At 59.8% G+C, this 228419-nt stretch carries 227 protein-coding genes, 1 tRNA gene, 1 pseudogene and 1 riboswitch (1 of these 230 only partly in view); of the genes and pseudogenes, 31 read left to right on the top strand and 198 right to left on the bottom strand.

The window, feature by feature from the left end; genetic code table 11:
* Window positions 1-293, bottom strand: partial view of a methyltransferase domain-containing protein gene (locus CIC07_RS11440; protein ID WP_157741897.1) — the start only. It extends 406 nt beyond the left edge of the window; only the first 293 of its 699 coding nucleotides appear in the window; its start codon is at window positions 291-293; the stop codon falls past the left edge of the window.
* 193 nt (window positions 294-486) lie between these two features.
* Here CIC07_RS11440 and CIC07_RS11435 point away from each other — a divergent pair, with 193 nt between their 5' ends.
* A complete protein-coding gene (locus tag CIC07_RS11435; protein ID WP_234992920.1) occupies window positions 487-864 on the top strand; it encodes a nuclear transport factor 2 family protein in 378 nt (125 codons plus the stop codon).
* Between the two features lie 158 nt (window positions 865-1022).
* Here the strand turns inward: CIC07_RS11435 and CIC07_RS11430 are convergent, their stop codons facing one another.
* The 12 genes from CIC07_RS11430 to CIC07_RS11375 form a co-directional block, all read right to left on the bottom strand.
* Window positions 1023-2195 (bottom strand): response regulator, encoded by a 1173-nt coding sequence (locus CIC07_RS11430; protein ID WP_076356196.1) that lies wholly within the window; start codon window positions 2193-2195, stop codon window positions 1023-1025.
* The gene (locus CIC07_RS11425; protein WP_234992941.1) at window positions 2192-5308 is read right to left on the bottom strand and encodes an ATP-binding protein; all 3117 of its coding nucleotides are present in this window, start codon (window positions 5306-5308) and stop codon (window positions 2192-2194) included. The genes CIC07_RS11430 and CIC07_RS11425 overlap by 4 nt, the downstream gene beginning before the upstream one ends.
* A 178-nt stretch (window positions 5309-5486) precedes the next feature.
* Window positions 5487-5768, bottom strand: a complete 282-nt coding sequence (locus tag CIC07_RS11420; protein ID WP_076356200.1) for a hypothetical protein — start codon at window positions 5766-5768, stop codon at window positions 5487-5489.
* 120 nt (window positions 5769-5888) lie between these two features.
* Entirely contained in the window at window positions 5889-6728 is an 840-nt protein-coding gene (locus tag CIC07_RS11415) for a DegV family protein (protein ID WP_076356202.1), read from the bottom strand.
* Between the two features lie 122 nt (window positions 6729-6850).
* Window positions 6851-7918, bottom strand: a complete 1068-nt coding sequence (locus tag CIC07_RS11410) for a glycoside hydrolase family 113 (protein WP_083688007.1) — start codon at window positions 7916-7918, stop codon at window positions 6851-6853.
* Window positions 7919-7923: 5 nt separating this feature from the next.
* Window positions 7924-10152 (bottom strand): cellulose biosynthesis cyclic di-GMP-binding regulatory protein BcsB, encoded by a 2229-nt coding sequence (locus CIC07_RS11405; RefSeq protein ID WP_076356206.1) that lies wholly within the window; start codon window positions 10150-10152, stop codon window positions 7924-7926.
* Window positions 10153-10164: 12 nt separating this feature from the next.
* A complete protein-coding gene (locus CIC07_RS11400; protein WP_076356208.1) occupies window positions 10165-11427 on the bottom strand; it encodes a glycosyltransferase family 2 protein in 1263 nt (420 codons plus the stop codon).
* A gap of 4 nt (window positions 11428-11431) precedes the next feature.
* A complete protein-coding gene (locus CIC07_RS11395) occupies window positions 11432-12766 on the bottom strand; it encodes a hypothetical protein (RefSeq protein ID WP_076356210.1) in 1335 nt (444 codons plus the stop codon).
* Window positions 12756-13598, bottom strand: a complete 843-nt coding sequence (locus CIC07_RS11390) for a GGDEF domain-containing protein (RefSeq protein WP_076552905.1) — start codon at window positions 13596-13598, stop codon at window positions 12756-12758. Before CIC07_RS11390 ends, CIC07_RS11395 begins: the two co-directional genes overlap by 11 nt.
* The gene (gene wsfD, locus CIC07_RS11385; RefSeq protein ID WP_076356214.1) at window positions 13568-15058 is read right to left on the bottom strand and encodes a glycan biosynthesis hexose transferase WsfD; all 1491 of its coding nucleotides are present in this window, start codon (window positions 15056-15058) and stop codon (window positions 13568-13570) included. The genes CIC07_RS11390 and wsfD overlap by 31 nt, the downstream gene beginning before the upstream one ends.
* Before the next feature lie 290 nt (window positions 15059-15348).
* Window positions 15349-15576: a GrpB family protein gene (locus CIC07_RS11380; protein WP_076356216.1), complete on the bottom strand. Its 228-nt coding sequence runs from the start codon at window positions 15574-15576 to the stop codon at window positions 15349-15351.
* A 12-nt stretch (window positions 15577-15588) separates the two neighbouring features.
* Entirely contained in the window at window positions 15589-16065 is a 477-nt protein-coding gene (locus CIC07_RS11375; protein ID WP_076356218.1) for a Fur family transcriptional regulator, read from the bottom strand.
* Window positions 16066-16215: 150 nt separating this feature from the next.
* On the opposite strand from CIC07_RS11375, the gene CIC07_RS11370 reads away from it, so the two are divergent.
* Complete coding sequence (locus CIC07_RS11370; protein ID WP_076356220.1) at window positions 16216-17262, top strand: CobW family GTP-binding protein; 1047 nt, start codon at window positions 16216-16218, stop codon at window positions 17260-17262.
* Between the two features lie 196 nt (window positions 17263-17458).
* Here the strand turns inward: CIC07_RS11370 and CIC07_RS11365 are convergent, their stop codons facing one another.
* The 5 genes from CIC07_RS11365 to CIC07_RS11345 all read right to left on the bottom strand — a co-directional run bounded on the left by CIC07_RS11365 (window position 17459) and on the right by CIC07_RS11345 (window position 22107).
* Complete coding sequence (locus CIC07_RS11365; protein ID WP_083688009.1) at window positions 17459-18709, bottom strand: GTP-binding protein; 1251 nt, start codon at window positions 18707-18709, stop codon at window positions 17459-17461.
* A gap of 118 nt (window positions 18710-18827) precedes the next feature.
* Complete coding sequence (locus CIC07_RS11360) at window positions 18828-19802, bottom strand: metal ABC transporter substrate-binding protein (RefSeq protein WP_076356222.1); 975 nt, start codon at window positions 19800-19802, stop codon at window positions 18828-18830.
* Between the two features lie 27 nt (window positions 19803-19829).
* Window positions 19830-20726 carry a metal ABC transporter permease gene (locus tag CIC07_RS11355; RefSeq protein WP_076356224.1) on the bottom strand — a complete coding sequence of 299 codons (897 nt, stop codon included), beginning with the start codon at window positions 20724-20726 and terminating at the stop codon, window positions 19830-19832.
* Window positions 20672-21379 carry a metal ABC transporter ATP-binding protein gene (locus CIC07_RS11350; RefSeq protein ID WP_076357050.1) on the bottom strand — a complete coding sequence of 236 codons (708 nt, stop codon included), beginning with the start codon at window positions 21377-21379 and terminating at the stop codon, window positions 20672-20674. The genes CIC07_RS11355 and CIC07_RS11350 overlap by 55 nt, the downstream gene beginning before the upstream one ends.
* Window positions 21380-21657: 278 nt before the next feature.
* Window positions 21658-22107 (bottom strand): Fur family transcriptional regulator, encoded by a 450-nt coding sequence (locus CIC07_RS11345; protein WP_048749552.1) that lies wholly within the window; start codon window positions 22105-22107, stop codon window positions 21658-21660.
* Window positions 22108-22587: 480 nt separating this feature from the next.
* Between CIC07_RS11345 and CIC07_RS11340 the strand changes: the two genes are divergently transcribed.
* On the top strand, window positions 22588-22860 hold the full coding sequence (locus tag CIC07_RS11340) for a hypothetical protein (protein ID WP_076356226.1): 273 nt from the start codon (window positions 22588-22590) through the stop codon (window positions 22858-22860).
* A 75-nt stretch (window positions 22861-22935) separates the two neighbouring features.
* Here the strand turns inward: CIC07_RS11340 and odhB are convergent, their stop codons facing one another.
* The 3 genes from odhB to CIC07_RS11325 form a co-directional block, all read right to left on the bottom strand.
* Window positions 22936-24204, bottom strand: coding sequence for a 2-oxoglutarate dehydrogenase complex dihydrolipoyllysine-residue succinyltransferase (gene odhB, locus CIC07_RS11335; protein ID WP_076356228.1), 1269 nt, complete (start codon window positions 24202-24204; stop codon window positions 22936-22938).
* 6 nt (window positions 24205-24210) lie between these two features.
* On the bottom strand, window positions 24211-27063 hold the full coding sequence (locus CIC07_RS11330; protein ID WP_076356230.1) for a 2-oxoglutarate dehydrogenase E1 component: 2853 nt from the start codon (window positions 27061-27063) through the stop codon (window positions 24211-24213).
* A 291-nt stretch (window positions 27064-27354) separates the two neighbouring features.
* Entirely contained in the window at window positions 27355-28803 is a 1449-nt protein-coding gene (locus tag CIC07_RS11325; RefSeq protein WP_076356232.1) for an aldehyde dehydrogenase family protein, read from the bottom strand.
* Window positions 28804-29007: 204 nt separating this feature from the next.
* Between CIC07_RS11325 and CIC07_RS11320 the strand changes: the two genes are divergently transcribed.
* From CIC07_RS11320 to CIC07_RS11305, 4 genes are all read left to right on the top strand, one after another.
* Window positions 29008-29337: a helix-turn-helix domain-containing protein gene (locus CIC07_RS11320; protein WP_076356234.1), complete on the top strand. Its 330-nt coding sequence runs from the start codon at window positions 29008-29010 to the stop codon at window positions 29335-29337.
* 390 nt (window positions 29338-29727) lie between these two features.
* Window positions 29728-30591 (top strand): class I SAM-dependent methyltransferase, encoded by an 864-nt coding sequence (locus CIC07_RS11315; protein WP_076356236.1) that lies wholly within the window; start codon window positions 29728-29730, stop codon window positions 30589-30591.
* 4 nt (window positions 30592-30595) lie between these two features.
* Window positions 30596-31372 carry an RluA family pseudouridine synthase gene (locus tag CIC07_RS11310; RefSeq protein WP_076356238.1) on the top strand — a complete coding sequence of 259 codons (777 nt, stop codon included), beginning with the start codon at window positions 30596-30598 and terminating at the stop codon, window positions 31370-31372.
* Window positions 31373-31588: 216 nt separating this feature from the next.
* Window positions 31589-33466 carry a copper amine oxidase N-terminal domain-containing protein gene (locus tag CIC07_RS11305; RefSeq protein ID WP_157741896.1) on the top strand — a complete coding sequence of 626 codons (1878 nt, stop codon included), beginning with the start codon at window positions 31589-31591 and terminating at the stop codon, window positions 33464-33466.
* A 57-nt stretch (window positions 33467-33523) separates the two neighbouring features.
* Here CIC07_RS11305 and CIC07_RS11300 read toward each other — a convergent pair whose 3' ends face one another.
* Complete coding sequence (locus CIC07_RS11300; protein WP_076356242.1) at window positions 33524-33934, bottom strand: MarR family winged helix-turn-helix transcriptional regulator; 411 nt, start codon at window positions 33932-33934, stop codon at window positions 33524-33526.
* 233 nt (window positions 33935-34167) lie between these two features.
* Between CIC07_RS11300 and CIC07_RS11295 the strand changes: the two genes are divergently transcribed.
* Window positions 34168-34338, top strand: coding sequence for a hypothetical protein (locus CIC07_RS11295; RefSeq protein WP_165895332.1), 171 nt, complete (start codon window positions 34168-34170; stop codon window positions 34336-34338).
* A 96-nt stretch (window positions 34339-34434) separates the two neighbouring features.
* Here CIC07_RS11295 and gyrA read toward each other — a convergent pair whose 3' ends face one another.
* The 17 genes and pseudogenes from gyrA to CIC07_RS11215 form a co-directional block, all read right to left on the bottom strand.
* Window positions 34435-36888 (bottom strand): DNA gyrase subunit A, encoded by a 2454-nt coding sequence (gene gyrA, locus CIC07_RS11290; RefSeq protein ID WP_076356246.1) that lies wholly within the window; start codon window positions 36886-36888, stop codon window positions 34435-34437.
* 12 nt (window positions 36889-36900) lie between these two features.
* Window positions 36901-38883, bottom strand: a complete 1983-nt coding sequence (gene parE, locus CIC07_RS11285; RefSeq protein WP_076356248.1) for a DNA topoisomerase IV subunit B — start codon at window positions 38881-38883, stop codon at window positions 36901-36903.
* 85 nt (window positions 38884-38968) lie between these two features.
* Entirely contained in the window at window positions 38969-39955 is a 987-nt protein-coding gene (locus CIC07_RS11280; RefSeq protein WP_076356250.1) for an ABC transporter permease, read from the bottom strand.
* Window positions 39952-40908 carry an ABC transporter ATP-binding protein gene (locus CIC07_RS11275; RefSeq protein WP_076357052.1) on the bottom strand — a complete coding sequence of 319 codons (957 nt, stop codon included), beginning with the start codon at window positions 40906-40908 and terminating at the stop codon, window positions 39952-39954. The genes CIC07_RS11280 and CIC07_RS11275 overlap by 4 nt, the downstream gene beginning before the upstream one ends.
* A 173-nt stretch (window positions 40909-41081) precedes the next feature.
* On the bottom strand, window positions 41082-41897 hold the full coding sequence (locus CIC07_RS11270) for a GDSL-type esterase/lipase family protein (protein ID WP_076356252.1): 816 nt from the start codon (window positions 41895-41897) through the stop codon (window positions 41082-41084).
* Between the two features lie 230 nt (window positions 41898-42127).
* The gene (gene purT / locus CIC07_RS11265; protein ID WP_076356254.1) at window positions 42128-43312 is read right to left on the bottom strand and encodes a formate-dependent phosphoribosylglycinamide formyltransferase; all 1185 of its coding nucleotides are present in this window, start codon (window positions 43310-43312) and stop codon (window positions 42128-42130) included.
* A 279-nt stretch (window positions 43313-43591) separates the two neighbouring features.
* Complete coding sequence (locus CIC07_RS11260; RefSeq protein ID WP_076357054.1) at window positions 43592-45397, bottom strand: ABC transporter ATP-binding protein; 1806 nt, start codon at window positions 45395-45397, stop codon at window positions 43592-43594.
* Between the two features lie 62 nt (window positions 45398-45459).
* Complete coding sequence (locus tag CIC07_RS11255) at window positions 45460-47235, bottom strand: ABC transporter ATP-binding protein (RefSeq protein WP_076356256.1); 1776 nt, start codon at window positions 47233-47235, stop codon at window positions 45460-45462.
* Window positions 47236-47783: 548 nt separating this feature from the next.
* A complete protein-coding gene (locus tag CIC07_RS11250; RefSeq protein ID WP_165895329.1) occupies window positions 47784-49583 on the bottom strand; it encodes a dynamin family protein in 1800 nt (599 codons plus the stop codon).
* Window positions 49584-50892: 1309 nt separating this feature from the next.
* A pseudogene (locus CIC07_RS25405) lies at window positions 50893-51462 on the bottom strand (dynamin family protein); the annotation flags it as partial.
* Between the two features lie 212 nt (window positions 51463-51674).
* Window positions 51675-51956 carry a hypothetical protein gene (locus tag CIC07_RS11245; protein WP_021879354.1) on the bottom strand — a complete coding sequence of 94 codons (282 nt, stop codon included), beginning with the start codon at window positions 51954-51956 and terminating at the stop codon, window positions 51675-51677.
* Window positions 51957-51963: 7 nt separating this feature from the next.
* The gene (gene nth / locus CIC07_RS11240; protein ID WP_076356258.1) at window positions 51964-52680 is read right to left on the bottom strand and encodes an endonuclease III; all 717 of its coding nucleotides are present in this window, start codon (window positions 52678-52680) and stop codon (window positions 51964-51966) included.
* A 143-nt stretch (window positions 52681-52823) separates the two neighbouring features.
* Window positions 52824-55532, bottom strand: a complete 2709-nt coding sequence (locus CIC07_RS11235) for an S-layer homology domain-containing protein (protein WP_076356260.1) — start codon at window positions 55530-55532, stop codon at window positions 52824-52826.
* Window positions 55533-55563: 31 nt separating this feature from the next.
* On the bottom strand, window positions 55564-56211 hold the full coding sequence (locus CIC07_RS11230) for a GerMN domain-containing protein (protein ID WP_076356262.1): 648 nt from the start codon (window positions 56209-56211) through the stop codon (window positions 55564-55566).
* Window positions 56212-56227: 16 nt separating this feature from the next.
* The gene (locus CIC07_RS11225) at window positions 56228-57766 is read right to left on the bottom strand and encodes an N-acetylmuramoyl-L-alanine amidase (protein WP_083688011.1); all 1539 of its coding nucleotides are present in this window, start codon (window positions 57764-57766) and stop codon (window positions 56228-56230) included.
* Between the two features lie 275 nt (window positions 57767-58041).
* Window positions 58042-59556 carry an N-acetylmuramoyl-L-alanine amidase gene (locus tag CIC07_RS11220; RefSeq protein WP_076356264.1) on the bottom strand — a complete coding sequence of 505 codons (1515 nt, stop codon included), beginning with the start codon at window positions 59554-59556 and terminating at the stop codon, window positions 58042-58044.
* Window positions 59557-59703: 147 nt separating this feature from the next.
* A complete protein-coding gene (locus tag CIC07_RS11215; protein ID WP_076356266.1) occupies window positions 59704-60453 on the bottom strand; it encodes an endonuclease/exonuclease/phosphatase family protein in 750 nt (249 codons plus the stop codon).
* Between the two features lie 98 nt (window positions 60454-60551).
* On the opposite strand from CIC07_RS11215, the gene yedE reads away from it, so the two are divergent.
* Window positions 60552-61778, top strand: a complete 1227-nt coding sequence (gene yedE, locus CIC07_RS11210; RefSeq protein WP_076356268.1) for a selenium metabolism membrane protein YedE/FdhT — start codon at window positions 60552-60554, stop codon at window positions 61776-61778.
* Entirely contained in the window at window positions 61750-61995 is a 246-nt protein-coding gene (gene yedF, locus CIC07_RS11205; protein WP_076356270.1) for a sulfurtransferase-like selenium metabolism protein YedF, read from the top strand. The genes yedE and yedF overlap by 29 nt, the downstream gene beginning before the upstream one ends.
* Window positions 61996-62347: 352 nt before the next feature.
* On the opposite strand, the gene leuD is transcribed toward yedF, so the two are convergent.
* The gene (gene leuD, locus CIC07_RS11200; RefSeq protein ID WP_076356272.1) at window positions 62348-62947 is read right to left on the bottom strand and encodes a 3-isopropylmalate dehydratase small subunit; all 600 of its coding nucleotides are present in this window, start codon (window positions 62945-62947) and stop codon (window positions 62348-62350) included.
* A 38-nt stretch (window positions 62948-62985) separates the two neighbouring features.
* On the bottom strand, window positions 62986-64407 hold the full coding sequence (gene leuC / locus CIC07_RS11195) for a 3-isopropylmalate dehydratase large subunit (RefSeq protein ID WP_076356274.1): 1422 nt from the start codon (window positions 64405-64407) through the stop codon (window positions 62986-62988).
* Window positions 64408-64547: 140 nt separating this feature from the next.
* Between leuC and CIC07_RS11190 the strand changes: the two genes are divergently transcribed.
* Window positions 64548-65459 (top strand): LysR family transcriptional regulator, encoded by a 912-nt coding sequence (locus CIC07_RS11190; RefSeq protein ID WP_076356276.1) that lies wholly within the window; start codon window positions 64548-64550, stop codon window positions 65457-65459.
* Here the strand turns inward: CIC07_RS11190 and CIC07_RS11185 are convergent.
* Window positions 65453-66256: a carbon-nitrogen family hydrolase gene (locus tag CIC07_RS11185; protein WP_076356278.1), complete on the bottom strand. Its 804-nt coding sequence runs from the start codon at window positions 66254-66256 to the stop codon at window positions 65453-65455. The two genes, CIC07_RS11190 and CIC07_RS11185, sit on opposite strands and share 7 nt — an antisense overlap.
* A 131-nt stretch (window positions 66257-66387) precedes the next feature.
* Here CIC07_RS11185 and CIC07_RS11180 point away from each other — a divergent pair, with 131 nt between their 5' ends.
* The 8 genes from CIC07_RS11180 to mtnB all read left to right on the top strand — a co-directional run bounded on the left by CIC07_RS11180 (window position 66388) and on the right by mtnB (window position 75876).
* Window positions 66388-66885, top strand: coding sequence for a hypothetical protein (locus CIC07_RS11180; protein WP_076356280.1), 498 nt, complete (start codon window positions 66388-66390; stop codon window positions 66883-66885).
* A gap of 131 nt (window positions 66886-67016) precedes the next feature.
* A complete protein-coding gene (locus CIC07_RS11175) occupies window positions 67017-68219 on the top strand; it encodes a pyridoxal phosphate-dependent aminotransferase (protein ID WP_076356282.1) in 1203 nt (400 codons plus the stop codon).
* Window positions 68220-68582: 363 nt separating this feature from the next.
* On the top strand, window positions 68583-69686 hold the full coding sequence (gene proB, locus CIC07_RS11170) for a glutamate 5-kinase (protein WP_076356284.1): 1104 nt from the start codon (window positions 68583-68585) through the stop codon (window positions 69684-69686).
* Window positions 69687-70804: 1118 nt separating this feature from the next.
* Window positions 70805-72085 carry a glutamate-5-semialdehyde dehydrogenase gene (locus CIC07_RS11165; RefSeq protein ID WP_076356286.1) on the top strand — a complete coding sequence of 427 codons (1281 nt, stop codon included), beginning with the start codon at window positions 70805-70807 and terminating at the stop codon, window positions 72083-72085.
* Window positions 72086-72117: 32 nt separating this feature from the next.
* Window positions 72118-73029, top strand: coding sequence for a pyrroline-5-carboxylate reductase (proC, locus tag CIC07_RS11160; RefSeq protein WP_234992922.1), 912 nt, complete (start codon window positions 72118-72120; stop codon window positions 73027-73029).
* 16 nt (window positions 73030-73045) lie between these two features.
* Entirely contained in the window at window positions 73046-74266 is a 1221-nt protein-coding gene (locus CIC07_RS11155) for a 2,3-diketo-5-methylthiopentyl-1-phosphate enolase (protein ID WP_076357060.1), read from the top strand.
* Window positions 74267-74479: 213 nt separating this feature from the next.
* Complete coding sequence (locus CIC07_RS11150) at window positions 74480-75217, top strand: 2-hydroxy-3-keto-5-methylthiopentenyl-1-phosphate phosphatase (RefSeq protein WP_076356290.1); 738 nt, start codon at window positions 74480-74482, stop codon at window positions 75215-75217.
* Window positions 75214-75876, top strand: coding sequence for a methylthioribulose 1-phosphate dehydratase (gene mtnB / locus CIC07_RS11145; protein ID WP_083688012.1), 663 nt, complete (start codon window positions 75214-75216; stop codon window positions 75874-75876). Before CIC07_RS11150 ends, mtnB begins: the two co-directional genes overlap by 4 nt.
* Before the next feature lie 88 nt (window positions 75877-75964).
* On the opposite strand, the gene CIC07_RS11140 is transcribed toward mtnB, so the two are convergent.
* The 5 genes from CIC07_RS11140 to CIC07_RS11120 form a co-directional block, all read right to left on the bottom strand.
* The gene (locus CIC07_RS11140; RefSeq protein WP_076356292.1) at window positions 75965-76579 is read right to left on the bottom strand and encodes a TetR/AcrR family transcriptional regulator; all 615 of its coding nucleotides are present in this window, start codon (window positions 76577-76579) and stop codon (window positions 75965-75967) included.
* A gap of 69 nt (window positions 76580-76648) precedes the next feature.
* Window positions 76649-78154: an NAD(P)/FAD-dependent oxidoreductase gene (locus CIC07_RS11135; protein ID WP_083688013.1), complete on the bottom strand. Its 1506-nt coding sequence runs from the start codon at window positions 78152-78154 to the stop codon at window positions 76649-76651.
* A 632-nt stretch (window positions 78155-78786) separates the two neighbouring features.
* Entirely contained in the window at window positions 78787-79902 is a 1116-nt protein-coding gene (locus CIC07_RS11130) for an extracellular solute-binding protein (RefSeq protein ID WP_076356296.1), read from the bottom strand.
* Window positions 79889-81730, bottom strand: coding sequence for an RNA polymerase sigma factor (locus CIC07_RS11125; RefSeq protein ID WP_076356298.1), 1842 nt, complete (start codon window positions 81728-81730; stop codon window positions 79889-79891). The genes CIC07_RS11130 and CIC07_RS11125 overlap by 14 nt, the downstream gene beginning before the upstream one ends.
* 76 nt (window positions 81731-81806) lie before the next feature.
* The gene (locus tag CIC07_RS11120) at window positions 81807-83261 is read right to left on the bottom strand and encodes an aminotransferase-like domain-containing protein (protein WP_234992923.1); all 1455 of its coding nucleotides are present in this window, start codon (window positions 83259-83261) and stop codon (window positions 81807-81809) included.
* Between the two features lie 93 nt (window positions 83262-83354).
* Here CIC07_RS11120 and CIC07_RS11115 point away from each other — a divergent pair, with 93 nt between their 5' ends.
* Entirely contained in the window at window positions 83355-84311 is a 957-nt protein-coding gene (locus tag CIC07_RS11115; RefSeq protein WP_076356302.1) for a DMT family transporter, read from the top strand.
* A 98-nt stretch (window positions 84312-84409) separates the two neighbouring features.
* Here CIC07_RS11115 and CIC07_RS11110 read toward each other — a convergent pair whose 3' ends face one another.
* A complete protein-coding gene (locus tag CIC07_RS11110) occupies window positions 84410-85288 on the bottom strand; it encodes a sugar phosphate isomerase/epimerase family protein (RefSeq protein WP_076356304.1) in 879 nt (292 codons plus the stop codon).
* A gap of 424 nt (window positions 85289-85712) precedes the next feature.
* On the opposite strand from CIC07_RS11110, the gene CIC07_RS11105 reads away from it, so the two are divergent.
* Window positions 85713-86666 carry a methyltransferase domain-containing protein gene (locus CIC07_RS11105; protein ID WP_076356306.1) on the top strand — a complete coding sequence of 318 codons (954 nt, stop codon included), beginning with the start codon at window positions 85713-85715 and terminating at the stop codon, window positions 86664-86666.
* 101 nt (window positions 86667-86767) lie between these two features.
* Here the strand turns inward: CIC07_RS11105 and CIC07_RS11100 are convergent, their stop codons facing one another.
* The 3 genes from CIC07_RS11100 to CIC07_RS11090 form a co-directional block, all read right to left on the bottom strand.
* The gene (locus CIC07_RS11100; RefSeq protein ID WP_083688014.1) at window positions 86768-87754 is read right to left on the bottom strand and encodes a CPBP family intramembrane glutamic endopeptidase; all 987 of its coding nucleotides are present in this window, start codon (window positions 87752-87754) and stop codon (window positions 86768-86770) included.
* Between the two features lie 285 nt (window positions 87755-88039).
* Window positions 88040-89074, bottom strand: a complete 1035-nt coding sequence (locus CIC07_RS11095; RefSeq protein WP_076356308.1) for a Gfo/Idh/MocA family protein — start codon at window positions 89072-89074, stop codon at window positions 88040-88042.
* Window positions 89071-89922, bottom strand: coding sequence for a sugar phosphate isomerase/epimerase family protein (locus CIC07_RS11090; RefSeq protein WP_076356310.1), 852 nt, complete (start codon window positions 89920-89922; stop codon window positions 89071-89073). The genes CIC07_RS11095 and CIC07_RS11090 overlap by 4 nt, the downstream gene beginning before the upstream one ends.
* Window positions 89923-90077: 155 nt before the next feature.
* Between CIC07_RS11090 and CIC07_RS11085 the strand changes: the two genes are divergently transcribed.
* Window positions 90078-91004 carry an AraC family transcriptional regulator gene (locus CIC07_RS11085; RefSeq protein WP_076356312.1) on the top strand — a complete coding sequence of 309 codons (927 nt, stop codon included), beginning with the start codon at window positions 90078-90080 and terminating at the stop codon, window positions 91002-91004.
* A gap of 63 nt (window positions 91005-91067) precedes the next feature.
* On the opposite strand, the gene CIC07_RS11080 is transcribed toward CIC07_RS11085, so the two are convergent.
* From CIC07_RS11080 to CIC07_RS10960, 25 genes are all read right to left on the bottom strand, one after another.
* Window positions 91068-91556 carry an LURP-one-related family protein gene (locus CIC07_RS11080; protein WP_076356314.1) on the bottom strand — a complete coding sequence of 163 codons (489 nt, stop codon included), beginning with the start codon at window positions 91554-91556 and terminating at the stop codon, window positions 91068-91070.
* A gap of 275 nt (window positions 91557-91831) precedes the next feature.
* Entirely contained in the window at window positions 91832-92335 is a 504-nt protein-coding gene (locus CIC07_RS11075; protein WP_076356316.1) for a ferritin, read from the bottom strand.
* 130 nt (window positions 92336-92465) lie between these two features.
* The gene (locus tag CIC07_RS11070) at window positions 92466-92687 is read right to left on the bottom strand and encodes a DUF1450 domain-containing protein (protein WP_076356318.1); all 222 of its coding nucleotides are present in this window, start codon (window positions 92685-92687) and stop codon (window positions 92466-92468) included.
* Window positions 92688-92892: 205 nt separating this feature from the next.
* Window positions 92893-93582, bottom strand: coding sequence for a DnaD domain-containing protein (locus tag CIC07_RS11065; RefSeq protein ID WP_481855891.1), 690 nt, complete (start codon window positions 93580-93582; stop codon window positions 92893-92895).
* Between the two features lie 70 nt (window positions 93583-93652).
* Window positions 93653-94951, bottom strand: coding sequence for an asparagine--tRNA ligase (asnS, locus tag CIC07_RS11060; protein WP_076356320.1), 1299 nt, complete (start codon window positions 94949-94951; stop codon window positions 93653-93655).
* Complete coding sequence (locus CIC07_RS11055) at window positions 94948-96171, bottom strand: acetate/propionate family kinase (RefSeq protein WP_076356322.1); 1224 nt, start codon at window positions 96169-96171, stop codon at window positions 94948-94950. Before CIC07_RS11055 ends, asnS begins: the two co-directional genes overlap by 4 nt.
* Window positions 96168-97040, bottom strand: coding sequence for a 3-hydroxyacyl-CoA dehydrogenase family protein (locus CIC07_RS11050; RefSeq protein ID WP_048749027.1), 873 nt, complete (start codon window positions 97038-97040; stop codon window positions 96168-96170). Before CIC07_RS11050 ends, CIC07_RS11055 begins: the two co-directional genes overlap by 4 nt.
* Before the next feature lie 211 nt (window positions 97041-97251).
* Window positions 97252-98751 (bottom strand): AAA family ATPase, encoded by a 1500-nt coding sequence (locus CIC07_RS11045; protein WP_076356324.1) that lies wholly within the window; start codon window positions 98749-98751, stop codon window positions 97252-97254.
* Complete coding sequence (locus CIC07_RS11040; RefSeq protein WP_083688016.1) at window positions 98744-99280, bottom strand: hypothetical protein; 537 nt, start codon at window positions 99278-99280, stop codon at window positions 98744-98746. The genes CIC07_RS11045 and CIC07_RS11040 overlap by 8 nt, the downstream gene beginning before the upstream one ends.
* Before the next feature lie 155 nt (window positions 99281-99435).
* Window positions 99436-99933, bottom strand: a complete 498-nt coding sequence (locus CIC07_RS11035; RefSeq protein ID WP_139334421.1) for a cell wall elongation regulator TseB-like domain-containing protein — start codon at window positions 99931-99933, stop codon at window positions 99436-99438.
* Window positions 99934-99956: 23 nt separating this feature from the next.
* Window positions 99957-101255, bottom strand: coding sequence for an amidohydrolase (locus CIC07_RS11030; RefSeq protein ID WP_076356328.1), 1299 nt, complete (start codon window positions 101253-101255; stop codon window positions 99957-99959).
* Complete coding sequence (locus tag CIC07_RS11025; RefSeq protein ID WP_076356330.1) at window positions 101236-101895, bottom strand: redox-sensing transcriptional repressor Rex; 660 nt, start codon at window positions 101893-101895, stop codon at window positions 101236-101238. Before CIC07_RS11025 ends, CIC07_RS11030 begins: the two co-directional genes overlap by 20 nt.
* A complete protein-coding gene (gene dinG, locus CIC07_RS11020) occupies window positions 101892-104756 on the bottom strand; it encodes an ATP-dependent DNA helicase DinG (protein WP_076356332.1) in 2865 nt (954 codons plus the stop codon). Before dinG ends, CIC07_RS11025 begins: the two co-directional genes overlap by 4 nt.
* A gap of 18 nt (window positions 104757-104774) precedes the next feature.
* The gene (locus tag CIC07_RS11015) at window positions 104775-105614 is read right to left on the bottom strand and encodes a hypothetical protein (protein WP_076356334.1); all 840 of its coding nucleotides are present in this window, start codon (window positions 105612-105614) and stop codon (window positions 104775-104777) included.
* A gap of 144 nt (window positions 105615-105758) precedes the next feature.
* Window positions 105759-106142: an aspartate 1-decarboxylase gene (gene panD / locus CIC07_RS11010; RefSeq protein WP_076356336.1), complete on the bottom strand. Its 384-nt coding sequence runs from the start codon at window positions 106140-106142 to the stop codon at window positions 105759-105761.
* Window positions 106143-106158: 16 nt separating this feature from the next.
* Window positions 106159-107052, bottom strand: coding sequence for a pantoate--beta-alanine ligase (gene panC, locus CIC07_RS11005; RefSeq protein WP_076356338.1), 894 nt, complete (start codon window positions 107050-107052; stop codon window positions 106159-106161).
* Window positions 107049-107903 (bottom strand): 3-methyl-2-oxobutanoate hydroxymethyltransferase, encoded by an 855-nt coding sequence (gene panB, locus CIC07_RS11000; protein ID WP_048749013.1) that lies wholly within the window; start codon window positions 107901-107903, stop codon window positions 107049-107051. The genes panC and panB overlap by 4 nt, the downstream gene beginning before the upstream one ends.
* A 335-nt stretch (window positions 107904-108238) precedes the next feature.
* The gene (locus CIC07_RS10995; RefSeq protein ID WP_076356340.1) at window positions 108239-109219 is read right to left on the bottom strand and encodes a biotin--[acetyl-CoA-carboxylase] ligase; all 981 of its coding nucleotides are present in this window, start codon (window positions 109217-109219) and stop codon (window positions 108239-108241) included.
* Window positions 109216-110544, bottom strand: coding sequence for a CCA tRNA nucleotidyltransferase (locus CIC07_RS10990; protein ID WP_076357072.1), 1329 nt, complete (start codon window positions 110542-110544; stop codon window positions 109216-109218). Before CIC07_RS10990 ends, CIC07_RS10995 begins: the two co-directional genes overlap by 4 nt.
* Before the next feature lie 14 nt (window positions 110545-110558).
* Window positions 110559-111722, bottom strand: coding sequence for an N-acetyl-alpha-D-glucosaminyl L-malate synthase BshA (gene bshA, locus CIC07_RS10985; protein WP_076356342.1), 1164 nt, complete (start codon window positions 111720-111722; stop codon window positions 110559-110561).
* Window positions 111723-111786: 64 nt separating this feature from the next.
* Window positions 111787-112497 carry a bacillithiol biosynthesis deacetylase BshB1 gene (bshB1, locus tag CIC07_RS10980; protein WP_076356344.1) on the bottom strand — a complete coding sequence of 237 codons (711 nt, stop codon included), beginning with the start codon at window positions 112495-112497 and terminating at the stop codon, window positions 111787-111789.
* A gap of 4 nt (window positions 112498-112501) precedes the next feature.
* Window positions 112502-112915, bottom strand: coding sequence for a methylglyoxal synthase (locus CIC07_RS10975; RefSeq protein WP_076356345.1), 414 nt, complete (start codon window positions 112913-112915; stop codon window positions 112502-112504).
* Between the two features lie 42 nt (window positions 112916-112957).
* Window positions 112958-113764: a 4-hydroxy-tetrahydrodipicolinate reductase gene (dapB, locus tag CIC07_RS10970; protein WP_076356346.1), complete on the bottom strand. Its 807-nt coding sequence runs from the start codon at window positions 113762-113764 to the stop codon at window positions 112958-112960.
* A gap of 46 nt (window positions 113765-113810) precedes the next feature.
* Window positions 113811-114329: a tetratricopeptide repeat protein gene (locus tag CIC07_RS10965; RefSeq protein WP_076356347.1), complete on the bottom strand. Its 519-nt coding sequence runs from the start codon at window positions 114327-114329 to the stop codon at window positions 113811-113813.
* Between the two features lie 50 nt (window positions 114330-114379).
* Window positions 114380-114718, bottom strand: a complete 339-nt coding sequence (locus CIC07_RS10960; protein WP_076356349.1) for a nucleotide pyrophosphohydrolase — start codon at window positions 114716-114718, stop codon at window positions 114380-114382.
* Between the two features lie 138 nt (window positions 114719-114856).
* Here CIC07_RS10960 and CIC07_RS10955 point away from each other — a divergent pair, with 138 nt between their 5' ends.
* Window positions 114857-115738: a YitT family protein gene (locus CIC07_RS10955; protein WP_076356351.1), complete on the top strand. Its 882-nt coding sequence runs from the start codon at window positions 114857-114859 to the stop codon at window positions 115736-115738.
* Window positions 115739-115763: 25 nt separating this feature from the next.
* Here the strand turns inward: CIC07_RS10955 and CIC07_RS10950 are convergent, their stop codons facing one another.
* From CIC07_RS10950 to CIC07_RS25765, 60 genes are all read right to left on the bottom strand, one after another.
* Window positions 115764-116687, bottom strand: a complete 924-nt coding sequence (locus CIC07_RS10950) for a sporulation protein YpjB (protein WP_076356352.1) — start codon at window positions 116685-116687, stop codon at window positions 115764-115766.
* 178 nt (window positions 116688-116865) lie between these two features.
* Window positions 116866-117507 carry a DUF1405 domain-containing protein gene (locus CIC07_RS10945; protein WP_076356353.1) on the bottom strand — a complete coding sequence of 214 codons (642 nt, stop codon included), beginning with the start codon at window positions 117505-117507 and terminating at the stop codon, window positions 116866-116868.
* 103 nt (window positions 117508-117610) lie between these two features.
* Window positions 117611-118489 carry a menaquinol-cytochrome c reductase cytochrome b/c subunit gene (locus tag CIC07_RS10940; RefSeq protein ID WP_076356355.1) on the bottom strand — a complete coding sequence of 293 codons (879 nt, stop codon included), beginning with the start codon at window positions 118487-118489 and terminating at the stop codon, window positions 117611-117613.
* Window positions 118490-118508: 19 nt separating this feature from the next.
* Window positions 118509-119180, bottom strand: a complete 672-nt coding sequence (gene qcrB / locus CIC07_RS10935) for a menaquinol-cytochrome c reductase cytochrome b subunit (protein ID WP_048746929.1) — start codon at window positions 119178-119180, stop codon at window positions 118509-118511.
* Window positions 119181-119195: 15 nt separating this feature from the next.
* Window positions 119196-119729, bottom strand: a complete 534-nt coding sequence (locus CIC07_RS10930; RefSeq protein ID WP_021877927.1) for a ubiquinol-cytochrome c reductase iron-sulfur subunit — start codon at window positions 119727-119729, stop codon at window positions 119196-119198.
* A 270-nt stretch (window positions 119730-119999) separates the two neighbouring features.
* Complete coding sequence (locus CIC07_RS10925) at window positions 120000-120404, bottom strand: DUF2487 family protein (RefSeq protein WP_076356357.1); 405 nt, start codon at window positions 120402-120404, stop codon at window positions 120000-120002.
* 207 nt (window positions 120405-120611) lie between these two features.
* Window positions 120612-120797 (bottom strand): IDEAL domain-containing protein, encoded by a 186-nt coding sequence (locus CIC07_RS10920; RefSeq protein ID WP_021877924.1) that lies wholly within the window; start codon window positions 120795-120797, stop codon window positions 120612-120614.
* A 216-nt stretch (window positions 120798-121013) separates the two neighbouring features.
* Entirely contained in the window at window positions 121014-122234 is a 1221-nt protein-coding gene (locus CIC07_RS10915) for a hypothetical protein (RefSeq protein WP_076356359.1), read from the bottom strand.
* Window positions 122235-122355: 121 nt separating this feature from the next.
* A complete protein-coding gene (locus CIC07_RS10910; RefSeq protein WP_327205374.1) occupies window positions 122356-122940 on the bottom strand; it encodes a histidine phosphatase family protein in 585 nt (194 codons plus the stop codon).
* Window positions 122941-123010: 70 nt separating this feature from the next.
* On the bottom strand, window positions 123011-123595 hold the full coding sequence (locus CIC07_RS10905; protein ID WP_139334422.1) for a hypothetical protein: 585 nt from the start codon (window positions 123593-123595) through the stop codon (window positions 123011-123013).
* A gap of 11 nt (window positions 123596-123606) precedes the next feature.
* Window positions 123607-124200, bottom strand: coding sequence for an RNA polymerase sigma factor (locus CIC07_RS10900; RefSeq protein ID WP_076356363.1), 594 nt, complete (start codon window positions 124198-124200; stop codon window positions 123607-123609).
* A gap of 714 nt (window positions 124201-124914) precedes the next feature.
* Window positions 124915-126009, bottom strand: a complete 1095-nt coding sequence (locus CIC07_RS10895; RefSeq protein WP_076356365.1) for a prephenate dehydrogenase — start codon at window positions 126007-126009, stop codon at window positions 124915-124917.
* A 1-nt stretch (window position 126010) separates the two neighbouring features.
* A complete protein-coding gene (hisC, locus tag CIC07_RS10890; RefSeq protein WP_076356367.1) occupies window positions 126011-127108 on the bottom strand; it encodes a histidinol-phosphate transaminase in 1098 nt (365 codons plus the stop codon).
* A gap of 177 nt (window positions 127109-127285) precedes the next feature.
* Window positions 127286-128092 (bottom strand): tryptophan synthase subunit alpha, encoded by an 807-nt coding sequence (trpA, locus tag CIC07_RS10885; protein WP_076356369.1) that lies wholly within the window; start codon window positions 128090-128092, stop codon window positions 127286-127288.
* Window positions 128079-129284, bottom strand: a complete 1206-nt coding sequence (gene trpB / locus CIC07_RS10880) for a tryptophan synthase subunit beta (RefSeq protein ID WP_076356371.1) — start codon at window positions 129282-129284, stop codon at window positions 128079-128081. The genes trpA and trpB overlap by 14 nt, the downstream gene beginning before the upstream one ends.
* Window positions 129281-129982 (bottom strand): phosphoribosylanthranilate isomerase, encoded by a 702-nt coding sequence (locus tag CIC07_RS10875; protein WP_076356373.1) that lies wholly within the window; start codon window positions 129980-129982, stop codon window positions 129281-129283. Before CIC07_RS10875 ends, trpB begins: the two co-directional genes overlap by 4 nt.
* Window positions 129979-130776, bottom strand: a complete 798-nt coding sequence (gene trpC, locus CIC07_RS10870) for an indole-3-glycerol phosphate synthase TrpC (RefSeq protein WP_076356375.1) — start codon at window positions 130774-130776, stop codon at window positions 129979-129981. Before trpC ends, CIC07_RS10875 begins: the two co-directional genes overlap by 4 nt.
* Window positions 130763-131821 (bottom strand): anthranilate phosphoribosyltransferase, encoded by a 1059-nt coding sequence (gene trpD, locus CIC07_RS10865; protein ID WP_076356377.1) that lies wholly within the window; start codon window positions 131819-131821, stop codon window positions 130763-130765. The genes trpC and trpD overlap by 14 nt, the downstream gene beginning before the upstream one ends.
* Window positions 131818-133392, bottom strand: a complete 1575-nt coding sequence (gene trpE, locus CIC07_RS10860; protein ID WP_076356379.1) for an anthranilate synthase component I — start codon at window positions 133390-133392, stop codon at window positions 131818-131820. The genes trpD and trpE overlap by 4 nt, the downstream gene beginning before the upstream one ends.
* A gap of 444 nt (window positions 133393-133836) precedes the next feature.
* Window positions 133837-134214, bottom strand: a complete 378-nt coding sequence (aroH, locus tag CIC07_RS10855) for a chorismate mutase (protein WP_048746911.1) — start codon at window positions 134212-134214, stop codon at window positions 133837-133839.
* Window positions 134211-135314 carry a 3-dehydroquinate synthase gene (gene aroB / locus CIC07_RS10850; RefSeq protein WP_076356381.1) on the bottom strand — a complete coding sequence of 368 codons (1104 nt, stop codon included), beginning with the start codon at window positions 135312-135314 and terminating at the stop codon, window positions 134211-134213. Before aroB ends, aroH begins: the two co-directional genes overlap by 4 nt.
* Window position 135315: 1 nt before the next feature.
* Window positions 135316-136485, bottom strand: a complete 1170-nt coding sequence (aroC, locus tag CIC07_RS10845; RefSeq protein WP_076356383.1) for a chorismate synthase — start codon at window positions 136483-136485, stop codon at window positions 135316-135318.
* A 323-nt stretch (window positions 136486-136808) separates the two neighbouring features.
* Window positions 136809-137630: a CheR family methyltransferase gene (locus CIC07_RS10840; RefSeq protein ID WP_277345208.1), complete on the bottom strand. Its 822-nt coding sequence runs from the start codon at window positions 137628-137630 to the stop codon at window positions 136809-136811.
* The gene (gene ndk / locus CIC07_RS10835; RefSeq protein ID WP_076356385.1) at window positions 137602-138045 is read right to left on the bottom strand and encodes a nucleoside-diphosphate kinase; all 444 of its coding nucleotides are present in this window, start codon (window positions 138043-138045) and stop codon (window positions 137602-137604) included. Before ndk ends, CIC07_RS10840 begins: the two co-directional genes overlap by 29 nt.
* A 43-nt stretch (window positions 138046-138088) precedes the next feature.
* Window positions 138089-139063, bottom strand: a complete 975-nt coding sequence (locus tag CIC07_RS10830; protein WP_076356387.1) for a polyprenyl synthetase family protein — start codon at window positions 139061-139063, stop codon at window positions 138089-138091.
* 4 nt (window positions 139064-139067) lie between these two features.
* Complete coding sequence (locus CIC07_RS10825) at window positions 139068-139925, bottom strand: menaquinone biosynthesis protein (RefSeq protein WP_327205375.1); 858 nt, start codon at window positions 139923-139925, stop codon at window positions 139068-139070.
* Entirely contained in the window at window positions 139894-140550 is a 657-nt protein-coding gene (locus CIC07_RS10820) for a UbiX family flavin prenyltransferase (RefSeq protein ID WP_076356389.1), read from the bottom strand. Before CIC07_RS10820 ends, CIC07_RS10825 begins: the two co-directional genes overlap by 32 nt.
* Entirely contained in the window at window positions 140541-141419 is an 879-nt protein-coding gene (locus CIC07_RS10815) for a UbiA-like polyprenyltransferase (protein ID WP_076356391.1), read from the bottom strand. The genes CIC07_RS10820 and CIC07_RS10815 overlap by 10 nt, the downstream gene beginning before the upstream one ends.
* A complete protein-coding gene (locus CIC07_RS10810) occupies window positions 141416-142135 on the bottom strand; it encodes a demethylmenaquinone methyltransferase (RefSeq protein WP_076356393.1) in 720 nt (239 codons plus the stop codon). The genes CIC07_RS10815 and CIC07_RS10810 overlap by 4 nt, the downstream gene beginning before the upstream one ends.
* 8 nt (window positions 142136-142143) lie before the next feature.
* On the bottom strand, window positions 142144-143016 hold the full coding sequence (locus CIC07_RS10805) for a heptaprenyl diphosphate synthase component 1 (RefSeq protein WP_076356395.1): 873 nt from the start codon (window positions 143014-143016) through the stop codon (window positions 142144-142146).
* A gap of 105 nt (window positions 143017-143121) precedes the next feature.
* A complete protein-coding gene (locus tag CIC07_RS10800) occupies window positions 143122-143655 on the bottom strand; it encodes a hypothetical protein (RefSeq protein ID WP_076356397.1) in 534 nt (177 codons plus the stop codon).
* A gap of 212 nt (window positions 143656-143867) precedes the next feature.
* A complete protein-coding gene (mtrB, locus tag CIC07_RS10795) occupies window positions 143868-144089 on the bottom strand; it encodes a trp RNA-binding attenuation protein MtrB (RefSeq protein WP_076357080.1) in 222 nt (73 codons plus the stop codon).
* Window positions 144090-144182: 93 nt separating this feature from the next.
* A tRNA-Pro gene (locus tag CIC07_RS10790) sits at window positions 144183-144259 on the bottom strand.
* A gap of 252 nt (window positions 144260-144511) precedes the next feature.
* The gene (locus CIC07_RS10785; RefSeq protein WP_076356399.1) at window positions 144512-144787 is read right to left on the bottom strand and encodes an HU family DNA-binding protein; all 276 of its coding nucleotides are present in this window, start codon (window positions 144785-144787) and stop codon (window positions 144512-144514) included.
* Window positions 144788-144964: 177 nt separating this feature from the next.
* Window positions 144965-145951 carry an ABC transporter permease gene (locus CIC07_RS10780; protein WP_076356401.1) on the bottom strand — a complete coding sequence of 329 codons (987 nt, stop codon included), beginning with the start codon at window positions 145949-145951 and terminating at the stop codon, window positions 144965-144967.
* Entirely contained in the window at window positions 145948-147438 is a 1491-nt protein-coding gene (locus tag CIC07_RS10775; protein ID WP_083688119.1) for a sugar ABC transporter ATP-binding protein, read from the bottom strand. The genes CIC07_RS10780 and CIC07_RS10775 overlap by 4 nt, the downstream gene beginning before the upstream one ends.
* Window positions 147439-147576: 138 nt before the next feature.
* Window positions 147577-148695 (bottom strand): sugar ABC transporter substrate-binding protein, encoded by a 1119-nt coding sequence (locus CIC07_RS10770; RefSeq protein WP_094248017.1) that lies wholly within the window; start codon window positions 148693-148695, stop codon window positions 147577-147579.
* Window positions 148696-148980: 285 nt separating this feature from the next.
* Window positions 148981-150459, bottom strand: a complete 1479-nt coding sequence (gene spoIVA / locus CIC07_RS10765; protein ID WP_076356405.1) for a stage IV sporulation protein A — start codon at window positions 150457-150459, stop codon at window positions 148981-148983.
* A gap of 274 nt (window positions 150460-150733) precedes the next feature.
* A complete protein-coding gene (locus CIC07_RS10760; RefSeq protein WP_139334423.1) occupies window positions 150734-151501 on the bottom strand; it encodes a YphF family lipoprotein in 768 nt (255 codons plus the stop codon).
* A 19-nt stretch (window positions 151502-151520) separates the two neighbouring features.
* Window positions 151521-151889 carry a 2Fe-2S iron-sulfur cluster-binding protein gene (locus CIC07_RS10755; RefSeq protein ID WP_094248016.1) on the bottom strand — a complete coding sequence of 123 codons (369 nt, stop codon included), beginning with the start codon at window positions 151887-151889 and terminating at the stop codon, window positions 151521-151523.
* A gap of 30 nt (window positions 151890-151919) precedes the next feature.
* The gene (locus CIC07_RS10750; RefSeq protein WP_076356409.1) at window positions 151920-152216 is read right to left on the bottom strand and encodes a 2Fe-2S iron-sulfur cluster-binding protein; all 297 of its coding nucleotides are present in this window, start codon (window positions 152214-152216) and stop codon (window positions 151920-151922) included.
* Between the two features lie 17 nt (window positions 152217-152233).
* A complete protein-coding gene (locus CIC07_RS10745) occupies window positions 152234-152422 on the bottom strand; it encodes a DUF2768 family protein (RefSeq protein WP_021879539.1) in 189 nt (62 codons plus the stop codon).
* Window positions 152423-152563: 141 nt separating this feature from the next.
* Window positions 152564-152839 (bottom strand): stage VI sporulation protein F, encoded by a 276-nt coding sequence (locus CIC07_RS10740; protein ID WP_175619168.1) that lies wholly within the window; start codon window positions 152837-152839, stop codon window positions 152564-152566.
* A gap of 135 nt (window positions 152840-152974) precedes the next feature.
* Window positions 152975-154006, bottom strand: coding sequence for an NAD(P)H-dependent glycerol-3-phosphate dehydrogenase (locus CIC07_RS10735; protein ID WP_076356413.1), 1032 nt, complete (start codon window positions 154004-154006; stop codon window positions 152975-152977).
* Between the two features lie 8 nt (window positions 154007-154014).
* On the bottom strand, window positions 154015-154614 hold the full coding sequence (gene plsY, locus CIC07_RS10730) for a glycerol-3-phosphate 1-O-acyltransferase PlsY (RefSeq protein ID WP_076356415.1): 600 nt from the start codon (window positions 154612-154614) through the stop codon (window positions 154015-154017).
* A gap of 12 nt (window positions 154615-154626) precedes the next feature.
* Window positions 154627-155949 (bottom strand): ribosome biogenesis GTPase Der, encoded by a 1323-nt coding sequence (gene der / locus CIC07_RS10725; protein ID WP_076356417.1) that lies wholly within the window; start codon window positions 155947-155949, stop codon window positions 154627-154629.
* A gap of 100 nt (window positions 155950-156049) precedes the next feature.
* Window positions 156050-156232, bottom strand: coding sequence for a capping complex subunit for YIEGIA (locus CIC07_RS10720; protein WP_076356419.1), 183 nt, complete (start codon window positions 156230-156232; stop codon window positions 156050-156052).
* The gene (locus tag CIC07_RS10715; protein WP_175619169.1) at window positions 156225-157151 is read right to left on the bottom strand and encodes a YIEGIA family protein; all 927 of its coding nucleotides are present in this window, start codon (window positions 157149-157151) and stop codon (window positions 156225-156227) included. The genes CIC07_RS10720 and CIC07_RS10715 overlap by 8 nt, the downstream gene beginning before the upstream one ends.
* A gap of 2 nt (window positions 157152-157153) precedes the next feature.
* Window positions 157154-157792, bottom strand: a complete 639-nt coding sequence (locus tag CIC07_RS10710; RefSeq protein ID WP_094248015.1) for a YphA family membrane protein — start codon at window positions 157790-157792, stop codon at window positions 157154-157156.
* 151 nt (window positions 157793-157943) lie between these two features.
* Entirely contained in the window at window positions 157944-159194 is a 1251-nt protein-coding gene (gene rpsA, locus CIC07_RS10705) for a 30S ribosomal protein S1 (protein ID WP_076356423.1), read from the bottom strand.
* Window positions 159195-159321: 127 nt separating this feature from the next.
* Window positions 159322-159894: a lysophospholipid acyltransferase family protein gene (locus CIC07_RS10700; protein WP_076356425.1), complete on the bottom strand. Its 573-nt coding sequence runs from the start codon at window positions 159892-159894 to the stop codon at window positions 159322-159324.
* Entirely contained in the window at window positions 159891-160598 is a 708-nt protein-coding gene (gene cmk, locus CIC07_RS10695) for a (d)CMP kinase (protein ID WP_076356427.1), read from the bottom strand. Before cmk ends, CIC07_RS10700 begins: the two co-directional genes overlap by 4 nt.
* 118 nt (window positions 160599-160716) lie before the next feature.
* Complete coding sequence (locus tag CIC07_RS10690) at window positions 160717-160872, bottom strand: hypothetical protein (protein ID WP_157741895.1); 156 nt, start codon at window positions 160870-160872, stop codon at window positions 160717-160719.
* Window positions 160873-160952: 80 nt separating this feature from the next.
* Window positions 160953-161603 carry a flagellar brake protein gene (locus CIC07_RS10685; protein ID WP_175619170.1) on the bottom strand — a complete coding sequence of 217 codons (651 nt, stop codon included), beginning with the start codon at window positions 161601-161603 and terminating at the stop codon, window positions 160953-160955.
* A gap of 93 nt (window positions 161604-161696) precedes the next feature.
* A complete protein-coding gene (gene ypeB, locus CIC07_RS10680) occupies window positions 161697-163043 on the bottom strand; it encodes a germination protein YpeB (RefSeq protein WP_076356431.1) in 1347 nt (448 codons plus the stop codon).
* Between the two features lie 80 nt (window positions 163044-163123).
* The gene (locus CIC07_RS10675) at window positions 163124-163282 is read right to left on the bottom strand and encodes a hypothetical protein (protein ID WP_021878400.1); all 159 of its coding nucleotides are present in this window, start codon (window positions 163280-163282) and stop codon (window positions 163124-163126) included.
* 58 nt (window positions 163283-163340) lie between these two features.
* Window positions 163341-164036 (bottom strand): glutamic-type intramembrane protease PrsW, encoded by a 696-nt coding sequence (gene prsW / locus CIC07_RS10670; protein WP_076356433.1) that lies wholly within the window; start codon window positions 164034-164036, stop codon window positions 163341-163343.
* A gap of 104 nt (window positions 164037-164140) precedes the next feature.
* A complete protein-coding gene (locus CIC07_RS10665) occupies window positions 164141-164755 on the bottom strand; it encodes a genetic competence negative regulator (RefSeq protein WP_076356435.1) in 615 nt (204 codons plus the stop codon).
* 163 nt (window positions 164756-164918) lie between these two features.
* A complete protein-coding gene (locus CIC07_RS10660; RefSeq protein ID WP_076356437.1) occupies window positions 164919-165257 on the bottom strand; it encodes a hypothetical protein in 339 nt (112 codons plus the stop codon).
* A 207-nt stretch (window positions 165258-165464) separates the two neighbouring features.
* Window positions 165465-165683, bottom strand: a complete 219-nt coding sequence (locus tag CIC07_RS25765) for a hypothetical protein (RefSeq protein ID WP_327205376.1) — start codon at window positions 165681-165683, stop codon at window positions 165465-165467.
* Here CIC07_RS25765 and CIC07_RS10655 point away from each other — a divergent pair.
* On the top strand, window positions 165682-166320 hold the full coding sequence (locus tag CIC07_RS10655; protein WP_327205377.1) for a polysaccharide deacetylase family protein: 639 nt from the start codon (window positions 165682-165684) through the stop codon (window positions 166318-166320). The two genes, CIC07_RS25765 and CIC07_RS10655, sit on opposite strands and share 2 nt — an antisense overlap.
* Here the strand turns inward: CIC07_RS10655 and CIC07_RS10650 are convergent.
* Genes CIC07_RS10650 through CIC07_RS10640 form a run of 3 tightly spaced genes read right to left on the bottom strand, consistent with a single transcriptional unit; the run spans window position 166275 to window position 168060 of the window.
* Window positions 166275-167207: a metallophosphoesterase gene (locus CIC07_RS10650; protein WP_083688019.1), complete on the bottom strand. Its 933-nt coding sequence runs from the start codon at window positions 167205-167207 to the stop codon at window positions 166275-166277. The two genes, CIC07_RS10655 and CIC07_RS10650, sit on opposite strands and share 46 nt — an antisense overlap.
* Window positions 167186-167470: a hypothetical protein gene (locus CIC07_RS10645; protein ID WP_076356441.1), complete on the bottom strand. Its 285-nt coding sequence runs from the start codon at window positions 167468-167470 to the stop codon at window positions 167186-167188. Before CIC07_RS10645 ends, CIC07_RS10650 begins: the two co-directional genes overlap by 22 nt.
* Window positions 167467-168060 carry a CPBP family intramembrane glutamic endopeptidase gene (locus CIC07_RS10640; protein WP_076356443.1) on the bottom strand — a complete coding sequence of 198 codons (594 nt, stop codon included), beginning with the start codon at window positions 168058-168060 and terminating at the stop codon, window positions 167467-167469. Before CIC07_RS10640 ends, CIC07_RS10645 begins: the two co-directional genes overlap by 4 nt.
* Window positions 168061-168121: 61 nt before the next feature.
* Here CIC07_RS10640 and CIC07_RS10635 point away from each other — a divergent pair, with 61 nt between their 5' ends.
* Window positions 168122-169042, top strand: coding sequence for a hypothetical protein (locus CIC07_RS10635; protein ID WP_076356445.1), 921 nt, complete (start codon window positions 168122-168124; stop codon window positions 169040-169042).
* A 2-nt stretch (window positions 169043-169044) separates the two neighbouring features.
* Here CIC07_RS10635 and CIC07_RS10630 read toward each other — a convergent pair whose 3' ends face one another.
* Window positions 169045-169386, bottom strand: a complete 342-nt coding sequence (locus CIC07_RS10630) for a rhodanese-like domain-containing protein (protein ID WP_076356447.1) — start codon at window positions 169384-169386, stop codon at window positions 169045-169047.
* A gap of 361 nt (window positions 169387-169747) precedes the next feature.
* On the opposite strand from CIC07_RS10630, the gene serA reads away from it, so the two are divergent.
* Window positions 169748-171340, top strand: a complete 1593-nt coding sequence (serA, locus tag CIC07_RS10625) for a phosphoglycerate dehydrogenase (RefSeq protein ID WP_076356449.1) — start codon at window positions 169748-169750, stop codon at window positions 171338-171340.
* 110 nt (window positions 171341-171450) lie between these two features.
* On the opposite strand, the gene CIC07_RS10620 is transcribed toward serA, so the two are convergent.
* The 31 genes from CIC07_RS10620 to CIC07_RS10470 form a co-directional block, all read right to left on the bottom strand.
* On the bottom strand, window positions 171451-172008 hold the full coding sequence (locus tag CIC07_RS10620; RefSeq protein ID WP_076356451.1) for a histidine phosphatase family protein: 558 nt from the start codon (window positions 172006-172008) through the stop codon (window positions 171451-171453).
* A 147-nt stretch (window positions 172009-172155) separates the two neighbouring features.
* Window positions 172156-173598, bottom strand: a complete 1443-nt coding sequence (locus CIC07_RS10615; RefSeq protein WP_076356453.1) for a sensor histidine kinase — start codon at window positions 173596-173598, stop codon at window positions 172156-172158.
* A 2-nt stretch (window positions 173599-173600) separates the two neighbouring features.
* On the bottom strand, window positions 173601-174317 hold the full coding sequence (locus CIC07_RS10610) for a response regulator transcription factor (protein ID WP_076356455.1): 717 nt from the start codon (window positions 174315-174317) through the stop codon (window positions 173601-173603).
* 32 nt (window positions 174318-174349) lie between these two features.
* Window positions 174350-175609 (bottom strand): c-type cytochrome biogenesis protein CcsB, encoded by a 1260-nt coding sequence (gene ccsB, locus CIC07_RS10605; protein ID WP_076356457.1) that lies wholly within the window; start codon window positions 175607-175609, stop codon window positions 174350-174352.
* Window positions 175606-177264, bottom strand: a complete 1659-nt coding sequence (gene resB / locus CIC07_RS10600; protein ID WP_076356459.1) for a cytochrome c biogenesis protein ResB — start codon at window positions 177262-177264, stop codon at window positions 175606-175608. Before resB ends, ccsB begins: the two co-directional genes overlap by 4 nt.
* A 54-nt stretch (window positions 177265-177318) precedes the next feature.
* Window positions 177319-177849, bottom strand: coding sequence for a redoxin domain-containing protein (locus CIC07_RS10595; RefSeq protein WP_076356461.1), 531 nt, complete (start codon window positions 177847-177849; stop codon window positions 177319-177321).
* A gap of 76 nt (window positions 177850-177925) precedes the next feature.
* Window positions 177926-178672 carry a pseudouridine synthase gene (locus CIC07_RS10590; RefSeq protein WP_076357090.1) on the bottom strand — a complete coding sequence of 249 codons (747 nt, stop codon included), beginning with the start codon at window positions 178670-178672 and terminating at the stop codon, window positions 177926-177928.
* Between the two features lie 140 nt (window positions 178673-178812).
* Entirely contained in the window at window positions 178813-179346 is a 534-nt protein-coding gene (locus CIC07_RS10585; protein ID WP_076356463.1) for a spore maturation protein, read from the bottom strand.
* Window positions 179347-179370: 24 nt separating this feature from the next.
* On the bottom strand, window positions 179371-180057 hold the full coding sequence (locus CIC07_RS10580) for a nucleoside recognition domain-containing protein (RefSeq protein WP_076356465.1): 687 nt from the start codon (window positions 180055-180057) through the stop codon (window positions 179371-179373).
* Window positions 180058-180078: 21 nt separating this feature from the next.
* The gene (locus CIC07_RS10575; protein WP_076356467.1) at window positions 180079-181269 is read right to left on the bottom strand and encodes a D-alanyl-D-alanine carboxypeptidase family protein; all 1191 of its coding nucleotides are present in this window, start codon (window positions 181267-181269) and stop codon (window positions 180079-180081) included.
* Between the two features lie 138 nt (window positions 181270-181407).
* A complete protein-coding gene (ytfJ, locus tag CIC07_RS10570; RefSeq protein WP_076356469.1) occupies window positions 181408-181869 on the bottom strand; it encodes a GerW family sporulation protein in 462 nt (153 codons plus the stop codon).
* Window positions 181842-182528 (bottom strand): DUF2953 domain-containing protein, encoded by a 687-nt coding sequence (locus CIC07_RS10565; RefSeq protein ID WP_076356471.1) that lies wholly within the window; start codon window positions 182526-182528, stop codon window positions 181842-181844. The genes ytfJ and CIC07_RS10565 overlap by 28 nt, the downstream gene beginning before the upstream one ends.
* Window positions 182529-182644: 116 nt before the next feature.
* Window positions 182645-183259: an SMC-Scp complex subunit ScpB gene (scpB, locus tag CIC07_RS10560; protein WP_076356473.1), complete on the bottom strand. Its 615-nt coding sequence runs from the start codon at window positions 183257-183259 to the stop codon at window positions 182645-182647.
* A complete protein-coding gene (locus tag CIC07_RS10555; RefSeq protein WP_076356475.1) occupies window positions 183228-184010 on the bottom strand; it encodes a segregation and condensation protein A in 783 nt (260 codons plus the stop codon). Before CIC07_RS10555 ends, scpB begins: the two co-directional genes overlap by 32 nt.
* Before the next feature lie 86 nt (window positions 184011-184096).
* Window positions 184097-184567 (bottom strand): 6,7-dimethyl-8-ribityllumazine synthase, encoded by a 471-nt coding sequence (gene ribH, locus CIC07_RS10550; protein WP_076356477.1) that lies wholly within the window; start codon window positions 184565-184567, stop codon window positions 184097-184099.
* 37 nt (window positions 184568-184604) lie between these two features.
* On the bottom strand, window positions 184605-185837 hold the full coding sequence (locus CIC07_RS10545; protein ID WP_076356479.1) for a bifunctional 3,4-dihydroxy-2-butanone-4-phosphate synthase/GTP cyclohydrolase II: 1233 nt from the start codon (window positions 185835-185837) through the stop codon (window positions 184605-184607).
* A gap of 24 nt (window positions 185838-185861) precedes the next feature.
* On the bottom strand, window positions 185862-186536 hold the full coding sequence (locus tag CIC07_RS10540) for a riboflavin synthase (RefSeq protein ID WP_076356481.1): 675 nt from the start codon (window positions 186534-186536) through the stop codon (window positions 185862-185864).
* A gap of 3 nt (window positions 186537-186539) precedes the next feature.
* Window positions 186540-187652: a bifunctional diaminohydroxyphosphoribosylaminopyrimidine deaminase/5-amino-6-(5-phosphoribosylamino)uracil reductase RibD gene (gene ribD, locus CIC07_RS10535; RefSeq protein WP_076356483.1), complete on the bottom strand. Its 1113-nt coding sequence runs from the start codon at window positions 187650-187652 to the stop codon at window positions 186540-186542.
* Window positions 187653-187930: 278 nt separating this feature from the next.
* Window positions 187931-188135, bottom strand: a riboswitch (FMN riboswitch).
* Window positions 188136-188347: 212 nt separating this feature from the next.
* A complete protein-coding gene (locus CIC07_RS10530; protein ID WP_076356487.1) occupies window positions 188348-188779 on the bottom strand; it encodes a peptidylprolyl isomerase in 432 nt (143 codons plus the stop codon).
* A 541-nt stretch (window positions 188780-189320) separates the two neighbouring features.
* Window positions 189321-190658 (bottom strand): diaminopimelate decarboxylase, encoded by a 1338-nt coding sequence (gene lysA, locus CIC07_RS10525; protein ID WP_076356489.1) that lies wholly within the window; start codon window positions 190656-190658, stop codon window positions 189321-189323.
* 154 nt (window positions 190659-190812) lie between these two features.
* The gene (locus tag CIC07_RS10520; RefSeq protein WP_442953343.1) at window positions 190813-192405 is read right to left on the bottom strand and encodes a spore germination protein; all 1593 of its coding nucleotides are present in this window, start codon (window positions 192403-192405) and stop codon (window positions 190813-190815) included.
* A 646-nt stretch (window positions 192406-193051) separates the two neighbouring features.
* Complete coding sequence (locus CIC07_RS10515) at window positions 193052-193480, bottom strand: stage V sporulation protein AB (protein WP_076356491.1); 429 nt, start codon at window positions 193478-193480, stop codon at window positions 193052-193054.
* Window positions 193473-194132 (bottom strand): stage V sporulation protein AA, encoded by a 660-nt coding sequence (locus CIC07_RS10510; RefSeq protein WP_076356493.1) that lies wholly within the window; start codon window positions 194130-194132, stop codon window positions 193473-193475. Before CIC07_RS10510 ends, CIC07_RS10515 begins: the two co-directional genes overlap by 8 nt.
* Before the next feature lie 133 nt (window positions 194133-194265).
* Window positions 194266-195021 carry an RNA polymerase sporulation sigma factor SigF gene (gene sigF, locus CIC07_RS10505; RefSeq protein ID WP_076356495.1) on the bottom strand — a complete coding sequence of 252 codons (756 nt, stop codon included), beginning with the start codon at window positions 195019-195021 and terminating at the stop codon, window positions 194266-194268.
* Window positions 195022-195040: 19 nt separating this feature from the next.
* Entirely contained in the window at window positions 195041-195493 is a 453-nt protein-coding gene (spoIIAB, locus tag CIC07_RS10500) for an anti-sigma F factor (protein WP_076356497.1), read from the bottom strand.
* Complete coding sequence (gene spoIIAA / locus CIC07_RS10495; protein WP_048748177.1) at window positions 195490-195843, bottom strand: anti-sigma F factor antagonist; 354 nt, start codon at window positions 195841-195843, stop codon at window positions 195490-195492. Before spoIIAA ends, spoIIAB begins: the two co-directional genes overlap by 4 nt.
* 110 nt (window positions 195844-195953) lie before the next feature.
* On the bottom strand, window positions 195954-197087 hold the full coding sequence (locus CIC07_RS10490) for a D-alanyl-D-alanine carboxypeptidase family protein (RefSeq protein WP_234992946.1): 1134 nt from the start codon (window positions 197085-197087) through the stop codon (window positions 195954-195956).
* 319 nt (window positions 197088-197406) lie between these two features.
* Entirely contained in the window at window positions 197407-197583 is a 177-nt protein-coding gene (locus CIC07_RS10485) for an aspartyl-phosphate phosphatase Spo0E family protein (protein WP_121234972.1), read from the bottom strand.
* A gap of 111 nt (window positions 197584-197694) precedes the next feature.
* Window positions 197695-198525 (bottom strand): purine-nucleoside phosphorylase, encoded by an 831-nt coding sequence (locus CIC07_RS10480; protein ID WP_076356499.1) that lies wholly within the window; start codon window positions 198523-198525, stop codon window positions 197695-197697.
* 21 nt (window positions 198526-198546) lie between these two features.
* Window positions 198547-199518: a tyrosine recombinase gene (locus CIC07_RS10475; protein WP_076356501.1), complete on the bottom strand. Its 972-nt coding sequence runs from the start codon at window positions 199516-199518 to the stop codon at window positions 198547-198549.
* Between the two features lie 98 nt (window positions 199519-199616).
* Window positions 199617-199850, bottom strand: coding sequence for a DUF4227 family protein (locus CIC07_RS10470; protein WP_076356503.1), 234 nt, complete (start codon window positions 199848-199850; stop codon window positions 199617-199619).
* 227 nt (window positions 199851-200077) lie between these two features.
* Here CIC07_RS10470 and CIC07_RS10465 point away from each other — a divergent pair, with 227 nt between their 5' ends.
* Window positions 200078-201205, top strand: coding sequence for a S8 family peptidase (locus tag CIC07_RS10465; protein ID WP_157741894.1), 1128 nt, complete (start codon window positions 200078-200080; stop codon window positions 201203-201205).
* Window positions 201206-201272: 67 nt separating this feature from the next.
* Here CIC07_RS10465 and fur read toward each other — a convergent pair whose 3' ends face one another.
* The 3 genes from fur to CIC07_RS10450 form a co-directional block, all read right to left on the bottom strand.
* Window positions 201273-201731, bottom strand: coding sequence for a ferric iron uptake transcriptional regulator (gene fur, locus CIC07_RS10460; RefSeq protein WP_076356507.1), 459 nt, complete (start codon window positions 201729-201731; stop codon window positions 201273-201275).
* A gap of 77 nt (window positions 201732-201808) precedes the next feature.
* The gene (spoIIM, locus tag CIC07_RS10455) at window positions 201809-202447 is read right to left on the bottom strand and encodes a stage II sporulation protein M (protein WP_076356510.1); all 639 of its coding nucleotides are present in this window, start codon (window positions 202445-202447) and stop codon (window positions 201809-201811) included.
* A gap of 72 nt (window positions 202448-202519) precedes the next feature.
* Window positions 202520-203107, bottom strand: coding sequence for an NUDIX domain-containing protein (locus tag CIC07_RS10450; protein ID WP_076356512.1), 588 nt, complete (start codon window positions 203105-203107; stop codon window positions 202520-202522).
* A 120-nt stretch (window positions 203108-203227) separates the two neighbouring features.
* Between CIC07_RS10450 and mciZ the strand changes: the two genes are divergently transcribed.
* A complete protein-coding gene (gene mciZ, locus CIC07_RS10445) occupies window positions 203228-203368 on the top strand; it encodes a Z-ring formation inhibitor MciZ (RefSeq protein ID WP_157741893.1) in 141 nt (46 codons plus the stop codon).
* 78 nt (window positions 203369-203446) lie between these two features.
* Here mciZ and CIC07_RS10440 read toward each other — a convergent pair whose 3' ends face one another.
* On the bottom strand, window positions 203447-204574 hold the full coding sequence (locus CIC07_RS10440; RefSeq protein ID WP_076356516.1) for a M20/M25/M40 family metallo-hydrolase: 1128 nt from the start codon (window positions 204572-204574) through the stop codon (window positions 203447-203449).
* A gap of 101 nt (window positions 204575-204675) precedes the next feature.
* On the opposite strand from CIC07_RS10440, the gene prli42 reads away from it, so the two are divergent.
* Window positions 204676-204774: a stressosome-associated protein Prli42 gene (gene prli42 / locus CIC07_RS10435; RefSeq protein ID WP_157053892.1), complete on the top strand. Its 99-nt coding sequence runs from the start codon at window positions 204676-204678 to the stop codon at window positions 204772-204774.
* 39 nt (window positions 204775-204813) lie between these two features.
* Here prli42 and lipB read toward each other — a convergent pair whose 3' ends face one another.
* The 5 genes from lipB to lpdA all read right to left on the bottom strand — a co-directional run bounded on the left by lipB (window position 204814) and on the right by lpdA (window position 210510).
* A complete protein-coding gene (gene lipB / locus CIC07_RS10430; protein WP_076356518.1) occupies window positions 204814-205518 on the bottom strand; it encodes a lipoyl(octanoyl) transferase LipB in 705 nt (234 codons plus the stop codon).
* Between the two features lie 31 nt (window positions 205519-205549).
* Window positions 205550-206887 (bottom strand): dihydrolipoamide acetyltransferase family protein, encoded by a 1338-nt coding sequence (locus tag CIC07_RS10425; protein WP_076356520.1) that lies wholly within the window; start codon window positions 206885-206887, stop codon window positions 205550-205552.
* Window positions 206888-206953: 66 nt separating this feature from the next.
* On the bottom strand, window positions 206954-207937 hold the full coding sequence (locus tag CIC07_RS10420) for an alpha-ketoacid dehydrogenase subunit beta (protein WP_076356522.1): 984 nt from the start codon (window positions 207935-207937) through the stop codon (window positions 206954-206956).
* A gap of 3 nt (window positions 207938-207940) precedes the next feature.
* Window positions 207941-208966, bottom strand: coding sequence for a thiamine pyrophosphate-dependent dehydrogenase E1 component subunit alpha (locus CIC07_RS10415; RefSeq protein WP_076356524.1), 1026 nt, complete (start codon window positions 208964-208966; stop codon window positions 207941-207943).
* A gap of 116 nt (window positions 208967-209082) precedes the next feature.
* Window positions 209083-210510, bottom strand: coding sequence for a dihydrolipoyl dehydrogenase (gene lpdA / locus CIC07_RS10410; protein ID WP_076356526.1), 1428 nt, complete (start codon window positions 210508-210510; stop codon window positions 209083-209085).
* A gap of 172 nt (window positions 210511-210682) precedes the next feature.
* Between lpdA and CIC07_RS10405 the strand changes: the two genes are divergently transcribed.
* Both CIC07_RS10405 and CIC07_RS25185 read left to right on the top strand, forming a co-directional pair.
* Window positions 210683-210967, top strand: coding sequence for a DUF2627 domain-containing protein (locus tag CIC07_RS10405; RefSeq protein ID WP_076356528.1), 285 nt, complete (start codon window positions 210683-210685; stop codon window positions 210965-210967).
* A 79-nt stretch (window positions 210968-211046) separates the two neighbouring features.
* On the top strand, window positions 211047-211343 hold the full coding sequence (locus CIC07_RS25185; protein ID WP_175619171.1) for a hypothetical protein: 297 nt from the start codon (window positions 211047-211049) through the stop codon (window positions 211341-211343).
* A gap of 309 nt (window positions 211344-211652) precedes the next feature.
* Here the strand turns inward: CIC07_RS25185 and spo0A are convergent, their stop codons facing one another.
* From spo0A to CIC07_RS10310, 18 genes are all read right to left on the bottom strand, one after another.
* Window positions 211653-212468, bottom strand: coding sequence for a sporulation transcription factor Spo0A (gene spo0A, locus CIC07_RS10395; protein ID WP_094248012.1), 816 nt, complete (start codon window positions 212466-212468; stop codon window positions 211653-211655).
* Between the two features lie 198 nt (window positions 212469-212666).
* Window positions 212667-213995 (bottom strand): SpoIVB peptidase, encoded by a 1329-nt coding sequence (spoIVB, locus tag CIC07_RS10390; protein ID WP_076356532.1) that lies wholly within the window; start codon window positions 213993-213995, stop codon window positions 212667-212669.
* Between the two features lie 120 nt (window positions 213996-214115).
* A complete protein-coding gene (gene recN, locus CIC07_RS10385) occupies window positions 214116-215816 on the bottom strand; it encodes a DNA repair protein RecN (RefSeq protein ID WP_076356534.1) in 1701 nt (566 codons plus the stop codon).
* Between the two features lie 33 nt (window positions 215817-215849).
* On the bottom strand, window positions 215850-216299 hold the full coding sequence (gene ahrC, locus CIC07_RS10380; protein ID WP_076356536.1) for a transcriptional regulator AhrC/ArgR: 450 nt from the start codon (window positions 216297-216299) through the stop codon (window positions 215850-215852).
* Between the two features lie 3 nt (window positions 216300-216302).
* Complete coding sequence (locus tag CIC07_RS10375; protein WP_234992925.1) at window positions 216303-216776, bottom strand: hypothetical protein; 474 nt, start codon at window positions 216774-216776, stop codon at window positions 216303-216305.
* 154 nt (window positions 216777-216930) lie between these two features.
* Window positions 216931-217773: a TlyA family RNA methyltransferase gene (locus CIC07_RS10370; protein ID WP_076356538.1), complete on the bottom strand. Its 843-nt coding sequence runs from the start codon at window positions 217771-217773 to the stop codon at window positions 216931-216933.
* A gap of 107 nt (window positions 217774-217880) precedes the next feature.
* Window positions 217881-219776 (bottom strand): 1-deoxy-D-xylulose-5-phosphate synthase, encoded by a 1896-nt coding sequence (gene dxs, locus CIC07_RS10365; RefSeq protein WP_076356540.1) that lies wholly within the window; start codon window positions 219774-219776, stop codon window positions 217881-217883.
* Between the two features lie 99 nt (window positions 219777-219875).
* A complete protein-coding gene (locus tag CIC07_RS10360) occupies window positions 219876-220787 on the bottom strand; it encodes a polyprenyl synthetase family protein (protein ID WP_076356542.1) in 912 nt (303 codons plus the stop codon).
* On the bottom strand, window positions 220784-221050 hold the full coding sequence (gene xseB / locus CIC07_RS10355) for an exodeoxyribonuclease VII small subunit (RefSeq protein WP_083688026.1): 267 nt from the start codon (window positions 221048-221050) through the stop codon (window positions 220784-220786). Before xseB ends, CIC07_RS10360 begins: the two co-directional genes overlap by 4 nt.
* 5 nt (window positions 221051-221055) lie before the next feature.
* Entirely contained in the window at window positions 221056-222405 is a 1350-nt protein-coding gene (gene xseA, locus CIC07_RS10350) for an exodeoxyribonuclease VII large subunit (protein WP_076356546.1), read from the bottom strand.
* 7 nt (window positions 222406-222412) lie between these two features.
* Complete coding sequence (gene folD, locus CIC07_RS10345; RefSeq protein ID WP_076356548.1) at window positions 222413-223267, bottom strand: bifunctional methylenetetrahydrofolate dehydrogenase/methenyltetrahydrofolate cyclohydrolase FolD; 855 nt, start codon at window positions 223265-223267, stop codon at window positions 222413-222415.
* Window positions 223268-223342: 75 nt separating this feature from the next.
* Window positions 223343-223789, bottom strand: a complete 447-nt coding sequence (gene nusB, locus CIC07_RS10340) for a transcription antitermination factor NusB (RefSeq protein WP_048746884.1) — start codon at window positions 223787-223789, stop codon at window positions 223343-223345.
* A 126-nt stretch (window positions 223790-223915) separates the two neighbouring features.
* Window positions 223916-224146: a DUF2273 domain-containing protein gene (locus CIC07_RS10335; RefSeq protein ID WP_021880410.1), complete on the bottom strand. Its 231-nt coding sequence runs from the start codon at window positions 224144-224146 to the stop codon at window positions 223916-223918.
* Window positions 224147-224159: 13 nt separating this feature from the next.
* Window positions 224160-224720 carry an alkaline shock response membrane anchor protein AmaP gene (gene amaP / locus CIC07_RS10330; RefSeq protein WP_076356550.1) on the bottom strand — a complete coding sequence of 187 codons (561 nt, stop codon included), beginning with the start codon at window positions 224718-224720 and terminating at the stop codon, window positions 224160-224162.
* 82 nt (window positions 224721-224802) lie between these two features.
* A complete protein-coding gene (locus tag CIC07_RS10325) occupies window positions 224803-225210 on the bottom strand; it encodes an Asp23/Gls24 family envelope stress response protein (protein ID WP_021880408.1) in 408 nt (135 codons plus the stop codon).
* A gap of 113 nt (window positions 225211-225323) precedes the next feature.
* Entirely contained in the window at window positions 225324-226700 is a 1377-nt protein-coding gene (gene accC, locus CIC07_RS10320) for an acetyl-CoA carboxylase biotin carboxylase subunit (protein ID WP_076356554.1), read from the bottom strand.
* Window positions 226701-226731: 31 nt separating this feature from the next.
* Window positions 226732-227220 carry an acetyl-CoA carboxylase biotin carboxyl carrier protein gene (gene accB / locus CIC07_RS10315; RefSeq protein ID WP_076356556.1) on the bottom strand — a complete coding sequence of 163 codons (489 nt, stop codon included), beginning with the start codon at window positions 227218-227220 and terminating at the stop codon, window positions 226732-226734.
* A 223-nt stretch (window positions 227221-227443) separates the two neighbouring features.
* Window positions 227444-228214, bottom strand: coding sequence for a SpoIIIAH-like family protein (locus CIC07_RS10310; protein WP_076356558.1), 771 nt, complete (start codon window positions 228212-228214; stop codon window positions 227444-227446).
* Window positions 228215-228419: the final 205 nt, after the last annotated feature.

Here is a 228419-nt window from a genome sequence, read left to right as displayed (position 1 = left end):
GCGATGGACGGACTGATCTCGACTCCGGTCACCTCGAGCGGAATGCCCCGTTTCTCCGCCCACCGGCACAGAGCGAGCGGCTGATCGGCCATGCCGGTCGCCACATCGAGCACGCGGACGGGAGCGGAGCTTCCTCTCGAGCCCGTCAGCAGCCGTCCCAGATGCCGGAAGAGAGGCGGATTGCCCCCGAGCCAGCGATTGACCGCCCATACTTCCAGCAAGCTGGCCTCCAGCTCCTCCTGCGACAGAGCCTCCTCTTCATCCAGCCATTCCTTTCTCAGCTGACGCTTCACAGTCTGCTCCTCCTTGATTTTGTCGTCAGGCGTAGTATGCGCTTTATTTCCAAAACCATCCATCCGCAGCGGAAATGAAGTTGCCGGAGCAGGCATGCCAGAATATCCGACATTCCATGCCAATCAGCCGGGCCTTCGGCGGAGAATCCATGTTATACTCATGGAATATAATGGAATGAAAGAAGGGATAAGCTTGCATGGGATCTATTCCGTGATGGACAAGTATTTCCAGGCCTGGAACGACGGCTTCGTCAGCAAAAACGCCGATGCGATCCGTGCCATGATGTCGCCGGGCTTTGCCGGTTATTGGGCGCATTCGGGACTGGAGCGGCCGGATCAGTACGGGTTCGGCTATGATCTCGAAGGCGTTCTCAGCCAGTACGGGGAAGCTTCGAAGAGCTATGAGATCTCGGCTATCCAGGAGCGCAGGGAAGGCGGGGAAGTTCTCGTCCTCGGCAGGGAGATCAATCTGGTGGAGGGCACTCCGCATCCGGCTCGGTTCATGTTCGTATGGAGGCTGGAGGACGGACAGTGGAAGCTGGCGAGGGAATACATCGAACTGGAGAAATGAAAAAAGATCCCGCTCCACATCCCTTGGCCGGGATTGGGCGGGATCTTTCCAGCTTCCGTCTAAACGAAATACGTAAGGGGCCAGAAGACCATCGTCTTGGCGGCCATGAAGATATGGGTCCGCTTAGGACATCCAGCGAAGTCTGGCTGCAGCTTTCCTTAATCTTGGAATGGCGCGCCGGATTGAAGCGGAGGAGCGGCCGCGAACATGGCGGCAGGGGAAGCAATGATGGAATCGATGTCCAGCCAGCCGGCTTCCTCGGAATCCTCCAGCCATTCCTGCGCAAGGCCGCAATAGTCCCGCGCATCCTCCTCACGCCCGAGCAGCAGCAGCAGCGCGATCATCTTGGCATGCAGCCTTCCGCTGAGCGGCATGAGCTGCGCCCAGGTCTGCATCGGATTCAGAGCGATTTCGTATCGCTGCTGCCGCACATATACGCCGACCATGTCCTCCAGCAGATCGATGTAGCCGATCTCCAGCTCCGCCTGGCGCGGCGCCGCCCATTCATAACCGCTGCCCGCCAAATAGCCGTTGCCGTACAGCGTCACGGCACGCATCAGATGGCCGAGGGAGCGGGTCTCCTTGTAGAGGCGCCTTTCGGCGGCATAAGCGCCGATATCGTCGAAGGCGGCTTTCCAGCGGAGCATGTAGCTGCCTCCCGCCGTTCGGGCATGCTCGATGGCGTCCCCCAGGCCGATTGCCTCCATATCCTTGCGGAGCTGGTACACGGTCGTATGCAGGTTCGCCTGCGTCCGCTCGATGTCCCGTCCGAACCATAGCGCGTCCATGATCTGCGCCTTGCTCACCGGCTTGCCTTCGTGGGCGTGGAGGTAGGCGAGCAGCTCGCGCGATTTGGAATTGCGGAAGCGCAGCGGCTCTCCGCCGCCGGCGGCAACGCTGAACGGCCCCATGCTGCGGACCGACACCTGTCCATGCGCGGTTATGGCGGGAGCTTCATACGTCCTCGTCCTTTTGCCGTAGCGGGACCTCATCTTCTCCATATCCTCAAGCGTGGCCGGCTTCAATAGATAGTCCAGCGCCTCGACCTCGAAAGCATCCCGCGCATATTCATCATGGGCGGTCAGGAATACGATCTGTATTTCCGGAAAAATGTCCTTCAGCCTGCGGGCGAGCTCAAGCCCGTGCATGCCCGGCATCTCCATGTCGAGCAAGGCCAAGTGAATCGTCTCGGACGCCGTGAGCGCGTAGTCCAGCAGCGCGTTCGCCCGATCGAACAGCCCCAGCACCGCCATTCCCTCCAGCGATTCCAGCAGCTGGCCCGTCCGCCTGAGGGCCAGCTGCTCGTCATCCGCTGCAATTACTCCTATCATGCCGATCTCTCCCCTCCGGATGCAGCGGCGGCCTTCTTCGGAACCGAGATCCCGATGCGGGTTCCCCTGCCGGCCTCGCTTTCGATTTCCAGCCCGCTGCCATATTGGCGAAGCAGCCGCTTGTGAATGTTGCGCAGGCCGATTCCCCGCCCGTCCTGATTCTCTTGCTCGGCTTGGGCGAATCTCCGCAGCGCGGCATCGCTCATTCCCGGTCCGTCATCCTCGACGACGAGCCTGACGCTTCCGTTGTGCTCATGAGCCGCTACGGTCACCGTGCCGCCTTCCTCCTTGCGGGTCGCTCCATGCCTCACCGCATTCTCCACAAGAGGCTGCAGCGTCAGCGGGGGCAGCAGGCAGTCGATATCCTCGCCGATGTCGAGAAGGATCCGCAGCCTGCTGCCGAACCGGGCGGACTCGATGCGGAGGTAGGCTTCCGCGAGCTCGACTTCCTTGCGCAGCGGCACAAGCCGGTCCTTGTTCCTGAAGTCGAAGCTGCCGCGAAGATAACGGCTCAAATGAAGCAGCAGATCATGGGCTTTTTGCGGCTCGTCCAGCGAGAGGGCCACGATCGTATTGAGCGCGTTGAAAAGAAAATGAGGCTTGATCTGAGCTTGCAGATAGGCCATCTCCGAGCGAACCGCCGCTTCCGCGGAATGCCTCATCGCCAGCAGCGTCTTGGCGCGCGCGCGCATTTCGTACGCCTGGAAAGGCTTCGTCAAGTAATCGTTGGCTCCGGCTTCGAAGCCGAGCATGATGTCGTCCGGCCCGCTCCTGACCGTCGTCAGCAGAATCGGAATTTCGGCAAGGTCATGCCTGCTGCGGATTTCCCGGCAGACCTCGTAGCCCGACATGCCCGGCATCATGACATCCAGAAGGACCAGCCCGATGTCGCCGCTGCGGGCGCGCAGCAGCTCAAGCGCCTCTCTGCCGCTCGCTGCCGTGACGATCTCGTAGGGCTGGTCGGCGAAAATAGCCTTGAGCACGTTGAGATTGACGGGATCGTCGTCGACCGCCAGGATGACGGCGGCCTGCTTGCCTGCTCCGCTGCCGTCGGAAACGTTCATGAACGGGGCTTTCCGGCTGCGGGCTCCCGTCCTCTCCCCGGCGGGAGCAGCGGCCGCAGGGGATGGAGAAAACTGTCCGGCTGCCGTGCTGACGGGAAGTGTGACCGTGAACACCGAGCCCTTGCCGATCTCCGAATGGACGGCCATGGTCCCTCCGTGCAGCTCCACGAGACGCCGGGAAATGCCGAGCCCGAGTCCCGTGCCGCCGTATTCGGCCGCTGCGGATGTTCCCACCTGTTCGAACGAGCGGAATACCGCCTCGACCTTGTCTGCGGGAATGCCGATTCCGGTATCCGACACCTCGATCAGGATCAAGCCGCCTGCCGCCCTTGCCTTGACGCTGACTTCTCCTGCAGGCGTGAACTTGATGGCGTTTCCGATCAGATTGTACATGATCTGGTGGAACCGTCCCTCATCGGCCCATGCGGCTGGGAGGCTTTCCGGCCATTCCATCCGCAGCTCGACCGGCTTCTCGCCGATGTAGTGGAGATAGATTTCCCTCTGCGAAGACAGGGCGGCCCGGATATCGACCGGCTGCATATGGAGCTTGATGCCGTTGTTTTTGAGGAGTGAGAGGTCCAGGATGTCGTTGATGAGGCCCGACAGCCTCCCAGCCGCCTCCGCTACGGCGTCGAGCTGCTCTCTTTGGCGGGAGTTGAGCGGTCCGGACTTGCCTTCGCTCAGCGCAGCGGACAGGTTCATGATGCCATGCAGCGGGGTTTTCAGCTCATGGGACGTATTGGCGAGAAACTCGTCCTTCATCCGATCGGCGTCCATCAGCTCCTGCGACATTTTTCCGATGACCCGGTAGGCATGGGTGAACCTTCTTGCCAGCTCCAGCGCTTCGATGAATACCAGGAGGAAAAATCCGTAGGGAACAAGCTGAAGATCGATCCAGATCAGCTTGCCGCTGCTGTAGAGGATGTCATGGACAGCTGCGGCGATGAACAGCAGCCATCCGGCAAGCTGCAGCCATGCCCCGCTCTTCCCTCTCCAGACCGCCAGCGAGAAGCCGCATAAAATATAAGCCAGGACAGCCAGCGACAGCAGCTTGAAGGAATCCATCCCGCGGGTGAACGCTTCCGGCGGCAGGACAACGACGCTGGCGATGTACAGGCCTCCCGCAGCCGCGAACGCCTTGACGGCTCTGGAGCTGAACTCGGCCGGATAGAGCTCGCGCACGAACAGCGCGGCGAACGTAATGCCGCCATAGTAGGTGATGTATTCCGTCCGGATAAGGGCTTCGATCGGAACCGACGGAAGCCATTCCGTGAGGTACATGCCTCCGACGACCCATACCCTCGCCGCTCCGAGCAGGCAGCAGATCCCGAAATACAGCGTTGATTTTTCCACCCGCCTCAGCAGGTAAAGGGATATCTGGTACATTCCGAGCAAGGCGCAGCCGCCGAACACGGCCATATCCGCCATCATCCGCTGGCGGTCTGCGGCGGCGATCGCCTCCGCCGACCCCATCGTGATGCTGTACCAGATGCCTCCGCGCGGATACAAGGCGTTGGCCGCGTGAAGAGTAAGCACGAACTCCGGGGTACGCGGAGTGAAATAAACCGTCTGCGGCCGATACGCGGATTGGACGTCTTGAAGGTCGGGCACCGCATTTCCCGCCTTGGCGATCACTTCGCCGTCCGCCATGAGCACATAAGCAGGCGAGACCGCAGGGATGCGGATTCCGAGCTGGCCTTGCCGGCCGTCCGTGACCACTTTCAGCCGATAGGAGGCATACCCTTTGCCCGGCTTGCCGGAAGTCGTCCATTCCCCCGGGACTTGCGCCGTATCCCAGACAGCCGATGCCGAAGGAATGGAGCTGCGCGCCGGTCGCCGATCGGTTCCCCAACGAAAATCCCACGTCCCGTTCAGCCGGATGACTCCCTCCTTCGCGAGGTCCAGCCGGCTCAAATCGAGGACTCCGTTGTCCGGCCGGGGTCCCGTATGACGGGCTGCTCCACCCGTAACGGAAAGGACGAGAGCCGCCAAGCCTGCCAAGAGTACGGCGGCGAGCATGATTCTACGGCTAAGCCGTTTATGCCGCATCAACGATTTTACGTCTCCTCTCGTTCGTCGCATGGCCGCCGCACCGGAGTGCTCCGCCGATTGCCTTTTGAAAGAAACATCGGCAGCCCAGCCGGCGAAATGAAGACGGCCGGGCGGATATGCCGCGGCCGGCGGAATCGGTCATGGAGCCGATTCGCAGCCGAGAAGGCGGCCTGCTCTAGCGCCGCGGAGCCGTCTGTTTAAAAGCGAGGATGAAGGCGGCCGGATCCTCTTCCACGTTGAACGGGTACACTCCGGAGCTCGTATGCAGGTAAAGGATGCCAAGCTGTCCGCCGACGATCCGGTATGAAATGTCGTAGACGTCCTTCAAGAGGAAGCTTCTGCCTTCCGCCGTTATCGCTTCCCGGTCCAGCAGCAAGTCCAGCTCGAGGACGACGGTGTCCATCCCGGAGCCGTTCAACACCCGCTCCATCCTGACGTAGCGCTGTCTGGCCAGCATATCCTCCCGGCCTCCTTTCTCATGGCCGCTGCGGCACCGCCTTGCAGCCGTCATTAAAGCCTTTCAAGCCAAAAAAGGGAGCGGCGGCCGCATCCCTTCAATTCCCTCTATATCTTGGCATCAAAACGCGACGCCGATGCCGCCTTCGCCGGCATAAGTTCCCATGACAGGTCCCATGCTGGAGAACAGCACCTTCTTGAACGGATGCTTCTCCAGCACCCGATCCTTGAACTCGAGAGCGAGCTTTTCGCAGTTGCTGTGGACGATCGCGACAAAACCGTTCTCGTAGTCATGCTGCTTGTCCTCGAGCCTTGCGAGCAGAGAGTTCAGCGCTTTGCGGAAGCCGCGCGTCTTCTCTTCGACCTCGACGACGCCCTCTTCATTGATTTTGAGCAGCAGCTTGATGTTGAGCACCGATGCCACGCCGCCGGCAAGCCTGCTCAGCCTTCCGCCCTTGATGACGTTCTCGAGGCTGTCGAGCGTGAAGAAGGCGCTTGTCTCGAGCGCAAGCCCGCCGACCTTGTCCTTGAGCTCGTCAAGGCTGGAGCAGGCGAGGGCCCACTCGGCCGCCTGGGACACCACGAGGGACAGACCGCCGGAGAAGGTTTTGGAGTCGATGATTTCGATCCGGTTCGGCAGGCCCTCGTCCTCGTACAGCCCCTTGGCGATCAAGGCGGACTGATAGGTGCTGCTGATGTTCGAGGACATGCTGACGACGAGAATGTCTCGGCCGGCTTCTACGCCCTTATAAGCTTCCAAAAACGTATTCGGGCTTGGGCTCGCGGTCCGCGGAAGCTCCGGGCATGCCCGCATGCGGGCATAAAAGCTTGCGGCGTCGGTCTCATCCGGCATGAGCTCGTCCTGGAACGAGACGGGAAGATGAACGATTTTTATGGAATGGGCTGCAATGAAGTCGGTCGGGAGATCAGAACCGCTGTCTGTGATGATTTGAATAGGCATGGTGTAAGCGCTCCTTTCGGTGCTTCCATTATATCGAAACCGCTCCCCTCAAAAACAGTAACAAATATAACTTGTCAAAAAGCCCGATGTATGCATCGTCCAAGCCCGGTCGATGGCGAGCCTTACCAGGCGCGGATCGCTTCCGCGCTGTCGTCCGAAGGATAATAGTGCTTGTCCTCGCTTTTCTCGCCGACCGCGAATACCGAGAAGCCCAGGAACCCCGGCTTGCCGGAGAAAGCTTTCCCGTAGGCCTGGAACAGCCTCGCCTGCTCGGCACCGTCCTTCACGTCCGAAGGCGATGGATTCCAAGGCTCTTTGGCCGCATACTCGCGGGCCGGAAACCCGAGCTCGCCGAAGTAGACCGGCTTGCCCCATTTGCCGGACAACGCCATCACTTCGCTCACGACATCCTGGCCGCGGCCGTTCACCTCGGTTGAGCTCAAGGCCGATAACAGCTGCCTTGCCGTATTGACCGGCCGCTCCGCCAGCTCGAAATAGGCCGCGACCGTGATGAAGTCGGTGTCCGCCCATAGCGGGTTGTCGCGCTTGGCTTCGTAAGCGGCCGTGCCGGCCTCGTCCCATTCAGCCGTATACCACCAATTGGTTTTATACGTCAGAAGTCCGCTGTACTCGCGTCTCAGCTGCTGGAGCATGGAGCTCCACTCGCCGCTGAACCTCTCCAGATGCACGAGATTGGAGCCGGCGATCATGACATCGGCGTGATAAGGCTCGGCAACCCGGCGTGCGAGCGGAACAAGCACTCTGCTCCGCCAATGCTCGAAAAAGGCTTCCGCATCGTCCGGATTCCAGTCGGTCTCCGCCTCGCTGCCCCGATCGATCCATGGATAAGGCTCCACGATGATCCGCAAGCCCCGGCTCTGGAGCCGGGGAATGAGCTCGACGGCCTTGTTCAGGCTGGCTTCGTCAAGCGCCATGTCGCTCGAGCGCACGCTGCTTATTTCGACGGCGACCGGAACATTGACCGTGTTCAGGCCGAGCCTGCCGACATCCTCCAGCACTTGTTCCGGATTGTAATCGACCGACAGGTTGGCGGATTTCACCTTCAAGCTCAGGAAATCCGTCTTCTCCTTCGGTTGGGATGACGTCCACATCCATACCGCGGCGGCAAAAGCCGCTGCAGCCAAACCCGCTGCGAGCAGCATCTTCACGAGCCGTCCTATCGGGAACAAAGGCGTTACCTCCTCCGGTATTTGCGCAGATAGAAGACGATTCCCGCGATCAGGAGAAGCAGCACCGTGCCGAACAGAATCGTGAACAGCCGGGCTTGTCCCGTGCTCAGGTTCACTTTTTCGCTCAGGCTGTAGCTGTCGTCGCCGCTGAAGACATGGTTGGTCGCTTCTCCCCAGCGGTCGATCAGGACGGCGTTGCCGATCAGGCCGGAGGCATTTTTATCCTGCGCCAGGAACTTGCCTGCCAGCGCCAGATTCCGCTCGTCCGGCGCCGTGACGGCCAGCACGGCCGTTGCCGGGTCTGCCGGAGAAGGCACAAGCTGCAGGGAAACGAGCTGCTTCGCGAAATCGGGCAACAGCCTGCGTTTTTCATTGGACATGAAATAGCTGAAGGAGGAATCGTAGCGGAACCATAAGTTGCCGTTCAACGCCTTGAGAGCCGGGAGGCTGGCAGGCGTGCCGGCCGCGATGACATTGACGCCCTTGTCGCGCGAAGGATTCCACTTTCCTTCGGACAGCACCTTCAGGGAAGCGCTGTTGTCGGTCAGGGAACGGCCCAGATAAGATGCGGCTGCAGCCAGAAGCGAGTAGTCGTCCCCGTCCGGATCGGAAGGAAGCGCGAAAGCCGCATCGTTCCATTTGCCGTTCTTGATGAAGGGCCAAGGATAATAATCCAGAAGCATCGAGCGCTCATCCTTGGCCGGGAGGCTGACGGAGGAGGACGGGTCGATATAGGCCCACGGAGTCTGCTCTCCCATCGGCGCGCAGCTCAAATCGTTCATCTGCAGGTCGAACGCGACCGAGAACTCCAGATACGACAGCTTGGCCGCGCGGCTCGGAATGTTGACTTCCCACAAATCGCCGTCCGCCTTGGAGGCATCCAGCTTTTTGCTGCCGGCAGGAATTCCGTTCACATACAGCGTCGCGAGGGACTGGCCGAAATTCAGGTTCCGGGCATACCGGAGCTGGAACTTCGCTTTGGCTCCCGGAACGACGAGCTTGTTGGAGGGAAGCTTGATGTCGAACGTCGTCTGCTGGCGCAGCGGCCCTCTTACTTCCAGCCCGTTGTCGTAGCCGAGCTGCTCCAGCGTCCATGTATCGCCGGTCAAGCGGCCGGATGCCGGATTGATGTCCGTGCCGGCCGGAATGAGCGCGGACGAGTCGCTAAGCTGCGAGGTCATGTCCTTGTTCTGCAGCAGCCGGGCCGCCGTGTCGAGAACGGAGGAATCGTCTCCGCTGGCGATGACCATCAGGATGCGGTTCGGATTGTAGGGCGATACGGTGCGGAACAGCACCGGACCTTCCCCGATGCGGGATACCGCCTCCTGCGGCGCGGCGGAACGGATTTCCTCGGGCATTCCGGACAGCCGGCCTACGTAGATGAGATGATCGTTCCGATGGTCTCCGGCAACGATTGCCGCATGTTTGTCCATATGGAGTCCGACCAGGCCGTCCGGCGCATAAGAGCCCAAGGAAGCGGCGGCCTGAAGGGCGGCGGCCGTCTCCCCGTCGTCCGGCTGGTCGGGAAGGACGATGGAGGCGCCGATGCCGGACGTATCGCCTGCATCCTTCAGGAAGGGATAAGGGAATTGCGACAGCTCCAGGGAAGGCAGCTCGGAGCGGTAGCCGATCTCCAGCCAGGAGCTCTTCTGGACGGTCACCCAATTGTCCTTGTCCCGCTCGTCGACGCAAAATCCGATTTCACCGAATTCTTTGTTGCCGAGCCATAAGCGGATCTCATTGCTGCCTGAACGCCAGGCATCGGCCGGCACGGCTACATCGAGCCTTTTGCCGGTCTCGCCGTAACCGCTCAAAGCGTCCGAATGCACCGGCTTGCCGTTGATCTCGACGGTCAAGGAGCTGAGCGAGGCTTTGCGGCTTGCCCGGATATCGAGATGCAGCACGGACTGCTGCACCGACCATCGGGTGCCGAGATTGAAATAGGATGCCTGGGAGGCGTAGATGCCCTGAAGCCGCAGCTCCTGCGGGTACGGAAGCTTGGCCGCGAGCGTCGCGTCCGCATAATAGCGCGGCTGGCCGGCGGACGGCGCTTCCGCTGCAGTGGCCGCCGGCTCCGCGGCGGAAGGCGTTCCTGCCGCGCCTGCGGGCGTCTGGACGGCAGCAGGCGCTTGCGCCGCATGGGCCGCCGGCTCCGCTCCGGCGCTGCCCTCGCCGGCGAATGGCGCAAGCAGGATGGACGCCAGCAACAAGGCGGCGATCGCTTTTATGTGCATTTCATTATCCTCCTAGAATCGTTCCGTTTTGTACCATCTGGCTTCCTTGCGCAGCACGGCGTCGCGGACATACTGGCAGAATCCGATCACCGCCACGACGAGCCACAGCTGGCAGTAGGTGAAGTACATGACGGCGATGAGTCCGATATTGCGCGGGCGGCTCTGTCCCTTCTCCATGCTGAGCGCGATCGCCATCTCCAGGATGAAGACCAGATAAGCCATGAACCAGAGAAGCACTGTATTTCCGGCTACATTGTATTCGATCAGCCCCATCATCCCGAGCACAAATATGACGTCGGAGAGCAGAGCCGAGCTCAGGAACAGGAAATAGACCGTGCAGAAATAAAGCAGATCGAACCGGATCCGGCGCGAATCGCGGGAGAACAGAAGGCCCAGGTTTTTGAGCAGCACGTAGATGTTGCCCTTCACCCACCGGCTGCGCTGCTTGATCCACACCGGAACCGTCTCCGGCTCCTGCTCCCAGGTGACCGACAGCGGCATGTACTGGATCCGGTAGCCGAGCCGGTAGATCCGGAAGCTGATCTCGGTGTCCTCGGCGATCGCTCTCGTGTCCCATCCGCCCATCTCTTCGATGATGGAGCGCCGCACGACGAAGTTCGTTCCCGGAATGGTGCTCAGTCCGAACAGCTGCCATCTCCCCGCCTGCACCATCCACTGGAATCCGAGCGTCTCGATGTTGATGAAGCGGGTGAGCCAGTTTTTGGACACGTTGCGGGTGCGGAATTTGCCGATGACGGCACCGAGCCGCTCATCCCGCTCCAGAGCGTGGACCAGGATTTTGAGCGCAGAGCGCTCCGGCGTATTGTCCGCGTCATATACGGCCAGAACCTCCCCGGTGCTGGCGAGATATCCGTTGTTGAGCGCTCCCGATTTCCCCTTGCCCCCGGAGACGGCATCGGTCGTCAGCACGCGCAGATTCACCTCGGGATGGTCGGCCTGCATCCGGGCCAGAATGTCGCCGGTACGGTCCGAGGAATTGTCGTTCACAACGATGATCTCCAGCTTGTCCCGGGGATAATCCAGCTGGATGAGGGCCGATACGGTCTGGCCGATCACCCGCTCTTCGTTATGGGCGGGAATCAGCACGGATACGGAGGGATAGCTCTGCAGCGGCTCGTCCACCCGCATCCTCAGCGTTTTGAGATAATAAATATAGCCGCCGATCGTGAGCACGATATTGATGAGCAGCATGACCCAGATGCATATCATGCAATATAGGAAAAGATAGTCGACAACCCCAAGCTGCCCGTTCATGGCCTCACCTCAAAAACTTTCTGCGGTTGATCTGCCTGCCGACGACGAAAAAGGTGGCGAACGCCGCGGCGACGAGGATGGAAACGACAAGCAGCACGACCATGGCCGATTTGATGCTTTTGTTCACCAGCGTGAGCGAGGTGTCGGCTTCCGGCTGGGCAGGAACAGCCGTCTGGCCGCCGGGGGGACTGTACTCGGCAGGCGGATTGCCGTCGACGAGCAGCCTCCCTCCGGTCCGCCGGACGTCGCGGTCCCATTGGATCCGGCCGTCTACAAGGGAAGCCTCGGCGAATACGGTGCCGCCGCTGGCCGCTTCTTCCAGCATCGACGACATCGCTGCAGCATCGGCTCCGGCTTCAAGCCCGATGACGAGAGAAGCCGCCGGGGGGAGCTCCGCGGAAGCCTCCGGCTCCAGTCCCTCCCGATAGGGAAGATAGATGCCGTTCCAGGCCTCCTCCGCGCCTATATCGCGGGAATACCCTTGCCATGCTCCGTCCTCGACGAACAGGCCGGCGCGTCCGAGTATCGGCTTCCAGGACGGATCGAACAGCAGATCGAGCGGCCCGGACATTCCGGCGATGAAGATTCCTTGCTCCGCATAGGCATCCCATGCCTGCTTCATAAGCCGTTCGGGCTCCAATGAATCGGTCACTCCCGCGAGCATGGAGCCTTCCACATAGGACTGCCACTCATCCGGAGGCGACCAGCCCTTGAGCGGAGCGAGCAGCGGAATGCCGCCTCGTTCCAGCAGGCTTCTGACCTCTGCGAAATAAGCTTGTATCCCTTCCGATTCCGCGTTCACGAATACGGGACGAAGCTCCACGAAAAAGGAGATGCTCCTCTCCTGCAGCCATTCGCCCTTGCGCTCCAGCTCACTGAGATCCAGGAAGGGATTGACATCCTTCAGCATGAAATAGGAAAGGCCCGCCGTCGTCCCCATGACACCCGGCTTCGGCTCCCCAGGCCCGTCCAGCGTTTCCAGGCCGATTCCTTCTTCCGCGAAACGCTTGCGCCAGGCGGAGGCGGCCGCCTCTGCCTGGCCGCCGGTCGCGTATGCTTTTGCCAAGCCGGCTCGATCACCCGGCATCTCCTGGCCGGCCAGCTGAAGGGCGACGGAGCCATGGGTCGATCTCAGCATCCGGTATTGGGCCATGAGCCTGTCTCTGGGAACATCGTTCCCGTAGAGCAGCATGACCTTGTCCGAACGCTCCGAGGCCGGAGGAGCGGCATGGCTGCTGACATTGCCCGCGATTGTCAGCGCGGAGGCAGGAGCGGCGCTCCACGCGCCGGCAATGAGCCCCGCTGCCAGCAGGGCAAGCAGCCGAGTCCTACACGTCATATTCCATATCCTTTTCCGCCATGCGCCGCAGCATGATGGCATCCTGGTTTTGCCCGGAGTCGTATTCCGCCACCCCTATTCTCAGCTCAAGCCGGACAGAGACGGTTTTGGCCGAGCGCTCCAGCTCGTAGGCATAGATACTTTCCTTGATTCTCCGCTTCACGATCTGGGCGCCCTCGGCGTTGCCCAGCAGCAGCAGAGCGAACGTCCTTCCGTCTTCCAGCATATAGGCGGAGTCCTCCGTGCGGGTGCTGTCGACCAGCTGCTTGCCGATCCAGCGGACGACGTCGCCCATCGCTTCGTTTCCGACGATGCTGCGGATATCGTCATAATAATCGAGCCGGACGAGCATGACCGACAAGGGAAGCTTGTAGCGTCTCGACAAGCCCATATACTGATGCAGGACCGCGTGGAACACTTTGGCGTTGTCCAATCCCGTCTTCTCGTCGATCGTCACGTATTCCGAATAGCGTTCCCGCAGGCGTCCGTTCTCCTGCTGGATGGAACGGATCGATTGTCCCGCGGACGCCGTCATGATCGCGGCGGCCGGCAGCAGCACCAGCCAGTAGTAGACATGGGATTCGATGCCGCTCCCGAGGACGACGGCGCCGTACATGACATAGCTGCCGTAGAAGAAAATGGCGATTGCCGATACGCATAGAGCGACGACCAGGCTGCTCACATAAGAGACCAGCACGATGGCGAACAGCACGCTCATCAGAATGGCGTTCTCCAGATAGGTTTCCTTCGGCAGCAGCGCGAACCAGTTGACGATTCCGTACGCAAGGATGATGAGAGCCATCATCCAGATATCGAGTTTCTTGATTTCCACCGATGCATTCCTGCCTTCCATCGAATAGTCAGCCAAGCGGCCGAGTGTCGGACGACATGCACGAGCATGACGCCGAACATGAGGTCGAAACAGACATTGAACAAAAAGAGATGCTTGGCGAGGTCCGCGTCTCCCGCCCCGAGAAAGGCGATCGCCAGCTGCGACAAGCCGATGACGCCGGGGAGAGCCATGACTTCCAGGCGGAACATGTCCGCATGCAGGCGCCGCCGCCATGCGCGGGCGTAATAGAAGGCCAGCCCGCCGTAAAAAACGCCGTAATAGAGCAGAATGAAGCGGAAACCGTCCGGGAAGATCGCCTTTTTCAGCGAGCTCCAGCCGGAAAAGAAAGAGGTCTTGGCTCCATAAGGCTTGCCGGCGCTCTTCTCGTAGTTGCCCATCGCATCCGGACGGATGGAGTAGGCCTGGGATGCGGCCATGTCCAGCTTCTCGAAAGCCCGGTCGGCATGGCGGAGGTAATAGCCGATGATCGTTCCGTATCCGAACTTCGAGTAGAATTCTTTTTCCATCAGCGGAGACTCGACCGGCTCGAGCTGATATTTGTCATAGTAGGTCGTCCCTGCAAGAACCGCGAACTTGGGGTCCAGACCGAGCTCCTTGAGGTCCCGTTCCGGATTCAGGGAGCCTTCCAGTATTCCGCGGGTGACGGCATGATACTGGTTGATATGCTTGATGTCATCCGTCATGAACAGATAGACGCCGACGGACGCGGCCGCGATCGCGGCCGTTCCGGCGAGCGCGGCACGCCGCCATTTGCCCTTATCCATCCGAAAGGAGAGCCTGAGCCCCATCAAGGCGAGCAGAATTCCAGCCGGGGCGTTCTGCTGCTTCGCCGCGGCGAACAGAACCGCGCATGCCGCCCAGGCGATGAACCACGCCGTCCATCCCGCCTTGCGCTCCGGCAGCCTCATCATCAGCACCAGCGACAGAAGGAGAAAAATATAGGAGGCCGGTTCGCCGTAGAAGGAATTGAAATAGACCGTATACCCGGTATCGGCCAGAATGAAAGCCGCGGCAGCCGCGGCGAAAGCCGCCATGCCCGGCTTCAGCCTGCTTGCCGCTTCCTTTACGATCAAATAGATGGCGGCCAGGAACAGGACGGAATACATGGCAGCCAGAAAGCGAAGGTCGAACCGGTTGTCTCCCGTAATCGCAAGATCGATTCCGAGCGCGGCCCGGATCATCAGCGACAGCGAGGAGACAAAGCGCGAATTCTGGTCGTACGGGTACTCCCGAATGCCGAATTCGCGGTTGAAATAGCCGAAATGCCGGTCCTCGAAGCTGTCCGTCAAATAATACAGGCCCGGATTATGGATTTCCCGGAAGAAATCTCCGTTGTCCGCCATGCCCGCATAAGGCTTGGTGAAGAGAAGGACGATCAGCAGCATCCCGACCGCAGCGGCCGCGGCCGCTGCGGCTCCCGGTTTTGGAAATTTTCTCATGCCTGCCTGCCCACCCTCGTTCTGTTCATTGAGCCATTTCATTCATGAAGAACTTGCCGAAATGCGTCTCTCTGTAACACGTTATGTATTGTTACCCGGTTCACTATTAGACCTATCTTATTTCTTTTAATAGATTTCGACAATAATCTACATTTTTCTATTTTCATCCTTTCGGGAACGAATCCCGCAGCCTGAGGCCGGCAACGCAAAAAAAGCCCCTATGAAAGGGGCTCCCGTTCCGTCCGCAGCTTGCTCAACGGGCTCTTGCCGGAATTGCCGCCGAGCCGGCGCTACTCCAGCTCTTTGAACGCCTCCGTCGTCATCAGCCGCTCGAAGAATGCATTCTTCTCCGCCCGATGCCCGTCCATGCCGCAGCCCTCATATCTCCGCTTCAAGGAATCATATTCCTGGAGATAAGACTCGTTCCTGGCCAGAACCTCCCTGAATTTCCAGAAAAAATCGGTCTCCGAGCCTGCCTCCCTGAAGGCGCTGCCGTCCTTAAACCGGACCTTCTCCATCCTATCGTCCTCTCACGAAACGGCTTTGCGCCGGCAGCTCTTCCGGCCGCAGTGCATGTACGTGCCGGTGAAGTCCAGCCTGTGGTCGGTTACGGCAAAGCCGTATTCCCTCGCCACTCTGGCTTCCAGCTCAGCCAGCCAGTCGTCTTGGATTTCCTTGACGAGCCCGCATCGGCTGCAGATGAGATGATGATGCATATGTGCCTGGCCCGACGCCCGCAGATCATAGCGGACAACCCCGTCGCCGAAATGCATCTTCTCCACGACGGCGAGCTCGCTCAGCAGCTCCAGCGTCCGGTAGACCGTCGCAAGGCCGATTTCCGGATGAAGCTTTTTGACTTTCAAATAGATGTCCTCTGCGCTGAGATGGTCGCTCTCGTTCCCGATCAGCACTTCCAGCGTCGCCCGCCTTTGCGGGGTCAGCCTGTACCCTTTTCCGACGACCATGCTGTTGACAGCATCCATGAGTGCAATCGCATGCTGGGACATGAATCTGATCCCCCTTTGTCCTGCGCTATTGTTTAGAATCATTCTTATTTGATTGTACCTCAATCGCCAAAAAAGATCAAAACGCCTCGTTCTAAGATATGCCGGACAAGAGTACTTCTTGTAATACCCATCGATGCGAGGTGAGCTTATATGTCTATTCCCGTATATATATTGACCGGATTTCTGGGCAGCGGCAAGACGACCCTGCTGCTGAACCTGCTCGTTGAGACGGAGCGGCGGGGCTTGAAGCCGGGAATTCTGATGAACGAGCTCGGTCGCGAGGATGTGGACGGCGCGATCGTGCAGGAGAAGATCAGCCTGCCGGTCCAGAAGCTGCTGGACGGCTGCATCTGCTGCACCAAAAGAAGCGAGGTGGAGGCAAGCCTGAAACAGCTGGCGGCCGGAGAACCGGATCTGATCATCATGGAATTGACCGGAGTGGCGGACCCTGCCGAGCTTGTCGCCATGTTCTCCCCCTCGAATGACGAGCTTCCTCCCGGACTCCAGCTCGAACGGGTCCTGACCGTCGTGGACGCATCCCGGTTCCTGGAGCACAACAGCCGCTTCTCCGCGGAGAGGCAGCTGGTGCGCCTGCTCCGCAGCCAGGTGAGCGAGGCCGATATCGTACTCATGAACAAATCCGATCTGGCTCCGGCCGGCGAGCTCGACAAAGTCCATAAATCCTTGCGCAAGCTGAACGGGAAAGCGGCTCTCTTGCCGTCCGTCCGCTGTTCCATGGACGTCGCTTCGCTGCTCCACTCCGTTCATCCCCGTCCTAAGGCGCCGGATCCCCGGCAGCCGGCTGCCGGGACGGCGATGCAGCCGGCGGGCGCGCTGCATCCTTCCCGCGCAGCGACGCCCGCTCCTTTTCGAATGGCGTCCCCCGCCGCTGCCCATCACGGGCATCCCGAAGGGAATCCAGCCGCAGCGATTCGTTCGCTGACCCTTTCTATGCCCGACAAGATGCAGCTGGACGCCCAAGCGGTCGAAGCCTTCCTGGCCCGCCACGAAGCCTGTCTGCTCCGCGCCAAAGGACATCTCGTCGCCGGCGGCCGAATGCTGCTGCTGCAATTCAGCAGCGGGAGGGTGGAATGGAGTCCATCCAATTACCCCGGCAAGCCTTACCTGGTGCTGATCGGCACCGATCTGCCCGAGCAGAGGCTGGCCGAGGAATGGAAGCTGCTGAAGCTGTCTTGAAACGAAGGAAAGGCCGGGCTGCTCAGCCTGGCCTTTCCTTCGTTCATGTTATGCAATTGAAGGCTGGCTTTGCTCCTCGCAGGCCTTGCCGGTTTGCAGGAAATCGTGCTGCCGACTTTGCCGGGTTCTGGCTTGCTAGATTTTGCCTTGCGCAGGCTTGAGCTCGCGGAGGGTCTGCAAAGAGGGTCTGCAGAGACTAGGACGCTCCCGGCAAGTCATCTTCCAGCCGGCTCCAATCGTCCGCCATTTCCTCATCCGTAAGCAGGCAGCCGTCCAGGGAAGCGGCAACCTTGTCCGCCTCGAGCCCGATTCCGATGAAGACGATCCGGTTGATCCTGTCTCCGTAGAGCGGATGCCAGTCCTGCTTCAGATCCGGCTGCTCGCTCATGAGCATGTCAAGCTCCTCGTCCGGAAGCGCCGCTGCCCAGTATCCCATCGGCCCGAAGGTGATGGATGGTCCCGCCTGGCTGATGGACTGCGCCGTGTCCATCCGGCTCGCCAGCCACATGAAGCCTTTTGCCCGGACGATCTGCTCCGGCCAATCCCCCATCCATTGCTCCAGCCTGCGCGGATGGAAGGGGCGCGCGCGTTCGTAGACGAAGCTGGAAATGCCGTACTCGTCCGTTTCCGGAACATGGACCGGCTGCTCGAGCTCTTTCAGCCACCCCGCCGACGAGCTCGCCTCTTCAAAATCGAAGCGCCCGGTATTCAACAGCTCCGCAGGAGCCACCCTGCCATGCTCGGCGCGGACCAGCTTCGCCCGGGGCTGGAGACGGCGCAGCGCCGCTTCCAGCTTCGCCAGCTCCTGCTCGGGAACCAGATCGCATTTGTTCAAGATCAGCACATCGCAAAACTCGATCTGGTCGATCAGCAAGTCGGCCACATCCCGGCTGTCGCTTTCGTCGACAGCCTGCTTCCTCGCCAGCAGCGAATCTCCGGAACCGAGATCATGCCAGAAGCGGCTCGCATCCACGACCGTAGCCATCGTATCGAGCCGGCAGAAGCGGGACAGGTCGATGCCCGATTCCTCGTCGGCATAAGAGAACGTCTGGGCGACTGGCACCGGCTCGCCTACCCCGGTCGATTCGATCAGGATATAATCGAAGCGGTTCTCCTGAGCGAGCCGCTCGACCTCGCGCAGCAGATCCTCGCGGAGCGTGCAGCAGATGCAGCCGTTGGACATCTCCACGAGCTTTTCATCCACACGGGAAAGCCCTCCTCCATCCCTGATCAAGGTTGCGTCGATATTGACTTCGCTGAGGTCGTTGACGATGACCGCCACCCGCATTCCATCCCGGTTGGCCAGAATATGGTTCAACAGCGTCGTCTTGCCCGAGCCCAGGTAGCCGCTCAGTACGGTGACCGGCAAGATCCTTCCGGAATTGCTCTCCGTTTTTCCTTCCTTATTCGCATTGCTGCCGGCTTCTTTCGTCTCTCGGGGCTCCATAGTCAAAACGATCCACTCACCTTTTTGTAATTTTTACGATTTAATAGGAAGGATAAAGCCGGACGAATCCGGCAAAGTAGTTATATTTACGATTATTCAAAAAAAAGAAAGCGGGCTTTCACTCGTTCAAAGCTTTCTTCAATGCAGCCAGGTTCTTCTTCATGATGGAGATATAGTCCTCCTGCGCCGCCGTCTCTTCCTGCGTCAAGCCTTCCAGCGGATTGAGGACATCCGTGCCTGCGCCCGTCTCGGCCGCAATCGTATCGGCGATTTTGGAGTCGGCCAGCTCTTCGAAGAAAATGGTGCGGACGTTGTTGTCCTTGACGAACTTGACGACCTGAGCCATCTGCTCCGGCGAAGGCTCCTGCTCCGGCGACAATCCCGCTATCGGAACCTGCTTCAAGCCGTATTCCTTGGCCAGATAAGCGAAGGCCGCATGGGACGTGATGAAGTCCTTGCGCTTGACATCGGACAGCTCGGATTTGAATTCTCCATCCAACTCCTGGAGCTTGGAGGCGTAAGCATCCGCGTTCTGCTTGAACTGCTCCGCATGCTCGGGGGCGGCCTTGCTGAATGCCGCTTCGATGCTGCGCACTTCCTTCATCGCCAGAGCCGGGCTCAGCCACACATGGGGATCGACGGGGTGTCCATGGGACTCTTCGGCGCTGCCGCTTTCATGATCGTGGCCTTCATGCCCATCCTCCTCGACGCCTTCCAGCAGCTCGATGCCGCTGCTCGCTTCGACGGCAACCCGCTTGGTACTGCCGGCGCTCTCCAGCGCGCGCTCCGCCCATTCCTCCACGATGCCGTTGTAGACGAACACATCCGCATCGCTGATCCTGGACATGTCCTTTGCGCTCGGCTCCCAGTCATGGGGCTCCGTGCCGACCGGGACGAGAGCGGTGACATCGACGAGATCCCCGCCGACCTGACGGCTGAATTCCGCCATCGGATAAAAGGTGGCGACAACCTTGAGCTTGCCTTCTGCGCTTTCGGGGGAAGCGGCGTTCCCGTCCGTCTTGGTGCCGCAGCCCGCTAGGACCAGCGCCAACGCAGCGGCGGCAGCCGTGCTTCGAATCCACTTGCTGTTCATGATGGTACATCCCTTCTTTCCGCTTGATTAATGGTTATGTGAATCCTCGCTCAACCTTGGAATCGGGCCGTAGGTATGCATCTCCGTATCGGCAGCCGCCACATGGCTGCTCTTGGAGCGCACGAACCGGATCGCTTTCTTGAGTCCGACGCCGATCAGCAGCAGAGCGAGGAGAACCAACGCGATCGTGCCGCCCGGAGGCAGGCTCAGCTGGTAAGAGGCCGTGAGGCCGGTGAACACGCCTGTCAGGCCGATGACGACGGCGAGCAGCAGCGCGGCGCTGAAGCGGCTGGCGATCCGGATCGCCAGCGATGCCGGCAGGACGATCAGCGAGGAGACGAGCAGCACGCCGACGACCGGCATCGCAGCGGCGACGATCATACCGGTAAGCACGCTGAACATCATCGAGATGAGCCCGACGGGAAGGCCGCTGACGCGCGCCGTCTCCTCGTCGAAGGTCATCTGGTACAGCGGACGCCGCAGCAGGAAGAAGAACAAGCCGCCGATGACCGTCACGGCCGCCATCAGGATGAGCTGGGTCTGATCGACCGCGACGACGGATCCGAACAGATACGACGTGAAGCTTTTGCTGATGCTCTTGTTCAGGCTCATGAGGACGACCGCCGTCGAGAGCCCTCCGACCATGATGATCGCGACCGATATCTCGCTGTACGTCTTGTAGGAACGGCGGACATATTCGACCGCTACCGCCCCCACGATGGCAGTCAGGAAGCCCGACAGGGTCGGGTTCCAATTGAGGTATGCCCCTGCGGCGACTCCCGCCAGAGAGACATGGGAGAGCATGTCCGCCATGAGAGCCTGCCGTCTGAGCATGAGGTACACGCCGAGCACGGAAGCGATGACCGCGATCAGCCCGCCGGCACAAAATGCCCGTTGCATAAAGTCGTACTGCAGCATTTCCATCCGCCCTCCCCCTTTCTCTCCAGCTCAATGATCCGGTCCAGGTAAGGGCGGCATTCATCCAGGCCATGCGTCACCATGACGATGGCCATGCCGTGGACTTCGACCATATGGCGCATCAGCTCGTAAAATCCGGCCCGGCTTTCCTGATCCATGCCTGTCGTCGGCTCGTCCATGATGAGCAGATCCGGCCGCTGGGTCAGCGCCCTCGCGATGATGATGCGCTGCTTCTGCCCGCCGGACAGCTCGCCGATGCGGCGGCTGCGGAGCTGCCACATGCCGACCTGGCGAAGCGATTTTTCCGCCGCTGCCCGGTCCTTCTCCGTCACCTTGCGGAGCCAGGAGCCGCGGCTGTGGACGCCGGAGAGGACGAACTCGTACACGTTGCTCGGAAAGCCTCCGTTGAAGGCGGCGATCTGCTGCGGCACATAGCTGACGGTCAGCCTACTTCCGTCATCCCGTCTCCGCGCCAGCTGCACCTTGCCTTTCCACGGCTTCAGCAAGCCGAGCATGAGCTTGAGCAGCGTCGTCTTGGACGCTCCGTTCGGTCCCGTCACGGCGACGAACTCGGCGCTGTGCACCTCGAGGGAGGCGTTGTGGAGCGTCGGCACATCGCTGTATCCGAAGTCCACGTCTTTCAAGGATGCCAGAAGCATGGCCATCCCACCTTCTTTCTTCTATCGTAAATATTACATATTTAGTAGATAGGTTGGCGCCGTCCCCGCCTATCGCCGTAAGTTCGTGCTTAATAGTAATCATTACACCCAGACAATTCTATCAGGGTCGGTTCTCAAAGTCAATGACCGATGAGAGGTTCTCTTCAGAAGGCTGCGCATGGATGAAAGCTGGAGCCCTGCCCGGAAAATGTCCGGAAGCCGCCCTGCAGGATACCGTCATCCAGCAGCAGCTCCGCAAAAAAAGAACAAGCCGGCAATCAGCTCCCCGCTTGCTCCTTTTGGCAGTGCTCGCAAATGCCGTAGACTTCGAACCGGTGGTTCATGATCTTGAAGTTGCCCGGCAGCCGCATTTCCTGCTCCATCGGACAATAGTCGAAGGTAAGCGTCTTCTCGCAGTTCGTGCAGATGAGATGATGATGGTGGTGATGGAAGCAGGCGGCTTTGAACTTGAGCCCGGCGTCCATGGAATAGAACTGTTCGAGCACGCCCATCTCGCTCATGAGCCGCAAGTTGCGGTACACCGTATCGAAGCTTACGCCGGGGTAAGAGACCGCCATCGCCTCGTACACATCCTTGGGAGACAAATAACCTTCGGTCGCAGAGAAAATATCCGCCAGCTTGCGGCGCTGATCGGTAATTCTCCATCCGCTCCTCGACATCGCATCCAGCATCACTTTGGCTGTTCCGTTCGTCTTCGTTCCCGCCATCGCAAGTCTTCCTTTCCGCGTAACAATCATAGGATATCCCAAGTATACCATAGGAATGCCTTTCCTCGAAATCCGTCCAATCCGGGCCCCGCCCGACAATGCGGCGCGCACCCGTCCGCGCCAAAAAGCGGGCAGGGAACCACGCTGGTTCCCTGCCCGCCTGCGGTGCAGCCGTTACAGCTTGCCGTTGCGCCCGGCCAGCTGGATGATCGATACAACCAGCGCCAGCAGCGCAATCAAAGTGTCCGTGCCCATAAGTGCCGCCTCCCGAAGACATGCTTCCATCGGCCGGCATCCTCTCCCATGAACAGGCGGTTCAAGCTTGGCTCCCCGTACATTCCTATGCGGCAGCGGCCGGCTTTATTCCGATTTTTCGCAATAAAAACCATTCCCACATCCTGGAATGCCGACGTATAATATAGGATACAGCGCGCTCACCGGCCGCCTGATCCAGCTCATCAACAAGGGGATACAGCCACCATGAATGTGTATCTGCTGCTGCTCGCTCTGATCATTTATGCCGTCGCCTATTTCACCGGCGTCAGACGCACCCCATGGCTGCTCGCCGCATTCGCGCCCGGCCGCATCCGGGACCGCGACAAGCTGTACCGGACCATCGCCATGTACAATCTCATCGCCAGCGTCGTCGTTTTTTTTGTCGGCGTCATCAACCTTCCCGAAATGTCCTACCTCCTCGTCTGCATCGGGGCCGGGTATGTCGTTCTGCTCCTGTACTGCAACCGCAAGATGTAAGGGATAATCAAGGAACCATATAAAAAGCCCGGAGATGCCATGGCATCTCCGGGCTTGTCTATTTACCGGGTTGCATCAGCCTTCGAGAAGAAGGGATTCCGGATCTTCCAGCAGTTCCTTGACGGTCACGAGGAAGCGGACCGCTTCGGCGCCGTCCACGATGCGGTGGTCGTAGGACAGGGCGATGTACATCATCGGACGGTTCTCCATGCGCACGTCGTCGATGGCTACAGGACGGATCTGGATCTTGTGCATGCCCAGGATGCCGACCTGCGGAGCGTTCAGGATCGGAGTCGACAGCAGGGAGCCGAAGACGCCGCCGTTCGTGATCGTGAACGTGCCTCCTTGAAGATCGGAGAGAGCCAGCGTATTTTTGCGGGCTTTGCCAGCAAGCTCGGAGATCGATTTCTCGATGCCGGCGAAGCCGAGGCGGTCGGCGTCGCGCACGACCGGAACGACGAGGCCGTCCGGAGCCGCGACGGCGATGCCGATGTCATAGTATTTCTTGAGGATCAGATCGTCGCCGTCGATTTCCGCGTTGAGCAGCGGATATTTCTTCAGCGCGCCGACGACAGCCTTCGTGAAGAAGGACATGAAGCCGAGGCCGACTTCGTTCTTCTCCTTGAAGGCGTCCTTGCGGCGCTTGCGCACGTCGAGGATCGCCGTCATGTCGACTTCGTTGAACGTCGTCAGCATGGCCGCCGTATGCTGGGCTTCCACCAGGCGCTTGGCGATCGTCTGGCGGCGGCGGGACATTTTCGTACGCTCGACCGGCTTGCCTGGCTGCTCGGTGAAGCCAGGCTTCGCCGGAGCGGCTGGAGCTTTGGCCGGCGCGGCGGCTGGAGCCGCAGGAGCGGAGCCATGGTTCGCCACGTCCTGGTTGTAGATGCGGCCGTTCGGATCCGTGCCTTTGACTTGGTTCAGATCGATGCCGCGCTCGCGGGCAAGCTTGCGCGCGGACGGCGAGGCGATGGCGGAGCCTTCGCTGCTCGCGTTCGCAGGCGCCGGCGCCGGTGCGGCAGCTGCGGCCGGAGCGGATGCAGGCGCTACCGGAGCTTCCGTCTGTACCGGCTGCGCAGGAGCGGCGGCCGGAGCGGATGCGGCCGCGCCGCCCTCTCCGATGACGCCGATCGTCTCGCCGACGAGGACGGTGTCGCCCTCGCCTTTGACGATGCTGTTCAGCACGCCGCTGGAATCGGCGCTGATTTCCAGGTTGACCTTATCGGTTTCGAGCTCCAGAAGAAGGTCGCCCTGGGCTACGGCTTCCCCTTCTTTCTTGAGCCATTTGGTGATCGTTGCTTCCGAGATGGATTCGCCTAAGTCAGGCACTTTGATATCAGACACTTGCTTCTACCTCCCAAGTAAAATCGTGTTCAACGCTTTTTGCTGCAGCGAGAGCGAGATGATGGATTGTTGTTCGGCGGCGTGAACGTCTTGGTGGCCGCTTGCCGGGCTCGAACGGTCCGGGCGTCCGATATAGTGGACAGCTTTGCCGCCCGCCACTTCGCGGATGCGGGATTCCATGAAGGTCCAGGCGCCCATGTTTTTCGGCTCTTCCTGTACCCATACGATTTCTTCCAGCTTGCCGTAACGGGCGATGATTTCGGCGATTTCCTTTTGCGGGAACGGATACAGCTGCTCCACGCGCACGATATGCAGCCAGCTCATGTCCTGGTCTCCGGCGGATTCCAGTGCTTCCTCGAGATCGACGGCGACCTTGCCCGAGCACAGAATCAGGCGGCGGACCGCAGCCGGCTTCGCGCCAAGGCCATTCTGCTCCAGAACGAGCTTGAAGCTGCCGTTCGCAAGATCCTCGCCCGGCGACAGGACACGCGGGTTGCGGATCAGGCTTTTCGGCGACATCATGACGAGCGGACGCGCTCCCTCATGCTCGGTCCAGGCAGCCTGGCGGCGGAGCAGATGGAAGTACTGGGCCGCCGTGGACAGGTTCGCCACCGTCCAGTTGTTCTCCGCGCACAGCTGCAGATACCGTTCGAGGCGGGCGCTGGAATGCTCCGGACCTTGGCCTTCGTAGCCGTGGGGCAGCAGCATGACGAGGCTGGAGCGCTGCTTCCATTTCGTGCGGCCCGCCGAGATGAACTGGTCGAAGATGACTTGCGCGGAGTTCGCGAAGTCGCCGTATTGGGCTTCCCAGATCGTGAACGTCTCTGGCGAGAATACGTTGTAGCCGTACTCGAAGCCGAGCACCGCGCCCTCGGTCAGCGGGCTGTTGTGGATCGCGAACGATGCCTTCGCCTGCGGGAAGCGGTGCATCGGAGAGAACTTCTCGCCCGTCTTATGGTCGTTGAGCACGATATGGCGATGCGAGAACGTCGCGCGCTCGACATCCTGGCCGCTCATGCGGATCGGCTTGCCGTCGGCAAGGATCGTCGCGAACGCCAGCGTTTCGGCGAGCGCCCAGTCGACCTTCTCGCCTTGGTCGAGCATGGAGCCGCGGCGCTGCAGGATGCGCTGCAGCTTCGGATAGACGGTGAAGCCCTCCGGATATTTGAGCAGCTCGGCGTTGATCTCGCGCAGCCTGTCGAGCGGAACAGCCGTCTCGGTATTTTCCGGAGCAACCGGAATCGGACCTGTGTCGGCATGCTTGCCGTTCGCCGCATTTTCCTTCATGACGTCGTAGGCGTCTTGAAGCTCCTGCAGCGTATTCTGGATCAGCTTGTTGATCTCGTCTCCGGAGAGGGCTCCCTCCGCCTTGAGGCGCTCGGCGTACAGGCTTGCAACGGTCATGTGCTTGCGCACCTTCTCGTAGACGAGCGGCTGGGTGCCTTCCGGATCGTCCATTTCGTTGTGGCCGTAGCGGCGGTAGCCGACAAGATCGATCAGGAAGTCCTTCTTGAACTTGTTGCGGTACTCGCAGGCAAGGCGCACGGCCGCGATGCAGGCCTCCGGATCGTCCGCGTTGACATGCACGATCGGAATTTCGTAGCCTTTGGCGAGGTCGCTCGCATAATGCGTGGAGCGGGAATCCTTGCTGTCGGTCGTGAAGCCGATGCGGTTGTTCGCGATGATATGGATGGATCCGCCATTGCGGTAGCCGTCGAGGCCGGTGAAGTTAAGCGTTTCCGCAACGATGCCTTCTCCCGGGAACGCGGCGTCGCCATGGACCTGGATCGCGATGGACTTGTCGAGCTCCTGCACGGGGTAGCCCGCTTTGCTGCGGTCTTCCTGAGCGGCGCGGGAGAAGCCCTCGACCACCGAGTTGACGTACTCCAGATGGCTCGGGTTGTTGGCCAGCAGGATGCGGGCGCCGGTCTCGATGGAGCGGTCCGCGCCAAGATGGTACTTCACGTCGCCGGCCCAGCCGGAGTTGATGCCCATGGAGCCTTCCGAAGGAACGAGCTCCTTGTTCGGCGCATGATGGAATTCCGAGAAGATCTTCGCGTACGGCTTGCGCAGGACATGGGCAAGCACGTTCAGGCGGCCCCGGTGCGCCATGCCCATCAGGACATGCTCGGCTCCGTTCTGAACGGATTGGCGGACGATTTCGTCGATGACCGGAATGAGCATGTCGACGCCTTCCACGGAGAACCTTTTTTGGCCGACGAACGTGCGGTGCAAGTACGCTTCGAATTGTTCCACATGAATAAGCAGGTCAAGGAGAGCTTTCCGCTCATCCGGGTTCAGGGAGGAGTTGGCAATGCCGGATTCAGCCTTGGCGCTGAGCCAGTCCCGTTCCGTCTCGGTATGGACGTGGCTGAATTCGAATCCGATGGATTGGGTGTAAGACTTGCGAAGCTGCTGGATCGCTTGCCAGCCGTTCGTGACGCTGGCGGGAGCATGATCCCAGAGGATGGAAGCCGGGAACCGGCTGAGGTCCGACTCGGTGAGATCGAAAGTCGCGGGCTCGACAAGGCGAGTATCCGAGGAAGCGCGAAGTCCGAGCGGATCGGTGTTGGCGGCCAGATGGCCGTAGGTGCGGATGTTGCCTACCAGTTTTTCCGCGGCGGCAAGCTTTTTCAGAAGCGAGACGTCGACGGAAACCTGGCCGGACGGAGCAGCACTGTGAACCGCTGCAGGAGCAAAGTCCGCCGGCGGTTCGCCCAGCTCCGCGAACAGGTCGCGGAAAGAGGGATCGACGGATTCGGGATCGCTGCTGTAGCGCTCGTACTGTTCCTGGACGTAGCCCAGGTTGGGTCCGAAGTAATCATTCCATTGCCGTTTAGTGTTTGATTCGTCGGTCATTTGCCAACTACCTCCGTTAAGTGAAAAAGGTTGGTACGGATGATAACAATGAAGCCGCCTCGCAAGCATCAGCCCGGCAAAAAGCCGCCGGCTTGGTAACCGGCGGCCTGACAATGGCAGGTTGAAAGTCAAGGAGGCCCGGGAAAGATCCCGGCTCCTTGGAGTCATTGAACAGGATCGGCTTCGTTTGTGCTTCTATTATAAAGAAAACGCGGCGCTTATTCAATGTTTGTCGACAACCTTTCGTAAATTGCGACGAACGCAGCTGCAAAGGCTTCCAGGCACGGCATGTCAGTTCTCGAAGAATCCGCTGCGGAAGCTGACGAGCTTCGGCTCCGTCATCTCCTCCATGGCGTACCGGACCCCTTCCCGTCCGCTGCCGCTGTCCTTGACCCCTCCGTAGGGCATATGGTCCAGCCGGAAGGTCGGGACATCGTTGATCATGACGCCGCCGCAGTGCAGACGGTCGGCGGCTTGCAGGGCATGCTCCATGTTCTTCGTGAATACGCCCGCCTGCAGGCCGAACTTGGACCGGTTGGCCGCCGCGATGGCTTCCTCCCAGCTGCCGAAAGGCGCCACCACCGCAACGGGACCGAACGCCTCCTCGCAGCTGAGCTCCGCGTTCTCCGGCACATCGGTGAGCACGGCCGGCATCATCAGCGAGCCGTCGAAGCTGCCGCCGCAGCGTACGCGGGCACCTCCTTCCTTGGCCCGCTCGAGCCAGGACTTGAGGCGGTCCGCGGCCCGCCTGTTGATCAGAGGAGTGATGTCCGTCCGCTCGTCGAGCGGATCTCCTGCAGTCAGCTTGCGCGCCCGCTCCGCGAGCAGCTCCGTGAATTCCTCAACATGCTCTTCATGCACGAGCACCCTCTGCACCGATATGCACACCTGTCCATTGTAGGCGAAAGCTCCCGCAGCCGCTTCATCGGCGATGCGGACCAGCTCCTCCGTAGAAAAGCCTCGGTCGACCAGCAGCGGAGAGTTGCTGCCGAGCTCCAGCGTGACCTTGCGCAGGCCTGCCTGCGCCCGGATCTGCCTGCCCACCTCCGGACTGCCGGTGAAGGTGACGAAGGCGATATCGGGATGCGAGGAGAGCGTCTCCCCGAGCTCCTTGCCGCTGCCCGGAATGATGTTCAGCACGCCGTCCGGCAGCCCGGCCTCCTCGAACAGCTCCGCCAGCAACAGCGCCGACAGAGGCGTCTGCTCGGCAGGCTTGAGCACGATCGCGTTGCCCGCCGCGATGGCCGGGCCGACCTTGTGGGCGACGAGGTTGAACGGGAAGTTGAACGGCGTGATCGCGCTAACGACGCCAACAGGCTCGCGCCCGAGCATCGCCCTCCGTCCTTCGCCGCGGGGAGCCGCGTCCATCGGAATCGTCTCTCCCCTCAGATTTCTCGCCGCCTCCGCCGCAAACAGATAGGTTTGAACCGTACGCGCGATCTCAGCCCGCGCCGCCTTGATCGGCTTGCCCGCTTCCAAGGCGGCGATTTCGGCCGCCTCGGCGCTGCGGCGCTCCAGCAGATCGGCAGCCTGATACAGGATCGAGCTTCTGCGATGGGCGGGCTCGGCACGGAAATCGCGGAAAGCGTCCCTTGCGGCGATGACGGCTTGCGCGGCCTGCTCCTCCGATGCATAGCCGATTTCCGCCAGTCGCTCTCCCCCATAAGGCGCATGGAGCGGCTCGGTTCGGCTTCCTTCCACCCATTTTCCGCCTATCCACAGCTTCGTAGTTTGAATCAATCCTTCCCTCTCCTTCCGATGTGGCCCGCAAAGGTTCCGGGCGTTGAATTCGTGTTTGCGATTCGCGTTATCCGACAGGATCTCCGTGCGTTCGCTTGACAATGATACATATTGTATCATAAAGTTTGATTGAGGCCGTGCCGCCGCATGCCCGCAATCTTCAACCGGCACTGCCGCTTAGAATGAAGTAAGGAGCGGCCCGACATGACCCTGACGATGGGAGATCGATTGCGTGAACTCCGGCTTAACAAAAACATGTCCCAGGAGGAGGTATCGAAAAAGATCGGCATTACCCGCTCCGCCTACAGTCATTATGAAATCAATAACCGCCAGCCTGTCTATGAAACCCTGATCAAGCTAGCCGCGTTTTTTGAAGTCTCCCTGGATTATATGATCGGCGGAGAGCAAAATCAAAGCGAAGCCCAGGTCGCTCCGGAAACGGTTGAAATGCTGAGGATTCTGAACGGAATGGATGCCGAGAAGCGTCAGCGTTCCATAGACCGGATGATGGATGTGCTCAAGCAAGCCGAATAGGCGCCTGCCTTCATGCCGCGGGAGGGGCAGGCGCTTCGGCTTCCCTGCCAGGGTATCCCGGATGCCTTTTATGGCTGCTTATCCGCCCCGTCCGATTTGCCGCCGCAAGCCTTCCTGCCCGCCTCCACTCCTAATCAGCTCCTGCATTCGCTTTCCTTGCCGGTTCCTGCATTCTCTTCCTCTGCCAGTTCCCGCATTCTCTCTTCCGCCCAAGCTCCCCAGACCGGCTTCGCTGACGAGGTCCATTTTCCCCATGGATCAGGCGAATCTTCCTCTTCTTTTCAAGTTCCTCCGAATGTCCCCTCTCCTTGCCGCTTTCATTGCTTCCCCAACGGCCACCCGATATAATAAGTGGACGATTGTTGAAGCAAAGGGGCCAAGCAGACCACTATGTACATTGCAGACCAATGGAAAGACTACGAACTTATCGATACAGGCGACGGAGACAAGCTGGAGCGCTGGGGGGATGTCACCCTGCGCCGGCCGGATCCGCAGATCATATGGCCTTACCGGGGCGACCGCCGCAGCTGGACGAACGCGGACGGCCACTACCACCGCAGCTCGGCGGGCGGAGGGCAATGGGATTTCAGCAAGCAGCTTCCGGACAAATGGACCGTCTCCTACGGAGAATTGAAGTTCAACATCAAGCCGACGAACTTCAAGCATACGGGACTGTTTCCCGAGCAGGCGGTCAACTGGAGCTGGATGATGGAGAAGATCCGCGGCGCAGGCCGCCCTGTCCGCGTGCTCAATCTGTTCGCTTATACAGGCGGAGCCACCGTTGCAGCCGGAGCGGCCGGAGCCGACGTCTGCCATGTCGACGCAGCCAAGGGCATGGTCCAATGGGCCAAGGAGAATGCCCAGCTGTCCGGCCTCGCCGACCGGCCAATCCGCTATATTACGGACGATGTGTTCAAATTCGTGCAGCGCGAGCAGCGCCGCGGCAGCAAATACGATGCCATCATCATGGATCCTCCGTCCTATGGACGAGGTCCGGGCGGAGAAATGTGGAAGCTGGAATCGAGCCTGTTCCCCTTCCTGGAATCCTGCATGGAAATCCTGACCGACAACCCGCTCTTCCTCCTGATCAACTCCTATACGACGGGCTTGTCGCCGCAGGTGCTCCACAACCTGCTCCATATGACCGCAGGCAAGCGCTTCGGCGGCAGCATCAACTGCGGCGAGATCGGCCTTCCGATCGGCGCGTCCGGTCTCGTGCTGCCATGCGGCATCCTTGGCCGCTGGGAGGCCTGAGAGCATGGCGGCCTCCCGGGGCATTCCCGTGCTTTACGAGGACAACCATCTGCTCGCGGTCGTGAAGCCGCCGGGCATTCCGTCTCAGGCCGACGAGAGCGGCGACGCGGATATGCTCACGCTCCTCAAGCAGGACCTGAAAATTCGGCATGACAAGCCCGGCAATGTGTTTCTCGGGCTCGTCCACCGCTTGGACCGTCCGGTAGGAGGCGTCATGCTGTTCGCCAAGACGTCCAAGGCTGCCGGGCGGCTGTCCGATTCCGTACGGACGAGGACCTTCAGCAAGACGTATGTGGCCGTTCTGAACGGCAAGCCGCCCCGGTCCAAGGGGCAGTTGAAGCATTATCTGGACAAGGACCCGAAGCGCAACGTCGTCGCGGCTTATGACAAGCCTCGGGGAGAAGCCAAGGAAGCAAGGCTTTCCTATGCCGTGCTCGGCGAGGCGGAAGGCTTGACGCTGGCGGCCGTCCGCCTCCATACCGGCCGGCCTCACCAGATCCGCGTCCAGATGGCCGCCATCGGCTGTCCGCTCCATTCCGACCTGAAATACGGCGCTCCCGTCCCGCGCGTAGACAAGTCCAAGAGCGGCCATGCGGACATCGCGCTCTGGTCGGCGGCAGCAGGCATTCCGCATCCGGTCAGCAAGGAGTGGATGATCTTCGCTTCCCGGCCGCCAAGCTCCTATCCGTGGAACCTTTGGGAGGACAGCCTGCTCGACGGAGCCGCTCTGCATCTGGAGACGGAATTCGGAGCGGAAGCAGGGAAGACGGAACCCCGATAGTTGCCAGAGACGACACGAACGACAGCGGCAGGCCAAGGAGAGCAAGCTTCTCCAAGGCTGCCGCTGTTGCTCGTTTTCGGATCGCTCCCGTCCTTGGCGCAGCTGGGCATCACGCAGCCTGGCAAGGACAGCCATGCAACTTTTTGGGATTGACAGCGTCGAACAGGATGAGATTTGTTTCCATTCTGTTCCAATGAAAGCGAGTTGATCCGATCCATGCCTTTCCGCTTCCGAAGCGGCCTGCTGCTGGCCGCATCCCTGCTGGGCTTCGCTTTGCTTCCGTCCGCTGCTGCGGCTGCCGGCTCCACCCCGGACCCGGCGCCGATCAAGCTGATTGTGAATGAGAAGATCGTCAAAACGGATACCGCCCCCTTTCTGGAGAATGGGACGGCGTATCTCCCCCTCCGGTTGTCCGGAGAGCTGCTTGGCTGCCTCGTATCGTGGGACTCCGCGTCCAAAACCTTTACGCTGCAATACCCGAAGAGAACGGTCCAGATGGCCTACGACGCGGCCGCCGCAACGGTCAACGGACAATCCGTGCCTCTGAGCGAGCCGCTGCGGATAGTCGACAGCCAAATCTATGTGCCGCTCCGCTTCCTGTCCGAAGCCGTCGGCAGCAAGATCTGGTGGGACGCCCCCAGCCGCTCCTTGCACTTGAACGGAAGCGAAGAGTATGTCAAGCGCACTATTCCCAACGACCGGATATGGCTCAGCCGCGGCAGCGGCGAGCTTTACCTGTCCAGGGATGACTATTCTCCGGCTGTCCCCATCGGCCGCATCGAGGCGGCATTCCAAGGCAGCGTTTCACTCCAAGGGGATGGATCCTTCCGGGACGGCAGCGTCATCACTGTCGTCGACCGGTATGGGGCCGAGAGGAGCCGTTATGACGTCTACAGCCTCCTGCTCCATGACGGCAGGATCGCCGTCCAGACCAAAGCCGGTTATGAAGGACTCCTGGACTCGAACTCAAGCTCCGCCTCTATCGAAGAGGCGGATGGTTCCATGAGCCCCTACGCCGTTTTGACAGACGGCCGAACCGCCACCCTCTACGATGAAAAGGCTCAACCCGCCGGGACATACGACATGGCCGAACTTGCCGGCAAGGAAGACAGCTATTTCGTCCATGCCATCGGGCAGGACTATATGATTGTCCGGCCGATGTCGACCGGACTGCTGACGCTGATCGATTTCAAAGATCATACCGTCACAACGCTGGCCGACCAGCTTCTTTCGGGCAAGGAGCTGGAAGCTGCCCACAGCATGCCTTCCAAGGCAGACGGGCTTGCAGCGGCCGCCGATATGGGCAACGGGCAGCTGGATTTCTTCTACAACAACCTCAATGGCGGCGGCCATGACCGGCTGTCCTATTACCGCCCATCCTATGAAAAGGAACGGCAGAGCCTGCCGAAGCCGCGTGCTGTCGATGAGCTCGCCGCCGAATGCTCCAGCGAGACGGTCAAAACCGTCTACATGCAGGATGCCGATGCGGCCTACATCTCCCTCAACGGAGCCAACCCGAACGATAAGGCCTCTATCGCCACCGTCTGCGGCATCTTGCAGAAGTTCGCAGCAAAAGGAGTCCGGGAGACGGTTGCCAAGGTTCCCGACGATCAGTTTTTCCACGGCATGAGCATCGAATTCAGCCAGGGCGATGGCACGGCGCTCTATGCCGATGCCGGCAGCAAGCTCGTATACGGAGCGGCCGGAGGAAAGGACAGCCTCGTTCTGCATGATTCAGCGGCGTTCAAGGACTTCCTTGCTTTGAAGGTGCTGCCTTTCATCGACATCTCCCCCAATCCGGTGGCGATCGGCCAGAAGGTCCGATTGAAAGGAAAAAACGGCGACACAGCGGCGGCCGGCGATTTGATCGTCTACTGGACGTCCCTCAAAGCCAAAACAACAAATGTGAATGTGGCGATCTTCAAGGGAAAGCTTGTTTTCGGAGCCTATGACGCTGTCTTCTCCATGCCTGCATATGGAACTTCGGCGGATGGAACGAAGGTGAAGCTGGAGCCGGGCAAGGGCTATTTCACCGTAAAAGCGGAAAGCGGCTCGCGTCCTATCGAAGTCGAGCTGCTGCCGTCGAATTCCTGAAGCTAGACAGCGGGAGGCAGCCTCCCATGCGGGCCAAAAGAAAACGAACGCCGGCAATCAGCCGGCGTTCGCCACTTTTCCAAGCAAATACACGAGAAGCTGCTGGTTATGGGATGAGATCCTGTCCAGAGCTCCCCGGATGAAGGCTTCCCTGACTTCCGTGCCGCGCGCGGCTTCCTTCTCCCCATGCTCCGTGACGGTCACCCAGACGATCCGGCGATCGGCCAGATCCCGGCCCCGCTCGATCAAGCCGCCGCGCTCCATCCGGTCGAGCAGCGTCGTGATGGCAGCCGGCGTCGTATGCAGATGCTGCAGCAGCTCGGACGGCTTCATCGGCTGATGCTTGATCAGCAGCTCGAGCGCGTTGAGCTGGCCTTCCGTCAAGTTCGGCAGCAGGCTGTCTTCCAGATGGGTTTTCCATTCCCTTGAAAGCTTCATCCACAATTTGGCGAAATCCTCCGTAATCATAACCGACAACGACTTCAACCCCAATCTGTTCAGTTGGCCAGGCTCGTCCGCAGGAAGCCCGGGCAAGTCCTTTTCCTGATTCCTATCCTAAATTATACCATCTGAAAATGTCGAAAGAAAGGTTAATCGGATTAATAATTGCAGACCTTAATCGATATCATTCCGAACCATTAGACACACTCTGACATAGACTGCAGAGAAGAACTTCGAGCGAAGGCGAAAGGGTGGTAACCGTGGAAGAGCATAAGGAATCCGTGATCCGCAAAATACGCGCATACGGAATCATCAAAGACTCGGTCTGGCTGGAGAAGCCGGATGAGCCGGTTCCGATGTGGGTTCTGCTGGATGCGCTTTTACAGGTTATCGACCGACTCGACCCTTCCGAGGACCGGCCGTTCGACTGAGCGCAGGCAAGAGAGATGGCCTGGCATCAAAAAAAAGCCCGACCGGCTCGTTCAGCCGGTCGGGCTTCGCTATTCTCATCCCGCCATGTCGTTGAATCAGCTCTGCCCAAGCTCTGGACGGGCATACAGCTGCTGCACGGAGTCGCTCTTCTCGACCTGAGCGAGCTGCCGCCCGATCGATCTGCGGTCTTCGATCGGCGTCTTCTCCGTCAGGAAGCGCTGCACGGCACCGCTCGCGAGCTGCACGTTCAGCTCGCGAGGCTGACGGCAGTACCAGGCGCCGGCAAGGCGGCTGCCGTTCGGCTTGACCCGCTTGCCTTCCTTGAATTCAAAGGACTGCACGCCCTTGCCGCCGCGCCCTTGCACCGGATAGTCGGCCAGCAGGCTGCGCTTGCCGTAGCCGAGGTCGCTGATGACGAGAATCTCGCCCTCGTCTTCCCGGCTCACCTCAAGCGCCGCGGCCAGTTCGTCGCCTTCCTTGAACTGCATGCCGCGCACGCCTCCGGAGACGCGTCCCATCGGACTGACTTCTTCCGCCGGGAAGCGGATGGCCGAGCCCAGCTTGCTGACGAGCAGCAGATGGCTCTCGCCGCGGGATGGAACGACCGCTACGATCTCGTCTCCGTCCGCCACCTTGCACGCGGCTATGGCCGTCGAACGGTTCGTCGCGTATTCTTTGAGCTCCGTGCGCTTCACCTGTCCTCTTCGTGTGAAGAAGAACAGCGATTCGCCCGGCTTCTGGATGTCTTTGACCGGAATGACCGCTGCGATGCCGTCATCCTTCGGAATCGGGATGACGTTGACGATCGCGGTTCCCGCATCCTTCCATTTGAATTCCGGTATCGCATGGACCGGAAGCATGTAGTAGCTTCCCTTGCGGGTGAAGACGAGCAGGCTGTCGATCGTGCTCGCCTCCAGCAGGTGGCGGATGGAATCCCCGTCCTTGACGCCGGAGGCATCGATCTCGCCGCCGGAGCGGGTGAAGCTGAGCATGCCGGTGCGCTTCACATAGCCCTCGCGGCTGATCGCCACGAGCACATCCTCCGCGCTCACGAGCACTTCAAGTCCGACCTTGAGCTCCTCCACCTCGCCGCGGAGCTCCGAGCGGCGATCGATGCCGTATTTCTCCCGGATTTCCGTCAGCTCGTCCTGAATGACCTTGATCAGCTTGCGCTCGCTATCCAGAATGGAGCGAAGGTACTGGATCTTCTTGGCCAGCTCGCGCAGCTCCTTCTCCAGCGATGTAATCTCCAGATTCGTCAGCCGGTACAGCTGGAGAGTCAGGATCGCGTCGGCCTGGCGCTCGCTGAAGCCGAACTGCTGCATCAGGTTGTTCTGCGCATCCGAGCGGTTTTTGGACGCCTTGATGCTGGCGATGACTTCGTCGAGGATGTTGAGCGCCTTGACAAGCCCTTCCAGCACATGGGCGCGGTCTTCCGCCTTCTCCAGCTCGAAGCGCGTCCGGAAGGTGACGACTTCCTTCTGATGGTTGATATAGGCGGACAGAATCTCCTTGATCCCCATTTGGCGCGGAGCCTTGTTGACGATCGCGACCATGTTGAAGTTGTAGGTCACCTGCAGGTCGGTCTTTTTGAGCAGATAAGCCAGGATGCCTTCGGCGTCGGCGTCTTTCTTCAGCTCGATGACGATGCGCATGCCTTCGCGGCCGCTCTCGTCCCGCACCTCGGCGATGCCGTCGACCTTCTTCTCCAGGCGGATGTTCTCCATCGCGGTCACCAGACGGGACTTGACGACCTGGTAAGGGATTTCCGTGACGACGATCTGCTTCTTGCCGCCTCGCAGCTCCTCCACTTCCGTCCGCGAACGAAGATGGATGCGGCCTTTGCCGTTCGTATACGCCTCGCGGATGCCGTCCTCGCCCATGATGATGCCGCCCGTCGGGAAATCCGGCCCTTTCATGATCTTCATCAGATCGGCGACCTCGAGGCTGCCGTCCAGCATGAGCGCGATGCAGGCATCGATCACCTCGCGGAGGTTATGAGGCGGAATTTCCGTCGCGAAGCCCGAGCTGATCCCGCTGACTCCGTTGACCAGTAGATTCGGGTAGCGGGCGGGAAGCACGACGGGCTCCTTGGCGGTATTGTCGAAGTTGTCCTTGAAGAGGACGGTGCGCTTCTCGATGTCGCGCAGCAGCTCCATCGCGATGTTCGACAGGCGCGCTTCCGTATAGCGCATCGCCGCCGCGGGATCATCGTCGATCGAGCCCCAGTTGCCGTGGCCGTCGACGAGCGTATGCCCCATTTTCCAAGGCTGCGCCATCCGCACCATGCCCTCGTAGATCGAGGAGTCGCCGTGCGGATGATAGTTGCCCATCACGTCGCCGACGGTTTTGGCGGATTTGCGGTAAGGCTTGTCCGGCGTATTGCCGGAATCGTACATGGCGTACAGGATGCGCCTCTGCACCGGCTTCAGGCCGTCCCTGACATCCGGAATGGCGCGGTCCTGGATAATATATTTGGAATAGCGACCGAATCGGTCGCCGACGACTTCCTCGAGGAAAGCCGGCAAAAACTGCTCGCTCGTGCTCATGGGTATATCCCCCTATTCCTCGTATTCCCTGAAGTCTACATTGTCGATGATCCAGCGCTTGCGCGGGTCGACCTTGTCGCCCATAAGCGTCGATACGCGCCTTTCGGCCTTGGCCGCGTCCTCGATCCGCACCTGCAGCAGCGTGCGCGAGTCCGGATTCATCGTCGTTTCCCACAGCTGGTCGGGGTTCATCTCGCCGAGTCCCTTGTACCGCTGCAGCTCGTAGTTCTTGCCCATTTCCTTGCTGTAATTCTGCAGCTGCTCGTCGGTCCAAGCGTACCGGACCGTCTCCAGCTTGCCGGATTTGCGGCTCATCTTGTAGAGCGGCGGCTGCGCGATGTAGATCTTGCCGGCGTCGATCAGCGGCTTCATATAGCGGTAGAAGAACGTCAGCAGCAGCACCTGGATGTGGGCGCCGTCGGTGTCGGCATCCGTCATGATGATGATCTTGCTGTAATTGCATTCGGATGCTTCGAATTCAGGTCCGACTCCAGCGCCGATCGCCGCGATGATCGCCTTGTACTCGTCGTTCTTGAGGATGTCGGCCAAGCGGGCCTTCTCCGGATTCATCGGCTTGCCCTTGAGCGGCAGGATGGCCTGGATCTTGGAATCGCGTCCCTGCTTGGCGGAGCCGCCGGCGGAATCGCCCTCGACGATGAACAGCTCGTTGCGCGTGGAGTCCTTGGACTGGGCCGGCGTCAGCTTGCCGCCGAGGTTGGAGCTCTCGCTGCGCTTCTTGCCGCTGCGGATCTCGTCCCTCGCCTTGCGCGCCGCCTCCCGGGCCTTCGAAGCCTGGATCGCCTTTTTCAGGAGCATCTGGCCGACCTGCGGGTTCTCCTCCAGGAATACGGCCATCTTGTCCGCGACGACCGCGTCGACGGCGCTTCTCGCGGAAGAACTGCCGAGCTGGTCCTTCGTCTGGCCGACGAACTCGACCTCGGACATCTTGATGTTGATGACGGCCATCATGCCTTCGCGCAGGTCTCCGCCCTCTAGGTTCTTGTCCTTCTCCTTGATCATCGCCGTGCGCCGGGCATAATCGTTCAGGACGCGGGTATACGCGGTCTTGAAGCCGGTCTCGTGCGTGCCGCCTCCGCGGGTAGGGATCGAGTTCACGAAGCTGACGATCGTCTCCGTATAGCCGTCGTTGTACTGCAGCGCGACTTCGACCTCGATGTCGTCCTTCTCCGCGCTGAAATGCACCGTTTCGTGGAGCACCGACTTCTCCTCGTTCAGGAACTCGACGAACTGCTTGGCGCCGCCTTCGTAGTGGAAGACGTTCTCGCTGCCCGTGCGCTCGTCCTTGAGCACGACCTTGAGGCCGGAGTTGAGGAATGCGATCTCCTGCAGCCGGTCGGAGAGCGTGTCGAAGCTCAGCGAGGTGTTGCCGTGAAACACGCGGGAATCCGGCTTGAACGTGACCTTCGTGCCCGTCTGGCGCGTCGTCCCCGTCACCTCGAGTCCCGTGACCGGCTCGCCGACATGCTCCTTGCCGTCCTTGTCCACCCAGTACTCGAAGCGCTGCTTATGTACCTTGCCGTCGCGGAAGATCTCCACCTCGAGCCATTCCGAAAGCGCGTTCGTAACCGAGGCTCCGACGCCGTGGAGGCCGCCGGACTTCTTGTACCCGCCGCCGCCGAACTTGCCTCCGGCGTGGAGGATCGTAAAGACGACCTGAGGCGTAGGAATGCCGGTCTTGTGCATGCCGGTGGGAATCCCCCGGCCGTTATCGTGAACCGTCACCGATCCGTTCTTGTGAAGCGTGACGTTGATATCCGTGCAGTATTTGGCCAAATGCTCGTCGACGGCGTTGTCCACGATCTCCCAGACGAGATGATGCAGACCTGAATTCGTCGTGCTGCCGATGTACATGCCGGGGCGCTTGCGCACCGCGGTCAGCCCCTCCAGGATTTGAATGTCGTCCGCGTCATAGGAAGGGCTGCCTGTCGCCGTATTCGCCGCTTCGGTTGCGTAGAGGTCCAGTTGTTCGGCCATACGCGTCCCCCTTTTCGTTGTGAAGCCTGTGCCCGGAGCGTCCCGCCGGGCGGGAATCGATGCGCTTCCGAGAATCTTAGCTATTTTAATTCAAGATGTCCTGTTTCGTAAAGATGCCGAAAGATACGGCCAAAGCCGCCGCGGACCAAGCCGCGAGCACGCCTAGCGAAAAAACGAGATTCATGCCGTCGATCGGCGCCGGCACGCCTTCGAGGTAATCGGTCAGGTCGATGTTCACCGAAAACAAATATTTCGCGCTCTCCCAGGAGGATGTCATGCCCGAGAGGATCGTGCCGGAAATGACGGCCGCCATCATCGTCACGATGCTGGCGGCGGTGCTTCTCAGCAGCACGGAAACCATGAGCGACAGGACGGCGACGGTCATGCAGGACACCCAGATCAGCCCGCTCTGCATGAACAGGTACAGCCACTGCGGCACGGCATGCACGCCGCTGGCGTCGATCGTGCCGCCCTGGACGCCGAAGCCCGTGAACACCGGCATGCTCCAGCCTCCGTAGCCGAATACGGCTCCCGATATCAGGTAGGAGACCGCTCCCGTCGCTACGATCGCGAGCGAGACGTACAGCGTCAGCGCGACAAGCTTGCTCATGAGGATCTTCCAGCGCTTCACCGGCCGCGTCAGCAGCATCTTGATCGTGCCGCTGGAGCGCTCTCCCGATACTAGATCGGAGGCGATCGCCAAAATCATTAGGGGGAAGAAGAGCGAGACGGAGCTCGCCATGAACTGCCTGGTGAACGATACGGCGTCCGGACTGCTTGGATTCACGTCATGATCGAGATAATACTGCAGGCGGAGAATCTCGATGCGGTCGTATTTCTTCCACTCCTCGGGCACCCTGTCGCTGGCCAGCGTATTCTGCAGATCCGTGATCTGCTGCTGGATCTGGTTGCGCCAATCCTTGAAGTGGACGGCGTTGGTCTGCGACACCCTCATCTGCGCATAAGTAAAGATCGGAATCAGCACCAGTAGAATAAGAAGGATAACATAGAACCGTTTCTTTTTCCAAATTTTCAAGGTTTCATTCTGGATCAGCGGCAGCAGGTCTCTCACGATTCATTCTCCTCCGTCAGCGTCAGGAACATCTCTTCGAGCGTGGGCGCGACGCGCTGCACCGCATGGATTGCGATGCCTGCTCCCGCCAGGCGGGCTACGAGTCCGGGCAGCGCAGCCTCAGGGACGGTCGTGACGACCGCACCCTCCAGATGGGCGAGCGCGCTCTCGTCCATCCGGTATTCGCCTTCCCTCAGAATACGCAGCTGCGGCTCCTGGAGCAGGAGCCTCTCCGCCTCCTCAGGCCGGTCGGTCTTCCACAGCACGTAGGAGCCGGCTTGCGCCACCAGCTCGTCCACCCGCCCGACCGACAGCACGCGTCCGCCGGCGATGATCGCGACCCGGTCGCACATCAGCTGGATCTCGCTCAGCAGATGGCTGGAGATGAACAGGCTGATGCCGCTGTCCGCCAGCATCCGGATGAATTCGCGCAGCTCCTTGATGCCCTTCGGATCCAAGCCGTTCGTCGGCTCGTCGAGAATGAGCAGCTTCGGACGCCCCAGCAGCGCCTGCGCGATCCCGAGCCTTTGGCGCATGCCGAGCGAGTAGGTTTTGACCTTGTCATGGATGCGGTCGTCGAGCCGGACGATCTCCGCCACCTCGCGGATGCGGTTTTTGTCGATCCCTCTCTGCATGCGCGCAAAATGCTCCAAATTCTCCCATCCGCTCATGAACGGATACATCTCCGGATTTTCGACGATGGAGCCGACCTCGGCGAGCGCCCGCTCGGGATTCCGCTGCACGCTGTGCCCTCCGATCAGCACTTCGCCTTCCGTCGGCTTGATGAGATCGACGAGCATGCGGATCGTCGTCGTCTTGCCGGAGCCGTTCGGCCCGAGAAATCCGAAAATCTCGCCGGCCTTCACGTCGAAATCCACTTGATGGATGATCCATGTTCCCCGGATCTTCTTCTTCAGTCCGCGCACGGACAGCACGGTCGCCGCTTCGGACAGCCGCTTGTCCCTGCCGTCCGGTTCCGGCTCCGACTTCTGCGGCAGGACCTCCTTTTCCTGATCAAGCTTCCTGATTTTGTACTCTATCGTCACGATGTCCGCCTCCTGCCCTGATCCTTGTCTCTATAGCTTGATCCATTCCCTGATTCTGAACCGTCCGGCGAGCTCTCCATTCAGCTCAGCGACTGGACGATGCGGTCTGAAATCCTTTCATAGCCTTCGTGATTGGGATGAAAATGGTCGGATGACAAATAGCCGGAGCCGTGCAGCTGGAACAGATCCAGCACCGGGACCAGAACCGCATGCGGGTCCTTGCTCAGCACGGCGAATGCCTCTTCGTTCCATTTCTGTACGGGAACGATTCCTTCTTTCAATTCCGGAATGTCGTAGAATGGATTATATAGTCCGGTATAAGCGATGGTCGCGTCCGGATTGATGGCGCGGATCCGGCCGATCACGCTCTTGAACGATGCGATCGCATCCGGAATGCGCGACGCGACGCTTTCCACCGAAATATCGGAAGCATTGCCGTCCTCCGCTTGCGACAATGCCGTCCGGAACAGGTCGTTGCCTCCGATCGTCAGCAGGATCAGGTTCGCTTGCCGGATCGGGTAGGCCATCCCTTGGTCCTTTTCCAGCATTTCGTCCAGCTCGCTGGCCGTCAGGCCGGCGACAGCCAGATTGTTGATTTGCTGAACCGGTTTCCCTGTCTCCTCGCCGAGACCTTTGAGAACCTGCTTCACATACCCTTCACCGGTGTTGTCCCCGACTCCTTTCGTCAAGGAATCCCCCAGCGCGGTCACATAGATGGTTGAAGCATCCGCGAAAGAGCCGCCCGTCTCCGCGAGGACGGGTTTTTTTGCCGGAGCCGACAGGCCGCTTCCGCTGCCGAGCATATCCTGTACGGCATAGACAAAGCCTCCGCCCAGCAGCAGCGTGGCTGCAAGCGAGCCCGTGCCGAGAATCCGCCATAACCGGCTGGAATCCATTCTCTTATCCCCCTTGACTCATTTACCGTTTTTTAATTTTCGACGCTTTGTACTTAAAAATAAGGCTTTCGACAAGAATTTGCAAATAAAGCCAGCACAATGATTTCCGGCTTTCCGCACACTCCGGCCCGGCATCGGGAGCCGCAATAAAAAACCGCTCCGGAACTCTCCTTGAAGCAGGAGAACCGGAACGGCCATGCATGCGCCGGACGACCAGCGGCGCCGGGAAATCAATCGTTGTAGCGAAGGGACAAAGCTTCGGCGGCGGATCTGGCGAGAGCTCTCGCTTGCTCGGCATCCGAGGCGGTGCTGAGCGCGACCGCCATGCGGCGGCCCTTTTTCGTGTCGGGCTTCCCGAATACCCGGACCTGGGTCGAAGGTACCGCTAGAGCGTCTTCCAGGCCTTCGATCGTGAAATCGCGGTGGTCCCGGGCCGCCTTGAGCGTATGGCTCGCTCCCGGGGACAGCAGACGGACAGAAGGAACCGGGAAGCCGAGAATCGCCCTCACATGCAGCGCGAATTCGGACAGGTCCTGCGTGGCCATCGTGACCATGCCCGTATCATGCGGCCGCGGCGACACTTCGCTGAACAGGACGCCTTCTTCCGTCAGGAACAGCTCGACTCCGTACAAGCCCCAGCCGCCGAGAGCGTCCGTGATCTGCCTGGCGATATGCTCCGACTGCTCCAGCTGGGCGGCGCTCATGCCGTGCGGCTGCCACGATTCGATATAATCGCCGTCCTTCTGCACATGGCCGATCGGCTCGCAGAAGACGGTTCCCGATACCGAACGGACCGTGAGCAGCGTAATTTCGGATTGGAAATGGACGAAGCCCTCAACGATGACGCGTTTCTTCTTGGCGCGTCCGCCTTCCATGGCGTAATTCCAGCAGCTGGCGATCTCCGCTTCGGAGCGGCAGACGCTCTGGCCTTTGCCCGAAGAGCTCATGATCGGCTTGATGACGCAGGGCAGTCCGAGCTCCAGCACGGCGTCGCGCATCTCCTCGTAGGAATCGGCGAACCGGTACGGCGCGGTCGGCAGGCGCAGCGTCTCGGCCGCCAGCCTGCGGATGCCCTCCCGGTCCATCGTCAGCCGGGCGGCGCGCGCCGTCGGAACGACCTTGAAGCCCTCCTGCTCCAGCTCGACCAGAGTGGAGGTGGCGATCGCTTCGATCTCCGGAACGATGAGATCGGGCTGCTCCAGCTTGATCAGCTTCCGGAGCTGCTCCGGATCAAGCATATCGATGACATGGGAGCGATGGGCGACGCCCATGGCGGGAGCGTCTGCGTACCGGTCGACGGCGACTGTCTCGACTCCCAGACGCTGCGCTTCGATAATCACTTCCTTGCCGAGCTCGCCAGAACCGAGCAGAAGCATTTTGCGAGCCCGCGAAGTGAGCGGAGAACCGTAGGACATGATGATACCCCCTATATAATGGCGTTGATGGCATCTGCCTCCATGGCAATGAATACCGAGACGAATGTCATCTTATTGTGGATGCTGTCTATCGAAAAATCAAGCTTCCCTTATGGATAACCTTATGCTGGCGAGCCTTGTGAGCCCCCGGAACGATAGCGTCGATGCCGGCGACATCGATGCCTCGCATGACCTTCCGACCGGATGAAGTCCTTCCGGCCGGATAAGAAAAGCCGGCTCCCGAAAGGGAACCGGCTTCCCGCTCCGCTTCCCGCAGGATCAGGCGGAAAGGAATCGGTATTGGGCGTCGATGAGGCCGCGGTACACGCCTCCATGCTGCATCAGCTGGGCATGGTCGCCCTGCTCGACGATGCGTCCGTGATCCAGCACGATGATATTGTCGCAGTGGCGGATCGTCGAGAGACGGTGGGCGATGATGAAGCTCGTGCGGCCGGCCAGAAGCGTCTTGAGCGCCTCCTGGATCTTGAGCTCCGTCTCCGTGTCGATGCTCGCCGTCGCCTCGTCGAGGATGAGGATGGACGGATCGGCGAGCAGCGCCCGGGCGAAGCTGAGCAGCTGCCGCTGGCCCATCGACAGCACGCTGCCGCGCTCCTGGACCTCGGTGTCGTAGCCGTCGGGCAGGCTGGCGATGAAATCATGGGCATGAACGGCGCGCGCCGCCATCTCCACTTCCTCGTCGGTCGCGTTCAGCCGCCCGAAGCGGATGTTGTCGCGGATCGTGCCGGAGAAGATGAACGTGTCCTGCAGCACGATGCCGACTTGAGTGCGCAGGCTTTCTAGGGTGACGTCGCGGATGTCGGTGCCGTCGATCGTCACCCTGCCCTCCACTGGATCGTAGAAGCGGCAGAGCAGATTGATGATCGTGCTTTTGCCTGAGCCCGTATGGCCGACGAGGGCGATCGACTGGCCGGCGCGAGCCTGCAGCGAGATGCCCTTCAAGGCCGGGCGGCCCTTTTCATATTCAAAGACAATATCCTCGAAGCCGACATCGCCCTTGATGCCGGTCAGCAGGCGGGCGCGGCCGCTTTCCTTGACCGTCGGATCCTCGTCGATGAACTCGAAGATCCGCTCCGAGCTCGCCATCGCGACGAGCAGCTGGGAGTACATCTGGCCAAGCCGGTTGATGGGATCCCAGAAGTTGCCGACGTAGTTGGCGAAGCCGACGAGGACGCCGATTGTGATCGCTCCGGCCTGGATGAGATGGGAGCCGTACCAGAACAGGATCAGCGTGCCGATCGCCGAGGTGATCTCGATGACCGGGCCGAACGTCTGGTTGAGCGCCGACGCGCGGTTCCAGCTGTTCAGGTTGACCGTGTTCATATTGTCGAAGAACTTGTAGTTCTCCTTCTCCTGGACGTAAGCCTGCGTCACCTTCATTCCCTGGATCGCTTCGTTGAGATGGGAATTAAGGCGGGACTGCTTGATCCGGACGTCCTGCCAGGCGAAGCGGATCCGCTTGCGCAGCGCCGTCGAGACGACGAACATAAGCGGAACCGTGATCATGACGGCGAGGCCGAGCTTGAAGTTCCAGATGAGCAGGATCGCCACGATGCCGACGAGCTGGATGCAGTCCATGAGCAGGTTGACGACTCCGCTCGTGAACAGGTCCTGCAGCGAGTTGACGTCGTTGGTGACGCGCACGAGCACGGAGCCGGCCGGGCGCTTGTCGAAGAAGCGGAAGCTGAGCTTCTGGATATGCTCGAACAGCTGCTGCCGAAGATCGAAGATGACCTTCTGTCCGATGATGTTCGTATACTTGATCCGGATCGCGTTCGCGATCCATTGGATGATGTAGAGAGCCAGCATGATGCCGCCGTACATGAGCAGCATGTTCTTGTTGTTTTTGCCGATGGCGTCGTCGATGGCCAGGATGATGACGGCGGGTGCGGCCAGGCGCGTGAACGTGCCGAGCAGCATCATGAACACCATCGGGATGAGCTGGCGGTAATACGGCTTCATGTAGCCGAACAGGCGCCCGATCTGCTTCCAGTTGAACGGCTTCTCGATGATGTCGTCATCCTGGTACTTGAAGCGCTGGCGCTGGGATTCCGCCGCGGCCTCCATTTGCTCGTCCAGGCTTCCCGCCTGGCCGGTTTCCGGAAGGATGTCCTTCTTCTTGCTTGCCATTATGCCGTTCCTCCCTTCACGGCCGGTTCGTCTTCGCCGCTTTGCGGACGGTCGGCGTACTGGATGTTGTAGACGTCCCGGTAAGGACCTTGCTGGCGGATCAGCTGCTGGTGGGTGCCGCGCTGGGTGATCCGGCCTCCGTCGAGGACGAGGATCTCGTCGGCGTCCTTGAGCGAGCTGATGCGGTGGGCGATGATGAACGTCGTCCGGCCCTGCATCAGCTCCTTGAAGCCGGCCTGGATCTCATGCTCGGTCTCCATGTCGACCGCGCTGGTAGCGTCGTCGAGCACGAGGATATGCGGATTGCGGATCAAGGCCCGGGCGATCGCGATGCGCTGCTTCTGGCCGCCCGAGAGGCCCATGCCGCGCTCGCCGACGAGCGTGTCGTAGCCGAGCGGCAGCTCCATGATGAATTCATGGGCTTTGGACAGCTTGGCCGCGCGTTCGATCTCCTCCATGCTGGCGTCTTTGTCGGCATAAGCGATGTTGTCGCGGATCGAGGCCGAGAACAGGAAGGTTTCCTGGAAGACGGTCGCGATCTGGCTGCGCAGGCTCTGCACGTCGACGTTGCGGATATCGAAGCCGTCGACCGTGATCCGGCCCTGCTTGACGTTGTAGGCATGCATCAGCAGCTGGATGATCGTGCTCTTGCCGGAGCCTGTGCCGCCGAGCAGGCCGATCACCTTGCCCGGAGGGGCGTCGAAGCTAATGTCCCGCAGGGCAGGCTCCTTGTCCGCATAAGAGAAGGTGACGTTCTCAAACCGGACATGGCCCTTGATCGTTTCCTTCTCGAGGACGACCGCGTCCTCGACGCTTTTCACATGGACGTAGGAATGGAGAAGTTCGAGCACGCGCTCCCCGGAAGCCTTGGACTGCGTGTAGTTGTTGATGAGGAAGCCGATGTTCCACATCGGACCGATGATGTACCAGATCATGCTGAAGAAGGCGACAAGCTCCCCGAGCGTCAGAGGGCCGTCGATGACCCGCAGCCCCCCGGCCACGAGCAGGATGACGACGCCGATATTGGCCAGCAGCTCCATGAGCGGGAAGAAGCGCGCCCAGATAGCCGCGGCTCCGACCTGGTTGTTCTGATAGGCGGTGCTGCGTACCGAGAATTTCTCCACCTCATGCGATTCCCTGGCGAAGGATTTCACCGTGCGGACGCCGGTGATGTTCTCCTGGACCGCCGTCGTCAGATGGCTGAGCGCCTGCCTCATCTCGCGGAAGGCGGGATGGATGTTCTTCTCGAAGCGGATCGCCGCGAAGGCGAGCAGCGGAATCGTGACGAGCGTCATCAGCGTCAGCTGCCAGTCGATGCTCAGCATCATGATGCCGCCGAACAGGATCATGAGCACCGTGTTCAGGATCTGGGCGAAGCCGAAGCCGACGAACTGGCGGATGGCCTCCAGGTCCGCGGTCAGGCGGGACATGAGGTCTCCGGTCTTGGCCGTGTCGTAATAAGGGTAGCTGAGCTCCTGCAGCTTGGCATAGGATGCATTCCGCATCCGGTAAGCGACGCGGTTGCCGAGCCTGCCGCCGAAAAAGCCGCTCAGGAAGTTGAGGCATCCCTTCAGCGACACGACGGCAACGACGGTCAGGGACAGCGCAGGCACGACTCCCCAATTCTTCGTCTGGATGACGTCGTCGATCAGATATCGAAGCAGGTTCGGATACACCAGGCCGAGCGCCGTCGCGCAGGCCAGGCACAGGATCGAGGCGAAGATGAACTTTCGCTCGACCCAGTAGAACGGTTTGAGATTCTTGAAAACCTCCAAGTTGATGTCTCCCCCATTTGTTAGGTTTGGTGATGGAAATCCTTGCAATATGGATGAATGTTAACAGCATCCCTCTCCTCCCGCAAACGCCATCAGAAGCCGAATATCCACCTCTGCCCCGCTCAGCGATAATGAGGGAAGCCCGAAGGGGGGTATTCTCCGAATAATCACGTTATTGTCACTCGCAGGACACATTTCCGCCAAAACATGCTTATAGAGAGTCCTTTTGTTGAAAACGGATTAATTTGTTCTTTACCGGAATGAATGAAGCGGCATTGTTCGGATGGGGAGAAAAGGCCGGTTTCAGCCGGTTTATACGGCTTTTTCGATAAAGCTTCGTCAGCCTGAAGCCCCGCTTTGGCGGGACAGCAGCTGAGTTTGCTTGGCAAAAAGCGGAATGGAATGCAGGGGAGATGCTTCGCTGACGAGAGTTAATGCGGGCTACAACCGGGCTGCGCACCCGAGAAGAAAGCCTTCCTTGGCCGGGCTGCGCCGACAAAGAAAAGCACGGCCTCCGAATGGAGGCCGTGCGGAAAAAAAGATGGCGGTTATATCGAAGCCTGCAGCCGATCCAATCCGCCGCGCATCTCGCGCAGCGATTCGAGGCCGCTGTTGTCCTGGAGCGACAGCCTCGTTCCGTCGGAATATCGGATAAAGGCTTCCGACAAAGCCGACATGGCCTCTTCAAGGCCGGATGCAAGCCGGGAGGCATAAGCCGCCTTCCAGTCTTGGCCGGCGGCATCCATCCATACGCGGATGGACGCTCCGAGCTTCGCCTCCAGCTCGTCGCGCAGCTTCTTCTTGCCCTCTCCCTCGAAAAAGCTCCGCGGATTGCGGAACATTCCATAGAGCCACTTGGCCTCCACGGTATCGCATTTCCACGGGGAAGGCTCCGGCGGAGCCGGAAAGGCGATGCTATCGAACGGTTCCGGCATGAAGCCGGGAAGACGGTCCTTGAGCTTCGCGGCGCTCTCCTCGTAGCGTTTGCGGATGAGCGAATTGACGGCGCTCTCCAGCCGGAGCGTCGTCGCCAGCAGCTCTTGGGAGAGCTCCATCTGCAGCATCCGCTGCAGCTCCAGCCACGAGGTCCATACCGCGCGCCGCAAATCCCGGCCGTCGTCCTGCAGGCTGGCGGGATTGAAGGCGTATTGGTAGAACTCGCCGAAACCGTACTGGATCCGCTGCTGGATGTAGTAGAACAGCTCCTGCAGCTCCTTGTCCAGCTCTGCGGCCGGCACGTTCTCGCGGGCTTCGCGCGGCAGCTGCCGCGCTTTGGATGCAAGCTCCTGAAGCCGCTCGAGCTCCGCAGCCCGGCTGCCTGCGTCGCCTTCGGCAGCGGCGAGCCAGCTGTCGATGACGGAGACGGACCGGCTGATCTCCATGTCCGCCGCCTGCACGGCCAGCGAGCCGAGCTCGTCGCGCGTGAAGGAGAGGAAGCTGCGCTCGAAGGCCGGGATGCCCGATGTCTCCAGCTTCCCATTGTCCCCGGACTGCTTGCCCTGCAAGCCATGCAGGCTCGAGACCGGATACAGCCGCGGGAACCGGATGCCGTGCTGCAGCAGATTGCTCTCCACATGGCCAAGCACGTCCTTCAGCTCCGCTTCCGAGGAAGCCAGATCGGCCGCGTTGACGAGGAAGAACATTTTGTCGAGCTCGAACTGGTCCTTCACCCTTCCAAGCTGCATCAGGAACTGCCGGTCGGCCTGCGAGAACGCGTGATTGTAGTAGGTGACGAACAAGATCGCGTCCGCATTCTTGATATAGTTGAAGGCCACTCCCGTATGGCGGGCGTTGACGGAATCGGCTCCCGGGGTGTCCACGAGCACGATGCCCTGGTCGGTCAGCGGCGAGCTGTAATAAAGCTCGATTTCGCGCACGAAGCAGGAGCGGCTTTCTTCCGCCACGTAACGCCTGTACTCTTCCTCGCCTACGCGCAGCTCCTGTCCGAGCAGCGGCGAGAGCTCCGGCCAGCCGGCGAGCGCCGCCTTGAGGAAGCTGTAATGCGGCCGGCCGGCGGCGTGGATGCCGTCCGGCTGCAAGGCTCCCATCCGGCGCAGCAGCTCCTCCTCGCCGGAGGCGGAGGCGTCTTCGCCGAGCAGCGACAGCGAGTAGCGCAGGTCGTCGAGCAGATCATCCCGCGACTTCATCGAGACGCGGGCCGTTCCATGCGGCTGCTCCGCCGTCGGGGCGAGGATGCGGTTGATCGCCGCCGTCGTCGGATTCGGAGACACCGGCAGCGCGCGCTCGCCGATCAAGGCGTTGGCGAGCGAGGATTTGCCTGCGCTGAAGGCGCCGAACAGCGCGATCGTGAAGCGGCTCGCGCCGAGGCGCGCCGCGCGGGCGAGCATCGCGTCGGCCGCTCCGGCAAGCGCCGGATGCGGCGCCAGCAGCGCCGCCGCGGCGCGGAGCCGCTCGGCGGCCGCCCGCTGCGGCGCGAGCGCGCCTGCGGCGCCGGCGGGCTCGCCGCGGCGCGCTGTGCCGGCGCCGCAGGCGCAGCGCCCGCGGCCGGCTGCGCAGCCGGCACGGCGGCCGCCGCCGGCGCAGCCGCGCGGCGGCGCGGCGCGGCGCGGGCAGCGCCGGGCGCTGCGGCGCCGGCGGCAGCTGCGCCGCAAGCCGCGCGGCGCGCTCGCCTGCGGCGGCGTCCAGCGCCGCCAGCTGCGCCAGCGCGCCGACGCGGGCGCCGAGCGCCGCCAGGCGCGCCCGCGCCTCGGCGGCGGCAGCGGCAGCCGCCGGCGCAGCGCAGGCGGCGAGCGCTTCGGCCGCCTCGCCGGCGGCGCGGCGCAGCCGCCCCTTGATCTCCACGGCCGCTTCGCGCGTGTAGACGAGCGTATACTCGCCGCCTAATACGGCTCCCGTATTCACGCGCCCGGCCAGCCAATCGATGTCCGGACGCCAGCTGAGCCCTTCCTCGAGCGCATGCTCCCATGCTTCGCGCTCTGCCCCTGCAAGGCCGGCTTCGTCGGCAGCCTTGCGGAGCAGATCCCCCAGATGCCATACGGCGGCCGCCTGGATCTGGCGGATCAGGTCATCGCGGAACGCTTCTGCGCGCCGCTGCTGCTCCGCCGCCGTCTTGGCGCCCGCGAACAGCAGGCCGGTCTTGAAGCCCGGCCTGCGGCTGTCGAGGAACTCGGCCGCGAGATCGCGCGTGGCGGCCGGCGTCAGGCTGGCGTTGTCCAGCAGCTTGACGATTTCGGCCTTCAAGGATGCTTCCATGGCAGCGGGCCTGCCGTCCGCTGCCTCCGCCTCGGCCTCCAGGCTCGCGATCCTCTCCGCAAGCGCGGCCCTTTCCTCGTCGCTGCCGGCTTCATCCCGAAGCTTCTGCCGTTGCGCCTCCTCCTCTTCGGCGGCAGAGCGCAGGGAAGCCCGCACCAAATGCCGCAGCGAGGCGTCCACGCTCCATTGCGACAGCTCCCCGCGCTCCTCCGCCAATTCCTTCAGCAGCCCTTCGAGGGAAGAGAACTCGCTGCCGGGATGATCCGGCTCGCGCAGAGACAGATAAAGAATGCCGGCCGGCTCCAGATGCCAGCTGCGGAATGCCTCCTCGACGCTGTTCCGGTACTCCTCGAACGGCAGCTCCTCCTCGCGGTGCTTGTCGATCTGGTTGACGATCAAGTAGAGGGGCTTGCCCCAATCCTTCAATCCTTTGGCGAACTCGAAGTTGATTTCCGACTGGACGTGGTTGTAGTCCATCACATAAAACACCGCATCCGCCAGATGCAGGGCCGATTCCGTCGCCATCCGGTGCGCGTCGTCCGTCGAGTCGATGCCCGGCGTATCCAGCAGAACGGTCGAAGAGCCCAGTCGGGGAATCGGATAAACGATATCGACGGAGATGAACTCCTCGCCGTTTTTGCAATAGTCGTCCAGACGCAGCGGATCGGCCTCGAAGGTCGTCTCCTTGCCGTCTGCGAGCGCCCGGATGATCGCGCGGGCCGGCTCGCCGCTGCGGATGGACACAACATTGGCGCTTGTCGGGATCGGACTCGAAGGCAGCAGCTGCTTCCCGCACAGCGCATTCACCAGCGTCGATTTGCCCGCGGAGAAGTGGCCGCAAAAAGCGACCGTGAGCAGCCCGCTCTCCAGCTTGGCGGACAGCTGCTCCGCGCGCTGCGCGTTGCCATGGTCTCCTGCCGAGTCGAATCCGGCCTGAAGGCTGGCCGCTGCCCGTGCCAATGCCGCCTCGCGGTCAGCCGCCGCGGTCCTGTTGCTCTCTTGTAGTCCGTTCATGATTCTCTCTCCCTGTCTTCCTCTGATCGGAGCGGCCCAAGCTTTGGGCCAGCCCCCTTCCCGCGATCCGTCGCCGGCCGCATCGGCCGCCAGCCTGCCCTCCTGCGGGAGGGAGGCTGGCATCTTCTGCGGGCCGCGGCCGGATACGTCAAACAGCCGCCCTTGAACGCAAGGACGGCTGCTTGTTCACTTGATTCGGAGCATCTCCCTGCTTAAACCGCCGGAGCCTCGTCGTCCTCATCCGTCGGAATGCAGATTTCGAACACGTTGCCGTGCTGAAGGATCGTAATGTTGCGCTGCTTCTCGCGCATCACGACAACCTCGGGCTTCTGGCGCATGCGCTCCAGGTACTGGGCCGGCAGATCGCCGGAGCCGCTCACCGTTACGCCTTCAATGACGAGATCCTCGTTCTCTCCCGGAGGAGATTCCATGACCTGCTCGTAAATATCGGAGAACAGGCCAAAATCATTCGTGAATACGCTGATGCATTTCATCGTTTCATCATCCTTTGCTCAGGGGGTTGGAAGCGGCGGCCCGCTTGTTAGAGGCCGCTGCGGATTTCGTTGTCGTGCAGGCAGCTTTCATTCGGCGCTGGCCTTCCTTGCACATGTCGAGCAGCGGGCAGATGTCGCATTTGGGCTGCTGCGCCTTGCAATGGTACCGGCCGAAAAAGATGAACCGATGATGCGTAAGCGTCCATTCCTCTCGGGGAACCTTGCGCATCAGCTTCTTCTCGACCTCAAGGACGCTATCCTCTTGCTTTGCCAAGCCGAGACGCTTTGATACCCGCTCGACATGAGTGTCGACCGCGATGGCGGGAACGCCGAATGCATTGGAGACGACGACATTGGCCGTCTTCCTCCCGACGCCGGGAAGCTCGGTCAGCTGGTCATGCCGCTCGGGAATTTCCCCGCCGTAGCGGTCCAGCAGTATCCGGCACAGCTTCTGGATGTTGGCCGCCTTGTTGCGGAACAGCCCGATGCGCCGGATATCCTGCTGCAGCTCCTCCAGGTCGACGGCCAAGTAATCCTCGGGCACGCGGTATTTCTGGAACAAGTCCGCCGTCACCCGGTTCACGGTCTCGTCCGTGCACTGGGCCGACAGCAGGACGGCAATCGTCAACTCGAACGGATTGGCATGGTTCAACTCGCAATGGGCATCCGGGAACATCTCGGCCATCGTGTCCAGAATGCGCCGCATCTTATCCGAAGCCTTCATGGTCATTAACTCTCCCTAGTTGCACTATCGTTCAAAGTTTAGCGAATATCCACGCTCCATGCAACCGGAAATCATCCCTGTGGACGAAAAAAAGACCCCGCGGGGGGTCTTTTTTTCAATAATTCATCAAACCGCCATGAGCGTCAGGCTTTGGCAGCCTCTAGCAGCTTGCCTTCGAACAAATACAGAACGAGGCTGTCCCCGTCCTTGAGAGACTCGGGAGCAACCGGCTGGCCGCCCGCCGTAATGAGCGTGGACGCTGAATAAGCGAAGCGGTAATCGTTGTCGTTGACACCCGATTTCCTCATCAGAAGCTGGCCGGCTGCGGCATCCACCTTCCAGAATGTTTTCGCCGCTCCGGCATTGACCGTGACGACGACGGCACCATCCGCATTCTTCTTCACTTCAACCCGGTCGCCGGCAGCCAGAGCCGAAGCGCTCGATCCCGCGCTTCCTCCTTTGACGATGGAGAAGCCGCTTCCGAGCGGAAGCGTCTGGCTTGAGCCGCCGTATTCCTGCAGCGTGATGGAGTCGCCCGAGGCAGCGGCGATTTTGCCGTAGGTCACCTTGACGAGCGAGACGGCTGTCGGCGCGCTGCCCGCATAAGTGACGTTGACCGTCTGTCCCGCGGCGAAGCCGGCGAACGCCAGGGCGCTTCCATCCGTTCCTTTGAGGACCAGGCTGCCGGCAGACACCGTCGTCCGGCTTCCGTCGGCTGCTTGCAGCGAGAGCGCTTTGGCTGCCGCGTCGACCGTCGTGATTTTGTACTGGACATTCTGGTTGACGCGCAGCGCAGCTGCCTTGGTCTGGCTGGCGTCGAGGAGCGCCGTCACCCGCATGCCGTTCTTGATATCCGCCACGCCGGTCCCGCTGCGGCCGTACCACTCGACTCCGAGCGTATCGAACGGTAGCGTCACCGACGAGCCGTCATCCAGCGACAGGGCCAGCGTCTTGGTGGCCGTATTCAGCAGAACGACGGAGCCGGTATATTGGTAGACGACCCGCACCAGCATGGCGTCGCTGCCGGAATAACCGACCGTAACCCGCTGTCCTTGACGGAGCAGAGGCGCGGCCGAGGCGAGATTGAGCGTCGTTCCGTTCATCTCGAACTTGGTCTTGTCCGACAGCTGCAAGGCGGCGAGCTTGCCGTTGGTCCCCTTGACCGTCAATGCCTTCTGATCGCTGCTGTAGCTGAGGATCTCCGCTCCCGTCAGCGTGCTGAGCGAGCGGTTCGTCACCTTGATGCTCGTCACCTTGCCTCCGGCATCGAGGACGAGCTCAAGCTGGTCGTCCTTGTACAGATCGCCCAGCACCGGCTGCTCCACGCCAGGAATGACCAGAGTGACAGATTCGGACAAATAGTTGGACTGCAGGGAATTGCCCGCCAGCACCGTCAGGATTCCGTCGCTGATGTTGCTGAATTTTCCTTGGACGGATGCGCTTCCCGCCGTCGTCACTTTGACGGATACAAGCACGCTGTCCTTCACCGTATAGGTGACGGCATCGCCTGCCTTCAAGCCGGCGAGGCCCCCCTCGAGCACTCTGCCGTCCCAGCCGATGACGGCCAGGCTTGGAGAGGCCGTCCATGTTTCGTCCGCACCGGCGGCCGTCTTGACGCTCAGCGCGCCGTTGCCGGCGGCGGCCACGGTTCCGGAGCCGTCCTTCGATACCGGCGCCGACTTCACGATGACTTCAAGCGCCATCGGCTTGTCCCGGAAGGCATCCTCCTTCACCTGAACCTGGCTGTCCACCGTCAGATCGGCCAGTCCGAGCTTCGTTCCGTCCATTTTTTTGACGGCGAGAGACGAATCGTACTGGATTTCGACCGGATTGTCGCCGACCCACAGCCAGATCTTGTTCTGCGCCGCCACGACTCTCGACACGGTTCCTTCGATCGTCTTGACCTGCTGGTCCGGATCCGTCTGTTCGACGTAGAGGGCGTCCATGCCTCCGCCCAGAATGCGGACATGCGTATACAGCGTCAGCTCCGAGGACGATTTGAGGGAAGCGTCCGAATCGAAGCGGTAGAAGCGGGAATCCGCCGCCAGATTGAACGTCTGGATTCCCTGGTCGGTATACACCGATACGCTGGCCCCGTTGACCGCCGTGAGGATGCCGCCGGTCTCACCCGGATAAGCGACCGGAGCGACCTGCTGCGCCCTGCTGAACAGCGTGGCCGCCTGCGCCCGGTTGACGGCTGCCGCCGGCTGGAACTGCGTCGGCGTGACGCCCGTGACCATGCCGAGCGAGCCTGCTGCATTGATGTAGCCGACATAACCGGCGCCGATCGAGGCTCCGTCCTGGAAAGCGGATGCTCGGGAAGCAAGCTCCTGCGCCAGGCTTGTTTTGCCTGCTGCCCGGACGATCAGCTTCGTCAGCCATTCCCGCGATGCGGGCGAGCTTCCCCATTCGCCCTTGGCGGATTCCGCCGTCTTGAACTCGGCCGTTTCCTCGAGCAATCCGAGCTTGATGGCCAGCGCTATGTAAGGCTTATAGTAATTGTTCACCTTGAACGATTCCGGGAAGATGACCGCCTGCTGCAGGTCGGCTTCCTTTTCCTTGCCCATGAACCGCAGAGCCATTACGACCGCTTCTTGGCGGCTTACGTTGGCCGCAGGCCTGAAGCTGCCGTTTTCTCCCACGATGATTCCCTGCAGAGCAAGCTTGACGATGCTCTTTTCAGCCCAATGGCCTTGCTTGACATCGGCAAAAAACGATGATGGCGCGGTTGCAGATACAGCCGTCCCCCCTGAGGCAGAAGAAGCCGCTGCAGCTGCAGCGGCCGGTCCTCCTGCCAGGAGGGAGAGGGCGATCATGCCCGTAGCGATATGATAGGATGGCGAACGATGCATTTCCCGTCTCTCCCTTAGCAACAAGTATGGATTATGGATTGCTCTTCTTCATGGGATGCTCAAGCTCCATATGCCCCATGAGGGTTTCGGCAGCCTGACCGTCCACGAGAAGATCGAAGGTCTGAACATCATCGAACTGAAATACGGTTTTGCGGATCGCCTCAAGGGCGAATTCCTCGCCGGCTCCTCCGAGACGGGATTCGTCCGGAATATGGATATCGGCTGTCGCGGCGCCGTCCTTGAGCGTCACCTTCTTGAACTCCACTCCCTTCCAAAGGGAGATGGTTCCTTCCCGATCGTCTCCGGCCAGCGCTTCCAGAGCGGCTGCGAGCTTCTCCTCGGCGCTGCCGTAGCTGATTTCGGCCTTGACGGCCTTCAGCTCCAGCAACTGATCGTCGGTCTGATAGATCGAGATTTCCTGCTTCACCTGATCGGACTCCTTGACGGCTCCAATGCCGCCTGCCGCGCTCGAGCCCTCGCCGCTGCCCTCGGCAGCTGCCGGCGATGGAGAAGGAGAGGCGGAAGGCGATGGAGATACGGCCGCGGGCTCGGAAGCTCCCGCATTGCCGGATGCCGCCGTCCCCGGTCCAGCCGTTTCCCTTGCTCCGCAAGCCGATAGGCTAAGTGCGATCGCGGCGGCGGTCAAGAGCACCGCTGTCTTGTTCATGCGTCGGTTCATAGGCGCTCAAGCCTCCTCAGCTCAATTTCAAATATTCCTTGATTCCGTCTACCAATGCCTGCGCGATCTCGTTCTGCTTCTGCTCGTTGAACAGGATCGCCTCGTCCTTCGAATTCGTCAGGAATCCGGATTCCGTCAGGATGGCGGGCATGGTCGTCTTCTTGATGACGACGAATCCGGCTGTCTGGACCTTGCGGTCCGGCAGTCCCGTCGCCGCCAGGAGATGTTTATGGACGATGTCGGCGAATGTCTTGCTGTCCGCCCGGTTGTAGTAGGTTTCGGTGCCGGAGGCTGAAGACCCCGGCAGGGCGTTCGCGTGGATGGAAATGAACAGATCGGCGTTCAGCCTGTTGGCGATCGCCGCTCTCTCGTCCAGCGCGATGAACGTATCGTCCGAGCGGGTCAGAATCGGCTGGATGCGAGGCTCGGCCTTCAGCAGGGCGTTCACTTTGAGGGCGATGGCCAGGTTGAAGGATTTCTCGGTCTTCTTGCTGATTCCGATCGCACCCGGATCCTGGGCGCCGTGGCCCGCATCGACGACAACCTTGTAGATCTTGTCGCCCGAAGGAGTCGTCGGCGTTGTCGGCACAGGTTCCAGCGCGCCGAGCAGGCTGAGCTGGATCATGCCCTCGCCCTTCGTCACCGTATACTCGGCCGCAGCCTGAAGATCCCAGACGACGCGGACCGTCGAAGGCTTGTCCGAGTAATAGGAATAGCGGACCTTCGTCAGCAGCTGGCTGTCGATGACCACTTCCCCCATCTTGGCGCTTGTCGCCGTGAAGCCGTTGGCGAAGTCCGCCGCGAACGACGCTGCCGGAATATCCATGACGATCCGGTCGGGACCTGTCATGAGGAACGGCTGCGAATCGCCGACCGTGCCTGTGTAGGCGATCGTCGTCGTTCCGATTCCGTCGTACCTGATCGAAGTGATCAGTCCCGTCGCGTCTGCCGGCGCCGTAGAGCCGCCGCTGCCCGGCGTCGGTGTCGGTGTCGGAGTTTCGCTTCCCGTCCCTCCGTTGCCCGGCGTCGGCGTAGGCGTCGGGGTTGGCGTTGGGGTCGGCGTTGGCGTTGGGGTAGGAGTAGCGCCGCCCGCTCCATTGCCCGAGGAAGCATCATTCTGATACAGATACACGGACTTGGACGGAGAGTCGTAGTAGACCTCGAGCCCCATGTTCTCGCTGATGAAACGAAGCGGAACCATCGTCGTGCTTGTCGAGCCAGCACCCATAATCTTGGCAGGAGTCGGCAACGCGACCGAGAGGCCGTTCACCGAAGCAATCTTTTTGTTGATGGTCAACTCAATCATGCTTTTGCCGTTATGTATGCTTACTTGCTTTGCCGCCTTGTCCCAAGTGACGTCAAAACCCATCCCCTCGGCTACCGTCCGGATCGGAATATACGTCGTATCCTTCTCGATGCGGGGCGCCGATGCCGACTGAAGCTCCTGGCCGTTCAAATACAGCTTGGGAGTCTTCGAGGCGGCGGATGCGGATCCTGCGAACGCGGTTACGAACAGAGCCAAAAACACCAGCATCATTGCAGCTTTCTTCATCATTCACCTCTAGAACCTGGATTGACCCTTCCTTCACTCAGCCGGCGGCTCCGCTGTCATGAAGTCAGGCAGAAAATTAGACGTCATTCGCCAAGCAAAGTTGCGAAATAAAGGGAACCTTGCCACCTTTTTTTTCGTCAAAAAGGGTTGACTTTTGAAGTCTTCTTATGATTCATTCCGCGAACAAAGCAGGCCGTCCCCTGCCGGAGACGGCCTGCTTTCCCTTACGCCTGGCATGCGGACACAAGGCCAAGGCCGCCAGGGTCCTTCAAAACCTGTCAGTGCAGCTGCAGGTATTCCTTGATTCCGTCCGCCAGCGCCTGGGCGATGCGGTTCTGGCTCTGCTCGTCGAACAGGATGGCCTCGTCCCTGGCATTGGTGAGGAATCCCGACTCCGTAAGCACGGCCGGCATAACCGTTTCCTTGATGACGACATAGGCGGCCGTCTTCACCTTCCGGTCGGGCAAGCCGGTTGCGGCGATCAGATGCTTGTGCACGATATCCGCCAGCGCCTTGCTGTCGGCCCGGTAATAATAGGTTTCGGTCCCCGATGCCGGAATCTCCAGCGAGTTCGCATGAATCGACAGGAACAGGTCGGCGCCCATCCGGTTGGCGAATTCCGCCCGCGGCTTCAGATCGATGCTGGCGTCGTCCGTGCGCGTCATGATCGGCTGGATGCGGGGATCGGCAGCCAGCAGAGCGTTCAGCTTGAGGGCTACGGCCAGATTGAACGCCTTCTCCAATTTGCCGGTCAGGCTGACCGCCCCGGGCGCGCGGCCTCCATGGCCGGCGTCGATGACGACCTTGTAGATGCGGTCGCCGGATGGAGCCGCGGGACTGGCGGGAGCATCCTGCCCCGGGCCGAGCAGCCCCAGTTGGATGACTCCGTCGGATTTGAGCAGCGTGTAGGTCACCGCTGGCGCGACATCCCACACCACCCTGACCGTCGACGGCTGATCCGTCAAATAGGCATACCTGATTTTGCTCAAGAGAGGTCCGTCCACCGACAGTTCGCCGGCTTGGCTGGAGCCCGCCTGGATGCCGAACGAGTCCGCGAACGATGAAGCCGGCATATCCAGGACGATCCGGTCCGGCCCCGTCATGAGGAACGGATCCGCAGCCGTGATGGTGCCTTGATAGGCTATTGTTGTCGTGCCGGTCCCGTCATATAGGATCGATGTGACGGAGCCTGCGGCCGACACGGGGGGTCCGGAGCCGCCTCCGGCCTGGCCGGCGGGTCCTGCTCCTCCGGGCTGCTGGGAACCGGCGCCGGAAGCCGCCCCGCCGGAGCCGGTCGTCCCGCCTTGCGGATCGCCGTTCCGGCCGTCCGTCGGAGCCTGCTCTCCCCCTTCGGCCGTGTAAGGCTGGTATAAGTACACGGACTTGGCCGGAGCGTCGTAATAAACCCTCAGGCCCATATTCTCGCTTACGAAACGGAGCGGCACCATCGTCGTTGCGCTTGCCGGCGTCCCCATGATCCGCGCGGGAACCGGAACCGCAGCCTCCTGCCCGTTCACCAGAGCCGTCTTTTTGTCGATTGTGAGCTCGATGACGCTCGTGCCGTTATGGATGCCTACTTTTTTGGAAGACTTGTCCCAATCGACGTCGAAGCCCATTCCTTCGGCGACTGTCCGGATGGGAATATAGGTCGTATCCTTGTCGATCCTCGGAGCGGCCGCCGTAAGCTCCGTACCGTCCAAATAGAGCTTGGGAGCTTTGGCGGCGGCGGAATGTCCCGGAACCGCAGCCAGGAGCATGGCTGCCAGCGCCAGCAGCGTTGCTGTTTTCTTCATCGTCCACCTCAGCTATCTGGATTGTCCTCCAAGCCTGCCGCTCATTAACGTCTATGGCTGGAATGCCGAACAGAAAAACAGACGTATTCTACCGGAATAGGTTGCAAATATATGGATCATCCGCCATTTTTTTATTTTCCGGATGCCCTAGCGGCGGACAGGATGGAGAACGGCATCCATGACGATCGGCAAATGGTCGGAAGCCTCCCTCCCGGGCCAAGCCTGCACGGATGTCTCTCCCCACCTCTCCGAATGGTTGAGGAACAGATAATCGAGCTGGCAGTCCGGCTTGGGCGAAGGATAAGTCGGAATATCCATCCCTCCCGGAGCGGTCCTCCAATCGTTCTGCAGCTCCATCAGCACGGGACTGCCGGCTATGGCGTTGAAGTCTCCGGCCAGCACGGCAGGCGCTCCCTGCCACAGCGTGGAGGCTTGCCGAATGGAAGCCGCGGAATCCAGCTGGCAGCGCCCGCTGCCGTAATCCAAATGGGTTGCGATGAGATGCAGCCCCAATCCGGCCTCTTGGCCGGAAGAAAGATCCGCCCTGCACACGAGCGCCGAACGTGGCTCCTCCCCCGGGAGCTCCAGCAGCGCCAGCCGCTGGAGCGGATAGCGGGAAAGGATCCCATTGCCGTATTCGCCGCCCTCCAGGCCGATGGACCGGCCGAACTGGACATGGGCCAGCCCCGTCAGCTCCGCCAGGCTCATCATCTGGTCGGCTTCGCCGCTCCTGGACACGAATCGGTCGACCTCTTGAAGAAAGACGATATCCGGTCCGGCTCCCGCGATGACGGCTGCCGTCCGCCGGATGTCTATGGATCCGTCCATTCCCATGCCATGCTGGATATTGTAGGTCATGAAGCGGATGCTGCGGCTTTCGGCTGCTGTCTCCGGCAAGATGACGATCCCTCCTTGTTAATGTTTGTTCTACCGGCCACGCGACCCGATATTTATAGTAGAATAGATTGAATCAGACAGATAGAAAGGAAATGGAAATGAAATCATTGTACGAAAAGCTGTTTCAGAACTACTGGAATCCCTATCTCGTCATGGCGCTGGCCGGCGTTCTCAGCGCGCTGTATTTCGGAATCACGCATACGGTGTGGGCTGTGACGGGCGAGTTCACGCGGCTCGCAGGGCATGTGATGGCGCTGTTCGGGGCCGATGTCTCGAACTGGGGCTACTTCAATCTTATCGGCATGAAGGGGACTTCCTTTACCCGCACGGACGGCTGGATCGTATGGGGCATGTTCGCCGGCGCCCTCATCATGGTGCTGCTGAACAACAGCTTCAAAATCACCGTGCCGCGGCAAAAGCGCCGCTGGCTGCAAGCGTTCGCCGGCGGCATCGTCGCCGGATTCGGAGCCCGGCTGGCGCTCGGCTGCAACCTGGCCGCCTTCTTCACCGGCGTGCCCCAATTCTCGCTCCATGCCTGGATTTTCATGATCGCGACGGCTGGCGGCACCTTCCTTGGAGCCAAGCTGGTGGGCATGTCCTGGTGGAAGGGCAAGCCGGTCGTAACGAAAGGCCCGATCGCCCGAAAGGCCGCGAAGCCTTCGGCCGTCCAGCCGATTCTAGGAGGAGCCGCCGCGGCCGCCTATGCGGGCCTGGTCGTTTATTTCTTCGCCAGCGGACATAAGATGCTCGGCGTCGCCGCGCTGTTCGGCGCCCTGTTCGGCATTCTCATCGAACGCGCCCAGATCTGCTTCACCTCGGCGTTCCGCGACTTGTGGATCAGCGGGCGCGCCACGATGACCAAAGCCATCATCGTGGGCATGGCCGTAAGCTCCGTTGCAACGCTCGCCATCATTCTGTTGAACGGCATGGAGCCCATCACGAAGGTCGCCGGGCTGAGCACCCTTGTCGGCGGGCTGCTGTTCGGCCTCGGCATCGTCATGGCCGGCGGCTGCGAGACGGGCATGATGTATCGGCTCATGGAAGGCCAGATCGTCTTCCTGCCCGTGTTCATAGGCAACGTGATCGGCGCCGGCGCCCTCGCATACGCGTGGGATCATCTCGGCGTGTACAACACGCTCGTGAAGAGCGGCTCCAAGATCAACCTCATCGATGCCATGGGACCGGGAGCGGCGCTTGCAGCGACCTTGATCGTCCTCGCGGCCGCGTTCCTCGTAGCCGTGTATTGGCAGAAGCATTACCGGTTCAAAGACGGCTTCAAGAAAGGAGCGACCGACCATGTCGCAAAAACAACCGCCAACCGTTGACTATACGCTTGATGTCAGAGGGGAATCCTGTCCTTATCCGGTCATCTATACGCTGGAAACGCTGACCCAGCTGCAGAAGGGGCAGCTGCTGCAGGTGGTGGCCGATTGTCCCGCCTCGTTCAGGAACGTTCCTGAAGAAGTCGTCAAGCATGGCTACAAGATGGAGATGGAGCCGGAAAAAAACGGCCGCGAGCTTGTGTTCTACATCAGGGCCTGACGCGGTCTGCGGCCAGGCTGATCCCGACAGCGCCCTCATGGACAGCCCGGGATAGTCCGGAATAAATGAACTAACCGAAATAACTGGAATTAATATGAAACCGTCTCTTTGGAATGCAAGCCGCGGCCATTTCCGAGAGACGGTTTCTTTGTGTCCGCTGAAACAAAAAAAGGGCTGTCCCTGGTCATGATATGACGGATGGGACAGCCCTCTGTGGTCCATAGTCCATGCTCGGCAGGACATCCGGTTCCGGATTCTGCGGGGAAACGCCGGGAGAGTTATAGCGGCCGGGATCGGCCGTTCAATTCCGGACGCATCTCCCTGGTCCGACGCGGATGCGCTCTGGCCGGCTTTAAGCGAACGAGCCCTGGCGGCGTTCTTCGTAAGCGGTAATTTCGTCCGCATGCTTGAGAGTCAGGCCGATGTCGTCCAATCCTTGCAGCAGGAACTGGCGGCGGTGCTCGTCGAGCTCGAACGGAATGCGGAGCCCTTGATTGTCCGCGATCGTCTTGCTTTCCAGATCCACAGTCAGCTCGTAACCTTCGGCCGCAGCGGTGCGCTTGAACAGCTCCTCGACCTGCTCTTCGCTTAGCTTGATCGGAAGAATGCCGTTCTTGAAGCAGTTGTTGTAGAAGATGTCCGCGTAAGAAGGCGCGATCACGACTTTGTAGCCGTAATCCTGAATCGCCCAGGGAGCGTGCTCGCGGGAGGAGCCGCAGCCGAAGTTGGCGCGGGAAATCAGCACGGAAGCGCCCTTGTAGCGCGGCTTGTTCGGTTCGAAGTTCGGGTTCACGTTGCCCTCTTCGTCGAATCTCCACTCATAGAACAAATATTGGCCGAAGCCGCTGCGCTCGATGCGCTTCAGGAACTGCTTCGGGATGATGGCGTCGGTATCCACGTTGACGCGGTCGACGGGGGCTACGATGCCCGTAAAGGTCTCAAATGCTTGCATGTTCGGTACTCCCCTTTTCTAGGCAGGCGCCTTGTCTTCTAGTTCGCCACTTCCTGATTGATCTTCCAGTCGCGCACGTCCGTGAAGCGGCCCTTGATCGCAGCCGCGGCCGCCATGGCAGGGGATACGAGATGCGTGCGTCCGCCGCGTCCCTGACGGCCTTCGAAATTGCGGTTCGAGGTCGATGCGCAGCGCTGCCCAGGCTGCAGCACGTCGGGGTTCATCGCGAGGCACATCGAGCATCCCGCCTCGCGCCACTCGAAGCCGGCCTCGGTGAAGATGGCGTCAAGCCCTTCCTTCTCCGCCTGCATCTTGACGCGGCCGGAGCCCGGCACGACGATCGCGGTCACGCGGTCGCTGACCTTGTAGCCCTTGGCGATCTCGGCTGCGGCGCGCAGATCCTCGATGCGGCCGTTCGTGCAGGAGCCGATGAACACATAGTCGATCGGAATCTCGGCCATCGGCGTGCCCGGCTTCAGATCCATGTATTCCAGCGCCTTCTCGGCCGCTTTGCGCTCGTTCTCCGTCGGAAGCTCCGCCGGATTCGGGACGGCAGCCGTAATGTCGGTGCCCATGCCCGGGCTCGTGCCCCAGGTCACTTGCGGAATGAGGGCGTCGACATCGAACTCGAGCACCGTGTCGTACTCGGCGCCTTCATCGGAAGCCAGGTCGCTCCAGGCGATGACGGCTTTGTCGTAATCCGCTCCTTGAGGAGCGTATTCCCGGCCGCGCAGGTAGTCGAACGTCGTCTGGTCGGGAGCGATCAGGCCGGCGCGGGCGCCCGCCTCGATGCTCATGTTGCAGACGGTCATGCGCTCTTCCATGCTGAGGCTGCGGATGGATTCGCCGGTGTACTCGAGCACATAACCCGTCGCGAAGTCCGTTCCGTACTTGGCGATGAGGCCGAGGATCATGTCTTTGGCGGTCACGCCGGGACGGCGGCTTCCGTTGAAGCGGATTTCCATCGTTTTGGCCTTGGACTGCTGCAGGCATTGGGTCGCCAGCACATGCTCCACCTCGCTAGTGCCGATGCCGAATGCGAGAGCTCCGAACGCGCCGTGCGTCGACGTATGGCTGTCGCCGCATACGATCGTCTTGCCCGGCCAGGTCAGGCCGATCTCCGGCCCCATGACATGCACGACGCCTTGGTCGATATTGTTGAGGTCGAACAGCTTGACGCCGAAATCCTCGCAGTTTTTCGTGAGCGTGTCCACCTGCTGCTTGGAGATCGGGTCCTTGATGTTGAAGCGGTCCTTCGTCGGCACGTTATGGTCCATCGTCGCGAACGTCCGGTCCGGACGGCGCACCTGGCGTCCCGAGAGACGCAGCCCCTCGAACGCTTGCGGAGAAGTAACCTCATGCACGAGATGCAGATCGATATAGATGATGCTCGGACTGCCTTCCTCCGAATGGATGACGTGATTGTCCCAGATCTTTTCAAACATTGTACGCTTCGCCATGCGAATCACCCCGTATAAGTTCAGTAGATTGCCGTTTCCTAATGATTGAATCCAGCATACCCGCTTTTCCTTGATTGTTCCAAGATATAATATCTATAATGGTTATAGGTATAGATAATAACCAAAGGGGGATGGCAGCCATGGAGCTCCGCCAGCTGCAATACGTCATTCAAATCGCAAAAGAACTCAATTTTTCCCGCGCCGCGGAAAAGCTCCACATCGCCCAGCCATCGCTGAGCCAGCAGCTGTCCAAGCTGGAGAAGGAGATCGGCGTCCTTCTCGTCCGCCGCACGACGAACTCCGTCGAGCTTACCCATGCCGGCGAAGTGTTCGTCGACAAAGCCCAATCCATCCTGGGCAGCATCGAGCAGCTGCGGACGGAGATGGAGGACATGGCCCATATGAAACGAGGCCGGCTCGTCATCGGCAGCCTTCCGATCACCGGTTCCCATATCCTCCCCATCGTGCTCCCGGAATTCGGTGCCGCCTTTCCGGAGATCGAAATCGTGCTCGTCGAGGACACGACGGCCAAGCTGGAGCAGCTGGCCGCCAGCGGACAGACGGATATCAGCCTTCTTTCGCTGCCTCTGATCGATTCCACGCTCGTCTATCAGCCGCTCATCCGGGAAGAAATCTCCCTTGCCGTGCCGCCCAGCCATCGCCTTGCCGGCGAGAAGGCTCCCGTGAGCCTGGAAACGCTGTCGGAGGAGCCCTTCATCGTGCTGAAGAAGGGCCAGGGCTTCCGCCAGATCGCGCTCGATCTGTGCGCCGGCGCCGGCTTCCAGCCGCGCATCGTCTTTGAAAGCAGCAATATCGAGACCGTGCAGTCGCTCGTGGCGGCCGGAATGGGGCTTGCCTTCATCCCGGACATGATCGCCCGCGGGGCGCGCAGCGAGTTCATGCCGAGCTACTGCTCCATCCAAGGGAGCCCTTCGAGAACGCTCGTCATCGCCAGCAGGAAGGGACGCTACCTGTCCAAAGCGGCAGAAGCCTTCATCGAGACGATGAAGGCTGCGGTGAGCAGGCATTACAAGGAAGGATTCCCTCAGTAGAGGGAAGGCCTGCGGTCTTCGAATACGGGAATCCGCGCGCGCACCTCGTCCACGAGGGCGAGGTCGATGTCGGCGGCGAGGATGGCCTCCTCTTCCCCGCCTTCGGCAAGGATCTCCCCCCATGGATCGATGACCATCGAATGGCCGAAGAAGACGTCTTTGCCGCTGGCGCCGGTCCGGTTGCAGGCGACCACATACATCTGGTTCTCGATCGCGCGCGCCGTCAGGAGCGTTCTCCAGTGATGCAGGCGCGGATGCGGCCATTCAGCCGGCACGAACAGCACTTTCGCTCCAGCCAAGGCGAGCTTGCGCGCCAGCTCGGGGAAGCGGATATCGTAGCAGATCATCATGCCCGCCTGCTCGTCCTGAAGAGGGAACAGTCCCGGCTCGCTTCCTGCGGACAAATGCTTTTCCTCCTCCATCAGGCGGAAGAGATGGATTTTAGAATAGGAGCCGGCCTGCCGGCCGTCCCGGTCATAGGCATAGACGGTGTTGTAGACTTCGCCGCCGCGCTTCTCGGCGATGGAGCCGGCTACGACATGGATGCCCGTGCTCCGGCTGAAATCCGAGATCAGCCTGCGGGTCCGAGCCCCGTCGGCATCGGCCAGCTGCCGGATCTGCTGCAGCGCGTAGCCCGTATTCCACATTTCGGGAAGCACGAGGACATCAGGCTTCGGAACGAGCTCCGAAGCCTCCCGCAGCCGTTGTTCCACGAGCCGGTAATTGGCTTCGGGATCACCGGCTTGTACGGGGATTTGCAAAAGGGCGATGCGAAGTTTGGCAGAAGATTTCTCCATGGGCAGGTACCTCCGGACGCGGCAGGGCCGCCTCAAATTGTCTTTACTATGATACTTCCTCATGGAAGTCTGTCAAGTTGGACAGCTTATAGGCATCCCCTTTAACTGGAAAAGACCAATGGAGGTATCCCATGTTCCGACCGCTAAGCCTCGCCGCAACCGTTCTGCTCGCCGTCATGGCCTGTTTTGGCGGAACCGCCTTATCGGCGGCTCCAGCATCGCCAGTTTTTTCTCCGGAAGCTTCAACGACGCTTCCTCCCCTATCATCGGGAGGGGAGCGGCCGGTTCAGATTTTTGACGTAGCGGCAGGCCAGGTCGTCCGTACGCTGGCTAATTCGGCCGAATTCCAGGCCGTAGCCCGGCAATGGCTGCACGACGTCCAAGGCATGTCGCCGAACTTCACGCCGGACGACCGCTGCGGATACGTATTCCGGATCCCGCTCAAGGAAGTGCATAAAGTGCAGCTCGAGAAGGCCAGCTTCGAGGTCCAGGAAGTGTTTCTGTTCTACTGCCGCGGCAAAGAGCCGGAGATGCTCGCCTTCGATCTGAAGAACAAGCCTTATTTGCTTCGGGTCAATACCGATTTGCGGCCTTTCCTCGCCTTGGCGGGCTTCGAGCCCAAATCCTGATGTCGATATCCGGTTATTCCGGGAAGGATTTCTCGACATGCCGCAGCCTCTCTGATACCATGGCTTCATACAAGCGGCGGCTGCGGCTATGCCGGACCGTCCCGAAGCATATTGAATTGGAGTGACCGTACATGACCAACCCCGTCGGCAGCCGCGCGCTGATCGATATTCAGCCCGCCGAGCGGCTGCAAGGGCTGCCTGAACAATTTTTCGCCAAGCTGGTCGGCAAGGCGAACGCCCAGGCGGCCAAAGGCCGCGACGTCATCAACCTCGGCCAAGGCAATCCCGATACGCCGACCCCGCCCCATATCGTGGAAGCGATGCAGAAGGCGTCGGCCGATCCGAAGTATCACAAATATCCTCCCTTCCGCGGCTTTCCTTTCCTGAAGGAAGCGGTGGCGAAGCGTTATAAGGAGGATTACGGAGTCGAGCTTGATCCCGAGACCGAGGTCGCCATCCTGTTCGGCGGCAAGACAGGCCTGATCGAGATCAGCCAGTGCCTGCTCAATCCCGGCGATCTATGCCTCGTTCCGGATCCGGGCTACCCGGACTATTGGTCCGGCGTTTCCCTCGCGGGCGCGAGGATGTCGTTCATGCCGCTGCTCGAAGGCAATGCGTTCCTTCCGGACTACAGCCTCGTATCCGAGCAGGACCGCCGCGACGCCAAGCTCATGTTCATCAACTACCCGAACAATCCGACCGGAGCGGTGGCGACGCCGGAATTCTACCGGGAGACCGTCGAATTCGCCGCCGCGAACGGCATCGTCGTCTCCAGCGATTTCGCATACGGCGCCCTCGGCTTCGACGGCAAGCGTCCGGTCAGCTTCCTGCAGACTCCCGGCGCCAAAGAGGTGGGAGTCGAATTCTACACCCTCTCCAAAACGTACAACATGGCCGGCTGGAGAGTCGGCTTCGCGCTTGGCAACCGCACCGTCGTCGAGCTGATCAACACGATCCAGGACCACTATTACTGCAGCCTGTTCGGAGGCATCCAGGAAGCCGCATCCGCTGCCCTGACAGGATCGCAGCAGTCGGTGGCGGAGCTCAACGCCCTCTATCAATCCCGCCGCGAGGCCGTCTTCTCCGCGCTGGACGACATCGGCTGGAAGGCTGCGCGGCCGGGCGGCTCCTTCTTCTGCTGGCTGCCCGTCCCGGACGGCCATACATCGGAATCGTTCGCGGACCTGCTATTGGAGCAGGCCGATGTCGTCGTCGCTCCCGGCATCGGCTTCGGCACGCATGGCGAGGGCTACGTGCGGCTCGGGCTGCTGAGCGGCGAAGAGCGGCTGCGGGAAGCGATCCTCCGGATCGGCAAGCTGGGCCTGTTCTCTTAGGGAGGATGGTCCGCCGCTTTACAGCAGCAAAGAGGCGTGGTATTCTAAGTGCAACTGAAAACCGACATTCGCAATGAAGGGAACCGCCAGGCGTCACAGCGGCACGCCAGAGAGTAGCCTCCATCGGCTGGGAGAGGCTATCGTGCCGTATCGCCTGCACCCATCCCGGAGCGGCCGGCGACGAGCCGGACAGCGCCCTCTGTTACAAGGGTCCGGAGTGGGACGGCATTCATGCCGCCCAAGCGAAGGTGGTACCGCGGAAGCATAGGCTTTCGTCCTTTTTGAGGACGGAGGCCTATTTGTTTTTCGCCTAGCATTCAGGTTGATCACAAGAACGGCACGGATAGACAGGAGGTTCGGGGGATGCCGAAGGAAAGAATCATCGTCAAGATCGGTAGCAGCTCGCTGACGAGCCCCGAGGGCGGACTCAATAAAGAAAACATGGTCTTTTACGCCGGCGAGCTGGGCAAGCTTCATGCCCAGGGCCACGAGGTGCTGCTGGTCACTTCCGGCGCGGTCGCAGCCGGCTTCAGCGTCATCGGATACGAGTCGCGCCCCAAGCTGCTCCATGAAAAACAGGCGGCCGCAGCCGTCGGCCAGGCGCTGCTCATGCAGGCCTATCAGGAAGCCTTTGCGACCGGGGGCGTCACATGCGCGCAAGTGCTGCTTACCCGCCACGACTTCAGCAGCCGCGACCGGGGCCGGAACGCCATGATGACGATCGAGGAGCTTCTGCGCCAGCGGGTCGTTCCCGTCATCAACGAGAACGATACGGTTTCGACCGACGAGCTGAAGTTCGGGGACAACGACATGCTGTCGGCGCTCGTCGCGAATCTCGTGAAGGCCCGCAAGCTGGTCATCATAACGGACACGGACGGCCTCTATACCGCCGATCCCCGCCATAATCCGGATGCCCGCAAGATCGAGCGGGTCGAGGAAATCACCGGCGAGCTCATGAGCCTGGCCGGCGGCGCCGGCTCCGCCGTCGGCACGGGAGGCATGCGCTCCAAGATCGAGGCGGCCCGCATCGCGATGCGCGGCGGCGTGCCGGCATTCATCGGACGGGTGTCGGAGCCGGGAGATCTGGTCCTCGCGGCCGAGGGACGCGGCAAAGGCACCTATTTCACCTCCCACGAGCATAGTCTTCCCGTAAAGAAGCAATGGCTCGGCTTCCACTCCATGCCGTCCGGCAGCATCAAGGTCGACGAGGGCGCTTCCAACGCTCTGGTGGCGGGCGGCAGAAGCCTTCTTCCCGCCGGCGTGACGAACGTCGCCGGCGATTTCCATCCCGGCGATGTCATCGAGGTGCAGGACCGGGACGGCTCGCTGGTCGGCCGCGGCATCGTCAATTATGCCGCCTGGCAGCTTCGCGCTGTCGCCGGCCTCGGCTCGGAGGAAGCGAGGCGGCGCATCGACGTGCAGCGGATCGAGGTCATTCATCGGGACGAGTGGATTACGCTGAAATGAGCGATGCCTGCTCTGCGCGGCGCGGCTAAGTTCGGGGCGCTGCGCGGCCACCCGTGAAAATTATGAGCGCTGCGCGGGCCGGCCATTCTCTGGAACAATTCTGAACGCTGCGCGGGCCGGCCATCCTCTGGAACAATTCTGAACGCTGCGCGGGCCGGCCATCCTCCGATCGCTGTTGCTGATGTATTCTCTGAATTTTTTGGTCAGTGGTCAGAATACATCAGCAAAGGCGAACGCTGGCGCTTCTATGGATTGACCGGCTCGCTACGCTGGGACTATTCCGATAAAGAATCCGCTTCGCGGAGACTCTACCGGCCTCTGCCGGCTAGGCTGTCGTAAACTTGACACTCCAAGCCGAGTGAAATAACGCAGCTCCACCCGCCCAACGCGCAGCGAGCATAGCGACATGGCCCGCGCAGCGTGCCAGCCGAATCTGGAGAAGCGTCAGCGGTCGCCTTTTCCGGAGGATTCCTTCCCCTAACATTGAGAATCAGGGAATCCGACGGGAACAGCGATCGGAAGATCGGCTGCACGCGCAGCGGCGCACTTCAAGCGCACTGCACGCGCAGCGGCACGCACATCTTGCCCGCGCAGCGAGCGCTGCGAGCATAGCGACATGGCCCGCGCAGCGTGCCAGCCGAATCTGGAGAAGCGTCAGCGGTCGCCTTTGTCGGAGGATTCCTTCCCCTAACATTGAGAATCAGGGAATCCGACGGGAACAGCGATCGGAAGATCGGCTGCACGCGCAGCGGCGCACTTCAAGCGGACTGCAAGCGAAGCGGCACGCACATCTTGCCCGCGCAGCGAGCATCGCGACATGGCCCGCGCAGCGTGCCAGCCGAATCTGGAGAAGCGTCTGCGGTCGCCTTTGCCGGAGGGGATTCCTTCCTCTAACATTGAGAATCAGGGAATCCGACGGGAACAGCGATCGGAAGATCGACTGCACGCGCAGCGGCGCACTTCAAGCGGACTGCAAGCGCAGCGGCGCACTTCAAGCAGATGCCACCCGCAGCAGCGCACTTCAAGCGGACTGCAAGCGAAGCTGCAAGCTCATCTTGCCCTGCGAAGCGGCAGCAACATTCCGAGCAGCAGCCCCATACCCGAAAGGAGAATGAAACATGACGACAGAACAAAAAACCGCCGCATCCGAAGCGGCCGTCAAAGCCGCGCTCGCGAAGCAAGCCGCCCGCAAGCTTGGCAGCCTGGACACGGCCGAGAAAAACCGGGCGCTGGAGGCGATGGCCGCCGCGCTGATCGTGGAGACGGACAGCATTCTGGAAGCCAATGCCCTGGATCTGGAGCGCGGACGCGAAGCCGGAACCGCCCCTTCCCTGCTCGACCGGCTCGCTCTGAATGCCGAGCGGATCGCCTCGATCGCCCAAGGAGTCCGGGAGGTCATCGCCCTTGAAGACCCCGTCGGACGGACCGTGCAGACGATCGAGCGCCCGAACGGGCTCCACATCGAGCAGGTGTCCGTGCCGCTCGGCGTCATCGGCATGATCTACGAAGCCCGTCCCAACGTCACGGTTGACGCCGCGGCCCTATGCCTGAAAACCGGCAACAGCGTCGTTCTTCGCGGAGGAAGCGCCGCCCTCCATACGAACCGGCGCGTCGTGGAAGTGCTTCGCGGAGCGCTGCAAGCTGCTGCCGTGCCGCCGGAAGCGCTCCAGCTGATCGAGGATCCGAGCCGCGCATCGGCGGACGCCATGCTCAAGCTGAACGGCCTGCTCGACGTCATCATTCCTCGCGGCGGCGCGGCTCTGATCCGCAATGTCATCGAGAACGCCACCGTGCCCGTCATTGAGACGGGGGCGGGAATCTGCCATACTTATGTCGACGCGGAAGCCGATCCGGCGATGGCGGCCTCCATCGCCGTCAACGCCAAAGCCCAGCGTCCATCCGTTTGCAACTCCATGGAGACGCTGCTCGTCAACGCCCGCTATGCCGAGCATGGCCTCGTTCCTCTGGCAGCTGCGATTGCCGGAGCCGGTGTCGAGCTGAGAGGCTGCGGCGAAGCGCGCCGCATAGCGGGAAGCGCGGTCCCAATGGCATCGGCCGGCGAAGCCGACTATGCGACGGAGTACAACGACTATATTCTCAATATTCGCGTCGTGGACAGCTTGGACGAGGCGCTGGACCATATTTCGCGATACGGCACCCGCCATTCCGAGTGCATCGTGACGCCCGATGCCGATGCCGCAGGGCGATTCCTGAATGAAGTGGACGCCGCGGCCGTCTATCACAACGCCTCCACCCGTTTCACGGACGGCTTCGAATTCGGCTATGGAGCCGAGATCGGGATCAGTACGCAAAAGCTTCATGTACGGGGACCGATGGGTCTGCCGGCGCTTACATCGACGAAATACCGCATCCAGGGCACCGGCCAGATCAGAGGCTGACAGCCGTCAAGGAACGTTAAGGAGGACTACTATTGACTACCCCATTCCCATCATCGGCGGGAACTCCCGCCTTGTTCGCCCAGCCGGAAACGCTGAGCTACTGCTTCTTCGGTGCCGGCTCCATGGCCGAAGCGGTCGCCCGCGGCATGATATCGCGCGGACTGTGCGGTGCCTCGCGCATCGGCATGTTCAACCGCAGCGGCGGCTCCAGGCTGGCCGAGCTCCGCTCGGCATACGGCGTCCTGACCGCAGAGACTCCGGAGGAAAAAGAAGCGATGCTGGCCGGCGCGGACGTCATCGTGCTCAGCATGAAGCCCAAGGACGCCGAGGAAGCGCTGCGCTCCATCTCCCATCTCATCGACGGCAGCAAGCTGATCGTCTCCCTCATCGCAGGCTTGTCGATCTCAACGATCCAAGCTCTGGTCGGGACGAAAGCCGCCGTCGCCCGGACGATGCCCAACACGTCCAGCACGATCGGCCTCGGCGCGACGGCGCTGAGCTATTCCCCGGAGACGGATTCGGAGCAGCGTGCTGCCGTGGAGCAGCTGTTCCGCTCGATCGGCCTCATTACGGTCGTCGAGGAGCGGCTGCTGGAAGCCGTCACCGGCTTGTCGGGCAGCGGACCGGCCTACTTGTATTATATTATGGAGGCCATGATTGAAGCCGGGATGGAAATGGGACTCGACGGCGATTCCTCGCGCGAGCTCACCGTGCAGACCGTGCTCGGCGCCGCCGAAATGATGCGGGTGACCGGCGAGCAGCCGGCCGAGCTGAGGCGCAAGGTGACGAGCCCGAACGGCACGACTCAAGCGGCGATCCAGCTGATGCAGGAGCATCGCGTCGCCGAATTTTTCAAGGCCGGAATGAAAAAGTCCGCGCAGCGTGCGGACGAGATCGGCCGCGAGATCGAAAGGAGCGTTCTTGGTGAACGAGAGCAGAAGTAACCTCGCCATTCCAGGCATGTGCACCGCCCTTTACCGTGTCCATGACGACAAGGCGGATTTCAGCAAAAAAGCGGACTCCATCGCCGTAGGCTTGACGGTCGGCAGCTGGACCGAGCTTCCGGACGCACGGAAGGCCGATATGGAAAAGCATTTGGGACGCACGGTCTCCATCGACGTCCATGAAGGCGACGGCACGCCGGGCACGCGCTATGCCGATATTCGGATTGCCTATCCCGACATCAATTTCAGCCGGGACATTCCAGCCCTGCTTGTCACCGTGTTCGGCAAGCTGTCGATGGACGGCCGCGTGCGGCTGCTCGATCTCGATGTGTCCGAGAGCTTCAGAAGCGCCTTCCCCGGACCGAAGTTCGGCATCGAAGGCGTGCGGGGGCTGCTTGGCGTCCATGACCGGCCGCTGCTGATGAGCATTTTCAAGTCGGTCATCGGCCATGACCTGAAAGGATTGGAGGAGCAGTTCTACCAGCAGGCGCTCGGCGGAGTGGATCTCATCAAGGATGATGAGATTCTGTTCGAGAACGAGGAGATCGGCATCCGCCGCCGTGTCGCCGTCTGCATGGAAGCCGCGCGCAGAGCGTCGGAGCATACCGGACAGAAGCTGCTGTACGCCGTCAACCTGACCGGACCGACCTCCAAGCTCGCCGAACAGGCCCGCACCGCAATATCGGAGGGCGCCAACGCCCTGCTGTTCAACGTCCTCTCCTACGGCTACGACGTTCTTCGCGAGCTGAGCGGCGATCCGGACATCAACGTTCCGATCGCGGCGCATCCCGCGCTGGCAGGCGCTTTCTACCCGTCCCCGCACTACGGAATCTCCGCTTCGCTGCTGCTGGGCAAGCTTATGCGGCTGGCGGGCGCGGACCTGGTCCTCTTCCCTTCGCCCTACGGCTCCGTCGTCATGCCGAAGCAGGAGAACATGGCGATCAAGGAAGCGCTGCTGGATCCTTCTGTCCCTGCAAGGACAAGCTTCCCCGTGCCGTCTGCGGGCATCCATCCCGGACTCGTGCCGCTGATCCTGAGAGACTTCGGAGGCGAAGTCGTCGTGAACGCCGGCGGCGGCGTCCATGGCCATCCGATGGGAGCGGCCGCCGGCGGCCGCGCATTCCGGCAGGCGATCGACGCGTCGCTGGAGGGAGTGTCTCTCCAGGAAGCGGCCTCCGCTTCCGGACGAGAAGAATTGGCCGCAGCCATCAAGGCCTGGGGCGTTCGCGAAGCCTGACTTTCCTTTCCGCCGAAATGGCCGCCGTCTTCAAGAGGCGGCCATTTCGGCGTGGAGAAGAAGACAAGCTTGTGGTATGCTTTCTTCTTGTACAGGCTTTGAAAGGCTTTGACGCGTTTGCCGTGCGAAGCCCTTCCCTGGAGTCGAATGCGGAGGCTGCCCGAGGCATCCTTCTCTTCGAGAACAATCCCGCATGAAAGAAGGCTCGTCTTCATGACCTCATCCCTGACCGAATCCGGCTTCTCTGCCTCCCATAACGCCGGGGCAGCCCGCAGGCCGGTTATTTTCTGCGACTTCGACGGCACGATAACGGAGAACGACAACATCATCGCCATCATCCGCCATTTCAATCCTGAGGGCTGGGAGCAGATCGCCCAGGATACCATCGACCAGCGCAAGTCGATCAAGCAGGGAGTCGGCGAAATGTTCCGTCTCCTGCCAGCCTCGCTCAAGGAGGAAGTGGTCGCCTACTCGATCTCCAACGCCGTCATTCGGGCCGGCTTCCAGGAGCTGCTCGATTACTGCAAGGCGGAGAACATCGACTTTTTCGTCACCAGCGGCGGCATCGACTTTTTCGTCTATCCGCTGCTCTCCCGCTTCGGCATTCCGGAAGACCATATCTACTGCAACAGCAGCGATTTCAGCGGAGAGAACATCGAGATTGTCTGGCCGCACAGCTGCGATGAGGAATGTCCGAACGGACAATGCGGCATGTGCAAAACAGCCGTCATCCGCCGCTTCGCTGGCGACAAGCACGACCGGATCTTGATCGGGGACAGCGTGACCGACTTTGAAGGCGCCAAGCTTGCCGATCTCGTCTTCTCCCGCTCCCATCTCACGACCAAATGCCGCGAGCTTGGCCTCCCGCATGTGGAATTCACTACTTTCCACGATGTGGTCGCCAGTCTCAAAGAGCGGCAGCAACTTCAGAAAGCAGGTGAACGGCCATGACCGATTACATGGATTCCCCGATTACACTCGAGGACAAGCAGAGAGCTTTCGCCGAGCTCTCCGAAGTGAAGGAGCTGTTCGCCGGACGGGGCTGGTTCCCCGGCACAAGCGGCAATCTGTCCGTGCGCGTAGGCGACTTCAATCCGGGGCGCTTCCAGTTCGCCGTCACGGCGAGCGGCAAGGACAAGTCCAAGTCCACGCCGGAGGACTTCCTGCTCGTGGATCAAAACGGGAAGGCCAGCGAAGCGACCTCGCTCAAGCCTTCTGCCGAAACGCTGATCCACTGCGAGATTTACCGTCTCACCGGCTGCGGCGCGATCTTCCATATCCATTCCGTCTACAGCAATCTCATCTCGGAATATTTCTGGGAGCGCCGGAGCGTCCCGGTGACCGGAGTCGAGCTGATCAAAGGGCTGGGCATTTGGGAGGAAGAGGCGCATATCGACATTCCCATCGTGCCTAACTTCGCCGATATTCCCCGCATCGTGCCCGAAGTGACAGATCACTTGAATCCGCGCCTGCCGGGCATCCTGCTGCGCAAGCACGGCATCTACGCATGGGGAGCGGATGCCTTCGAAGCCAAGCGCCATCTGGAATCGTTCGAGTTTCTGTTCGAATACGCCTACCGCTGGGAACTGCTGAACAAAGGACGTTCCTGACCCCCCAGCCCGTCCGATGAAAGTGAAAAACGGCCGTCCTGCGAGCGAAGCTCGGTTGGACGGCCGTTTTTCCGATGGATGGCGCTGGTCACAAAGGCTGGATATGTGCGGGTGCAAGCACCATCCGGAGCAAATGATCGGGATTCAGCAGCGGGATGTTCTGCTCGTCGCTCGCGTGCAGGATCATGGATCCGCTCATCGCCGTCAGCAGCCCCGAGATGAGCAGGCCGGCGTCATCTTCTGCGATTTCGCCGGTTCGCTGGCCTTCGAGAAACAGCGGCCTGAGCCTCTCCACAAACCAGAGGATGGAATAATCCCCGATGATCGTCCGCGCCTCCTCGGGAACGCCTTCCGAAGCCCGCGTCTGATGAATCAGCAGGAAGGACAGCCTCGCCTCTTCCGTCATCGCATCCTGAAGAAAATGCCTCAGCTTGTCGGTCACGGTCCCGGGATGGTCCAGCATATCCCCGACCCCTTCGCTCGCGCCTTCCATCGCTCTGCGCACCAGCTCGGTGAACAGCTCATCCTTGGATTTGAAATAGTGGTACAGCAGGCCGTGGCTGATGCCTGCGGCTGCCGCGATCATGCTCATCTTGGTCAGCGCAGGACCGCGACGGGCGAATACGCCCAGGGCGGCCGCGAGAATCTGCTCCCTGCGCTCGTCGCGAATCTGGTTAAGCTGGTCTTCGTTGTAAGGAGCCATGCGTTTTCTACCTCAATCCGACTAATGCCTGTTTTTCCTTACCTTACCCTAATCCTTCATGGGGAGCAATCATCTGTTTGCTTCGGAATGGCTTGCCGGGTGGAACACGGGGAAGCTCCGCTCCAGGAAATCTCCCAATGTTTCCCCTGCCTCCAGCTGTTTCTCCAGCCAGGCGTCCTGCTTGCTGCGGCTCACAACCATACGGACCGCCTCTTCTCCGAACAAAGAGGAAGGCGGCGCATCCAAGCCCTGCACGCCCATCAGCAGGCCGAACAGCTCCATGTCCCCGCCCTGCAGCGCTTGTCGGCGCACAATGTCGAGGTACTCCTGGCAAAAACGTATGCCCCGTCCGGACAAGGAGCCTTCATAGGTCACGCCCGGCCATCTCAAGTCGGCGACGACAATCGTCCACCAAGCCGGCAAAATGATCCTGCCGAAGCGCCGCTGCAGCTCATGCTCCCGTATCGGGCCGTTTTCCTTGGCCGCCTTCCGCAGAGCTTTCCCCATCTCCATCGCTTCCGCCGCCGCCACGGAAATGCCTTGACCGTAAATGGGATCGAAGTTGCAGACCGAATCGCCGATCGCGAGCAGCCCGGACGGCCATTCCGGCATCTCTCCATACTGATTGAGCCGGCACTCCGACACGCGGAACCCTCTCGGATTTCCGACCGGTTCGAGCTGGGCGATAATTTCCGCGAGCATGGGATGAATCAGCTTGGCCGCGGCCCGTTCGTACCTTTCCGGATCCACCGGCGGATAATGCCCTCCGGCGCCGTAAATCGTCGTCTCCGCCACCCCGCCCTCGATCGGGCTGAAGACGCCCGAGCCTTCGGCAAGCGATGGATCGCCTTCGATAAGAACGGTGCTGTAGCGGTCTTTCAAAGAATCCGGGATGCGGTAATACCTGGTGCTGTAGGCAAGGCGCGTATGCAGGATTTCCGCAACGGGTTTGCCGAAGCCAAGCTCTTCCAGCCATTCAGGCAGCCGCGTATAACGTCCGGAGGCATCGACGACGAGCGCGGCCTCGAGGTCCCGGCTGCCGCCGCTCCGCTGTTTCCTCACCTCGACTCCCGATACGGCCAGCTTGCTGCCCGCCTTCTTGGTCAGCAGGGATACCGCTACATGGCCTTGCAGCACCTGAATGCGCGGCTCGGCCGCCACTCTGCGCCGGATGACCCATTCCAGCAGAGGACGGGAACAGCCTTCATCCTTCTCGTACGGAAACTGGAGCGCCGCAAGCGGGGAAATCAGATGCATCTCTTTCCCTTCGCGTTCATAGGCTCCTTGGGCGAGCAGATCCTCTCTCCAGCCGGGAAACAGTGCCTCCAAAATGCCTTTGCCGAGATCCTGCAGCCGGTGCGGATGATGATCCTGAGGCACTCCGGGCCGATTCGCCGGGCGTTCCTGGAACTCATCCCGCTCAATGATGACAACTTCCTCGTAATGGCCAGAAAGCACCTTCGCCGCCAGCAGGCCCGCCATGCTCCCTCCGATGACTATCGCTCTGGAAGCGGTATTGAAACTCGAAGCTGCCAGCTGTTCTGCCATGTCTGCTTGTGGAGCCGATTCGTTCATTTTTTTCACCTCTTTTTTTGATTGATTAATTCAGTCAATAATAATCCAAAAAAAATGACGCTTATTCTGTCCATCTGACTACGAAATTGGAGATCTTCAATCGTTGATTGACTTGTTCCGTCAACTAAAAATATAACGATCCTTCCTTTGTCCTGTCAACATGTTTTTTTCGCTAGCTTGAAGCCGCGGCGCTGCTCCATTCTTGACCGCGGCTTCAAGCCGTTCCATCAGGAATCCCGTTTCCATGCTCGCATAGGGGCGGGCTCCTTCCGGCCGGATTGCCGGTCGGCTCTCAAATCGCTGTCCCGTTCATATCCGACAAGATCGATGCCAGGATAAACCCGCAGCAGAGGAAAAAGGTTAAGGGAAGCGAAGCTGATGAAGGTTCTCTTCCGGTCTTCGGCATTCATTTGCGCTGCTGCCGGGTCCGCATCGCTGGTCGGCGTAACCATGTCCGGGTAGAATGCCGATGCTTGAGTCCGTGTCGGCCTACCTTCCCTGCGCACCCATGCTCGATGCCGAGGGCATCGCAAACGATTCCGTCCCCAAAATGCATTGTTCCGTACAGCTTGCCTCCAACTCTGCATCCCAGCAGCCTCCCGCATCGTTGCTGTTGCCCTTCCATGTGCGGCTCAGGCATACCGGGTCCATGAACGCAGCATCTTCGCCACATCCGCTCCGCCGACAATCATTCGTTCGATGTCCTCGTTGATCAGCTGGCGGGAAGAGTTCCATTTCTCATTCAAATAAAAGCCGCTCGGCTGCGCATGCTGAAGCTCCTCCAGATAGCGGGACCAGATCCTGTGCTCATGCAAGCCTCTCTCCTCCGCCTGGCTTCGGGATAACGGCAGCGGCCACGAAGGGCTGTCGATGAGATAATGCCGCAGGAAATCCCAGGCCAAGCCTGGCTGCGGGCATTTGCCCGTTATGCCCGCTCCGCCCATATAGATCATGTTTCCGTCTCTTCCTTCCGCCAGTCGCGGCAGCCTCGCCAACCCGAATCGTCGATGATCGATGCCGTGGTGGATCAGACCTCCGGCAAACCACATGAAGCCGAAAATCATGGCAAAGCCTTCATGAAGCTGCCCGGCGGATGACGGCTCCTTCGGTTTGCGGATAATGCCATGCACCCGGTAAGCGTCGATGATTTTCTGCATCGCCTCGATGGTCGCCGGACTGTCGGCATACCCTCTGGCTGTCCGGCCGTCGGGTGATAGATACGATCCGCCATTCCGGAATACGAACGGCTCGTACCATTCGATGTCCACGCCGATACCGAAGCCGAACTGGACCGCCACCCCGTCTTCGCCGCGGATCGTCAGCTTTTTGGCCGCTTCAACGAATCGTTCCCATGTCCAGTCATCCTCCGGGTAAGGCAGGCCCGCCTTGTCGAACATCTCCTTGTTGAACACGAGCAGCGGAACGCTCATGTCGACGGGAAGTCCGGGCAGCGTGCCGTTATGGCGGGCGATCGCCAGCGGCCCCGTATAGAGATCCGCTTCCATCCCCGACTGCTCGACAAACGGGTTCAAGTCGACGAACATCCCCTCGCGGTTGAACAGCGCCCAGCCTCCCGATTCGACGATGTCGGGCGCTTCATCCGAGCGGCAGGCGCTGAGCGACTCGAAATGATCCGCCGACTGCTCGATGACGACCTCGACCTCCGGATGCAGCCGCTCGAACGACTCCTTGGCCTCCATGATCCGCTTCAAATTCGTGAACTCGCTCATGAACCTAAGCTTGCTCATCTTCAACACCCCTCTCCTCGATCTGCAGCTTCAATGCTAGTTCCATATAGCCCACGGCGGCGCTTTCGAAGCGCTTGGCCTTCCTCAACAGGGGTATGCAGCCATCCCGCAGGCTTGGAGGCATCACTTCCGCCGTTTTGACGAAAGGAACCCGGAGGCTGAGCTCCTCCAGCGCAAGCGCCGCCTGCTCATAAGCCTCCGATGCCAGCAGAGCCATCCTCATGTCCTCCCCTCGCAAAGGTGCCGTCCGCAAGTAAGCGGCCGCATACCGCTTCGCTTCGGCATAGGCGGTCGCAAGCTGGCCCATGCCGTATCGGTTCGGCGCCGTATCGCAATCGGCCAGATGGCGGATCCAAGCCTCGTAAGCGGCAAGCCCCGCCGCATAGCTCAAATACGAGGTGCGGGGACGGTATTGCGATCCTTCATTGGCGAAATGAATTCCATTGCGGAGAGCCTGGAAGAACCGGGACTTCGCCTTTCTGCCCTCCGCCTCGCTGTTCCCTGCCTTCCTCCCGGCCGTCCCGCTGCATCCTTTCCGCGAGAAAGCGGCCAGAAACCGGATGGGATTGCCGGCTACATCCTCGTAGGGCAAGGTTTTCCCTTCGGGAAGCACAGGATCGGTCACATGCACGATTCGCCGGTCCTCGTCATAACCGTGGATGACGGACCATTCATGGACGAACGGCCGAGAAGCCTGCGTATCGAAATAAAGCACAGGCATTCCGGCGTCGATCCGGCTGCGGATGAACGGCAGGACGGCTTCCTCGATCGGCAGGACGACCGGGAAGCTCTCCACGGCCCCGAGCAGCGGAACCGGAGATCCGGCCAGCTGCCCGCAGCAAAACGCCGTCTCGTACCCGTATCCGGCCATCAGCTCTTGTATCGACGCCTGCCAATCGAAGATGTAAAGCCCGTCCGAGAACGTCGTCTTCTCCGAAATGCTCATGCGGAAAGCCATTCCCGAGTCTCCCATCAGTTCCGCGCCGCTCCTCGGCTCTCCATTTGCCGCGAGGATCCGCCCCAGACTGCCCGCAAGCGTGAACAGCCTCGGCTGTTCTCCCATCCCTGCCGCAAGCTCAAGCAGCTTGCCGTTCCCCATTCCGACACCTCTCCTCGCTTCCGGAATCAGGCCGAGAGAAGCCCGGATATGCTCCTGGCGCAGCTTTTGCCTGGAACGGTGGATGTACGTGTAGATGGATCCCGTCGTCATCCCGTACATCCCGGCGATTTCCTCCGGACGGAGCTGCCGGAAAAAATAAGCCTTGAAGATCCCTTTTTCCTTGGAACTCAGGCAATGGAGCAGCGCATGAATCGTTTCAAACGTCTCCTTGCGAAGCAGCAGCTCTGCCGGATCCCGGCTGAGAGCCGCCTCCTGGCTCGCCCGACCGGCCAAGTGGGACAGAATGCTGTCGAGATCCTCCCAGTCCGCGGCGGCGGCCTCTCGCCCGACAGGAGCGGCAAGCGAGTTGAACGGCCTTTCCTTGCGGTACGGTCCGCCCCGGCGCAGCTTCATGTTGGCCTGGTTGCGGACGATCCGGTAAAACCACGGCAGCAGCCGGCTCGTATCGGCAAGCGTCCCAAGATGGAGGAAGGCGCGGATGAGCGCCTCCTGCACGACGTCATCGGCCATATGGACGTCTCCTGTCAGCCGCTGCGCCAATCCCTTCGCCTTCTGGCGATGACGCTCGAACAGCTCCCCGAAAGCTTCGGCATCACCCGCTCTGGCCCGTTCCGCGAGCTTGCGTTCGTCATCCGCAGCCTGGCTTGGCTCCGCAGGCGGCAATGCCATGGAGGCGCCTATCGGTTCTTCTTCGGCAATCGATTCCATGCTGATCTCCTCGCTTCTCTTCGGCCTATTCAGAAAGATGCCGCTCCCGCCGCGGATTTGAACAACATACGCAGATTCAGCGCCGGAGCTCTTCCGCCGCCTGTATGAGCTGCTCGACGGCCTCTGCGATCCGCTTTTCGCTCAGAAAGGAATAGCTGAGCCGGATCCTCGCATTCATGTCGCCCAGCGGATCGCAGATGCTGCCGGGCACAAAGGCGACCGATCGCGCCAAGCATCGTTCCAGCAGCAGATCGGCCGGGATTCCATCCGGCAGGGAGATCCACAGGTTCAGCCCTCCGGCAGGGCTGTCCCAGCTCCAGCCTGTGCGGGCAAGCGCTTGTTCCATCGCATCCTTGCGCATGCGGACCGCCGTTCTCAGCTTCTGGACATGCTCCTGCATGCGGCTCGAGAAAAAGTAATGCTGGAATATTTTTTGGTTGAGCAGCGGAGATCCGCTGTCGGACAACGCTTTGAGCGGCCGGATGCCCTCCATGACCGAAGGGCGCGCGGCCAGCACGGAAATCCGCAGGCCGGGAGCGATATATTTGCTGAAGCTGCGGATATAGACGACATACCCCTCCGTATCGTAATAGAACAGCGGAGGAGGCGGGGGCTGGTCGAAATAGATATCATGGTAGACGTCATCCTCCACCAGGATGCAGTCATGCCGCTCCGCCAGCTCCACCAGCAGCTTGCGCTGCTCGGCCGGCACCGTATAACCCGTCGGGTTGTGGAAGGTCGGGTTCATATAGAACAGGCGGGGCTTCTCCTTCTCCATCAGCGCTTCGACAGCGTCCAGGTCATATCCTTCCGCCGTCAGCTCGACCGGCAGCAGAACGATGTTCTGCTGCTGGAAGACGTCGATCGCAGGACTGTACGTCGGCCGTTCGATCAAGACGCGGTCGCCGGGCTTGACCAGCGAACGCGACACAAGATCGATCGCTTGCTGCGAACCCGACGTGATGAGCAATTCTCCCGCCTCGACATCGATTCCATGGGCTTCGGCAAAAAACGCCGATAGTGCCTCCCTAAGCTCCGGATCGCCGAGCACCGTGGAATACGTGCTTAGAACCATCGGATGAAGATCCAACACCTGCTTCACATGATTCGATAAAAAGCGGTTCGGAAGCAAAGCCGGATCGATCAAAGCCTCCGACATCGGATGGCTGACCTGAACGCTGTGGATGTCCGAAAGCCGGCTGCGGTTGACGTAGCCCGGAGCGGCTGCGTAAGCCCACCCCGGAGCGGCTTCTCCATCCGGAGAGATCGTCCTCGCGTCCTCGCGGGCACGAACGTAATAGCCGTTTTTGTACCTGGAGGAAAGAATGCCTTCCTCTTCGAGCAGCCGATAGGCTTTGAGCACGGTCAGCCGGTGCACCCCGAGCCGCTCCGCCATCGACCTGACCGATGGAAGCTTCTCCCCGGCCTTCCATTCTCCCCGATTCATGCCGCTTCTCACCTCGTCCTGAACGAGCGCCAGCTTGGTGACGGCGTTGCTGCTCCGAGCCGCGGCAGCGATATTGTTCTCCACTTCCATTCCTCCCGATCAGCCTATCTGGTCTAATCCTATCCCATCTGTTCTATCCGTCAACCACTATAGTAAATAAAAAGAGGAGGCACGCGGATGGTTGCATTCAATTACTTGCTCATGTGCGCGATTTTCGGCACGACTTTTCTCGTCATCAAAATCGGCGTGGCTGCCGGCCTACCCCCGTTCCTGTCGGCAGGAATCCGCTTCGCCGCCGCCGGGCTGCTGCTGTACGGCTGGATGCTGGCCCGGCGCAAGGTCCAATTCTCGATGCTGTTCCGCAAGGAATTCGCCTTCATCGGCGCCGGCAGCACATTCGCCACCTTTGCCGGACTCTACTGGGCCGAGCAGCATATCGACTCCGGCATGGCAGCCATCCTGTCGGCTACTGGCCCGATGGTCATTCTGCTGATGCAATCCGTGGCGCTCCGGCAGCGAGCCGGCTTCCTGGAGAGAGCAGGCTGCGGCATCGGCCTGCTTGGCGTCGTCACGCTCATGCTGCCGGAGCTTCATGCTCAGGCGAATGTGATCTGGCTGGTCAGCTGCCTGCTCGTCCTGCTGGGCGAGCTCGGTTATGCGGCAGGCAGTCTCTTGACTCGGCGGACGCTGCATCGCTCTCCGGATCTGCCTCCGGTCGCCTTGAACGCCGCGCAGATGATATATGGCGGCATCGGGCTGCTGATTCTCTCCGCGTTTGCCGAAAGGCCCTCGGCGCAGCCAATCGACTTCTTGCCGGCAGCCGGATCGCTGATCTACCTGACCGTTGTCGGCTCCATGCTCGGACACAGCCTCTATGCGTGGCTGATCAAGGCGACTAACGCCTTTTTCCCGTCCACCTGGCTGTATATCTCCCCCGTCATCGCGCTCGGTCTCGGCGCGCTTCTGCAGGATGAGCGGCTGTCCCTGCTTTCGCTGGGCGGAAGCCTGCTGGTGCTGGCCGGCATCGTCATTCCCCGCCTGCCCGAGCTGAAGGAATATGCTTCCTCCCGCAGGAGCCGGGCTGTTGAAGCGGCCGGCAGCAGCATTCGGGCGTCCGAGTCCGAGTCCGTCTGATGGATGTGAATTAGATTTGAAGCCAAAAAAGCGAAGAATACACTCCGATGCCGGAATGGATTCTTCGCTTTCTGTGCTGAGTGTGCTGGCTATGGAGATTACTTGAAGCTCTTCAAGAACCGGACCGCTTCGGCGATATCCTGCTCAGGCTGGGTGCCGACTTCCCTCTCGATCGTCAGGTAGCCGGAGTAGCCGATATCCTGAAGCGCCTGAAGATAATTCGGCCAATCCACGCCGCCTTGGCCCAGCGGAACTTCGCGGAAGTCTTCGCCGGCTTCGGCCGAAGCCGCCAGCGCCTCATGGCTCATCGCCTCGTAGCCGAGCATGCCGTATACTTTGCGCGGGTCGACTTCCCGCAGCCGGATGCCGTCCTTGGCATGAGTGTGGACGATATAATCCTTCAGCGTGTAGACGCCTTGAACCGGATCGTCGCCTGTCACCATCACCATGTTGGCCGGGTCGAAGTTGACGGACAAGCCGTTCGTACTGAGCGTATCGAGAAACTTCTTCAGATGGGCGGACCGCTCTGGACCGGTCTCGATCGCGAAGTATGCGTTGATGCTGCTGGCATAGCTGCTCAGCTCATCGCAGGCGCTTTGCATCGTGTGGTAGATCTCGCCGTTCTCGTCATCCGGCACGATGCCGATGTGGGTCGTGACGATCGGGCAGCCGAGATCCATCGCCAGATCGAGAATCCGCTTGGACTTGTCGATCTTCCAGCGGTTCTCCTTGGCGTCCTGGAAGCCGTGTCCCGCCAGATCGCCCACAAGGGCGGAAATCTGCAAGCCGAGGGAAGCCACATATTCCTTCAGCTCCCTGCGGCGGGCGGCATCCATCACATCGGGATCCATTTCGCCCTTCACCGCATAGATCTGCACGCCGTCCGCTCCGACTTCCTTGGCCTTCAGCAGCCCTTGACGAACGCCGAGCTGGAAGCTGTCCACGATGACGCCGATAGGATTATTGATTTTAGTCATGCCACATACCGCCTTTTAGGAAGGTTATCGTTCTGCTTTCATTGTACCTGCCTGGAGATATCCTCTCTAGAACTGCGGTGCCGACCATTTGGATTTTTGTGCTTAAGGGACGCTTGACCTTCTCCCTGCGTCAAGGTGTAAGATGTAGCCAACCGCATCAACGAGAGAATCGAAAATCCGGGTATTTCTGGGCTGGGTGTTTGCGATAAATAGATGCGACTGATGGTTGTATCTATGTTTGCATTAATCTTAGACACAGATGTCTACGGTATCTTTGCCATAGGTGTCTGCTATTGATCTTTAGGATAAATGTCTACCGTTGAAATTTAATGAGCGATGTCAATCTGTGATTTAATGATAGCGATAGAATGGCATTCCGACATCCAGACCGAAATTCCGGAACGTAGAAAAGGAGAACGTAATTATGCATATCCGTCAGGCAGCCGCCATGACCGGCCTTACTCCCCGTGCCATCCGTTATTACGAACAGACGGGCCTGCTGCCGGCAAGCGCCCGTACCGAAGGCGGCTACCGATTCTATAGCGGCGATGACATCGATCGCCTGAGATGGATTGCGGCTCTGCGTGAATGGGGCATTCCGCTCTCCTCCATTGCCGGCATGCTGGACAGTCTTGGAGACCGGGAAGCTTTCCTGCTGGCGGCTGGAGCAGCGAGGCAATCGCTGTATGAGCAATGGCTGGACGCCTCAGCCGCCTTGAAGTCGCTGGACCAGGGAATGGCGGCTTGGCAGAGCCGCGCCGAACTCCCTTCGCTGGATCAATTGAACGAGTTGTCTCGGGAGCTGCAGCAACAGCGAAAAACCCGCGGCAGCTGGACCGACGGGATCGGTTGGGACGTGATGGCGGCGGTAGCCGGAGAGGAAGCGCCGGTCCGATCGCTGCCTGCCGGGTACTCGTTAGAGCGGTATAGAGCGACGCTTGAAGAGCTGGCTGATTGGCTCGACCCGTTGCCAGGAGAAACCGGCGCCGATCTCGGCTGCGGAACCGGCAATCTGACGAGGCTTCTCACCGCCGGCGGAGCCCGCTTGATCGCTGTCGACGTCTCCTCGTCGATGCTTTCCCTGCTGGCCCGCTCGCTGCCGCAGATCGAAACTCGGCAAGGCAATCTGCTTGCATTGCCGCTTCCCGATCGTAGCTGCCACTTCGCTGCAAGCAGCTTCGTGCTGCAGCATCTGCGGCATGATGAACGCCTCCTCGCCCTGCAGGAAATGCGCCGTGTGCTCCTGCCCGGCGGCAGGCTGGCGATCGCGGCTCCGCTGACTGACAGGGAGCTCCAAAGGCTCCGGCGCCCTTTGGCCGCTGACAGCTGCGAAATATACAGCTGCGGGGACGGGATGCTGCTGGCAGTTGTGTCCTGATGCATGAAGCGGTCCCATCCCCTCTAGCAAACACATCGCGCAGCAAGTTCAATAAACAGATTGAAAGTCTCTTTTTATTCATTTATTTCTAATTTTCGAATTTATAATAATATCCAAGAAGCCAAAACATGTAGAAAAGCATCTGCAAACATATGAGATACGATTGCATATTCCAGTCCCTTTTTCCAAAAGAGATATCCGAACCAAATTCCCAGCAGACCGTTATTGAGGATCGCCCGAACAACAAGCAAAGGAGTAATCTCACCAAACATACTCATAGTTGCTGGAAGATGACCTAATCCGAAAAGTACAGCCGACAATACGATAGAACAAACAAAATAATAGGTCGGTATATTTGAACGTGTTCTCCTAACTAGAGTAAATAACCAGACCATCAGTGACATTACGAATAAACGGAGAAGGACTTCCTCTACGATTCCTCCATACAGAAAAGTAAGAGCACCTTTCCACAAAGCTACGGGCGGGCTGGAAGTCAGTGCTGGAAAACGCGGTTGAAAAACCATCTTCTCCATTCCTGCAATCACTGCAGTACCCGCCAAAGCACCTAGCCCTCCAATACCAAGCCATCGAAATGAAATTGTGACTTTCTTCCCGCCGTATAGCCAATAATGCAACAATGGCGCACCTAGGCCGACTTTGGAAGCTAAGTTTAATCCCAATGCACAAGTCACTAAAGTCATCAGAGTAACTTGAATAACAGTAATGATGGCCTTGTCTGCCAAAGGGAGAGGTAATCCGCTAAAACTATCCTGGATAACAGGCATCAAATAGGGCAATAAAGCCGTCGCCGCCACACCGCCAAGAATGGTAAATAGCAGTACCAGTCGCCCTTGTTTTTTATGCGTATTCGTATTCTCCTGCAAACGATGAACTTCCTGCTGTGTTTTAATCCCTTTACGTAAAGCAAGTGTAAGAAAAATAAATAGACATAAAATACCCAAAACCGCATTTAACCACACTTCCCAGGCATCTGCATGATAGGACTTGGAAACCGCACCTGTTTCGAACAGGATAAACAGTGCAAGCCAAATCAATAACCTATACTTACGATAAAAGAATGGTAACAAACGTGCACCGCCTCAAATGTGTAATATCTGTTATATTTATTATATAACAGATATCAATATGAATATCAATGATTTTTATCAATGCTTTTGATTTGGCTGATCCGCAGTTTGAAGGGAACATTTATTCCGTCTCACGGTAATATGTTCGGACTCTAACAGGTAAATATGGCTCCACAACACTACTCCCTAACCAACAAGCAAGAGGATGGCTTAAAACCCGTTCCATGACCAAAAGGCTGCCCTAAGGCAGCCTCCTGATTCCCTAGCGGAGCTTCCGCTAAGCTCTTATCTAACCGCCGCTCCTGCCAGGCTCACCCACTCGCCCCGCTTGTCGGCGGAAGCAAGCTCCGCCTCCACGATGGCGATCGTAGACAACGTGCTCGCCGGATGGGCTTCCTCGATCGGTTCCCCGGCCAGCAGCTTCTCCACGAAGTATTTCAGCTCGTAGTAATAGCCTTGATCCTCCGCCAGATCCGCCTCGAAGCCAGGCGCATCATTCGGATTCACCTTCACGGCGCCGCCGCTGAACTGGACGTTGCCCCGCTCGAAGTTGACCCGGAAGCCCATCTCGAACCCGAAGTCGCCGTTCAGTGTCCAGTCGACCTGCGAATGGACGACCTCGCTGCCGCCATACCGGTAATGGGTGGACACGATGTCGTAGCCGCTGCCCGGAATGACGTTGACAGCCTGCGTCGATACCGCCTCCGGCATGCCGAACAGCCAATTGACGACATCCGTGTCATGCACATGCATATCGAGCAGGGCGCCGCCTCCCTTATCCTTTTGCAGCACCCAAGGGCCCCAGTCCGGCGTGCCGCCGCCGCGGTAGAAGTACGCATACGTCGGCTTGCCGTACGTTCCGCCGGCAATCAGATCCCGCAAGTATACATAAGCTGGCCAGAAACGCAGGCATTGCCCGATCATCAGCGATTTTCCCGTTCTCTCGGAAGCTTGGAGCATCTCGAGGCATTCCGCCTCGTTCGACGCCATCGGCTTCTCGCACAGCACATGCAGGCCCGCTTCCAGGCACTTGACCGTCACGCTGCGATGCAGATGCGTCGGCAGCGTAATATCGACGGCGTCCAGCTGCTCCTTGTCCAGCATTTCCTGAAGCGACGTATAAAGGGAGAAGGAGGACAGGTCGAGCGGTGAAGTGCCCGCATCCAGGTTGCCTCCGCCGCCTTCGCCGCGAAGCTTGGCCGGATCCGCGTCGCAGATCGCCGTCACCTGCACGGCAACGCCCTCCTTGGCCAGCCGGACGTAGTTTTCCAGATGCGCCCTTCCCATGAATCCAAGTCCGATGATGCCGATTCTGATCATGCGCGCCCGCTCCTTCCGAGAATGGCGTCCATAGCCGCCGAAGTATTGAAGATGATCTGGCTGCCGTGATGGGCGTAAGGAGGAATCATTTCCGCCGTTACATAGCTGTCGTAGCCGATGGCGCGCAGCGCGCCGACCACGGCCGGGTAGTCGACGTCGCCGGCCAGCAGGTCGACGAAGCCGTGCAAGCCGCCCGCCTGCCTGCGATAGTCCTTGAAGTGGACTTTCTTGATCCGGCTGCCGAGAATCGGGATCCAATGCTCCGGATAGCCGGAGTGCACGACGTTGCCGACGTCGAAATAGGAGCCGACGTAATCGGAGCCGATCTCGTCGATGAATCCTCTCAGCTCCAGCGGAGACAGCAGGAACTTGTTCCAGACGTTCTCGATGCCGATCGCCACCCTGGCCGCCTCGGCGTCCTTGGCGAGCCTCGAGAGGCCCTCCAGCGCGCGGTCGTAGGCGGCGTCGTAAGGGACGGCCTCCGCGTCCGGAATGAAGTCGACTCCGACTGCGCCGGGCACGACGAGTATCGTGTCCACGCCGAGCAGCGCGGCGCATTCCAGCTGCCGCTTGACGATGTCGGACGACTTGCTGCGGATGGCTGCATCCGAGCTCGTGATCGGGTAATTCCAGTACAAGCCGCTCGCGAGGCTGGCCAGCTCGATGCCTTTATCCTCCGCCAGCTTGCGGATCCCGATGATATCCCGGTCCGTGCTTTCCAGGCTCAGAGGTCCATTCTCCTCCAGCGCAAGCTCGATGCCTTCGAAGCCGGCGGCAAGCGCCAGGTCCATGCTTTCCCCGATGCCCGTTCCCGCCGGGAACGACCAGGCATTGATTCCCTTTTTCATGTCATGCAGCTCCCTTCGGAATGTGTATCCGCTTCCTTGCTGCGATTATATCAATCTCCCAGCCGGATGGATTTATGACATCAGCCGTTAAATTTGCACTCAACCATGGTAAAATGGAAGCCTATCGTATATCTAGGCCGCGAGGAGATGCATCCATGCCGTTCAGCCGCTTGATTTTGGAGACGCCCGTACAGGTGGAGAGCCTGATCTCCTTTCATTATTTCGAATATCCGACGGGCTTCCTGTTCGAAGGGGAATCGCATGACTTCTGGGAGCTTCTCTACGTAGACAAGGGGGAGGTCGAGGTTCGGGCGGACGACCGGCTGCTGACGCTGAAGCAAGGCCAGCTCATCTTCCACAAGCCGGGGGAATTCCACACCGTGCGCGTGGATGCCGGACATCGGCCGCCCAATCTCATCGTCATCGCTTTCGGCTGTTCGAGCCCGCTCATGCACCAACTTGAAAACCGGGTATCGTACCCCGGCGAACGCGAAAGAAGCTGGCTCGCCCTGCTGCTGCAGGAGGGATTCGCCAGCTTCCTTCCGCCCTACCATACACCCGGCAGCCATGAGCTGCGCCGCGACCCGCAGGCGCCGGCGGCGAGTCAGCAGGCATTCCGCCTGCTGCTGGAGCTGCTGCTGATCGGGCAGATCCGCAGCGCCCGCTCCGAAGCTCTGGGCGAGCTGGCCGAGCAGCGCCGCAGCGTCCCGGCGAAGGCCGCCCGGCTGGAGCAGGATACGGTGCGCCGGGTGCGCGAGATCATGAGGCAGCGGCTGTCCGAGCCTCTGGCGCTGGACGATCTATGCCGGGCGGTCCACTTGGGGCGGAGCCGGCTGAAGGAAATCTTTTTGTCCCAGACCGGAATGGGCGTCATGGATGCGTTCAAGGAGATGAAGATCGAGGAAGCCAAGACGCTCATCCGGGAGCAGCGCCATACGTATACGGAAATCGCCGACCGGCTCGGCTATTCCAGCCTTCATTACTTTTCCCGGGATTTCAAGAAAGCGACCGGAATGCCGCCGTCGGAATATTCGCGGACCGTAACGGCGGCCGCTTCCCTGCCTGCCGATACCCGCCGCTAGCCCAATACGGAGGTGCCGACCATTGAAGAAGTGGAGCTTGATCGGAGTCCCCGCAGATGAGCATCAGTTCGACGAACGGGCCGCCTTCTGGATCGCGTTCATGCCCAGGATGACGCACACCCATTCCATTTCGCCGACAGAGCTTGTGTAGGTTTCCAGCCGGTAGGCGGACGGAAGCACCCAGCCGCTTACTTTGCGGAAGCCGGCCGCCATGTTTCCCGCTTCATCCGTAATCTCGTAGTCGTCGGAAAAGGCGGGAGAGGCGATTTCAAAAACACCTCGGCCAAAGCTGTCATATTCGAATCTTCTGGACAGGAATGCCAGCCGCTGCCTGAGCTCCCCCGCTTCCCTCCCGCCCTGTCCAAGCACAGACCATCTTCGGGAGAACAGGGGGAACCTGCCCTGGAACAAGGCCGCTCCCTCCGAATCGAATACCTCCAGCGAGGCTCCGAACATGCTGCGGAGATCGACATGGCCGATGACATTTCCATCCTCGTCCATGATTTCCGTCGGTCCCGAATTGAAAAAGTTGTCTTTGAAATAAATCGGCATCCCTTTCTCTCCTTTCCTAGATGAGACCTATACGTCCAGAATTCTGCTTATGTTTCCTACTTCCTTCCACAAGCCAATCAAGCCGGACCGAAAAGGTCCCGGCCTGTTTTGTTTTATATCCATGAACCGAAATCCTGCGCCTATCGGTTCCTGCAGAGAGCGGAGCATCGCGATCGAACTGGAATGGGAGCGGATACCAAAAAAGCACCCCTTTCGCAATCATTGGAACGGCATGTTGTCCAATGACGCGATAAGAGGTGCTTGAAAAGGCTATGCTACTCCGCCGGAGGCGTGAAGGATCTGCCGGCAAACTCCGCATCGAGCATATAGAAAGCGTTGCTGTCGCTCTCGATGCGCTTCAGCTTCTGGATGATGCCGTCGAACAGCGCTTCTTCCTCCACCTGCTCGTCGATGAACCATTTGAGGAAGTAGATCGTCGCATGCTCTCTGGAATCAAGCGCGAGATCCGCGAGCTCGTAGAAATTTTTCGTATTCTGCTGCTCGTGGCGGTAGCCATGCTCGAATACGTCCAGCATGGAATCGTATTCGTTCTTCGGCTCCGGCAGCGCCTTCAGCGTCGCGCGGCGTCCGCGGTCGTTGAGGAACCGGTACATTTTCATCGCGTGGAACCTCTCCTCCTCCGCCTGGACAAGGAAGAAGTTGGAGAAGCCTTCCAGGCTGTCTCCGGAGCAATAGGCCGCCATGGCCAGATAGACATGCGCGGAATAGAATTCGAAATTCATCTGCTCGTTGAGAGCGGTCGCCAATTGATCGTTCACCTGTGAATCCCCCTGTCTTCATGGAGGCGGCTGAAAAGCTGCCGCTGCGTTCACGAATCATTCTTCCGGCGTTTCTCCAGAACGATTCCGCGCCTATCGCTTGTTTTTCAGCAGCCTCATCGTCATACAGTCATCGCTTATTCAACCGCTTCTTGATCTTGCGCCGCAGCTTGGCGGGGCCGGAAGCCGATAAGGTCTTCCCCTTGACGACGGCGAAGCAGGCTTCCCTGCACAGCCTGCAGCTGCCGAGGCAGTCTTCCTTGACCAGCTTGGCTCCCGCCTCCGACTTGAGCTTGCGGTAGGCGGGCTTCGCCCCGTTCTTCAGGTTGCGCCGGCAAAAACGGATTTTCATCCGGCCATCCTCCTCGCCTCGTCAAGGCCACTGAAAAAGGTGTCGCTGCGTGCGCGGATCGTTCTTCCGATCGCTGTTGTCCCCGTATTTCTCAGATTTCTTGCCGTTTTTACGGTTGAAATCCGGTGACAAAGGCGACCGCGTTCGCTTCTCCAGAACGAGTCCGCACCCTCCGCCCGTTTTTCAGCGGCCCCGCCTCATCCCGTCAGTTTTTCGACGTCCCGCGGAACTTGCGGGAATGAACCTTCGCTTCCTCCGGCGTCGATACCCGGTTGCGGGACCATTCCAGAAGGATGCGGTCGATATACGTAAAGTGGAGCTTGCCTGCGAATACCGCTTCCCTGAGCGCGAAGCGGATGAGCTCGTCGCTGTACTGGTCAAGATCGAGCCAGCTGCTGATCCGCTCGCATTCCATCGGAGACAGCGGCCTTCCGAACTCCTGCTCGAACACCGAGAACAAGTTGAGCTCCATTGCAGCCGTCTGGCGGGCAGCCGGCTCCGGCGAAGCGGGCTCAGGGCGTTCGGCGGCCGCCCAAGCGGCCGCCCGCTCCAGCCAGCCCTGCCAGTCGTACCGCTCGTAGCGGATGCCGCTGGAGGCGTCGACAGCGTCGTTGATCGTCAGGAAGCCTTCCTTGATCAGACGGCCGAGCTGCTGCTGGACCGACTTGGCGGTCGCGCCGGTCAGTCGGCCGAGCTCGTCCGGCGTCGGGAAATCCTGGCGCAGCGAATCGCGGAACATCATCAGCTGCAGAAGCAGCATCATGTCGCTGTCGCTGAGGCCCAGCTCCCGATAGCTGCGAAGAAGGAGCGCGGGAAGGAAAACTCCCCGTTCTCCCATCAGGGAAGCCAATGCTCTCGTGTATTCATGCTGGTTGTTCTCCTTCAAGCGGCTCACCTTCCTCCTGATCGCTGCAACTTACGTACAGCCGCCGGACAATCCGGCGGCGATGGCGGGCAAGGCTGTCTTACGGATACAGACGGTACAGCGTGCGCGGGAAGGCGATCGTCTCGCGCACATGCTCGAGGCCGCAGATCCAGGCGACGGTGCGCTCCAGCCCGAGGCCGAAGCCGGAATGCGGCACGGTGCCGTACTTGCGCAGATCCATGTACCACTGGTAAGCGTCCAGAGGAAGGTTGTGCTCCTCGAAGCGCTGCGCCATCAGCTCCGGATCGTCGATCCGCTGCGAGCCGCCGATGATCTCGCCGTAGCCTTCCGGCGCGATCATGTCCGCGCACAGCACGACTTCCGGACGGTTCGGATCCGGCTTCATGTAGAACGACTTGATGGAGGCCGGGTAATGGGTGATGAATACCGGACGGTCGTATTCCTGAGCGATGGCGGTCTCGTGCGGAGCGCCGAAGTCTTCGCCCCAAGGGACTTCGAAGCCGTTTTTGTTCAGGAATTCGATCGCCTCGTCGTACGTGATGCGCGGGAACGGAGCCTGGATCGCCTCCAGCTTGGAGATGTCGCGTCCAAGCGTCTCCAGCTCAGGACGGCAATTTTTGACGACGCTCTGCACGACATGGCTCACGAAAGCTTCCTGGATGCGGAGGCTCTGCTCCAGATCGACAAACGCCATTTCCGGCTCGATCATCCAGAACTCGATCAGATGGCGGCGGGTTTTGGATTTCTCCGCACGGAACGTAGGGCCGAAGCTGTATACCTTGCCGAGTGCCATCGCGGCGGCTTCCATGTACAGCTGTCCGCTCTGGGTCAGATAGGCGTCCTCGTCGAAGTATTTCGTATGGAACAGGTTGGTCGTTCCCTCTGCGGATGTCGGCGTGAGGATCGGAGGATCGACCTGGGTGAAGCCGTTCGTATCGAAATATTCGTTCACGGCGCGCTTGATCTCCGCGCGGATGGTCAGAATCGCACGCTGCTTCGGCGCACGCAGCCACAGATGGCGATGGTCCATCAGGAAGTCGACGCCATGCTCCTTGGGGGTGATCGGATATTCCTGGGTAGCCTGGATGATCTCGATGCCGTCCACGAGCAGCTCGTAGCCGGAAGCGCTGCGCGGCTCTTCCTTGACCGTGCCGGACACATACAGAGAGCTCTCCTGAGTCAGCTTGCCAACCGCCTCCCATGTTTCCTCGGAGACGTCGTTCTTGGCGACTACGCCCTGGATATAACCGCTTCCGTCGCGAAGCTGGAGGAAGGCGATCTTGCCGCTGGAGCGCTTGCCGTGCACCCAGGCTCCAATCGTGACGCGCGCGCCCGTATGGGCGGATACTTGCTTGATGGTAACGAGATTTTCAATCATGCTTCGGTTTCTCCCTTCGGTTGCTGCGCGGCCAGCTTGAACGTATCGCGTGCGATCAGCAGCTCTTCGTTCGTCGGCACGACCATCACCTTCACGCGGGATTCCGGCGTGGAGATGATCCGGGCTTCCTTGCTGCGCTGGGCGTTGAGCTCGCGGTCGAGCTCGATGCCGAGGAACGTCAGCCCCTCGCATACCCGCTCCCGCAGGACGACGGAGTTCTCCCCGACTCCGGCGGTGAACAGAAGCACGTCGATGCCGTTCATTGCGGCCGCGTAAGCGCCGATGTATTTGCGTACGCGGTAAGTATACATTTCAAAAGCGAGACGGGCGTTCTTGTCGCCATCGAACATCGCTTCCGTAATCTCCCTCATGTCGCTGCTGAGGCCGGATATGGCCAGCAGCCCGCTGTGCTTGTTCAGCATGGAGTTGACCTCCGTCAGCGTGAGGTCTTCCTTGTTCATCGTGTAAGGCACGATCGCCGGATCGAGATCGCCGCTGCGCGTGCCCATCATGAGCCCTTCGAGCGGAGTCATGCCCATGCTCGTGTCGAACGACTTGCCGTTCAGGATGGCCGTCGCGCTCGCGCCGTTGCCGATATGGCAGCTGACGAGCTTCAGCTCCTCCAGCGGACGGCCGAGCACTTCAGCCGCGCGCTCGCTGACATAGGCATGGCTCGTCCCGTGGAAGCCGTAACGGCGGATGCCGTGGCGGCGGTAGAGCACCATCGGAATCGGGTACAGGTACGATTCCTGCGGCATCGTCTGATGGAAGGCCGTATCGAACACGACGACCTGGGGAACGCCCGGCAGCACCGCTTCGACGGCGAGGATGCCCATCATATGCGCCGGATTGTGCAGCGGCGCAAGATCGAACAGCTTGCGGATCTCCAGCTTCGTCTCGCTCGTCACGATAGCGGATTCCTTGAACGACTCCCCGCCATGCACGACCCGATGGCCGACCGCATGGATCTCCGATACGGAGCCGAGCACTCCATGCTCCGGATGGACAAGCATGTCCATGACGCGCTTGATCGCGCTCGTATGCTCCAGAATCTCGTCGACGATGCGCACTTCCGGCTTGTCGGCAGGCTCATGCGTCAGAATCGCGGTATCCATGCCGATCCGCTCCACGCGGCCGCTGGCCAGGACGGATTCGTCCCTCATGTCGTAGAGCTGGTATTTCAGCGAGGAGCTGCCGGCATTGATGACGAGAATGTTCATACGCGGTCACCGTCCTTGTCGTAGCTGAAAAATCCGGTCCCGCTCTTGACGCCGAGCTGGCCGGCGCGCACCATTTTCTTGAGAATGAAGGACGGCCGGTATTTCAGCTCTCCGTATTCCCGGAACATCGACGAGAGCGCGGCATGGACGGAATCCAGCCCGAACCGGTCGGCCATCTCGAACGGACCGTGCTGGAATGAATAGCCGATGCGCATCGCGCTGTCGATGTCCTCCGCGGACGCGGTGCCTTCCTCCAGAATGTGCAGCGCTTCGTTGATGAAGAGGCAGATGAGGCGGGTCGTGACGAATCCCGGGGATTCGAACACCATGACGCCTTTCTTCTCGATCACCTGCTCCACGAAATCCTTCGTGCCCTTGAACGTCTCGTCCGAGGTGCGGAGTCCGCGCACGATCTCCACGAGATCTACCTTGAACACCGGATAAACGAAATGCATGCCGATCACCCGCTCCGGATGCGCGGTCACGCTGGCCAGCTCGGTTAGCGACAGCGTCGACGTGTTGCTCGCCAGTATGACCGATGGCGGACAAGCCTTGTCGACGGCGCGGAACACTTCCTTCTTCGCGTCGAGGTCCTCGGTGATCGTCTCGATGATGAGCTCGCATTGGGACAGGTCTTCAATCGCCGACACGCCATGGATCCGTCCCAGGATCAGCTTCTTCTCCGCCTGGGTCAGCGCCCACTTCTCGATCTGCTTGTCGAGGCTGACTCCGATATTGTCCAGGCCGGACTTCAGCCTTTCTTCCGACAATTCCAGCAGATAGACGTCCAACCCTTTGTATGACAGCATCTCGGCGATGCTCTGTCCCATCGTGCCGGCGCCGATCACGCCGATCTTTCTGTAATTCACAGTATGGTCTCTCCTATTCCCTGTATCTCTAAAGTACCCTTTATTATAACGTTCCGAAGGCTGCCGACACAACTTGACACCGTTCTTTTCCGCTATAAACCTTGCCAGCTCCACTCAACCATTCGTTCCCATCTAGCCGCCGAATCGATGCAAATGAAAAAAGAGACGGCATATTCCGTCTCTTTTTTTGCATGCATGACCGCCGCTCCCGTCAAGCGCTGAGGCTCTCCTCGGAGGTCATGAGCTTGCGGAACTGCTCGCCGCCAAGCGTCTCGCGGTCGATCAGGATGTTCAGGCAATGCGTGAACAGCTGCCGTCTTGCGGCCAGCATTTCCTTGATCCGGCTCATGAGGCCGTCCAGCACGCTGCCGGATATCTGGGCCCAGCGGTCCGGCGTCATCATCCTGTCCTCAATGATGCCCACTTCAGTCAGGCCGCATTCCACCATCGTCCGGACAATATTGAGCGACTGCTCGAAGTCGTTGCGGGAGCCCGTGCTACGGCCGCCGTAGAACATCTCCTCCGCGGCCGCGCCGGCAAGAGCGATCATGATCTGGGCTTCCAGATAATCCTTCGTATACAGATAATGGTCGTCGCTCGGGTTGTGGCGCACGTAGCCGAGCGCTCCGCCGCGCGGCGCGAGCGCGACCTGGGATACGCTGCCCGGACGCAGCAGCTCCGCCGCGATCGCATGGCCGAGCTCGTGGATCGCCACCCGCTCCCGCTCTTCCTTGGTGGACTCGCGGTCGGTCTTCTCGCCCATCATGACCTTGTCGATCGCCATCGTCAAATGATGCTGCTCGACAAGCGCCAATCCTTCGCGCATCGCATAGATCGCGCCTTCGTTCAGGACGCTTTCGAGCTGGGCGCCGGAAAATCCGAACGACTCCTCGGCGATCTTTTCCATGTTCACTTCATCATGAAGCGGTTTGTTTTTGGCATGGATGTTTAAGATATGAAGACGGCCCTTCTTGTCCGGAAGATCGACGCCGATATGGCGGTCGAACCGTCCTGGGCGCAGCAGCGCCGAATCCAGCATCTCCTTGCGGTTCGTCGCCGCGATGAGGAGAATGCGGGGCGCCTCGTTCGTATGGATGCCGTCCATCTCCGTCAGCAGCTGGTTGAGCGTCTGGTCATACTCCCGATGCTGGCCGCCGTCGCGCTTGCCGCCGATGACATCGATCTCGTCGATGAAGATGACCGCGTTCTTCTTGCCTTCCTTGCCGGCCTTCTTGCGGGCTTCCTTGAACAGATCGCGTATCCGGCCCGCTCCGACGCCGACGTACATCTCCACGAATTCGCTGCCCGATGCGGCCAGATAGACGGAATCCGTATAATGGGCCGCCGCCTTGGCCATCAGCGTTTTGCCTGTTCCGGGAGGGCCGGTAAGCAGGATGCCCTTCATCGGGCGGATGCCTAGCTTGCTGATCTCCTCATGCTTGACCAGAAAGTCGAGCGCCTCGACCAGCTCCCCTTTGGCGCGTTCCTGTCCTCCGATATCGTCGAAGGAGAACGGCGTCGAGCCCTTTACCCGAGCCTCTCTGCGGCCTCCGGCCGCTGCCAGCTGTCCCTTGGACTTGAGCGCGAACAGCATCACGCCCGCGAGCGCAAGCGCAAGCAGAAGAGGAATGATATTCACGCCGCGGAACAACAGAAACACAAACAGCGAGACCAGAACTCCCCCGCCTATCTCGATGCTGTACTTAGGCATTCGTCCAAACCCCCATTCGCTCGCCGATCCTAGGCAAGATCACATATTTCGTATCGCTGCCGAGCTCCAGCGTCACATATACGTTGCTGTCGTCGATCGAGGTGGCCGTCTTGAGGCCCGGCGTCGCGCGTTCGACTTCCTTCAATGCATCCGGAATTTCGGAATAGCGGCGGTTCTCCATCGCTTCGGCGACTGTGAACAGCTGGCTTGTCCAGATGGAATCCAGCTTGGGCTGAGAGCTCTGATCGACCGTAATGACAAGCTTGCGTCCTTCAAGCCATTTGGCGCTGCGGTCGGCAATCTGGTCGTGAATGCCCCGAAGATCGGCTCCGGCGCCCAGCTTCAGGCGAACGGTCAGCGAATCTTTGGAAAGGGTCGGGACGGCAGAGACGACGCCCGGCAGCGAATCCACCGCAGATTGCAGCGGACGCTCCACGACGGCCTGGTCGTAGGCGTACCAGCCGCCGAAAAGCAAGGCTGCGGAGATGGCGATCGTCGACAAGAAAGGCACAAGCCTTACTTTGATCAAAGCAAAAGCCCCCTTTATGAAAATCGAAGCGACGGCATCAAAGCCAGCCTCTTCGTCTACTTTGCTTCATGCGTATACGGATTAGTATATCACATTTGCTATACGAAGAGTATATCACATCGATATTCATAGAGGAGGCGGCAATCGTTACAACTTTAGGAAGCTTTTTTTGTCGTCAGCGAATACGTGGTCATATACTCGCCGTTCTGATAGCGATAGAAATCATAGTAATAGCGGGTTTGTCCCTGCTTGCGGGTATAGAACACTTCCCATGCCGGCTGTCCGCCGATCATGCCTGCCCGGACATGATGGATGTCGGCGTCGGGAACGCGCTGCTTGAAGCTGCTGCGGATGTCGCCTTCCTTGCGGCTGGACGCCATGTCCAGCAGAAGCGGCTCCCCTTTTTCGGGAAGCCAGGCAATCACTTCCTGCCCCTCGGCATTTTTGCCGCGGACGACCCATACCGGGGCATCCCATACATATTTCTCTGCCGAGGAGGTTTCCTTGAGGCCCGCCTTCTGCTGGGCGAGCTTCTCGGCCTGAAGCTCCGCAGCCCAGATCGGACGCTGGAAGCTCCGGTATTCGGCATGCAGATACACGAGCAGCAGCACAACGAGCGCGGAGATCCACAGCGTCCAGCCGCGCCTGCTCATGAGGCCGCGCCGCCGGCGCGCCATCAGTTCCCCGTCAGCCTGGCATAGCAGGCCTGGGCTTCATGCTTGATCCGTTCCTCGTCAAGCAGCGTGCTGACGCCGTCCTTGACGACCTGGACGCCGTCCACCCATACGTGGACGACATCGCGGCCGGAGCCGCTGTAGGCCAGATGGGAGACCAGATCGGACTGAGGATAGAAATGCGGCTGATCCGTATCGATCGCGATGAAATCGGCTTTCATCCCTGCTTGCAGCGCGCCGAGCAGCGGCTGGGAGATCGTAGCCGCTCCGCCGAGAGTAGCCAGCTTCAGCGCTTCGGCCGCCGGCACGACAGTCGGATCTCCGGATACTCCCTTGTGGATCAGAGCCGCAAGCCGGATCTCGTCGAAAAGGTCGAGGTTGTTGTTGCTGGCGGCGCTGTCGGTGCCGAGCGACACGGTGACGCCGGCCCGGAGCAGATCCGGAACGCGGGCGACGCCGCTCGCAAGCTTGAGGTTGCTGGCAGGGTTGTGCGATACGGCCGCGCCTCTGGCTGCAAGCAGCCCGATCTCCGCATCCGTGAGATGGACGGCGTGGGCGACAAATGAGGGACGCGAGAAGAAGCCGAGCCGGTCCAGATGCTCGACCGGACGCAGGCCGTATTCGCGGACGTTCTGCTCCACCTCGGCTGCGGTCTCCGACATATGCGTGTGCATCGGAAGATCGAGATCATGCGCCGCCTGAACGAATTTTTCGATGAACGCCGGAGGACAAGTGTACGGAGCATGCGGGCTCATCATCGTCCTGATGCGGCCGTTCGCCTGGCCGTTCCAATCCTTGGCGAACCGGACCGCTTCATCCAGCTTCTGGAGCTGAACGTCCTCCGGGCACAGCCCGATGGCTCCGCGCATCAGGACGCCTCTCATACCGGACTGCTCGACGACTTTGGCGACCTCGTCCATCCGGTCGTACATGTCGACGAATGTCGTCGTACCCGACTTGAGCATTTCCAGCACGGCCAGCGACGTTCCCCACCGGACGTCCTCGTCCCGGAACTTCGCTTCCATCGGCCACATGTAATCCTGCAGCCATGTCTGCAGCGCCTCGTCGTCGGAATAACCGCGAAGCAGCGACATCGCCGCGTGGCCGTGCGTGTTGATCAGCCCCGGCATGAACGCGAGGCGGCTCCCGTCGAGCTTGACTGCCATATCGTCGGCATCGGCCGGGCGTTCTTCCCCTATGTAGGCGATCAGCCCGTCCTCGACGACCATATGTCCCTTCAGTACGGGACGTCTTTCGTCCATCGTGACGAAGGTTCCGTTTTCAATCCACCATTTGCTCATGTTCGGTTCCTTCCTTATCCATGTAATAAGCGAGGCTCAGCAGCTGCGTCGTAAAATCGGCGTAATGGATCCGGACCTTCTCCGGAGCCTTCAGCACGACCGGGGCGAAATTGAGGATCCCCTTGACGCCGGCCGCGATGAACCGGTCCGCGACGTTCTGAGCTTCCGCTGCCGGCACCGTGATGATGCCGATCTGAATATCCTGTTCCTGTACGGCCTGCTGAAGCCGCTCGATCGGCTGCACCTCCAGCGAGTTGATCCGGGTGCCGATCTTGGCCGGATTGGCGTCGAACACCGCCGTGATTTTCATATTGTCCTTCAAATACGTGCTGTAGTTGCATAAGGCATGGCCCAAATTGCCGGCCCCTACGAGCGCGACGAGCATCACCTGGTCGAGCTTGAGGATGCCTCTGATCTTCTCGATCAGGTAGTTGACGTCATACCCGACGCCCTTGCGCCCGAATTCCCCGAAATAGGCCAGGTCCTTGCGAATCTGAGCCGGATTGAGCTCGAGCTTGAGGCCGAGCTCCTGCGAGCTGACGGTCTGCACGTCGCGCACATGAAGCTCGCCCAGCACTTGCAAATAAACGGGGAGCCGGCGGACGACCGCCTCCGATATCGCCTTACCCTGCTTGCTCATTGCCGGACCGCCTCCTTGGAGTCTTCGGACAGCCATTCCCTCATTCTCGGAACGAACTGATCCGCATGCATATGTTCAATTTTAGGTCCAGGCAGCGAATAAAGGAAGTGTTTCCCGTAAAACGTCTCGATGACTCTCGTATCGTAAATAAGGACGATTCCCTTGTCCCGGGAAGTTCGGATCAGCCTTCCAAATCCTTGCTTGAAACGGATGACCGCCTGCGGCACGGACAGCTTCATGAACGGATTCTGCCCGGATTCCTGAAGCATCTCCGCCTTCGCTTCCTGAAGCGGATGGTTCGGCGGCTGGAACGGCAGACGGACGATGGCCAGGCAGATGAGCGCGTCGCCGGGAATGTCGACCCCTTCCCAGAAGCTGCTCGTCCCGAGCAGCACGGATTCGGGCTGCTGCCGGAAGCGGCGGGTAAGCTTGCTGCGGTTGCTGCTGTCGAGTCCTTGTCCCAGCACCTGAATGCCGGAGCCCTGGAGGGCTTCCTTCAGCGGATCGTACACCTGCTTCAGCATCCGGTAGCTTGTGAACAGAACGAGCATCCGCCCACCGGTTTCGCGGGCCGCTTCCGACAAGGAGGCGACAAGGGCGCTGAGGTAGGCCGGATCGGCCGCGGCTCCCTTGACCGCGGGGAAGTTCCGCGGAATCATGACGAGCGCCTGGGAGCGGTAATGGAACGGCGAGGGCAGCAGGACGGTGCGCGAGCGGCGCTCGTCCGCCATGTTCAGTCCCAGCTGCTCGGCGGCGTATTGGAACGACTTCTGCACGCTCAGCGTGGCGGACGTGATGACGACGCTCTTCTTGCTGTCGAAGAAATATTCCCGGATCTGCCCGCTGACATCGGCCGGAACCGTATTGAGCTGGATGCTCTTCGTCCGCGCGGATGGGTTGGACTCGATCCAGTATACCATCTCCGGCTTGTCCGCCCGCACGAACACGCGCAGCTCGTCCCGGATGCGTCCGGCATCCTTGACCGCTCCCGCGAGATCCGTCAGCATCCCTTGAAGCGCCGTATCGTCCAGCTTGTCCTTCATGTCCGAGAGCATCTTGTCGAGAACCTTGATCGTCCGGTTCATTTCCTTGAAGTAGATGCCTTCCTCGTTCTGGATCGGCTCCCACTGGCTCGGCAGGCTGCCCGGCTTGAGGCGCAGGACGCTCTGCCCCGTCTCGGTCTGGCCTCCGCCGGAAGAGGCGGACGCCAGCGACTGGAGCTGCTCGAAGACCGTCTCCCAGCTGTCCTTGAGCGAGCCGAAGCGCGGGATGATCTCGTCCAGCTGCTCCGTCCATTTGGGCACTTCGTCCTCGCTCTCCCCCTGGATGTGGGAGCGGAGCTGCGGCAGCAGGCCGCTGCGCGAATCCTTGGCAAGCCGGTTCGCCAGGTTCAGGAACGAGTAGAAGCTGAGCTGCTGTCCGAGATGCTTGCCGGCCACTTCCTCCACCTGATGCCCCTCGTCGATGACGAGATACTCATAAGACGGAAGAAGGCGGTGATCGGCTCTGATATCGGTAAATAAAAGCGAATGGTTGGTGATGACGACGTCGGCTAGATTCGCCTCCTGCTTGGCCCGGTGATAGAAGCAGCGCTTGAACCACGGGCATGCCCGGTTCAAGCAGGAATCGGCGTCGCTCGATACGGTATTCCAGAATTCCCCTCCGCGGTTGCCGAAGTTGATCTCTTCCTGATCTCCGGTCTCCGTCTCGCCCAGCCAGACGACCATCTGGGACGCCGTCTGCCGCTCCTCGGCCGTTGCGGCGAAGTCGAGCGACTGAATCTTGGTTTCGAATTTGCGGAGGCAGATGTAGTTGCCTCTCCCCTTGAACACGCTGGCGCGGAAGTCGAAAGGAAGCACCTGCCTGAGCAGCGGCAAATCCCTCTGCCTGAGCTGCTCCTGCAAATTGATCGTATGGGTGCTGACGACAATCTTCCGTTCGTTCTTGACGCCGAAATAAAGGGAAGGGATCAAGTAGCCGAGCGATTTGCCCGTGCCTGTCCCGGCTTCGATCAGCAGATGCCGATTGTTCTCGAAGGCGTCGTTCACCTCGCGGAACATCGTCTGCTGGGCTTCGCGCTCCTCATAGTCCGGGAACAAGGCGGTGAAGCCTTCCCGCACCTGCTCCAGATAGTCCTCGAAGCTGACGCCTTCAAGCGGCTTTTCGTTGCCTTCGTCGCGGGGGGGCTCCTCTTCCGTCCACTCTCCGGCCTTCATGGCGAACTGCCGGAAATAGCGGTGGCTGTCGGTATCCAGAGCGGTGGACGCTTCGCGGAGAGCCAGCTCCTCGCGCAGCAACCACCCGAGATCGTTGTCGGCGCTCAGCATCACGAACCGCTGCAGCGTCAACAGCGGCAGGCTGCGCAGCTTCTTCACGCATTCGGCGAACAGGATCGCCGTCGCCATCGCGTCGCTGTCCGCGCGATGATGCTGATCGTGGCGGATGCCGAACTGCTCGGATACAGCCCCGAGCTGATAGGAGCTCAGGGAAGGATAGAGCATGCGGAGCAGCTCGACCGTATCGAGCTTCCTGCCGTCGAACGGCGAATAGCCGGCCCTGTCGAGAGCCATATTAAGGAAACCGGCATCAAAGGATACGTTATGGCCGATCAGCACGGCATCCTGAAGCAGCGGAATCATCTCCAGCAGAAGATCGTCGGGCTCGGGCGCATCCGCAACCATCGCGTCGTCGATTCCGGTAAGCTGGGTGATGAAGACTGGGATCGGTCCGCTGGGGCGCACAAAGGAGTTCAGTGTCTGGAAGACATTGAACTCCTCGTCCATCAGCACAAGGCCGACTTGTATGATTTCATCCTCGGTGCTGGTTCCGGTCGTTTCTAAATCCAGTACGGCATAGATCATTCGAAGCAAAACTTCCTCTCACAGGCAAGTCAGCTCCGCACTCCCGAAATAAAGGGATAAAGGCCCGGGAGTCTGCCGGCATGACTTGAGATTGGTTATTGGATCCTCAAAGGCCGGATCGATTTTGTGCGCCTGCCGGAACAGCATCTCCGCATGGTCCATGTTGAGGCGCACCGCCTGAATGCAGCCGAGCGCATTGAAACCGATCGCCTGCCAGCGGGGATGGTCCGTGAGGCTGACCAGCAGCTTGAAATGAAGCTCGGCATCGCTCCATTGCTGCAGATGCATCAGCGTCATGGCCAAGTACATGCGGGCCAGATCGCATTCCGGGGAGCATTCCACCGCTTCCTGGAAATGCCTGGCCGCCTGCGGAAACATGAAGAGCTTGAAGTAGCCTTGGCCCTTGGCGATCCTCTCCACATTGTCTCCGGACACATCCATGGCGAACGATCCTTGCTGGGGCTTGGCCGCCAAGTCCGCACCGCTGCCGATCGCCGGACCGCAGGGAACTTCCTTCATGGCCGCGGTGACCATGCCGGCGCCTGCGAACCGGCTGTCGGAAGCTCCGACAGCGGCGGCGGAAGCGGACTGCGCGCCTCCAGCACCCGTGTTTCCAGGCAAAGGCGAGGATGAACCGGCCGTTATGCCTGCGGATGCCGCCGCTGCCGGGAACTCCTCGCGGAAATCCGCCATCTTCTCTTCCAGGCGAAGCCATTCTTCAATGAACTGGTCGCTGATTCCTCGCAGCTGGGCCAGCTGCTCCAGCATCTCTTTGCGTTCTTCGGAGCTGCAATGCGGGTAACGCAGCATGATGTCGTCCAGCAGATCGTTCATAACGGCAAACAGCTGTTGAAACATCCCGGACACCCGCCTTCCACAGGGAATAAAGGCTATTCAAATGACAGCAATGACCGGTCAAGCTCTCTCCGGTACCCTCATTCTGTGTTTTGGCGCCCTTTTGTATACCCTGCGGAACAGTTCCCTTAGACGTAAGGATAAGGATTAAATGATGACGGCGTGAACTTCTTCATCCATAACCTGGACCGGCTGGTTGTGGTCGTCCAGAATGACTACCTTCGGCTTGTAGGCGCGGGCTTCCTCTTCGGACATGGCCGCATAGGAAATGATGATGACCTTGTCGCCCGGCTGCACGAGGCGGGCCGCCGCTCCGTTGAGGCAGATGACGCCCGAATGCCGCGGACCTGGAATGATATACGTCTCCAGCCTGGCCCCGTTGTTGTTGTTGACGATCTGGACTTTCTCGTTCGCCCAGAGATCCGCCTTTTCCATCAGAGCTTCATCTATAGTGATGCTTCCTACATAGTTCAGGTTCGCTTCCGTCACCGTCGCGCGGTGCAGCTTGGATTTCATCATTGTCCGGAACATAAGTCCTGACCTCCTGTCAGTGGAGTATAGCGTTGTCGATCAGTCTCGTCGAGCCGAACTTCACCGCAAGCGCGAGCAGCATCGGCTGTCCGAAGTCGCTCAGCTTGCGGCCGGGAAGCAGCGCCTCCAATGAAGGATAGCTTCTCAGCTCCGCATAGTCAATGGCGGCAAGCGGCGCTTCGGCGATAGCCGACCTCACCCGCGCTTCCAGACCGCCGGCCGTCATGCCGGGCTCCTCGGCCCAGATGGCAGCGGCGCGCAGCGTCCGGGAAAGGACGAGCGCCTGTTCGCGCTGCTCCGGCGTCAGATAGACATTGCGCGAGCTCAGCGCCAATCCGTCCTGCTCCCTGACCGTCGGGCAGGGCACGATCTCGACGTCGATGTTGAGATCGTCGACCATCTGCTGCACGACCGCCACCTGCTGGGCGTCCTTCAACCCGAAGTAGGCTTTCTGAGGTTTCACCAGATGGAGCAGCTTGCTTACGACCGTGCCGACCCCGTCGAAATGGCCGGGACGGGAAGCGCCGCAAAGAGCTTCGGTCACCTCGGAGACCAGCACTCTCGTCAGCGGCTTGCGCGGATACATCTCCTCTACGCTCGGCATGAAGACGATATCGGCGCCTTGCTGGCGCGCGAGGAGCAGATCGCGTTCCTCGTCGCGCGGATAGCGGTCGAGATCCTCGTTCGGTCCGAACTGCAGCGGATTGACGAAGATGCTCAGGACGGTCAGGCCGTTTTCCGCCGCGGAGCGGCGGATCAGGCTGCCGTGTCCGTCATGGAGATAGCCCATCGTCGGCACAAGGCCGGTCTGGAGCTGCGGCAAGGCCGCCCTTCGGGCGGACAGCTCCTCCCGGAGGGAAGAAATGGTCCTCAGCACGAGAGGACCTGTTTTCACAGCCGTTGCGCTCATTTCCGCTCGCCTCCGTACAGAGCGCCGACCGGCGCGGCCGCGGCGGCTCCGAAAGTGTGCTCGGCCGCAGGGAAGCTGCGGCCCTTGACTTCGCTGACATACTGGCCGAGCGCCTCGCGGATTGTCGATCCGACATCGGCGTAGGTTTTCACGAATTTCTTCGCGCGGTATGGAGATGCGTACTGGATCAGGTCGTGGTAGACGAGCACTTGCCCGTCGCAGCCGGGACCGGCTCCGATTCCGATCGTCGGAATCGTGAGCTTGCCGGAGATGGCCGTCGCGATCGGTTCCGTGACGAGCTCAAGGACGACCGCATAAGCGCCTGCCTGCTGCAGGGCGAGCGCGTCGGCTTCGAGGCGGGCCGCCTCGGCCTCCAGCTTGCCTTGGATCTTGTATCCGCCCAGCTGGTGCACGGACTGGGGCGTCAGGCCGATATGCCCGATGACGGGAATGCCGGCCTGCACGCAAGCGGCGACATGCTCGGCGATCTCCTCGCCGCCCTCGATCTTGACGGAATGGGCATGGCCTTCCTGCATGAGCCGGCCCGCCCCCCGGAGAGTCTCCTCCCGGCTGATGCGCGCCGTCATGAACGGCATGTCGACGATGCGGAACGTGTTCTGCGCTCCGCGCGCGACCGACCGCGCGTGATATATCATATCGTCCAGCGTCACCGGTACGGTCGTGTCATACCCGAGCACGACATTTCCGAGCGAATCGCCGACGAGAATGGTGTCGATTCCCGCTTCTTCTGCCAGTCTGGCCGACGGGTAATCGTATGCCGTCACCATCGTGATCGGCTCTCCCTCTGCCTTCATTTTTTGCAGTTTCGTAATCGTTAGCGCTTGTTTCATTTCGCGTTGTTCCCCTTTCGGTACCCATCCAGGTTAGTGTGAACACAAAAAAACCTTTTAGCCGCCGCTAAAAGATCCAGCCCGAAAAAGGATGTCAAAAACGCCTGCGGGCTTTCCTCTTGTCTCGGTCCTGAAGCGGCTCAGAGCAAAAGTCAACGCACTGCTGGTCATGCAACATTCCTTCTGTGAAACGGCAGATGTACCGACCTTCTGCCCGGCTGTGCCAGTGCGGTTCGGATCTTGTCGATACCGCCCGGTCACCACCAGTATAACAGATCCATCCATCTCCGTAAACGAAGCCAAAAGCCGGCCCCTTGCAGGACCGGCTTGAACGATCAGGATGGCACGGGCTCGCCCATCTCGGCCGAGAACAACGCCCTGATCGTGCCGTCCTCGAGCTCGACCTGCAGCGCTCCGCTCTCATGGAGACCGGAAGGCGTTCCCCGGATCTCTCCTTGAGGCGTGGAGATGACGGTCTTGCGATGAAGCGACACCGACAAGGCTTCCCACAGAAGCTTGACCGGAGCGAATCCTTCCGCCAGATAAACCTCGTACAGCGACTCCCATTCGTTCAGGAAGGCGGCGGCGATCATCGCCCGGTCGAATGTACGGCCTGCCGCGATGCGCAGCGATGCCGCACGCTCCAGCAGCTCATTCGGATAGTCGCCTTCGGCCAGGTTGACGCTGATGCCGACGCCGGCCACGATATGGCGGATCCGCTCGTCCTCGGCTGCCGATTCCAGCAGGATGCCGCTCAGCTTTTTGCCTTCATGCAGCAGATCGTTGGGCCATTTGATGCCGATATCCAGCCCCGTCTGCAGCCTGAGAGCCCGGCACAGGGCGACCGCCGTCAGCAGGGTCAGCTGCGGCGCGCTGCTGACCGGAAGCGGCGGACGAAGCACCAGGCTCATCCAGAGCCCCTTGCCGTATGGCGACACCCAGCCCCGGCCCATCCGGCCGCGGCCGCTCAGCTGCTGCTCCGCCAGCACGAGCGTCCCTTCCTCTGTTCCTTGTTCAGCGAGCTTGGCTGCGATGTTCTGGGTTGAATCCACCTTGTCCATCAGCAGCAGCCTGCGGCCGAATTCCCGGGTCTGCAGATGGGCGGCTATCCGCTCCTCCGTCAACAGGTCCGGCTTCGATATCAGCCTGTATCCCCGCTTGCGGGAAGCCTCGAAGACAAAGCCCGCCTCCTCCAGCTTGCGGATCTGCTTCCAGACGGCCGTCCGGCTCACCTCAAGCTCCCTGCTGACCGCTTCCCCCGAAAGGAATTCGCCGCCGCTCTCCTCGAATAATCGAAGCAGTTTTTCCGTATTCATGACGGCGCGCCTCCTTGCTTCTGTTCATGCAGCTCTGCCGCCCGGTCCAGCAAAGGCTTCTGTTCGTTCGGCACCGCACCTCCGGCAGCCTCAAGGGCCAGCCGCTCCAGCAGCCTGCCCATCCAAGGTCCCGGCCGCGTCCCGATCACCTGCTGGATGTCCTTGCCGTCCACCGCCAAGCCGCCGATGCCGCGCACCGGCATCCGCTCCATCCAGACCCGGATCTCCGCGGCGGCAGATTCGCAGCCGGTAGGCAGCGCTTCGAAATCAAGTCCAAGTCCTGCGGAAGCCGCCGCCTCCATCAGGCGAAGCCAGCTCTCGGCCGCCTCCGCTCCGATGCCGAGCACAGCGGCATGCCATTCCGCAGCGGCGGGCTTGTCACCCGAGCCGGCCATCCGGCGATGGATCGAAAGCACGGATTCCAGCTTCTCCTTGCGGGCACGCGAATACCGCAGCCGCCGGAACCACTCCCCGGCCAAGTCCTTGTCCATCCCGAGAACGATGAACAGCCCTTGCCAGCGCTGCTCCCCGTCCGCGAGCTTGTCCAGGGCGGCAAGCCTGCCGAGCAGGCTGTCGGCCGCCTCTTTTTGTCCGTGCTTCGGCTTAACATGCTGATGGGCCGGACCGGGGAGCGGCAGAGGCTCCTTCAAGCATTCCAGGAGTCCGCTAGCATATAGCCAGGAAGCGCCGGATCGGATGCTCCCCTTCTCGGCGATGCGGTCAAGCTCCAGGCCGATTCTTTCCATCGCGACATGCTTCAGGCTGCCTCGATGGCCGAGCAATGCCCGCCAGGTCGAGTGGGACAGCCGGAAGCCGTAGACCGCCGCGAACCGTACCGCCCGCAGCATCCGCAGCGCGTCCTCGCCGAAGCGGGCTTCGGGATTCCCTACCGCGCGGATAAGACCGCGCCTGAGATCCGCCATGCCGCCGTACGGATCTTCCAGAGTTCCGTCGTGATGCAGAGCCATCGCATTGATCGTGAAGTCGCGCCTCTGCAGGTCGCCTGCAAGCTCCCGGATGAACGATACCTCGGACGGACGCCGGTGGTCGGCGTACTCCCCCTCCGTGCGGAAGGTCGTCACCTCGTACAGCTCTCCCCCATGCCGCACGGTCACGGTTCCATGCTGAAGGCCGGTCGGAATGCTGTTCGGGTACAGCTCCATCACTTCCTCCGGAGAAGCGGAGCTCGCGATGTCGACATCCTTGAGCGGCAGCCCAAGCAGCATGTCGCGGACGCAGCCGCCCACGAATACGGCGGTGTGGCCGGCCTCCTGCAGCCTCAGGAGCACAGGAGCCGCATGCCGCATCTCTGCAGGAAGAGGCATGATGGTCTCCCCTTTCATCCCTCGCAAGCCGGAACGGGAAGCTCCGCCTCCATGCCGAGCACCCGGTAGTAGATCTTCTCGTATTCGCGCGTGATCCTCTCGTTGCAGAATTCGCCGTAAGCGCGCCGGATGCACGCGCTGCGGAATTGATCGTACATGGACGGGTTCGTCAGCAGCCTCGCGGCATTGCGCGCCATATCGGCCGTATCGCCGATCGGCGACAGGAAGCCGGTCTCTCCATGCGAGACGAGCTCGGGAATGCCTCCTGCCGTGGACCCGATCGTCGGAACTCCGCAGCCCATCGCTTCAAGCGCAACAAGGCCGAAGCTTTCCTTCTCGGAGGGAAGCAGCATGAGATCCGCCAGGGAAATGACTTCGGCCACATCCTCCTGCTTGCCGAGAAAATGCACCCTGTCCTCCATGCCCATCTCGCGGATCTGGCACTGGATGCGCGACAGCTCGGGCCCTTCTCCAACGAGCAGCAGCTTGGAAGGGACATGCTCCGATACCCGGCGGAAGATGTCGATGACATCGCCGACCCGCTTGACCGGACGGAAGTTGGAGATATGCATCAGGATTTTCTCGTCCGGCGCGGCGTAATCGCCTCTCCGGCTGGATGTATCCCGGGGATAATAGACTCTTTTGTCCACAAAGTTGTAGGTCAGGTCGATCGGAGTCGTGATGTCCAGAAGCTCCCTCGTCTCGCGGATCAGATCCTGGGAGACGGCCGTCACCGCGTCGCTCTCGTGAATGGCGAGACGGATCAGGTCCTTCAGCGACTCATCCTGCGCCAGCACCGTAATGTCGGTGCCATGGAGCGTCGTCACCGTTTTCAGGCCTTTGCCATGGATCTGCTTGGCCAGAAACGCGCATACGGCATGAGGAATCGCATAGTGGACATGCAGGATGTCGAGCTTCTGCATCTCCGCGACCTGAGCCATCTTGCTGGCCAGGCTGAGATCGTAGGGAGGATAGCGGAAGACGTAATAATTGTTGACTTCGACCTCGTGGAAGAAAATATTTTTGTGGAACTGGCCCAGCCGGAAAGGAATGCTGTGCGTGATGAAATGGATTTCATGTCCGTTCTCGGCCAGCAGCTTGCCGAGCTCCGTCGCGACTACGCCCGATCCGCCTAGGGTCGGGTAGCAGGTAATCCCGATTTTCAGTTTTCTGGTCATGTGGGTTCCTCCCGCTCGTGGCGCTCTGCTTCCATATGTATTCCCCCAACCGGGGCTTTAGGCATCAGCCGATAAAATGCGACACCGGATGCGGCTTCTTGAGCGCGAAGCCTTCCGCATGCGAGCAGCCCGCCGCTTGTCCGGTCAGGTAGTCGCGATATTCGACCCGCTTGACATAACCTTGGGTCAGCGGCGTGTCGACCCTGCCGTCGCCTGCGGCTGCCGGGGCGAACTGCGATTGGTACGCCGAGAGCGCTTCGAGCTTGCGGCCGATGAAGCTGCTGATGTCCACGGTCAAGGCGATGTCGCGCTGGTCATTGATATAATAAAACACAAGCTGCTCCACGTTGACCGGCTCCAGGTCCGAATCCGGCAAATATCGTCTCAGCTTGGCGTTGAATACCGCTTCTTCGACCATGGCGCTGGCCGCGTTGTGATCCGGATGGCGGTCCTGCCAATAGGGAGCGAACACGATTCTAGGCTTGCGCAGCCTGATTTCCTTGGTGATGGCGGCCAGCTGGGATGTCTCCCCCGTCAGGCCGCGGTCGGGAAGCCCCAGACAGCTGCGGACGGTCAGACCGAGTATTCTGGCGGCAGCCTCGGCTTCCTGCTTGCGCAGCCCGACGGTTCCGTTGGAGCTCATCTCCGATTCCGTCAAATCGCAGATTCCGACCGTCATTCCGGCATCGGTATGCTTCAGGATCGTGCCGCCCATGCCGATCTCGGCATCGTCCGCATGGGCGCCGAAGACGAGGATGTCTGTCTGCTGTCTCATCCTCTTACTCCGGCTTGTACTTGTGGACCAGCTCGCGCCAAGCGAAGTCCCCTCGCTGCATCGCCTTAACGAGCAGCTCCGCGGTCGCGATATTGGTCGCTACCGGTATGCCTTGGACATCGCAGAGGCGCAGCAGGGCGATGATATCAGGCTCATGCGGCTGTGCCATGAGCGGATCCCGCAGGAAAATGATGAGGTCGAGCTCGTCCTGGGCGACGAGCGCTCCGATCTGCTGGTCTCCGCCGAGCGGACCCGACATATAGCGGTGGATGTTGAGGGAGGTCTTCTCCATGATGCGCGAGCCCGTCGTGCCTGTCGAATACAGCTTGTTGCCGATGAACGCTTCCTCGTAAGCGGTGACGAAGTTGACCATCTCGTCTTTTTTGCGGTCATGCGCGATAAATGCAATGCTAAGCATCGCTCTCACTCCTTCATGTTCGATGCGTTTGTTCTGTCGCAGTCACGGTTCCATGATATGTTCGAATCCGTAGATAAGGCCTTCATAGGTCATCACTTTCTTGATCGCATGGGCGACGCCAGGCATATAGCCGGCTCTGTCATAGGAATCGTGGCGGATCTTGAGCGTCTGCCCGAACGCTCCGAAGACGACCTCCTGCTGGGCGAACACGCCGGGCAGCCTCACGCTGTGGATTCTGAAGCCGTCGTAGTAGCCGCCGCGGGCGCCCTCGATCGTCTCTTCCTCGCGGGGATTGCCCTGCTTCAGCTCGCGCCGCGCCTCGGAGATAAGCTCGGCCGTCTTGATCGAAGTGCCGGAGGGGGCGTCGAGCTTCTGGTCCCCGTGGTATTCGATGATTTCAAGATGGGGAAAATGTTTGGAGGCTTCCGCGGCGAATTTCATCATCAGGATCGCCCCGACGGAGAAATTCGGAGCGATCAGCCCGCCGATTCCCTGCTGCTTGCACAGCTCGTCCAGCTCGTCGATCTGCTGCGGAGTAAAGCCTGTCACGCCGGCGACGGGCCGGATTCCGCGCGTCACGGCTTCCAGCGTGTTGGAATAAGCGGACTGCGGCACGGTGAAATCGACGAGAACGTCGATTTCTCCGCTGTCCAGCATCGCCTCCAGCGATGGAGACACCGTCACGCCGCATGGCTCGAGACCGACAAGACGGCCCGCGTCGACAGCGCCGGCCGACGGGGACATGGCTCCCGTCAGCTGGAAGCTTTCATCCTGCAGGGCCAGCTTGACGACTTCTCGGCCCATTCTTCCGGAAGCGCCGGCTACCGCCACTTTGATAGGAGTATTCATGATATCGATCACCTCGAGTTAAATAGTCGGCTTGCTCCATACCGCTTCAGCGCGGCTTGTTCGTCGGCTTGATCGCCCGGTTCAGCTTGCGCAGCAGGATTCGGGCTTCCTCGGAGGAAGGATCCAGCCTGCATGCTTCCATCACGCAATCTTTTGCATCCTGGAGCCGGTTGAGCACGTAATAGCACTGTCCCGCCGCGAGGCTGGCCTCGGCGTTGAGCGGATCCAGCAGCCGGGCCTCCTGGGCGAACAGAAGAGCCTCGGAGGCATGGGCAGCGCCGGCAGCCAGCAGCAGCTTGGCATCCGAGACGAGCCTGCGGGAGTCCACGACATCCAAGTGGAACCGGTACTCCGCATGAGCAGGGTCCAGCTCGCTGGCAAGCTTGGCATGATGAAGGGCCAGCTCCCATCTGCCGCTGCGCGTGCAGGAGACGGAGCATTTATAATGAAAAGACGCATTGTCAGGCTCCAGGTCGATTGCTTGCCGGAACCATCCGATCGCGCCGTCGAAGTCGCCGCCGAGTATGGATTCGTATGCTTTCCTGATGCAGCTTTCCCCGTCCATCCGCCCACCTTCCTTCTCAGAGGATGATGGTACAGCATATGCCTGGGGCTTTATTGCGGTTCGCCGTTTTTGCGGGTCCAGCGGTCCGCGTCCCTCGTATTGAACTTGTGCATGACGGAATCATGCGCCTTCGTCAGATCGATGTTCAGCGAATTGGCGAAGCAATTCAGGATGAAGAGGATGTCCCCCAGCTCCATCTCGACGGAATTGTCCGCCTCGTCCGGCTTCTTGGGCTTCTCTCCGTACGTATGGTTGATTTCCCTCGCCAGCTCGCCGCATTCCTCCGTGAGTCTGGCCATGAGGGACAAGGGGCTGAAGTAGCCTTCCTTGAATTGGCTTATGTAATCGTCGACTTCCCGCTGGATGGCGGCAAGAGATTTTTCGCTCATGGACAAGTTCCCTTCTTTGCAAGGTATCTTTACCTATGTTATCCTAAAGCAGTTTTGAACACAATATTTAAGCCCCTGCCTACTAACGGCCCTCGCCCACGGCAGGCAAGCCAAGCGATCGTCAAGGAGAAACCGTCTATGTCCAAATTATCCAGGATTCAATGGAACTACATTTATCGCACCATCTTCCCGATCATGCTGGGAACCGCCATTTACGCCTTTGGACTGCAATACTTCGTCCTCCCGAACCAGCTCATGGAAGGCGGCGTCACCGGCATCGGCATCCTTCTCAACTATGCGCTCGGATGGAAGCTGTCCATCACGACGCTTGTCCTGAACATTCCGCTGTTCCTGGTCGGTCTCCGCATTCTCGGCAAGCTGTCCATGGTCATGACGATCATCGGAACCGTCAGCCTATCCGTATTTCTGGCTATCTTCGAAAAGGCGATTTCGGCCGGATGGATGGCGCCTTTCTACGCCGAGCATGATTTCATCCTGGCTGCCCTGTATGCCGGCGTCACGCTCGGCATGGGCCTTGGCATCGTCTTCCGCTTCGGCGGCACGACAGGCGGCGTCGATATCGCCGCGCGCATCCTCACCCGCTCCAAAGGATGGAGCATGGGCCAGATCATCCTGGCGTCGGACGCCATCATCATCGGCCTGTCGCTCATCTACATTCCGAAGGAGAAGGTGCTCTACACGCTCGTCGCCGTGTTCATCGCCTCCAAGCTGATCGACTTCATTCAGGAAGGCGCTTATGCGGCCAAGGCGTTCTCCATCATCAGCGAGCACGGCGAGGCGATCGCCGACAGGATCACCGTGGAGATGGAGCGCGGCGTCACGCTTATCCCCGCCGTCGGCGCCTATTCCAAAACGGACAAGCAAGTCGTTTACTGCGTCGTGTCGCGCCAGGAAATCCGCACTCTTCGCATGATCGTCCGAAGCATCGACCCTCGGGCATTCATCGTGATCAACGACGTCCACGACGTGCTTGGAGAAGGATTCAAAGAAGAAGCCTGACCGGTTGCCGGCCAGGCTTCTTCTTTTATTTGCGGGCGACCCCGTTATGGCTTGGCGGCTCTCCCTTGGCCGGATGGACACGGACTCCATGCTGGCCGCCGCGGTAATTGCTCCAGCCGGCATAACCCAGCACGGCGGCAATGAGCGGCACGAGCGTATACAGCATCCAGCCTCCCGGCATGATCGGGCTCGCCGGCGGCGCGACGGCAGGCTCCGCCACATTCCTGCCTTCCGGCCCTTCGGCGCGGAAGAGCGTGTCCGCCGTCTCCGAAACGGAACGGAACGATTGGATGATCCAAGCGGACTGAGGGTCGCCGCTCGCCTTCAGAAGCTTCCCGCTGTAGGCCACAGCCTCCCTCATCGCCTCGGCCTGAAGCGGATCGCGGCTCAGCAGCGCGGCCGGCTCGATGACTTCCCAGTGCCGCTCGAGAGTGGCAAGCCTAGCCGCCGCCGCAGACTTGGCCAAGCTGCCGCTGGTCGTCCAAGCGATCGCGACCTGCCGGGCATCCTCCTTGAGCAGAGGCTCGTACTGCAGCCACAACGCCTCGCGGCCTCCCGCCAAGCTGTCCGCCGCCAGCCTCAGCCTCGACGCAGCCTCCAGCAGCCTGTCCGGTTCCGTCCCTGCGGACAGAGCCGCCTTGGCATCGGACAGGCTTTTGTCGACCGCCGCCCAGCCGGCGCTATATCCATGCGAGCGCAAGCCGCGGTCGCCGGCCAGCTTCGCAAGTTTGACGAGCTCGTAATAGGAGCCGCTGCGGTCCCCGTTCACGACGGCCGTGTACAGGTTGTTCGCGGTGCTCCGGAACCGTTGCGCGGGCTCGGCCGCCGAGCCGATCTCCGAATTGCCGATGTATGCGCTGCCCGATGCGAACACCGCACCATGCAGCAGCAGCAGGGCAGCCGCCCCCGCCAGTAATCCGATCCACACTCCAGTCCATTTGCCGGACATGCCTATCCCTCCTGTCTATCCTACTACTATGCTTGCGGATAGGGAGATATGTACGGCTTGTACGCTTGAAGGGGATTCTCGGCAATCGGAGCGGCTGCCTTCTGCGCTTGAGTCCAATCATCATTCGGCGCGGCCGCCTTTTGCGCTTGAGTCCAATCGTCACCCATGGGTTTGGAAGTCAGCGCCCTTGCCTCCTGCGCCCGATCGTTTGCGCCAGCCAGACGGCCAGCAGGCTGAATATCGACAGTCCGATCGTGAATGTACGCACTGCGGGCACATCGTTTTCAAGCGTGCTTGGCAGATAGGGGTAGATGCCGTAGTGATAATCGCAATAGTCGTTGAGCAGCAGCCAGCCGGCCGCCGCCAGCGCGGCGATCTTGCCCACAGCCATGAAACGGACATAGAGAAGGGCTTCCAGCGCCATGCCCAGATGGGAAGCCATCAGCATGAAATGCGCAGGCTCCAGCATGTCTCCCCGGGCCGCGCCGGCGAGAATCATCGTGGTCGCCCAGATGCCGTATTTCACCGATGTGACGGTTCCAAGACCTTCGATCAAGACACGCACCGTCTTGCCGAGACGTCCCTGATCTACAGGCGGAAAGAGCAGATATAGCAGGCTCAGGGTGAAGAAAAGGCTGGCCGTGGGGCTGTCCGGAACGAAAACAAGCTGCCAGAGCGGATTGCCGGCGTCGACGGTCGCTTCCAGCTGTCCTTTGTACCAATAATATCCGTACACGGTGCCGAGCGCATTGACGACGAGCAGCAGCCACAGAAACCGGCGATTCAGCAAAGCATAGCGGCTGAACAAATTCGAAAACAAGACGATGAGCCTCCTTGGTTAGCGTGCATGTCGCCCTTTTATTCCTAACAAGCGTCGGTTGACGAAAAAGCCTGATCGTCCGGGAACGATCAGGCTGGTTGTCTTATTGAGCCGCTTTTTGCTTGGCGAGCCAAGTGGTGAGCGTATCGATCTCTTCCGCGGAAAGAGTGTCCTTGAAGGCCGGCATGCCGCCCTTGCCGTTGGTGACGATATCCGTCAGCTGCGCTTTGTCGAGCAGATCGCCGACGCCGTGCAGGGATGGAATCTTCGCTCCGGCTTGGCCTTTGAGGTCCGTGCCGTGGCAAGTCATGCATTTGGCCTTTTCCATGATCGTCTTCACACCGGCGTTGTCGGCATCGACGAGAGCGACGTCCTCCTTCGGCTTTGTTGCCGAAGGCGGTTCCTCGCCGGAAGCGGCCGCTTCGCGGGCTTTTTCCTCGCGCTCGATATGCTCCGGCACCGTATTGGTGATCTCGAGCTCATGCTGATAGTGGTCCCAGCTGACCTTGGTCAGATAGTAGCACGACACCAGCGACAAGAGCATGAGAGCCGTTGCGATCGGACGGCGGTAGAAGCGGCGCTCCTTGCCCGTATCCAGGAACGGGGCGAGCAGCAGCGAGCCGAAAGCGACGCCCGGTACGCCCATAACGCCGAGCGGAACGTACGAACCGGATACCCAAGGGTACTTCAGCAGCTGGTACAGGAACAGGAAGTACCAGTCCGGCATCGGAATGAACGCCGAGTTGGTCGGATCCGCCGGATATCCGAGCGGTGGCGGCTCTGCGATCGTAAGAACGAGGAATCCGACGAGCACGACGCAGCCGACCATCCATTCCTTCAGCAGGAAGTTCGGGATGAAGGCTTCCGAACGTCCCGGGAAGGAAGTGTAGTCCGGCGGGATGCTGTTGACGGTTTCGCGCTTGCGAACACGGGAGTCGCCGACATAAACGACTTTTTCGTTTGAATTGTTGCCGTGCGCCATGTGAGTCCCTCCTCTACCGTTATAGAGGACCCGCGATGCCTTGCTTGCGGATCATCAAGAAGTGCGCAGCCAGCAGAGCCAGCAGGGCGCCTGGAAGGAAGAACACGTGAATCGCGAAGAACCTGGTCAGCGTAGTCGCTCCGACGATGTCTCCTCCCTGCAGGAAGACTTTGATGTACTCCCCGATATAAGGCACCGAATCGGCGATCTGAATGCCGACCTTGGTTGCGAAGTACGCTTTGTTATCCCAAGGAAGCAGGTAACCGGTGAAGCCGAGTCCAAGCATGATGAAGAAGATCAGCATGCCGACGACCCAGTTCATCTCGCGCGGAGCCTTGTAGGATCCGGTGAAGAAGACGCGAAGCGTATGTAGGAACATCATGACAATAACGAGGCTGGCTCCCCAGTGATGCATGCCGCGTACGATCGAGCCGAACGGCACCTTGTGCTGAAGATAATCCACGCTCGCGTAAGCGTTGATAATATCCGGAACGTAGTACATGGTGAGGAACATGCCGGACAGTATCTGGATAACGGTAATGAAGAACGTCAATCCTCCGAAACAATAGACGAAGGCTGAAAAGTGATGCGCGGGATTGACATGTTCCGGCACCTCATGGTCCGCAACATCCCTCCACAGGGGCGTCACGTCAAGACGTTCGTCGATCCAGTTGTATACGCTTTTAAACATCTGAATTAACGCCTCCTAAACCCTTGTGTTCGGAACGATATCGCCCAGGTAAACAAAGCCGTTCTCGATCTTGATCTGATACTCGTCAAGAGGAGCCGGCGCTACAGACAGGTTTTTGCCGTCTACGGTGTAGTGGGCGCCGTGGCATGGGCACACATATTCGTTGTTTTTCTCGGTGTTCCAGCCGATCGTGCAGCCCAAGTGCTTGCAGATCGGAGAAAGCGCGAAAATCTTGCCGTTGTCGTCCTTCATGATCCACGCGGCCTGCTCGGGATCGCTTACATACCACCCGTCGACCTGATGGATTTTGAACTTGAACTCCGTCGGCTCGCCGACCTTCACTTTGCTCTCTTCCACGACCTTGACGAAGCTGCCTGCGGAGCGTTTCTCCAGCAGCGGATCAACGGCGAACCGGATCATGGGCAGGACGGCGCCGCCGGCCATGAATGCGCTGGCTCCTCCGAGGGTGTAAGCCAAAAACTGCCTTCTCGACATTTCCTTGCGCTTCACGGGAGCGTGTGCGGATTCTTGATTTTCGTGAGTACTCATCTGTTCAACCCCCTTTGCAACCATATCGGATGCCTTGTCCGCCAGACATTCCGTGTCGAACCAAGCAATTCCTATCATACTTTAGACGTTTGGGAGCGTCAAGAATTTGGAAGTTCATTGTTCAAAAATCGCTCCCATGTTTGTTGCTAATTTGTCACATTTGAGGGCGATCGCACGGGGCGAGTTTACAATCATTCCCTGACAAATGGTTTCCCCTTCGCGAAAAGAAATTATGCATCCGTTTCGTCGAGTAAGCTTCATTCCATTCGTTTAGGCTTTCCACAACTCCCGGATCCGCAAGGAGATGTCGGAAGGCCCAGGCAGCGCGCCGCTGTCGTCCGGGCCGAGCGCGAGGTCCGCCTCCTCCAGCCGCGACAGGTCGACGGCGGCAGATGCGGCGATGACGTAGCGGAAGCCTCCGCTTTTGACTTTTCTGCACAGCTCGTCCAGCTCGGACAGGTCATCGCTAAGGCGGTACTGCACGGCCGGATAAGAAATGATTCTGCCCTTGAACGGAATTTCCGCCGCGTCAAGCAGATCGCGCAGCTTCTCGAGCGCCTCAGCCGCCTGCCAAGGAGATTCCGTGCCGGAAAGACCGGTGACCGGAAGCAGGCAGGTGTCCATGTACGGCTGCAGCTCGGGCCAGCGCTGACGTTCGATTTCGCTGAATTTCATGCTGTTCCACTTCCTTCGTTATTTTCGCCTCCCTTATGTTACCTTGAAGGGACGTTTTTGCCAACATCCTCAGCGCTCCGCTCCGGATATCCGCTCCTCGGCCGCAGCTGCCTGCGTGTCTGCGGCCTTTCCGCCGCGGCAAAAAACGACAGCCTCCGGCCAGCCGCCGAAGCGGCCGGACCGAAGGCCGACGTGAAGCGGGACTGCTCAGCGGCGGAGAGCGTTCCACTCCTCGGACAGCTTCTGGAAGCGATCCCGGTCTCCGGTTTCGAGCGCATCGTTTATGGCTGCATAGATTTTGGCTCTGCGAAATTTAAGCAAGGCTTCATCCAGGATCATTTCAGCTGTCAGACCCAGCATGACTTCATAGTTCGCTTTCAATTTGTCCATCATAGGATACACCTCCGTATCGAATCATCCGTGCACCTATACAAGCTCTCTCCCAGATCTTCTTGATGCCCGTTGCTAGTTTCCTTTCAGGTAGAGCGTACAGATGTTGAGACTGCCCGCTGCCATTCTTCCTGCTATCATTCTATTCCGCCGGACTTCGGCGGGAAGATTACAGAAGCCCGGCCCCAATCAAATGTGCGGCAGCCCGAGCGCGACTTGCTAGAGTACGGCACCGCCGCCCGCTTCCACATGCAGCACGTCCTGATGCTCCACATGGACGCCTGCCACGACCGCGCTACCCAGCTTGGTCATCTTCACGACGGTGCCCAGCTTCTCGTCTTCCCCGATCCGCAACATGCCCAGATGCAGAAGCATCATGAGAATCCGCTTGTCCATCACGGCATCGGCCGTATCGTAGTAATAAGGCTTGATGAAGGGAAGCAGGACGGCGCGGAGCGAATCCGCCGTCACCCAGCGGTCCGCCAGATCGTCGATCCAATGGGCGAGGGACAGAAGATTCGGCACTGCTCCCTTATACAGCCGGAGCCAGAAGCGGTAGAGCTGCTCGGCAGCCGCCGCGCGCCTGTCCAACAGCGCCTCGGCTCCCCTCTCCGACAAGACGAGCACGTCCTCTTCTTCCACGATCCACTTATTATAGAAGCAATAATCATAGACCAGCGAGAATCGTTCGGGATATTCGCGGAACCGGCGCCCGTAACCGAAGCGGAATGCCGCCTTGGCCGGGGGCTCTTCCTGCACGCCGAAGCTCTCCATGATCTGCATGACTGTCCTTCTGTGCATATATCCGTCTCTCGTCAGCGGCACTTCGTGATGGCGGACATAGGAGAGCAAGGCATGCACGTCCTCGCCGAGCAGCTCCTGCTCATCCCTATAGACGGAAGGCTCTCCCGCATAGATGAGGCTCTCGCGGAAGCGGCGTCTCAGCGTATCTCGGAATTTCACCTTCAGATCTTTCGGGATTTGGAACAAATACCGCTCCGGGCCGCTTATTCCGTTGAACAGCCAGCCTTGCTGCTTGAAGCGGGAGATGATTTCCCTGGGCCCCGATTCAGGCACGGACTGAGCCTTGCCCTTGCGGCGGTTTTTCGGAACGCTGTCCGCAAGCGGACGCTTCGTTTCCGCGATCCGCCCCCCGACAGACGCCTCATCGTCCTGAAGCTTGCTCGACTGCACCCGTGCGATCAACTCTTCCAGGCTGAACAATTCCCTTTTGTCGAATAGCAGAGAGTTGATGAAACGCAAATCTTCCAAACGCATGCTGCCCACCTGAGCCTCGAATACTTCCCTTGATCCCACCTTGGAGAGGATCGACTGAATCAGCTCGTTTTTGGAATGTCCGTTGCACTCGCATTGGTATACGTCCGCTATCCGACTGAGCTGGGCGATATCGGCGTAACCCAGCATATCCGCGAAGTTCATTCTCTCTTCCCTCCTGCCATTTGCTAGTACCATTATGGGAAGATCCTCGGAGTTTAAGACATGGCGGGAACGAAAAAAAACCTTCGCCGGAAGGCGAAGGTGACATGAAACCGGACTCGGCTCAGTTCTCGAGATGGAGGGTGCAATTATGAAGCAGCGGCGTCCACTTGCTGCCGTCGAACTCAAGAATGGAATAGGACATGTTGTTGAGATAGGTTTGGCTGAGTCCGTCGCAGAGAACTTCCAGCAGCTGGGCGAGGTAGCTTCCGTGCGTGACGACGAGCAGCCTGGAATCAGGGTACTGCTCCTCCATGCGGGCGACGAACGCTTGACCACGCTCCTGCACGCGTTCATCCGACTCGATGCCCGCATCGGGATGGGTCCGCCACATCGCTCCCCAACGCTCTATCCTTTCCGCTTCCTTGGTTCCCTCCACAAGACCGAAGCTGCGCTCCGACAGAAGCGGTTCCGGATCGAGCAGCGGAATGGCCAGCTTCTCGGCGATAACTCGTCCGGTTTCCCGCGCACGCGCCAAAGGACTGGTCACGACTCCATCCCATTTGTCGCCGTCCCTGAGCAGCCTGTCCGCAAGCCTTCCGGCCTGATCCCGCCCTTCTCCGTTTAGCGGAATGTCCGTGATGCCTTGAATTCGTCCCTCTGCATTCCAATCCGTCTTCCCGTGACGGATCAGCCCTAGCTTCATCATCTTGTCCATTCTCTCCTTCGTTCTGAACCTAAAAATCCGGCCGCAAATGCAGCCGGAAACGGTCTTACCCTTATTTGCGAATTCGCGAAAGCCAATTCAGCATGAACAAAATCAGTACCAGCCCCAGCATGGACAAGATGATCCAGTATTGCGGCGTTGTCGGCACGATATTGAGTATGAACGGATCGCTGACCTGGGCAACGGGAGTGTCGGCAGAAAAGCTCGCCTTGAACATCGTGCCCGATGAGGCGCTTGCGGTCTCCATCAATCCGGTCTGGGTAACCGTTTCCGAATCCGCGTCGCCGCGGCTTAACAGCACATATAACAAGCTGGTCGTAAACATCGCCAGGCAAGCTGCCACAGCAGCCGAAACCCGGTTGTTCAGATGCCTGCCCAGCGGATGAAACAGGCGCGGCTTGGGATTGTACCCGTCTTCCGCATAAATCCGATCCATAACCTGTCGGTTGACTGACTCAGCGGATTCCCAGGAAGCAGCTTCATCTTCCTCCGCGAGCTGCCTGATCAGCAGCTCGCTTTCCTCCCACAAGCGGAAATCTTCCTTGCAAGCTATGCAATGCTTCAAATGCAGGTCGACGGACAGCTTCAAAGGATCGCCTTCGGGGAGATCCCAGTAAAGGCCGAGCGCCTCCTGCACTTCATCGCATTTCATCGCAGCTTCATCCCTTCGAAATCTTCGCTCGCAACCTCTTCGAAGTAAGGCTCCAGCTGCACCTTCACGCTGCTTCTGGCGCGGAAGAGCAAGGATTTGACCGAGCTGACCGTGCCTCCAAGAATATCAGCGATTTCCTGATAATCCAACCCGTCATATTCTCTCAGCACAAGCGCGGAACGCTGCTTCTCGGGCAAGGTGCGGATCGCATCTCTCACGAGCGTCATGCGCTCCCCCTGAAGGATCTGCTGCTCGGGAGCGGCTTCCTCCGGCGCTGCCGGCATCAGCCCGCTCTCTTCGAGAGGGATATGTATGCTGCGCTGCTTGCGCAGCTCGCTGAGCACCGTATTGCGCGCGATGGTGTACAGCCAGGTGGAGAATTGGGCATCCACCTCACGGAAGGAGCTCAGGCTTCGATAGGCCTTGTAGAAGGTTTCGGAGCACAGGTCCTCCGCGGCAAGCTCCATCTTGGAGCTTCGCAGCATATGAAGGATGAAGGACATGATCTTGCGCTGGTAACGCCTCATTAATTCGGAATAGAGCTCAATATTTCCGTCTTTGATTTGCCGGATAAGTTCGGAATCAAGCATGACAGGCGGTAGTACCTCCTCACCTGCAAATATTCCGTTCCGGTTAAACAATTGTACCGGAGCGGCTGCAGAAAGTTGCGCTGTCTGAAGAAAAAAAGTTCGGGCGGCCTCTTATGAGTATTTCGGAATGGCGGATCTCATTCTGTATAGATTCCAATTCGATAAGGAACCTCATAATCCTGCCGCCTTCGACAAGAATCATTACCCAATAATTGGATGGACCAAAACTCACTGTATTGTAGCATGGGCTCGGAGGTTAAATCGGAAAATGAGGAAAGTTTAAGAAAAACAAAGGCCGCTTCTGTGGGAGGCGGTCGCAAGGCACATGGGTCCCGCTTGCTCGATGGGAGCAATGAAGCCGCTGCGGATCGGGGGTCTCTCCTCCCAATCATGCCTTTGAACATGATGCAGGAGATGGCAGCATCCGCAACCGCCGCCGGCGGCTCAAGGATAAAAACAAAAAGCCGCCTTATAAAAGGCGGCCCGCACAAGACGTGCGATGGAGTTGGATAGGAGTGGAGAGAAACCATACTGTAGTGCTAGTATAATGTATCCGTTTTCAATTTGTCAATAAGCGTTTTCATTTTTTATTATGGCGGAGGAAAAACAGCCTTTTCGCATGGATGGAATCCCTTTGAAGGGAAGGTTCGCGGTTCGCCCCTCACCAGTCTCCCCAATAGAAAAAGATCCCGGAACCCGGGATCTTTCGTCCATTCAGAACTTGACGGTATATTTGAATTGCTCCAGCACGCCGACGGCCTGATCCAGATCGCCCTGCGTGCGGAAGCTGAGCCTCAGCACGCCCGGCACATCCTCGCGGCTCTCGATGATCTGCAGGTTGCTGAGGTTGATCCTGCGATTGCCGAGCTCCGTGGCGATCTTGCCGATGATGCCGGGATGATCCGGCACGTCCATGTAGCATTCATAGACGGATTGCAGCACGCCGCGGCGCCTCTCCGGCAGCGAATCGCGGAATTCGCCCGCGCTCCTGAACGCTTCGCTGACAGCCTCCCCGTCCCCTGCCCTCAGAATATCGGCGAAACGGCTCATCTCGCCTTTCCATTCGTCCAGCAGGTCGAGCACAACATCGCGATTGTCCAGCAGGATATCCCTCCATACGGTCGGATCGCTGGAAGCAATCCGCGTAATATCCCGGAATCCTCCTGCCGCCAGCATGGCGTACATGCCGGAATCCTCGTTCCGCTTCTGCACCTGGTTGACCAGGGCGACAGCGATCAGATGCGGCAGATGGCTGATCGCTCCGACGATGCGGTCATGCTGGACGGGGTCCATCGACACGACTCTCGCGTTCGTCAGGGCAAGCAGGCCGCTCAGCCTCCCGACAGCCTCCTCCGGCACGGCCGGATCAGGAGTGAGGATATAAAAGGCATTCTCGAACAAATGCCTGGAAGCGGCCTCGACTCCCGCTCTCTCGGAGCCGGCCATCGGATGGCCGCCGATGAACAAGGCGCGTCCCAGATCGCATTGCGAAGCCGCATCCATGATGCCGGCCTTCGTGCTGCCCACATCGGTAATGATGCAGCCCGGCTTGAGCGGCAGCTTGCCGAGCTGGGCGAGATAACCGCCGATCAAGCCCACCGGCACGCACAGAAAGATGAAGTCGGCCCCCTGGACGGCCGCCTCCAGCGAAGTCGTCGCTTCATCCACGACATGTAGCTTCAAGTATTTGTCTGCGGATTCCTGCCTGTAGGAGTATCCTGTAACATGGAATCCTTCCATTCCTTTGAAGCAAAGGGCAAGAGAGCCGCCGATGAGGCCGGCTCCGATAACTGCGATTCTAGTATCCAACTTACCCGAGCACCGCCGCTTCTCTCAGAACCTGTTCCAAAGCCGCGACCAGCTTGCGGTTGTCCTCCGCCTTGCCGATGGAGATCCGCAGCCAGTTCGGCGACTTCGGCCAGTTGGCCCGCGTGATGAATCCTTTGCGGAGCAGGGCGTCGAAAGCGTCCTTGGAAGGAATCCGCACATCGACGAAGATGAAGTTCGCCTGTGTCGGGAAATACTTCAGCCCAAGACGGTCGAATTCCCCTTGCAGGTAATCGCGCTCGCGGATATTCTTCTCGCGGCAGCCGTCGACGAAGGCCTGGTCGGCAAGCGCCGCCCTCGCGGCAGCTTGGGCGACTCGGGCCGTATTGAACGGCTCCCGCACCAGGTTGATGCTGTTGATGACCGACGGGTGGGCGATTCCGTACCCGATCCGCAGCGCCGCGAGTCCATAGATCTTGGAGAAGGTGCGGAGCGAGATCAGGTTGTCGAAGCGCTTCAGCAGCTCCAGGCTGTCATGGTAGTCCACATCGTCGACGAAATGGCAGTAAGCCTCGTCCAGCACGACAAGCACGTCGCTGCGGATGCTGTTCATGAAGGAGGACAGCTCCTCCTGCGTCACGATCGCGCCTGTCGGATTGTTCGGCGAGCAGATCCAGACCACCTTCGTCTTGTCCGTTACGGCCGCCAGCATCGCGGGAAGATCATGCCTGCCTTCGACGAGAGGAATCTCGATGATGGCGGCGTTCTCCACGACGGCATTGTGGCGGTATTGGGAGAACGTCTCGCTGGCCATGATTGTCTCGTCTCCCGGCTCCAGGAAGGAGCGCGCGATCATGAGAATGATCTCGTCCGCTCCATTGCCCCAGATCAGCTGCTCCGGCTGCACGCCAAGATTGGCGGCCATGGCCGCCGTCAGCTCGATGCTGGCTCCGTCGGGATAGATGCTGTTGTTCTCGATCTCGGCGATGATGGCCTGACGGGCCAGCGGCGAGCTGCCGTAAGGATTCTCGTTGGAGGCGAGCTTGATGACTTCATCCAGTCCAAGCTCCCTCTTGACGTCCTCCACCGGCTTGCCGGGCTGGTAGACGGGCAGATGTAGGATGTTGCGCTTTGCTTGCATAGGATCGTCACCTCAATAATTGATTTCCGCCTGGGTGTTGCGTTATGGCATCTATTGTCTCACAGATGGCGGAAAGATGGAAGCACTTTAAAGCGTTGCACTATCAGAAAGAGCATCGGCGCCCCGAAGGAAGCCGATGCTCTTGGCAAAGCAAATCAAGGAAGGCTGCCGAACAGGCTACACCCGCAATCCGGCCACAAAGCGGCCGATCTGCTCGATGCCCTGCCGGTAAGTCGTTTCGTCGGAGAGCAGCGGCAGAGCTTCCTCCACCTGGCGGACGATGGCGCTGCCGACGATGACTCCGTCCGCGCTGGCGCTCATCCGCTCCACCTGCTCCCGGCTGCTGATGCCGAAGCCGACGGCGATTGGCAGCGGCGTCGCCTCGCGCACCGATTCCAGGAAGCCCTCGAGGCCGGCATGGAACTCGCTGCGCATGCCCGTCACGCCGAGCGAGCTCACGCAATAGACGAAGCCCTGGGCCTCGGCGGCGATCCGCTGGACGCGCGCCTTGGAGGTCGGCGCCACGAGCGGCACGAGATGGACGCCCGCTTCCGCCGCCATCTCGCGCACCTCGCCATCCTCCTCGATCGGCAGGTCCGGGATGATCAGGCCGCTGATGCCCTGCTCGTGGAGCAAGGTGAAAAACCGTTCGAGGCCGTACTGAAGCACCGGGTTGTAGTAAGTAAAGAGGATGAAGGGCATCGTGACGCCTGCTTCCCGGGCTTTGGCCGCGACATCGACGCATGCTTCCAGCGTAATGGGATTGCGCAGAGCTCTCTCGGAGGCCTTCTGGATGACAGGACCGTCGGCTAGCGGATCGGAATACGGCACCCCGAGCTCGATCATGTCGGCTCCGGCCTTCTCCAGCTCGACGACGATATCGACCGTCGTGCGCAGATCGGGATCTCCGGTCGTGATGAATGGAATGAGCGCCGTCCGCTGCTCCGCTTTGAGCCTCTCGAAGACGAGATCAATTGGATTCATGCTTCAGCCCTCCGAGATATCCCATAATCGTTTCCACGTCCTTGTCTCCGCGCCCCGAAAGATTGACGACGATCGTCTGGCCGGCGGGCAGGGACGGCGCAAGCTTCATCACATGGGCGACCGCATGGGCCGACTCCAAGGCGGGAATGATGCCTTCCGTCCGCGACAGCAGCTGGAGGGCTTCGAGCGCCTCGGCGTCGGTGACCGGGAAGTATTCCGCCCGTCCGATGTCCTTGAGGTACGCATGCTCGGGGCCGATTCCCGGATAGTCGAGTCCGGCGGAAATGGAATGCGCCGGCTGCACTTGGCCGGTCTCATCCTGCAGGACGTAGCTGAGAGAGCCTTGGAAGACGCCGTGCCGTCCCTTGGTCATCGTGGCGGCATGCTCCTCCGTATCCACGCCGCGCCCGGCCGCTTCGACGCCGATCAGACGGACGGATTCGTCTCCTACGAACGGGTAGAAAATGCCCATGGCGTTGCTGCCTCCGCCCACGGCGGCCACGATGCAGTCCGGAAGCCGTCCTTCCTCCTTCAGAATCTGCTCGCGCGCCTCGTCTCCGATGATGCGCTGGAAATCCCTGACGATCATCGGATATGGATGGGGACCCGTCACGGAACCGAGAATGTAATACGTGTCGTCCACATTGCTGACCCAGTAGCGCAGCGTTTCGTTGCAGGCATCCTTGAGCGTGCGCGTGCCGGAGAGCACCGGCACCACTTCCGCTCCAAGCAGCTGCATCCGGAACACGTTGAGCTGCTGGCGCTTCATGTCCTCCTCGCCCATGAAAACCTTGCATTCGAGCCCCAGCAAGGCCGCGATCGTGGCGGAAGCGACGCCATGCTGGCCGGCGCCTGTTTCGGCGATGATTTTCTTCTTGCCCATCCGCTTGGCGAGCACGCCCTGTCCGATCGTATTGTTGATTTTATGGGCGCCTGTGTGGTTGAGGTCTTCACGCTTGAGATAGATTTTCGCTCCGCCCAGATGCCGAGTGAGCCGCTCGGCGAAATACAAGGATGTCGGCCTGCCGGAATAGTTGTGGAGAAGCTCGTTCACCTCAGCCTGGAAATCAGGGTCCTGGGAGTAATGCTTGTACGCCTCCTCGAGCTCGAGGAGCGCGTTCATCAGCGTCTCCGGAACGTAACGGCCGCCGAACTTGCCGAATCGTCCGCTTGCGTCTGGTACTTGATTCATGCTTGCTTCACCCTTTCCGTAAATGCCCGGATCAGCTCCGGGTCCTTGACGCCGGCGGCTTCAACGCCGCTCGAGACGTCGATGCCGTCTGGCGAAAATTGCTGAATCAGACTCGATACGTTGCCGGCATGAAGTCCTCCGGCTATGAACAGCCTCTTCCCGATGCTCCGCGCCGCAGCCTGATAGGCCGGTATGACGCTCCAGTCAAACGTCTTGCCGGTGCCGCCGCCTGCCGTATCGAGCAGGAAAGCGTCCGCTCCCGCCTCCGCGAACTGTCCGAGCATGCGGCTGATGCCGGCCGGGTTCCCGTCCGGATCCGCATGCAGAGCCTTCCAGACCGGAACGCCGAAGCCGGCTGCGATCCGGCACAGCTCCGGCTCTTCGTTCCCGTGCAGCTGCAGCGCCTGCAGCGGAGCATGCCTCAGCGCCGCTTCCAGCTCCTGCGGAGATGCATCCACGAACACGCCCACCGCTTGCGGCGACGGGAAATCTCCGCGAGCCTGGTTGGCGCCCGCACGCAGCGCGGCAATCAATGCCCCCGCCTGCTCCGGCGATACCTGCCTGCGGCTGCGGGCGAATATAAACCCCGCGTAATCCACGGGAAGCGCGCCGACGAGACTCGCCGCGGCTTCGTCCCTGATGCCGCATATTTTGAGCAGAGGATGCTCCCGCCGTGTCGCATATCCCGCGCCTGTCATCTCGCCGCGGCCGCTTCCATCAAGTCGAGGACTGCCTTCCCGGGATCCGGCTGGCGCATGAAATGCTCGCCGACCAGAACGCCGCAAGCTCCGGCGGAGGCGACGTACTCGACGTCCTCCGGCTTGGAGATCGCGCTCTCGCTGATCAGGGACACGCCCGGCGGCGCCATCGCCGCCAGTCTTGCCGTCGTGCGGAGATCCGTCTCGAAGGTATGCAGGTTGCGGTTGTTGATTCCGACCAGCTTGGCCAAGCCAAGCTCCAGCACCATGTCCATCTCGCGCTCGTCATGAACCTCGACAAGCACGTCGAGCCCGATCGACTCGGCGATCTCATGCAGCTCCTTCAGCTCGGCCCGCTTCAGGATGGCGGCGATCAGCAGGACGGCGTCGGCTCCGATCAGCCTGGCCTCGTAGACCTGGCGGAAGTCGATGAGGAAGTCCTTGCGCAGCAGAGGCAGCTTCACCGCCTTGGAGACGGCGGTCAGATAATCGTTCGCCCCCTGGAAATAGTCCTGGTCGGTAAGCACCGAAAGGCAGTCCGCTCCGGCGCTTTCATAGGACCGGGCCAGCTTCTCCGGCTGGAAATCCGGCCGGATCAGCCCTTTGGACGGAGACGCCTTCTTCACTTCGGCGATCAGCCCGACGGAGCGCTTCCGTCCGGCGGTGACGGCATGGATGAATCCCCTCGCAGGCTCCATCCGCGAAATTTCCTTCTCGGCTTCTCCCAGCTTGAATCGGGAAGCAAGCTCCGAGACCTCTTCTTTTTTGGTATGGACGATCTTATCCAGAAACATGGCTGTATTCTCCCGTCTTGCGGATCAGCTGCTGCAGCTTGGCTGCTGCGGCTCCTCCGTCGATGATGCGGCGCGCCAGCTCGACGCCTTCCTCCAGCGATTGTGCCTTGTCTCCGACATAGATGCAAGCCCCTGCGTTCAAAAGAACGATATCCCGGTAGGCTCCGGTCTCTTGACCGCCGAAGATGGAGCGGATAATCTCCGCGTTGTCCGCCGGGCTGCCTCCGGATATCGCCTCCAGCGGCCAGCGCCGCAGCCCCAGCGATTCAGGCGTCAGATCGTACGTACGGACCGTTCCGTCCACGGCAAGCTCCGATACCTGCGTTGCGGCGGATATGCTGATCTCATCCAATCCGTCGTAGCTGGAGACGACCATCGCCCGCTTCAGGCCGAGCCCGCCGAGGACGCGGGCAACGGATTCCGTGCGGGAGCGGTCGTACAGCCCGAGCAGCTGGCGGTCGGCTCCCGCAGGGTTGGTGAGCGGTCCAAGCATGTTGAAGATCGTGCGCACGCCGAGCTCGCGCCGCGGAACCGCCGCATGCCGCAGCGATGGATGGTAGAGCTGCGCGAACATGAAGCAGATGCCGATCTCCTCGAGGCATTCGGCAGCCTGCACGGCCGTCAGGCTGATGTCGACTCCAAGCGCCTCCAGCACGTCCGCGCTGCCGGCCTTGCCGGACATGGCGCGGTTGCCGTGCTTGGCGACCCGCACTCCGGCAGCCGCCGCAATGATGGAGGAAGAGGTGGAGATGTTGAACTTATGGATGCCCGAACCGCCCGTTCCGCAAGTATCGAGCAGGCCGTCGCGGGTCGTGCTGACGCGGTCGGAGTAGCTGCGCATGACTTCCGCGAAGCCGCTGATCTCGTCCACGGTCTCGCCTTTCATGCGGAGGGCGGTGACGATGCCGCCGATTTGGGCCGAGGTCGCCTCTCCCTCCATGATGAGGCGCATTACGCTTCCCGCTTCCTCGCGGCTCAAGCTGCCGCCGCCGATCAGGCGGCCGAGAGCTTCGGTGATCGTAACTCCTTGCATGGCTTCCATCATGTCCGCGCCTCCTTCATCGTATCGGCGTAATAGTCGCTGTTGACGAGCTGCAGCTCGGGAACGCGCTTCGCGGCCGGCGGAAATGCCGCTTCGGCGATGCGGATCGCCTTGAGCATGCCCTTGGCCTTGTTCACCGTCTCCTCGTATTCCTTGTCCGGCACCGAATCCCAGACGATCCCCGCTCCGGCCTGGACATAAGCTTTGCCGTTCTTGAAGATGATCGTCCGGATCGTGATGCATGTATCCATGCTTTTGCCGCTGAAGCCGAAGTAGCCGATCGCTCCGGCATAAGCTCCGCGCGCCTCGTTCTCGAGCTCGGCGATGATTTCCATCGCTCTCAGCTTGGGAGCTCCCGACACCGTTCCGGCCGGCAGGCAGCTGATGAAGGCATCGAAGAAATCGCGGTCGCCGCGCATCTTGCCCGTCACGTTGGATACGATATGCATGACATGGGAATAGCGCTCGATCTGCATGAAGGAATCGCATTTCACGGTGCCGAACTCCGCCACGCGGCCGATGTCGTTGCGGCCCAGATCCACGAGCATCAAATGCTCCGCCCGCTCCTTGTCGTCGGCGAGCAGCTCCTCCTCGAGAGCGAGGTCCTCCTCGGCCGTTCTGCCCCGCGGCCTCGTGCCCGCGATCGGCCTCGTCTCCACCTTGCCTTCGGACACCTTCACCAGCGCTTCGGGCGATGTTCCGACGATGACCTCCTCATCCATTTTGAGATAATACATATACGGAGAAGGATTCAGCGTGCGCAGCACCCGGTATACATGGAGCGGATCCACCTCCGTCTCGACATGGAACCTCTGGGACAGGACGACCTGGAAGATGTCTCCCGCGCGGATGTACTCTTTGGCCGTGTCCACGTTCGCGAGGAACTGCTCCTTCGTGACATTGGAGCGGATATCGCCGAGATCGGGATCTTCCGGAAGAGCTCCGCCCGACGTCAGCGGAAGCGGCACCGGCTGCCGGATCCGGTCGAGCACGGTGTCGATCCTGGCCACCGCAGCGTTGTACATGCGCTCGATGCAGCTGTCCGTGGCGGCTTCCGGAATATGCACGTTGCCGATCACTTGAATCTGCTGCTTGAAGTGGTCGAACACGATCATCGTATCGCAAAACATGAACTGGAGATCGTTCATTTGCAGGTCGTCCTGCCTGTGCCTCGGCAGATTCTCGTAGTAGTGGAGCAGATCGTATCCGAAAAATCCGACCGCCCCGCCGGTAAAGGAAGGAAGTCCCGCAAGCTCGGGGCTTCGGTATGCCCTCAATCTCGCTTTCAGCGCTTCCAGCGGCTTGCCCTCAAGCTCGATGCGCTCTCCATCCGTTTCCATCACCATGGAGCCGTTCTTGCCGCTGATCATCATGAACGGGTCCATGCCGATAAAGGAATGCCGCGCCCACTTCGCTCCGCCTTCTACGCTTTCCAGCAAGAAGGCGCGCTTCTCGCCGGCAAAATGCTGGAACAGCCGGATCGGCGTCTCCGTATCGGCCAGCAGCTGCCTCACGACCGGAATAAGATTGTAGCGTCCTGCCATCGACTTGACCGTCTCAAGCTCTTGATTCATCGCTTATCGTCTCCTTCTGGAAATCCAGGATGGCAGAAAAGCAAAAAACGCTCCCGCAAGCGCGGGAGCGTTCCAATAGATAAGACAAAAAAGACGATGGCAGGCAAGGAATCATGCACGAACTCCGCGTTGGAAATACGGAACCCGCGATGAAGCAGCGCAGCGGCTGTCCTCCATGCTTCAGCTCGAACTCAACTCGTCTAGTCTCATCTAAGGCTCTTCGCCACTCTCGGCCCTCTTGCCGCCGGACATGTGCGAAGACTACCTTGGAAAGTCCCACTCGGACTTTGCTTAACTGCCTCAACTATACAGGACGTTCCTTGCGGACGTCAAGAAGAAAGGATGGGCCGTCAGGCGCCGAATCTACGGAATGAAGGCTGGAAGCTTCCTCGAGCTTCCTCGAGCTTCCTCGAGCTTCCTCGAGCTTCCTCGGGCCTCACCTTGTCAGGGAGCCGATGTACCGCTCAGGTCCGGTCTCAGCGCCCTTGCGCCTTTCATGTATACATGGCGGATCTCCCGCTGCGTCCGGTCGGTGTTGACCATCAGCATCAAGCGGATGCAGCGCTCCAGGCTGCCCTTCACCGGAACCTCGACCGAGCACATGAGAGGCACCAGCTCCCAGCCGTCCATTTCCCGGATCGCCTTCGCCGGGAAGGCGGCGTCGAGATCGGCCGTTACCGTAATCATGACGCTGCATATGTCTTCCGGATCGATTCCGTTGTCGGCTACGATTCCCTGGAGAACCTCCAGCGTCGCATCCAGAATGGGACGCTCCTCGTTGGAGTCCGCCGTGATCGCTCCCCGAATTCCTCTTACGCTCATGTCCATCTCTCCTCACGCTTCAGCCTCTCGACGATGGCTCTCACCATGCCTGACTCGATGCCGCTTCGAATCTCGACCGAGCCGACGGCCGTCGGCACGATGAAGGTCATCCGGCCTTCGCCGAACTTCTTGTCATGCATCATCGCTTCCATGACCGCATCCGTATCGTAATGCTCCGGCAGAACGACCGGAAGCCCTACCGATTCCAGCGCGCGCTTTGTCGTCTCGTAGACTTCCAGCGGCGCTCCAAGCTCGACGCCGAGCATGGCGGAGCCGATCATGCCGATGGAGATCGCTTCTCCGTGGCGCAGCTCGTCATAGCCGGCGACCGCCTCCAGCGCATGGCCGATCGTATGCCCCAGGTTGAGTATGGCCCTCAGGCCGTTCTCCCGCTCGTCCCGGGAGACGACATCCGCCTTGACGGCGCAGCCCGTGTGCAGGGCATGGCCAAGCGCGTCCGGCTCCAGGGCGAGCAGCTGCCCCGCATGGCCGACGATCCATTCGACGAACCCGGCATCGCGGATCAAGCCATGCTTGACGACTTCGGCCAGGCCGCTGCTCACCTCGCGCGGAGGCAGCGTAAGCAGCGTGTCCAGATCGTACAGCACGAGCTCCGGCTGATGGAATGCGCCGATGATGTTTTTGGCGAGCGGGTGATTGACCGCCACCTTGCCGCCGACGCTGCTGTCATGCGCCAGAATCGTCGTCGGCACCTGGACGAAGGAGATGCCGCGCATATAGGATGCGGCGGCAAAACCCGCCAGATCGCCGACAACGCCGCCGCCGAGCGCCACGATGGCGGACTTCCGGTCCAGGCCGGCCTCGAGGCAGGCCGTCATGATGTTCTGGAACATGTCCAGCGACTTCGACTTTTCCCCGGCAGGAACGGCGAGCCGCGCCGCGGCATAGCCCGAAGCTTCCAGCGCCGACGCGAGCGGATCCAGCCATCTGTCCGCGACATTCTCGTCGGTGACGATCAGGAGCGGGGATTTGCGGCTGATTCCCTTCCCGGCGAACAGCTCGCCGGCGCGCGCGATCAGCCCTTGGCCGATGTAGATGGGGTACGATCTGTCCCCGAGGTTGACCGTGAGCTCGCGCATGCTAGTATTCCCCTACTTGCCTGAGGTAGGCGTCGTAGTTGGCGCGGATCTCCTCCATGGAATCGCCGCCGAACTTCTCCAGGAACGCCCTCGCCACTTCCCAGGCGACGACATGCTCCATGACGACGCTCGCGGCCGGAACCGCGCAGCTGTCGGAGCGCTCCACTTGCGCGGTGAACGGCTCCTTCGTGTCGATATCGACGCTTGCAAGCGGCTTGTACAGCGTCGGGATCGGCTTCATGACGCCGCGCACGACGATCGGCTCTCCGGTCGTCATGCCGCCTTCAAAGCCGCCTGCGCGGTTGGAGGCGCGGTGGTAGCCGCGGTCCTCGCTGTAGAGGATCGGATCATGCACCTGCGAGCCCCGCAGCACACCGGCCTCGAATCCGATGCCGATCTCGCAGCCCTTGAACGCGTTGATGCTGACGACGGCGCCGGCGATGCGCGCATCCAGCTTCCGGTCCCACTGCACATGCGAGCCGAGTCCGACAGGAGCTCCCTCGATGATGCACTCCACGATGCCTCCGATCGAGTCTCCTTCGGCTTTGATCTGATCGATGTAAGCCGTCATCTTCTCCTCCGTCGCCTTGTCGACGACCCGTACGGACGATTGCTCCGTCAGCTCGCGAAGCTCGTCGGCAGAGAGGTCGTTCGGCGGCGCCTCGATCTCGCCGATCCGGATGACCTGGCCGGCCACCTTGATGCCGAATGCCGCCAGCAGCTGGCGGGCGACGGCGCCGACCGCCACGCGGGCAGCCGTCTCGCGCGCGCTGGAGCGCTCCAGCACGTTGCGCAGGTCCTTCAGGTTGTATTTCAAGCCGCCGTTGAGATCGGCATGGCCCGGACGCGGACGGTGGACCCGGCGCTTGGCCTCGTCGCCGCCTTCGATCGGCTCGATGTTCATGACGGAAGTCCAATGCTTCCAGTCGTTGTTCGCGACGACGAGCGCTACGGGGGCGCCGGTCGTGCGGCCATGACGGACGCCTCCGACGATATCGGCCGTATCCTTCTCGATCTGCATCCGTCTGCCGCGGCCGTAGCCGAGCTGCCTGCGGTGGAGCTGGAAGTTCAGCTCCTCGAAATCAAGCTGGAGATTGCTCGGCAACCCTTCGATAATGGCCGTCAGCTGGGGGCCGTGTGTTTCTCCCGCTGTCAGGTAACGTAGACTCAAGACTAACTCCCCCTCATCATGGTAAGCCCCGGCGGCGCCGGGCTCGCTTTAATACGACAACGCTTTTAAGAATGCAAGTGCCATACTGCGACAAGACGGACTGGGCGCAGCCGGAAGGAATGACCTGTCCGGGCAGCGCTCAGCCCTTTGCGATTCTTCGCCGTTCGTCCAAGTTTCTTTGCCCATTATAGTATAGCCCATCCACTTTGACAAGAAAGAGCGGAGCGGTCCCCGCGCAATGAATCGGACGCCTGCGCTTGGACTGAGGACGGGAACCATGTCGCACGGACGCAAAAAAACCGGCTCGCGGGGAGCCGGCGGAATCATGCGTGGCTGCGGCGGTAGAAGAACGTGTCCGCCGATTCGAGCCCGTAGTCGCCCGGGGAGAAGATCTGCTCCGTGCTGCCCACGAACAGAATGCCTCCCGGCCTCAGGGCTTCGGCGAACCGGCGGTACAGCCCGGACTTCGCCTCCTCGGTAAAATAGATCATCACATTGCGGCAGATGATCAGATCGTACGGACCTCCAAAGACATCGTCGAGCAGATTATGCTGCCGGAAGGAGATTTTCTCGCGGATATCCTTGCGGATCCGATAGCTGTCTCCCGAGCCTTCGAAATAGCTGTCCAGCACCTTTTTCGGCACATCCTTGACGGAACGGGCCGGATAAGCGCCTTGTGCGGCCTTGGCAAGCACGGTCCGGTCCAGATCCGTCGCATCGATCTGGCTGCGGGACAGCGCGCCGGCTTCGTGGAGAAGAACGGCCAGCGTATAGGGCTCTTCTCCGGTGGAGCATGCGGCGCTCCAGCAGCGAAGCTTCGGCGTTTCGCCGAGCAGCTCGGGAAGGAACCGGTTCGCCAGCACATCCCAGCGGCTCGGATTGCGCCAGAACTCGCTTACGTTGATGGTCATCCGGTCCAGGAATTCGTCCATCAATACGCCGCTTCCGGACAGTGCTTTCCAATAAGCCTCGAAAGTGGCATAGCCGTGCTTATGGCGCAAAGTGGTCAGCCGTCTCCGCATCTGGGCTTCCTTGTACTGGGACAGGTCGATTCGGGTCGATGAGCGGATCAGTCCGACAAAACGAAGGAAATCCTCATCCTCCGCCGTCATCTTGTCAGATCCAGCGGGCAATGGTCCGGTCATAGTCGATAAGCTCCTCCGGGCTGAAGAACAGGCCGATCTCCCGCTTGGCGTTATCCGGGGAATCGGAACCGTGGATCAGATTCAGGTTCGTATGTACGGCATAATCGGAGCGGATGGTGCCGGGCGCCGCCTCGGCGGCGTCCGTCTTGCCGATGAGGGCGCGGGTAAGGGCGATGACGTTGTTCCCTTCCCATACCATGGCGAAGACCGGCCCTGCGGTTATGAAAGCAAGCAGCGGCTCATAGAAGGGCTTGCCCTTATGCTCGTAGTAATGCTGCTCGGCGAGCTCCTTGCTCACGCGCATGAATTTCGCTCCGGCCAGCTGCAGTCCCTTTTTCTCGAATCGGGTGACGATTTCGCCGATCAGGCCCCTCTGCACTCCGTCGGGCTTGACCATCAAGAACGTTCTTTCCATGCGAATTCCCTCCTGATTGCAGTCGTATGCCGGCCAATTGCCGTTAATAGCTGCGTTTGTTGATGAAACGGGCAATGTCGGTCAAGTTCTTTTTCGCCGGCAAATCCGGAAGTCCTTCCAGAGCCTGCAAAGCTTTTGCCATGAATCGCTCCGCCATCTGCTCCGCAATGCCTACGCCGGCGCTCGAGCGCACGAGCTGGATGGCGCTTCGCGTATCCGAATGGCCTTCGTTCTCGCGGATGACGCCGATCTCGCGCAGGAGCGGCTCGCGCAGCTCCGGCTCCTGCAGAGCCAGCAGCACCGGAAGCGTCATGTTCCCCTGACGGATGTCCGAGCCGGGCGGCTTGCCGATCTGCTTCTCCGTGCCGAGAAGATCGAGAAGATCGTCCCGGATCTGGAACGTCATGCCGATGTTGTACCCGAACCGGTACAGCTGTCCGCTTGTCCGGCGGTCCGCGCCTGCGGCGACGGCGCCGAGCTGGCAGCTGATGGCGATGAGCAGGGCGGTCTTGCGGCGGATCCGCTTGAGGTAGTTGCGAACCGACTGCTCCGTGTTGAAGAAGTCGCGCACCTGCTCCATTTCACCGATGCACATCTCGACCATCGCCTTGGCCAGAATCTGATGCAGCTCCGGATTGGAGAACGAGGTGATCAGCTCCAGCGCCTTGGCATAGATGTAGTCCCCGGTGTACATGGCGATGCGGTTGTCCCACTTGGAGCCGACGGTCGGCTGGCCGCGGCGCGTCCTCGCATTGTCGATGACATCGTCATGGACGAGGCTGGCGCTGTGGATCAGCTCGAGCGTGACGGCTACCCGCTGCAGCTCCTCCAGCCGGTAATCTCCGAACCGGCCGGCAAGCAGCACGAATACAGGGCGGATCCGCTTGCCTCCAGCCTGGAGCAGATGGAGCGAGGTTTCTCCGAGAAGACTGCTGTCCTCCGCGACGGCCAGCTCGAGCTGCCGTTCGATTCCGTTGAGATCGCCCTTCATTTTGGCGTACAAATCAAGAAGTTTCATGAATTCACCTGCCCGAGAATGATTGCGAGTTCCAAAATTCAAGCGCCACTTCCCGATCGATAAGCCCCATCGTATGCGCGTGCTTGTAGTACAGCTCCAGTCCCGCCTGCAGCTCCGGACCGAAGTCGTAGCGCAGCCCTTCGAAATAAGCGGTCCAGTAGGCCGACGTGCCGCCTACGGACGCCATCGCCCGCTCCACGAGCGGGGTCAGATCCCGCAGGCTGCGCCGCCTGCTCTCCAGCATGTCCCGGTGCAGCTTGGCCAGGCTGTCCGGATGCCGGCCCACTGCGCCGCGGTCCGCCGCAACGACGGCGTAAGTCATGCCGAGTCCGGTCCAGCGATGCCACTCCTCGCCGAGATCCATCACTTCGAGCCCGTGATGGTCCCATGACGCCTTGATCGCGCTGTCCCCGATCAGCAGGGCGGCGTCATGCTCCGCCAGCATGGAATCCAGGTCCGGCTCCATGACCGAGTACGCCGGATTGCCGTCGTACCGCAAGGTCAGAATCATTTTGAGCAGATTGATGGAAGTCGCGGATGTGCGGGTCAAGGCGATCCGGCCGCGGAGCACTTCCTTCAGAGGTTTTTTCATGAACAGCAGAATCGATTGGACCGGTCCCACCGTGCCGACGGACAGGCCCGGCAGCAGCAGGTAGCGTTCCGGATCCATTCCATAGATGAAGGACGATACGGCAGACGCCTCGAGCTCTCCGGCCTGCAGCATCCGGTTCAGATCGGACGGCACCTTCTTGACGATCGCATACGCCTCGTCGGTATCCGGTACATAATGAAACATCGGCCATGCATTGGTGTAATCGATTCTCCCGACGTTAATCGGTCCGCTGTGAGCCATTGTCATCATCTCCCCATCTCCGGAACAAGTCGTGTTCCAGTCCCATCACGTCCATCAGCTTACCGACCAGAAAGTCGACCAGGTCCTCCATCGTCCGGGGACCGTAATAGAAAGCCGGCATGGCCGGCACGATGGACACTCCCATACGGGAAAGCTTCAGCATATTCTCCAAATGTACCGCATGCATGGGGGTTTCCCTCGGCATGAGGATCAGCTTGCGTCCTTCCTTCATCATCACATCCGCGGCGCGGGTCATGAGATTGTCGGAAGAGCCATGGGCGACAGAGGACAGCGTCCCCATCGAGCAGGGCACGATCGCCATGCCCTGCACCCGGTAGGAGCCGCTGGCGATATTGGCCCCGATGTCCCCATTGGGATAGAGCCGGAGCCGGCCTTCGGACAACGCATCGCCGAACGCCAGCTCAAGGGCTTCCGTCCGCTTGGAGGCATTCCAGCCCAGCTCTTCCTTCAGAACCCGCCAGCCCGAATCCGTGACGACCAGCTGCACCTGCACGCGCGCGCGGAGCAGCTCCTCCACGAGACGGACCCCGTAGACAGCCCCGCTCGCTCCCGTGATGCCGACGACCCAGCGCCTAGGAGCTGCAGCCGTCTTTCCTCCGGTATCTAGCTCCATGCCCGAATCACCGCCAGATCAAGGATCGTGAAGGCCAGCATCGTTATGGCCAGCGCACCGTTCATCGTGAAGAAAGCCGTCTGCAGGCGGCTCATGTCCGTCGGCTTCAGAATGAGATGCTCATAGAAAAGGATGCCGAGGGAAATGACGACGCCGGCCAGGTACAGCCAGCTGAGATCCGTAATGACGAACAGCAGCAGGAAGCAGGCAGCCGTGATGACGTGGAACAGCTTTGCGATCGTAAGCGACCGGTTGACCCCGAACCGCGCGGGAATGGAGTAGACCTTCTCCTCGCGGTCGAAATCGATGTCTTGAAGCGCATAGATCGTATCGAAGCCGGCCAGCCAGAACACGATCGCGACGTAGAGCACCCATGCCCCCGGATGGAAGGAGCCGGTGACGGCCACCCAGCCGCCGAGCGGCGCAAGTCCGATCGTAAGCCCCAGAATGACGTGGCAGAGCCAGGTGAACCGCTTGGCGTACGAATAAATGACGAGGAAGAAAATCGCGATCGGCATCAGCTTCAGGCAGATCGGATTCAGCTGCGAAGCCGCGATGAAAAAGAGGACGAAGGAAAGGATGACGAAGAGCACAACCTCTCCTGTCTTCAGCAGACCGGCAGGAAGTGCCCTCTTTTCCGTTCTCGGATTTCGCAGGTCGATCGCCTTGTCGATGAGGCGGTTCAGCCCCATCGCCGTGCTGCGCGCCCCGATCATCGCCAGCGTGATCCATCCCGCCTCCGCCCAGGAGGGCAGATGCCCTTCCATGGTGACGGAGCCGAGGAGCATGCCCATATAAGCGAATGGAAGCGCGAAAATCGTATGTTCAACCTTGATCATTTCTAGAAAAATGCGGAGTTTGCGAATCATTTTCCTTCCGTCCCCTTCGTTCCGATATGCAGCGCTGCAATGCCCCCGGTCAGCGCGTCCGCGCTCACCGACTCCAGCCCTGTCTTGCGGAACAACTCCGTCAATCCATGCCTGTCTGGAAACTGCTTGAGAGAATCCGGGAGCCACTTGTACTGCTCATACGACTTGGCGAACAGCTTGCCGAGCTGCGGCAGCAATTGCTGAAAATAGAAATAATAAATGCCCTTGAACGGCTGCCAGGTAGGCTTCGACAGCTCCAGGCAGACCACCTTGCCGCCCGGCTTCACCACCCGCTTCATCTCCCGCAGCACCTGCTCGAAATCCGGCACGTTGCGCAGGCCGAAGCCGATCGTTGCGAAATCGAAGGAATCGTCGGGAAACGGCAGCTCCATGGCATTGCCGCGGATCAGCTCGATCTGGTGTCCCCGCCCCGCCTCGACAACCTTGCGCTTGCCGACATCGAGCATCGCCTGGCTGAAATCCAGCCCGACGACACGTCCGCTCCCGCTTGCCTCCGCAATGGAGAGCGTCCAGTCGCAAGTGCCGCAGCAGAGGTCGATCGCGGTCTGGCCGGATTTCATGTTCATTTTGCGCATGGTGAATTTCCGCCAGGCCTTATGCCGGCGGAAGCTCAGCACATCGTTCATCAGATCGTACTTGGGAGCGATCTTCTCGAATACGCCGTGAACATGTTTGGCTTTTTCATTCTGTTCCATTCTCGTTGTCACCTCATCTCGCCGGTCATTGGGGAAGTCGGTACGGCAGCCGCCATCAGCCGGTCGCCGATCAGCAGCACTTCTTGCGCCAGGCGATCCGACTCAATGCGCCCAGCCAGCGTCCTGAACTTGTCCGCGCAAGCGGCAAGCTTGTCCGCCAGCAGCGCCTGGATCCGATAGCGCTCGATCAGGTCCCGGGCTGCGGCGGAATCCGGAGCGGAAGCCTGCAGAAGCAGCTCCCGGTCCTCCGCTGAACCCGCCTCGAGCACATGCCAGTAGCCCCAGCCTCCCGCGAGCGCTTCCCCGCGAAGCGAAAGCGACCACTCCTCGTGCAGGACTTCCATTCGCGCCAGCGTAAGGAGCAGCTCGTTCCATAGGGGACGAATCTTTTCCTCCAGCAAAATCGTAAAGCTGTCAAAGAGGATGCTGCGGATGCCGGCATGCCGATCCAGGTATTCCTCCGCCGTCAGGGAGTTGTCCTTCGCCTGCACGTACAGGCTGGTCTTGAGCCTGTTCGCCTCGCAGATCGAGCCGCTGAGGCGGCGGATCATATCGATCTGGCCCGCTCCGGCCAGCAGCTGGTAGAAGCGGCTGCTGAAATAATCGCCGGCCAGCACGCGCAGCTGGCGCTCGCGCATATCCTTGATGCCGCGATCCCCGGCTTCGGTATCGACGCGGTCATGGGTGTCAAGCCCGAGCTGCACGAGAGAAACCGCAAGCGAATAGAGCTCGCTTGCGGCAGCCGCAAACCTGTGCTGGCTGAGGAATCCGAACAGCAGGCGGATCCGGCTGTCGGGAAAATCCGGCAAGGCCGCGTGGCGCCTGATCATCTCATGGTCGATGTATTTGCTGGCAAGTTCAGGAATTCGGTATCGTGTCATCGGGTAAGCCTCCGAACATAACGGCCGATAGTTGACCGTTCAATAATCTAAACTATTATACCACAATCGAATTGTTTAAGCACAGGCGGAGCCGTCAAGGCGGGTTCACTGCCTGACGGCGGAGTCGGCCGCCCATTCCGAATGGTAGGTAAGGCGGAGCCTGGACGCCCAAAGCTTGTTCTGAGCCGGATTGATGCCGCTCCAGTCCTTGAGCTGTTCCGCATTCATCCACGGATCCTCCCGCCTCATGTCCGCCGCTGCGAGCAGCGTCCCCCCGCTGTCCTCGACACGCACAAGCAGCCGGCTCACATTGGCCGCCTGCACGAAGCTCAGGCCGGCCAGCTGGCGGATATCGTCGAGCCAGCCGCTGCCTCCAGGAGCCGCTCCTTGACCGTCAAGATCGATTTTGAGGACCGACCCGGTCCATTCCACCCTTGTGATCCGCCTCGTCAGGCTCATCGCGCTGAGCCGGTCCACCAGGCTGCCTTGATCCAGCAGAGCAGGCTGCTGGACGCGGAACACGGCCTTCTCCTTATCCGCGGCAACTCCGCCGGGCGAAGGGAAGATGGACAGCAACAGAACAGCCCCCAAAGCTGCGCAGCCGGCCGCAGCCAGCCGAATTCCGATTCCCGCACGCATGAGCGCGCACCTCCTGCCCTGTCGGCCTGAAGCGCCCGATCCTCCAAGCGCTTATGAGATCAGTATACGGGCAACAGGCGCAAATCATGTCCAAGCAGCGGCCGCAATCGGGTACTCCGGGCCATCAAGGCCTTCCTCATTCCGGATTCCATCGGCGTCTCAGAGAATCTCCGTCTCCACATGGCAAAAAAAAACAGGCTCCCGCCTGTCCTTCATTCTCCGGCTTCGACCGTGCCGTACCGCGTCATGATCGTCGCGCGGCCGCGGATCTTGATCGCGGATGTATGGTCCGTGAACTGGGCGATGAGGACTTCTCCCTTGTCCAGCTTCTCGGAGTGATGAAACTTGGTATCCGTTCCGCGAGTGAGGCCGATGACGGTTACGCCTTGATCCTTCGCCTTGATGACGATGTAATCCCCTTCGAGAGCTTCCATGTCCATGCCTCCTTCCCCGTTCATTTCATCAGGGCTTCTATCAAAAACTGCTCTCCCGGACGATCCAGGAAAGCAGCTTGCGATACATATGTATGGTCGGAGTAACAGGATTTGAACCTGCGACCTCACCCACCCCAAGGGTGCGCGCTACCAGGCTGCGCCATACCCCGACAACATCGGTCTGCCTTGCGTCGGCTGCATTCGCGCTGCGGATATGCGATCCGCAAGAAGAAAAAGAATGAGTCACGACATCCTTCGCTTCGGCACAGAAAAGATTATAGCATCCTCGCACAGGGGGTTGCAACCGTTCTTGAGGCCGTTCAGGGATTCTCTCCGGCACTCCGGTCCCGCCTTGAATTCCAGGGCCGAAAAAAACAAAACGTCCGAATGGAAGCATTCGGACGGCTCCCTGCAAGGAGGGATTAGTTGGATACGAGGTCTTTCAAGGACTTGCCCGGCTTGAAGGCAGGCGTCTTGCTCGCAGGGATTTCGATTTCTTCCCCGGTCTGCGGATTCCGTCCCTTGCGTGCTTGGCGCTCGCGTACTTCAAAGTTGCCGAAGCCGACAAGCTGGACTTTGTCTCCTGCCTGAAGGGCGTCGGAGATGGCGTCGAACACCGCGTCAACCGCTTTCGTCGCGTCCTTTTTGGACAGCTCGGTCAGCTCGGATACTTTGGCAATCAGATCGGTCTTGTTCAATGATCTCACCTCCCAATGGTACTAACCCTATCACTTGTTTTGCCGTTTCCTGCAAAAATATACCTTTTGTAGCGGAACAAACTTATACTATACCAGCAACAAGCGGAATACAAGACTATTTTTGGCAGGACAAAGCCCTTGGAGAGCGGCTTGAAAACCGGTTTCATAGTAGCGGAATCAAGCCCGCTTGCGGTTCAGGTGAATGAATGTGATCGCCAGCGCGAGCACCAGCACGGCGCCCTTGATGAAGTCGTTGGAATAGTACGGAACGTTCATCATCGTCAGTCCGTTCAGCAGCACGCCGATCAGAACGGCTCCGAAGAAGGTGCCGACGATGTTGGGCCGCCCTTTGCCAAGCACCGAATAGCCGACGAATACGGCCGCCACCGCTTCCATGAGGATCGGCGCGCCGGCGCCGGACTGGCCGCTGCCGGTACGGGCTGCGAAGAGCAGGCCTCCGATGGCGGCGAACAATCCCGACAGCACATAAGCCGCGGTGCGGATCCGCTTCACCCTTACGCCCGATAGGCGAGCCGCTTCCTCGTTGCCTCCGGTCATTTCCATCTGGCGTCCGATCCGCGTGTATTTGAAGAAGATGAATACGGCGACGAATGCGACGGCCATCAGCACGACCGGAACCGGGATGCCGAGCAGCTCGCCCTGTCCCAGCCACAGGAAGGACGAAGGAATCGTACCCGGAGCGGTCGAGCCGTCCGGCATGATCATGTTGCTGTAGATGGAATTGCCTTTGGTGAATATTTGCTGGATGCCCGAGACGACATACATCATCGCGAGCGTCGCGAGCAGATCCGGAATCCGCACCCGCACGATCAGGAGCGAATTGACCAGCCCTACCGCCGCTCCGAGCAGGAGCGAGCCGACAATGACGACCGCGAGCGGCATCTGATACCAGACCATGAGCGCCGTCGAAAAAGCGATGACGATCGATACGGTCGAGCCGACCGAGAGGTCGAAGCCGTCCACGGACAAGGAGAACGTGACGCCGATCGCCACGAACGCCGTGATCGAGATCGCCCGCAGGATCGAGGCCAGGTTGTCGTACGTAAAGAAATGCTTGTCCCACAAAGAAAAGAAAATAATGACAATGCCGATGACCAAAAGCGATCCATATTTGAAAATGAAATCGGCCGATCTGGAATTCATGCTGTTCCTCCTCTTCCTCCGCTGGCTTCGATGAGCAGCTCCTCCAAAGAGGCTTGACCTCTCGGGAACTCCTTGACGATAGCCCCGTCATACATGACCAGAATCCGGTCGGCGATGCCGACGGCTTCCTGGAATTCGCAAGTCAGGTACAGAATCGCCTTGCCCTGCGAGGCAAGATTGCCGATGACGCGGAAGATATCGCTTTTGGCGCCGATGTCCACTCCCTTGGTCGGCTCGTCGAACAGATAGACCGACGCTTCCGTCGGAATCCATTTGCCGATGCTGACCTTCTGCTGGTTGCCTCCGCTCAGCGTCGCGATGATCTGCTGGAAGCCCGCCGTCTTGATTCCAAGCGAAGAGATCAGGCCCGAGGCCGATTCCTCCTCCTTGCGCCCAGCCAAAAATCCGAGCCGAGTCCAGCGCTTCAAGGAAGGGAGGCTGAGATTGCGCAGCACGGAATCCGACGCGACAATGCCCTGCCGCCTTCTCTCCTCGGGCACGAGGGCGATTCCCGCCGCTACGGCGTCGGCCGGCTGATTCAGCCTGAGGCGTCTGCCGCCTGCGCTGATCGTCCCGCCGTCGACGGAATCGGCGCCGAAGAGAGCCCGGGACAGCTCGGTCTTGCCTGCTCCGACAAGCCCTACGACCGCGACGATCTCGCCGCTCCGCACCTTCAGGCTGACATCCTTCACCCGGCTCCCGCTCCGCAGTCCGTCTACATCGAGGACGACCTCGCCGATAGCTGCCTCCAGCTTCGGATACTCCTCCTCGAATTTGCGTCCGAGCATCGCTTCCACTACGCTTTCGGGGGTGAGCTCCCTCTTGTCTGCGGTTAGGACCCGCATGCCGTCGCGCATGACGGTGATGCGGTCGCTGACCCGGAACACCTCCGGCAGCCGATGGGTGATGAAGATGATGCCGATTCCGCTTGCCTTGAGCCCTTCGATGACACGGAAGAGCCGCTCAGCCTCCTCCAGGCTGAGCGGCGCCGTAGGCTCGTCCAGAATGACGAATCGTGCGCGTTCCGTTAGCAGGCGGGCAATGAGCACCAACTGCTTTTCCGCAAGGGACAGCTCCCCGGCCGGCTTATGGAGCGGAAGCTCCACGCCGAGCCGCTGCAGCGCGGCTCCGGCTTCCTCGGCCATCGCCTTCCAGTTCACCCATCGTCCCGCGCCGCTCGCTGCATGGCGGTCGAGGAGGATGTTCTCCGCCGTGCTGAGTGCCGGCACGATCGCCGTGTCCACTTCCTGGTAGACGCAGTGGATGCCTAAGGCCTTCGCTTCGGCCGGACTGCCGAGAGCGACCGGTCCCCCGTCGATCTCCACGCTGCCCGAGTCGGCCCCATACGCGCCGGAAAGTATTTTGATCAGGGTGCTTTTGCCCGCCCCGTTGGCGCCGAGAAGAGCATGGACCTCTCCTCCCGCCACCTCAAGGCCGGCGTCCTTCAATGCCGGAACTCCGGAAAAGGACTTGCATATCCCAGACATGCACAGCATGCTTGGCTGGCTCAAGCTTCATCCCTCCCGTTCATCGATCTGGTTGCAATCTTCCTTGCTTGTTCCCTGCTTATCACGTGCTTATTATTTGCTTATTGCTGTTTATTGCTGCTGGTCCCTGCTTGTTCCTTAGTTGCCCGTCTTGCCCATCCAATCGGCGATTCCCTGCTCGCTCTTGCCCCATCCCTCGACATACTCGCTGAGCTCGGTCGTGTTGATCTTCTTGTCCTTCGGCAATGCGTCGCGGGTTACGGCAACCGCATCAAGGACGACCTTGTCGTCGGTCTTGTCGCCATGCAGCTTCTGGTACAGATACCGCGCCTGCACGCGGCCGATGTCCTTCGGATCCACGGCGACCGAGGCGATCCAAGGCGAATTCGGATCCTGGATCATCTGCAGGTCCTCGTCGCTCATGTCGATGCCGTAGACTTTGATTTCATTGCGGCCCGCCTGCTGGATGGCGCGGACGGCTCCTTTGGCGAATTCATCCCACGATGCCCATACAGCTGCGATGTCGCCTTTGTTCGGATATTGCTTGAGAATGGCTTCCATCTGGTTCTGCGTATCCAGCGCAGGCTTGTCCGCCGTGCCGAAATGCGCGATTTCCTTGATATCCGGGTTCGCATCCATGAACTTCTTGTACGAGATCTGGCGTCTTTCCATCGGCGCAAAGCCTGCGACCCAAACCTTGACGATGTTCCCTTTGCCGCCGATATCCGTTTTCAGCTTCTCCAGCGACTTGTCCGCCATATCCTGGTCGTTCTGCTGCAGCACCGTGACTCCCGGCACCGCGATGTCGGCGTCGAACGCTACGACCGGAATTCCCTTGCTGGCCGCTTTCTCTACGCCGGACTTCAGCGCTTCCGCCGTGCCGTGGTCGGTCAGGATGCCGTCTACGCCGCCGTTGACCGCCGCCTCGAGCTTGGAAGACATCTCGGCCAGATTGTTGCCCGAGGCCTGCACCTGCACCGTGCCTCCGAAGCTCTCGACCTGCTCCTTCACGCCGGCAACGTATTGGGCGGAAAACGCCCCTTCGTTGAATTGCATGATGAGCGCGATCTTCTTGCCCTTCAGCGAATCATTGCCATCGCCGAGCGTGGCGAGGATTCCGTTGGATTTGCCGGCTGCCGCGCTTCCGCCCGCTCCAGCTCCGTCCGCCTCGGAATTATTGCCTTTCTGCCCGCATGCGGCCGTACCCAATATAGCAGCCGCTGCAAGAACGATCAGTGATTTTTTGCCCCAGTTCATCTCTGTATTTCCTCCCCCGTCATGTCAAGCTCCCTGAATGTGCTTGTTAAGCAACATCATAGCATCTTATCCAAGCATGTCAATCGGATTTAAGTGATTTGACGTCGAAATTGCTCGAATATTTTGGATAGGGATAATTATAGAACTTCACGAATAATATTCAAGCTTTTTTTGTTTAAAGCGCTGTCGCCCCAAAATATTCCAGCTATTCGTCCAGCCTCGCTCTGTCCTGCGCACGCAAAAAACCGGAGGGCGACAAGCCCCCCCGGTGCAGAACAATAATCATTAGAGAATGATGGCGATAAGGCCTCCGGAGCCTTCGTTGATGATCCTGCCCAGCGTTTCCTGCAGCTTGTAGCGGGCGTTGTCCGGCATCATCGCAATCTTGCCCTGGATGCCTTCGCGCACGATGGAATGCAGCGAGCGGCCGAACATGTCTGAATCCCATACCTTGATCGGATCGTTCTCGAAATCCTGCATGAGGTATCTCACGAGCTCCTCGCTTTGCTTCTCCGTCCCGATGATCGGAGCGAACTCCGATTCCACGTCCACTCGAATCATGTGGATGGATGGAGCGGTCGCCTTCAGCCTGACCCCGAAGCGGGAGCCTTGGCGGATCAGCTCCGGCTCGTCGAGCTGCATTTCGGCCAGAGTCGGAGCCGCGATGCCGTAGCCGGTCGTCTTGACCATCTCCAGCGCTTCCGCGAAGCGGTCGTACTCGCGCTTGGCATGGGTGAAATCCTGCATGAGCTGCAGCAGATGGTCCTTGCCGCGGATTTCGACGCCGACCACTTCCATCAGGATCTGGTCGTACAGCTCATCCGGAGCGTACAGGTCGATCTCCGCAACGCCCTGCCCCATATTCATGTCGCTGAGGCCGGCTCTGGAAATGAAGTCGTATTCCATGAACTGGGCGACGACACGGTCCACATCGCGCAGCCTGCGGATGTCCTGGACCGTATCGCGGACCGAATTCTCGAAATTGCTTCTCAGCCAGTGGCTTTCATTCAGCACCATGACCCAGCTGGGCAGGTTGACGTTGACCTCATGCACAGGGAATTCGTAGAGAACCTCGCGCAGGACGGAGGTCACTTCCTCCTCGCCCATGGCGGCCGCGCTCAGCGTCATGACCGGAATGTCGTATTTGGCTTGAAGCTCGCCGCGGAGCTGCAGGGCTTCATCGCTTTTCGGACGGGTGGAGTTGATGATGAGCACGAACGGCTTGCCGACTTCCTTCAGCTCGGCGATGACGCGTTCTTCGGATTCGACATACGAGCTGCGGGGAATTTCGGCGATCGTGCCGTCCGTCGTAACGACCACGCCGAGAGTGGAATGCTCCTGGATGACCTTGCGGGTTCCGATCTCCGCCGCTTCCTGGAATGGAATCGGCTCCTCGAACCAAGGCGTCGTGATCATCCGCGGGCCGTTCTCGTCCTCGTAGCCCTTGGCGCCATCCACAGCGTATCCGACGCAATCGACGAGGCGGACGTTGACTTCCAGGCCTTCGGCGACATGAATGCGGACAGCCTGGTTCGGAACGAACTTGGGCTCCGTCGTCATGATCGTCTTGCCTGCCGCGCTTTGCGGAAGCTCATCCACCGCGCGGACGCGGTCCACCTCGCTCGTAATGTTGGGAAGTACGGTCGTTTCCATGAATCGCTTGATGAACGTCGACTTGCCTGTTCGGACCGCACCGACGACGCCGAGGTAGATGTCTCCGCCGGTACGCTCCGCGATGTCCTTGAAAATATCCACTTTTTCCACTTTCAGATCCCCTCCCAATCGAATATCCGGTTCGTCGCCTTCCACCGGTCAAGAGGGTAGGCAAGCGACGCAACTCGTACATGCTGTGGACTAGTAATAGCTTATTGTCCATCCTTCCGGATTATGACGGTTGCGTCCAACATTCTTGCATCCCGGTCCGGATATCCATAGCCCTTTCAAGATAGATTGATATGCCCCCAGATAGCAGAAAAGAACCTTCCGTCCCTCTCGCGCTTCGCGAAAAAGGGACAAGAAGGTTCTCGTCCTATAGCTGTTATTCGGGCTGTGCCACAGGCTCCCCGCCGACAAGCTTGAACGGCGGGGATTTGACCGGCACGAAGTCGGTGTCCTCCGCGAGCAACTGCCGCAGGTCGAGCTCCGCTCCCACCTTGTCGAGGCCGCGCTTCTGGGCGAAGCGCATCATGTCGCTTCCGTAATCCGCGTAGACCCGCCCCTCATCGCTCATCATGAACGGCAAGGCGCCGCCGGAATACAGGCTGCGGACGGAAGGCTCCCGCTGGCCCAGTTTTTTGAAGTCGATCCGGCTGTAGCCCGGATAGGCTTCGCCGGCGGCCGGAAGCACGCCTTCATGGCTGCGGCCGTACTGGTCGACCCAGCCCTGCACGTCGTTCACCGACTGGAAGATCGTCAGCGGCATCAGCTTCACGGTCGGATCCTGCTCCTCGTTCTGGATCAGGAAGTAGTAGCTGCCGCCCTTCTCGAATGAAGCCGCCGGCAGATCCGACATGAAGTTCTCCCGCTGCAGCTTCGGAAAATCAATGACGAATTTTTCGTAGACCGGCGTTTCCTGGTTGGCGTTCTTGATCGGCAGAAGACCTTTCTTCTGCTGATAAAGATCGACCACCGCCTGCACTCCGGCGACGACGTCCATCGATGGAGCCTGGCTCTCGGCCATGCGTTCCCGGGGATACATGCAGCCGGACAAGCTTGCCGCCAGCATCATGGCGGCCGCGGCTCCTGCGAGACCTCGCCATTTGCGCCCCTCCGCCGGGCGGCCAAGGGTTCCTTTATTCAACATCATGCTATCCTCCTGCTTCGGACTAGCTTCGGAATCCCCGCAGCCAATCGTCATCGTCTTCAGCGGCCTGACGCTCCAATTGACGTCTGACAGCCGCCTTCAGCGGACTTTCGGGTATGCTGACATGGCAGTCGCCCGTAATCCTGCTCTGGCAGCCGAGCCGCTGAAGTCCGTCGGTTCCAAGCTTGCGGCGCTCCACCTCGCTCAGGCGGGAAAGCCCCTGTTCCCCATGGTCGGGGAGCAGCGACATCTTGCACATGAGGCAGGCGGCTTTGCCGTCGCAGCGGACGGGAACGCTGAGCCCCGCCTGCCTGGCAGCGCTCAGAAGCGTCGTGCCCGGCCTGACCTTGACGGTTTTGCCGGCTGGCCAAAAGGTCGCCTCTGCCATGATCGCGCCGCCTCCTGTATGTAGGCTGTCTAACTAGAAATAAGGCTTGTGCCGGACGACAATGACAGCATCGTCGCTGCTCACGACCGCCTGGCAGGACAAACGGAAGCCCTGATCCAGCTCTTCCGGCTCCAGGCGATCCCATTCGGCGTCGGTGACGTCTTCCAGATGCTCCATGCCTTGATCGACATGGCAGCGGCAGCGGGCGCATGTTCCGCGGCTGCAGTTGTAGCCCCACTCCGCCTTGGTCTCCACCGCATGCTGAAGCAGCGTGCGGCCTTTCACGGCATCCGCGTCCGTAGAGCGCGTGCGGCCGATGAGCGTAATCATCGTTGCATTCCCTCCGGTCAGACGATAATCGAAAACACGCCAAGAATAAAGCCGAATACCAGCATGGCGAATGCGGCCAGCGACAGAACGCCTCGCAGGATCCCCTTCGTTTTCATGCGGGCGAACGTAATCACCAATGCGGATATGACCATCAGGCCGATTCCGGCCAGCGAGATCCACATTACGGTCATCGGACTCGGTTGCATTTGCTCTGCCTCTCCATTCCTCCGGACCTATTCCGAGCGATGCCGCCGTCCTGCAAAAGGCTTGTCCCCGGCCGCTCCGGAACGACGGACCGGCAAGCCGAAGCTCAGCCGGTCCGAGGCCGCTCCAGGAACGATGCGTCCTTATTTCTTGATCATCATTTTCATCAGGGTTTCCAGGTTGCCCATGTTCATGCCGCTCGCCTTGACGGCTTTGACGATGTCGTTCATCGTCTGCTCCGACACCGGCACCTTCGCCATGGAGGCAACCTGCTTAACCAGCTTGCGAAGCTCTTCCTCGCTCTGGATCGTCTCCGGAGTGACTCCGCTGGCGATTTTTTTGACCTGATTCTCCGTAATGTTTTTGCCGGTTTTCTTGTTGACTGCTCCAAGAATGTCCTTCGGCGAATGTTTGCTCACCATTGTCGCCTCCCCAGTAATGATGGGGCTAGCGCCGGCCGAAGCCGGCGGCATAACCGCTCTAGCATCATCTTATGAGGAGGAGCCGCTCGGGGTGAGGGCGGATGCCGGGTAAGGGCGGATGCATACGGCGGACTACAGCTCGCCGGTGCGGTCCCGCAGCATGAGCATCTCCACCGCTTCGCGGGGATCCTTGCCCTCGAAGAGCACCTCGTAGAGCTGGTCCGTGATCGGCATCTCGACGCCGTAGCGCGCCGCGAGCGTCCGGGCGAAGCGGGTCGTGCGCACGCCTTCCACGACCATGCCGACCTTCTCCAGCACTTCGTCCAGAGACAGGCCGCTGGCGAGCAGCGAGCCCGCTCTCCAGTTGCGGCTGTGCGGGCTCGTGCAGGTCGCGATGAGGTCGCCGACTCCGGCCAGCCCGGCGAACGTCATCATCGTCGCCCCCATCGCGGAGCCGAGGCGGCCGATCTCAGCCAAGCCGCGGGTCAGCAGCGCCGCCTTGGCGTTGTCGCCAAAGCCGAGTCCGTCGGAGAGGCCGGCTCCAAGCGCAATGATGTTCTTGATCGCGCCGGCGACCTCGACTCCGATGACGTCGGGGTTGGTATAGACCCGGAAGCAGGAATTGATGAAAGCGTCCTGCGCCCGTTTGGCCGGTCCAGGGAATATCGAAGCGACGACAACCGTCGTCGGCAGCTTGCGCACGACTTCCTCGGCGTGGCTCGGTCCGGAGAGCACGACGATCTCGCGCTCATCCCTTCCAAGCTCGCCTGCCAGCACCTGGGACATGCGCTCCAGCGTCTCCGCTTCAAAGCCTTTGGTGGCATGGACGATGACGGCGTCCGGGTCGATCGCCCCCGCCGCGGCGGCCGCTACTTCCCGCATCGCCGAGGAAGGAGCCGCGAACAGCACCAGCTCGGCTCCGCGCAGAGCTTCCTGCATATCCGTCGTCGCGCGGAGCGTGGACGCCAGCGGAATGTCCGGCAAATAACGGGCGTTGGTATGGCGCTGGCTGATTTCGTCCGCCTGTCCCGCGCTGCGGGTCCATATGGTCACCTCGTGGCCGTTGTCCGCAAGCACCGAAGACAGCGCCGTCCCCCAGCTGCCTGCGACAAGCACCGCTACGCGGAGGCGCCGGCGCCCGTTGGTTTCCGCATTTGTCGGCATTGTGGTGCTCACCCTTTCTTCGATCCGAGCTTGTTTTCCTGGCCGCGCGCCAGCTTGACGATATTGGTCCGATGGCGGACAAAAGCGAATAAGCATAACAGCATCGCTGCCCATAACGCCGGCTCGGCGCCTTCGAGGAAGAAAATGAATAATGGCGTCAACAGAGCGAAGACGAGCGAGCCGAGCGAAACGTAGCGGGTGAGGGCGATGACCGCGATCGCAATGATCCCGGCGATCAGGCAGGGCAGGAACGACAGGACGACGAGAGCTCCTACCGTCGTGGCGATTCCCTTGCCTCCCTTGAAGCGGAAATAGAGCGGCCAGTTATGGCCCATGATCGCGGCCAGTCCGCAAATGGCGGGCACCCAGTCCGATTCCGGGACGAGCAGCTGCCCAAGCAGGACGGCGAAGACGCCTTTGGCGATGTCCAGCAGGAAGACGGCGATGCCGGGGCCTTTGCCGAGCACGCGGAGCGTGTTGGTCGCTCCCGCGTTGCCGCTTCCATGCTGGCGGATATCAATGCCCTTCACATACCTGCCAATCAGGATGCTGAAGGAAACCGAGCCGAGCAGATAGCTCGCTGCAATCGCAAGGATGGATATGAGCAACGTTCTTCTCCCCTAGTCCTCATCCGACTTCCGACGCGTGAACAGACGGATCGGCGTGCCCTCGAAGTCGAACGCGGCGCGTATTTTGTTCTCCAGGTAGCGTTCGTAGGAGAAGTGCATGATCTCCGGCGCATTGACGAAAATGACGATCGTCGGCGGCCTCACGGCTACTTGCGTGACGTAATTGATGCGCAGACGGCGGCCCTTGTCCGTAGGAGGAGGGTTGATCGCGACCGCATCGGAAATGACGTCATTGAGAAGATGGGTCTGAATGCGCAGGGAATGCTGCTCGGATACATGGTTGATGACCGGAAGCAGCTTGTGCAGGCGCGACTTCGTCAGAGCGGACAGGAAAGCGATCGGCGCATACGACATGAACAGGAAGTGATCCCGGATGTTCTGCGTGAAATGCTGCATCGACTTGTCGTCCTTGTCCACCGCGTCCCACTTGTTGACGACAAAGATGGAAGCCTTGCCGGCTTCATGGGAATAACCTGCGATATGCTTGTCCTGCTCGATGATGCCTTCCTCGGCATTGATCAGAATCAGGACGACATCCGCCCGTTCAATCGCCTTGAGCGATCTCATGACGCTGTATTTCTCCGTCGTTTCATACACTTTGCCGCGCTTGCGCATGCCGGCCGTATCGATAAGGACATAGCGCTGGCCGTCCTTCTCGAACGGGGTGTCGATCGCGTCGCGGGTCGTTCCCGCCACGTCGCTGACGATGACGCGCTCTTCGCCGAGCAGCGCGTTGACGAGCGAGGACTTGCCGACATTCGGCCTGCCGATCAAGGCAACCTTGATGACATCCTCGTCGTAATGATCTTCTTCCAATTCGGGAAGCTTCGATACGGCTTCGTCCAGAAGGTCGCCGATGCCGGTGCCATGGGAACCGGAAATGGCGATCGGGCTTCCGAAGCCGAGCCCGAAGAACTCGTAAATGTCTTCCATCCGGCCCTGGTTGTCCACCTTGTTGACGGCTACGACAACCGGCTTGCGCGAGCGGAACAGCATTTGGGCCACTTCTTCATCCGCAAGGGTAAGTCCGGTTTTGGCGTCGACCATGAAGATGATGACATCCGCTTCCTCGACAGCCAGTTCAGCCTGCATCCGGACTGATTTCATGATTTCGTCTTCTCCGTCGATCTCGATGCCGCCTGTATCGACGATGCTGAACGATCTTCCATTCCATTCACCGGTTCCATAGATCCGGTCACGCGTGACGCCAGGTTTATCCTCAACGATAGCCAGGCGGTCGCCTATGACCCGGTTGAAGATCGTGGATTTCCCCACATTAGGCCTGCCCACGATGGCTATAACGGGTCTTGCCATAGTATACACCCTCTCAAAAATACTCACGCCATTCATCATAGCAAAAAACAGCCTCGTTGGCTAACTTTTCAATGGTTTCCTATGGAAACGCAAGGTTCGCCTACCGGCTTCTGTCCACCAGAATGAACGATCCGTTTTTTAAATCATGTGCGGTCGCGTCCAGGATCTTCTCCAGGAAAAATGCCGTCTGCTGGGCTTTTCCAGCGTCTTCCTCGATAAAAATCGGCGCTCCGCCAGCCACTGATTCATGGCTGGTGCTGACAATGGCGACGATGCTAGCCATTCGATCCGCCCTCCCCCTGATTGACTCCCGCTTTGGACGGCATTCGGACGGCCATCTCCAGCAGCGGAACACGCCCGGCGATCTCGCACGCCTTGGACAGGTCGCGCTCATGCGGAATAATGAAGACGCCAAGGCAGCCGCTGTCCAGATCGAGCTTGGCCAGAGGGACAAGGGCCGGCTCCCCTTCGTCGCTGTGAAGGCCGAGAATCGTGGACAGATCGTAGAGGATCGCCTGCCTCTGTCCAAGATTCGACAAGGTGACCCGGCCGTTCGCGCTGCGGGGCTTGACGATGAGTCCAAGGCCATGCTTCGCGATGATGTCCCGGTTGCTCTGCAGGCCGACATTCATGATATAGATGTTGTCGACATAGAGATCCGGCCCTTCGATCCTGACCTCGCCGGGAATGATGTCCGCGATCGCAGAGACCGACTTGCCCGACTTCAGTTTCCAAACGACGATCAGGGACAGCAATCCTCCCGCTATCCCGATCCAGAGATTGAAAGCGACGGCGAACAGGCTGGCGGCCATGGCGGCCATGATGACCAGATAATTGCGGCCTTCGAAGACCATGGCGATCCCCTCGATGTACGAAGTCCCCCTGGAGACGATTTCCATGGAATCCATCTTGCTCAGCGTCTCCCTTTCCATATTGCGCACCTCGCGGAATTGCTGGGCGGCGACTGTCAGGAAGGTCAGGGCCGTCAGGTTTTTCTGGTAGAGAGCCGGAACCGCCACCGCCCCAAGCGCCGAGGCAATGACTCCAAGAGAGATATGGATGATCTGGCCATGCGGGTAAGTGGGGTACTGCCTGTAATCCGTGCGCAGCAGCAGGATCCGGGCCAGCAATCCAAAGGCGATGCCGGCCATCACGCCGACGACCATGCGATGCTCATGCAAGTAGATCGACAAGTCGTCCATTCTCAGGCATCCCCTTCCCTGTTATCCATCCGCTGCACGAATAAGCGCGAGAATCCGGACGCAGCCGCGGCAATGACGACGGTCAGAAGACGGCATGACGCTGCGGCTGCGGCAAAGCCGTCCCACCAGCCGGCCTTGCCGATAACGGATGCGGGCTCAATCGCTGATGGAAGCCAGGCGGGAAAAACCGAGGCAATCCAGTATCCGGCTGCGATAATGACGAATTGGCTGGCCGCCCGCAAAGATAGCAGGGCAGCGAGCAGGCCGCATAAGATGGGAATATCCCAGCCCGCCCTCACGACGGTCAGCAGCGGGCTCGAAGCATACAGCGTGTTCATCCATGCCATGAGCAGTCCCAGAAGCAGGGCGCAGCCCGCCGTGTAGAAGCGGTCTCCGCGCGGCACTCCCCGCATCCACACAGCCAGACATGCCGGCAGCAAGGCGACGGCCGATGCGCTCGCCTTGAAGCCCCACGGCAGGTCAAGCTCAAACCGCGACAATACGATCATGCCGGCGATGCCGGCCATCGCCATCTTCCAGCCCAGTCCTCCAGCCGCTTCCTTGTTCCAGCCGGTCGCAAGCAGGATCAGCCAGACGGCTGCGAGCTCCAATGCCAGAAATCCTTCTTCCATTCCACTCATTGCCTGCACCTCCTCCGCGTATTATGCGCGAAGTGACGAGGTTTGAATCGCGGGGCGAAAGCAAATAAAAAAGCCTTTCCGACCTGAATCGGAAAGGCTTTCGAGACGATGCGGCCCTATCGCGCGATGCGCGTGGGGCTGCACGCCTTGATCACTTGAATTTGCTCAGCTTGTCGCCGAAGCGCTCGCCAAGGTTGAAGCTCATGCTTTGGTTGCTCAGGGAGACGTTCGGGTTGTCGATCTTCTCCTTGAATCCGCCGCGGTCGGAACGCTCGCGCTGAGGACGCTCGGCGCGCGGAGCTTGCTCCGGAGCTTCCTCCGTTTCTTTGATGCTCAGGCTTACGCGCTTCTCGGACGGGTTGAAGTCAAGGATTTTGGCTTGAACTTCTTGGCCTTCCTTGAGCACTTCCTGAGGAGTCGCCACGTGGCGGTGAGCGATTTGGGAAATATGAACGAGGCCTTCCACTCCAGGAGCGATTTCAACGAAAGCTCCGAAGGTAACGAGGCGGCGAACCGTACCCGTTACGATGTCGCCCGTTTTGAATTGGCCGCTTACGGATTCCCAAGGTCCCGGTTGGGCAGCTTTGATGCTGAGGCTGATTTTGCCGGCGTTAGGGTCCAGCTTGAGGACTTTGACGCGAACGGATTGGCCTTCCGTTACGACATCCTTCGGATGCGCGACATGCTGCCAGGACATTTCGGAAACGTGAACAAGACCGTCTACGCCGCCGATATCGACGAATGCGCCGAACGGAGTCAGGCGTTGAACCGTGCCGTCAAGCTCTTGGCCGACTTCAAGGCCGGAGATGACGTTTTGCTTGTTCTTTTCGAATTCCTGCTCCAGAACATCTTTCGCGGACAGGATGATCTTGTTGTTTTCGCGGTCGATTTCTTTGATTTTGACATTAAGGGTACGGCCCTTGTAGTCCTTGAAATCCTCGACGAAATGACGCTCGACCATGGAAGCCGGAATGAAGCCGCGCACGCCTACGTCAACGACGAGACCGCCTTTGACGACGTCGGCAACGGTAACTTCAAGAACTTCGCCGGCTTCGAATTGGGCTTGCAGGGAATCCCAAGCCTTTTCGCCGTCGACGGCTTTCTTGGAGAGGACGAGCTTCTCCTTCTCGTCGTCGATCGTGATGACCTTCAGCGTGATTTCCTCGCCGAGCTTCACCGCGTCGTTGGCGTTGTCCAGCTGTACAGAGCTGAGCTCGCGCAGCGGAACGACACCGTCATATTTATAACCTAGGCTTACGGTTGCCTGGTTGTCTTCAACTTTCACAATCGTGCCGGTCACGATGTCGCCCTTTTTGAGGGAAACGATGTTCTCAAGCTCATCTTGGCTAAGACCTTGCTGAGATTCTTGGACAGAGTCCTGGATCTTTGTTTCTTCTGACATTGAAATAACCTCCTCAGTTCATACCCCAACTTTATTTAAACCCATATTGCACCATTGAAACGGAAGGGCGGGAACTTGGGCTCCCGATGGATCCCTACCCTGACAGGAACAAGGGAATAAAACATGCTTAAGCTTGCTTGCGCAGTTCTTCGATTCGCACCATGATGGCTCTAGTCACCTGTTCCAGCGCATCTCCGGATGAAGACATGAATTCGGATAAGTCCACGGGCTTGCCGTAGGAGACGACGGTCTTGCGGAACAGCTTGTAGGACCCCGAGATGGCGACCGGTATGACGACCGCTCCGCTGCGCATGGCGATCATGGCCGCGCCTTTCTTGGCTGCGTCGCTTCCGCTGTTGCGGCTTCCCTCGGGGAAGATGCCCATGACATTGCCTTCCTTGAGAAGAGCTATCGCCGTCTTGATGGAGTCCTTGCTCACTCCGCCGCGCTTGACGGGGAATGCGCCCAGAGCCCTGATCAAGGGGCCGAACAGCGGCACGTCGAACAGCTCGGCCTTCGCCATGTAGTGGACCTTGCGGCTGAGCTTGATGCCGACGGTCGGCGGATCAAAATTGCTGATGTGGTTGGAGCAGAGAATGACGGGCCCTGCGGCCGGTATGTTCTCCAGTCCTCTGGCTTCGAGACGGAACAGCAAGGCGTAGGCGCCTCTCAGGACAGCGCGGCAAAAGGTATAGATCATGACAAGTTCGCCTCCGCCAGTTTTTTGCGGCTGAGCGATGCGATCGTGTCGATGACCCCGCTGGCGGGAATGCCGGTCGTATCCACCAGAATATGATCCGGCGTGCGGATCAAAGGCGATACGGCGCGCTGCATATCCTTGCGGTCCCTCTCCTCGATCTCCTTCTCCAGCTGCTGAAGCGTCAGCCCCGAATCGGGATCCGTCTCCCGGAACCTTCTGAGCGCCCTTTCCTCGACGCTGGCCGTCAGGTAGATCTTGAGCTCGGCATCCGGCAGCACATGCGAGCCGATGTCCCGGCCGTCCATGACGACGCCCTTGCCGTCCGCCAGCTTGCGCTGCTTGTCCGCCAGCAGCATCCGGACCCGATCGTTGGCCGCGACTTGGGAAACATTCAGATTGATGTCCCGGGAACGGATCAAGGCTGTAATATCCTCTCCATTCAGCAAGACGATCTGGCCGTCGAGTCCCGGAGCCAAGGAAATGTCCAGCCCCTCCGCATGCTCCGCCAGCGCGCCGTCGTCGCCGATGTCGATGCCGGCGGAACGCGCGCTCCATGTAACTGCGCGGTACATGGCGCCAGTATCGATATAAATATAGCCTAATGCCTCGGCAACGCTCCGGGCTACGGTGCTCTTGCCGGCACCGGCGGGTCCGTCGATCGCGATGTTGATGCGCTCGCCTACCCCGTCGTGATGGGTACTCAAAGGGCGTTCCTCCAAGCGATGTCCATGAGAATTTCTCGTTCAAAATCAGTAAAAAAGCAGGCTGTGCCTGCCAAATAATTATATCACAGTCGACTGTTGGATGCAAAACAGTAACCGTCTATCGGAATTTCTCCCCCTCCTGGCTGCGGCGGCCGGCGATATCCCCCCGGTCGCTATGCATGCATGCCGAAGCCTGCACAGCAAGCAAGGCGGCGAACAGAAGAAGAGCGCATGCGGCAAGCCCCCAGGTGACCTTGTCCTCCATCCTCCTCATCCGCCCATCCCTTCCAGTCCTAGGAATATAGGCCTATGTTGCCCATTAGAAAGACCGTTATGTACGCGCCAAGAATAAGATTACTTCCGGAATTCCAATTGCCGTTCGAAGCAGAATCGGATGATTCTTTGCCGGTCCGGCTCCGAGATCGTCGTAAATTTGAGCATCGCCTGCTTCTTGCCCGTCTCCGTCAAGTCGACACGGACGACCTCGCCCTTGAAGAAGGCATGCTCGAGCGTCCCGTTCTTGTAAGGCACGAGCAGCCAGCACTCCAGCTCCATTCCCTGCTCGACCGGCTTGGCCTGATCGCAGAGGAACGAGATGCCGCCGCCGCCGATATCGTCCGTCATCGCCACGAACCGGACGCGCCCGCGGATGGACACCGCAAGCTCCAGATCGGCCGGCACCCGCAGGAAGCTGCGCCTCTGGATTTTTGTCATGCTGTCGGGATCGGCCTTGCGGATCCGAACCAGGCGGATGACGTCTTCCCGGAAGCCGAGAACATGGGAGTTGAAATAATGCTTGATGCCTTCGGAGCTGATGACATGGGCCGAAAGCTCGTCCCCGATGTACAGCTTCTTCAGCTTGCGGCTGGGCTCATGAAGCGGAATTTCAATGTAGATGGCCTCGGCGTCCTCGTCCGCGATCCGGGACTTGAAGACCATCTGAGCCTCTTCTTCATCGGAAGAAGCCACTTGTATGTACAGATTTTCGTTAACCCTAGGCAGCAAAATAGGCTCCCCCTCCCGTAATGCCATGATTATAGCATGTCGGATGATGGGGAGCCATATCGAAAAATGGGCTTTTTTGCCTGTCCTAGCGGTCTAGGAGCGGCTCTCTCCCGGCAGTTCCTCCACCGCTTCCTCGAGACCGCTGTCCGCATTCAGATAGATGCGGTATTTGGTGCCGTTGCTCTCGCCTTTGAATTCGTAGCAGAGCACTTCCTGGTTGTCATCGTTCTTGATCAGGGCAAGCTTGGCCGGCGACTTCTTCATCGCCTCGCTCAGGCCTCCGCGCACCTTGGCCTCCGTCATCGCCGGCTTGCCGAGCTTGCGCTCCTTGTGCGAGAAGACATAGTCGCTTGCCTGCAGCCCGATGACATCACCCTTGTCCAGCGCGACCTTCACGCTGAGCTTGTCGGGATAGATCAGCACGCCGTTGTCGCTACCTACATAAGTGAATACCGCTTCCTTGCCGTATTCGTCATAGGTGACGGGAGTCATTTTCTTGTAGCCGTGCTTGTCCAAGAATTCGTCGGCTTTGCCGCGGGCTTCCTTCATGCCGATCTTCTTGTCGGCCACATCGCGGGGATGGACGAACCAGATCAGGTCGCCTCCGCGGGAAGTAAAGTCCATCGCGATGTTCTTGCCTGTCGCCTTTTCCTTGACGACGGCAGAGAAGGATTTGTAGTTGGTGTCCTTGCCGTTCTCGACGACCCGGATGCCTTCCGTCGAAGTCATGCCGAGGAACCTGGCCGCCTTGGTCTTGATCTCCTCGGCCGTAACGGGCTTGCCGCTCAGCATGCTCACGGATCTCTTCTCATACAAGCCGCTTACCGTCGGTCCCCAGTCGATCGAGGCCATCTTGTCCATCCGGGAATCGACGCCCTTGAATCCGTCGACGATGACGTTGCCGGATTTCTGCTTGTCGGCAGCCATCGCCAATTCGACATCCATCCAACGAAGCTTGTCCTGCAGCACTTTATCCTGCACCTTTCCCAGCTCCTGCGCGATCTCGGCCGATTTGGCATACAAGGTTTTCATCGTGCTCATCTCGCCGTCGCTCAGCGGCTGCTTCGTCAGATCCCGCATGGATGCCTTGTAGGCGAAATTCGAAATATGCGACAGGAAGTCCTCGGTTTTATGGAAAGGAATCATCCTGACCGGCAGCTGGTTGATCTCGCTTTGCGCCTGGCTGGTCAGTCTCCACACATTGACGAGGCTTTTGCGCTGGTAGCCCTGGGAGGCGGCATTGACGGCCAGCGTGCTGCCGAGCTGGTGATGGAGCTGGTCCACATGATAGCTCAATTCATGGAATGCTTTCTGATACTGGTTCTCCGCCTTGACCAAGACCGAATTCTTCTCTTGATGCTCCTGATAGCCCCAATAGATCGCGCCGACAAAAAGCAGCGTCATGACGGGAAAAAGCACACGGCTTAAACGTTGGTACATACGGCAAAAGCTCCTTTCTTATGCCAAACCTGGTGTTAGTTTGGTTGAAGGAAAGGAGCTTTATGCATGGGGCTATGACTTTATACCGGCAGCTCTTCGATTTCGAAGTCATCGGTATTGCTGCACAGGCACTGCTTGAAGCCGGTATCGACACGGCCCTGGTCCCTGCGGCCGCGAAGAACGAACTTCTCTCCGCAGAGCCGGCAGCGGATGCTGATCTTCACTCTTGCCTCATCCATATGCTTGCTTCCTCCCGCGTTGAGCGATTGTCTCTACAAGCAAGTATGGACGGAACGATCAAAGCTTAACCTCTTCTTCCCTGCCCACGATCCGAAAAGGAGAGCGGGAATTGGCCCTGCCGATCTTCCGGAGGCCCCAGATCCACAGCACCGCCATGAACGGCACGATGATCCATGCCCATTCCCTCGCTGTCGACGTGAGGATCCAGTCGTACAAGCCGTGCCACAAGACAGGCAGCAGCAGCGACAGCAGCAGGAACCTGCGGATATGGCGCTTGGGAGCGAACTTCGCCTTGCCGAAATAGTAGCCCATCATGATGCCGAACAAGGCATGTCCCGACACGGGCAGCAGCGCCCTCAGCATCATCGTTCCGAAAGTAGACGGATAGAATACGGCGTACATGATGTTCTCCAGGGTGGCGAAGCCGAGGGAGACGCTGGCCGCATATACGATGCCGTCATACGGCTCGTCGAATTCCATGTGGTTGTAGATGATATGGTAGAGGACGAACCATTTGAAAATCTCCTCTACGCCTCCGGAGAAGGCGAAGGAGAACAGAAGCGGATGGCTGCCGAGCCAGAGCTCCAGTCCTCTCTGGATGACCATGATCGGCACGACGACCAGCATGCCGGTGACGAACAGCTTGAAGACAAGATGGATGGGCTCGCTGTCGTAGCGGTCCTTCAAGTACAGATAGGTAAGCAGCGAGATGCCCGGAGCCACTGCGGCCGTCAATATCGAGAAAAGCAGCAAGGGATCCCCTGCCTCCTTCTTGTTGATGAAAGTATAGGTTCAGCCCCGTTCAGCACAAAAGAAGAGCATTCCCGATGGATCGCGAATGCTCTTGGCAACTGGGGCTAGGATTTAAAATGATGGCAAAGCCCGCGAACAGCATCGGTCGGCATGACAATCTTGCCGTATTCCTCCAGAACCGCATAGGTCACCGAGGTCGCGTCTCCAAACTCCGCCAGGATGGCGATCATCGCATTCTGTCCCGCCGGTTCCGCCGAGGCGGTATCAAAAGCGAGGATCCAGCGTCCGTTGTATGCGTACAGTCTTCCTTCTTCCGTCAGTTCCGAGGCCGAAAGCTGCTTGGCTGCGGAGATGACATCCTCGAAATCCTTGAACATGTACATGATCGTGTCGCTGGATTCCAGCGTCACTTCCATCTCGTACATATCCTCGTCCGCATCGTCCTCGTCGGCACGTCCCGCGTCCGAGCTCACATTCATCTTGCCGCGGGTGACGATCACCACCATGCCTTGAGCCGGCATCGCGATGACTTCGACCGCAAGCGGGCCGTTCGCATCGAAGCCGAGTTCCGAATAGGCCTGGTCCATCATCTCGCTGAACAGCTCATGCACTTTCGGTATCTCGCGCCACATGTCGTCCTTCTGGATCCCGCGCTCCAGCAGGTCGTCGAACGTCAGAAAAATGCGAATTTTGTCTTGCCCCAACCGTTCGATCTTCATGACAGGATCCTCCTCTGCAGCATCGGATATAACAGCGTATGAAGCGCAAGCCATAATGTGCGGCATACGTGCCATATAACTATATTACCATCTATGAAGGAGGAATGCACGGGCAGGCCAAAAAAACAGCCGCCTCCCCATAGAGGGATGCGGCCGGCAAGATTCAATGGGCTGTCGGGGACGATGAAGCTTCTGCGATGATCTTTTCCGATTCCTTTTTGACCTCCGGATCGCTGTTCACGAGCGCAGCGATCCGCTCCCAGGAACCGCTGTCCGCGACCCGGCCGGAGCCTTTCGCCGATGAGGCGCTCACCGGGCCTCGGCGCGGCGCCGAGCCGCTTTTGTTGCGGATCATTCCCGTCATCGCTCTTCCGGCGGCCTTGGACCACAGCTCTCCGGCGATGCCCGACGCTGCCGCTGCCGCACCCGGCCTTTTGCGGGCCACGTACATGGCTGCCGCCGCTCCAATCAGACTTCCGGCAATAAATCCTCCCAGTTTCATTTCATCTGCCTCCTAAGCGCCGATATCCGGCTGTTCATGATGGGAGTAGTATGCCCGGCCGGCTCCTTCTCATCCATTCCGATTGGGTAAGCGAAGCAAGGTTTAATATGATAAAATGGGTGTCTTGGATCGTATTTCCCGGTGTTGGGAAGGACGGATCCCCATGAATACAGCTTTGCTTGTGGAGGTTGAAACGTACATGAAATCCTATGCACTCCAGTCCATCGGACTTGCTGCCGCGGCAGCCGTCCTGCTTTCCGGCTGCGGAGGGAAGACGGACGGCGCAAGCGCATCCGGAACTCCCGCTCCCTCCTCGCCGCCTTCCGTATCGGCCTCTCCGGCGCCGTCGGCGGCAGCGCCCTCGCCGAGCTTGTCGCCGTCACCCTCGCCGTTGCCGCCGGCAACTCCGCAGAAGGCCGAAGCCATGTTCAAAATGAGCTCGAAAACATTCCGCTTCTCCCCCGTCGACTCGGAAACGTCGAACAAAGCGGTCCTGCTCACGTTCGACGACGGGCCGAAGGAAAAGGAAGAGCTGACCTCCATGCTCGACACGCTGGACAAGCACGGCGCCAAGGCGATCTTTTTCGTCAACGGGTACCGGGTGAAGCAAAACCCCGAGCTGCTGAAGCTGATCGACGAACGCGGACAGACGATCGGCAACCATTCCTGGGACCATATCGATCTCCATAAAAAAAGCAAAGCCGAGGTGCAGAAGCAGCTCGGCGATGTATCGGATCTGGTTGAGGAGCTGACGGGCAAACGGCCGTTGTTCTTCCGGCCGCCATTCGGAACCGGAGGAGATGTCGGCAAGGAAGTCGCCAAGGAAGACGGCATGCTGTACATGACCTGGTCGAACGGTTCCCTTGACTGGGATCTCAAGGCGACGAAGAAAGATCCCCAGCTCGTCATCAAAAACGTGCTGGAGCAGCTGCATCCCGGAGCCAACATCCTGATGCACGAGCTTCCGTGGACGAAGGAAGCCCTCGACAGCCTTCTGACGAAGCTCGAGGAAAAAGGCTACGGCTTCATCGACCCCGCCTCAATCGACCTGAAGCAGGGCTGATCGCGCCGGGTCAGCGACAGCAGATGGATGACAGGCGGACAATTCCAGCGGATCGGCGCTTTGGACGTGCCGTATCCAGGACTCACCAGCATGCGGACCCTTTCGGGTCCTTTTTTGTGCTGGCCTTCTCTACGCCAGCCCGCAAGATCGAACCATCCGGACGGAAACCTTCGGACGCTCGCCGTTCTCATCGCCGGGCCGATCCATGGTAGGATGATCTGCCCGCCGTGCGTATGTCCCGACAGAACGAGATCGGCTTCGATCGCAGGGTTGCGATGCGCGATGATGGGATCGTGGGCAAGCAGAATCGTAAAGGGAGCAGCGGGCCGATTGTCTCCAGGGGACGCCGCGTCTTCAAGCGGCGTCTCAAGCGCAGCCTCAAGACGATCCTTGCCCAAGCGGGGGTCATCGACTCCGGCCAGCTTGAACGGCTCCGCCCCGGCTTGAAGCCATACATGCCGATTCACGAGCACGGCGACTCCGCAGCGTTCCAGAAGCTCTGCCAAGGATTCGATGTCCTCGTCGTGGTCGTGATTGCCGAACACCGCGTAGACGGGAGCTATCGCAGCCAGAAGAGTCATGTTGGCCTCCACTCTTTGAAGCGGAACGCCTTTCTCCCTCATGTCTCCGCCGATCAGCACGATGTCGGCTCCTCCCCTGCCCCGTGCTTCACGGAGGACGTCTTCCGTGAGGATGCGCCTGTGGATGTCGCTGATGTACAGGATGCGATATCCCTCCAGTGCTTCAGGCAACCGCTCGAGAGCGACCGTCTCGGCTTCGATCCGGCTGCTGGCCGCTTCGGCCATCATCCGCCGGATCAGCCGGACTCCCAGCCATGCAGCAGCGACGACGAGGATGGACAGGATCAGGTAGAGGCGCAAAGGCATGCTCCTCTCCAGGCTTCTGCCGCATCGTTGGCGCCATCATGCGAGGCGAACAAGCTGCGCCCCCAGAAGAAGAGCGTGCAGGCCAGGACGATGAACAGCAGCATCAAGGAATTGACCAGCCATTTCGTGAGCTTGGGCTGCAGGGAAGGATGCTTTTCCCGCCGCGGAGGGCAGCCGTCGCCTTCAAGCTCGATTCCGGCTTCAGCGGAAGCCGTTTTCTGCACCTCCGGCCTTCGTCTTCCGAATTTCTCGATCCTGCTCATGGCTGTCTCCTGTATCGGATGATCATGCCCATGATGAAATCGACGGCGAAATGGGCGGCGATCGGAGCCAGAAGCGTTCCGGTGCGGATATAGATCCAGCCCAGACCGTAGCTGATGCCGAAGACGAGCGCGGTCGGAATCCAATGCTTCAAATACCGGACATGGATAGCGGCGAACAGGATGCTGGTCCAATAAGCTCCCAGCGAGTGCTGGATCGCGCCCCTGAACAGAAGCTCCTCGCATACGGCGACGACCAGGGACAAAAGGGCGATATGCCAGACCGGCCTGTTGCGGAAAATGCGTTCGTTCACGCCGCCGTCATCGGCAGCCTCTTCGGGCACCCAGCGGGAAATGAACAGGTCTACCGCGAGAATCAGGAGGGCGAAACCGAAGCCCCAATATAAAAAGGTCAGGCTGTCGGGCCATCGGAACAGCGCAATCGAATTGCGGCCCTGAAAAAAACACCAGACCAAGCCGATAATGAGGGTAATAGCCTGCGTCATGTACAAGTTGAGCAGCAGCATCCGGTCGTCGAGCTCGTCTACCGAAACGCTCCGGACGCGAATGTTGCGGATGTCGAATTTTTTCATGTAGTCCCGCCTGTCTTGAAGGAATCGAAATCCGTTAATCTTTATCATCGAGGAGAAAACAATGGACAAACATCTCAGCCGCTATCAAATGCTATTCAGCCTCGGTTTCATCTTCATGCTCGTCGCGGCGGTAGGCGCCTTCTTCGCCGGCGTCGAAGTGGGATCAAGCCGCACGGAATCAAGATACGAGGCCAAGAAGCTGCTGGCCTCCGCCGCTTCCGCCAAAACCTCGTACTCCCAGCAAGATCTGGTATCGTTCTATCATACCGTATTTTCCCCTTACCGTGAATTTCAGAACGAATGGCTCGCCATGGAGAAGAAGGTGGAGTCGCGGAACATACCGGCTTCCTCTTCTCTTCTCAAGGACCTCGGAGATCTCGCGGACGAGAAGCGCAAGGAGATCGAGTCGGTGCGCTCCGTCCCGGACACAGGCCTTCTGGCCAGCGCAAGAATCGGTTATCTGGCGAGCCTCGACTCCATCTCGCAGGCTTCGGCCGCGGCGGCCAAGGTGGCGTCAGGGCAGCCGGCGGACAGCTTCCTCTCCTCCCTCCGCAAGCAGCAGTCCTATAAGGATGCCGCCCGAAAAGGCTTGGCCGCCCAGAAGGATTATTATTCCTCCATGCTGAAGTGGGCATCCGGCGTCGACGGCGGCATTCCATCCGAAGCCGTCCTGACCGGCACGGTCCAGAGCAGCGCCTGGAGCTCCTACCCGCTCCTCGTCAAGATCAAGCTGATGGCCGATCTGCTCGAGAAGCGCGGGAGATGGACGGACTATTATCCCCAGGATCTTGCGGGATCCGTCGACGCTCTCCTCCAATCCGGAGAATCGCAGCGCCTGCATGCTTCATCCATCAATGAGCTTGCCGATGTCGTTACCGGCACGGGAGCCGTCAGAGGCGGCGACTTTTGGACCATGAAGTCCCGTCTGTACGGCAAGGAGACGCTGCCTCAGCTGCCGTTCTTCCTGCCGCCGGACAATTAGCCTTAATCGTAGCTGAAGCCGAGCTCGGACGCGGCGGCGCTGATGCCCCCCGTCACGTTCAGCAGATGGTGATATCCCTGCTTGCGCATATAGTCCAGGACATACAGGCTCCTCACTCCATGACCGCACATGAGGAACCATTCCTGTCCGGCGTCGAGCTCCGGCAGATGCTCCGGTATGGAATTCATCGGAATATGGCGGGAGCCTTCCAGACGGTAGTATTCCCACTCGCCCTCTTCTCTCACGTCGATGATCTGATCCATCCGGACGGCTCCGGAACGGACCCTCTCCAGCAGGTCCGCGGGCTGGATTTCCCTATTGGAAGGCTGTTGCAATGCTGACATGGGATGTTCTTCCTCCCCCTAGTGTTGGTAGGAAGAATGATAGCGAAAAAAAGCGCCTCCATCAAGTTTTGTCATTGCAATTAGGACTTCACCGCTTTAGAATAGTAGAGGTCAGCCAGCACCAGCATATGGTTTCAAACGACAGGACCAAGGCGATTCCATCCCCGGCCCGCTACATCAAGCCCGGGCAGTTCTCCAGAAATTCCCGTCCCGGCTGGGCATTCCCATCGTCGGAACGGGCTTTTTTCTATATTGAACCACGATAGTCTGCATGATGTTCCTGCGCATACGGCTGCCGCTTCCATGAAGGCGGCGCTGCAGAGCACCGTATGCCTACACCCCATTGCTAGGAGGCAATCCCATGTTCAAAGTGTTAGTATCCGATCCTATCAGCGATTTGGGCATCCAGCAGCTGATGGACGCTCCCGACGTATCGGTGGACAAGAAGCCCGGCCTCAGCGAGGACGAGCTCGTAGCCATCATCGGCGAATATGACGCCTTGCTGGTCCGCAGCCAAACGCGCGTGACGGCCCGAGTGCTCGAAGCCGGCGCTTCCCTCAAGGTCGTCGGCCGGGCGGGAGTCGGCGTGGACAACATCGATCTTCCGGCCGCTACCGGCAAAGGCATCATCGTCATCAACGCGCCGGACGGCAATACGATTACGACCTGCGAGCATACCTTCGCCATGATGATGGCCGTAGCCCGCCACATCCCGCAGGCTTACGCCAAGACCGTCAACGGGGAATGGGACCGCAAATCCTTCCTGGGGGTAGAGCTGCGCGGCAAGAAGCTCGGCGTCGTCGGCATGGGCCGGATCGGCAGCGAGGTGGCCAAGCGCGCCAAGGCGTTCGGCATGGACATTCTCGGATACGATCCGTTCCTCACCGAAGAGAAGGCCGACAAGCTCGGCGTCACGCTGGCCAGCGTGGACGATATCGTGCGCGGCGCGGACTTCATGACCGTCCACACCCCGCTTACGCCGGAAACGCGCCACATGATCGGAGCGGAGCAGTTCAAGGTCATGAAGCCGGGCATGCGGATCGTCAACTGCGCCCGCGGCGGCATCGTGGACGAATATGCCCTCGTCGATGCCGTCAACGAAGGCATCGTGGCCGGCGCTGCTTTCGACGTCTTTGAATCGGAGCCTCCTGCAGCGGATCATCCTTTCCTGAACAATCCCAAAATCATCGTCACTCCGCATCTTGGCGCCTCGACCGTCGAAGCTCAAGAGAACGTCGCCATCGACGTGTCGGAGCAGGTGCTTCATATCCTTCGCAGCGAGCCGTTCGTGAATGCGGTCAATATGCCTCCGGTCGCCGCAGCGGTCATGACCAAGCTGCAGCCGTATTTCGAGCTCGGAGAGAAGCTTGGCTCGCTGGCCGCCCAGATCACGGAAGGACCGGTCGCCGAAATCACGGTCGGCTATTCCGGCGATCTTGCCGAAGTAGACACCCAGCCTCTCACCCGCTATGTCATCAAAGGCGTGCTTGGACACCATCTGGGAAGCGATCAGGTCAACATCATCAACTCCCTGCATCTGGCCAAGGAACGCGGAGTCAATGTCGTCATCAACCAGTCCCATGCGGCAAAGGACTTCACCAATCTCGTCACCGTATCGCTGCGCACCTCCGGCGAAAGCCGCCATGTCGCCGGCACGCTGCTGACCGGATACGGCCCGCGCATCGTGCAGATCGACAACTTCCCGGTTGACGTCGCTCCGTCCGGCCATCTGGTGCTGATCTCCCATCATGACCGTCCTGGAATCATCGGCCGCATCGGAACGCTGCTCGGCACGAACGAAGTCAACATCGCGACGATGCAGGTCGGACGCCAAGCCGAAGGCGGCGCCGCCATCATGGTCCTGACGGTAGACAAAGGCGTGCCGAAAAACGTGCTCGGACAGATGACACAGCTCGACGAGCTCAAATCAGCCAAGGAAATCACGCTGTATTGATTCCTCCAGGTTCATAGCAACCCCGCGGGCGGCTGCCCGCGGGGTTTTTCCATCGGCTCCGTATCCTCTTCTCTGAACCACGAGAGATGAAAGCTTGTCCTCCCCGCGGCTTATCGGCTCCATATGCGCTCGGCTCCCTTATATCTTCCCTCTGTTCCGAAGGAAAGCTTATAGATATCCGGCATCTCCAGCCCTCTCCAGAACTCGTAGCCGAAGCTGCCGTCCAAGGCGTTCATCATCATCGCCATGATATTGCCATGCGTTCCGACGGCTATGCGGCTTGAACGGGAGCTTTCCAGCACTCCCCTCAGCGCCTCCATCCCGCGGAGCGTCGCCATGCGGTTGGATTCCCCTCCAGGCAAGGCATGCTCGGGCTCTTCCCACAACCGCTTCACGGAAGCTTCGAAATCGCGGACAGGCGCTTCAGAGAGCAGCCGCTCCTTGAAGCCCTCCTGCAGCCGGATAGGCTGCGCCAGCCGGCTGGCCAGCTTCTCCACGGTCTGGACAGACCTCCTATAAGGACTGGACCAGATTTCCGCGATCTCTTCATGCTCCAGCAAATCCGCCACTCGCCCGGCATCCATTTTCCCCGCATCCGACAACGGCCGGCCGCGCTCGTCGGGTGTATAAACGGAGTGGGCATGGCGGATCAAATATACGGTTTTCATTCCAGCCTTCCTCTCCCTTCGTCTACCATCCTGTTTCGAACCTTTCGGCATTCCGGCAGGCTCCTCCTCCTATTCGCCTTAAATGTTTCACAAGCAACAAGATTAGAGCCCCGGATTCAACAAAAAAACACCCTCCATCGGAGGGTGTTAAGACATAACGCGATGGCCTTCGACAGGCAGCAGCAGCGTAAAGGATGTTCCGACGCCTTCGGTGCTCTCTGCGCGGATCGTGCCGCCATGGGCGTCCACGATGTTGCGCACGATCGCGAGCCCAAGCCCCGTGCCGCCTCCCGCGCCGCGCTTGCGGGCTTTGTCGGCCTTATAGAAGCGCTCGAAAATGTAAGGGAGGTCATCCGCCGGAATTCCCTGGCCTTCGTCGGCTACCTTGAGCACGGCAGCTGTGCCGCCGGCATCATTCGTTCGTCCGAGCGTAAGCCGGATGGCTGACCCGTCGGAGCTGTGCCGCACGGCGTTGTCGAGCAGATTGGTGAGCACCTGCTCCAGCCTGTCCTCGTCGGCCTCCGCCAGGATGACAGCCTCTTCCGGAGAACGGTACTCAATCTTGATGTCCCGGTCCATGCTGTACACCTGGAACTTGTGCACGACGCGGCTCACCAGCCCGTCCAGATCCACGGAATTGAAGTTGAGCTCCACATGGCCGGCTTCCATCCGCGCCAGATCGAGCAGATCCTTGACGAGCCTGCCCATTCGCAGAGACTCGTCGTGTATGACTTGAACGAGCTCGCGCCGCTCCTCCGGCGAGCCGGCGATATCGTCGAGCAGCGCTTCGCTGTATCCTTGCAGCATCGACAGCGGCGTCCGGATTTCGTGGGACACATTGGCGACGAAATCCCGCCTCAGCTTCTCCAGGCGATGCTCTTCCGTCACATCCCGCATGACGGCCACGACTCCGCGCACGGTGTCCTCCGACTTGAGAGGGGCCATGACGACCGACCAGACCCCGCTCTGGACCTGCAGCTTCTGGCTGAGATCCCTGCCTTCGATCGACACCGTGCGGAACAGGTCCCGCAGCGGCCGGGGCGCCGACTCCAGGGGAAGCCCTTCCGGATCCTCGTCCTGGTTCCAGTCCACCCTTCTCCAGCGCTCCAGCAGCAGCTCTCCGGGAGGATTCGCCAGAACGACGTTGCCCCCCGCATCCAGCGTGATGACCGCATCCGCCATGCTGCGCAGGACGCTCGATAGATGCTCCTTCTCATGGTTGAGATCCGTTATGAGCTCATGCAGCTCGGATGCCATCCGGTTGAAGGTTCCTGCCAGCTCGCCGATTTCATCGGATGAGCGGATCGGCACCCGGGTCCGATACTCGCCCTGTGAAATCAGGTCAGCCGCGTCCTTGAGCTGAAGGAGCGGCTGAGTGATTTTGCTGGATAAGAAAAAAGCGAAAAATGTAGACAGCAGGAATCCGATGATCCCGATGTAGACGAACAGCACCTTGACCCGGAATGAATCCTCGAAGGCGATGTCGATGTATTGGAGCAGGAACATGCCCAGGATGATCAGAACGACCGCCACGAGCAGCATGATCGTGATCCACAGCTTGCCGACGACGCTTCTCCACAGCCATCTCATCCTTACTTCGGAACCTCGAGCTTGTAGCCGACTCCCCAGACGGTCGTAATCATCGAGGCCGCTTCGGGTGACACCTTGTTGAGCTTCTCGCGGAGCCGCTTGACATGGGTGTCGACCGTCCGCAGATCGCCGAAGAACTCATAGTTCCATACATCCTTCAGCAGCTCTTCCCGGGAAAACACTTTATCCGGGCTTACGGCCAAGTAATGGAGCAGCTCGTACTCTTTCGGCGTCAGGCTGATCTCCTGCCCGCCGGCGGTTACCCGGTGCGCGTCATGCTCGATGACGAGATGCGGGAACACGATGTTGCTGCTGGCGGCTGTCTCCCGCGACAGGAACGCTGTCGCCGAGGAGCGGCGCAGGATCGCCTTGACGCGGTAGATGATCTCGCGCGGGCTGAACGGCTTGACGACATAGTCGTCCGCCCCGACTTCGAAGCCTTGTACGCGGTTCATCTCCTCGCCTTTGGCCGTCAGCATGATGACCGGCGTCGCCTTGATCTGGCGCAGCCGGCTGCACACCTCGATGCCGTCGATGCCGGGAAGCATCACATCCAGCAGGATGAGATCGAAATCCTGGCTGGAAGCCATGCGCAGAGCCGTCTCCCCGTCCTCGGCCTCCTCGATTTGATACCCTTCTTTCTCCAGATACATCTTGAGCAGGCGGCGAATCCGTTCCTCGTCGTCGACGACGAGGATGCGATGCAAATATTCGTTCACTCCGTATCAGCTCCTTTTGATCCCATAACGAATTAGGCGCCTGCGTAGGAGTGGAGCCCGGCGATGACCAGGTTGACGCCTACGAGCGTAAACATGATGATGAGGAAGCCGATGACGGTCAGCCACGACGAGCGCTTGCCGTGCCAGCCGCGCGACAGCCGCAGATGGAGGTAGGCGCTGTAGTAGAGCCAGGTGATGAGCGCCCATACTTCCTTCGGATCCCAGCCCCAGAAGCGCGACCAGGCGATGCTCGCCCAGATCATCGCGAAGATGAGCGCTCCGAGCGTGAAGATCGGGAAGCCGATCGCGATCGCCCGGTAGCTGATCTCGTCCAGATCGTCGGGATCGATATCCGTCGTATACGGATGGATGGCTGCCGACAGCGTCCGCCTCAGTACAAGACGCAGGATGCCGTACAGGATCAAGCCTGAAAGGAAGGACCAGATGACGGTGTTCAGCTTGCGGCCCGCATTGATGCCGTTCATCCACGATGGAGCTTCCATCACAGGCTGCTTGATGCCGAGGAAGCTGTCCATATGGACGAGCGTGCTGTTGAACGGCTTGACGATCGGAGGCATGGAGTATTTCACGGTCTCCACCTTGGAGCTCTCCTCGCCGGCCTGGCTGACCTGCACGTTCTCTTGGGTGAACTGGGCTTCATACCCCGCCGCACGGAAGGCGAATACGGTGACGATGAATCCGACGGCGACGACGATCATGAACATCGTCACTTCGATCCAGAGGCGCTCCTTGCGGGAGTCTTCGGACTTGCCGTTGAAATCGATCGTGCGGAGCAGATGGAGCAGCCCCGCGGCGAAGCCGACCGCCAGGAAGGCCTCGCCGAGCGCAGCCGTCGTCACGTGGATCTTGAGCCAGTAGGAGTTGAGCGCTGGGATCAGCGGCTGCACCTCCTGCGGAAATACGGACGCGTACGCGACGATGATCACGACTAGCGGCAGGGCGAACATGCCGAGAATCGGCTTGCGGTAGATGAGATAAATAATGGTAAAGGCCACCATGATAGCCATGCCCAGGAAGGTCATGAACTCATACATGTTGCTGATCGGAATATGGCCTCCTCCGACCCAGCGGGTGATGAAGAACAGGATATGGGCGGCCAGTCCGAGCACGGACACGAGAAAAGCGATTTTCCCCCATCGCTTCTCATGCCGTTCCGGGTTGCCGTGGCTCCATCTGCGGCCGACGATAGCCGTTACGAAAAATAAAAATCCGAAGCAGTAAAGAAAGAAAGCAGCGACGAAAGCAGAGCTGCTGAAATCAAGCCAATTCACGTCCGGTTCCCTCCGTTGTCGAGGCTCTTGGGATCAACCTGGATTCCTGCTGCCTTGAGCGCAGCGGCCAGGTCGGCCCTCATGCCGTACCAGTTTTTGTTCGTATGCGCGCCGATCGTGACGGCGTTGCCGTCCAGACGGAGCCAAATGCGGCGATGCTGCCAGTAGGCGCCCATGATCAGGCCGATCATCGAGATGGCCAGGCCGGTCCAGATGTAAGGCATCGCCTTGTCGACCCGGACGTTGAGGAACGTGGTGAACTCCACGAACTTGACGTCCGTCATGCTGCCAACCTTGATCTCGAACCGGTCGGCGATGCCTTGGTTGAGCTTGTCCTGGCTGAACGCGGCTTTGTCCTTCTGCATCGGGAAGTAGATATACGGCTCCCCTTCCTCCGACAAGCCGGGTCCTTTGATGAGAAAGATGAACGCCGGAGCCTTCGGATCCCTAGACTTGGTGATCGGCTTGCCGTCCTCGCCGATGGCGAACTCCATGAAGTTCTGCCTCAGCTCCAGCTTGTAGGGCCCGAGCTCGTAGTTGGTCTGCGGATTTTTCATCGCCAGCTTGAACGGTCCGTACTGCTTGCCGGTCTGCTTGTCGATCAGCATGGGGCTGACCTCGCGCAGGACAGGAGTGTTGTCATAGTCGAACTGGTACAGCTTGAGCCCTTTGTATTCCAGAGGGCTGTTCACCTCGATGTTATGGGAAGCGACCTGCTCCAGCTTCGGTTCCGGCGACGACGGCCCGCAGTCCGCCAGGCAGCGGTATAGGACCGCATCGGTCCGGTACAGCTTGGCGCGGTTCGTTCCCCGCAGCTCGGCCGGCAGCTCCTCGTCCTTGTAGTACTGGACCGTGAACTTTTCGTTTTTGACGAAAAAGTCCGTATTCTCGATCCTCACCGTATCCCCTTCCGGGACGGTCACGTACTCGTCCAGCTGCCAGCTCGGAATCGCTCTCGCCAGCACCGCCAGCAGAAAAACGATGAGGCCGATGTGATTGATGTACGGTCCCCAGCGGCTGAAGCGGCTCTTCTCCGCCAGCAGGGCGTCTTCGGTCCGCGTCACCTTGTAATGGCGCTTCTTGGCCTGCTTGGCGAACAAGTCGATGAAGTCCTGGCCTTGGTCGGCTTCTCCGGTATAGACGGCCTTCTGCCGCAGCAGGAACGACTCGTGCTTGCGGATCTGCTGCTTGTTGAGCGCCCGGTATAAGGGAAGGACGCGGTCGAGGCTGCAGATGACCAGCGAGGTGCCGATCATGACGAGCAGCAGGATGAACCACCAGGATTCGTATGTATGCGACAATCCCAGATTGTAATAGATGCTGCCGAGCGTTCCGTATGTATCCTTGTAATAGGAAGGCATGTCCATGTTGGAGAGGAAAATATCCTCCTGCGGATAGATCGTGCCCAGCGATGCCCCGATCAGCGTGATGATGATCAGGTAAACGGCGATCTTGACGGAAGAGAAGAAATTCCAGACCTGGTCGATGATCGATGGATCGGCTTTCTGGGAACGGCGTGCCGCTCCGTCGTAGCGCATCTCCAGCAAATCGGTGCCGCCGGCTTCCTTCTCGTCGAGCGGCTTGCCGCAAGCCTCGCACAACACGGTGCCGGTCGGGTTTTGGTGGCCGCATTCGCATTTGGTGTTTTGGAACACCGATGTATCCCCCTGTCATGAAGCTGTGTGCTGCGGCGCTGCGGCGGATGGACCTCAGTCCTGGAGCAGCCGCTGCACGCGCTCGTCGATGTCCGCTTCCTTCATTCCTCCGGCGTACACTTCCCCGATCTTGCCGTCCGGACGGATGAAGAACGTGGTCGGATACTGCCTGAGCTTGTACCGCCGCTCCGTGTCCTTGTCCACATCGCGCAGGATCGGATAGGTAAGCCCCATGCCCGCGACGAAATTCTGCACGGTCAGATTGTCCTCGCTCAGGTTGACGGCCAGAATTTCCAGGCCTTCTCCCTTCCACTTCTCGTACTGACGCTCGAACTCCGGCATTTCCTTGACGCATGGAGGACAGAAGCTGCCCCAGAAATTGAGCACGACGGGCTTGCCCTTGTACTCTTCCAGGGAGACCGTCTTGCCGTCGAGAGTGGACAGCGTGAAGGCCGGCGGCGTGTCGCCCGGCGACGGCAATCCTTCCTTCGACGCAAACAGCGTCTTGCCGATGGCGTAACCGCCCAGGAGCAAGACGCCGAGAAGGATTATGATTTGAACGGGTCTGCGGGCAGAGCCCCTCATGATGTTCACCATCCTAATGAAAGCGTTTCTTATCATTCATTATAGCGCGGAAAAGTTTCCAGCAGCAGGCTGCCTCTCACTTTTTATGAACTTTATGTGACTTGCTGTTCGCCGCGTCGATAAGCTCCTTGATCTCGGAGACCGTCAGATGACGGAATTTGCCTCTTTGCATGTTCTCCAGCCCAAGATGGCCGAACTTGACCCGCTTCAGGCGCGTTACGGGGTGTCCCACCGCCTCGAACATGCGGCGCACCTGCCGGTTGCGTCCCTCGTAGATCGTAATCTGGACGGTGGACTGCTTGCTGTCCATGTCGACGTCGTGATATTCGACCTCCGCAGGGGCGGTCATTCCATCCTCCAGCTTGATGCCGTTCTGCAGCTTCTCCAGCGCGGTTCCGTGCGGCACGCCCTTCACGGTCGCCAGATACGTTTTCGGCACGTGGTGGCTCGGATGCGTCAGGAGGTTGGCGAACTCGCCGTCGTTCGTAAGCAGCAGCAGGCCTTCCGTATCATAGTCCAGCCGGCCTACGGGGTATACCCTCTCCTTGATGCCGGGCAGGAAGTCGCTGACGATCTTGCGTCCTTTCGGGTCCGAAGCGCTCGTGATGACGCCTTTCGGTTTGTTGAGCATCAAATAGATCTTCTTTTCGGATGCGATCGGCTTGCCCTTGACGGCAATGACGTCGTTGGCCGGATCGGCTTTCGTGCCGAGCTCCTTGACGACGACCCCGTTGACCTCGACCGCCCCGCTCGTAATGAGCTCCTCGCATTTGCGGCGCGATGCCACGCCGGCAGCGGCCAGGATTTTCTGTAAACGTTCCACTTCCTTCACCTCACCCCTCATCATACCGATTGCAGGACAAAAGCACAAGCTGGGCGGAGCGATGCTGCCCGATGCGCAAAAAAGCCCGCCCCTCCGGAGAGGCGGACTTGATCGATGGACGGCCTGGCGAGCGGCGCGGCTCAGTTGAATATGTACAGGCAGATGAACACCGCCGCGAGAAAACCGACCAGATCGGAGACCAAGCCGACTTTCAGGGCATAACGGGTTTTGCGGATTCCGACCGCTCCAAAATAAACCGTCAAGACGTACAGCGTCGTATCCGTGCTCCCTTGAATCGTGGAGGCGATTCTCCCGATCATGCTGTCCGGCCCGTAGGTCTGGATCAGGTCGGCCGTGAAGGCGAGCGAGCCGGCGCCGGTGAGCGGACGCAGGAAGGCGAGCGGAAGCACCTCGCCCGGAATGCCCGCCTTCCCGAGCAGAGGCTGGATGAACCCTACGAGGACATCCATCGCTCCCGAAGCGCGGAACATGCTGATCGCGACCAGCATGCCGACAAGATGAGGGATGATGCCGATCGCCGTCCCGAAGCCTTCCTTGGCGCCCTCGGTGAACGTCTCGTAGACGGGAACTTTTCGGTAGGCGCCGTAGAGGGGGATGAAGGCGATGATCGCGGGGATCATCCAGGCGGATAGGATATTGATCATCTGCAGCATGGACTTCTCTCCCCTTCCCGTTGTTTACGCCGGAGGCCGGGCAGCGCCGGGCGGCGCCGTTCCGGAGGAGCGGCTCCTGCCGCTGGAACGAAGCCCGCTGTCAGTGGGATAGGCAGGGGGCATGAGCTCCGCCGGCGGCTGCTTGCGCCTGTACCAGCGGTCCAGGGCGATGGCGGCCGCAGTCGCGACAGCGGTAGCGGCCAGCGTCGTGCCGACGATCTCCGCCGGATTCGCAGAGCCGTAGTTCATCCGGATTGCGATCAGGGTCGTAGGGACGAGCGTGATGCTGGATGTATTGAGGGCAAGCAGGGTGCACATCGCCGGGCTGGCCGTGTCCGGCCTCGGATTGAGCTTTTGCAGCTCCTGCATCGCCTTGATTCCCATCGGCGTGGCGGCATTGCCCAGTCCGAGGATGTTGGCGCTCATGTTGCTCATGATATACCCTAGCGCCGGATGTCCGCTCGGCACATCCGGGAACAGCAGGCGCACGAGAGGGCTCAGCAGCTTGGCCAGCCGCTTCAGCAGCCCGGCGTCCTCGGCGATTCTCATGAGTCCCATCCAGAATACGAGAATGCTGATCAGACCGAAGCAGATCGTCACTCCGTTTTTGGCTCCGTCGAATGCCGCCTGCGTGACTTGGTCCATCCTGCCTGTGAATGCCGCCGCCGCGATGCTGACCACGATGAAAAACAGCCAGATCCAGTTGACCAACCGGCCTCAGCTCCTTCCGCTCTACTTGCCGAACAATACCTCTTCCGTCTTCTTGAGCGCAGCCGCGAATCTCTCGGAACGGGTCGGGAACATGCCGCCCGGGCGGAACGAACCGGCAGGCTTGTCTGGCATTCCGAGCCTCGGGCTGCCGGCATCATAGACGGGAGACCCGCCGATCGGCTTGCCTGCCAGCGACCATTCCAGCTTGCCGCGTTCTCCGAGAGCATAACGCGTCGGCTGCTTCGCGGAGTCCAGCAAAATAAGCTTCGCGCTCAGTCCGGCTTCCTCGCCCTCGGCAAGCGGGTAGCTGAAGCTTCTCCCGGACGCCAGAGGATAGCCTTGGACAGCCTCGCCTTTCTTGGCGATCTGACGCAAAGGGTAATGCTGGAATCCCCAATCAAGCATATTCTGATGATCCTTCCAATCGTCCCGGTCGTTCAAGGTGACGGCCGCAAGCTGCTGGCCGTTCCGGGTCGCAGAGCTCACCAGGCAGCGCAGAGCCGTTTTCGTATAACCTGTCTTGACTCCGTCCGCTCCTTCATAGAAGGCCAGCATCTTGTTCTTGTTCGCCCAGCTGTAGTCCCACGGATCGTTGGGATTAGGCGCTTTGCGGACCTTGGTCTTGACGATGTCCGCGAATACCGGATTGTGCAGAGCATAGGCGGCAAGCCTCGCAAGGTCGTTCGCTGTGGAGAGATGGCCCTTCTGGTCCAGCCCATGCGGGTTTTCGAAATGCGAATGCTCCAGTCCGATCCACTCCGCCTTCTCGTTCATCATGCGGACGAAGCCTTCCTCCGAGCCTCCGACATGCTCCGCGATCGCCGTCGCGGCATCGTTGCCGGAACGCAGCATCAGGCCGTACAGCATATTGTGCAGGCTCATTTTCTCGCCCAGGCGCAAATAGATCGAAGAGCCTTCCTTGCCCACGGCCCGCGGGCCAACCGTCACCGTATCCTTGATGTTCCCGTCTTCAATGGCGGTGATCGCGGTCATGATCTTGGTCAGGCTGGCGATGAGCATCGGGTCGTCGCCCGACTCGCTGTACAGAATCCTTCCGGACTGCACATCGATCAATGCGCTTGCCTTGGCGCTGGTGGACAATGGAGCGGGCTCGGCCGCCGCTGCTCCCGTCCGGACCGTCAGGACAAGAGCGCAGGACAGCAGCGCCGCTCCCCACGTTTTGAATGCCGATTTTGCCTTCAATTCGTACATCCTCCTTGAGAGGATCAGCCAAGGGCCGACTCCCTGTTGATAGATTATGTGTCTTGTCCCGCAATTATGAACAAGCTCTCTTCCAAGAAAAAAAACTGCCCGTCTCGCGGGCAGCGGCAAGGCCTATTGGCCCGGAAATCAAATGAGATGATCGGTGTCGATAAGAGTGCTTTCCACACGCTCTGTCCCGTTGTTGCTGCGGAACATGCCGGTAATCTTCTCGAACGCCTGCGGCACCGAATCGATGACTCTCTCGACGAGATGCGTCTGGTTGTCTAGCGGCACGACGCGTACGCCATGGCTGCCGACGACCAGAAACGCGATCGGCGTAATGGATACCCCGCCGCCGCTGCCGCCGCCGAATGGCAGCGATATGTTCGCCGAGCTTCCCTCCGTGTGGGAATGCGTGTTATGGTCTGCTCCGTCATAACGGATATCGCTTCCTCCCGCGACAAATCCGAAGCCGACTTTGCTGATCGGCATGATGACGCTGCCGTCCGGCGTCTGCACGGGATCGCCGACGATCGTGTTGACGTCCACCATTTCCTTGATGTTCTCCATGGCGGTCTGCATTAGGCCTTGAATAGGATGTTCTGCCATAATCTGACGCCTCCTCCCGTTTTCTTCTTCCGGACAAGCAGCTGCAGTCCGGCAAGGATAGCATAACCAAAGCGGATTTGGGCTATGCACAAGAAACTCGTTGTGAACCCTGCTCCTCGGTATTCGGGCTGAACCGTGACGGCGGGCTTGGTTTGGAGCCGGGTCAGCTGCGAGAGCGCGCCAAGAAGGGTCGACTTGATGGACCATATCATTCCCGTGGCCATTGCGGTCCATACCGCGTCCCCGGTTCCGATGGAGGAATTCCATTCCCATTTCCGCACCTCCACCCTCGAAAGCGTTTGGCGAGCAAGGCCGGTGAGATTCTCTGTCTGTCTCAGAATCCGTTTAGCCCTCTCAATCCACTTGTTCACGCTTTCCATCGTGACCTTGCCGTCTCTGCGTGTCTCCGTGTCCAGGACGCCCTCGTCCAGATTGGTCTGGTTGCGGACATCGACACCGCCGCCGCTCAGCCGGATGAACGGAACGGACCACTTGTAATGGAGAAGCCCGAACAAGGTCCTGAATTCAACGACGATATTGTCATCCTTGCCTGTCCGCTCGAACTCCGCCCGGATCCGCAGCGGAGCCAGCCAAGCGGAGGTGACGGCGATTGCAAGCAGAACTAGCGCCGCAAGCCAGCCATAGGGGTAGCCAAGCATATTCGCACCACCTTTGAGGGGCAGCCTTGGCTGTTCTCCAGCGGCCGCGCCTATGGCTATCATGCCCAGAAATGACAAAAAAGACCGGCTGATGCCGATCTTTTTTGCCTTCCGCGTCAGGCGCTTCCTTCGCTGTCCGCGTCGTCTATCGTCATCTGGCGCTGCTCCAGCCGCTCGAACAGCAGCTGGGTCTGCTCGTCCAGATCCGTATCCGGACTGACCGAGGACGGCTCGGGCAAAGAATCCAAGGAAGACAGCTCGAAGTGGTCGAGGAAGGAACGGGTCGTCCCGTACAGGATCGGCCTGCCGATCTGCTCGGCTCTGCCCTTCTCTTCGATCAGATCCTTGGCGGCCAGAGTCTGGATCGCCTTCTCGCTCTTGACCCCGCGGATCTCCTCGATCTCCACTCTCGTGATCGGCTGGCGGTAGGCTACGATCGCCAGCGTTTCAAGCGCCGCCTGGGACAAGCTCGACCGCGTCGGACTGTAAGCCATCCGCTCGAAGTAGGGCGCATGGCCGGGATGGGTCGTGAACCGGAATGCTCCGGCCACCTCGGCGATGCGGATTCCCCTCCCGTCCTTCTCCATATCTGCCTGGAGCGAACGGGCGATGTCCGCCGCGGCCTTGGCGTCGATCTCCATGATATCCGCCAGCTGTCGGGCGTTCAGTCCTTCATCTCCTGCCATGAACAGGAGTCCCTCAATAATCGATTTCAGTTGCTGATACATCACTTTCAGACGTTTCCCCTCTCCAATGGATGACGATATCGTCGAACAGGCTGTTCTGGAACACGCGGACCTGCTTCATCTTCATCAGCTCCAGAATGGCCAGAAACGTCACGACGATCTCATGGCGCTCCAGGCCCCCGCCGATCAGCCGGGAGAAGCGGACCGTCTCATGCTCTCGCAGCAGCTCCGAGATGTCCCGGATGCGGTCCTTCACGCTGATCTCGTCCCTGTGCACCGTAGCGACGGCGCTGCGGCGGACGGCCTTGCGCAGCGCTTTGCGGAAGGCGGCCATGAGGTCGGTCAGGTCAAGCCCTTCCAGAGGATGGGTGTCGTCTTCCTTCAAATAAGGAGTCAGGTCCTCCGGCTCCTTGCTGTACACGAGGCTTCGGGCCATCTCGCGGTCGCGAAGCTGCTCGGCAAGCTGCTTGAACCTGCGGTATTCCACCAGCTTGAGCACGAGCTCGTCCCGTGGGTCAAGGCCTTCGTCCTCATCCCAGTACTCCTCGTATTCCTCCATGACCGGTGGCCTCGGCAGCAGCTGGCCGCTCTTCATCGCGAGCAGGGTGGCGGCCATGACGAGAAACTCGCTTGTCACATCCAGCTCCATCTCCTGCATCGCATGAAGATACTCCATATACTGGTCCGTAATTCGGCTTACCGGTATGTCGTAGATCTCGATTTCTTCTTTGTCGAGCAAGTGAAGCAGCAGATCCAGCGGCCCTTCAAATGACTCCAGTTTGTAGTGCACGGACATGCCGCTTCACCCTCCGTCTAGTCGTCCCGTTCGTCAGCATGAGCATCGGACGGCGGAACGTTGCGCCGGCAAGGTCGCTTCCTTGCTCAGCCCTGGATGGATCGGGTCAGATTCGCCATCTCGATGGCTGCCGTCGCCGCTTCCCATCCTTTGTTGCCTGCCTTTGTTCCGGCCCGCTCCACGGCCTGTTCGATGGAATCCGTCGTCAGGACGCCGAAGATCGTCGGCACTCCGGTCTTCAGGTTGATGGCCGCCACCCCTTTGGCCACCTCGCTGCATACATAGTCGAAGTGGGGCGTTGATCCCCGGATGACAGCCCCGAGCGTTATGACCGCATCGTACTTGCCGCTTTCGGCCATTTTTTGCGCGATCAAGGGAATTTCAAACGCTCCCGGAACCCAGGCCACCTCCACTTCATCCTCTCCGGCGCCATGGCGCTTGAACGCATCCAGCGCTCCGCTCAGCAGCTTGCCAGTGATGAATTCGTTGAACCTGCCGACGACTACCCCGTACTTGAGACCTTGCGAGACCAGATGTCCTTCATAATATTTCGTCATGGAACCGAACACACCTTTCTATTCTATGATAATCGGCTTAAATTTCAAACTCCAACAGATGGCCGAGCTTCGATTTTTTTGTATGGAGATAGTTCGCATTGCTTTCATTGCGCTCCATCTGGATCGGCACCCGCTCCACGACGCTCAGTCCATAGCCTTCCAGGCCGCGGATTTTGCGGGGATTGTTCGTCATCAGGCGCATCTCGGCAATGCCGAGGTCGCGCAGGATCTGGGCTCCTATGCCGTAGTCGCGCAGGTCTGCCCCGAAGCCGAGCTTCAGGTTCGCCTCGACGGTATCGAATCCCTGCTCCTGCAGCTTGTAGGCTTTGAGTTTGTTGATGAGCCCGATTCCTCTGCCTTCCTGCCTCATATAGAGCAGGACGCCGCTGCCGGCTTCCTCGATCTGACGGAGAGCCGCCGCCAGCTGCGGACCGCAATCGCAGCGGCGCGAATGGAAGACGTCGCCCGTCAAGCATTCCGAATGGACGCGGACAAGCGTCGGCTTGGAGGAATCGATCTCTCCTTTCACGAAGGCCACATGCTCCTTCCCGTCGGTCTCGTTGGTGTAGGCGACAGCCCGGAAAACACCGAAGTCGGTCGGCATGTTCACTTCTACCACCCGTTCGACGAGCTTGTCGCGGCGATGGCGGTACTGGATCAGAGCTTGAATCGTTATGAGCTTCAAGCCGTGCTTTTCCTTGAATGCGGTCAGATCGGACAGCCTGGCCATCGTTCCGTCTTCCTTGATGATTTCACAGATCGCCGCTCCGGGCTTGGAGCCGCACAGCCGGGCCAGATCGATCGCAGCTTCCGTATGTCCCGCCCGGCGCAGCACCCCGCCGTCCTTGGCGATCAGCGGGAAAATATGGCCGGGACGGCGGAAGTCGCCCGCCTTGGCCGTCCCGTCGACCAGCGCCTTGATCGTCTCCGCGCGCTCATGGGCGGATATTCCGGTCGTCGTGGAGATGTGGTCGACGGATACCGTGAACGCCGTCCCGTGATAGTCCGTATTTTGCGACACCATCGGAGGCAGCTCCAGCTCCTCGGCTCTCGCCGCCGTAATCGGCACGCAGACGAGTCCGCGGGCCTCCGTAATCATGAAATTGACGACGGCCGGAGACAGCTTGTCGGCCAGCGCGATCAGATCCCCTTCGTTCTCGCGGTCCTCGTCGTCGACGACGATGACGGGCTTGCCTGCAAGCAGCTCCTGGATCGCTTCCTCGACGGTATCGAACGGTGTCGCTCCTTCTTGATGGTCAAAGTGTTCCACTTCTGTCCTCTCCCTTCAAGCGTCTCAAATAAATCCATTATCGGCAAGGAATGCGGCGCTTAGACCGCCGGAGGGACGGGACTCGGAAGGCGAGGATTCGGATCGGCTGCCGTAATGAAGCAGATGATCCACGTATTTTCCGACAATGTCGCCTTCCAGGTTGACGGTGTCTCCGGCTTTTTTATGCTGAAGCACCGTCTGGGCCAGCGTGTGGGGGATGATCGATACGTCGAGCCCGCCGCCGTCCGTACCGGTTACCGTGAGGCTGATCCCGTCGACCGTAATGGATCCCTGGGGAATGACGTACCGCATAAGCGCGTCGTCATGAGGCTTGATCCGGAACACGACCGCGTTGGCGTCGACCCTGCGCTGCGTGATCATGCCGGTGCCGTCCACATGCCCTTGAACGATATGCCCTCCGAATCTCCCTCCAGCCGCCATCGCGCGTTCCAGATTGACGGGGCTTCCGGCCGGGAGGTCCTTCAGATTCGTATGGCGGTACGTTTCCGGCATGACGTCGACATGGAAGCTTCGACTGTCCCAGGAAGTAACCGTCAGGCACACTCCATTGACGGAAATGCTGTCCCCGAGGCCTACGCCATCCAGAACCTTGGAGGCTCCAATGGTGAGCAAGAGCGCCTCGCCTCTCTGGGACACCCTCTGCAGAGTGCCTATTTCTTCGATCAAGCCGGTGAACATCGCTCAGCCTCCTTCTCTTTCGTAAAGCGGCGCTCCGGACAAGCACCAGTCGTCGCCGAAGCGCTCCATCTCCGTATCCCCGAGGGTTATCGCCTCTTCCATCCGCAGGAACCCGCCGAAATCAAAGCTTCCCGGCGAAGCGGCTCCCCCTCCGATGATTTTCGGAGCGAAAAACAGCCTGATCCGATCGACGAGCCTGTTGTCCAGCATGCCGCCGTTCAGCCTGCCCCCGCCTTCGAGGAGGATCGAGCCGATCTCTCTCTCGCCGAGCAGCTTCATTCCCAGCTTCAGGTCGACCGTACGGCCATTGCCGCAAAGGATCACCTCGGCGCCGGCGGCTTCCAGAGCCGCCCGCTTCGCCGGGTCGGCTGCGCCGGACGCCAGCACGATGACCGGGGCGGCGCCATCCATCAGCTTGGCCTTCGGCGGGAGCCGCAGCGTGGAATCGACGACGATCCGGACCGGCTGGAGCGCCGGCACGGAAAGCCTTGCGCTGAGCGAAGGATCGTCGGCCAGCACGGTTCCGATCCCGACCATGATGCCTTGATGCCGATGCCTCAGCGCATGGACCGCCTCGCGCGATTCAGGTCCGGTAATCCACCGGCTGTCTCCGCTTTTCGCTGCGATTTTGCCGTCCAGCGTCGAAGCCGTCTTGAGCGTGACGAACGGGAGCCCGGTCGTAATGAATTTGTTGAACGCTTCATTCAGACGTCTGGATTCCGCCTCGCGGACTCCGGTGACGACCTCGATGCCGGCCTCGCGCAGCTTGCGGGCTCCGCTTCCCGCGACAGCGGGATTAGGGTCGATCGCCGCAATCACGACCTTGGCCGCGCGGGCGGCAATGATCCGGTCGCAGCAAGGCGGCGTCTGGCCGTAGTGGCTGCATGGCTCCAGCGTCACATAGACGGTCGAGCCTTCCGCCTCTTCGCCGGCCATATGGAGCGCATGAACCTCGGCATGGCCTTCTCCCCGTTTCAGATGCGCTCCGATGCCGACGATGCGGCTGCTGTTGACGACGACGCAGCCGACGACCGGATTGACCGAGGTCTGGCCCGTCGTCCTTGCAGCCATCTCCAGGGCCAGATCCATATAAAATCCGTCGTCCATTCGTTCCATAACGCAAAAACACCCCCGACGCTAAACCTTCGGGGGTGTGGAGGGCAAATCGAGTCCGCTTAGGATGATCACGCCGGCAAGGAAAGAGAAGATTCCTTGCCAGGGCAGGGGAAAGCAGACGGGCATCCGTCGCTGTTCCCGCATGCATGCCTCCGCATCAGCAGCAGTCTTGGCAAAAGCGTTCGCGAATAAGCCGGTCATCCTCCATTCCGAGGGATGGCCTTCGCTGACGGATGCCAAATAGACGCCTTTGAACAAGGCATGGCGAGCATCAAAAGCGGCTCCTTCTCCCATCCAGACTATACTGTCGGTCCTGGAATCTCACCAGGTCCACCGCTTGCCTTGCGCCGCAGGCTCTCGAGAGCTTGGGGGTAATGGCAATCGGGTCACGGACTTGCCGCGCTGCGGAGGCGGAGCATGTGCTCTTGCGCTCGCAGGCGGATCACCGCCGGTTGGGACTTTCACCCGACCCCGAAGGAAACCGCTGTATTTGGTTCAAACCTGTCGAACGATCATGCCGGAGTGAAACTGTATCCGGAATGATAACTGTTCCTTCTGCATCTTACCTCGCCTCCAGCCAAATTGCAAGTCGGCGGCTTGGAATTGAAGCCTTTCCAGCCTCTTGGCAGCGGAAAAGGCGAAAAAAGGCCGGCAGAGGGTTCCCCCTCCGCCAGCCTATTCGGGCAAAGCCTTCCTTAAGCCTCGGAAACTTCGACTTTGGCCATTTTCGTGCCGTTGTTGAACGCATCGACATACTCCATGCCTTTGGCAACTTTGCCGAAGACGGTATGCTGTCCGTCCAGATGCGGCTGCGGCTGGTAGCAGATGTAGAACTGGCTGCCGCCCGTATTGCGTCCCGCATGCGCCATCGCGAGGGAACCGCGCTCGTGCTTGTTCGGGTTGATCTCGCAGTTGATCGTATAGCCGGGGCCGCCGGTGCCGGTGCCGTTCGGGCAGCCGCCTTGAGCGACGAATCCCGGAATGACGCGGTGGAAGCTCAGGCCGTTGTAGAAGCCCTCGTTCGCGAGCTTTTCAAAGTTGGCAACCGTGTTCGGGGCGTCCTTATCGAACAGGTCCAGAACCACTTCTCCGCCGTTCTCCAGCGTGATTTTTGCTTGTTTTGCCATGATAGTCACTCCTTGTCCTCTAACGGTATGTACGGATTCTATCATACACTACGACAGCATTCCAAGCAAAACGGCCGCCGGCCGAGATGTAGGACAGCTCCGTTTGCGCAGGAGTAGAGAGAAGACGCGGGTCTACGCGGGTTCTATTCTCGAAAAGCAAAACGGCCGCCGGCCGAGATGTACGACAGCTCCGTTTGCGCAGGAGTAGAGAGAAGACGCGGGTCTACGCGGGTTCTATTCTCGAAAAGCAAAACGGCCGCCGGCCGAGATGTAGGACAGCTCCGTTTGCGCAGGAGTAGAGAGAAGCCGCGGGTCTACGCGGGTTCTATTCTCGAAAAGCAAAACGGCCGCCGGCCGAGATGTAGGACAGCTCCGTTTGCGCAGGAGTAGAGAGAAGACGCGGGTCTACGCGGGTTCTATTCTCGAAAAGCAAAACGGCCGGCGGCCGGTAATATCCTTGGAGATCGAGAGGCTGACGGAATTACAAAATAAAAGAGAAGCCCGACGTTTGAAACGCGGGTTTCTCCGAAGGGCTTTGCTTTTACGAGAAGGATTGGACGCCGGCCTTGCGCAGGCGCTCCGGCAGAAGGTCATTCCGTGAAATGTCCTCCAGCGATTCGCGCTGCACGGCGAGGTCGGACTGTCCGTCCTTGACGAGAACGACAGCCGGACGGCGGATGCGGTTGTAATTGCTCGCCATGGCGTAGTTGTAGGCGCCTGTGCAGAATACAGCCAGCAGATCGCCGCTCTCCGCCTTCGGCAGCTCCAGGTCCCAGATGAGCATGTCGCCGCTCTCGCAGCATTTGCCCGCTACGGAAACGGTCTCGCTCGCAGGCTCGGAAGCGCGGTTCGCAAGCACGGCGTCGTATTTGGACTCATACAACGCAGGGCGCGGATTGTCGGTCATGCCGCCGTCGACGGCAACATACTTGCGCACGCCGGGAATTTCCTTGAACGTGCCGACGGTGTACAGCGTCGTGCCGGCATCGCCGACGATGCTGCGGCCCGGCTCGATCCAGATCTCGGGCAGCGGGTAGTCGGCTGCGGAGAAGTTGGAGCGGATCGCATCGGTGATCGCGGCGATATAAGTTCCGGCCGGAAGCGGGGCATCCTCTTCCGTGTAGCGGATGCCGAAGCCGCCGCCGAGGTTGATGACGCGGAAGATATGGCCCAGCTTGTCTCGGACTTCGACAGCGAATTCAGCCGCTTTGGCAGCCGCCATGCGGAATCCTTCCACTTCGAAAATTTGGGAGCCGATATGGGAGTGAATGCCCAGGAGCACGAGATTTTCGAGCTTGGACGCTGTCTCTACGGCACGATAGGCGGCACCGGCCGCAAGATCGAAGCCGAACTTCGAATCCTGCTGTCCCGTGGAGATGTAGTCATGGGTATGCGCTTCTACCCCCGGTGTGATCCGCAGCAGAATGCTGACTTTGCGGCTTTTGGACCCGGCGATTGCGTTCAGCAGCTCGAGCTCGGTGAAGTTGTCCACTACAAAGCAGCCGATTCCGGCGTCGATGGCCATCTCGATCTCGAAAGGCGTCTTGTTGTTGCCGTGGAAGTGGATGCGCTCCGCCGGGAAGCCGGCCTGCAGAGCGGTGTGCAGCTCTCCGTCGGATACGACGTCGAGAGACATCCCTTCCTGCTCGGCAATAGCGCACATCGCCACGGTGCTGAACGCCTTGCTTGCGTAGGCAACCTGGAACTTGAAGCCGGAAGCCTTGAATGCGTCGACATATTCCCTTGCACGCTGACGCACAAGTGCCTCATCCACAATATAGAGCGGAGTGCCGTACTGTTCCGCCAGATCCTTCGTATCGCAGCCGCCGATTTCCAGGCGGCCCTGCTCGTTGACTTGGGCTGTTCCGTGCAAATACATGAAAAGAGCACCTTCTTTCCGCCCTCCGCCGGAGGGAATCGTTTATCAATGTGATCCAAGTATAAACGACCCCCGTTTGGAGGAGAAATGGATTTTGTGTCCTTTCATTTGCATTTGTTGCATTTTCGACCGGCTCCGCCGAAAGCCTGCCGCCTCAGCCTCCCTCGGCATCGGGCATCTTGTCCCGCTGCTGCGGACGAAGCAGGTTGGGACGCTTTTTGTTTTTCATGACCGGCATCCTCAGAATGATGTTGATCATCCCTTTCGGATCGAATGGGATGAAGGGCCACATGTAGGGCCGGTTGAAAGAACGCTGCATGACGAGCAGGACGAACACGGCCGTCCATCCCAGCACAAGACCGGGAATATGGAAGGCCGCCACTAAGCAGATCAGCAGCAGCCTCACGATCCGGTTGGCGAGGCTGAGCTCGTAGCTCGGCGTGGCGAACATGCCGATGGCGGCGATGGCCATGTACAGAATGACCTCGTTGATGAACAGGCCGGTCTGGACGGCGATATCCCCGACAAGAATCGCGGACACGAGCGAGATCGCCATCGCCAGCGGCGTAGGCGTATGGATCGCGGCCATCCGCATGAGATCGATGCCCGCTTCCGCCAGCAGGAACTGGACGAACAGCGGCAGCTTGCTGAGCTTAGCCGGCCCGATGAAAGCCAGCGAGGGCGGAAGCAGATGCGGATTCATGGCGAACAGCAGCCAGATCGGGACGAGAAACAGCGAAGCCATGATGCCGAAAAAGCGGAGCCATCTCAAATAAGTTCCGATAAACGGCGTCTGCCTGTTCTCTTCCGCATGCTGGACCAGATCGAAAAAGGTCGTCGGCAGGATCATGACGCTCGGAGAGGTGTCGACGAATACGGCGACGTTGCCTTCCAGCAAATGCGCGGCGACCACATCCGGTCGCTCCGAATAACGGACAAGCGGGTACGGGTTCCATCCGCGCTTGACTGTCGCCTCTTCCAGCTGTTTGTCCGCGAGCGGAATGCCGTCAAGCTTGACGGCCGTGATCTTGTCGCGGATCGATTCGACGAGCTCCTTGTCCGCGATGTCGTCGATATAAGCGACGCAGACGTCGCTCCTTGTCCGCTCTCCGACCCGGATGTTTTCCAGGCGGAGCATCGGATCCCTCAGCCTGCGGCGCACGAGCGACACGTTCATCAGCATCGTCTCGACGAACCCGTCGCGCGAGCCGCGGACGACGCGCTCCAGCGAAGGCTCCTCCGGACCGCGCATCGGGAACATCTTCGTATCGATGATGAGCATCGTCGATTCCCCGTCGATATACATGCCCGTCGAGCCGCTCAGCACGCCGGTCATCATCATGTTCCAGTCCTTCTCCTGCTCGACCTGCACAGCCGGAACGAAGAGATTCATGAACGACTCCAGCGCATGCGACGTAACCGCGTCCGCTTGCAGGAAGGTGAGCCGTTCGAGGATCTCGGTCATCAGCTGGCCGCTTGAAAGGCCGTTGAGCATGAAGAAAGCCGTCTTTTTGCCGCCCAAGGTCATCTGCCGGACAATGACGTCGAAGCTCGTCTTGTAGCCGGCCTCCTCCTTCAGGCGCTCGACGAACTCCTCGATATCGTCCGGGATCGGCTCCAGCGCATCTCCGTTCGTTCCAGGCGCGGAATTTTTCCCGGCTTGCTTGCCCTTGCCGGACTTGCCCTTCTCCGGATCCCCTACGACGGAATCTCCTTTGCCGGAATCCCTTTTCCCCGAATCCCTTATGCCAGCATCTCCTTTGCCGGAATGCTCTTCTTCAAAATCAGCTTCGACGGAATCGGCGGCTTCCAGCCTGCCGCGCTTCGTCTTGCCGCTGGAATCGGGCGCGCTTCCGGCATCCGGGCCGTCAAACGGCACCTTTGCTTCCTCATGCTCCTCTGCTGGGGCAAGCTCTTTCCGTTCATGGCCATCGGAGGCAGCCGCCTCTCCATGATTCAGCGGCTTGCCGCTGCTTCCTGCATGCGGATCGGCCTGTCTCGCCGGCAAGGATTTATCCTCCTCGGCCAGCAGGCTGGCCCAATCCTCGTCTGCGGATTCGGCTTCGCGCCTGCTTGCCGGACGGTCCGCCGTCGACTTGAACGGTTCGTCCCGATCCGGCGCTTCGGGTACAAGCGCTCCGGCCAGATCCTCCTCCGCAGCATCGCTCCGCTCGCCGAAATCTCCGAGCTCTCCCGCACCCTCCAGCAGGAAAGCTTCCATCCAGTCCTCGTCGATGGACATATCCCTTTTTTCTCCGCGGCTCTCCGCCGGCTTTCCTTCCTCTCCGCCGATCCGCTTCACTCGCTGCCATTTCGTCATAATGCAATCACCGCCGTGTCATGATGTTGATCGTTCCGAATGAGAGCAATGCCAAGCATTGCCAACGTGCAAGCTACCACTGATAAACGAGCCAATCGAACAAAGAGCCCGCCGTCTTGCCGATCACCATCGCCATGACGAGCGCGCCCAGAAATGCCGTCAACCGCAGCCGCTTGGCCAGAATCGGGAGCACATTCATCACTTCCGTCAAGGCGGCGGCCAGCATGCCGATGAAGATGCCGCACAGCAGTCCCGGCAATGGTAGGGCGAGGACTACCGGCAGGCGCATCCGCCACTCGAAGAAATCCGCCCAGGTCCAGAACACCGAGCCCCCGACGACAGCCGATTCGAACACGGCGGCTTTGCTGAACGCCCGGGCAAGCTGCGCCAGCCTCGGAATCAGATCGAAGACGATCAGCAGCGCCACCATGCCGCTCCCGACCGCGATGCCCCCGGCCAAGCCGAGCACGCCCATGAACATTCCCGCGCACAGGTCAGCCATCGCTTTTCTCCTCCACTCTCCCCGCTTTCTTCCGCATCTCATCGGCAATGACGTAGGCGTTGATATTCTCCTGATAGGTATACATTTCCAGCTCCAGCGGGTTGGGCTCCTCGTTGAACCGCCGGCGGAAAATGCGGTTGAAGAAAATGATCATCCCCAGCCCGACGCCGAACGAATACGGAATCTGGAACCAGAGCGGATGGAGCGTCTCCTTGCCGGTAAGCAGGAAGGCGAGCCGCTGATGGACCTCTTTCATGCTGACATCCGTATGGAAGTTCATGATGGCCAGACCCGCTCCGAAAAAAAGCAGCAGCCAGGCGGCGACCAGAACGGCGGCGCGCGGCGATGCGGATGCCCCGTTCTCCTCGACCATGATGAGCACCTGGGGATCGCCGTAGGTCTCCACCATCGTGGCCGGGGATTGCTCCCGCAGCGTCTTGATGATCTGCAGCACGTCGATGACGACCCGGTTGCCGTCTTCCTTGCAGTGGGTGTATAGCGGCAGCTGCTGCAGCCGCTCCAGCAGCGGCGGTTCGGCGAGCAGCCGTGCGACCGCTCCGAGGCGGACCGTGCTTCCGGGCGGAACCGTTATTCTTTTTTTCATCCGCAGGTAGACCTTCGTCTCCGTCGGATCAGCCGGCTTGCCCTTCATTCTCCCGCCTCCTTCCGCATTTGCCTGTGCATGGATAGTATGGGACAGGATGAATGAGGTTACTCGTCCCGGGACAAATCGATCCCCGCACTCCACCGGCAGGTCCGCCCGGAAAAAAAAAGGCCAGGCCGCCCTATTGGGCGATCTGGTCCTTGATCGATTGCAATATTTTCTTCTCGAGCCTCGACACCTGCACCTGCGAGATGCCGAGCCTGCCGGCCACCTCGGACTGGGTCTGATCCCGGTAATAACGCAGGTATACGATCAGGCGCTCCCTCTCGGTCAGCCCGCCGATCGCTTCGTTGAGCGCCAGCCGGTCGAACCACCGCTCTCCGGATTCGTCGGCGATCTGATCCATGAGCGTAATGGGATCCCCGTCATTCTCGAATACTGTCTCGTGGATCGATGTCGGAGGCTTATTGGCTTCCTGGGCGAAGACGACGTCCTCAGGCGTAATGCCGAGAAATTCGGCCACCTCGGAGATGGCCGGCAGCCTGCCGAGCGTCTTGGACAGCTCGTCCTTCGCCTTGCGCACTTTATTGGCCGTTTCCTTGAGGGAGCGGCTTACCTTGAGCGTGCCGTCATCCCGCAGGAAGCGCTGGATTTCGCCGATGATCATCGGAACGGCATAAGTGGAGAATTTGACGTCATAGCTGAGATCGAACTTGTCGACGGATTTGAGCAATCCGATGCAGCCGATCTGGAACAGGTCCTCCGGCTCGTAGCCGCGGTTGATGAAGCGCTGGACGACCGACCAGACCAGACGGATATTGCAGCGGGCCAGCGTATCCCTGGCAAGGGAATCTCCGGATTGGCTCAGAGCGATGAGCCGCTTGACTTCCGAATCGTCCAGGTAAGGACCCGCGTTTTTCTTCAACTCGGCATCCATGATTCAGCCCCTATGCGCTCTAATTGTAGAGCGCCTTTTTGGATTCGATTCGCTTGGTCATGGCGATCTGGGTACCGCGACCGGGCTCGCTGGTAACCTCAAAGCTGTCCATGAAATTTTCCATGATCGTGAAGCCCATGCCTGAACGCTCCAATTCAGGCTTGGATGTATACAGCGGCTGCCGCGCCAGCTCCAGATCCTCGATCCCGCTTCCTTCATCGGAAATGATGATCGTCACGGAATCGCCTTCGATGGAGGCTTCGATTCGGACCATCTTGGATTCGTCGCAGTCGTAGGCATGGATGATGGAGTTGGTTACCGCCTCGGAAATGACCGTCTTGAGGTCGTTGAGCTCCTCCATCGTCGGATCGAGCTGGGAGACGAACGCCGCCACGCTGACTCGGGCGAAGGCTTCGTTTTCGGAACGGGCGCTGAAGCTGAGCTGCATGGTATTGGACCGGGACGCATTCATAGGGCAACCTCCAGGCTTGAGAGCGCGTCGCGCTCATTGTCGTGAATCGGCATGATCTTGAACAGGCCCGAGAGCTCGAACAGCCTGTACACTCCCGGACTGACGTCGCAGATGACCATTTTGCCTCCCCGGCTCTTCAGCAGCTTGTAACGTCCGAGGATGACTCCGAGCCCGGAGCTGTCCATGAAGGCCAGCTCCTTGAGGCTGAGGATGACATGGGTGCTGTTTCCCCTGAGGATCGCATCCTCCATCCTGGCCCTGACTTCATCCGCCGTATGGTGATCCAGCTCTCCCTGCAGGCGGACGATCAGGATATGGCGCTGATGTTCCAGATCGACATGAAGACTCATTGCTCTGCACACTCCTCCCGTTGAATGTCAGAGGGATTCTCCATGGCGGAGCGCCTTTCCTGCCTGGCGACAAAACTAGAAGCAGGACGCTAGGTTATGACATTTCTCGCTCAGGAGAACAGGCTTCCGGTCGAGCGCTTGAACAGCTTCCACCAGCCGGCGCGTTCCACGGATACCGGCATGTCGACCGGGAATTCCTTGATCACCTTGTCTCCTTGATAGACGATCAGCTTGCCGACGGGATCGCCGATTTTGACCGGAGCTTTGACAGGGCCGTCGATTTTGAGCTCGAAGCGGATATCCTTCGCCGCGGCGCCCTTCTTCATCAGGATGCTGTAATTGTTTTGCGCGGTCAGCGGAAGCTTGCTCTTCACGCCTTTCTCGATCGTCAGCATCCCCATGCTCTCGCCCTTTTTCAGGATGGGATAGTTGGCGTACTGCGCAAAGGAATAATCGAGCAGTCCCGACACTTCCGCGTTGCGCGTCTTCGTGTTCGGCTCTCCCATGACGACCGCGACGACCCTCATGCCGTCGCGGACGGCCGTCGCCGACAGGCAGTACTTCGCTTCGGTCGTGTAGCCGGTCTTGAGGCCGTCGGCGCCGTCATAGAAGCGCACCAGCTTGTTCGTGTTGACGAGCCAGAACGGCTTGGCCGAATCCTTGCGGAGATAGTCCTGGTATTGGCCGGTATATTTGGTGATGTCGCCGTACTTGAGCAGTTCCCTGGACATGACGGCGATGTCGTGTGCCGATGAGTAATGATCCGCCGCAGGCAATCCGTTGCAGTTGGCGAAATGCGTATCCTTGAGTCCGAGCTGGGCAGCCTTGGCGTTCATCATCGCGACGAATTCCGCTTCGGTTCCTCCGAGCTTCTCGGCTATCGCGACCGAAGCGTCGTTGCCTGACGCCATCGCGATGCCCTTGAGCATATCGTTCACCGTCATTTCTTCCCCCGGCTCCAGGAAGATCTGGGAACCGCCCATGGAAGCCGCATAAACGCTCGTCCGCACCTTGTCGGCCAGCTTGATCTTGCCGTCCTTCAAAGCTTCCATCGTCAGCAGCATCGTCATGATTTTGGTAATGCTTGCGGGAGGAAGCTTGTCGTGGCTGTTCTTTTCATAGATGACGGTTCCGCTGTCCGCATCCATGACGATGGCCGAACGGGCGGAAGGAGCCAGGTCGGAGCCTGTCGATGCCGCAGGATTGGCCGAAGAATCGGCTTCAAGCGCCGTTCCCGGCGTCAGCGGCTGAAGCGCGGGCGCGGCGGCTGCCGCGGCCGGCAAGGCCAGAATCAGCTGCAAGCCTAATATGATCGCTACCCATTTCTTACCGGATCGTTTCAATTCGTTTCCCTCCTAATAGGTCTGGCGGCCTGTCCTGGCATGCAGGCAGGATGGCGCACAACATTCTTCCAGTATCACCCAATTAAGAGGAGGATATTCTATCGCTCAACACAAATAGCGGGTCATGCGGCCATCTCCGAAGACGTTTCTCCGGTGAATGGCCCGCATGGCCCGCTTGCGATTGGCAGCCCGGCTCCCGTTCGACAGGTCCGAATAGCTGCTAGTATTTGCGACTCTTGGTCATCCGCTCTTCCTGTACCTGCACGATGAGCCGGTCCAGAGACTGGCTGATCCGCAGCACTTCGCGGTGCAGAAGCGTATTCTGTGTTGCAGCCGACTGCACCATTTGACCGCGCAGCCGTTCGATCTGTTGATTCAGCGGAACCCTCTCGTTCATACATTCCTCTCCAAATTTCATGATTTATCACGGTCATCATACGCCACGCGAATTAAAAATGCTGTCGCGCCGCGTCGAGCCAAAAGAATCATTTTTGGAGGCGGGAAGGGACTAAAGGCGCGGAATGAGAGCCTGCACAAGCCCAAGGAAGCGAGATTTGACGCGTTCTGTCGTCTCGATGACCTCTTCATGCGACAAAGGCTGGTCCAAAATGCCCGAAGCCATGTTCGTGATGCAGGAAATCCCGACCGTCTCCATGCCGCAATGCCGCGCCGCGATGACCTCGGTTACGGTCGACATTCCGACGGCGTCCGCTCCAAGCGTACGCATCATGCGGATCTCGGCGGGCGTCTCGTAGGATGGGCCGAGAACGGCCAGGTAGACGCCCTCGCGCAGGGCGAAGCCTTGCTGGGAAGCGATCTCGTTCGCGACGGCGCGCATCCTGCGGCTGTAGCCTTCGGACATGTCCGGGAAGCGGACGCCGATCGAGCTGTCGTTCGGTCCGATGAGCGGGTTGCGTCCGGTGAAGTTGATCTGATCGGATATCAGCATCAGATCGCCCGCTTCATAGTTCGTGTTGATTCCGCCCGCCGCGTTGGTGACCAGCAGCTTGTCCGCTCCAAGCGCTTTCATGACGCGGACCGGGAAAGCCGTCAGCTCGGCGCCATAGCCTTCGTACATATGGAAGCGCCCTCTCATGAGGATGACGCTCACGCCTGAAAGCTTGCCGACCAGCAGCTCGCCGGCATGGCCTTCTACGGTCGAGATCGGAAAGTGGGGAATGTCGCTGTAATGGATCGTGACCGCTTCCTCGATGTAATCCCCGAGAATGCCGAGGCCGGAGCCCATGATGAGGCCGACCTGCGGTTTGATCGAAGTCTTGGAAGCGATATAGTCCGCCGCCTCCCGGATATTTACGGCCGTCGGTGCTGCTGTCGTCATTGTTCATCTTCCTTTCTTGTCTCAAAAACCATCTGTGGGATTGCCTGCGCGCGGATGCGCTCTTTCGTATACGTCCTTCACCCGAGGCCTTTCCGTGCCGGCGTAACGCTCCGTGGACACGATTCCGGCATGGCCCATCATCTCCTGCACGGCGCGCATGTCGGCGCCCCGCTCCAGCAGATGGGCGGCAAACGAGGTCCGCAGCGAATGCGGCGTTATTTTCTCTGGATCGTCGATTCCGGAATGGCGCGCATGCTTCTTGATCAGCTTCCAGAAACCTTGTCGGGACATCCTTTCCCCGGCCGGATTGAGGAACAAGGGCGCTTCCTCCTCCCGGCCGCGAACTTCTGGCCGCCGGCTTGAAAGTCCCTCCCCGGCTTCGGCCTGCTCTGCAAGCCTCGGCCGTCCTTCCCGCAAATAAAGCCCCATCCAGCCGGAGGCGATATGGCCGAGCGGAACGATCCGCTCCCTGGACCGGGGAGATACGACCCGTACGTAGCCCATGCCGGTATTGGCATCGGACACGCTCATGCCGAGCAGCTCCGACACCCGGATGCCGGAGCCGTAGAGCAGCTCCAGCATCGCCTTGTCCCGGAGTCCGGCCGGAGAATCCGTCTCCGGAGCGTTCATCAGCAGCTCGACCTCGTCCAGCGTCAAGGGCACGGGTCTCGGCAGCTCGCTGCGGGACAGCTCCACATGCATGGAGGGATCGCGGTCGGTATAGCCGACCCGCGTCAGGAAGCGGTAGAAGGAACGAATCGAAGCGAGCCGGCGCAATACGGTGGACTGGCGGCAGCCCTCCTCCTTGATGCGCTGCAAATAACGCACCAGATGATGCTTCTGGACGCTCCCGATGGACGAGAGGCCCTGTCCCTCCAGATACGCCAGCGCATGCTCCAGGTCGCGGCGGTAGGCATCATAGGTGGACGCCGATACTCTCCTGCCGTTTTGCAGCTCTTCCAGATAGGCGAACAGGCATTGATTCAGCTCCATTCCAACCTCCCCCTCGCTTGTCAGTATAGACGGTGAACCCCCTTTACGGCAAACGGCGGAAGCTCCGGCATCGTGCCGGCTCTTCCGCCGTTCCCAAGTCATTCCCCATTATAGTAGAACCAGCGCAGCCTGTCGGCGATCGTGCCGCCCTCCGGCGGCGCCCCGTGATGCTGAAATACTTTGAGGGCGGGCCCTCGGGGCAGCGCATAAGGATCGACCGGGGCGACCCAGCTTTCGGCCAGGCGGCAGCCTTCGTAGAACACGACGGTAAGGGCAGCGAACAGCGCGATGAAAGCCAGCCGCGACAGCCAGCTTCGGATGGAAAGAATCATGGACAGGCGCCTCCTTTACAGTGACAACCTATGCTCGCCGATGACGCTCTATGCCCATTATCGCTCCACGCAAGGCAGGCGCCGCACCGGCCGGTCCGCCTCCTTCATACAATGGCAGGCACAAGGACAGCCGCAGGAGGAATGATACGATGCCGTCAGCAGGATATTGCTTGTATCGATGCGCAGCACGTCAGCCTGGTCCGGGAACGGCCAAGAGGATCGTCATCTTGACCGGAAGGAAGCCGTATGAACAGGCGCTGGACCATCTGAAGCGGAAGGGAATAACTCCGGCCAAGGCCGTGCGCGGAAGCCGGATGCTCTGCCTTCATCTCGATGCCTCGTCCGACTGGAGCACCATCAAGCGCCATCCCGATGTAGCGGCATTCGAAAAGGATGTCCGCATCCGGGCTCTCGGCTCAAGCCGCAAGCGCGCGGGCGGCGCTGCGCCAGGCATCCGGCTGCCTCGCGCCCCCGGAAGCCGGCAAGGCTCCCTTGCCCTGCTTCCGTGGAACATCAGGCAGGCCGGCGCCCCGGCAGCTTGGATCCGCACGCTCGGAGGCGGGGTGCGGCTGGCTGTCATCGACACCGGATCCGGTCCCCATCCCGATCTGTCCATCCGGGGAGGCGTGAACGTCATCGGCGGCGCATCGTACCGGGACGACAACGGGCATGGCACGCATGTGGCCGGAATCGCAGCCGGCAAAGGACGCTCCGGAGGTCCCCCCGGCGTCGCTCCGGCCGTGTCTCTCTACGCCGTCAAGGCGCTGGATGCCGATGGATACGGCAATCTGTCGGATATCATCGAGGCGATCGACTGGTGCATCGCCAAGCGTATGCATGTCGTCAACATGAGCTTTGGAGTGCCTCCGGGATATCGCAGCAAGGCGCTGCGCGGCGTCATCCGGCGAGCCGGCCGTTCCGGAATCGTGCTGGTAGCAGCAGCCGGCAACATGGGCCGGAACAGCGGCGGACTCGATCTTCCGGCCGCGTATCCCGAAACGATCGCCGTCGCGGCCTCGACGAAAAAAGGACGGATCGCTTCCTTCAGCTCCCGCGGAAAAGGACTCGGCCTGACCGCTCCCGGCGACAGAATCCGCTCCGCATGGCTGAACGGCAAGTACGCCGTCGAATCCGGCACGAGCATGAGCTGCCCGCATGTCGCCGGCGGCGCAGCCCTGCTGCTCTCCGCCCATCCCGGCCTGCCGCCGGCAGGAGCCGCATCGGTGCTCAAGCGCTGGGCGCGCTGGCTGCCGGGTTATGGAAGCCGCTCCCAAGGAGCCGGTCTGCTCCGGCTCGGCCGAATCGGCTCCGTCTGCCTGCCGCCGGCAAAGTCCCGCCTCACCGCTGTCCGCTGAAAAGCAGAAACAGCTCTGCCATTCCATTCCCCTCCCCCGCCGGGGGCCGGAAACGAATGCAGAGCTGTCATGGCTTTTTTGCGTCGCTCAGATCTCGGCAGCGCCTGCAGATCCCTTGAAAATCAAGCCGGTGGTCCAGAACGGAAAATCCGTACTCGGCTTCGAGACGTTCTTCCAGAGGTCCGAGCCAGTCGTCCTTGATCTCCTCCATGGAGCCGCATTGCACGCAAATCAGATGATGATGGTGATGCTTGCTGTTGTCCGCTCTGAGATCGTAACGGGCTACGCCGTCTCCGAAGTTCATCTTCTCCACGACGTGAAGCTCGCTGAGGAGCTCAAGCGTGCGGTAGACGGTGGCAAGGCCGATCTCGGGAGCCTTGTCCTTGACGAGCATGAACACATCCTCGGCACTGAGATGATCCTCTTCATTCTCAAGCAGGACGCGAACGGTCGCTTCGCGCTGCGGGGTCAACTTGTAGCCCTGCGACTGGAGCTGCTGCTTAATGGCATCAATGCGGGATTCCATAATTCCCCCCTACTACAAGAAAGCCGGCTTGCCGCCGGCGCTTATGAATCTATTATAGTTGGAAAACTTCTAGGAAGTCAATGATTCAGGCTTGCCGCCGCCCAGTCCGCTGCCCATCTCATCAAGGACGGAGACAGCCAGGCGTCGACCGCCGAAGCGGCCGCCAGCACCAGGAACATCGCCGCCGCCGTGCCGGCAAGCGCTGCCGCGGGAGGCAGCAGGGAGCCTTTCCTGCGGATGAACCGGTTGCGGATGACATAGAGGGAAAAAGCGATCGATGCGCTGCTGACGGCCAGGTATGCCGGGACGCCGATCAAATTCGGAGGAACGACGGACAGCAGGGAGAAGGCGAAGCCTCTCCACGACAGCTGGCTGACGAGCGTTCCGATCGCGAATCCGACGAGCACGCCCTTGAAGAAATCGAGCGCCAGAATGAACGGCATCCCGACTACGGTCAAGCCCAGCAGCCAGATCGCGAGCAGCCAGCGGCCGTGCAGCCACAGCGCGCTCCAGAAGGCCGCTGCAGGATCAGGGCCGGAACCGGCGGACAGCGAGCCCATGAAGACGCTCAGCTCCTCGCCGAGGCTCTCCTGCTGCCCGGCGGGAAGCGAGCTTGCCAGTATGGCGCCGAATAAGACTCCTACAGCAAAAAGCACCGCGACGAACAAGAGCAGCATCCTGCTCTCCCTGTCCGGTGCCTTGAAGATGCCAAGCATTCGCCTTCCTCCTTCCAGGCTTGTCCGCGTATGGACAATCTATGCCGGGAAGGTCCTGTTCATGCCGACTTGCTACTTCTCGCTGCGGAAGCCCATGACGCCGGTGTGCAGATAAAGCTTCCACAAATACACCGCCATGAGCGTCTTGGCGTCTCCGATGACCCCTTCGCGGATATAGGCTTCGGCCTGCTCCATCGTCAGGGCTTCGACATGCAGCTCCTCATCGTCGTCAGGCTGGCTTTCGCCTTGGCTGAGTCCTTCGGCGGCGTAGAGATACACCTTCTCGTCGGCGAACCCGGGCGATGTGTAGAACGCATCCACCAGCTTCATTTCCGAGGCGCTTACCCCCGTCTCCTCGCGCAGCTCGCGCGCGGCGCATGCCGCCGGGTCCTCGCCGGGATCCAGCTTGCCTGCGGGAATCTCGACCTGGTATTTGTCCATCGGCTTGCGGTATTGGCCGACTGTCAGCAGCTTGCCGTCCAGCAGCGCGATCACGGCCGCGGCGCCGGGATGGCGCACGATTTCCCGCGAGGCGAGCTTGCCGCCGGGAAGCTGGACCTGGTCGACCTGCAGCGTGATGATGCGGCCCTCGAAGATCGTTTCGGAGGAAACGGTCGTCTCCGCGCCGGGAAGCTTTTCAGGTCCGTCCGGTTGGTTCATTTGCCTATCAGCCTCCTATTCGTTTGGAGCTTGCCTGCATGCGCACCTGCGCTCCGGAATAACTTGTCCCATTCCTTCATATGCTCAGGCATAACCTTCGTGATAAGGATGTGCGTATCCATGAAAATGTACGTTGGAGCCAAGGAGCTCAAGCTGGTCGGAAAAGCGTGGGAAATCCGCCATACCCTCCGCAAGCTGAGCCGCGATGCCGGCTCCCCGGAAAAAAAGAGCCTGGAAATGTTCCTCTCCAAGCGTTCCTGACGGCAAAGCCTGATTCAAGGCTGTCCGTACCCGCTTGGCGGCCTGCTGACGAGATCCCGGCATGGGCGGAATGCTCTGCTACGCTTGGCCGCTCAAGCGGATGATGGCCGTGACGAGCTCCGCCAGCTTCGCGATATCGTCGGCTTTGATCTGCTCCTTGGTCGTATGGATATGCTCGTAGCCGACCGCGAGATTGGCCGTCGGCACGCCAAGTCCGTTGAAGATGTTGGCGTCGCTGCCCCCGCCGGAGCGGAAGGTCGACGGAGAGAGGCCGATGGATCGGATCGCCGCCGAAGCCGCTTGAACGACGGCGGAGTCATCGGCATGCAGATAGGACGGATAGATCAGGTTGTCCTCGAGCGACGCTGTCGTCCCGTAATCGGCAGCAGTGGCTTCGACCGCCTGCCTCATGGCGGCGATCTGCGCCTGCAGCTTGGCGCCGTCGATGCTGCGGGCTTCGGCCTCCAGGCGGACGTAGTCGCAGACGACATTCGTGGCGTTGCCGCCTTCGAACCGGCCGATATTCGCCGTCGTCTCATGGTCGATCCGTCCCAAAGGCATGCGCGAGATCGCCTTGGAGGCGACTTGAATGGCGCTGATGCCGTCTTCCGGATTGACGCCGGCATGCGCCGAGCGGCCGTTGACATGGATGAAGATTTTCGTCTGGGCCGGGGCCGCCACCGCGATGCCACCGACCGGTCCGTTGGAATCGAGCGCATAGCCGTATTCGGCGCGCAGCTTGCTGCGGTCCAGCGCCCTGGCTCCGGCGAGGCCCGTCTCCTCTCCGATCGTAATGACGAACTGGACTTCTCCATGCGGAATTCCGTTCTCCTGGAGCAGCCGGATCGCCTCCAGCATCGCGGCCAATCCCGCCTTGTCGTCGCTTCCGAGAATGGTCGTGCCGTCGCTGCGCAGATAGCCGTCGTCGTCGAGACGGGGCTTGATGCCGATGCCCGGCTTCACCGTATCCATATGGGAGGTGAAGAAGATGACAGGCGCCTCGACGCCCGGCGAAGCCTTGAGCGTGGCGAACAGATTGTTCGCGCCATAACCGGTGGCGGCGGCCGCATCGTCTTCTTCGATTTCAAGTCCAAGCGCGGAAAATCTGTTTTTCAGTTCTTGGCTGATCGCGCCTTCATTGCGGGATTCGCTGTCGATCCGGACAAGCTCCATGAACTCTTTCACAACCCTGTCTTTATGTACCATTTTCCGATCGCTTCCTTTCGATCTGCTTCCGAATCCGTTACAATAGCGGTACGGGTTGTCCCCCTATGCGGAGGGCAGCCGCCCCGGAAGGAGAAGAGCTGATGAACAATCCCAACCGCATCATGAAAGTCATCGTCTACGTCGTGTTGATTACTCTGCTCGTCACGACCGTCCTGTCCAGCATCGGCTGGCTGCTTTGACGAAGCGGCCGGCCTAGCCGGCCGGCTCCCTTCATCTCCTCATTCCCCGGCCGCAGACGCCGGATCGAAGCCGAACCTGCCCATGAAGTGGGGCAGGATTTCCCTGGCCGCCCTCTCGAGGCTCATCTCGATGCCGGTCAGATCCTCGAACGAGGTCACCCCGTACTCCTGAATGCCGCAAGGAATGATTCCGCTGAACCCCTGCTCCGCAATGCCGGCCTTGATGTTCAAGGCGAATCCATGACTGGTCACGAACCCTCTGCGTTTCCTTGCTTTGTTGAATTTGATGCCGATGGCGGCGATCTTCTCATCGCCGACCCATACTCCCGTATACTCGGACTTGCGTCCGCCTTCGATGCCGTAATCGGCAAGCCAGTCGATGATGACCTGCTCCAATTCCCTCAGGAAGCCGTGCAGATCAAGCCCTTTGGCATCGAGATACATGAGCGGGTAGCCGACAAGCTGTCCCGGTCCATGGTACGTGATATCGCCGCCGCGATCGATTTCGAACACGCCGATGCCTTGCTTGCCGAGCTCTTCCGGGCTCAGCAGCAAATGCTCCGGATGGCGGTCCGTTCCAAGCGTATAGGTCGGCGGATGCTGAAGAAGGAGGAGCGTCTCCGCTCTCTCCCCCCGGTCGATTTCCGCTACGTATTCCTTTTGCAGCTCCCATGCTTCTCCATATTCTATGAAGTCGATATACCGAGCCAGGAGCGGCCTGCCGGATGGCTGCCTGTTGTCCATGGGATCCTCCCCGTCGTGGAATTCGTTCGTTCTAGTACAGATGCGTCTCGGAGCTGAAGCTTTCCAGGTTCTCCTTGACCCGCTGCAGGAAGCGTCCGCAGATGACGCCGTCCAGAATCCGGTGGTCCAGCGACAGGCAGATGTTCGCCATGGAACGTACGGCGAGCATGTCGTTGATGACGACGGGCCGCTTGACGATGGATTCAAACGTGATGATGGCGGCTTGCGGATAGTTGATGATCGGCTGGGTCAGGATCGCCCCGAACGAGCCGGTGTTGTTGATCGTGAAGGTGCCTCCCTGGACGTCGTCGACACGCAGCTTGCCTTCGCGGGTTTTGCGCGCGAGGGTGTCGATCTCGTGGGCGAGGCCGGCGATGTTTTTCTGGTCGGCGTTCTTGATCACCGGCGTGATGACGGAATCCTCCGTGCCGACCGACATCGAGATGTTGATGTCGCGCTTGACGATGATCTTATCGACCGCCCATACCGAGTTGATGATCGGGAAGTCCTTGATCGCATTGACGACCGCCTTGATGAAGAACGCCAGATAGGTCAGATTCGTTCCTTCGCGCTTGCGGAACTCGTCCTTGATCTTGCTCCGCAGCACGACCAGATTCGTCACATCCACCTCGATCATCATCCAGCCGTGCGGAATCTCCGTGACGCTTTGGCGCATCCGGGTCGCGATCGTATTGCGGATCGGGGTCACATCGATGAAGTACTCGCCTCGTCCGGGAATCGCCTGGCCTTCCGCTTCCACCGAAGGGATGCGCGGGCTTTCGCTGAGATGCAGCCCGGAAGAGCGTACGGGTCCGCGCGACTCGACGATCCGGTCGCCCGGCTCAAGCACGGATGGCGATGCCGCCGTGCCGGACGCCGGCTTGTTGGACGATGCCTCGACATGGGCCAGAATGTCCTTGCGGGTCACCCGGCCGCCAGTCCCCGTCCCTTGAACGTCGGCAGGGTCGATCCCATGCTCGGCGGACAGCTGAAGGACAGCCGGCGAGTACCGGCCGCGCATCGCTCCTTCAGGACGCGCGTGCTGCGCCGGAGCTGCCGGCGCGGCTGATCTCGCCTCTGCTGCCGGAGCCGCATCGGCGGCCGGCGATCCGGCTTCGGCCTCGGTCTCGATCAGGCAGATCGGAGTACCGACTTCGACGGTCTCTCCGGTTCCGACCAGGATTTTGACCAGCTTGCCTGCGATCGTGGACGGAATCTCCGCCCCGACTTTGTCCGTAATGATTTCGCATACCGGCTCGTACATGCCGATCTGCTCGCCCGGCTGCTTGAGCCAGCGTTCGATCGTGGCGCTTACGACCGACTCGGCCAGCTTGGGCATCACGATTTCTTGTACGGTCACTTTCATCATATCGCTCCTTGCCTGGCCCCTGCTTGGAACAGGGGCCTCATGGCTCGTAATCGCAAAGCATCGGGATCAGTAAAGAGCAAGCTCTCTCATGGCCGCGAGCACTTTGTCCTTGTTCAGCATGAAGAACTTTTCTCCGGGAGGATTGATCGGCATCGCCGGCACGTCCGGACCGCACAGTCTGCGGATCGGGGCGTCCAGCTCGTAGAGCATCTCTTCGGCGATGATCGCGGACACCTCCGCGCCGATGCCGCCGGTTTTGTTGTCCTCGTGGATGATCAGCACTTTTCCCGTGCGGCGGGCCGCTTCGAGAATGCCTTCCTTGTCGAGCGGCTGAAGGGTGCGCAGATCCAGAATATGGGCGCCGATCCCTTCCGCGGCGAGCTCCTCGGCCGCCTGCAGGGCGAAATGAAGAGGCAGGCTGTAGCTGATGACCGTAATGTCGTCGCCTTCCCGCAGCACGTTGGACTTGCCGATCGGCACCGTATAGTCGCCTTCAGGCACGGAGCCGTTCACGAGCGTATAACATTTCTTGTTCTCGAAGAACAAGACCGGATCGGGGTCGCGGATAGCGGCCGTCAGCAGGCCCTTGGCGTCAGCAGGCGTATACGGGGCGACGATTTTGAGCCCCGGCGTTCCGAAGAAGACCGATTCCGGGCATTGCGAATGATAGAGGCCTCCGAAGATGCCGCCGCCGATCGGCGCGCGGATGACGAGCGGGCAGGACCAGTCGTTGTTCGAGCGGTAACGGATTTTGGCCGCCTCGCTGATGATCTGGTTCGTCGCCGGGAACATGAAGTCGGAATACTGCATTTCCGCAATCGGCTTCATGCCGTACATGGCCGCGCCGATCGCGACTCCGGCGATCGCCGATTCCGACAGCGGAGTGTCCATGACGCGGGTCTCGCCGAACTGCTGCTGAAGGCCTTTGGTCGTCGTGAACACGCCGCCCTTGACGCCGACATCCTCACCGAGCACGAACACATCCGGATCGCGCTCCATTTCTTCTTTCATGGCAAGCCGGATCGCCTCTATATAGTCGAGTACTGGCATCGGTTACTTTCCTCCTTCGCTTCCGTCGGCGTAGACATGGAGCAGCGTGCTCTCCGCTTCCGGGAAAGGCGCTTCGTCGGCATATTTCGTCGCCTCGTCCAGTTCCCGCCGGATGGCCGCCGTCAGCTCCTCGTCCTTCTCCACGCTCCAGGCGCCGGCATCGATCAGATACTGGCGGAAGCTGAGCACGCCGTCTTTGGCGCGGTTCTCATCGACTTCTTCCTTGGTCCGGTACGCAAGATCATTGTCCGAGGTCGAATGGGGGGACACCCGGTACATCATCGCCTCGACAAGCGTCGGCCCTTCGCCGGCAAGCGCGCGGCGATGCGCCTCCTTGACGACGCCGTAGACCGCAAGCGGATCGTTGCCGTCTACGCGCAGGCCGGTGAAGCCGTAGCCGATGGCGCGGTCCGCCACCTTGCCGCCCAGCTGCTTGTGGACCGGCACCGAGATGGCATACTGGTTGTTCTCGCACATGAGGATGACCGGCAGCTTATGGACGCCCGCAAAGTTGCAGCCTTCATGGAAATCGCCCTGGTTGCTCGATCCTTCCCCGAACGTCACGAAGCTGACTCTCTGCTCGCCCTTCATCTTGGCGGCCAGAGCGATGCCGACCGCATGGGGAACCTGGGTCGTCACGGGAGAAGATCCGGTGACGATCCGCAGCCGCTTGTGGCCGAAGTGGCCCGGCATCTGCCGGCCGCCGCTCGTCGGATCCTCGGCCTTGGCGAAGACGGACAGCATCAGCTCGCGCAGCGTCATGCCGACCGAGAGGACGAATCCGTAATCGCGGTAATAAGGGAGGAAATAATCCTGGTCCCGGTCAAGGGCCCAGGCTGCGGCCACTTGGGCGGCTTCCTGGCCGATACCGGATACGTGGAAATTGATTTTGCCGGCACGCTGCAGCAAGAGGACTCTCTCGTCGAACATCCGGGCCGTGCGCATTTTCGCATACATTTGAACAGCATCTTCATCCGACAATCCGAGCTCGCGGTGACGGGCCAAGCTGCCTACAGGTGGTTGGTTCATAGGATGAACCTCCTTCTGCTCCTAGTTTTAATACCAGGTACTAATACTTGATCATATTCATTATAACTCGGTCTCGGGCAAAAGAAAACTCCAGCCGCCCAAAAGCGGCTGGAAGGTCAGAATGCGAAGGATTTGCCGTCCACGGCCAGCATGGCTTCACCTAATGCTTCCGACAGGGAAGGATGAGGATGGATGCTCGCTCCGACTTCCCATGGCACGGCATCCACGAGCTGAGCGAGCGCCGCTTCGGCGATCATCTCCGTCGCATGGGCGCCGATGATATGGACGCCGAGCAAATCTCCTGTCGTCGAATCCGCGATGACCTTGACAAAGCCCTGCGTATCTCCCTGCACGATCGCTTTGGCGACTGCCGCGAATGGAAGGCGCGCCGTCTTGGGCTCATGCCCCAGCGCCCGGGCCTGCTCCTCCGTATATCCGATCGATGCTGTCTCCGGATGGCTGTATACGCAGCGCGGAATTCGATGCGCAGCCGGCGGAGCCGTCTTTTCGCCGAGAATATGCTCCACGGCCGCGATTCCTTCGTGAGCGGCGGCATGAGCCAGCTGCACCCCTCCGGTAACGTCGCCGATGGCGTAAATATGAGGCTCCGAGGTTTGCAGGCTGCCGTTCACCTTGACCCAGCCGCCGCTGACCTGGATATCGGTATTCTCCAGGCCGATGCCCTCGACGTTGGCTACTCGGCCGACCGACACCAGAAGCTTCTCAGCTTCGAGCTTGACGGTCGCGGAGCCGACTCGCGCATCGACGGCAACACCCGCCGCCAGGCGATTCAGCGTCTCAGGCAGGACGACGGCGTCGGTATGGATGACGGCGCCACGAGACTTCAATGCTTTGGCCAAAGCTGCCGATACGTCGGCATCTTCTCCCGGCAAAATGCGTGAGGCTGTCTCGACAAGCGTCACGTCGACGCCGAAATCAGTCAGCATGGAAGCCCATTCCACTCCGATGACGCCTCCTCCGACAATGATCATCGAAGCCGGAAGCGACTCCATACGGAGCGCATCGTCGCTGTTCAAGACATTCCCGCCGTCCGGCTCCAGGCCCGGCAATATCCTCGGACGCGAGCCTGTCGCGATGATCAGCTGCTTGGACACGACGGATTCCGTATCCCCGTCACCCAATTCGACGGCCAACGTGCCGCTCTTGGGCGAGAAGATGGACGGACCGACAATGCGCCCGCTGCCATGTACGATCTGGATGCCGTGTTTCTTCATCAGCTGCTGGAGCCCGCGGTACAACTGATCGACGGCTCCTTCCTTGCGGCTTTGAACGGCTCCGAAATCCAAGCTTACGCCGCTCTTGTCCACTTTGACTCCATATGTATCCGCATGCAGGAGCGACTGGTACACCTCCGCGCTTCGCAGCAGGGCTTTGCTTGGAATGCAGCCTCGATGCAAGCATGTCCCGCCGACTCGGTCCCTCTCCACAATCGCGACGGATTTCCCTTCCTGCGCCGCTCGAATTGCAGCCGTGTATCCGCCGGGTCCTCCGCCAAGCACGGCAATATCTACTTGAATCGTCATCGTATCGCTTCCCCTTCAATCAAAGTGCAATGACTCCATTGTACCTTTTTTAAAACACGAATAACACTGCATGGACAAGCATGCCGTTTAACGGTATCATTAAAAAAGGCTTATTTTAGGCAACTTTGTCAGGAATAATGCCGAGTTTGGGCCTGATTAAGGAGAGAACACCATGAGAATGGTCATATCCAGGTTTATTGCTATTCTTATTCTTGTCATTCCCGGAATCATAGCCTGTTACGGCTTTCTGCAGATGAAGAGCTCCACGTTCGAATATTTTGCCGATCTCGGCAATGATTCCATCATTCCGCATTTCAAATGGCTGCCGTTCATTGGCGGGTTTATCATGTTTGCTCTCGGAATCGGTTTCATTGGCGGCTGGATTTTCTTCCGCGACCGCAAGCATAATTACGTCGCTCCGAGATTCAAGAAGAAGCGGCCTAGACCCAACGTTTGACCCGCAAGGCGATGGCACAAGCAATCGCCTTTCCTGACTCGTACTATACAAGTATCCAGTAAGGAAAGGAGTTGCAAGCATGTCCTGTCATCCGAACCGTCCATATTGCCCTGAAGAGACAGTTGTCGACCCTACTCAAACGGTATACCGCGATGTCTATCATCCGCAGCTCGTCAGAGTCGTCCACAACATCGATATCGTCACCCGTCATCACTGCGTGCCCGTCCGTTGCGACGTCTACCGCTACAATTGCCGCGATGAGCATGTAGGCTCTGCCAACAACGAGCACCATGAACATCACGAGAATTGCGGCTGCAATCGTTCCAGCATCTCCCGGGCCAAGAAATCCTCCAAGCACCGTTCCAAAAAGAAATAACTTCCACCGGAAAAGCTGCGCGCTGAACCATGCGGCTGCGTTTCATCCCGAGGGGGAAAAGAAGACCGTTGCGGCTTAATGCCCAACGGTCTTCTTAGTTTTATCAAGGTATGATGGCTCAGATGTGGTCAAGGGCAGGATGAGCTTTTGCGTCAAGATGGCCATGTTGAGCCTTGATGCTCGAGGCATAGCCATCCGAGCCTTTCTTGCGCCCGCTCTGAGGATCAATACCCTTAGGCGCGGCTGTCCATGCGCATGCTGCATAGCGGCAAGGAGCAGCGACAGTCGAGCCCATCCGGGAAGGTCTTCTTAGCTGACCTTATGCTCGATCCGGAGCTTGTCCGCCACCATCGCGATGAACTCGGAGTTTGTCGACTTCGACTTGCTGATGTTGATCGTGTAGCCGAACAAATGGCTGATGCTGTCGATGTTGCCGCGCGTCCAAGCGACTTCAATGGCATGGCGAATAGCGCGCTCGACACGGGAAGGAGTCGTTTTGAACTTCTCCGCGATGGCAGGATACAGCGTTTTGGTGATGGCGCCGAGAATCTCGATGTTGTTGTACACCATCGTGATGGCCTCGCGCAGATACTGATATCCTTTAATATGTGCAGGAACGCCGATTTCATGAATGATGCTGGTGATATTGGCGTCCAGATTTTTCCCTTTTGCAATCGGCACCACGTTCGACTTGATGACCGAGGATGCGGAGAACGAGGAGCCGGATGATGCCATGACCGCCGAATTGCCCACAAGCTGACGAACGCGGTTGGCCAGCATCTCCATGTCGAACGGCTTGAGGATATAATAGGATGCTCCCAGCTGTACTGCCTTTTGCGTGATGTTTTCTTGGCCGAAAGCGGTCAGCATGATTATTTTAGGCATCGGTTGGATTCCGGCCTCGCGCAGACGTTCCAAAACGCCGAGACCATCAAGATGAGGCATGATGATGTCGAGAATAAGCACGTCCGGAATGCGTTCCATTTCACTGAGCAAACGCAATACTTCTTCGCCGTTGTATGCGATGCCGGACACTTCCATATCATCCTGCTCCGATATGTACTCCGAAAGCAGGTTCGTAAATTCCCTATTGTCATCCGCTAACAAAACTTCGATTTTAGCCAAGATTGGTCCTCCTCCAAATTGAACTGAGATGGTCGGCTGCTCATTTTGCTCTTATAACGTTTCGACAGTTTCAATTGAAATCCTTCTGTCGAATATTATTTTTCTTTATTTTTCCTAACGATAAATGTATAATAATTATTTTACTACATTTAGCGACCCCGTTCCTTATCATTCGACAAAAACAGAGACCTCAAGGCATCAAGCTGCCTTAAGGTCTCTGTTCGAGGTTTGGAGAAGAACACCTGCGTCTTGAAGCATCCACTCGATAAAACAGCCATATCCGGAAGAAGGATCATTTACGAATACATGCGTCACCGCTCCAATCAGCTTGCCGTTCTGCATGATGGGACTTCCCGACATGCCTTGAACGATGCCGCCCGTCAAATCCAGAAGCCTTTTGTCTGTAACCTTGATGACCATGCCCTTAGTCGCCGGACTTTTCTGACGGCTCACATGCGAAATCTCGACCTTGAACCGCTCGACCTTCTGTCCGCTCAGCACGGTCAGAATTTCGGCCGGCCCTTCTGCAACCTCTTCCGAGAAAGCGACCGGAACCGCTTCGGATTGATAGCTATGGCCCGGCATTTCCTTCATCTTGCCGAAGATGCCGAAAGGCGTATTGCGCTCGATGTTGCCGAGGATCTGGCTTTCATTCACGAAATGGGCTCTTTTCTCGCCCGGTTCGCCGCTCAAGCTTTTGTTGATGGAAGTCACATTGGACTGGAGAATCTGGCCGTCCCCGACTTCAATGGCTGTGCCGGTATCCAGATCGGTAATGACATGTCCCAGAGCGCCGTACACGCCTTGATCCGGCGCGTAGAACGTCAGCGTGCCTACGCCCGCAGCCGAATCGCGGATATAAAGGCCGATTCGCCAGGAACGGTCATCGGCATCGTAAGCCGGCTTTAGCTGGATGTCCATCATTTTCCCAGCCCTTTTGACTTTCAGTCGCAGCGGTTCCTTGCTAACTCCTGCTGTCTCGGTAAATTCCGCGACCTGCTTTACTTCACGTACGCGCTGCCCGTTGATTTCCATGATCAAATCGCCCAAACGAATGCCTGCAAGCTCTCCGGGAGAAACTTTGGATTGCGGACTTTCCTTAACGAGATGATGGCCGACAACAAGAATGCCTGAGGATTTTACCTTGACTCCGATCGTCTGTCCTCCTGGAATGACCTTCAGATCGGGAACGACATCGACATGAACCGTCTTGAAGGGAATAGCGCCGAACAGTTTCAAGGACATCGTGGCTTTGCCGGTTTCTTTGGAAGCGGCAATGGATATGGGCTGGTTCAAATCAAGCGATTGCCTTCCTTCGGATTTTCCGTTCACATGAATGAGGTTGGAGTCCACGGTCATGTCCGCACGAACGGGCATGTTGTAATCCAGTCGTTTCATCTGCCCGGAGAATAAACGCAGCTCATTCGGGAATGAGGCATAATTCAGGAACGGACTGGAGATGCCGATCATGCAAACGAAGAATACAAGAACTAACCCGAACCACCGCTTCCGCTGGTTGGCGCTCAATGATCTCACGCTCCCTGTAGTTCCATCGCTTGACGAGAAAGGTAATCGCCAATTGCGTACCTATAAGGTACCCCGCCCCCCCTGATTTATGTCCGATAAAACATTCCCTGAATACCTTGATCAGGCCCCTTTTTGACGATCTGCCAGCACCAGCATTTCTTGTGCATGATGGCGGGTTTTGTCCGTCACCTCCACGCCTCCGAGCATGCGGGCAAGCTCTTCGATCCGCTCGCGGTCGCTCAGCTCCTTCACCGATGTGACCGTCCTGTCGCGCACGACATCCTTGCTGATCTCATAATGATAATCCGCCATGCAGGCGACTTGCGGCAGATGGGTGATCGAGAACACCTGGCATTTGCCGGATAATTGCGACATCTTTTCCGCTATTGCCTGCGCTGCCCTGCCGCTGACGCCGGTATCCACCTCGTCAAAGATAAGTACCGGTACCTGATCGATCTCCGCGAAAATGCTTTTGAGCGCCAGCATGATTCTGGACATCTCGCCTCCGGAAGCGATTTTGCTGAGCGGCTTGAGCGGCTCTCCCGGGTTGGGGGCCAGCAGGAAATCGGCTTCGTCGATGCCGTTGAGGCCGAGTCGGTAACCGTCGCCCTGCGGCTGTCTTTGCAGGGAGGCGCGGAAAACGGTTCGGCTCATGCCGAGGTCCTTTAATTGAAGCTCGACCGATGCCGACAGCAGCTCAGCGGCGGCCATGCGTTCATGCGAAAGGCTTTCCCCGAGCGCCGACGCTTCCGCATGCGCGCTATGCAGGGACGCCTCCAGCTGCCGGATATGCTCATCCCTGTTTTCGATCAGATCCGCTTCATGTTTGATTTTCTTGTAATAAGCCAGAATATCGGCAACGGTGTCTCCGTACTTGCGGCGCAGGCCGCCGATGACTGTCAGCCTGTCCTCGATGACATCAAGCCGCTCCGGATCGCTCTGGACGGAATCGCGATAGCCTCGAAGCTGATGCGCAGCATCTTCGGCTTGGTAAAACGCTCCCTTCAGCTGTTCAAGCAAAGGCTCCAGCACAGCCGAATCGTAAGCCTTGATGTCTTCAAGCTTGGCGATCGCCGAGCTGATCGCCTCAAGCGACCCGCCATCGAACAGCAGCCCGTATGCGGCCGAAGCATGGGACATCAGCTTTTCCGAGTGCGAAAGCTTCTCCTTCTCTTCCTGCAGCTGATCCCATTCATCCTTCCTGAGCCCGGCTGATCGGATCTCCTGGAGCTGGAACTTGTAGAGGTCGAGCATCTGCATGTTGTGGCGGCTTGTATCCTGGGCGTTCTTGAGCGCCTGCCGGACTTCGCCGTAGCGGGAGAAGGCGGCCTGATACTCGCGCTTCAAGCCGGCCACCTTCTCGCCTGCGAACAGGTCGAGCCATTCGAGATGATGCTCGCTCTTCAAAAGCGATTGATGCTCATGCTGCCCATGAACGTTGACCAGGCACTCTCCGACCTCGCGCAGCATCGTCAGATTGGCTATGCTGCCGTTGATCCGGCAAGAGCTCTTCCCTTGAGCGGAGAGCTCTCTGCGGATGATGAGCAGGTCCTCGGGGCTGCCATGAAGCCCAAGCCGCTCGAGCGCCCTCCATACCGGATGGCCGGCCGGAAGATCGAATGTCGCCTCCATCTCCGCCTTGTCGCATCCGTATCGGACCATGTCCGAGGAACCTCTGCCGCCGATCAAAAGAATGAGCGCATCGATCAAAATGGACTTGCCGGCCCCCGTCTCGCCGGTCAATACATGGAAACCATCATGGAAACCGACCGTGACTTCTTCAATGACGGCTAAATTGCGGATGGACAATTCGCGAAGCATAAAGACACACTCCTCGTTCCGTAAAAGTAGGTATTAGTTCATCATGCCGAGCAGCAGGTCGACGATCTTGCTGCCGCCTTCTTTCTTGCGGCAGATGATCAGAATCGTATCGTCGCCGGAAATCGTTCCCATGATCTCCGGCCATTCCATGCCGTCCAGCAAGGAAGCGATTCCGTTCGCTGTCCCGGGCAAGCACTTCATGACGACGAGGTTGTCCGCCTGATCCACGCCGAGGAAATTGTCCAGCATGGAACGCTTGAGCTTGTTGACGGGAACGAAACGCTGCTCCTGCGGCAATGAATATTTGTATCTGCCGTCTTCGGCAGGCACCTTGATGAGCTGCAGCTCCTTGATATCCCTCGACACGGTTGCTTGGGTCACCTGCAGCCCGGCCGCACGCAGGGCTTCCACCAGCTCGTCCTGGGTTTCGATGACGCTCCTGCCGATGATCTCCCTGATCTTGACATGACGAAGACCTTTCATCCCTTATGCCTCCCTTGTTCTTGGCCTCTTGGTATCCTCTAAATCGAACTTGACCGTTCTTATCGACCGCTCCGCCGGATCCACGACCAGAATGCCTTCCAGCTCCGGCATCAGCAGGCTGAAAACCAGCAGCCGATCGCGCAGTCCGCTGCCCGTCCAATCCATGGGCTGGCGCTCGCGGCTGATCTTCACCGCATACATAAGTCCATCGCATTCCGCCACATAGTCGATGTAGAGGCGGCTGTACAGTTCCTGACCGTCCAATTCCACGGCGATCGGAACCTTGTGCTTGCCGGACAATACCTCATATCCTCGTGATTCCAGAAAGAGCACATGGGCATCGTCAGGTTCAAGCAGTTCTCCTCTTCCCAGCACAAGCCGCTTCATCCCCCGCGGCTGATGGAGCCAATTGTAGAAGGCGCGGTACCCCCAATAGAATATTAACAGGGCTGCCGCAACCATGACGAACAGATCCACGATCTTCCCTCCTCCCGCAAGCGGCGGTGAGGGATGAATTCGATTTTTCTGCCGCATTTCCTTCATTGGAGAGAGAGAAACATCCCCGAACGTTTGTTTGTTGTTTCCAGAATACCAGAACATGCGTTTGTCTGTAAAGTGGGACTGGAAGAAATTATTTGCCCGAGCCGAATCTCTCCCCGGCTTCCCGGACGACTTGGCCGATCTGCTCGCTCGACCATCCGGCCGCACCCGCAGCGCCGTCCTTCTCCTCCCCTGACCGCTTCCAGCGCGCCAGAAACTCAATATTGCCCTCGCCGCCGGTTATCGGCGAGTAAGTGAGGTCGACGAGAGCGAAGCCGCATGCGTCCGCAGCTTCAAGCACCGAATGCAGCACTTCCCTGTGCACGGCCGGCTCCCGGACGATGCCGGCTTTGCCGACCTTCTCGCGGCCGGCCTCGAACTGAGGCTTGATCAGCGCCACGACATCCGCTCCCTCATCCAGCAGCTGCGACAGCGGAGGCAGGATGAGCTTCAGCGAAATGAAGGATACATCGATGGAAGCGAAATCCGGCCGGGCTCCCTGGATGTCCTCCGGAGTCATGAAGCGGAAATTGACCCTTTCCATCACGGTCACTCTCGCATCCTGGCGGAGCGACCAATCGAGCTGATTGTACCCGACATCGATCGCGTAGACATGCCCGGCTCCATGCTGCAGCGCGCAGTCGGTGAATCCCCCGGTCGAAGCCCCGATATCCAGCATCGTGCGGCCGGTGAGATCAAGCCCGAAATCACGGATCGCTTTCTCCAGCTTCAGACCTCCGCGGCTGACGTAAGGATGGACGCTTCCCTTGACTTTAATGTCGGATTCGCGGTCCACCTTCATCCCGCTTTTGTCCACCGGTTCGTTGTCCACCAGCACAAGGCCGGCCATCAGCGCCGCCTTCGCCTTTTCCCTGCTCGGGAAAAATCCCAGCTCCACGAGCAGCACATCGATTCGTTCTTTGGAAGACGCCATTGCTTTCTCCTCTGCTTGTTATGATTATGATTATGATTATGGATTCGCATTCGTTTCCCTGACCGAAAAAAAGGCCTGCAGCGTGAGAACGCCGCAGGCCTTTGCCGTCAAAGCTGGTTCGTCGCCCGCTTGCGCTTCGGCTGCAGTCCCAAGACCTCGGCCGCCAGACGCTCCGGCGTCAACCCTACTTCCGCGCGCTGCTCCTCAATGGAAGCATGCTCAATGAATTCATCCGGTATGCCGATCAGCCGGACCTGGACGCCATTGCGCCCGCTCAAGGCATAATGCTCCAGAACGGCGCTTCCAAGCCCGCCCTGGAGCGAGCCTTCCTCCATGACGAGAAGCGGAATGCCCTCTTCCGCCAAGGAATCAAGCATGGCGTGATCCAGCGGCTTGATGAAGCGGGCATTGATCACCCGCAGGGAAAGGCCTTCCCGCTTCAGAAGCTCGGCGGCCTTTTCCGCTGCCTGGACCATCGGTCCGACCGCGATGACCGCGGCCGATTCGCCTGAGCGGACCGTCTCCCAGGTGCCGATCGGAATCGGCGTCATGACGGGATCCATCTCGACTCCCGTTCCGTTCACCCGCGGATAACGGATCGCGATCGGACCTTCGTTGTAATCAACGGCCGTTTTCATCATGTTGCGAAGCTCGTTCTCATCCTTGGGCATCATCAGCACCATGTTCGGAATATGGCGCAGGTAGGCGATGTCATACACGCCGTGATGCGTCTCGCCGTCCGGACCGACGAAGCCAGCCCGGTCGATAGCGAAAATGACGTTTGCGTTCTGCCTGCAAATATCATGGACGACCTGATCATAGGCGCGCTGCAGGAAGGTGGAGTAGACGGCGTATACCGGCTTCATCCCTTCCATAGCCATCGCCGCCGACATCGTCGCCGCATGCTGCTCCGCAATGCCGACGTCGATCATCCGGCCGGGGAAGCGGGCCGCGAACTTCATCAGCCCGGATCCTGCAGGCATCGCCGGAGTGACCGCCACGATGCGCTCGTCGCGCTCGGCCAGCTCGATGAGCGCGTCGCCGAACACCTCGGTATACATCGGCGGACCGACCGACTTGAGCATCTGGCCGGATTCGATCTTGTACGGAGACGCCCCGTGCCATTTGAACGAGTCGTTCTCGGCCGGGGTATATCCTTTGCCCTTGACCGTGACGACATGCACGAGAACAGGACCCTGCACGTTGCCCGCCTGCTGCAGCACATCCAGCAGCTGGCCCATGTCGTGGCCGTCGACCGGACCGAGATAATGGAATCCGAACTGCTCGAACAGGATGCCGCTCATCAGCAAATATTTGACGCTGTCCTTGAACCGCTCCGCCGTCTTCGCCAGCTTGCCGCCGATCGCGGGAACTTTCTGGAGAAGGGATTGGAGCTCTTCCTTCGCCTTCTGGTAATGCCGGTCCGTGCGGATCCGGCCGAGATACTGATGCATCGCTCCGACATTCGGGGCGATCGACATCTCGTTGTCATTCAGGATGACGATCAGGTTCTTCTTTTCGTGGCCGATATGGTTCATCGCTTCGAGCGCCATGCCGCCGGTAAGGGCGCCGTCGCCGATGACCGCGACGACCTTGTTGCTGCCGCCTTGCAGATCCCGCGCCAGCGCCATGCCCATCGCGGCCGAGAGGGAGGTGCTGCTGTGGCCTGCCTCCCATACGTCATGCTCGCTTTCGCTGCGCTTGATGAAGCCGCACAGCCCGCCCTGCTGGCGCAGGCTGTCGAAGCGGTCCATGCGGCCGGTCAAGATCTTGTGGACGTAGGACTGGTGTCCGACGTCGAACAGGAACTTGTCTTCGGGACTGTTGAACAGATAGTGGAGCGCAAGAGTCAATTCGACGACGCCAAGGTTGGGAGCCAGATGCCCGCCGGTCGCCGACAGCTTGCGGATAAGGAATTCGCGGATTTCGGCCGCGAGCTGATCCAGTTCCGGCAAGGCCAGCTTCTTGAGATCTTGAGGTCCGTTGAGGTTGTCGAGCAGCACGATAAGGTTCCTCGCTTTCCTGAGCGGGTATCGATCGCCGCTCCGTCAATACACATTATTCACCATTATATCATACAAGACGACACGAACCCAGCGGGGTCAGCGGTCCCGCTTCAGCAGGTAGTCCGCCATTTCGAGCAGCCTTGCCGGCTTTGCCAGCCCGGCGCGGCCAAGAGCTTCCTTGGCGTCGCTCGTCAGCTGCTCCATCAAGCGGCGGCTTTCATCCATGCCGATCAGGAAAGGATACGTGACTTTGCCCGCGGCCGTGTCGCTGTTTGTTTTCTTACCCATTTTTTGCTCGTCGCCGATCAGGTCGAGAATATCGTCCTGGATCTGGAACGCGAGCCCGATGTTGCGCCCGAACAGGGCCAGATGCTTCAATGCCTCTTCGCCGGCGCCACCCAGGCGCGCTCCGGCGAGAATGGAGAATACGATCAGATCGCTGGTTTTGTGCTCATGGATATATTCAAGCTCCTTGAGCGTCGTTACCCCTTGCTCGCCGTTCATATCGGCAGCCTGCCCGCCAACCATTCCCGCCGCGCCGGAGAACCTCGCCAGATCGGCGGTGATGTCGAGCAGAACGCCGGGATCCGCTCCCTTGCTCCTTGCCGCCGCCGTCAAATAGAAGGCATGCGTGAGCAGCGCGTCGCCGGCCAGGATCGCCATGGCTTCGCCGTAGATCCGGTGGTTGGTCGGCTTGCCGCGCCGGAAGTCGTCGTTGTCCATGGCCGGAAGATCGTCATGGATCAGCGAGTACGTATGGATGAGCTCTACCGCGCATGCTACGGACAGCGCAGCCTCCTGGTCGCGCGCATCTCCGCGGGCGGCCTCCGCGGCCGCCAGAACGAGCACGGGACGAATGCGCTTGCCTCCGGCAGACAGGGAATAAGCCATGGATTCGCGAAGCGCGCCCGGCACATCCCATGAAGGAGGCAGGCTCGCCGCAAGCGCTTCTTCGACCAGCAAGGCCGATGCGGACAAATACTCCTTGAACGTCGTCGTATCGATCACAGGACATCCTCCCGATCGTTCTGGGCAGCCGAGAAAGGCTGGGTCTGGAAATCGGAACCCGACTCCAGCAGCGTTTCAATCCGCTTCTCCACTTGCTCAAGCTTGCCGCCGCATAACTGGGACAGCTTCATCCCTTCCTGGAACAGGTCGATCGCCGTTTCCAGCGGAACGTCCCCGCCTTCTAGACGATCGACGATCGATTCCAGCTTCTCCATCGCTTCCTCGAAGCTCATGGCCGGTTCCTGATTATTGTCAGCCTTCATGCGGCTCACTCCTCCTCTATCGCCCATACATGGCACTGTGCTTTTCCATCCTGAAGCTTCACGCGGACCATATCGCCCGGCGACAGCTCCTTGACGGAACGGATGATGCGGTTCTCGCTCTCGTCGAAGACAAGGCCGTAACCCCGGGCCATGACCTTGAGCGGGCTGAGCGAGTCGAGCTGTCTGACGGCAGCTGCGGCCTGCCCGCGCTTGTCCTTGACGGCCATGCGCATCGCCTTCTCCAGCCTCGCCTTCGTCCGGTCCAGCTGCTTGGCGGCAGCGGCCGCCCTTCCGCTCGGATCATGCGCCTGCAGGACTTTGCGCAGCCGCAGCAGCCTGTCCCCGGCTTTGTCGGGCTGGCGGCGGATCTTCTCCTCCAGACGCTCCCTCAGCCGGTCGAGCCGCTGCGCCTGGTCGAGCAGATATCGGCGCGGATGGACGAAATAGGGCGATCTCCGTGCCCGAAGCAGCCGCTCCTTGCGCCGGCCGACCGTGCTTCGGGCCGCTGCGGCGAGGCGCTGGTTCAGCCTGCCCAGATACTCGCCAATCTCCGCCATATTCGGCGCAGCGAGCTCTGCGGCGGCCGTCGGCGTAGCCGCACGCTTGTCGGCTACGAAATCCGCGATGGTGAAATCGGTCTCATGTCCGACCGCTGAAATGACCGGAATGCCGGAGGCCGAAATCGCACGGGCCACGGATTCCTCGTTGAACGCCCATAATTCCTCGAGCGAGCCGCCGCCGCGGCCGACGATGAGGACATCGGCCTGCCCATGGCGATTGAGGGCTTCAATGCCCTTCACGATGGACGGGGCGGCGGCTTTCCCCTGGACAAGCGCCGGATAGACAAGAATCGCCGCGGCAGGATATCTGCGCCGCAGCGTAATGATCACATCCCGGATCGCAGCTCCTGTAGGAGAAGTGACGACTCCGACGACAGCCGGATACCGGGGAAGCTCCCGCTTCCGTTCTTCGCGGAACAGGCCTTCCTCCTCCAGCCTGGCCTTCAGTTGCTCGAAGGCCAGGTAGAGGCTTCCAAGTCCGTCCGGCTGCATGGAGGTCGCATAGAATTGATAATTGCCGTCTCTTTCATAGACGGAGATGTTGCCCCGGGCGATCACTTTGGCTCCCTCTTTGGGAATGAAGGGAAGCCGCTGGTTATGGCTGGCGAACATGATGCATTTGAGCCGGCTGTCCTTGTCCTTGAGCGTAAAATACATATGGCCGCTGGAATGGTGGGTGAAGTTGGAAATTTCGCCTCGCAGCCAAACATCGCCAAGCAGCCTGTCGCCCTCCAGCTTCATCCGGATATACCGGTTCAGTTCTTTGATGGAATAGATGCGCGGTGTATCGGCCATCGGCTGGTCACACTCCCGCTGCTCGCCGAGCAGCCTTCAGCGTGTTGTACATCAGCATGGCGATCGTCATCGGTCCCACTCCGCCAGGCACGGGAGTGATCGCTCCGGCCGCCGGAAGGCAAGCCTCGTAATCGACATCGCCCGCAAGCTTGCCGTTGTCGAGCCGGTTGACGCCGACGTCGATGACGACGGCTCCAGGCTTGATGCATTCGGCACCGATCGCCTCGGGCTTGCCGATGGCCACGACGAGAATATCCGCGATGGACGCGATCGCCTCCAGATTCTCCGTACGGGAATGGCAGACGGTCACGGTCGCATTCTCGCGGAGCAGCAGCATGGCGACCGGCTTGCCGACGATGTTGCTGCGCCCGATCACGACGGCATGCTTGCCCCCAATCTCATGGCCGCTGCGCCTGATGAGCTCGATGATGCCTGCAGGCGTGCAGGGCAGCAGGCTTTCGTCGCCGATGACGAGATTGCCCGTGCTTTGCGGGCTGAAGCCGTCCACATCCTTCTCGACGCTGATCGCGTCGATGACCGCTTTCTCTGCTATATGCGGGGGAAGAGGCAGCTGGACCAGAATGCCATGGATCTTTCCGTTCCGGTTGAGCTGGCCGACCAGCTCCAGAAGCTCTTCCTGGGTCGTCTGCCCAGGCAAGCGATGGACCTCGGAATAGAAGCCCATTTCCGCGCAGGTCCTCTCCTTGCTGCCCACATACACGGCCGAAGCCGGATCTTCTCCGACGAGAACGACCGCCAGTCCCGGCACGATGCCGGAAGCCCTCAGCCTCTCCGCCTCCAGCTTCACTTCCGAACGAACTTCTCCCGCTATGCGCTTTCCGTCAATGACTTGTGCACTCACGCGCCGATCTCTCCCCTCGGTTGTTGGCTAAAACAAGCTGTCTTGCCTAGGCGGCCCGACCGTTGGCAGCCTTCCTTACTCGGTCTTCAGCTTGTCCAGCTCGGCAATCAGACGGCCCAGCACGCCGTTCACGAACTTGCCGGACTCGTCCGTCCCGAAATGCTTGGACAGCTCGATCGCTTCATTGACCGCCGCCTTGGGCGGCACGTCCGTGCGGAACACGAGCTCGTAGCAGGCGAGCCTGAGCACCTGAAGATCGACGCGGGAAAGCCTCTCCACCTGCCAGCCTGTCAAATACTGCTGAAGCATGCCGTCGATGGCCGCCTTGCGCTCGATGACGCCTTGGATGAGCTCTTTCGCGAAACCGCCGGTCTCGCCCTCCTCCATCTTGTCCGCGCCGATTTCATTTTCCTGGCGTGCCTCTTCAAGAAGCATGACGACAGCTTCCTCCGCCGTCACTTCGTTCATTTCCATCTGGTACAAACCTTGTACCGCTATTTGACGCGCTAACCTTCGTTTCATAATGCCTCCTGAGCAAGAAATGACTTTGTATGGAATCCCCCAAAAATACCTATGATCTCCTCCCTGCTCCGAAAAGCCCCGCTTGGAAGGGGCTTGCTGTCCGGAGTACGGAGGAGACCACAGTAATCAGCGATATCGCTGGAAACGTTCTCCCAGCCATTCGGCCAGGCGTCTCCATGGAAACAGCGGTTCTCCGCCGGTATCCTTGCGGTAGCCGGCTGTATATCCGGCCCACAGCAGCAGGGCGACGAACAGCATGTCCCAAAAACCGGATATCAAAAAGATAATGCCCAGGAACAGCGACGCGGCGACGCCGACAGCCCGTCCTCCGTATCGTTCCCACCATTCTCTCCACATGGTTGCCTGCCTCCTATTCTACGCGGCTCTTGAAAGAAGGAGACGAGATGACATTGGCGACGAACACGGAGACGGCCGCAACCGGAATGCCCGTGATTTCCTCCACATGATCCTTGACCGCCCGCTGGATCTCTTCCGTCAGATGAGGAATCGACGTCTCGCCGTCCACAACCGCGCGCACCGCGATATCCAGGCCGGATTCCGCCGTCGTGATTCGGGCTTTGAGATCCTTGACGCCGCGCTGCCTGCCGGCTGCCTTGAGCACGAGATTCTCTACGGTCTCGATCGAGATCCGGATGTCGCCGAAGTCGTTGCGCTGGTCGATGGACGAAGAGCTGCCTCCCTTGACGCGGATGGAGACAAAGAACAGCCGAAGGCCGATGAGCAGCAGGACGACGGATACGATGATGACGGCGATGTTCACGGGGGTACCGATCTTCATCCAATCGGCCAGAAAGCTCGAGGCGGAGTCCTTGCCGACTCCTCCAGTGCCGATTGCGATCGCGAGCACGCTCAAAATCATGACGGCCAGGGAAAATAAAAACAGAAGAAGACGATCAACAATTCGGCTCAACCAGATGTTCCTCCTCATAAAGCGGAATAAACCCCCTTGCGCCGAGCGGCAGCCCAATCACAAGGGGGTGACGGTTCCTTATTTATTTGACTCTTAGGGCAGAGTCTTCTTCAACAGGGCTCTCGCCGGACTTGAAGTAGACGTCATGAATATGTACGTTTACTTCAACGACGATAAGTCCCGTCATCATCTCGATCGACTTCTTGACATTGCGCTGGATCTCGGCCGCAATCTCGGGAATCGGGTTGCCGTATTCCACGATGATGGACACGTCGACAGCCGCTTCCTTGTGCCCGACCTCGACCTTGACGCCCTTGGACAAGTTCTTGCGTCCGAGCAGTTCGGCGATGCCCCCCGCAAGTCCGCCGCTCATGCCGGCGACGCCCTCGACCTCGATCGTCGCAAGGCCTGCGATGACCTCAATGACTTCCGGCGCGATCTGGATCGTGCCGATGTCCGTTTTCTCGTAATCCGCTGCCATGATGCTCATGTGCCTTGACGCACCTCCCGCTTGATGATAGGTGTCCTCCGGTCCGCAACCGGAGGCTCATCCGATTCATATTCCTATACTATAGCATTCCACGGGTTTTATGACAAACGGATTCAGGCATCCGCAGCTTCGTCGCCGTAGGGCTTGTTCACGTCGTAATCCTCAAGGAACTTGATGTCGAAGCTGCCGCCAAGGAAAATCGGATGCTCGAGAAGCTTCAGGTGGAACGGGATCGTCGTCTTGATGCCTTCGATCGCGAATTCGGACAGCGCGCGCTTCATCCGGTTGACCGCTTCCTGGCGGGTCGGCGCCCAGACGATCAGCTTGGCGATCATGGAATCGTAATGCGGCGAGATCGTGTAGCCGGGATAGGCGGAGCTGTCGACGCGGACGCCGATGCCGCCAGGGGGCAGGTAAAAGCCGATCTTGCCGGGAGAAGGCATGAAGCCGCGTTCGGAATCCTCGGCGTTGATCCGGCATTCGATCGCCCAGCCGTCGATGCTGAGGTCCTCCTGGCGGATCGACAGCGGATTGCCTTCCGACACGGAGATCATTTCCTTGATCAGGTCGACGCCCGTGATCATCTCGGTCACAGGATGCTCGACCTGGATCCTCGTATTCATCTCCATGAAGTAGAACTGGCCGTCAGGACCGAGCAGGAATTCCAGTGTGCCGGCGCCGCAATACTCGACGGCGAGCGCCGCGCGCACGGCTGCCTGTCCCATCCGTTCCCGGAGCTCCGGGCTCAGCACCGGACAAGGCGCTTCCTCGACGAGCTTCTGGCGGCGGCGCTGCACGGAGCAGTCCCGCTCGAACAGATGGACGGCATTGCCGTGGCGGTCGGCCATGATCTGGATTTCCACATGCTTCATGCCGGTGAGGTACTTCTCCAGATAGACGCCCGCGTTGCCGAAAGCCTTCTGGGCTTCCTGCTGGGCGGTCGTGATCTGCTGGATCAGCGTGTCCTCGTCCTCGGCGATGCGGATGCCCTTGCCGCCCCCCCCGGCCGTAGCCTTGATGATGACCGGATATCCGATTCCTCTCGCGACGCGGATCGCGTCGTCCAGATCCTCGATCAGGCCGTCCGAGCCTGGAATGATCGGCACGCGCGCATCCTTCATCGTCTGCTTCGCCATCGCCTTGTCGCCCATTCTCGTAATGGCGGAAGGCGACGGGCCGATGAACGTGATGTTGCAGGATTCGCAGATCTCCGCGAAATCCGCGTTCTCGGCAAGGAAGCCGTAGCCCGGATGGATGGCGTCGCACTCGGTAAGGGTCGCCACGCTCATGATGTTGGTCAGATTCAAATAGCTGTCCTTAGACAGCGTCGGCCCGATGCAATACGCCTCGTCGGCGAGGCGGACATGCAGCGATTCGCGGTCCGCCTCGGAATATACAGCCACGGTGGCGATGCCGAGTTCACGGCACGCCCTGATGATCCGCACGGCGATCTCGCCGCGGTTGGCAATGAGGATCTTCTGGAATTTCAAAACGATCTGTCTCCTTCCTCGGAACCTGTCATTACTCCGGACGGACGCGGAACAGCGGCTGGCCGTATTCCACCAGCTGGCCGTTCTCGACGAGCACCTCGACGATTTCTCCGCGCACTTCGGCTTCCAGCTCGTTCATCAGCTTCATCGCCTCCAGAATGCAGACGATGCTCTTGTCGCTGACCTTGCTGCCGACGGTCACATATGGAGGGTTGTCCGGGGAAGAGGAGGTGTAGAAAGTGCCTACCATCGGAGACACGATGCTGTGGAGCTTCTCCCCTTCGTTCGCGGAGCCCGCGGATGCGTCCGGCGCAGCCTGAACGGCTGCGGCGGCAGGCTGCGGCGTCGTTTGCGGCTGGGTATATGTAGGAATTTGGGGCGCGCTTTGATAAACGACCGTTTCTGCTTTGCCGGGCTTGCGGATCAGCAGGCGGGTTCCTTCGTTCTCGATTTCAAGTTCCTGCACGGAAGTTTGGTCGATCAGTTTGATCAGTTCTTTGATTTCGCTAAGCTTGAACATGTAATTCACTCCTTAGGGCGGGTACGGGGATCGGAATAACCCCTGGCTCTAATTGCTTGCCGGACGGAACAGCGGGCTGAGCCCTCCATGCGGCCATGACGTACTGTATTATAGCACAAGCCCTATTCTAACACGAGAGGTCAATCGCCGGGCAGCGAAGCTTCCCCTCCGCAAAGAAAAAGAAGGCTTCCCGGAACGATCCGGGAAGCCTTCTTGCGATCCGTCATGGGAGGTACTTCACGAGCACGCTGCCCGCGCTGACATTGAGCGAAGTGCTCACTTTCGCTATGATGGAGGCCGCCTCGCTTCTTTGCAGCTTCTCGCTTTGGACAACGACCGTCACCGCTCCGTCGTTCTCGTCGATGACGACGTTTTTGAAGCTCGCTCCGAGATCCTTGCGCAGGCTCTCGATCTTGTCCTGGCGGCTCTCGAACTGGTCGAGCTCGGCCAGCGCCTTGGCGGAGCCGTCCGCCGTCTGGTTCGGATCGTTTACTTTTTTCATGATGCCGTCATACAGCTTGCTCACTTTATCCTGGCTTTTTTCGCTCAGCTGGGTGAACTGGCCGGCGGCCGATCCCGCTTCGAATTGCTGGAGAACCGCTTGGTCCTCGGGGCTGATGCCCGCATCCGCAGAAGTTTCCTTCGCTCCGTCCTTCGCCTCGGATGCTTTCGTCTGTCCATCCGTTTTTTGTCCTGCCGCATCCGTGCCTTCCTTGCTGCCGGAATCCTTGACGCCGTCCGCAGCCGCGCCTGCATCCGTTTTGCCTGCGGAATCGGCAGCCGGAGCTTCATCTCCTGGCGTGACGACCACATCCTGCACCTCAACGCCTGCGGCGCCGGATACTTCCGTCGCGCCGGAAGCCGCTCCTTGCGTTTGCGCCGTGTCCTTGAGGGCGCTCTGTCCCGAATTGTCCGTGAACAGATAGTAAGCGGAGAGAATGACCATCAGGCTGAGCATGGATACGAGCCATACCGTTTGACGTTTCGAATTCATTGTCTTTGACCTCCTTAAAATGGTGTACCATTGGGGCTGGATTTGGATTTGGATTTGGATTTGGATTTGGATTTGGATTTGGATTTGGATCTTGTTTTGGATTTGGATCTTGTTTTGGATTTGGATCTTGTTTGGGTTTCGGATCCGGTTTTGGTTCGGATCCGGACTTGGCCTTTGATCTGGCCTTTGATCTGGCCTTTGATCT

The sequence above is a fragment of the Paenibacillus sp. RUD330 genome (assembly GCF_002243345.2).
In the GTDB taxonomy this organism is placed as follows: Bacteria; Bacillota; Bacilli; order Paenibacillales; family Paenibacillaceae; genus Paenibacillus_O.
This window is presented reverse-complemented; position numbering and strand designations above follow the sequence as displayed.

Bases quoted from the DNA above. Each gene is read 5' to 3' on its own strand.
- CIC07_RS11430 (WP_076356196.1), bottom strand. From the start codon at position 2,195: ATGATAGGAGTAATTGCAGCGGATGACGAGCAGCTGGCCCTCAGGCGG.
- CIC07_RS11425 (WP_234992941.1), bottom strand. From the start codon at position 5,308: ATGCGGCATAAACGGCTTAGCCGTAGAATCATGCTCGCCGCCGTACTC.
- CIC07_RS11420 (WP_076356200.1), bottom strand. From the start codon at position 5,768: ATGCTGGCCAGACAGCGCTACGTCAGGATGGAGCGGGTGTTGAACGGC.
- CIC07_RS11415 (WP_076356202.1), bottom strand. From the start codon at position 6,728: ATGCCTATTCAAATCATCACAGACAGCGGTTCTGATCTCCCGACCGAC.
- CIC07_RS11405 (WP_076356206.1), bottom strand. From the start codon at position 10,152: ATGCACATAAAAGCGATCGCCGCCTTGTTGCTGGCGTCCATCCTGCTT.
- CIC07_RS11400 (WP_076356208.1), bottom strand. From the start codon at position 11,427: ATGAACGGGCAGCTTGGGGTTGTCGACTATCTTTTCCTATATTGCATG.
- CIC07_RS11395 (WP_076356210.1), bottom strand. From the start codon at position 12,766: ATGACGTGTAGGACTCGGCTGCTTGCCCTGCTGGCAGCGGGGCTCATT.
- wsfD (WP_076356214.1), bottom strand. From the start codon at position 15,058: ATGAGAAAATTTCCAAAACCGGGAGCCGCAGCGGCCGCGGCCGCTGCG.
- CIC07_RS11380 (WP_076356216.1), bottom strand. From the start codon at position 15,576: ATGGAGAAGGTCCGGTTTAAGGACGGCAGCGCCTTCAGGGAGGCAGGC.
- CIC07_RS11375 (WP_076356218.1), bottom strand. From the start codon at position 16,065: ATGTCCCAGCATGCGATTGCACTCATGGATGCTGTCAACAGCATGGTC.
- CIC07_RS11370 (WP_076356220.1), top strand. From the start codon at position 16,216: ATGTCTATTCCCGTATATATATTGACCGGATTTCTGGGCAGCGGCAAG.
- CIC07_RS11365 (WP_083688009.1), bottom strand. From the start codon at position 18,709: ATGGAGCCCCGAGAGACGAAAGAAGCCGGCAGCAATGCGAATAAGGAA.
- CIC07_RS11360 (WP_076356222.1), bottom strand. From the start codon at position 19,802: ATGAACAGCAAGTGGATTCGAAGCACGGCTGCCGCCGCTGCGTTGGCG.
- CIC07_RS11355 (WP_076356224.1), bottom strand. From the start codon at position 20,726: ATGGAAATGCTGCAGTACGACTTTATGCAACGGGCATTTTGTGCCGGC.
- CIC07_RS11350 (WP_076357050.1), bottom strand. From the start codon at position 21,379: ATGCTTCTGGCATCCTTGAAAGACGTGGACTTCGGATACAGCGATGTG.
- CIC07_RS11345 (WP_048749552.1), bottom strand. From the start codon at position 22,107: ATGGCGGGAACGAAGACGAACGGAACAGCCAAAGTGATGCTGGATGCG.
- CIC07_RS11340 (WP_076356226.1), top strand. From the start codon at position 22,588: ATGAATGTGTATCTGCTGCTGCTCGCTCTGATCATTTATGCCGTCGCC.
- CIC07_RS11330 (WP_076356230.1), bottom strand. From the start codon at position 27,063: ATGACCGACGAATCAAACACTAAACGGCAATGGAATGATTACTTCGGA.
- CIC07_RS11320 (WP_076356234.1), top strand. From the start codon at position 29,008: ATGACCCTGACGATGGGAGATCGATTGCGTGAACTCCGGCTTAACAAA.
- CIC07_RS11315 (WP_076356236.1), top strand. From the start codon at position 29,728: ATGTACATTGCAGACCAATGGAAAGACTACGAACTTATCGATACAGGC.
- CIC07_RS11310 (WP_076356238.1), top strand. From the start codon at position 30,596: ATGGCGGCCTCCCGGGGCATTCCCGTGCTTTACGAGGACAACCATCTG.
- CIC07_RS11305 (WP_157741896.1), top strand. From the start codon at position 31,589: ATGCCTTTCCGCTTCCGAAGCGGCCTGCTGCTGGCCGCATCCCTGCTG.
- CIC07_RS11300 (WP_076356242.1), bottom strand. From the start codon at position 33,934: ATGATTACGGAGGATTTCGCCAAATTGTGGATGAAGCTTTCAAGGGAA.
- gyrA (WP_076356246.1), bottom strand. From the start codon at position 36,888: ATGAGCACGAGCGAGCAGTTTTTGCCGGCTTTCCTCGAGGAAGTCGTC.
- parE (WP_076356248.1), bottom strand. From the start codon at position 38,883: ATGGCCGAACAACTGGACCTCTACGCAACCGAAGCGGCGAATACGGCG.
- CIC07_RS11270 (WP_076356252.1), bottom strand. From the start codon at position 41,897: ATGGATTCCAGCCGGTTATGGCGGATTCTCGGCACGGGCTCGCTTGCA.
- purT (WP_076356254.1), bottom strand. From the start codon at position 43,312: ATGTCCTACGGTTCTCCGCTCACTTCGCGGGCTCGCAAAATGCTTCTG.
- CIC07_RS11260 (WP_076357054.1), bottom strand. From the start codon at position 45,397: ATGGAGGCCGCGGCGGAATCCCAGCGCCAGCGCTTCAAGTACCAGGAT.
- CIC07_RS11250 (WP_165895329.1), bottom strand. From the start codon at position 49,583: ATGCTCGCCCGCGCGGCGCGCCTCGGCGCGAGCCGCTTCACGATCGCG.
- CIC07_RS11245 (WP_021879354.1), bottom strand. From the start codon at position 51,956: ATGAAATGCATCAGCGTATTCACGAATGATTTTGGCCTGTTCTCCGAT.
- nth (WP_076356258.1), bottom strand. From the start codon at position 52,680: ATGAAGGCTTCGGATAAGATGCGGCGCATTCTGGACACGATGGCCGAG.
- CIC07_RS11235 (WP_076356260.1), bottom strand. From the start codon at position 55,532: ATGCATCGTTCGCCATCCTATCATATCGCTACGGGCATGATCGCCCTC.
- CIC07_RS11230 (WP_076356262.1), bottom strand. From the start codon at position 56,211: ATGAACCGACGCATGAACAAGACAGCGGTGCTCTTGACCGCCGCCGCG.
- CIC07_RS11225 (WP_083688011.1), bottom strand. From the start codon at position 57,766: ATGATGAAGAAAGCTGCAATGATGCTGGTGTTTTTGGCTCTGTTCGTA.
- CIC07_RS11220 (WP_076356264.1), bottom strand. From the start codon at position 59,556: ATGAAGAAAACAGCAACGCTGCTGGCGCTGGCAGCCATGCTCCTGGCT.
- yedE (WP_076356268.1), top strand. From the start codon at position 60,552: ATGAAATCATTGTACGAAAAGCTGTTTCAGAACTACTGGAATCCCTAT.
- yedF (WP_076356270.1), top strand. From the start codon at position 61,750: ATGTCGCAAAAACAACCGCCAACCGTTGACTATACGCTTGATGTCAGA.
- leuD (WP_076356272.1), bottom strand. From the start codon at position 62,947: ATGCAAGCATTTGAGACCTTTACGGGCATCGTAGCCCCCGTCGACCGC.
- leuC (WP_076356274.1), bottom strand. From the start codon at position 64,407: ATGGCGAAGCGTACAATGTTTGAAAAGATCTGGGACAATCACGTCATC.
- CIC07_RS11190 (WP_076356276.1), top strand. From the start codon at position 64,548: ATGGAGCTCCGCCAGCTGCAATACGTCATTCAAATCGCAAAAGAACTC.
- CIC07_RS11185 (WP_076356278.1), bottom strand. From the start codon at position 66,256: ATGGAGAAATCTTCTGCCAAACTTCGCATCGCCCTTTTGCAAATCCCC.
- CIC07_RS11180 (WP_076356280.1), top strand. From the start codon at position 66,388: ATGTTCCGACCGCTAAGCCTCGCCGCAACCGTTCTGCTCGCCGTCATG.
- CIC07_RS11175 (WP_076356282.1), top strand. From the start codon at position 67,017: ATGACCAACCCCGTCGGCAGCCGCGCGCTGATCGATATTCAGCCCGCC.
- proB (WP_076356284.1), top strand. From the start codon at position 68,583: ATGCCGAAGGAAAGAATCATCGTCAAGATCGGTAGCAGCTCGCTGACG.
- CIC07_RS11165 (WP_076356286.1), top strand. From the start codon at position 70,805: ATGACGACAGAACAAAAAACCGCCGCATCCGAAGCGGCCGTCAAAGCC.
- CIC07_RS11155 (WP_076357060.1), top strand. From the start codon at position 73,046: ATGTGCACCGCCCTTTACCGTGTCCATGACGACAAGGCGGATTTCAGC.
- CIC07_RS11150 (WP_076356290.1), top strand. From the start codon at position 74,480: ATGACCTCATCCCTGACCGAATCCGGCTTCTCTGCCTCCCATAACGCC.
- mtnB (WP_083688012.1), top strand. From the start codon at position 75,214: ATGACCGATTACATGGATTCCCCGATTACACTCGAGGACAAGCAGAGA.
- CIC07_RS11140 (WP_076356292.1), bottom strand. From the start codon at position 76,579: ATGGCTCCTTACAACGAAGACCAGCTTAACCAGATTCGCGACGAGCGC.
- CIC07_RS11135 (WP_083688013.1), bottom strand. From the start codon at position 78,154: ATGAACGAATCGGCTCCACAAGCAGACATGGCAGAACAGCTGGCAGCT.
- CIC07_RS11130 (WP_076356296.1), bottom strand. From the start codon at position 79,902: ATGAGCAAGCTTAGGTTCATGAGCGAGTTCACGAATTTGAAGCGGATC.
- CIC07_RS11125 (WP_076356298.1), bottom strand. From the start codon at position 81,730: ATGGAATCGATTGCCGAAGAAGAACCGATAGGCGCCTCCATGGCATTG.
- CIC07_RS11115 (WP_076356302.1), top strand. From the start codon at position 83,355: ATGGTTGCATTCAATTACTTGCTCATGTGCGCGATTTTCGGCACGACT.
- CIC07_RS11110 (WP_076356304.1), bottom strand. From the start codon at position 85,288: ATGACTAAAATCAATAATCCTATCGGCGTCATCGTGGACAGCTTCCAG.
- CIC07_RS11105 (WP_076356306.1), top strand. From the start codon at position 85,713: ATGCATATCCGTCAGGCAGCCGCCATGACCGGCCTTACTCCCCGTGCC.
- CIC07_RS11095 (WP_076356308.1), bottom strand. From the start codon at position 89,074: ATGATCAGAATCGGCATCATCGGACTTGGATTCATGGGAAGGGCGCAT.
- CIC07_RS11090 (WP_076356310.1), bottom strand. From the start codon at position 89,922: ATGAAAAAGGGAATCAATGCCTGGTCGTTCCCGGCGGGAACGGGCATC.
- CIC07_RS11085 (WP_076356312.1), top strand. From the start codon at position 90,078: ATGCCGTTCAGCCGCTTGATTTTGGAGACGCCCGTACAGGTGGAGAGC.
- CIC07_RS11080 (WP_076356314.1), bottom strand. From the start codon at position 91,556: ATGCCGATTTATTTCAAAGACAACTTTTTCAATTCGGGACCGACGGAA.
- CIC07_RS11070 (WP_076356318.1), bottom strand. From the start codon at position 92,687: ATGAAAATCCGTTTTTGCCGGCGCAACCTGAAGAACGGGGCGAAGCCC.
- asnS (WP_076356320.1), bottom strand. From the start codon at position 94,951: ATGATTGAAAATCTCGTTACCATCAAGCAAGTATCCGCCCATACGGGC.
- CIC07_RS11055 (WP_076356322.1), bottom strand. From the start codon at position 96,171: ATGAACATTCTCGTCATCAATGCCGGCAGCTCCTCGCTGAAATACCAG.
- CIC07_RS11045 (WP_076356324.1), bottom strand. From the start codon at position 98,751: ATGCCTAAGTACAGCATCGAGATAGGCGGGGGAGTTCTGGTCTCGCTG.
- CIC07_RS11035 (WP_139334421.1), bottom strand. From the start codon at position 99,933: ATGAGCAGGCGCGGCTGGACGCTGTGGATCTCCGCGCTCGTTGTGCTG.
- CIC07_RS11030 (WP_076356328.1), bottom strand. From the start codon at position 101,255: ATGAGCAAATGGTGGATTGAAAACGGAACCTTCGTCACGATGGACGAA.
- CIC07_RS11025 (WP_076356330.1), bottom strand. From the start codon at position 101,895: ATGAGCAAGCAGGGTAAGGCGATATCGGAGGCGGTCGTCCGCCGGCTC.
- dinG (WP_076356332.1), bottom strand. From the start codon at position 104,756: ATGATCTATGCCGTACTGGATTTAGAAACGACCGGAACCAGCACCGAG.
- CIC07_RS11015 (WP_076356334.1), bottom strand. From the start codon at position 105,614: ATGTTTCAACAGCTGTTTGCCGTTATGAACGATCTGCTGGACGACATC.
- panD (WP_076356336.1), bottom strand. From the start codon at position 106,142: ATGTTCCGGACAATGATGAAATCCAAGCTGCACCGCGCGACGGTGACG.
- panC (WP_076356338.1), bottom strand. From the start codon at position 107,052: ATGAGCGCAACGGCTGTGAAAACAGGTCCTCTCGTGCTGAGGACCATT.
- panB (WP_048749013.1), bottom strand. From the start codon at position 107,903: ATGAAACAAGCGCTAACGATTACGAAACTGCAAAAAATGAAGGCAGAG.
- CIC07_RS10995 (WP_076356340.1), bottom strand. From the start codon at position 109,219: ATGAATACGGAAAAACTGCTTCGATTATTCGAGGAGAGCGGCGGCGAA.
- CIC07_RS10990 (WP_076357072.1), bottom strand. From the start codon at position 110,544: ATGCCTCTTCCTGCAGAGATGCGGCATGCGGCTCCTGTGCTCCTGAGG.
- bshA (WP_076356342.1), bottom strand. From the start codon at position 111,722: ATGACCAGAAAACTGAAAATCGGGATTACCTGCTACCCGACCCTAGGC.
- bshB1 (WP_076356344.1), bottom strand. From the start codon at position 112,497: ATGAGACAGCAGACAGACATCCTCGTCTTCGGCGCCCATGCGGACGAT.
- CIC07_RS10975 (WP_076356345.1), bottom strand. From the start codon at position 112,915: ATGCTTAGCATTGCATTTATCGCGCATGACCGCAAAAAAGACGAGATG.
- dapB (WP_076356346.1), bottom strand. From the start codon at position 113,764: ATGAATACTCCTATCAAAGTGGCGGTAGCCGGCGCTTCCGGAAGAATG.
- CIC07_RS10965 (WP_076356347.1), bottom strand. From the start codon at position 114,329: ATGGACGGGGAAAGCTGCATCAGGAAAGCATACGAATCCATACTCGGC.
- CIC07_RS10960 (WP_076356349.1), bottom strand. From the start codon at position 114,718: ATGAGCGAAAAATCTCTTGCCGCCATCCAGCGGGAAGTCGACGATTAC.
- CIC07_RS10955 (WP_076356351.1), top strand. From the start codon at position 114,857: ATGTCCAAATTATCCAGGATTCAATGGAACTACATTTATCGCACCATC.
- CIC07_RS10950 (WP_076356352.1), bottom strand. From the start codon at position 116,687: ATGTCCGGCAAATGGACTGGAGTGTGGATCGGATTACTGGCGGGGGCG.
- CIC07_RS10940 (WP_076356355.1), bottom strand. From the start codon at position 118,489: ATGGCGCACGGCAACAATTCAAACGAAAAAGTCGTTTATGTCGGCGAC.
- qcrB (WP_048746929.1), bottom strand. From the start codon at position 119,180: ATGTTTAAAAGCGTATACAACTGGATCGACGAACGTCTTGACGTGACG.
- CIC07_RS10930 (WP_021877927.1), bottom strand. From the start codon at position 119,729: ATGAGTACTCACGAAAATCAAGAATCCGCACACGCTCCCGTGAAGCGC.
- CIC07_RS10925 (WP_076356357.1), bottom strand. From the start codon at position 120,404: ATGAAATTCAGCGAAATCGAACGTCAGCGCTGGCCCGAGCTGCAGCCG.
- CIC07_RS10920 (WP_021877924.1), bottom strand. From the start codon at position 120,797: ATGATGGACAAATTGAAAGCGAACTATGAAGTCATGCTGGGTCTGACA.
- CIC07_RS10915 (WP_076356359.1), bottom strand. From the start codon at position 122,234: ATGAACTTCGCGGATATGCTGGGTTACGCCGATATCGCCCAGCTCAGT.
- CIC07_RS10910 (WP_327205374.1), bottom strand. From the start codon at position 122,940: ATGATGAAGCTAGGGCTGATCCGTCACGGGAAGACGGATTGGAATGCA.
- CIC07_RS10900 (WP_076356363.1), bottom strand. From the start codon at position 124,200: ATGCTTGATTCCGAACTTATCCGGCAAATCAAAGACGGAAATATTGAG.
- hisC (WP_076356367.1), bottom strand. From the start codon at position 127,108: ATGCAAGCAAAGCGCAACATCCTACATCTGCCCGTCTACCAGCCCGGC.
- trpA (WP_076356369.1), bottom strand. From the start codon at position 128,092: ATGAATCCAATTGATCTCGTCTTCGAGAGGCTCAAAGCGGAGCAGCGG.
- trpB (WP_076356371.1), bottom strand. From the start codon at position 129,284: ATGAATCAAGTACCAGACGCAAGCGGACGATTCGGCAAGTTCGGCGGC.
- CIC07_RS10875 (WP_076356373.1), bottom strand. From the start codon at position 129,982: ATGACAGGCGCGGGATATGCGACACGGCGGGAGCATCCTCTGCTCAAA.
- trpC (WP_076356375.1), bottom strand. From the start codon at position 130,776: ATGTTTCTGGATAAGATCGTCCATACCAAAAAAGAAGAGGTCTCGGAG.
- trpD (WP_076356377.1), bottom strand. From the start codon at position 131,821: ATGATGGAAGCCATGCAAGGAGTTACGATCACCGAAGCTCTCGGCCGC.
- trpE (WP_076356379.1), bottom strand. From the start codon at position 133,392: ATGAATCAAGAGCTTGAGACGGTCAAGTCGATGGCAGGACGCTACAAT.
- aroH (WP_048746911.1), bottom strand. From the start codon at position 134,214: ATGAGCGTAAGAGGAATTCGGGGAGCGATCACGGCGGACTCCAACGAG.
- aroB (WP_076356381.1), bottom strand. From the start codon at position 135,314: ATGCGCGAGCTCACGGTCAACCTCGGGGACAGATCGTACCCCATCTAC.
- CIC07_RS10840 (WP_277345208.1), bottom strand. From the start codon at position 137,630: ATGACCGGACCATTGCCCGCTGGATCTGACAAGATGACGGCGGAGGAT.
- ndk (WP_076356385.1), bottom strand. From the start codon at position 138,045: ATGGAAAGAACGTTCTTGATGGTCAAGCCCGACGGAGTGCAGAGGGGC.
- CIC07_RS10830 (WP_076356387.1), bottom strand. From the start codon at position 139,063: ATGAAACTTCTTGATTTGTACGCCAAAATGAAGGGCGATCTCAACGGA.
- CIC07_RS10825 (WP_327205375.1), bottom strand. From the start codon at position 139,925: ATGATGACAATGGCTCACAGCGGACCGATTAACGTCGGGAGAATCGAT.
- CIC07_RS10820 (WP_076356389.1), bottom strand. From the start codon at position 140,550: ATGGAGCTAGATACCGGAGGAAAGACGGCTGCAGCTCCTAGGCGCTGG.
- CIC07_RS10815 (WP_076356391.1), bottom strand. From the start codon at position 141,419: ATGATTCGCAAACTCCGCATTTTTCTAGAAATGATCAAGGTTGAACAT.
- CIC07_RS10810 (WP_076356393.1), bottom strand. From the start codon at position 142,135: ATGGAACAGAATGAAAAAGCCAAACATGTTCACGGCGTATTCGAGAAG.
- CIC07_RS10805 (WP_076356395.1), bottom strand. From the start codon at position 143,016: ATGACACGATACCGAATTCCTGAACTTGCCAGCAAATACATCGACCAT.
- CIC07_RS10800 (WP_076356397.1), bottom strand. From the start codon at position 143,655: ATGCGTGCGGGAATCGGAATTCGGCTGGCTGCGGCCGGCTGCGCAGCT.
- mtrB (WP_076357080.1), bottom strand. From the start codon at position 144,089: ATGGAAGCTCTCGAAGGGGATTACATCGTCATCAAGGCGAAGGATCAA.
- CIC07_RS10780 (WP_076356401.1), bottom strand. From the start codon at position 145,951: ATGAATTCCAGATCGGCCGATTTCATTTTCAAATATGGATCGCTTTTG.
- CIC07_RS10775 (WP_083688119.1), bottom strand. From the start codon at position 147,438: ATGTCTGGGATATGCAAGTCCTTTTCCGGAGTTCCGGCATTGAAGGAC.
- CIC07_RS10770 (WP_094248017.1), bottom strand. From the start codon at position 148,695: ATGAACTGGGGCAAAAAATCACTGATCGTTCTTGCAGCGGCTGCTATA.
- CIC07_RS10760 (WP_139334423.1), bottom strand. From the start codon at position 151,501: ATGATGTTGAATAAAGGAACCCTTGGCCGCCCGGCGGAGGGGCGCAAA.
- CIC07_RS10750 (WP_076356409.1), bottom strand. From the start codon at position 152,216: ATGATTACGCTCATCGGCCGCACGCGCTCTACGGACGCGGATGCCGTG.
- CIC07_RS10745 (WP_021879539.1), bottom strand. From the start codon at position 152,422: ATGCAACCGAGTCCGATGACCGTAATGTGGATCTCGCTGGCCGGAATC.
- CIC07_RS10735 (WP_076356413.1), bottom strand. From the start codon at position 154,006: ATGCCGACAAATGCGGAAACCAACGGGCGCCGGCGCCTCCGCGTAGCG.
- der (WP_076356417.1), bottom strand. From the start codon at position 155,949: ATGGCAAGACCCGTTATAGCCATCGTGGGCAGGCCTAATGTGGGGAAA.
- CIC07_RS10720 (WP_076356419.1), bottom strand. From the start codon at position 156,232: ATGGCTAGCATCGTCGCCATTGTCAGCACCAGCCATGAATCAGTGGCT.
- CIC07_RS10715 (WP_175619169.1), bottom strand. From the start codon at position 157,151: ATGGACGACTTGTCGATCTACTTGCATGAGCATCGCATGGTCGTCGGC.
- CIC07_RS10710 (WP_094248015.1), bottom strand. From the start codon at position 157,792: ATGAGTGGAATGGAAGAAGGATTTCTGGCATTGGAGCTCGCAGCCGTC.
- rpsA (WP_076356423.1), bottom strand. From the start codon at position 159,194: ATGTCAGAAGAAACAAAGATCCAGGACTCTGTCCAAGAATCTCAGCAA.
- CIC07_RS10700 (WP_076356425.1), bottom strand. From the start codon at position 159,894: ATGATCTATACCTTTTGCCGCGCTGTCCTGAGAGGCGCCTACGCCTTG.
- CIC07_RS10690 (WP_157741895.1), bottom strand. From the start codon at position 160,872: ATGAGGAGGATGGAGGACAAGGTCACCTGGGGGCTTGCCGCATGCGCT.
- ypeB (WP_076356431.1), bottom strand. From the start codon at position 163,043: ATGTACCAACGTTTAAGCCGTGTGCTTTTTCCCGTCATGACGCTGCTT.
- CIC07_RS10675 (WP_021878400.1), bottom strand. From the start codon at position 163,282: ATGGATGAGGCAAGAGTGAAGATCAGCATCCGCTGCCGGCTCTGCGGA.
- CIC07_RS10665 (WP_076356435.1), bottom strand. From the start codon at position 164,755: ATGAAGATCGAACGGTTGGGGCAAGACAAAATTCGCATTTTTCTGACG.
- CIC07_RS10660 (WP_076356437.1), bottom strand. From the start codon at position 165,257: ATGAAACTGGGAGGATTTATTGCCGGAAGTCTGATTGGAGCGGCGGCA.
- CIC07_RS10655 (WP_327205377.1), top strand. From the start codon at position 165,682: ATGTTCAAAATGAGCTCGAAAACATTCCGCTTCTCCCCCGTCGACTCG.
- CIC07_RS25765 (WP_327205376.1), bottom strand. From the start codon at position 165,683: ATGGCTTCGGCCTTCTGCGGAGTTGCCGGCGGCAACGGCGAGGGTGAC.
- CIC07_RS10650 (WP_083688019.1), bottom strand. From the start codon at position 167,207: ATGCCTTTGCGCCTCTACCTGATCCTGTCCATCCTCGTCGTCGCTGCT.
- CIC07_RS10645 (WP_076356441.1), bottom strand. From the start codon at position 167,470: ATGAGCAGGATCGAGAAATTCGGAAGACGAAGGCCGGAGGTGCAGAAA.
- CIC07_RS10640 (WP_076356443.1), bottom strand. From the start codon at position 168,060: ATGAAAAAATTCGACATCCGCAACATTCGCGTCCGGAGCGTTTCGGTA.
- CIC07_RS10635 (WP_076356445.1), top strand. From the start codon at position 168,122: ATGGACAAACATCTCAGCCGCTATCAAATGCTATTCAGCCTCGGTTTC.
- CIC07_RS10630 (WP_076356447.1), bottom strand. From the start codon at position 169,386: ATGTCAGCATTGCAACAGCCTTCCAATAGGGAAATCCAGCCCGCGGAC.
- serA (WP_076356449.1), top strand. From the start codon at position 169,748: ATGTTCAAAGTGTTAGTATCCGATCCTATCAGCGATTTGGGCATCCAG.
- CIC07_RS10620 (WP_076356451.1), bottom strand. From the start codon at position 172,008: ATGAAAACCGTATATTTGATCCGCCATGCCCACTCCGTTTATACACCC.
- CIC07_RS10615 (WP_076356453.1), bottom strand. From the start codon at position 173,598: ATGAGATGGCTGTGGAGAAGCGTCGTCGGCAAGCTGTGGATCACGATC.
- CIC07_RS10595 (WP_076356461.1), bottom strand. From the start codon at position 177,849: ATGAGGGGCTCTGCCCGCAGACCCGTTCAAATCATAATCCTTCTCGGC.
- CIC07_RS10585 (WP_076356463.1), bottom strand. From the start codon at position 179,346: ATGCTGCAGATGATCAATATCCTATCCGCCTGGATGATCCCCGCGATC.
- CIC07_RS10575 (WP_076356467.1), bottom strand. From the start codon at position 181,269: ATGTACGAATTGAAGGCAAAATCGGCATTCAAAACGTGGGGAGCGGCG.
- ytfJ (WP_076356469.1), bottom strand. From the start codon at position 181,869: ATGGCAGAACATCCTATTCAAGGCCTAATGCAGACCGCCATGGAGAAC.
- CIC07_RS10565 (WP_076356471.1), bottom strand. From the start codon at position 182,528: ATGCTTGGCTACCCCTATGGCTGGCTTGCGGCGCTAGTTCTGCTTGCA.
- CIC07_RS10555 (WP_076356475.1), bottom strand. From the start codon at position 184,010: ATGTCCGTGCACTACAAACTGGAGTCATTTGAAGGGCCGCTGGATCTG.
- ribH (WP_076356477.1), bottom strand. From the start codon at position 184,567: ATGACGAAATATTATGAAGGACATCTGGTCTCGCAAGGTCTCAAGTAC.
- CIC07_RS10540 (WP_076356481.1), bottom strand. From the start codon at position 186,536: ATGTTCACCGGCTTGATCGAAGAAATAGGCACTCTGCAGAGGGTGTCC.
- ribD (WP_076356483.1), bottom strand. From the start codon at position 187,652: ATGGAACGAATGGACGACGGATTTTATATGGATCTGGCCCTGGAGATG.
- CIC07_RS10530 (WP_076356487.1), bottom strand. From the start codon at position 188,779: ATGGCAAAACAAGCAAAAATCACGCTGGAGAACGGCGGAGAAGTGGTT.
- lysA (WP_076356489.1), bottom strand. From the start codon at position 190,658: ATGTATTTGCACGGAACAGCCCAAGTCAACGAGCAGGGCCGCCTGGAA.
- CIC07_RS10515 (WP_076356491.1), bottom strand. From the start codon at position 193,480: ATGGCTGACCTGTGCGCGGGAATGTTCATGGGCGTGCTCGGCTTGGCC.
- CIC07_RS10510 (WP_076356493.1), bottom strand. From the start codon at position 194,132: ATGAAGGGCAAGCCGGCTGATCCGACGGAGACGAAGGTCTACCTGCGG.
- sigF (WP_076356495.1), bottom strand. From the start codon at position 195,021: ATGGATGCCGAGTTGAAGAAAAACGCGGGTCCTTACCTGGACGATTCG.
- spoIIAB (WP_076356497.1), bottom strand. From the start codon at position 195,493: ATGAATGCGTCCCGGTCCAATACCATGCAGCTCAGCTTCAGCGCCCGT.
- spoIIAA (WP_048748177.1), bottom strand. From the start codon at position 195,843: ATGAGTCTTCATGTCGATCTGGAACATCAGCGCCATATCCTGATCGTC.
- CIC07_RS10485 (WP_121234972.1), bottom strand. From the start codon at position 197,583: ATGAACGAGAGGGTTCCGCTGAATCAACAGATCGAACGGCTGCGCGGT.
- CIC07_RS10480 (WP_076356499.1), bottom strand. From the start codon at position 198,525: ATGACGACAGCAGCACCGACGGCCGTAAATATCCGGGAGGCGGCGGAC.
- CIC07_RS10475 (WP_076356501.1), bottom strand. From the start codon at position 199,518: ATGGAGCTGAATCAATGCCTGTTCGCCTATCTGGAAGAGCTGCAAAAC.
- CIC07_RS10470 (WP_076356503.1), bottom strand. From the start codon at position 199,850: ATGATTCTTTCCATCCGAAGCTGGCTGTCGCGGCTGGCTTTCATCGCG.
- fur (WP_076356507.1), bottom strand. From the start codon at position 201,731: ATGGAATCCCGCATTGATGCCATTAAGCAGCAGCTCCAGTCGCAGGGC.
- spoIIM (WP_076356510.1), bottom strand. From the start codon at position 202,447: ATGCTTGGCATCTTCAAGGCACCGGACAGGGAGAGCAGGATGCTGCTC.
- CIC07_RS10450 (WP_076356512.1), bottom strand. From the start codon at position 203,107: ATGAACCAACCGGACGGACCTGAAAAGCTTCCCGGCGCGGAGACGACC.
- mciZ (WP_157741893.1), top strand. From the start codon at position 203,228: ATGAAAATGTACGTTGGAGCCAAGGAGCTCAAGCTGGTCGGAAAAGCG.
- CIC07_RS10440 (WP_076356516.1), bottom strand. From the start codon at position 204,574: ATGGTACATAAAGACAGGGTTGTGAAAGAGTTCATGGAGCTTGTCCGG.
- prli42 (WP_157053892.1), top strand. From the start codon at position 204,676: ATGAACAATCCCAACCGCATCATGAAAGTCATCGTCTACGTCGTGTTG.
- lipB (WP_076356518.1), bottom strand. From the start codon at position 205,518: ATGGACAACAGGCAGCCATCCGGCAGGCCGCTCCTGGCTCGGTATATC.
- CIC07_RS10425 (WP_076356520.1), bottom strand. From the start codon at position 206,887: ATGATGAAAGTGACCGTACAAGAAATCGTGATGCCCAAGCTGGCCGAG.
- CIC07_RS10420 (WP_076356522.1), bottom strand. From the start codon at position 207,937: ATGCCAGTACTCGACTATATAGAGGCGATCCGGCTTGCCATGAAAGAA.
- CIC07_RS10415 (WP_076356524.1), bottom strand. From the start codon at position 208,966: ATGAACCAACCACCTGTAGGCAGCTTGGCCCGTCACCGCGAGCTCGGA.
- lpdA (WP_076356526.1), bottom strand. From the start codon at position 210,510: ATGACGATTCAAGTAGATATTGCCGTGCTTGGCGGAGGACCCGGCGGA.
- CIC07_RS10405 (WP_076356528.1), top strand. From the start codon at position 210,683: ATGAGAATGGTCATATCCAGGTTTATTGCTATTCTTATTCTTGTCATT.
- CIC07_RS25185 (WP_175619171.1), top strand. From the start codon at position 211,047: ATGTCCTGTCATCCGAACCGTCCATATTGCCCTGAAGAGACAGTTGTC.
- recN (WP_076356534.1), bottom strand. From the start codon at position 215,816: ATGCTTCGCGAATTGTCCATCCGCAATTTAGCCGTCATTGAAGAAGTC.
- ahrC (WP_076356536.1), bottom strand. From the start codon at position 216,299: ATGAAAGGTCTTCGTCATGTCAAGATCAGGGAGATCATCGGCAGGAGC.
- CIC07_RS10370 (WP_076356538.1), bottom strand. From the start codon at position 217,773: ATGGCGTCTTCCAAAGAACGAATCGATGTGCTGCTCGTGGAGCTGGGA.
- xseB (WP_083688026.1), bottom strand. From the start codon at position 221,050: ATGAAGGCTGACAATAATCAGGAACCGGCCATGAGCTTCGAGGAAGCG.
- xseA (WP_076356546.1), bottom strand. From the start codon at position 222,405: ATGGCCGATACACCGCGCATCTATTCCATCAAAGAACTGAACCGGTAT.
- nusB (WP_048746884.1), bottom strand. From the start codon at position 223,789: ATGAAACGAAGGTTAGCGCGTCAAATAGCGGTACAAGGTTTGTACCAG.
- CIC07_RS10335 (WP_021880410.1), bottom strand. From the start codon at position 224,146: ATGTGGAGAGAATGGTGGGAACGATACGGAGGACGGGCTGTCGGCGTC.
- CIC07_RS10325 (WP_021880408.1), bottom strand. From the start codon at position 225,210: ATGAGCATCATGGCAGCGGATTACGAGAAAACGGACATCGGCACGATC.
- accB (WP_076356556.1), bottom strand. From the start codon at position 227,220: ATGTTCAAGCTTAGCGAAATCAAAGAACTGATCAAACTGATCGACCAA.
- CIC07_RS10310 (WP_076356558.1), bottom strand. From the start codon at position 228,214: ATGAATTCGAAACGTCAAACGGTATGGCTCGTATCCATGCTCAGCCTG.